Source organism: Streptomyces sp. NPDC008121, from assembly GCF_042957155.1.
In the GTDB taxonomy this organism is placed as follows: Bacteria; Actinomycetota; Actinomycetes; order Streptomycetales; family Streptomycetaceae; genus Streptomyces.
In genome coordinates, this window is sequence record NZ_JBIBHT010000006.1 from 1 (window position 1) to 230,686 (window position 230,686).

Genomic DNA, 230,686 nt, shown 5'->3' on the forward strand with positions numbered 1-230,686 from the left:
ACGCCCGGTTACATTCCGAACCCGGAAGCTAAGCCTTTCAGCGCCGATGGTACTGCAGGGGGGACCCTGTGGGAGAGTAGGACGCCGCCGAACAACCCGCCCTTTTAGCTCAGTCGGTAGAGCGTCTCCATGGTAAGGAGAAGGTCAACGGTTCGATTCCGTTAAAGGGCTCCGAAAAGAAGAAGGCCCCCGCCACATGGCGGGGGCCTTCTTTGTTTTGTGCGCCGGCCCCGGGCCCCGAAGGCGGCGCCCCTGCTGTGAACAGGGGCGCCGGCCGGGAGAGCGTCAGCCGGCGGTGATCGGCTCCGGGATGCGCATCGCCAGGATCGCCATATCGTCCGACGCCGGTTCCTGAGCGAAGCGCTCCACCGCGCGCAGGATGCGGGCCGCGACCGCGCCGGCCGTCAGGCCCGTACAGGTCTTCAGGACCTCCGCCAGACCGTCGTCGCCCAACATCCGGCTGCCCTCGCGGCGTTCCGTGACGCCGTCGGTGACACAGAGCAGGACATCGCCCGGATCCAGCGTGATCGTCTGCTCGTACAGCTCCAGGTCATCGATGACACCGAGGAGCGGCTGAGGATCCGCCGCCGAGGAGACCGTGCCGTCCTGGCGCAGACGCAGCGGCAGCGGATGACCGGCGCAGACCACCTTGAGAAGGGCCGAGCCGTCCTCCTGCGGCCACATCTCGCCGTAGAGAAGGGTCAGGAAGCGGCTGCGGGCGCCCTCGTCGAGGATGGCGGCGTTCAGCCGCTCCAGCACCGCCGGGCCGCCGAAACCCTCCCGGGCCAGCAGACGCAGCGCGTGGCGGGCCAGGCCCGTGACGGCCGCCGCCTCCGGACCCGTACCGCAGACGTCGCCGATGGCGAAGCCGTAGGCGTTGTCGCGGATCGGGAACAGGTCGTAGAAGTCGCCGCCGACCTCATTGCCCTCGCCGGCCGCGCGATAGATGACATCGACCTCGACCCCGGGGATGTCCGGCAGACCCGGCGGCAGCAGACTGCGCTGCAGGGACTGGGAGATGGCCATCCGCTCGCTGTAGAGACGGGCGTTGTCCAGAGCCAGTGCCGCACGGCGGGAGAGGTCCTCGGCGAGCTCCAGGATCTCCTGGCGGAAATGGTCGTCCGACGGCTTGCCCAGCGTGAGCATGCCGATCACGCGGTTACGGGCCACCAGCGGCAGCACCACCGTCTCCCCGCCGACCACGGCCGCCGTCGCCAGAGTCGTGTCGATACCCGAGGACAACGGGCCCGCCGCACCGCCCAGTTCGCGCATCGACGTGGAGAGCGCCGCCCGGTGGGCGGCCGCCGCCGGCGCGGACCAGACACGGGCGCCCGGCGTGGGCACCGGGTCCGGCGGGGCGATCGAGGAGAGCAGGGCCTTGAGACCGTCGATCCGGTCCTCGTCCTCGTGCAGGACGTACGAGAGATACGGGTCCGACGACTGGTCGGCGATCGTGTAGACGGCGCACCAGGTCGCGAGCGTCGGAACGGTCATCTGCGCCATGAGCGCCAGGGTCTGATCGCGGTCCAGCGTGCCGGCCAGCAGGTCGGAGGCCTCGACGAGGAAGCTCAACGAGCCGCGGCGCAGGCGCTCCAGCTCGCCGAGACGGGCCGACTCCACGGCCAGGGCGATCCGGTCGGCGGCGAACTGCAGGCGCAGGGCCTCTTCGTTGGAGTAGCGGTTCGGGTTCTCCGCGGCGACGCCCAGGGAGCCGGTCAGCCGGCCCTCGACCTTGAGGGGGACCGTGACCACCGAACGCATGCCGGTGCCCTCCAGCAGGGGCACGGCGCCCGGGACGGCGGCCAGGTCCTCGTGGACGGCCGGCATCCGGGCGGAGCCGTAACGGCTGGCACCCGTCTCCACCGGAACGCGGGCGAAGCGCTGACGGGCCGACGGCAGGCCCGTGGTGGCGCGCACCTCCAGCTCCGTCTCGTCGTCCGTGGCCAGCAGGAGGAACGCAGCGTCGCCGTCGAGCATGTCGCGGGCGCGCTCCACCGTGCGCTGGAGGAGCCCGTCCAGGTCGTCCGGGGCCGGAGAGCCGATGAACACCTCGAAGGGGTCCGCCGAACGGCTCTCGGCGCCGGAGTCGGAGACCGCGGTGCGCTGCGGGGTCTGCAGGACCGCGCGCTCGTACTCGCGTACGAGGAGGCAGACGGTGGACGGCTCGCCTCCGGCGTCGCGGACCCGGAGGTGGGAGGCGTACACGGGCACGACCCGGCCGTCCGCGCAGCGGATGCCGTAGCTGCCCTCCCAGCGGGAGAGCTGGAGCGCCTCGACGAGGCCGGTGCCGATGCCGGGGGTGTGGGGCCAGGCGGCGAGATCGCCGAGCGGCTTGCCGAGGACCTGCTCCGCGGTGTAGCCGAAGAGCTCCTCGGCGTCTTCGTTCCAGGCCGTGACGGAGCCGCCGCGGTCGATCTGGGCGACGGCCACGCGGACGCGGCTCTCGGCGACGGGCAGGAGGGCGTCGGGGAGGACGGGGCCCGCCGAGCGGGTCCCGATGGGGCGCTCCGGCAGGTCCAGCTGGAACCAGACGTTCTTCCTGGTGGGGGTGTACTCGACGCCCCAGCGCGTGGCCAGGGCGGCGCAGAGCAGCAGGCCCCGGCCGTTCTCCCGGTCGGGGTGGGCGACGGTGCGGCCGCCCTGGACGGGGATCTCGCGCTCGGGGTAGCGGTCGGCGACCTCGACGCGGACGCCGTCCTCGCTGCGCAGGCACAGGACGTCGGCGGCGGTGCCGGCGTGGACGACGGCATTGGTGACGAGTTCGCTGGTGAGGACGACGGCGTCGTCGACGACCTCGGCGTACCCCCATCCCTGCAGGGTGTCCCTGACGAAGGCGCGGGCGGTCGCGACGGACCGCCCGACGGGGTCGAAGCTGGCAGCCGCCCGCGCGGTGATCACAGAACTCCTCGTACGCGTTTCGACGCCCGGCTCTGCCATGGTCGGTGTGCCCCTCCCGCTGCCCGCTGGTCTTCTTCCCGCCGCCCCGCCCCCGCCGGGCGGACCGGGGCGGTTGGACAGCCGGATGCCAGGTTACTTACCTTCACTGTCCGGGCGGATGCCGGTCACCGCTGTTTCCGTCCCCTACGGGCGGGGACGTTATGCGAAGCTGCCGAACTGTTATGGCCTTGTTCGGCTGCGGTGAAACACTGGGTCGGCCTGTGGCGACGGCCCGGGCAGGACGGCCAATCCCTTCGGGAGGGACACGGTGGACTCTGGCACGGCGGCGCGGCGCGGCAGCGGCAGCGGCACGCGGGCAAAGGGCGGACGGTCCCGGAGCGGTGGGACGGTGCAGGTGGACGCGGCGGCCATGGAGCGGCTGCTCCAGGCGCTGGTCTCGATGCGCGACGGGAATTTCCGCAAGCGCCTGACCGTGTCCGGCGACGGGGTCATGGCGGAGATCTCCGCCGTGTTCAACGAGGTCGCCGACCGGCAGATGCATCTGACGGGTGAGCTGTCGCGGGTGCGGCGGATGGTGGGGCGCGAGGGCAAGCTGTCCGAACGGCTGGAGGCCGGGGCCAGCGAAGGCGCCTGGGCCGCGGCGATCGAGGCCGCGAACGCGCTGGTCGACGACATGACGCGGCCGGTGTCCGAGGTCGGGCGGGTGCTGTCGGCGGTGGCCGAGGGCGATCTCGACCAGCGGATGGACCTGCGGTCCGACGGGCCCGACGGTGCGGCGCGGCCGCTGCGCGGGGAGTTCCTGAAGGTCGCCCGGACGGTGAACAACCTGGTCGACCAGTTGTCGGCGTTCACCGACGAGGTGACGCGGGTCGCGCTGGAGGTCGGTACCGAGGGGAAGCTGGGCGGTCAGGCCCAGGTGCGCGGTATGTCCGGTTCGTGGAAGGACCTCACGGATTCGGTCAACACGATGGCGTACCGGCTGACGGCTCAGGTACGTGATATCGCTCTCGTCACGACGGCGGTCGCCAAGGGCGATCTGTCGCGCAAGGTCACCGCGCACGTGGCCGGCGAGATGCTGGAGCTGAAGAACACCGTCAACACGATGGTGGACCAGCTGTCCTCGTTCTCCTCCGAGGTGACCCGCGTCGCGCGGGAGGTCGGCACGGAGGGCGAGCTGGGCGGTCAGGCCGAGGTGGCCGGGGTCGCGGGCGTGTGGAAGGACCTCACCGACTCCGTCAACACGATGGCGGGGAATCTCACCAATCAGGTGAGGGGCATCGCCGAGGTCACCACGGCGGTCGCCAACGGCGACCTCTCGCAGAAGGTCACCGTGAGCGCGCGCGGCGAGGTCGCGCAGCTCGCGGACACGATCAACCAGATGACCGAGACGCTGCGGACGTTCGCCGACGAGGTGACGCGCGTGTCCGGGGAGGTCGGCGCGCAGGGTCTGCTGGGCGGTCAGGCGCAGGTGCCGGGTGCGGCGGGGACGTGGAAGGACCTGACCGATTCGGTCAACACGGTCTTCCGGAACATCACCACGCAGGTGCGGGACATCGCGCAGGTGACGACGGCGGTCGCCAACGGTGATCTCTCCCAGAAGGTCACCGTCGACGTGGCCGGCGAGATGCTGGAGCTGAAGAACACCGTCAATACGATGGTCGACCAGCTGTCGGCGTTCGGCTCCGAGGTGACCCGGGTCGCGCGGGAGGTCGGTGTCGAGGGTCTGCTCGGCGGCCAGGCCGAGGTGCCGGGTGCGGCGGGAACGTGGAAGGACCTCACCGATTCGGTGAACACGGCGTTCCGCAACCTGACGGGTCAGGTGCGGGACATCGCGCAGGTGACGACGGCGGTCGCCAACGGTGATCTCTCCCAGAAGGTCACCGTCGACGTCGCGGGCGAGATGCTGGAGCTGAAGAACACCGTCAACACGATGGTGTCGCAGCTGTCGTCCTTCGCCGACCAGGTGACGCGGATGGCGCGGGACGTGGGCACGGAGGGCCGCCTCGGCGGTCAGGCGCGGGTCGACGGTGTCTCCGGTACGTGGAAGGAGCTCACCGACTCCGTCAACTTCATGGCGGGGAACCTGACGTCCCAGGTGCGGCAGATCGCCCAGGTGACGACGGCGGTGGCGCGGGGCGACCTGTCGCAGAAGATCGACGTGGACGCGCGCGGCGAGATCCTGGAGCTGAAGAACACCATCAACACGATGGTCGACCAGCTGTCCGCGTTCGCGGAGCAGGTGACGCGGGTGGCCCGCGAGGTGGGTACGGACGGCCGGCTCGGGGGTCAGGCGCAGGTGCCGGGCGTCGCCGGGGTGTGGCGCGATCTGACCGACTCGGTGAACGGCATGGCGGGGAACCTCACCGCCCAGGTCCGTAACATCGCGCAGGTCGCCACGGCGGTGGCGCGCGGTGACCTGTCGCAGAAGATCGACGTGGACGCGCGCGGCGAGATCCTGGAGCTGAAGAACACCCTCAACACGATGGTGGACCAGCTCTCCAGCTTCGCCGAGCAGGTGACGCGGGTGGCCCGTGAGGTGGGCACGGAGGGCATCCTGGGCGGTCAGGCCGAGGTGCAGGGGGTCTCCGGCACCTGGAAGGACCTCACCCAGTCGGTGAACTTCATGGCGAACAACCTGACCTCCCAGGTGCGCAACATCGCCGAGGTGACGACGGCGGTCGCCAAGGGCGACCTCTCGAAGAAGATCACCGTCGACGCCAAGGGCGAGATCCTGGAGCTGGTGACGACCGTCAACACGATGGTCGACCAGCTGTCGAACTTCGCCGACGAGGTGACGAGGGTCGCCCGCGAGGTGGGCACCGAGGGGATCCTGGGCGGTCAGGCGCGGGTGCGCGGGGTGACGGGCATCTGGAAGGACCTGAGCGACAACGTCAACCTGATGGCCAACAACCTGACGAGTCAGGTGCGGAACATCTCCCGGGTCTCCTCCGCGGTCGCCAACGGCGATCTGACGAAGAAAGTGACGGTCGAGGCGCGCGGCGAGGTGGCCGAGCTGGCCGACACCGTCAACACGATGGTGACGACGCTGTCCTCGTTCGCGGACGAGGTGACGCGAGTCGCGCGCGAGGTGGGTACGGAGGGTGAGCTGGGCGGCCAGGCGCGGGTGCCGGGCGTCTCGGGCACCTGGAAGGACCTGACGGAGTCGGTGAACTCGATGGCGTCCAACCTGACGGGCCAGGTGCGTCAGATCGCCGCCGTCACCACCGCCATCGCCAAGGGTGATCTCACCAAGAAGATCGACATCGACGCGCGCGGTGAGATCCAGGAGCTGAAGAACACCATCAACACGATGGTCGACCAGCTGTCCTCGTTCGCCGAGGAGGTCACCCGGGTGGCCCGCGAGGTGGGCACCGAGGGCATCCTGGGCGGCCAGGCACGGGTCCGGGACGTCGACGGCACCTGGCGCGACCTGACCGAGTCGGTGAACGAGATGGCCGGGAACCTGACCCGGCAGGTGCGGGCCATCGCGGCCGTCGCCACCGCGGTGACCCGCGGCGACCTCAACCTGAAGATCGACGGTGTGGACGCGGCGGGCGAGATCCAGGCCCTCCAGGACAACATCAACACCATGATCGCCAATCTGCGCGACACCACCCTCGCCAACGAGGAGCAGGACTGGCTCAAGGGCAATCTCGCCCGGATCTCCGGACTGATGCAGGGCCGCCGGGACCTGGACGACGTCGCCTCGCTCATCATGAGCGAGCTGACGCCCGTCGTCTCGGCTCAGCACGGCGCGTTCTTCGTGGCGATGCCGACCGGCTCCGCGACCGCCAGCGCCGAACTGGGCGGGGAGGGCGAGGGCTCGTACGAGCTGCGGATGCGCGGCAGTTACGGATACTCCGCCGGCTCGATGCCGACCTCGTTCCGGCCGGGGGAGACCCTGATCGGGACGGCGGCCGAGGAGAAGCGGACGATCCAGGTCAACGTGCCGCCGGGCTATCTGAAGATCTCCTCCGGGCTCGGCGAGGCCGCCCCGGCGCATGTGATCGTGCTGCCGGTCCTCTTCGAGGGCAAGGTCCTCGGGGTGATCGAGCTGGCCTCCTTCCAGCCGTTCACCCAGATCCAGCGGGACTTCCTGAACCAGCTCGCCGAGCTGATCGCGACGACCGTCAACACCATCAGCGTCAACACCAAGACCGAGGTGCTGCTCCAGCAGTCGCAGGAGCTGACCGAGCAGCTGCGGGAGCGCTCCGCCGAGCTGGAGCACCGGCAGAAGGAGCTGCAGGGCTCCAACGCGGAGCTGGAGGAGAAGGCCGAACTGCTCGCCCGGCAGAACCGGGACATCGAGGTGAAGAACACCGAGATCGAGGAGGCGCGGCAGGTCCTGGAGGAGCGGGCCGAGCAGCTCGCCGTCTCGATGCGCTACAAGTCGGAGTTCCTGGCGAACATGTCGCACGAGCTGCGCACGCCGCTCAACTCCCTGCTGATCCTGGCCAAGTTGCTCGCCGACAACGCCGACGCCAACCTCTCGCCCAAGCAGGTGGAGTTCGCCGAGACGATCCACGGCGCCGGTTCCGACCTGCTCCAGCTGATCAACGACATCCTCGACCTGTCCAAGGTCGAGGCGGGCAAGATGGACGTCTCCCCGACCCGGATCGCGTTGGTGCAGCTCGTCGACTACGTGGAGGCGACGTTCCGGCCGCTGACCGCGGAGAAGGGGCTCGACTTCTCGGTGCGGGTCTCGCCGGAACTGCCCGCCACGCTCCACACCGACGAGCAGCGCCTGCTTCAGGTGCTGCGCAACCTGCTCTCCAACGCGGTGAAGTTCACCGACACGGGCGCGGTGGAGCTGGTCATCCGGCCGGCCGGGACGGACGTGCCGCAGTCGATCCGCGAGCAGCTCCTGGAGGCCGGGTCGCTGCGCGATCCCGAGGCCGACCTGATCGCGTTCTCCGTGACCGACACGGGCATCGGCATCGCGGCCGGCAAGATGCGGGTGATCTTCGAGGCGTTCAAGCAGGCGGACGGGACGACCAGCCGCAAGTACGGCGGCACGGGCCTGGGCCTCTCCATCAGCCGGGAGATCGCGCGGCTGCTCGGCGGCGAGATCTACGCGGCGAGCGAGCCGGGCCGCGGCTCGACGTTCACGCTCTATCTGCCGCTGAACCCGATCGAGCTGTCCCCGAACGGCTACGGGCAGGGCGAGGACGGCTCGACCGACCCGCAGTCGGCGTACGAGGACGGCTCCGACGGACACGACGGGCCCTACGAGTCGTCACCCTCGCCGATGGCGGCCGAGCTGCGCTCCGGGGCAGGGGCGCTGTTCCGGCACCGCCGCAAGGCGGTCCCGGCGACGGAGACCCGCCCCGCGCTGCCGGGCCGGGCCGGGCGGACCGGGCAGGGCGACCAGGAGTCCGCCGACGAGCGGGCCGAGGCGACGCCGCGCCGCACCTTCGCCTTCGGCGGCGAGAAGGTGCTGATCGTGGACGACGACATCCGCAACGTCTTCGCGCTGACCAGCGTCCTGGAGCAGCACGGTCTGGCGGTGCTGTACGCGGAGAACGGGCGCGAGGGCATCGAGGTCCTGGAGCAGCACGACGACGTGACGGTCGTCCTGATGGACATCATGATGCCGGAGATGGACGGATACGCGACGACGACCGCGATCCGGCGGATGCCGCAGTTCGCCGGGCTGCCGATCATCGCGCTCACCGCGAAGGCGATGAAGGGAGACCGGGAGAAGGCGATCGAGTGCGGCGCCTCCGACTACGTCACCAAGCCGGTCGACCCGGACCATCTGCTGACGGTGATGGAGCAGTGGATGCGAGGGGAGTGACGCGGGTCCCGCACGGCACGCGGGGTGGCGGCGGGGCGCTCGTGCCCGCCGCGCCCGGCGCGGGGTGAGGAAGCGCGGGACGTCGTGCGGAGGTCCGGGCTCCGCCGGCCGGCCGTCGCCACGGGCGTGTGAGCGGCCGGTTTACGGGGAACCTTCTGGTCTCCCACCACGTTTCCGCTACGTGCACAGTGACATCGTGGTGACAGGGTGTGGCGACAGGCGGGGTGCGGCTACCATGACCGGCACAAGGACGGACGGCGCAAGGGAGTCGTCTTCTGGGGCGGCGCCCGGTGTCTCCCCCGACTCGGTGAGTCGGGGAGAGCCCATGCCGGGGCGAGGAGGACGGGGCATGGTGCAGAAGGCCAAGATCCTCCTGGTCGATGACCGGCCGGAGAATCTGCTGGCGCTGGAGGCCATTCTCTCCGCGCTCGATCAGACGCTGGTGCGGGCATCGTCCGGGGAGGAAGCGCTCAAGGCGCTGCTGACCGACGACTTCGCGGTCATTCTGCTGGATGTCCAGATGCCGGGGATGGACGGCTTCGAGACCGCGGCGCACATCAAGCGGCGGGAGCGGACCCGGGACATCCCGATCATCTTCCTCACCGCCATCAACCACGGCCCCCACCACACCTTCCGGGGTTATGCGGCGGGCGCGGTCGACTACATCTCCAAGCCGTTCGACCCGTGGGTGCTGCGCGCCAAGGTCTCCGTCTTCGTCGAGCTGTACATGAAGAACTGCCAGCTGCGTGAACAGGCCGCGCTCCTGCGGCTCCAGCTGGAGGGCGGCGGCCACGGCGGTCACGCGAAGGAGTCCGCGGGACTGCTCGCCGAGCTGTCGGCCCGTCTCGCCGCGGTCGAGGAGCAGGCGGAGGCGCTGTCCAAGCAGCTCGACGACGACTCCGCCGACGCGGCGGCCGTCGCCACGGCGGCCCACCTGGAGCGCAAGCTCACCGGATTGCGGCGCGCGCTCGACGCGCTGGAGCCGGGCACGGGCGGCGCGCCCACCCTCCCCGCGCAGAACTGACGCGCCGTCACCGCCGGTCGCGGTGACACCCGGACGAGACCGGACGCCCCTCGTCCGTGGATCGGGCGCGCCGCCGCCGTAGGCGCGGACGGTACGTCACCTCCGGCGCGGACGTACCGTCACGGTCGGGTCGCGGGCCGTGAGCGTTCGTCAGTTTCGCGCCCCGGCACGGGCGACACGAACGGGTGAGGCCGGACGCGCACGTGTCGACGGCCGCTCACACCGGTAACCTCAGCATCATGGCCTCACGTACGTCCGGCAAGGGTTCCCAGGGCACGGCGGGCACCGCGAAGCCGCGCGCCGGCCGTACGCCTGGCGTCGCGAAGAGAGCGGTGCCCGCGAAGAGGACCGCCGGTCCGGCGGCCAAGCCCCCCGCGAAGAAGACCGCCGCGAGGAAGGCCGCGCCCGCCAGACGCGCGCCGGCCGGGAAGGCCGCGGCGAAGAAGGCGGCGCCCAGGCCCGCACCGTCCCCCACCGGGGGCGTGTACCGGCTCGTCCGCGGAGTCTGGCTCGGCCTGGCGCACGGAGTCGGCGCGATGTTCCGGGGGATAGGGCGCGGAGCCAAGGGACTCGACCCGGCCCACCGCAAGGACGGTCTGGCGCTGCTGCTCCTCGGGATCGCGCTGATCGTCGCCGCCGGGACCTGGTCCCAGCTGCGCGGCCCGGTCGGCGACCTCGTCGAGATGCTGGTCACCGGCGCCTTCGGACGGCTCGACCTGCTCGTCCCGCTCCTGGTCGGCGCCATCGGCATCCGCCTGATCCTCTATCCGGAGAAGCCGGAGGCCAACGGCCGGATCGTCATCGGTCTCTCCGCCCTCGTCATCGGCGTCCTCGGGCAGGTCCACATCGCCTGCGGCTCGCCCGGCCGGGGCGACGGGACCGAGGCCATGCAGGACGCCGGCGGTCTGATCGGCTGGGCTGCCTCCAAGCCGCTCGTCTTCATGATGGGCGAGGTCCTCGCCGTCCCGATGCTCGTCCTGCTCACGGTCTTCGGGCTGCTCGTCGTCACCGCCACCCCCGTCAACGCCATCCCGCAGCGGCTGCGCGCGCTCGGCGCCCGGCTCGGCATCGTCGAGCCGGCGTACGACCCCGCTTACGACCCCGAGATCATCGACGAGGGTGAGGCGTACGACGGGACCTGGCGCGAGGCCGCCCCGGCGCGGACCCGGCGCCGCGCCCCCGGGCCCGCGGACGTGTACGACACCGACCGGGCCGAGGAGGAGGCGCTCACCCGGCGCAGGAGCCCGCGCCGCTCCTCCGCGCGGTCGGCCGACCGGCCCCTGGACGCCGTGGACGTCGCCGCGGCCGCGGCCGCCGCGCTCGACGGGGCCGTGCTCAACGGCATGCCGCCGTCCCCGCTGGTCGCCGACCTCACCCGGGACGTCACCGCCGAGCGGGCCGCCGCCACGGGGGCGGAGGCTCCCCCCGTTCCGACCGAGCCGCCGGCCGTCCCGGCCCGTCCCTCGGTGCCCCCGGCCGCTCCGGTGCCCACCGCGCGGGGCGCCGAGCCGGAGGCCGGGCGCCGGACCGGAGCCGTACCGGATCTCACGAAGCCCGCGCCCGAGCACCAGGAGATGCCCGCCCGGGCCGAGCAGCTCCAGCTCGCCGGGGACATCACCTACGCGCTGCCGTCGATGGACCTGCTGGAGCGCGGCGGCCCCGGCAAGACGCGCAGCGCGGCCAACGACGCCGTGGTCGCATCGCTCTCCACCGTCTTCAGCGAGTTCAAGGTCGACGCGGCCGTCACCGGCTTCACCCGCGGTCCGACGGTCACGCGCTACGAGGTCGAGCTCGGGCCGGCCGTCAAGGTCGAGAAGATCACCGCCCTCACCAAGAACATCGCGTACGCCGTGGCCAGCCCGGACGTCCGGATCATCTCGCCGATTCCGGGCAAGTCGGCCGTCGGCATCGAGATCCCCAACAGCGACCGCGAGATGGTCAACCTCGGCGACGTCCTGCGCCTCGCCGACGCCGCCGGCGACGACCACCCGATGCTGGTGGCGCTCGGCAAGGACGTCGAGGGCGGCTACGTGATGGCCAACCTCGCGAAGATGCCGCACGTCCTGGTCGCCGGAGCCACCGGCTCCGGAAAGTCCTCGTGCATCAACTGCCTCATCACCTCGGTGATGATAAGAGCGACCCCCGAGGACGTCCGGATGGTCCTGGTCGACCCCAAGCGGGTCGAACTCACCGCCTACGAGGGCATCCCGCACCTGATCACGCCGATCATCACCAACCCCAAGCGGGCCGCGGAGGCGCTCCAGTGGGTCGTGCGCGAGATGGACCTGCGCTACGACGACCTGGCCGCCTTCGGCTACCGGCACATCGACGACTTCAACGAGGCCATCCGCAACGGCAAGGTCAAGCTGCCTGAGGGCAGCGAGCGGGAGCTCAGCCCCTACCCGTACCTGCTGGTGATCGTCGACGAGCTGGCCGACCTGATGATGGTCGCCCCCCGGGACGTCGAGGACGCCATCGTCCGCATCACGCAGCTGGCCCGGGCGGCGGGCATCCACCTGGTCCTGGCCACCCAGCGCCCGTCCGTGGACGTCGTCACCGGTCTGATCAAGGCCAACGTGCCCTCCCGGCTCGCCTTCGCCACCTCCTCGCTCGCCGACAGCCGGGTCATCCTCGACCAGCCCGGAGCGGAGAAGCTCATCGGCAAGGGCGACGGACTCTTCCTGCCGATGGGCGCGAACAAGCCCGTCCGCATGCAGGGCGCCTTCGTCACCGAGGACGAGGTCGCGGCCGTCGTCCAGCACTGCAAGGACCAGATGGCCCCGGTCTTCCGGGACGACGTCACCGTCGGCACCAAGCAGAAGAAGGAGATCGACGAGGACATCGGCGACGACCTCGACCTGCTGTGCCAGGCCGCCGAGCTGGTGGTCTCCACCCAGTTCGGGTCGACGTCCATGCTCCAGCGCAAGCTCCGGGTCGGCTTCGCGAAGGCCGGCCGGCTGATGGACCTGATGGAGTCGCGGAACATTGTCGGGCCCAGCGAGGGCTCCAAGGCGCGGGACGTCCTCGTCAAGCCGGACGAGCTGGACGGGGTACTCGCCGTCATCCGCGGGGAGTCGGCGGGGTGAGTCCGGGGGCCCGGGCGGGCCGCCCGCGCGGAGGCGATCGGGTGACCCGAACGGGCCCGGCGTCACCCGCATGGCCGGAACGAGACCTGGCCGAGACTCACTCGTAAGGGAACGGAGGGCAACCGTTTCCCTTGGCCGTACGTCAAGTTGGAGGGAGGGACAGAACGATGTCCCAGCCTCATGGCGTACAAACCGAGTCCGCCCGGTTGCCCCACCCTTTCGTACCACCCATAGACTGAACATCCAGCAGGTGGCTACACGCTCGAAAGGCGCTCTCGTGTCCATCGGCAACTCCCCCGAAGACGACCGGAACGTCCCGGCAGACGACCGGGATTCGATCGGTCGCGCTCTCCAGCAGGGCCGCGTCGCCGCCGGCCTCACCGTCGAAGAGGTCAGTGCCTCCACCCGTGTCCGGATTCCGATCGTGCACGCGATCGAGGAGGACGACTTCACCCGCTGTGGCGGCGACGTCTACGCCCGCGGGCACATCCGCACGCTCGCGCGCGCCGTCGGACTCGATCCGGCGCCGCTCGTCGACCAGTACGACGCCGAGCACGGCGGCCGTCCAGCGCCGACCCCCGCCGCACCGCTCTTCGAGGCGGAACGTATCCGCCCCGAGCCGCGCCGCCCCAACTGGACCGCCGCCATGGTCGCGGCGATCGTCGCCGTCGTCGGCTTCGCCGGCTTCACGATGTTCAACGGGAACGACGCGTCGAGCGGCTCCGGCACGGTGGCGGAAGGCCCCGCCCCCGTCAAGAAGCCCGTCAAGCCCAAGCCCACCAAGCCCGCCGACCCCAAGCCGGTGCCCTCCGAGAGCGCCATCGCGGCGGTCCCGAAGGACAAGGTCACGGTCAAGCTGACCGCGACCGACGACAAGAGCTGGATCTCCGCCAAGGCCCACGACGGCAAGCTGCTCTTCGACGGCCTGCTCCTCAAGGGCGACTCGAAGACCTTCCAGGACGACGAGCGCATCGACCTGATCCTCGGCAACGCCGGGCCGATCGAGCTCTACGTGAACGGCAAGAAGGTCGCGCAGAAGTTCGAGACCGGCCAGGTCGAGCGGCTCTCCTACACCAAGGGCGACCCCGAGGCCGGCTGATCCTCCCGGCCGCGGCCACAGCCCCGTCCCGTACCCCCGTCGCGCGGAAGAACCCTGCGCGGCGGGGGTACGGTCAGGACGAAGTAGTCTTGAGCCCATGCCCGAACGCCGTACCGTCGCCCTTGTCACTCTTGGCTGCGCCCGTAACGAGGTGGACTCGGAGGAGCTCGCAGGCCGCTTGGCAGCGGACGGCTGGGAGCTCGTCGAGGACGCATCGGACGCGGACGTCGCCGTCGTCAACACCTGTGGATTCGTCGAAGCCGCCAAGAAGGACTCCGTCGACGCCCTCCTCGAAGCCAATGATCTGAAGGATCACGGCAAGACCCAGGCCGTCGTCGCGGTCGGCTGTATGGCCGAGCGGTACGGCAAGGAGCTGGCCGAGGCCCTCCCCGAGGCCGACGGCGTGCTCGGCTTCGACGACTACGCCGACATCTCCGACCGCCTCCAGACCATCCTCAGCGGCGGCAACGTCGAGGCGCACACCCCGCGCGACCGGCGCAAGCTCCTGCCGCTGTCCCCGGTGGAGCGGCAGGAGGCCGCCGCCGCGGTCGCCCTGCCGGGCCACGGCGGCCAGGCCGGCACCGGCGCCGCCGAGGCGCCGGAGAACGTGCCGAGCGACCTCCCCGAGGGCCTGGCCCCGGCCTCCGGCCCGCGCGCGCCGCTCCGCCGCCGCCTGGACTCCAGCCCCGTCGCCTCGGTGAAGCTCGCCTCCGGCTGCGACCGCCGCTGCTCCTTCTGCGCCATCCCGTCCTTCCGCGGCTCCTTCGTCTCGCGCCGTCCCTCGGACGTGCTCGGCGAGACGCGCTGGCTCGCCGAGCAGGGGGTGAAGGAGGTCATGCTGGTCTCCGAGAACAACACCTCCTACGGCAAGGACCTCGGCGACATCCGCCTGCTGGAGACGCTGCTGCCCGAGCTGGCCGCCGTCGACGGGATCGAGCGGATCCGCGTCAGCTACCTCCAGCCCGCCGAGATGCGGCCCGGGCTGATCGACGTGCTGACCTCGACCGAGAAGGTCGCCCCCTACTTCGACCTGTCCTTCCAGCACAGCGCCCCGGACGTGCTGCGGGCCATGCGCCGCTTCGGCGACACCGACCGCTTCCTGGACCTCCTGGAGACCATCCGGTCCAAGGCGCCCACCGCCGGTGCCCGCTCCAACTTCATCGTCGGCTTCCCCGGCGAGACCGAGGCGGACTTCGCCGAGCTGGAACGCTTCGTCACCCACGCCCGCCTCGACGCCATCGGCGTCTTCGGCTACTCCGACGAGGACGGCACCGAGGCCGCCTCCTACGAGCGCAAGCTGGACCAGGAGATCGTGGACGAACGCCTCGCCCACCTCTCCCGACTCGCCGAGGAGCTCACCGCCCAGCGTGCGGAGGAGCGGATCGGAGAGACCCTGGAAGTACTCGTCGAAACGGTCGACTCCGTCGACGAGGACGGCGGCGTGATCGGCCGTGCCGCCCACCAGGCGCCGGAGACGGACGGCCAGGTGGTCCTCACCCCCGAGTCCGCCGCGCGCCACGACCTGGCTTCCGGCCGTATGGTCACAGCGAAGGTCGTGGGAACGGAAGGCGTCGACCTGGTGGCCGAGTGTCTTTTCGAGGAGGCGGGCAGATGACCGGAGTCCCGGCGTCCGCGACGGGCGGGCCCGGTAGGCCCGCGCCCGGCGGCAAGCTGGGCGCTGCGGCCGTCAATCAGGCCAGCCTGTGGAACATCGCCAACATCCTCACCATGATGCGCTTGGTGCTCGTTCCCGCCTTCGTGCTGTTGCTGTTCCAGGACGGCGGGCACGACCCGGCCTGGCGCGCCTGGGCGTGGGCCGCGTTCGCCGTCGCCATGATCACGGACGTGTTCGACGGCCATCTGGCACGGACGTACAACCTGGTCACGGACTTCGGGAAGATCGCCGACCCGATCGCCGACAAGGCGATCATGGCGGCCGGACTGATCTCCCTGTCGTGGCTGGGGGACCTGCCGTGGTGGGTGACGGCGGTGATCCTCGCCCGCGAGCTGGGCATCACGCTGCTGCGGTTCTGGGTGATCCGTCACGGGGTGATTCCGGCCAGCCGCGGCGGGAAGGTGAAGACGCTGGCGCAGGGGACGGCGGTCGGCATGTACGTCCTCATGCTGACCGGTCCACTCGCCACCCTGCGCTTCTGGGTGATGCTGGTGGCCGTCGTGCTGACGGTCGTCACCGGCCTGGACTACGTCCGGCAGGCCGTCGTCCTCAGGCGCCAGGGGCTGGCCGCCGAGCGGGCCGCCCGATCGTCCGACGGGCCCTCGGTCCCCGGGCCCACGGCCGGCTCGACGCGGTGAAGGTGGCCGCGGGCGCGGGAACGTGAGCGCGGTCGTGCAAGGGCGGGCGCCGTCGTGGTGACGGCGAACGCGACGGAAGAGGCGTGATGAGGGAAGCGCGGTGAGGGAAACGCGATGAAAGAAGCCACGCTGGTCCTGGACCTGCTCGCGGAGCGCGGTCACACGGTGGCCGTCGCCGAGTCCCTCACGGGCGGCCTGGTGGCCGCGGAGCTGACGTACGCCCCCGGGGCGTCGGCCGGGTTCCGCGGGTCCGTCACGGCCTACGCCACGCCCCTGAAAGAGGCGCTCCTCGGCGTCGACGGGTCCCTCCTGGAAGAGCGGGGCGCGGTCGACCCGGAGGTCGCGCTGCAGATGGCGGCCGGTGTCCGCGATCGGCTCGGCGCCGACTGGGGGATCTCCACGACGGGTGTCGCCGGGCCGGAGCCGCAGGACGGGCAGCCCGTGGGCACGGTGTACGTGGCCGTCGCGGGACCGGCCGGATCAGGCGCCGCGGCCGGGAAAGTGGCCTCGTTGCGGTTGAACGGCGATCGCGCGGACATCCGTAAAGAGAGTGTGCGCAGCGTGCTGGAACTGCTCGGCGACGAACTCTCGGGAAATGCGCGGGCACAGGATACGGAACAGAACGGGGGGAATTGATGTTTGCAGCCCTGAGTGAACACGACATCGCTCCCCGCACGGCCGCAGCGCGAGGCGGTACGGTGGGGCGTGAAGGATGCGGCTACGCGGTCCGAGGAGGGAGCCACCGATGATTCTGCTCCGTCGCCTATTGGGTGACGTGCTGCGTCGGCAGCGCCAGCGCCAGGGCCGTACTCTGCGCGAAGTCTCCTCGTCCGCCCGAGTTTCGCTCGGCTATCTCTCCGAGGTGGAGCGGGGGCAGAAGGAGGCTTCCTCCGAGCTGCTCTCCGCGATCTGCGACGCGCTTGACGTACGGATGTCCGAGCTCATGCGCGAAGTGAGCGACGAGCTGTCACTGGCCGAACTGGCCCAATCGGCAGCGGCGAGCGAACCGGTGCCGACACCGGTCCGCCCGATGCTCAATTCCGTGTCGGTGACGTCGGTGGCCGGTGTGCCCACCGAGCGGGTGACCATCAAGGCGCCCGCGGAAGCGGTGGACGTCGTCGCCGCCTGACCCGACCTGAACCGAATGGGCGAGAGCCCCGGAAGATGTCCCAGGAGGACATCCGCCGGGGTTTTTGTCTTGTTCGCGGCCTCTCGACGGGGTACGGGTGCTTGGTTTGAGATGCCCGATACCGGTCATGCGTGCCATGGTGAGGGAACGTACGACTGGTTGGAGAACAGGCATGTCCGTCGTGAAGAGCTCGTTGTCCGAAGCCGACCTCAAGACGGTCGGCAATGCCCTGCAGGGCGCCCTGGTCGACCTGGTCGACCTCGGCCTCGTCGCCAAGCAGGTTCACTGGAACGTGGTCGGACCGCGGTTCCGCTCGGTCCACCTCCAGCTCGACGAGGTCGTGATGACCGCGCGCCAGCACTCCGACGTGGTGGCCGAACGCGCCTCGGCGGTGGGCGTCAACCCGGACGGCCGGGCCGCGTCCGTCGCCTCCGGCAGCGCCATCGGCGAAGTGCCCACGGGCTGGATCAAGGACACCGACGCGGTGAAGATCCTGGTCGACGCCCTGGTCGCGGTCATCGCGCGGATGCGGGAGCGGATCGAGGCCACGGACGAGCCGGACCCGGTCACCCAGGACATCCTGATCGGCCTGACGGCCGACCTCGAGAAGCATGCATGGATGTTCCAGGCGGAGAGCGCCTGATCATGGCGACGGGCGGCCCGGGCCCGCGCGGCGGGGCGACGTCGCGGGGCCCACGGGCCGCGTCGCCGGGCCTGCCCGGTCTTCGCGACCCCGGCGGGTGTCGCGTTGCTCAGGCCGGATCAGGGCGCGGTGCCGGGCGTCGCGGGCCAGGCGGGGCTTTCCGGGGCGTGCGCGGCCTGAACGGCCCGGCGTGCGCCCGCGGTGCCTCCGGTGCGCCCTCCCGTCGCGCGATACGCCCGGTCTAGCGTCGACCGGAGGAGGCGGCCATGGTACGGCGATGGTTTCCGCCGGTGACGTTCGCACTGGTGGCGAGCGGGCTGGCGGTCGGCGGGCTGTGGTGGTGGGCCGTGCTGCGCCTTCTCCTCGTCCCGCAGCAGACCGGGCTGGTCGAGGGCGCGGTGGCCGCCGGCGGCTGGGGGCTCAGTCTGCTGCCCGTCCATGTGGCCGCCTCGACCGCGCGCGGCCCCCGGGGCCGAATACGGACGGGAGGTTCAGCGCTCTCCGCCGGACGTACCCGGCTCGCTTCCGGACTCTTCCGATTCACCGCCGGACGCACCCGGCTCACCACGGCATCGCGACCCCGCCGTTCGGGCGGAGGATCTGACCCGTCGTGAACGACGAGGCGTCCGAGGCGAGGTGCAGCACCGCGTGCGCGATGTCCTCGGGCACGCCGACCCGGCGCAAGGGGGAATGACGGACCATCGCCGCCTCCGCCTGCTCCTGAGTGGCCGGTTCGTGGCGGTCGGTCATGGGCGTACGGATCCACCCGGGCGCGATCGCATTGACCCGGATGCCGTGCCGGCCGACCTCCGTGGCCAGGGTCTTCGTCAACTGCACCACGGCGGCCTTGGCGACGCTGTAGCAGAGCAGGCCCGCGCTTGCCGAGTCCATCGCCCCCGAGGCCATGGTGACGACGGAGCCGCGCGTGCCCGATGCGATCATCGACCGGGCCCCCTCCTGGCAGGCGTACAGCACTCCCTTGAAGTTCACCGCGAGCACGCGGTCGAGATCCTCGTCGCGTGTCTCCAGGACCGTGCTCGTGTGCATGATCCCGGCGATCGCCGCCATCACGTGGAGCGGGCCGGCGATGCTGCCGACGGCCGCCGCGAGGGCGGTGCGGTCGGTGACGTCCAAGGGGTGGAGGCGGGCCGTGCCGCCGCGTTCGGCGACGAGGGCCGCGGTCTCCCGTAGCCCCGGCTCGTCGCGGTCCGCGCAGTGGACCGTCGCACCCGCCTCCGCGAGCAGGACGGACGTCGCCCTGCCGATCCCGCCCGCCGCGCCGGTGACGAAGGCGGTGCGGCCGCTGAGGTCGTACGCCGTGAGAGGCATGCAGGGACCGTACGACCGAATCTGACGGGTCGTCAATTACTTGGTGGGAGACTTTCGGTACGCGGTGGGGTCCTTCCGCTACGCGGTGGGGCCCTTCTGGCAGCCCGGGCACCAGTAGGTGACGCGGTCGCCGAGCTCCGCCTTCCGGATGGCCGTCCCACAGCGCAGGCAGGGGCGACTGCGACGGCCGTAGACGTAGAGCTGTTCGGACGGCAGGCGGGCGGACGTCGTCCTGCGCGAGGTCCGTTCCTTGTTCTCCTCCAGCAGACGGCGGGCCGTGGCGACGAGCCGCTCGGGGACGCCGGACGCCAGCTCGCCCACCGGAAGCCAGGGAGTGACCGCGGCGAGGAACGCCAGCTCCGACTTGTAGACGTTGCCGATGCCCGCGAGATTGCGCTGGTCGAGCAGGGCTTCGCCGAGCGAGCGCGCGGGGTCGGCGGTCAGCCGGCGGACCGCCTCCGCCGCGTCCCAGTCAGGGCCGAGGAGATCCGGGCCGAGGTGGCCCACGACATCGGGCTCCTCCGAGGTACGGATGAGTTCGAGGACGGGCAGGCGGTAGCCGACGGCGGTGCGCTCGTCGTTGCCGAGGATCGCCCTGACCTGGTGGACGGGGCCCCCGCGCCACCGCTCACCGTTGGCGTACACCTGCCAGGAGCCGTCCATCCGCAGATGGGAGTGGAGGGTCAGACCGCCCTCGATCCGGGTGAGCAGGTGCTTTCCGCGCGGGGTGACGTCGAGGACCGTGCGCCCGGTGAGGTCGGCGGTCGCGAACCGGGGCACCCGCAGATCGGACCGGGTCAGCACCCGCCCGGCAAGCGCCGCGTGCAGCCGGTGGGCGGCCAGCCAGATGGTGTCTCCTTCAGGCATGGCTCCATCATGCGGGATCGAGGGGCAGGGGGTCAGGGGCGCAGGCGGAGGCCGGGCGCAGCTCGGCCAGGCCGTCAGGAGTGTCCTGCCGACCGCGCAGGGTGCCGGGTCGGGGTGCCGGACACCGCGACCCGGCAAGCGAGCGGGTGTGCCAGGCGATCCCGGCCAGGCGGGACTTTCCGGAGATGGTCTAGGGGCGCAGGCGGAGGCCGCGGGGGGTGGCGTGGAAGCCGGCGGTTTCCAGGGCGCGGGCGAGGGGGGAGGTGAGGGCCGCGGTTCCGTTGACCCGTTCCACCGTGACCGTGCCGAGCGAGCCGGCGAGGGCCGAGGTGGCCAGGGACTCGGCGGCGGCTCTCAGCGCCGGATCGTCCGGGTCCGCGGGCCAGCACAGCAGCGTCTTCCCGCCCCGCTCCATGTAGAGCGTCAGCTCGCCGTCGACCAGGACCACCATGGCACCCGCCTTGCGGCCGGGCTTGTGGCCTGCGCCCGTCGGAGGCTCCGGCCAGGGCAGGGCGGCGCCGTACGCGTTGGCCGGGTCGGCGGCGGCCAGCACCACCGCACGCGGCCCCATGGCCGCCTCCGCCCCGCGGTCGCGGGCGGTCGCCGCCGCCCGGAGCCGGTCCACGGCCCCGTCCATCGCGAACTGCGCCGCGCCGAGGCCCTCCACCACATAGCCGCGCCGGGCCTGCCCGCTGTCCTCGAAGGCCGACAGGATGCGGTACGTCGCCGAGAAACCGCCCTCGACCCCTTCGGCGGCCACCGCGCCGCGGGTCACCACGCCGTGCCGGTCGAGGAGCGTGCGGGCCAGGGCGTGGGCGCGGTGGGTCGGTTCCGGCTCGGCGGGCGGGAGCAGGGCCCAGCGGCCGCTGACCGTGGGCGGGCCGGTCCGCGAGCCGGAGCGGGCGGCCACCGCCAGGGTGCCGTAACGACCGCGGGGGACGGTGCGCTTGGCGCGGTGCGCCGTGGCGCCGGCCGTCCGGCCGGAGCCGAGCAGCGAACGCAGCGGGGCGAGGGTGTCGTTGGTGAGCCGCCCGGACCAGGCCAGGTCCCAGAGGGCGTCGGCCAGCTGCGGATCGGTCGCGTCCGGGTGGGTGGTGGCCCGGACCTGGTCGGCGATCTGGCGGAAGAACAGGCCGTAGCCCCCGGTCAGGGCCGTGAGCACGGACTCGTGGAGCGCGGTCGTCTCGAGCGGATGCGGCGGCGGGAGGAGCAGGGGCGCCGCGTCGGCGAGATAGAGGGAGACCCAGCCGTCCTTGCCCGGCAGGGCGCCGGCACCGGCCCAGACGACCTCGCCGGTCGTGGTCAGCTCGTCGAGCAGGGCCGGGGAGTAGTCCCGCACCCGGGACGGCAGGATCAGCTTCTCCAGGGCCGAGGCGGGGACGGGCGCCCCCTGCAACTGCTCGACGGCACGGGCGAGGCCGTCGATCCCGCGCAGGCTGCTGCCGCCCAGGTGCTGCCACTGGGGCAGGAAGGTGGCGAGCGCGGCCGGAGGAACCGGCTCCAGCTCGTGCCGGAGGGCGGCGAGCGAGCGGCGCCGCAGACGGCGCAGCACGGCCGCGTCGCACCACTCCTGCCCGATCCCCGAGGGGTGGAACTCGCCCTGAACGACGCGGCCGGCCGCGGACATCCGCTGGAGGGCGCCGTCGGTGACCGCGGCGCCGAGCCCGAAGCGGGCGGCGGCCGCGGAGGACGTGAAGGGGCCGTGGGTGCGCGTGTACCGGGCGAGGAGGTCGCCCAGCGGGTCCTTGACCGGCTCCGTGAACGCCTCGGGCACCCCGACCGGCAAGGCCGTGCCCAGGGCGTCCCGCAGGCGGCCGGCGTCCTCGATCGCCGCCCAGTGCTCCGTGCCGGAGATCCGGACGCGGATGGCCCGGCGGTCCGTGGCCAGGCGGGGCGCCCACTCCGGATCGGCGCCCCGCTCGGCCAGCTCGGTGTCCGTGAGCGGGCCGAGGACGCGCAGCAGGTCGGCGACGCCCTCCACGTCCTTGATCCGGCGGTCGTCGGTGAGCCATTGCAGCTCCCGCTCCAGCTCGGTCAGCACGTCCGCGTCGAGCAGCTCGCGCAGCTCGGCCTGGCCGAGGAGCTCGGCGAGGAGCCGGGAGTCCAGGGAGAGCGCGGCCGCCCGCCGCTCGGCGAGCGGCGAGTCGCCCTCGTACAGGAACTGGGCGACATAGCCGAAGAGGAGGGAGCGGGCGAACGGGGACGGCTCCGGGGTGGTGACCTCGACCAGCCGGACCCTGCGGGATTCGATGTCGCCCATCAGCTCCGTGAGCCCGGGGACGTCGAAGACGTCCTGGAGGCACTCGCGGACGGCCTCCAGGACGATCGGGAAGGATCCGAACTCGCTGGCGACCTGGAGCAGCTGGGCGGCCCGCTGCCGCTGCTGCCACAGGGGCGTGCGCTTGCCCGGATTGCGCTTGGGCAGCAGCAGGGCCCGTGCGGCGCACTCGCGGAACCGGGAGGCGAACAGGGCCGAGCCGCCGACCTGGTCGGTGACGATCTGGCTGATCTCGCCCTTGTCGAAGAGCGCGTCGGCCGCGCCGATCGGCGCCTGGTCGGCGTCGTACGTCGTGTCGAGGCGCCGGTCGGCGTCCACCGGCTCGTGGTCGAGGAGGTCCAGGCCCATCATGTCCGCGTCGGGCAGCCGCAGCACGATCCCGTCGTCGGCGTGCATGACCTGGGCGTCCATGCCGTACCGCTCGGCGAGCCGGGCGCCGAGCGCCAGCGCCCACGGGGCGTGCACCTGGGCTCCGAAGGGGGAGTGGATGACGACCCGCCAGTCGCCGAGTTCGTCGCGGAACCGCTCGACCAGGATCGTCCGGTCGTCCGGCACGTGACCGCAGGCCTTGCGCTGCTCGTCCAGATAGGCGAGGACGTTGTCGGCGGCCCAGCCGTCCAGGCCCGCCGTGAGCAGCCGCAGCCGGGCGTCCTCCGGTTCGAGCGAACCGACCTCGCGCAGGAACGCCCCCACCGCGCGACCCAGTTCGAGCGGGCGGCCCAGCTGGTCGCCCTTCCAGAACGGCAGCCGGCCCGGCACGCCCGGCGCGGGGGAGACCAGGACCCGGTCCCGGGTGATGTCCTCGATCCGCCAGGTCGTGGTCCCCAGCGTGAAGACGTCGCCGACCCGGGACTCGTACACCATCTCCTCGTCGAGCTCACCGACCCGGCCGCCGCCCTTCTTCGGGTCGGCGCCGGCCAGGAAGACCCCGAAGAGACCCCGGTCGGGGATCGTGCCGCCGGAGGTGACCGCCAGCCGCTGCGCGCCGGGCCGGCCGGTGACCGTACCGGCCACGCGGTCCCAGACCACGCGCGGGCGCAGCTCGGCGAAGGCGTCCGAGGGATAGCGGCCGGCCAGCATGTCCAGGACGGCCGTGAACGCCGACTCGGGCAGGGAGGCGAAGGGGGCGGCCCGCCGGATCACGGTCAGCAGGTCGTCGACCTGCCAGGTGTCCAGGGACACCATCGCCACCAGCTGCTGGGCCAGCACGTCCAGGGGGTTCGCCGGAATCCGCAGCGCCTCGATGGAACCGCTGCGCATCCGCTCCGTGACCACGGCCGCCTGGACCAGGTCGCCGCGGTACTTCGGGAACACCACGCCCGTGGAGACAGCGCCGACCTGGTGCCCCGCGCGGCCCACCCGCTGGAGCCCGGAGGCGACGGACGGCGGCGACTCGACCTGGACGACCAGATCGACCGCGCCCATGTCGATGCCCAGCTCCAGGCTGGAGGTGGCCACCACCGCGGGCAGCCGGCCCGCCTTCAGGTCCTCCTCGACCTGGGCGCGCTGCTCCTTGGAGACCGAACCGTGGTGCGCCCGGGCGAGCAGCGCCGGAGCGCCCTGCGCGGCGCCGGACTGGGCCATGATCTCGGCCGGAGGGGAGCCCTCGGGAAGAGCCTCCCCGGTGGCGCGTTCGTACGCGATCTCGTTGAGCCGGTTGCAGAGCCGCTCGGCCAGCCGGCGGGAGTTGGCGAAGACGATCGTGGAGCGGTGCGACTGGACGAGATCGGCGATCCGCTCCTCCACGTGCGGCCAGATCGAGGGCTTGTCACCGCCGTCCTTGCCCTCGGAGGCGGGGGAGCCGACCAGCTCGCCCATGTCCTCGACCGGGACGACGACGGAGAGGTCGAATTCCTTGCCCGAGGGCGGCTGGACGATCTCCACCTTGCGCTGCGGGGAGAGATAGCGGGCCACCTCGTCCACCGGGCGGACGGTCGCCGACAGGCCGATCCGGCGCGCCGGGCGCGGCAGCAGCTCGTCGAGCCGCTCCAGGGACAGCGCGAGATGGGCACCGCGCTTGGTCGCGGCCACGGCATGGACCTCGTCAAGGATCACCGTCTCGATGCCGGAGAGGGCGTCGCGCGCGGCGGAGGTCAGCATCAGGAACAGCGACTCCGGCGTGGTGATCAGGATGTCCGGCGGCTTCGTGGCCAGAGCCCGGCGCTCGGCGGGCGGGGTGTCGCCGGAGCGGATGCCCACCCGCACGTCCGGCTCCGGCTGCCCCAGCCGCACCGACTCCTGGCGGATGCCGGTCAGGGGCGAGCGCAGATTGCGCTCCACGTCGACCGCGAGCGCCTTCAGCGGCGAGACGTACAGCACCCGGCAGCGCTTCTTGGGGTCCGCGGGCGGCGGGGCCGAGGCGAGCTGGTCGAGCGAGGCGAGGAAGGCGGCGAGGGTCTTGCCGGAGCCGGTGGGCGCCACGACGAGCACGTCGGAGCCCGCGCCGATGGCCTGCCAGGCGCCTTCCTGCGCCGCCGTGGGCGCGCTGAAGGCCCGCGTGAACCAGCCGCGGGTCGCGGGGGAGAACGAGTCGAGCGCAGCAGACCTGACCATGCCCCCCATCGTGCACCCGGCCACTGACAACGGGGCCGGATGACGTGCCCGGGGGGCGGAGGAAGGCGTTCCCCAGGGGGCACCTCGGGCCTGGCCGTGCCTGCCTGGGGACCCTCCGTACTCGTCCCTGCCCGGGGCCGGATGAGGTGCACGGCGGGGCGTCTCCCGGGGGCCGCCCGGGCGCCGGCCGTGCCTGCCTGGGGACCCTCCGCACTCGTCCCTGCCCGGGGCCATGCCCGCGCCCGGCCCCGCCCGCCTGGGGACCTTCCGTACTCATCCCTGCCCGCCCGGGCCCCTGCGTGCCCGCCCTGGCGGGTCCGAGGCATGGACGCGCAGGTCGGGGGCGGTTCCGGCGGCGGAGAATGGAAGGTATGGCGATCCAGCCGAGCGGCGGTCACAAGGACGAGTGGGCCAGGCACTGGCAGTACCCCGGCGTGCCCGGTCTCGATCTGCTGCGCGCCCGCTATGTGAGCCACTCCTTCACCCGCCACAGCCACGAGGGGTTCGTCCTCGGCGCCGTACGCCGGGGGATCGAGGACGTGGTCATGCCCGAGGGCACGATCCGCGCCAGGCCCGGCACCGTGGTCCTGATCAACCCCGAGGTGCCGCACGCGGCGCACGCCGGAGTGCCCGAGGGCTGGTCGTACGCCACGCTCTACCCCTCCTCGCAGCTGATCGCCGGCATCGCGCGCGAGGAGACCACGCTGCGGGGGACCGTCGGGTTCGCCGAGACGATCGTGGAGGACGAGGAGACCGCCCGGCTCATCCAGGCCGTGCACCGGGCGGCCGAGGAGGGCAACGCCCTCGCCGCCGACAGCCTGCTGCGGATCGGCGTGGCCCGGCTGCTGCGCCGGCACGGCCAGACCCTGCCCGCCCGCACCCCGCAGGCGGCCGGAGGCCGTACGGCGGTCCGGGCCAGGGAGCTCCTGGAGGGGCGGATGTCCGAGCCGCCGTCCCTGGAACAGCTCGCCCGGGAGCTCGGCGTCAGCCCCTTCGCCCTGCTGCGGGCCTTCAAGACCGCGTACGGCATGCCCCCGCACACCTGGCTGACCAACGCGCGCGTGCGGCGCGCCCGGCACCTGCTGGAGACCGGCGTCGCGCCGAGCGAGGCGGCCGTGACCGTCGGGTTCACCGACCAACCCCACCTGAACAGGCACTTCACCCGGATCGTCGGGGTTCCTCCCGGTGCGTACCAGCGGGAGCGTGCAAGAACGTACAAGACCGGCCGACGGGACGGCTCGTAACGTCCCTGACGTGGCAGAACAGACAGCACCCCCGGTCATACGGGACGCACCGGATAAACCCGACTCCGCCGTCGTACGCGACGCGCTCGGCGTCGGCATCGCCGTCGGGCTCTCCGGCTTCGCCTTCGGCGTGACGTCGGCGGGAGCCGGCCTCACCCTGCTCCAGACCTGCGCGCTCAGCCTCCTCGTCTTCACCGGCGCCTCGCAGTTCGCGCTGGTCGGGGCGCTCGCGGCGGGCGGAAACCCCTTCACGGCCGCCGCCGGGGCCTTCTTCCTCGGCACCCGGAACGCCTTCTACGGCCTGCGGCTCTCCCAACTGCTCGCCCTGCCCCGCTCGGTCAGGCCCTTCGCCGCCCAGTGGGTCATCGACGAGACGGCGGCCGTCGCGCTCGCGCAGCCCACCCGACGGGCGGCGCGGCTGGGGTTCACCGTCACCGGACTCACCCTGTACGTGCTGTGGAACCTGACCACGCTCCTCGGGGCGCTGGGCGCCGAAGCCCTCGGGGACACCGAGGCCTGGGGCCTGGACGCGGCCGGTCCGGCCGTCTTCCTCGCCCTCCTCGCGCCGATGCTGCGCACGGCCACCGAGCGGGCCACGGCAGGGCTCGCCGTCCTGCTCGGCCTCGGCCTGCTGCCCGTCCTGCCCGCCGGCGTCCCCGTCCTCGCGGCGGCGCTCGCCGCGCCCGCCGTGCTGTGGGTGCAGGGCCGTCGTGAGGCGGCGAAGGACGCGGGGAGGGGAACCGGGAAGCCCGGAAGCGGTGAGCTGGGCCGGACGACCCCGGTGGACGGGAAGAGCGGGCGGCGCGGGGCGCCCGGCAAGAGCGGAACGGAGGACGAGCGATGAACGTCTGGCTCGCCATCGGCCTCACCGTGGCCGGGTGCTACCTCGTCAAACTCCTGGGGCTCCTGGTGCCCGCGGGCGCGCTGGAACGACCGGTCGTCCAGCGCCTGGCCGCCCTGCTGCCGGTGGCCCTGCTGGCGGCCCTCACCGCCCAGCAGACCTTCAGCGCCGGTGGCGCCCTCGTCCTGGACGCCCGCGCCGCCGGCATCGCGGCCGCCGCCGTCGCGCTGATCGTGCGGGCGCCCTTCCTGGTGGTGGTCGGAGCCGCCGTCGTCGTGACGGCGGGCGTCCGGGCCATCGGCGGCTGAGGGGCGGCGGCCGAGGAGCCCGGCGGCAAGGGCCCGGGGCCGCGGAGCCGGGTGGACCGCGCGGCGGCGCTTCCGGGCTCGCAGGGGCCGGGTCCGTACGGCCCGGGTTCGTACCGCCTGCGCTGCGACGCTCCCGCGTCGGCGGGGGCCCCGTCGTTCAGTCGATCGGGTGGCCCCGGGCCCGTACGCCTCGGGCTCGTACGCCCAGGCCCGCGCCGCCCGCGCGGCGACGCTCCCGCGCCGGCGGAAGGCGCCCTCGTCGTTCAGTCGATCGGGCGGCCGTGGGCGCGCAGCGTGCGCAGGGCCTCGATCGTGACCATCGGGCGGGCCTCCATGGCCGGGCCCGGTGCCCACTGCCGCCAGTTGACCGGCCAGCCGCCGTCCTCCTCCTGGGCCGCGGCGAGGTGGTCGAGCGAGTGGGCCATCTCCTCCTCGGTGAACCAGCGGCGGGCCAGGGAGTCCGGCACGCGCGCGTAGTCGTACGGAAAGTGGTGCTCGCCCGGGGCGTACCCGGGCGCCACCGGGAAGTCGTCCGGCCGCCCCGGGTCGAGGACCGCCAGCCCCTGCTCCCGCACCAGGCGGCCCAGCCGGTCGCCCGCCGCCTGGGCCCGCGAGCGGTCGGGGACCCCGTCGAGGAAGGCGACGGCGGCCTCGATCTCGTACGGATGGGACTTCTCCAGCGACTCCACCGCCGCCCAGCAGAACTCCGTGGCCCGGAACAGCCAGGCGTGCCACACCTGGTTGCGGTGCAGGAGGCCGACCACCGGGCCGGTGGCCAGCAGTTCGCTGGGCGGGGCGTCGACGACCGGCACGAAGGGCGCGTGCGGGTAGGCGCGCTGGGTGGGGAGGACCGCGGGCAGGGCGCCGTCGTGGGTGGACACCTCCGTGAGGTAGCGGCAGATCCGTTCGACCCGCAGGCCGCCGCAGCGGCCGATGGAGTCCAGGACGCGCAGCGCGTGCCCGGTGTGCAGCGGCTGGCTGACCGGACCGCGCAGATCGGGTTCGAGGGCGTGGCCGTACCCGCCGTCCTCGTTGAGGTACGCCGACAGCGCGGCCTCCACGGGCTCCGCGCCCCCGCGCAGGAAGTGGTAGGCGAAGCGGCGCTGTTCGAGGACGCGGGCCGTGAGCCAGATGAAGTGCTCGGCACGCGCGAGGGGGGACTGCGCGTGCGGAGCCGCGGACGGGTCCGCGAGAGGAGTTCCAGCCATGGTCAGACCGTAGGGCGGAAAGCGCCGCTGACAAGGGGTAAGGGCGGGGCTGCACTCTTGGGAGCGGGATACTGGGGTCATGCGGTTGACGATTTTCTGGGAGCGGATGGAGGACCACTTCGGTGGGTCCTACGCCGAGTCCTTCGCGCGGGACCACGTGATGTCCGAACTCGGCGGCCGTACGGTCCACGAGGCGCTGGATGCCGGCTGGGAGGCCAAGGACGTGTGGCGGGCGGTCTGCGCGGCCGTCGGCGTGCCCGACGACAAACGGTGAGGCGCCGGGCCGGGACGGAATGTCCGCCCGGTGCGCGAGACTGGCGGGGTGGCTCCGACTGACGATTCCGACGAGACCGACCGGACAGACCCCGCAGGCCCTGCGGACCCCGCAGACCTGACCGACGACCCCACGGATCCGACCGATCCCACGGATCCGACCCGCCCGGTGCGCCGGAGCGGCGGCACCGGCAAGCCCCGGCGGACCGGTGAAGCGGCTCCGGGGAGCGCGGCGGCCGGTCCGGAAGCCGGCCCGGGCGCGACGACGGCCCAGGTGCCGCCCGCCGCCCGCATGCCCCGCTGGCTGCCGCGCGCCCTCGTGCTGGCCCTCGCCCTCTACGCCTGTTTCCAGCTCGGCAGCTGGGCCTTCCACCAGCTCATCGGGCTCCTGGTCAACATCCTCGTCGCCTTCTTCCTCGCCCTCGCCATCGAGCCGGCCGTCGGACGCATGGCGGCCCGCGGGATGCGCCGGGGTCTGGCCACCTTCCTGGTCTTCTTCGCCGTCATGATCGTCGGCGTCGGCTTCGTCGTCCTGCTCGGGTCGATGCTCGCCGGCCAGATCGTCGACATGGTCGAGAACTTTCCGAAGTACCTCGACTCACTGATCAACTGGATGAACCAGACGTTCCACACCGACATGTCCCGGGTCGAGGTCCAGGACAGCGTGCTGCGCTCCGACTGGCTGCGGAAGTACGTGCAGAACAGCGCGAGCGGTGTCCTGGACGTCTCCGCCACCGTCCTCGGCGGCCTGTTCAAGCTGCTGACGATCTTCCTGTTCTCGTTCTACTTCGCCGCCGACGGCCCCCGGCTGCGCCGCGCCCTGTGCTCCGTCCTGCCGCCCGCCCGCCAGACCGAGGTCCTGCGGGCCTGGGAGATCGCCGTCGACAAGACCGGCGGCTATCTCTACTCCCGCGGACTGATGGCCCTCATCTCCGGCATCGCCCACTTCATCCTCCTGGAGGTCCTGGGCGTGCCCTACGCGCCCGCCCTCGCGGTGTGGGTCGGCCTGGTCTCGCAGTTCATCCCCACCATCGGTACGTATCTGGCGGGCGCGCTGCCGATGCTGATCGCCTTCACCGTGAACCCCTGGTACGCCCTGTGGGTGCTGGCGTTCGTCCTCGTTTACCAGCAGTTCGAGAACTACGTCCTGCAGCCGAAGCTCACCGCCAAGACCGTGGACATCCATCCCGCCGTGGCGTTCGGATCCGTGATCGCCGGCACGGCGCTGCTGGGCGCGGTCGGCGCGCTCATCGCGATCCCGGCCATCGCCACCCTCCAGGCGTTCCTCGGCGCCTATGTGAAGCGGTACGACGTGACCGACGACCCGCGCGTGCACGGCCACCGGCGCTACGGCGAAGCGGTGGTCGCGCGCCTCCAGAGGGCGCTGCACCACAAGAAGGAGCAGGGCCAGGGGGCCTCCCGCGACGACGGCGCCTGACCGTGCCGGGGGCGCCCCGCGAGGACGGATCCCCTCGGCCCTCCGGGCTCGGCCCGTGGCCGCGGAGGCGTTACAGGTACGAGGGGCGGTCCACCCGGTGCCGGAAGGTGCGCCAGGTCCACACCTGGGCGGCGACCAGCAACGGGGTGATCACCAGCAGGGCCGGGACGAGCAGGGAGAGCGTCGCCCGGTCCGCCGCCCGCGCCGCCAGCGGCAGACCGGCCCCGGCCGCCGGCGCGAGCGCCCCGAGGAGCACACCGGTGAGGGCGAAGGACTGCCAGGGTCCGGTGCGCCCCACCAGCTGACGGGCGCGTGCGTACGGGCGGCCGGTCAGCCGGAGCGTGGCGAAGCCGAGGCCGTGCGCCGCGAACAGGGCCGCCACGGCGAGAGCGATGAGGACGGCGACGGACCCGCCGGCGGGCTCGTACGGCTTCCCGGTCAGCAGCGCCGCCAGCAGCAGGCCCCAGGACAGCGCGACCGCCCAGCTGCCGCAGACCACCGCGCCGTCGCACACCGCCCGCCACACCCGGCCCCCGCCCCGGCCGCGCGACCACAGGCCGGCGTCACGGACGACCCACCCGGTGAGCAGCGGCACGAACACCGCGATCTGGCCGGTCAGCAGCTCTCCTTCGAGATCGGGGAAGCAGCCGACGAGCACGCCGGCCGTGGCGACCAGCCACACCTCGTTGCCCAGGAAGAAGGGCGCGAAGGAGGCGAGGATTAGGCGCCGTTCGTCATCGGTGCGCCCGAGGTACGGGGAGATCATCCCGGTGCCGATGTCCGCGCCGCCGAGGACGAGGTAACCGGTCGCGAAGAAGGCGAGCAGGACGATGGCGAGGGTGCCGAGAGTGTCGGGGGTGTGCACTGTCCGCTCCTAGTAGCGCGCGGGGGGAAGGGCTGCCGCCTGCTCCTCGGGGGAGGCCGTACGGTCGTCATGGCCGAGACCGGAGTCGACGGGTCCGCGGCGGGCGTGGCGGGCCAGCAGCCAGGCGTTGAGGACGACGAGCAGCGCGAAGAGAATGGTGAAGACGGCCAGTGAGACCCGCATCGACGTGGGGGACAGGTCGGAGACCGCGTCCTCGGTCGTCAGGAGTCCGTACACGACCCAGGGTTGGCGGCCCGCCTCCCGGAAGACCCAGCCGCTGATCATCGCGACGTACGGCAGCGGTACGGCGGCCATCAGGGCGAGATGCCAGAGCCGGAAGCGGAAGACGGCCTTCTTGAAGCAGGCCAGGATCGCGCCGGCGAAGGTGAAGTACATCATCAGGCCGAAGCAGACGAGCATGACCAGGCCGCCGCCGCGCGTCCACGCCTCGGAGGGGACGTAGTCACCGGGACCGTGACGGGCCACGAGCTCCGCCTGGAGCCGGGTGATCTCGGCCGTTTCCTGGCTGAAGACGGCCGACTTCATGGGCTGGAGGGTGCTCAACGAGGCGAGCTGGACGCCGCCGAACGCGGCCGTCGCCATCAGCGCCGGGAGGGACAGGAACACCCCGATCCGCAGGCTCCGGCCGAAGAACTCCCACTCGGGGGAGCGGCGGAAGAGGTGGTACGCGCTGACCCCGGCGACGAAGAAGCCCGCCGTCAGCAGCGACCCGGCGAGGATGTGCCCGAAGGCGAGCAGGGCGGAGGGGTTGGTCAGCACGGCGACCGGATCGTCCAGGACCAGCTTGTCGCCCTCGACGCGGTGACCGACCGGGTGGTTGAGGAAGCCGTTGGAGACCAGGATCCAGTACGCCGACAGGTACGCGGTCAGCGTGACGATCCAGATCGCCGCCAGGTGGGCCCATCGGTTCAGCCGGTTCCAGCCGAAGATCCACAGCCCGAGGAAGGTCGACTCGACGAAGAAGGCCACGATTGTCTCGACCGCGAGCGAGGCGCCGAAGACGTTGCCCGCGTAGTGCGTGAGTCCGCTCCAGCTCATCCCGAACTGGAACTCCATCACGATGCCGGTGACGATCCCGACCGCGTAGTTGATCACGTACAGCTGTCCCCAGAAACGGACCATGCGCGCGTGGGACGGCTTCCGGCCGATCGTCGCCACGGTCTGGAGCACGGCGACGAGGGTCGCGAGTCCCAGGGTGAGGGCGACGAAGAGGAAGTGACCGCCGGCGGTGAGCGCGAACTGCAGCCGGGCGAGATCGAGGACATCTGGATTCACCGCGCCAGCGTCGGCGTACGACTCCGGCCGGGGCGTCCCCCAGCGGGGGACACCCGCTCCACCCCACGGGTTGTGCCTCCCCACGCGCGCGTACTCCGGGAGTCGCGTTCACACGCGCGTGCCCCCTAGGGGACGGAAGGGTGCTCGTCGGCCGGCACCGGGCCGGCAAAGCGGTTTCGGTGGCCGGTCGGTCGAGTCAGGCCAGCCAGCCGGGCGTGATCATCCCCGACTCGTACGCCAGGATCACCAGCTGCGCCCGGTCCCGGACGCCGAGCTTGGTCATGATCCGGCTGACGTGCGTCTTCGCGGTCGCGGGGGAGAGGACGAGGCGCTGGGCGATCTCGTCGTTGGAGAGCCCCGCGCCCACCAGGCCCATGACCTCGCGTTCCCGCTCCGTCAGGGCGTTCAGGCGGGGGCTCGGGTCCGGCCGGCGGCCGCGGCCGGCGAGGTCCGCGATCAGGCGGCGGGTGACGGCCGGGGCGATCAGCGCGTCGCCGCGCGCCACCACCCGTACGCCGTGCAGCAGTTCCATCGGCTCGGTGTCCTTGACGAGGAATCCGCTCGCTCCGGCGCGCAGCGCGCCGTAGACGTGGTCGTCGAGGTCGAAGGTGGTCAGGATGACCACCCGGACGCCTTCGAGCCGCGCGTCCGTGGTGATGCGGCGGGTGGCCTCGATCCCGTCGAGGACCGGCATTCGGATGTCCATGAGGACCACGTCGGGGCGCACCTCGCGGGCGAGGGCGACCGCCCGCTCGCCGTCCCCTGCCTCGCCGACCACCTCGATGTCGTCCTCGTCGGCGAGGATCGAGCGGAACCCCGCGCGGACCAGGGTCTGGTCGTCGGCGAGTACGACACGGATCATCGGGGGTCCCTCTCGGACACGTCCTGCGGTGGGGTGGGTGCTGCGGGGGCGGGGGGTGCGGTCGGTCCGGAACCTGGGGTGGGATCGATGGCGGCGGCGCCCGGGGCGAGCTCGTCGGTGGCGGTGGCGGCGGTGGCAGTGGTGGTGGCGGTGAGTCCGGTGAACGGAAGGCGGGCGTCGACCCGGAAGCCGGCCCCGGTGTTGCGCGCGGTCAGGTCGCCGCCGAAGGCCCGCGCGCGCTCGGCCATCCCCCGGATCCCGCTGCCCAGCGGCGCGTCGTCCGGCGAGCCCTCGCCGTCGTCCTCGACGCGCAGGCGCAGCTCGTCCGCGCGCCAGTCGAGCGCGACCGTGGCGCCGCGGGCCCGCGCGTGCCGGGCCACATTGGTCAGCGACTCCTGCACGATCCGGTACGCGGCGAGGTCGACCGGCGGCGCCAGGGGTACGGCGGCGCCCGTCACGCTCGTCCGGACGTCGACGCCCCCGCTCCTGGCCCGCTCCACCAGCTCGCCGAGGAGGGCGAGGCCGGAGGTGGGCGCGGTCGGCGCCGTCTCGTCCGCCCCGCGCAGCACCCCGAGCGTCGCGCGCAGCTCGCGCAAGGAGTCCTTGCTGGTGGCCCGCACCGCCCGCAGCGCCTCCTCGGCCGCGGCAAGGGCGACCTCGGGATCGGGCTTCTTGTCCAACCGGTGCAGCGCCGCACCGGTCTGGACGTTGATCAGCGAGAGGGTGTGGCCCAGGACGTCGTGCAGCTCCCTGGCGATCCGCAGCCGCTCCTCGGTGGCGCTCTGCCGGGCCCGCGCCTCCTGCTCCCGCTCGGCGGCGAGCGCGCGCTGCTCCACCTCGTGCAGATAGGCGAGCCGGGTGCGCTGGGCGCGTCCGACGGCGACCAGGCTGATCAGCCAGCCCGCCAGCATGACGAGCGAGGTGTCGTCGATCTGCCGGTGGCCGGGCTGCTGGCGGATCTCGCCGACCCCGACGGCGAGCAGCGTCGCGGCCGCGAGGGCGACGGAGGCGGCGAAACGCCCTTCGGCGGCCGTGGTGTAGAGCGCGAGGGCGAAGGCGACCATCAGCGGACCGTCCTGCGCGGACACGGGGTAGTAGGCCACGCAGGCGAGGAGCGTGACGACGGCGACCGTCACGGGCAGCCGACGCCGGAAGTAGAGCGCTCCGCAGCCGATCGCCAGCAGGACCCAGCCGATGACCGTGCGGGACACCGGCTCGTCCTCGTACCGCCCCGAGACCAGGGTCCAGACGGCCACGACGAGGGTGACGGCGAGCGTCACGGCGGCGTCGGCGGTCCGTGGCGGCACGCGGGTGCCACGGACGCGGTGGGGGAGGGCCATGTCAGGAAGGATAAGTGGGCACGGCACGCGGCTGACGGCAGTCGGCTCACGGCTGGGACTCGCGGCTGAGGACTCGCGGCTCAGCGCCCCGCAGCGGTCGGGGCGCACGGCGTGGTGTGCTTGACACCGAAATCGAACATCCATTCTGATGGAGTTCCGGCCCCTGGAAACACGGGCTTCTCGGCGGGGCGCCGCCGAGTTTTCCACAGGTCGGAAGGACGCCGAGGCCCATTGTCAGTGGCAGGGGATAGCGTCTTTCACATGAAGCGATCGACTCAAGCAAACCGGGTGGAACCCATGGCAGGAACCGACCGCGAGAAGGCGCTCGACGCCGCGCTCGCACAGATTGAACGGCAATTCGGCAAGGGTGCCGTGATGCGCATGGGCGACCGCGTGCAGGAGCCGATCGAGGTGATCTCCACGGGATCGACCGCCCTCGACATCGCGCTCGGCGTCGGCGGCCTGCCCCGCGGCCGTGTCGTGGAGGTCTACGGCCCGGAGTCCTCCGGTAAGACGACCCTGACGCTGCACGCCGTGGCCAACGCCCAGAAGGCCGGCGGCCAGGTCGCCTTCGTGGACGCCGAGCACGCCCTCGACCCCGAGTACGCCAAGAAGCTCGGCGTCGACATCGACAACCTCATCCTGTCCCAGCCGGACAACGGCGAGCAGGCCCTCGAGATCGTCGACATGCTGGTCCGCTCCGGCGCCCTCGACCTCATCGTCATCGACTCCGTCGCCGCGCTCGTCCCGCGCGCGGAGATCGAGGGCGAGATGGGCGACTCGCACGTGGGTCTGCAGGCCCGACTGATGAGCCAGGCCCTGCGGAAGATCACCAGCGCGCTCAACCAGTCCAAGACCACCGCGATCTTCATCAACCAGCTCCGCGAGAAGATCGGCGTGATGTTCGGCTCGCCGGAGACCACGACCGGTGGCCGCGCCCTGAAGTTCTACGCCTCGGTGCGCCTCGACATCCGCCGCATCGAGACCCTCAAGGACGGCACGGACGCGGTCGGCAACCGCACCCGCGTCAAGGTCGTCAAGAACAAGGTCGCGCCGCCCTTCAAGCAGGCCGAGTTCGACATCCTCTACGGCCAGGGCATCAGCCGCGAGGGCGGTCTGATCGACATGGGCGTGGAGCACGGCTTCGTCCGCAAGGCCGGCGCCTGGTACACGTACGAGGGCGACCAGCTGGGCCAGGGCAAGGAGAACGCCCGGAACTTCCTGAAGGACAACCCCGACCTCGCCAACGAGATCGAGAGGAAGATCAAGGAGAAGCTGGGCGTCGGTGTCCGGCCGAAGGACCCGGCGGCCGAGCCGGCCGCGGACGCCGCGGGCGCCACGGAGACGGCGGCAGCGGACGACGCCGCCAAGCCCGCCACGGCCCCGGCCGTCAAGGCCACCAAGGCGACCAAGGCCCCGGCGGCCAAGAGCTGACGCGGTGACCGGGCGCACCGAATGGCCGGGCGACAGCCCCGACTCGTCGAGGGCCGAGAAGGAGCTGTCGCCCCAGGATCCGGCTGAGCGGGCGCGGGCGATCTGCCTGCGCCTGCTCACCGGGACCCCCCGCACCCGCAAGCAGCTCGCCGACGCCCTGCGCAAGCGGGAGATCCCCGACGAAATCGCGGAAGAGGTCCTCTCCCGGTTCGAGGACGTCGGTCTCATCGACGACGCCGCCTTCGCGGACGCCTGGGTGGAGTCCCGGCACCACGGGCGCGGCCTCGCCCGCCGGGCCCTCGCCCGGGAGCTGCGCACCAAGGGTGTCGACCCCTCGCTGATCCAGGAGGCGGTCGGACAGCTCGACTCCGAGCAGGAGGAGATCACGGCGCGCGAGCTCGTCGACCGCAAGCTCCGCGCCACCCGCGGCCTGGAGCGCGACCGGCGGCTGCGGAGGCTGGCGGGGATGCTCGCCCGCAAGGGGTACGCGGAAGGCATGGCCCTGCGGGTGGTCAGACAGGCACTGGAGGAAGAGGGCGAGGACACGGAGGGACTGGACGAACCCTTCTAGGGCGTTTCGAGAGGCGCGGCCGGGCCCTCCGCTCCCCAGCCCAGGCCCCAGCCCCGGCCCGGGCCGCCCCGGGCAAGGCCGGACCACCGGGCTCTCTCCGAGCCCCCAGCTACACCCCGTGCTTCCGGCCCGGCACCCCGCGCCTCCGACTACGCCCCCGGCCGGCCCCTCGCGCCTCCGGCTACGTCTCCGGATGGAGCACCGGGAGGTCCGCCGCCTTCCAGGCCTGGAAGCCGCCGATCACGTCGGTCGCACGGTGCAGACCCAGCTGCCGGAGCGAGGCGGCCGCCAGGGAGGACGCGTAGCCCTCGTTGCAGAACACCACCACCCGCAGATCGTGACTGTCCGCCTCGGGCGCGCGATGGCTGCCCAGCGGGTCGAGCCGCCACTCCAGCTCGTTGCGTTCCACGACGAGGGCGCCGGGGATCAGCCCGTCCCGGTCCCGCAGCGCCGCGTACCGGGTGTCGACCAGAAGCGCGTCACCCGCCTCGTACGCCTCGTAGGCCGCACGCGCCTCGATCCGGTCCAGGCCCGACCTGACCCGCTCCAACAGCTCGTCGATGCCGACCCGTTCGTCGCTCACTGCCAGTCCTCCGGACGCTCGACCTGCTCAAGACGGAGCACCGCGCCCGACCGGCTGAAACGGCGGATCAGGGGGAGCGGCGGATAGTACGCGTGCACCGACACCGCGTGCGCCGTGCGGGACTCGTTGAGCACCTCGTGCACATGGTGCTGCCCGAACGCCCGGCCCCTGCCCGCCGGCAGATGCCTCGTCCGGTCGACCCCCTCGGCCAGTTCCAGGGTCTTCCAGCCGCTCGCCGGCAGGCGTGCCGCCAGGGAGTTCTCCCGGAGCGTGCCCCGGGCGGTAGTGAAGGCGCCCTGCGACTCGGCGTGGTCGTGCCAGCCCGTACCGGTGCCCGGCGGCCAGCCGATGACCCAGGCCTCGCTGCCCCCGGGCCCGTCCAGCCGCACCCAGGTACGGCCCTCAGGATCCAGGGGGAGGGAGTCGATCAGCGCGGTGTCCTCGGCCGTCCGCCGGACGAAGTCCAGCAGATCGGCCGCGGAAGGGGTGGAAGAGGAACGCGCGGGCGAGGAAGCGGAACCGGCGGCCGGCGAGGACCCGGACGGCAGCGAGGTGCCGACCGCCACGGCCGGCACAGGGGTTACGACCGATACCGGGGCCGCGGCAGACACGGGGGACACGGCCGACACAGGGGGTACGAAAGACGCGGAAGACACGAAGGACCGTCCTGGGAGTTCGCGGAGAGCGCGCGAGGCCACGCCGACGACGACGGCGAAAAGCGCGCGGGAAAGGGCGAATTCAGCAGGAAGGGCGACACACGCAGCCCGCGTAGCGGACGAGGTCCATATGGACCCTCCGCCACAGGCGCACATCGGTGTCGGTCACGATCCGGAGTACACCATGCGCGCCCGCGACGGTCAATCGCCGTCCGCCGTGCGGTCGCTCACGTGGACGCGGACGCCGAGGCGGCCCCGGACCCCGCGGCGGCGCCCGACGCGGCGGCGCCGCCCGTCGCGCCGGAGCCGGGCTCACCCGAGGCCGGCCTCGGCAGTTCCCGGGTGCCCCCGACGGCCCCGCCGCGGGCGGCGTCCGCCGCCGCGAACAGCTCCGCCGGCCGGACACCGGCGAACGCGGCGACCAGGTGCCCGTCCGGCCGCACCAGCAGGACGGTGTGGGCGGCCGCGCCCGGGTACGCCTCGGTGACCAGCACCTCCGCCCGTACCGGCAAGGCGGCCACCGCCTCCGCCAACTGGGGCATGACCCCGGCGCTCTTCCAGTGCCGCCGGTCCCACACCCCCGTCCCCGGGGCGATCAGGACGACCAGGAGCCGGCCCCGGCCGAGCCGGTCCCGGAGGCGTACGGTCGTGCCGTCCGGCGCGGTCACCCGGACGTCCTCCACCGGCGCACCGGCCTCCGTGACCACCGCCGCGGCCCGGCCGTTCCCGTCCTCCGGAGGCGCGAGCGGCGAGTGCGGGTAGGCGGGCGGCGCGCCCAGCGGACCCAGCCCCAGGTGGCCGTCGGTGAGCAGGGCGTCGTGCCCGCGGGTGCCGCCGGGGATGTACGTCCGCAGACCCCCGCCGCCCCGCAGCACCGGAAGCGACTGGTCGGCGGCCCGGAGCCGGGAGGCGACGGCCGCCCGCCGCTCGCTCTGGTAACTGTCGAGCAGCGTGTCCGAGGCGCCGTGGTGCCAGGCGTGCGCCAGCTTCCACGCCAGGTTGTCCGCGTCCCGCAGCCCCTCGTCGACCCCCTGGGTGCCGACCGCGCCGAGCAGGTGCGCCGCGTCGCCCGCGAGGAAGACCCGGTCCACCCGCCAGCGCCGGGCCAGCCGGTGGTGCAGGGTGTGGACCCCGGTGTCGATCAGCTCGTACGGCGGCGTCTGGCCGCCGCACCAGCCGGCGAGCGTGTCGCGGATCCGGGAGACGAGCGCGTCCGGGGTGACGAGATCACCGCGCGGCGGCAGCAGCCAATCGATCCGCCAGACCCCGTCCGGCAGCGGCCGGGCCGTGACCTCCTCGCCGCCGCCCCGCCACGGGGGCTGCCGGTGCAGCACGGCCTCGCCGGGCCAGGGCAGTTCCGTACGCAGCGCCGCGACCGCGTGCCGCTCCACCGCCGTACGCCCGGGAAAGCGGACGCCCAGCAGCTTGCGCACGGTGGAACGGGCCCCGTCGCACCCCACCAGATGGCTGCCGCGCCACCAGGTCGCGCCCGGCCCCCGGGTGTGCGCCGTGATGCCGTCCGCGTCCTGCTCGATCCCGTCGAGCCGGGCCTCGGTGATCAACTGGACGAGGTCCTGCCCGGCGATCGCGTCGCGCAGGCCGCGCGCCAGGGCGTGCTGCGGGATGTGCAGCGGAGCTGCGGGCCCCACGGCGTCACTCTCCGTATCCGCGAGACCAGGATGGAGGGCGACCTGCCTCATCTGTTGCTTCCGGCGCAGGGAGCGCCAGCCGACCCACCGGACACCCTCGTCACGCAGCGTGGTGCAGCCGAGCCGTTCGGCCATCGCGGCCATGTCGGCGCGCAGGACGACCGTACGGGCGGGGCGGGGTTCCTCCTTGCCGGGGCCCTCGTCGAGGACGACACTGGGCACGCCCTGCGAGGCCAGGGCAAGGGAGAGCGCGAGGCCCACGGGCCCCGCGCCCACGATGATCACCGGGTCCACGGCGCGGCTCCTGAAGGCCGTTCGGTCATGCGGGTAGCACAGCGAAGTGTGGCGCGAGCCCGGTGCGTGATCACAGAACGTATGCAACCCATTGCGGGTGCTTGCGTCAAGCGACGGGGGCAGCGGCGCGACCGCCACTGCCCCCGGATGATGTCACATACTGTCAGTTCTTCGTGATACCGGACCCGTCGGCGTCCCCAGTCGTCCGCCCGGGGCCCCCGCCGGCGTCGGCGGTGAGCACGACCTCCTGTGCGGCGGCGTCCGTGACCGGGATGCCCGTCTTCGCGCGGCGGCCGCGCTTCTCGATCCAGGTCGCGAGCGCGGAGAGCGCCAGACACATCGCGATGTAGATGGTGCCGATGACCACGATCGTCGAGACGTACGGGTACTGACCGTTGACCTGCGTGTTGGAGGCGATCAGGCGGGCCGTCTGGAGCAGCTCGGGGTAGAGGATCACGAAGCCGAGCGAGGTGTCCTTCAGCGTGACCACGAGCTGGCTGATGATCGTCGGCAGCATCGAACGGACGGCCTGCGGCAGCAGGACGGTCGTCATGACCTGTGTCTTCGTCATGCCCAGCGCGTACGCGGCCTCGCGCTGGCCCTTGGGCACCGCATTGACGCCGGCGCGCAACACCTCGGCCTGCACGCAGCCGTTGTAGATCGACAGGCCGAGCGCCAGCGCCCACATCGAGTACTCGGTGAGGAAGCCGACCCACACGGCGTAGATCGTGATCAGCAGCGGGATGGAGCGGAAGATCTCGATGAAGCCGGTGGCGGCCCAGCGGACCGGCTTGTGGTCCGAGAGCCGGGCAACGGCGAGCAGCACGCCGAGGACGAGCGAGCCGACCGCCGCGAGGCCGAAGGCCTTCAGGGTGGCGAGGATCGCGTCGGCGATGTTCTGCCGGATGCCCGCGTAGTTGAAGATGTCCCACATCGCGGGGTCGAGGTGACCCTTGTCGCTCAGCCGGAGGACGCTGACCCCGAGCAGCGCGACGATGGCGACGGTGCCCAGGACGGCGTAGATCCGGTTGCGGACGCGTGCCTTGGGGCCGGGGCTGTCGTAGAGAACGCTGGCACTCATCGGGCGACCTCCATGCGGCGCTCAAGGAGACGGAAGATCCCGCTGATGGTGAAGGTGACGACCAGGTACGCGGCGGCCACCCAGACGAAGATCGGACCGATCGCGTAGCCCTGCTCGCTCATCAGCGTCTGCCAGCCGAAGAGTTCGGTGACGCTGAAGGCGCCGGCGATGGCGGAGTTCTTGGTGAGCGCGATGAAGATCGAGCTCAGCGGCGGCAGAACGGTACGGGTCGCCTGCGGCAGCACGATCATGCGCAGGGTCTGCGAGAAGGTCATGCCGAGCGAACGGGCGGCCTCCGCCTGGCCGATCGGCACCGTGCCGATGCCGGAGCGGACGGCCTCGCAGACGAACGCCGAGGTGTAGAAGCCGAGCGCCAGCGAGCCCAGCAGGAAGGGGCTCATGCCCGGGAAGAAGATCTCCGGGACCACGAAGAACGAGACGAGGAAGAGCAGCGTGAGCGGGGTGTTGCGCAGCAAGGTGACCCAGAGGGTGCCGAAGAAGCGCAGCGGCGGGACGGGGGACACCCGGAAGCCGGCGATGGCGACGCCGAGGACCAGCGCGATGACCGAGCTGACGGCGGTGATCGACACGGTTCCTATGAAGCCGTCGCGGAACTCCGGGAAATGGTCGAGCAGTACGTTCATGAGGTCTCCGCGTCGGCGGTCGGCGGCCTACGGTCGAGGCGTGCCAAGGCTTACGGACAAGGTGTACGGGCAGGGGGAGCGGCGCCCCGTACTCCTGTACGGGGCGCCCGTGGTGACGCGGACGATCAGTAGCGGTTGATCGCCGGCGGCGCGGTGTAGGCCGAGCCGGACAGGCCGAGGGTGGCCTCGTAGATCTTCTTGTACGTGCCGTCCTTGACGTACTTCTCCAGCGTGTCGTTGATCTTGGCACGCAGGGCGGTGTCGGCCTTGTCCATGCCGACGCCGTAAGGCTCCTTGGTGAACGGCTTGCCGACGACCTTGAGCTTGCCGCTGTTGGCGGCGGCGTAGCCCTTGAGGATCGAGTCGTCGGTGGTGACGGCGTCGACCTGCTTGGTCAGCAGCTGCTGCACGCAGTCCGAGTACTTCGCCAGCTCGGTGGTCTGGGCGCCGTACTGCGGCTTCTTGATCTCCTGCAGCGGGGTGGAGCCCGTGATGGAGCAGACCTTCTTGCCCTTGAGGGTCTCCGGACCGGTGATCGCGGTCTCGTCCTTGCGGACCAGGAGGTCGGCGCCGGCCTGGTAGTACGGACCCGCGAAGCCGACCTGCGCCTTGCGCTTGTCGTTGATCGTGTACGTACCGACGTAGTAGTCGACCTGGCCCGTGGAGATCGCCGTCTCACGCAGCTTGGAGTCGACGGTCTTCCACTCGATCTTGTCCTCGCTGAAGCCGAGCTCCGCCGCGATCATCTTCGCGATCTCGACGTCGAAGCCGGACCGCTCCTTGGTGGCCTGGTCCTCGAAGCCGAGGTAGGGCTGGTCGGCCTTGGAACCGATGATCAGCTTCCCGCGCTTCTGCGCCTCCTTGAGGGTCGGCGAGTCGACCTTCACGTCGGTGGCGACGATGTACTTGGGCAGCTGGGGGGCGCTCTTGTCGCCGGGCTTCACGGCGGGCTTGTCGCCGGCGGAGCCCTCCTTGCCACCACAGGCGGTGGCGGTCAGCGCGAGGACGGCGACGGCCACGGCCGCGCTCTTGCGGAGCTTCATGGTGAACATCCCTTTTTTCGTGGGTTGTTGATCGGCGGGCGAAGCAGGGAGGCCCGCTGACAAGACGGTCAGGGTATGCCCGCCGACCGGACGGCCAGGGGGAAACCCGCTGGACGGTACGGCCGGCGGAGCCCGCCGGTGACGGTCAGTGGTGCAGGATCTTCGACAGGAAGTCCTTGGCCCGGTCGCTGCGCGGGTTGCTGAAGAACTGGTCGGGCGTGGCCTCTTCGACGATCCTGCCGTCGGCCATGAAGACGACCCGGTTGGCGGCGGAGCGCGCGAAACCCATCTCGTGGGTGACGACGACCATGGTCATGCCGTCACGCGCCAGCTGCTGCATGACCTCCAGGACCTCGTTGATCATCTCGGGGTCGAGAGCCGAGGTCGGCTCGTCGAAGAGCATGACCTTGGGGTCCATCGCCAACGCCCGGGCGATCGCGACGCGTTGCTGCTGGCCGCCGGAGAGCTGCGCGGGGTACTTGTCGGCCTGCGTGCCGACGCCCACCCGGTCGAGCAGCGCGCGGGCCTTCGTCTCGGCGGCCGCCTTCTCCGTCTTGCGGACCTTGACCTGGCCCAGCATCACGTTTTCGAGCACGGTCTTGTGCGCGAAGAGGTTGAAGGACTGGAAGACCATGCCCACGTCGGCGCGCAGCCGGGCCAGCTCCTTGCCCTCCTGGGGCAGCGGCCGGTCGTCGATGGTGATGGTGCCGGAGTCGATCGTCTCCAGGCGGTTGATGGTGCGGCACAGCGTGGACTTACCGGACCCGGAAGGCCCGATGACGACCACGACTTCGCCCCGGGCGATCGTCAGGTCGATGTCCTGGAGCACATGCAGCGCGCCGAAGTGCTTGTTCACGTTGGACAGCACGACCAGGTCGCCCGCCGCCGGTACGGCGTCCTTCGAGCCCTTGGTCACTGACACTCCGCTCATCGGCTTCTTGCTCCGTCCTCCTCGGTTGGGGAGGACACTAGGCACGTGGTGCGACCAGCGTCATTACATCTGAGCGGAAATTGAGGATAACGATCCGGCCGCAACCGGACACAGTGGGTGAAGGGGACGCCCCGGGCGCACCCGGTTCATCCCGGAAACCCCACGGTCGCAGGGGGCAGACTTGACGGTGACGGCGACCATCGGCGTTCAGCCCTGGTACAAACCTGATGGCAGCCTGTACACAGAACACCATCACCACGACGAGACGATCACGCGAACCGCACGAGAACAAGGCGATCACCTGAACAGAGTGATCACCGGACCGGCACGGTCACCCGACCGGCACGGTCATCCCGGACATCGAGGTAACGGAGGAGGGTCATGAGACTGCTGCTCGTCGAGGACGACGATCACGTCGCCGCGGCCCTGTCCGCCGTCCTGGCCAAGCACGGCTTCGCCGTCACGCACGCCCGCAACGGCGAGGAGGCCCTCCAGGCGGTGCTGCCCGCCGCACACGGCGAGCGCCCCTCCTTCGGCGTGATCCTGCTCGACCTCGGCCTGCCCGACCAGGACGGATACCAGGTCTGCGGCCGTATCCGTAAGCTCACCGCCACCCCGGTGATCATGGTGACCGCGCGGGCCGACGTCCGCTCCCGCATACACGGGCTCAACCTCGGCGCCGACGACTACGTGGTCAAGCCGTACGACACCGGGGAGCTGCTCGCCCGCATCCACGCCGTCAGCCGGCGCACCGCCGGGGGCGAGGAGGCCACCGGGCCCGGCGAGGAGAGCGCGCTGCGCCTCGGCTCCGTCACCATCGAGCTGCCCACCCGCCGGGTCAGCGTCGACGGCGCACCGGTCCAGCTCACCCGTAAGGAGTTCGACCTCCTCGCGCTGCTCGCCCAGCGGCCCGGGGTGGTCTTCCGGCGCGAGCAGATCATCAGCGAGGTCTGGCGCACCAGTTGGGAAGGCACCGGCCGCACCCTGGAGGTCCACGTCGCCTCGCTGCGCTCCAAGCTCCGCATGCCCGCCCTGATCGAGACCGTGCGCGGCGTCGGCTACCGCCTGGTCGTCCCGGCCGCGTAACCGCCGGATCCCTCTCGTGCGCACACGTCTCCTCCCGCTCCTCATCATCCTCATGGCCGGGGTCCTGCTCGCCCTCGGCTTCCCGCTCGCCGCCAGCCTCGCCGCCTCCGAACAGCAGCGGGTGGTCGTCGACCGGCTGGACGACGCGGCACGCTTCGCCGCGCTCGCGCAGTTCGTCAGCGAGACCGACCTCGGTCCGAACGAGCGCCGGACCGCCCTGGAAGGGGAACTCGCCAGCTACCACGACGTCTACGGCATCCGGACGGGGATCTTCTTCCGCGACAACCGTGCCATGGCCGCCGCGCCCGAGGAGTGGGTCGTCCCCTACGACGGGGAGGGGCGCCGCGCCTTCAACGAAGCGCTGCTCGGCCGCCGCAGCCACGACCCGCCCCAGGTCTGGCCCTGGCAGGAGCACGCACGGCTCGCCATCGCCTCCCCGGTGGTACGCGACGGGGACGTCGTCGCCGTCGTCGTCACCGACTCGCCCACCGGACAACTGCGCTCCGCCATCCTCCGCGGCTGGCTCCTCATCGCCGCCGGCGAGTCCGCCGCGATGCTCCTCGCCGTCGGAGCCGCGTTCCGCCTCACCGGCTGGGTGCTGCGCCCGGTCCGCGTCCTGGACGCCGTCACCCACGACATCGCCACCGGCCGGATGAAGTCCCGTGTCGCCGCCGCGGGCGGGCCGCCCGAACTGCGCCGGCTCGCCCGCTCGTTCAACGAGATGGCCGACAACGTCGAGGACGTCCTGGAGCAGCAGCGCGCCTTCGTCGCCGACGCCTCCCACCAACTGCGCAACCCGCTCGCCGCGCTGCTGCTGCGGATCGAACTCCTCGCCCTCGAACTCCCCGAGGGCAACGAGGAGATCGCCTCCGTCCGCACCGAGGGCAAGCGGCTCGCCCAGGTCCTCGACGACCTGCTCGGCCTCGCGCTCGCCGAGCACGCCGCCGCCGATCTGCGCCTCACCGACATCGGGGCGCTGGCCGCCGAGCGGATCGCCTCCTGGCGGCCGCTCGCCGAGGACAAGGGCGTCCGGCTGACCGGGGAGCACCGGGCCGTGACGGGGTGGGCGGACCCGGTGGCGCTCTCCAGCGCCCTGGACGCGGTGATCGACAACGCCCTGAAGTTCACCCCGGCGGGCGAAGAGGTCACGGTGACCGTGACGCCCGAGGGCGGGACCTGCGCGATCGTGGTCGCCGACCAGGGCCCCGGCCTCACCCCGGAGGAGCTGGAACGCGTCGGCGACCGCTTCTGGCGCAGCAACCGCCACCAGAACGTCAAGGGGTCGGGCCTGGGCCTCTCCATCTCCCGGGTGCTGCTGGCGGCGGGCGGCGGTGCGATCGACTTCGCACCGAACGAGCCGCACGGGCTGCGCGTGACGGTCACGGTGCCGCGCTCGGCCCCGCAGCCCCGCGGGGAGTGAGAGGGCGTGGACCCCGAACGAGGGGGTGAGAGCGGGCCGGGTGCGGCGCGCCGGGTCTACGGCTTCACGGAGCGGTAGTAGCGCTTGGCGCCCTCGTGCAGCTCCAGCGGTTCGGTGTAGATCGCGGTGCGCAGATCGACCAGCTGGGCCGGGTGGACCTTGCCGCCGATCCGGTCGCGGCTTCTGATCACCGTACGCGTGAAACCCTCCACCAGGTCCGCGTCGATGTCCTCCGTGGTGACGAGCAGGTTCGCCACGGCCAGCGTCTCCACCGGCTGCCCGTCCTGGGCGAGGGTGTACGCGTCGGCGGGGATGGCCGCGGAGCGGTAGTGGCGGGTCGAGCCCCCGACGTCGTGGAGGTTGTCCACCAGGGCGGCGTCCAGCGGGACGAGCCGTACCGGAAGGCGTTGGGAGAGGGTCTGGACGGCGTGGGTGGGCAGTCCGCCCGACCAGAAGAACGCGTCCAGCTTCCCGCGCTCCAGCAGGGACGGCATCGTGTCGATACCGGCCGAGACCGGCCTGATGTCGACGTCCGGGGTGAGCCCGGCGGCCGCGAGGACCCGGTCCGCGATCAGCCGCACGCCGGAACCCTCCTGGCCGACGCCCACCCGCAGGCCGCGCAGGTCCTCGGCCGAGCGGATGTCGGAGCCCTTGCGGACCACCAGCTGGACGTAGTCGTCGTAGAGGCGGGCGGAGCCCCTCAGTCGCTCGAAGCCCGGCTTGCGGTCCCGCTTGTACTGGGCCACGGCGTCGGCCGTCGCGATCGTGAAATCGGCCTCGCCGGAGGCGAGCCGGGCGAGGTTCTGCTGAGAGCCCTCGCTGTTCCGCAGCGCTATCGAGACATCGGGCAGATCGCGGGCGAGGGCCTGCTTCAGGAGCTCGCCGTACTGCTGGTAGACGCCGGTGGGCACGCCCGTACTGAAGGTCACCGAGCCGCTCGGCGCGGGCGAACCGAAAGGAACCAGCCACCAGACGAGCACTCCGCAGACCACCAGCAGCGCCGTCACGAGCTGGACGGCGCGGCGGCGGCTGGCACGGAAGAGGGCGGCGGGCATGGCGCGATCCTGCCAGCTGACTCCCCGCGATGGCCAGGCCGGTCGCGGGGCGGCTGGGCACGGTCACGCTGGGCAGCCGCCTCGGGGGAGTCTCGGCGTACCTCCGCGGGCGCGGTACGTCCCGGCGGCTCCCGGCGGCGCATGGCACTCCGGGCGTGACGCCGGCGCGCGCTCAGGGAGCGGGGTCGGCGAGGGTGGGGTGTGCGGGAGCGTGGTCACCCGGGGTCTGGAGCCCGGCCGACTGCGCGCGGAGCCAGTCGAGCAGCCGGGAGACCCGGGCGTCCCGCTCGGGCGGCCGGGGGCTGAGCAGCTGGTAGCGGGTGCCGTCGGCGACCAGGCCGAAGGGGGCGACCAGCTGACCGCGTACGAGATCGTCGTGCACCAGGGCGTACGGGCCGATCGCGACACCGAGCCCCGCGACGGCCGCCTGCAGCGCCAGGTAGAAGTGCTCGAAGGTCTGCTGCGAGGCGCCGTCGACACGGGCGCCGGTCAACCGCCGCCAGTCGTCCCAGGCCTGCGGCCGGGTACTGGTGTGCAGCAGGGTCAGGGCGGCGAGATCGTCCACCCCGCCGAGCCGCCGCGCCAGGTCGGGGCTGCACACGGGGCCGATCCGCTCCTCGAAGAGGGGCGTACGGCTGACCCCGGCGGGCACCGGAAAATCGTCCCGGCGCAGGGCGAGGTCGAGGGTCTCCCGCTCGAAGGAGACGGGGCCGCCGCCCGCCGACAGGTGCACGGTGAGGCCCGGGGCCCGGACGGCGAGGTCCGGCAGGCGCGGGATGAGCCAGCGCATGAGGAGCGTGGGCTCGCAGGACAGGGCGAGCGGACCGCCCTCCTCGCGGCCGGAGACCTGCCGGGCCGCCGTGTCGATCTGGTCGAGCGCGTCCCGGACGACCGCCGCCAAGCGGCGCGCCTGCGGGGTCGGGCGCAGCGATCGGGTCCCGCGCTCGAAGAGGGAGGTGCCGAGGGCCTTCTCCAGGTTCCGGATCTGGCGGCTGACCGCGCCGTGCGTGACGTGGAGCTCCTGGGCCGCCCGGGTCATGCTCGCGTGCCGCACCGTCGCCTCGAACGGCAGCAGGGTGTTCGGCGGCGGAAGGTCGGGCCAGCGCATGTGTGAAATCTACTCACAGGTGGGGTGAGAAGGAATCGCTTGTCCCGGGGGCTCCGCCCGCCCACTGTGGACGACGTCACGAACGGCTGGCAGCCGGCGAACCGAGGGAGACGGATCAGGATGGCACCCCGCTCACCGCACGGACCGCAAGGACTGCACGGGCCGCACGGACCGCATGGGCCGCACGGGCCGCGAGGACCGGAGGGAGCGTACGGGCCGAAGGAGGCGCCGCAGCCGGAAGGACCGGCCGGGCCGCCCGTGACGAGCGTCGCCGTCCTCGCCGACGACCTCACCAGCGCCGGGGACGGCGCCGCCCCCTTCCGCCGGGGCGGCCACCGCGCTCAGGTCCTGCTCACCGTCCCGGCGCGGGCCGCCGAAGCCACACCCGGTGTGGTCGCCGTCGACCTCGGCAGCCGACTGCTCGACGAGGGGGAGGCCGTCACCCGTACCCGCCAGGCGTTCGAGGCGTACGCCGGAGCGGACCTGCTGATCAAGACGGTCGACTCCACGCTCCGCGGCCATGTCGCGGCGGAGGTGCGGGCGGCGTACGCCGGTTCGCGCCGCCGGGCCGTGCTGATCGCGCCCGCCTTCCCGGCCGAGGGCAGGACCACGGCCGGGGGCGTCCAGCACGTGCACGGCGTACCGGTGCACGAGAGCGCGTTCGGACGGGACCCGGCGCACCCGGTCACCACGTCGGACCTCGCGCGCCTCCTCCCCGAAGCCACCGTTCTCACCCGGGACGAGGTGGACCGGCTGCCCGAGCTCGTCGCCCGGGGCGGCCTGCTCGTCTGCTCGGCCGCCACGGACCGAGACCTGGACCGGATCGTCGCCGCCGTCCCCGAGGTCCGGGACGTGCTCTGGGTCGGCTCCCCGGGCCTCGCCGCCGCCCTGGCCCGCCGCCACCCCCGTACCACCGCCACCGCCTCCCCGGCCCCGACCCCGATCCCGTACGAGAACGGGCGGGCGGCCCTGCCCGCTGCCGGGCGGCCGCTGCTGGTCGTCGGCAGCGCCCACCCGGCCGGCCGGCGCCAGCTCGACCTCCTGCGCGGACGGCCGGACGTGACCGCCGTGCCGGCCGACGACACCGCGGCCGCCGTCGCGGCACTGCGGCGGGCGACCACGGCGGTACGGGTCGTCCACACGCCCGACGCGCACCGCCCGGCCGCCGCCCCGGGCTCGCTCACCCGCGACCTGGCACGCGTGACGGAAAGCCTGGTGGCGGACGGAGCGGTCGACGGGCTCGTCCTGACCGGAGGAGAGACGGCGGTGGCCGTGCTCCAGGCGCTCGGGGTCGCCGGCATCGAGCTGTACGACGAGCCCGAACCGGGGATCGCCCGCGGCACCCTGATCGGCCCCCGGCCGGTCCCCGTCCTGATCAAGGCGGGCGGCTTCGGGGACGACGGGACGCTCGACCGGCTCTGCCGCCTCCTCACCGCCCCCGGCACCGACACGGGCGCCCCCGCCAAGGGCGGACGTACGGCCCCGGCGCCGGGCGGGGCAGGCGCGCCCGCCCCCGAGAGGAGCGTCGACGCGTGAAACCCCTGGCCCTCACCATGGGCGATCCGAACGGCATCGGCCCCGAGATCACCGTCAAGGCCTGCGCCGACCCCGCCCGCCGCCCGCGGGTCGTCGTCATCGGCGATCCCGCCACCCTCACCCGCGCCTGCCACACCACCGGCACCGACCTGACCGTGCGGCCGATCGACTCGGTCGAGCAGGCCGCGTACACCCCGGGTGTCATCGACGTCCTCGCGGACGGGACCCTTCCGCCGGATCTGTCGCCCGGCACCGTCGACGCCCGCGCCGGGGAGGCGTCCTTCCGGTACGTCCGCCGTGGCATCGCGCTCGCCCTCGGCGGCGAGGTCCGGGCCTTGACCACCGCGCCCATCAACAAGGAGGCGCTCCGGCTCGCCGGCCTGCACTACCCCGGGCACACGGAGATCCTCGCCGAGCTCTCGGGCACCAGCGACTACGCGATGATGATGGCCAACGACGAGCTGCGGGTCGTCCTGGTCACCGTCCACCAGTCGCTGCGCACGGCCCTCGACTCCCTGACCACCGCGCGCGAGCTGGAGATCATCCGGCTGACCGACCGTACGCTCCGGGCCGGCGGGCCCGGCCGCCCCCGTATCGCCGTGGCCGCGCTCAACCCGCACGCGGGCGAGAACGGACTCTTCGGGCGCGAGGACCTCGACGTCATCGAGCCGGCCGTGCGGGCCGCGCGGGCGGAGGGCATCGACGCGAGCGGACCCTGGCCGGCCGACACCGTGTTCATGCGGGCCCGGGCGGGGGAGTTCGACGCGGTCGTCGCGCAGTACCACGACCAGGGGCTGATTCCGGTCAAATACCTCGGCCTCGAACGCGGCGTCAACATCACCATCGGCCTGCCGTTCGTGCGCACCAGCGTCGACCACGGGACGGCCTTCGACCTCGCGGGGCACGGCACCGCCGACCACACGAGCCTGCTCACCGCCCTGCACCAGGCCGACGACCTGGCAGCCGACCCGGAGGACCCCCGTGGACTTCATCTTCATGCTCACCCGTGACGACCGGACCGTCACGGACTGCCTCGCCGTCCTCGACACCCTGAGCACCCCGGACTCCGGGGACGCCCAGGACCCGGGCCGGGGCTCCGCCCCCGGCATCGACCACATCGGTTTCAAGGACGTCGGGGTCGACCCCGCGACCCTCGCCCGCCTCCACCGGCGGATCAAGGACAGGGGCGCCACCAGCTATCTCGAAGTGGTCTCCACCACGCGCGCGGAGGCGCTCGCCTCCGTACGCACCGCCGTCGACCTGGGTGTCGACTGGCTGATGGGCGGCGTCTGGATCGAGGAGACCCTGGCCCTTCTCGCCGGCACCGGCACCCGCTACCTCCCCTTCGCGGGCGAGCCCCGCGGCCACCCCACCCGGCTGGCGGGCGACCCCGCCCGCATCGCCGAGGACTGCCGCCGCGCCGAGGCGGCGGGCTGCGCGGGCGTCGACCTGCTGGCCTTCCGCGCCGTCGACGCCGACCCGCTCGACCTCGTCCGGGCGGCCCGCGCCGCGACCGCCGGCCGGCTGGTGGTGGCCGGAAGCATCACCACCCCGGCCCGGATCCACGCCCTCGCGGAGGCGGGCGCCGACGCGTTCACGATCGGCTCCGCCGCCTTCAGCGGCGCCCTGCGCCCGGACGCCGGCACCCTCGGAGCGCAGCTCACCGCCATCGTCGAGGCCACGACAGCGGCCCGGACAGTCGCTCGCCCGGGGGCCTTTACCCTAGACAAGTGACCAACATCGACCGGAGCCGCGCCGTGGGCGAAGCCAAGACCTATGAGATCCGCACCTACGGGTGCCAGATGAACGTCCACGATTCCGAGCGGCTCTCCGGCCTGATGGAGGACGCCGGCTACGTCCGCGCGCCCAAGGGCGCCGACGGCGACGCCGACGTCGTCGTCTTCAACACCTGCGCCGTCCGCGAGAACGCCGACAACAAGCTGTACGGCAACCTCGGCCGGCTCGCCCCGATGAAGACCACGCGTCCCGGCATGCAGATCGCCGTCGGCGGCTGCCTCGCCCAGAAGGACCGGGACACCATCGTCAAGAAGGCCCCCTGGGTCGACGTGGTCTTCGGCACGCACAACATCGGCAAGCTGCCGGTACTCCTGGAGCGCGCCCGCGTCCAGGAGGAGGCGCAGATCGAGATCGCCGAATCGCTGGAGGCCTTCCCCTCCACGCTGCCGACCCGCCGCGAGTCCGCGTACGCCGCCTGGGTCTCGATCTCCGTCGGCTGCAACAACACCTGCACCTTCTGCATCGTCCCGGCGCTGCGCGGCAAGGAGAAGGACCGCCGTCCCGGCGACATCCTCGCCGAGATCGAGGCCCTGGTCGGCGAGGGCGTCTCCGAGATCACCCTGCTCGGCCAGAACGTCAACGCGTACGGCTCCGACATCGGCGACCGCGAGGCGTTCTCCAAGCTGCTGCGCGCCTGCGGGAAGATCGACGGCCTGGAGCGGGTCCGCTTCACCTCGCCGCACCCGCGCGACTTCACGGACGACGTCATCGCGGCGATGGCCGAGACCCCGAACGTCATGCCGCAGCTGCACATGCCGCTGCAGTCCGGCTCGGACACCGTCCTGAAGGCGATGCGCCGCTCGTACCGGCAGGAGCGTTTCCTCGGCATCATCGAGAAGGTGCGCGCCGCGATTCCGCACGCCGCCATCTCCACCGACATCATCGTGGGCTTCCCCGGCGAGACCGAGGAGGACTTCGAGGAGACGATGCACACCGTCCGCGAGGCACGGTTCGCCAACGCCTTCACCTTCCAGTACTCCAAGCGGCCCGGCACCCCCGCGGCCGACATGGAGGGGCAGATCCCCAAGGAAGTCGTGCAGGCGCGTTACGAACGCCTCGTCGCGCTCCAGGAGGAGATCTCCTGGGAGGAGAACAAGAAGCAGGTCGGCCGGACCCTGGAGGTCATGGTCGCCGAGGGCGAGGGCCGCAAGGACGGCTCCACGCACCGCCTCTCCGGCCGCGCCCCCGACAACCGGCTGGTCCACTTCACCAAGCCGGACCAGGACGTGCGCCCGGGCGACGTGGTGACCGTCGAGATCACCTACGCCGCGCCGCACCACCTGCTCGCCAAGGGCCCGACGACGTCGGTACGCCGCACCCGCTCCGGCGACGCCTGGGAGAAGCGCACCACCGCCGCCGCGGCCAAGCCGGCGGGCGTCCTCCTCGGCCTCCCGCAGATCGGCGTCCCGGAACCCCTGCCGGCGGCCTCGGTCCCGGCCTGCGGCAGCCACTGACGCACAGACGGCGGGCCGCCCGGCGCGGCCTGCCGCGCGGGGGACGCGTCGGCTCGCGGGGCAGGGGCAGCGCGTCTGCCCCGGCCTGCCGGGACAAGCCCCGGGCGGCCTACGGGCAGCCCGGGGGCCTCGCTCGCTACGGACGGCCCCGGCCCGCCCGTCCCCGAACCGCCCCTGCCTCCCCAGTAGGCTGCGGATCATGCTTGTCGCCGCAGCCGTCTGCCCCTGTCCGCCCCTGCTCGTGCCCGAGGTCGCGACCGGGGCGGCTCCCGAGCTCGACGCCGCGCGGGCGGCGTGCGCCGACGCGCTGGGGGTGCTGGCCGCGTCGCGGCCGGACCGGCTGTACGTCGTCGGTCCGGCGGGGGAGGACGCCGACGGAACGTACCCGGCCGGTTCGGTGGGGTCCTTCGCCGGTTTCGGGGTGGATCTGTCCGTGCGGCTGGGCACCGGCCCCACCCCGGGGCCCGGAGACGCCCGGCCGTCGCTCCCCCTCTCGCTCGCCGTCGCGGCGTGGTTCCTCCAGCGCACCGACTGGGCCGACGCGCCGGTCGAGGGGCGGGGGGTGGCCGAGCGGCTGGGGAGCGAGCGGTGCGCGGTCACCGGCCGTGAGCTGGCCGCGACGGCCGACCGTGTCGCGCTCCTGGTGATGGGCGACGGCAGCGCGTGCCGGTCCGTCAAGGCCCCGGGCTATCTCGACGAGCGCGCGGCCGCCTTCGACGCGGAGGCCGGCCGGGCGCTGGGCTCGGCGGACCCGGCCGCCCTGCTCGCTCTGGACGCGGAGCTCGCGTACGAGCTGAAGGCGGCGGGCCGGGCCTCCTGGCAGGTCCTGGCGGGCGCCGCCGAGGGCGCGGGCCTGGCGGGCCGCCTGCTCTACGAGGACGCCCCCTACGGCGTGGGGTACATGGTCGCGGCCTGGTCGTGACGCCCCGCAGGGCGAACGGGAACCCCTGATGACAGACGGCGGACGGGCGGGGGGGGGGCGGCGGCCCGGCCGGCCGCCGGCCGGCGGGGCGGTCCCCCGGCCCCGGGCCGGCCGCCGCCGGGGGGGGTTCCCCCCCCCCCTTCCCGGGCCCGGCCGCGTGACCCCCCCCCCCCCCCCCCCCCGGGGGGGGGGGCCCCCCCCCCGGCGGGGGCCCCCCCCCCCCCCCTCCGCCGTACGGAGAGACGGTCAGCCGACGCCGGGCGTCAGGCGGCCGGCGGGGTCGGACCCTGGCCTGGAGCCGTGCCCGGTCCCGTACCGGCTCCCGGCCCGGGAGTCGTGCCCGGAGCCGGGCCGGGACCCGGGGTGCCGTCGTCCTTGTGGGCGATCCGGTCCAGCGCGTCCTTGGCCTTGCCCGTGCCCGACTCGATCTTGGAGCTGTACTTGCCCTTGGTCTTCTCGTCGACCAGCCGCGCGGCCTTGTCCAGACCGTGGTCGATCTTCCCGCCGTGCTGCTGCGCGAGGTCGGAGACCTTGTCCTTGGCCGGGGCGAGCTTGGCCTTCAGCGAATCCAGGAGACCCATGGGTCACCATCCCTCCGGTAAACCGTCTGCCGTGCGCTGTTCCCAGGAGCTACTTCCGGGCGCTCTCACCGGCTTCGTTGTCCGCCGCCTCCTCGGCCGACTGCTGCTTGGGAATCTCCACCGCCTCGACCGCCTCGGCGGCCGGTGCCTCCTCGGCGACCCCGGCGGCCTCGGTGCTCTCCGCCGGCTCCGCCTCCGCGGGGACGTCGGAGGCGCTCTCCGCCGGCTCCGCGTCATCCGTCACGGCGACGGCCTCGGTCTCCTGCGTTGACGCCTCGGCAGCTTCCTTGCCCTTACGGCGAAACATTGCAAAAACGCCCATTTCCACTCCATAGCGTACTCGTGCGGGAGAAGCCCCGCGGCGCCCGGGGCGCCCCATTGCGCCACCCGGTGCGGCCGGCACGGAAACCGGCGGTCGGAACCTCGCAACAGGCAACGAAGCCGGATGCGGGTCGTCACGTCGCTCATTCGGGGACCCGGTCGGAGGTTTGCGAGACTGGGGCGGTGAGAAGTGCAGCTCCCGCCCCGCGGGTCATCGCCGTCGTCGGTCCCACAGCGGCCGGAAAGTCCGATCTGGGCGTTTTCCTCGCCCAGCAGCTCGGCGGCGAGGTCGTCAACGCCGACTCCATGCAGCTCTACCGAGGGATGGATATCGGTACCGCCAAGCTGACGCTCGAGGAGCGCGGCGGAGTCCCGCACCACCTCCTCGACATCTGGGACGTGACCGAGGCGGCCAGCGTCGCCGAGTACCAGTGCCTCGCCCGCGCCGAGATCGACCGGCTGCTCGCCGCCGGCCGCACCCCCGTCCTGGTGGGGGGCTCCGGACTGTACGTCCGGGGCGCCGTCGACGCCCTCGAGTTCCCCGGTACGGACCCGGCCGTACGAGCCCGCCTGGAGGCCGAACTGGAGGAACGGGGCTCCGGCGTCCTGCACGCCCGGCTGGCGGCGGCCGACCCCGAGGCCGGCCGCGCGATCCTGGCGAGCAACGGCCGCCGGATCGTCCGGGCGCTCGAAGTCATCGAGATCACGGGCAAGCCCTTCACGGCCAATCTGCCCGGCCCGGACTCGGTCTACGACACGGTCCAGATCGGCGTGGACGTCGAGCGTCCCGAACTGGACGAGCGGATCACCGCGCGCGTGGACCGCATGTGGGAGGCAGGGCTCGTCGAGGAAGTGCGCGCACTGGAGGCGCTCGGACTGCGCGAGGGGCGCACGGCGGCCCGCGCGCTCGGCTATCAGCAGGTGCTCACGGCGCTCGCGGGGGAGTGCACCGAGGACGAGGCGCGCGCCGAGACCGTGCGCGCCACCAAGCGCTTCGCGCGCCGTCAGGACTCGTGGTTCCGGCGCGACCCGCGGGTCCACTGGCTGAGCGGGGCCCTGGAACACCGCGGGGAACTCCCCGGGGAGGCGCTGAGGTTGATCGAACGAGCGGTTACAGCCTGATCACGTGATGGCATCGGGACGCCATGCCCGTCATTGCAGTGCTCGGGAGCGTGCCATCATCGAGCATCGATCGACCAAGTGGAGTCCGAGTGGGGAGGGCGCGTGGCGATGGAGGCCGGCCCTCGCGACACAGAGCAGCACGGCGCGGTCCGGGGCGAAGCCCCGGGTGACGCGCCCGGTTTGACCCCGGACGGTCCCGACGACGCCCAGGGCACCGCCGTCGAGGTGGACGCCGACGAGGTCGAGGTCGAGCTGCGGCCCCAGCGCCGCCTGCGGATCTGGCAGCTCGCCCCCATCGTCGGCCTTGCCGCGCTCGGCTCCCTGATGTTCGCCTTCCCGCTCGCCTTCGGCTCGGGCGAAGGCGGCGCCGTCGTCGCCATGCTCGGGCTGCTCATCAGCTGCTGCGCCGCGGGCTGGGGCATGATGGCCGCCCGCAAGGTCGGCCACACCTGGCCGGGACTGCCCTCCCGGGGCTCGGGCGAGCGCCCGGACTGGCGGGTCATGGCCCTGTACGTCTGCGTCAGCGCGCTCCTGGTCGCCCTGGCGGTCTGGCGCGTCGCCCGCCTGCGCTGACCCCGCCGGCCGGCGGCTACGACGCCGCCGGTGACCCAGGGCCCCGCTGCCCTACGGGCACACACCACCGCCCTACGGACGCCTCCGCCCGGCCCCGGGGCCCCACCCCGCCGGCCCACGAAACCCTTGCCGCCGCCCTCCCCCGGGGGGCCTGCGCGAGCCCGCCCCGGGAGGGCACCCCCGCCAGGCCCCGCCCCCGTGTCGCGCCCCGCCCCGGGCGGCCCCTGTCGTACCCGACCCGTACAGTTGATGCCGTGACCAGCACGCAGACCTCGCCGCTCTCCTTCCTCAAGGGCCACGGGACCGAGAACGACTTCGTGATCGTTCCCGACGCCGACAACGCCGTCGAGCTGCCCGCCGACGTCGTCGCCCGGCTGTGCGACCGCCGCGCCGGGATCGGTGGCGACGGACTGCTGCACGTCGTCCGCAGCGCCGCCCACCCCGAGGCCAGGTCCATGGCGGCCGAGGCCGAGTGGTTCATGGACTACCGCAACGCCGACGGCTCCGTCGCCGAGATGTGCGGAAACGGCGTGCGCGTCTTCGCCCGCTATCTGGAGCACGCCGGACACGTCACGGCCGGAGAGGTCGCCGTCGCCACCCGGGGCGGCGTCAAGAAGGTCCACCTCGACAAGGACGGCTCCGTCACCGTCTCCATGGGCCGCGCCCTGCTCCCCGAGGACGGCGTCACCGTCACCGTCGAAGGCCGCAGCTGGCCCGCCCGGAACGTCAACATGGGCAACCCGCACGCCGTCGCCTTCGTCGAGAGCCTCGACCACGCCGGCACCCTCTTCACCGAGCCGCCGTACACCCCCGCCGAGGTCTACCCGGCAGGCGTGAACATCGAGTTCGTCGCCGACCGCGGGCCCCGCCACGTCGCCATGCGGGTCCACGAGCGCGGCGCCGCCGAGACCCGCTCCTGCGGCACGGGCGCGTGCGCCGTCGCCGTCGCCACCGCCCGCCGGGACGGCGTCGACCCGGCCGAGAGTGGTACGCCCGTGACGTACACCGTCGACGTCCTCGGCGGCCGGCTGATCATCACCGAGCACCCCGACGGCGAGATCGAGATGACCGGCCCGGCCGTCATCGTCGCCGAAGGCGTGATCGACTCCTCCTGGCTCACCCCGCCCCACACGGCCTGACCCGCACGGTCGGACCACCTCGCCCCGCCGCCGCCGGCCGGACACGGACGGCAGCCGCCGCGCGGGCGAGACGAGCGGCCTCGAAACGGGCGGAATCGAAACAGTCAACGACCGATCCGTCGCTCGAATGGGTGATCCGTTTCACGCTGGGCGAGAGCGGGACTGCACTGCGTGGTGGGCTCGGTAGCATCAAGCACCGGCAAGCCCGGCAGGCACGCCTTGCCCGCCCACCGCCGGTCGACGCCCCCGGAGGTGCCCATGAGTGCAGAGGCCGCCAACCCCGTGAGCGCAGCCGAGACCACCGGCCCAGACGCTCCCGGCCGCAGACGCGCCCGCGCGAGGATCGACCTCCGCCGGCTGGGCCGCGCCGCGCTGCTCGGCCCCGGCACCCGGGACCGCCTCCCCGACGCCATCGGCCACGTCGCCGAGGCCCACCGCGCCCACCACCCCGACGCCGACCTGGCCGTCCTGCGCCGCGCCTACGTCCTCGCCGAGTCCTCGCACCGCGGCCAGTTCCGCAAGAGCGGCGAGCCGTACATCACGCACCCGCTCGCCGTCACCCTCATCCTCGCCGAACTCGGCGCCGAAACCACGACCTTGACCGCAGCGCTCCTCCACGACACCGTCGAGGACACGGAAGTGACGCTCGATCAGGTACGGGAGCAGTTCGGCGACGAAGTCGCCTATCTCGTCGACGGCGTGACCAAACTGGAGAAGGTGGACTACGGCGCCGCCGCCGAACCCGAGACCTTCCGCAAGATGCTCGTCGCCACCGGCAACGACGTCCGGGTCATGTCGATCAAACTCGCCGACCGGCTCCACAACATGCGGACCCTCGGCGTGATGCGCCCCGAGAAACAGGTCCGGATCGCCAAGGTCACCCGCGACGTCCTCATCCCGCTCGCCGAACGGCTCGGCGTCCAGGCCCTCAAGACCGAACTGGAAGACCTGGTCTTCGCCATCCTCCATCCCGAGGAGTACGAGAACACCCGCGCCCTCATCGCCGAGAACACCGGCGCAGGCGACGCGCTCGCCACCATCGCCGACCACGTCACCACCCTCCTGCGCGACGCCGGCATCACCGCCGAAGTCCTCGTCCGCCCCCGGCACTTCGTCTCCGTCCACCGTGTCCGCCTCAAGCGCGGCGACCTGCGCGGCAGCGACTTCGGCCGGCTCCTCGTCCTGGTCGGCGAGGACGCCGACTGCTACGCCGTCCTCGGCGAACTCCACACCTGCTTCACCCCGGTGATCTCCGAGTTCAAGGACTTCATCGCCGCCCCCAAGTTCAACCTGTACCAGTCGCTCCACACCGCCGTCGCCGCCCCCGACGGAGCCGTCGCCGAAGTCCTCATCCGCACCCACCAGATGCACAAGGTCGCCGAGGCCGGAGTCGTCGCCCTGGGCAATCCGTACACACCCCCCGCGAGCGCCGACGGAGGCGAGACCGCCGAGGACGGCGAGCGCGCCGACCCCACCCGCCCCGGCTGGCTCTCCCGCCTCCTCGACTGGCAGGAGGCGACCCCCGACCCCGACACCTTCTGGACCTCGCTGCGCGCCGACCTCGCCGAGGACCGGGAGATCACCGTCTTCCGCGCCGACGGCGGCACCCTCGGCCTCCCCGCCGGGGCGAGCTGCGTCGACGCCGCCTACGCCCAGTACGGCGAGGCCGCCCACTCCTGTCTCGGCGCCCGCGTCAACGGCCGCCTGGCGACGCTCGGCTCGGTGCTGAACGACGGCGACACCGTCCAGTTGCTGCTCGCCCACGACACCGCCTCCGGCCCCTCCCCGGAGTGGCTCGACCACGCCCGTACCCCCGCCGCCCGCATCGCGATCACCGGCTGGCTCCAGGCCCATCCCGACACCGCGACCGCCCCGGCCGCCGACCCCCGGCCGCCCGCCTCGCACGCCGCCGACCGGAGCTCCGGCACCCGGCTCCTCGCCGACCTGCCCGGCACCAGGGCCGGCGCCGTACGACCGGCCGGCTGCTGCACGCCCGTACCCCCCGACGAGATCACCGGTTTCCTCGTACGCGGCGGAACCGTCACCGTCCACCGCACCGGCTGCGCCGCCGCCGACACCATGCGGCGCGTCGGCCGCGCACCCGTCACCGTCCACTGGGGCGACACCGACGCCTGCCGCGTCACCCTCGTCGCCGAGGCCTTCGGCCGCCCCCGGCTCCTCGCCGACCTCACCGAGGCCATCGCCGCCGCGGGCGTCGCGGTCGTCTCCGCCACCGTCGAACCCCCCACCGAGCAGCGGGTCCGGCACACCTACACCCTCCAACTCCCCGACGCCGCCGGGCTGACCGCCCTCATGCGGGCCATGCGGGACGTGCCGGGCGTGTACGACGTCAGCCGCGCCCAGCACCCCGCCTCACCCGACCTCTGAACCTCCGCCCCACGCGAAGTCCGCACCCCCACCCGCCACACCCGGCACACGCGGCGCGCGGACGGCACCGTCAGCCCGGCGCTGACTCCTTCGGGTGGCGGGCGAGCGCGCCGCCCCGGCCCGGAGCCGGCGCACTGGTAGCCGTAGCTCATGCCGCTCACCTCCCGAACCACCTCCCCACGCGCGCGGTGGCTCCGCTCCGCCGTCCTGGTCGCCGCCTCGGCCGGGCTCGTCGCCGCCGCGCTGCCCGCGCCCGCACCGCTCGGCATCGGGGACCCGCTCTTCCCCCACCTCGGCAACCCGGGGTACGACGTCCGCTCGTACGACATCCACCTCCGCTACGGAGGCCGCAACACCGAGCCCCTCGCCGCCGTGACCCGCATCGAGGCGGTCGCCACCGCGGACCTGGAGCGCGTCAACCTCGACTTCACCCACGGCCGCGTCTCCTCCGTCACCGTCGACGGCGCACCGGCCGACTTCGCCACCAGCGGCGAGGACCTGGTGATCACCCCGGCCGGGCCCGTCGAGGACGGCGACCCGCTGGAGATCGAGGTCGCCCACACCAGCGACCCGTCGGGACCTGCCGACACGGGCGGCTGGGTCCGCACCGGCGACGGCCTCGCCATGGCCAACCAGGCCGACGCCGCCCACCGCGTCTTCCCCTCCAACGACCACCCCGCCGACAAGGCGTACTTCACCTTCCGCATCACCGCCCCACGGGCCCTCACCGCCGTCGCCAACGGACTGCCCACCGGCCGGACCGAGCACGGCGCCACCACCACCTGGACCTACCGCACCGCCCACCCCATGGCGACCGAACTCGCCCAGGTCTCGATCGGCGACACCACCGTCGTCCACCGCACGGGCCCGCACGGCCTGCCCCTGCGGGACGTGGTGCGCACCGCCGACCGGGAACTCATGGAGCCCTGGCTGAAGCGGACCCCCGGCCACCTGGAGTGGATGGAGGCCCAGGTCGGCCCCTACCCCTTCGAGACGTACGGCCTGCTCGTCGCCGACGCCGACACCGGCTTCGAACTGGAGACGCAGACCCTCTCCCTCTTCGAGCGCCGGCTGTTCGCCGAGCCCGGCTACCCCGACTGGTACGTCGACTCGATCATGGTCCACGAGCTGGCCCACCACTGGTTCGGCAACAGCGTCTCGCCCCGCTCCTGGTCCGACCTGTGGCTGAACGAGGGGCACGCCAGCTGGTACGAGGCGCTCTACGCCGACCAGGTGCGCAAGCAGCCGCTGGAGCGCCGGATGAAGGCCGCCTACGCCGCCTCCGACGGATGGCGGGCGGCCGGCGGCCCCCCGGCCGCCCCCGCGCCGCCCTCACCCGGGCAGAAGATCAGCCTCTTCCGTCCCGTCGTGTACGACGGCAGCTCCCTGGTCCTGTACGCGCTGCGGCGCGAGATCGGCGAGGAGGCGTTCCAGGTGGTCCAGCGGCGCTGGGTGAGCGAGCACCGGGACGCCACCGCGAGCACCGCCGACTTCACCGCGCTGGCGTCCCGGGTCGCCGGCCGCGACCTCACCGGGTTCTTCGCCGGCTGGCTCTACGCGAAGAAGACCCCGCCCATGCCCGGGCACCCGGACTGGACCAGCCGCGCCCCCCAGCCGGCGAAGGCCGCCACCCCGGGCTGACGCACCTCGGCGCCCCACGGCGGCCGAACGCTCCGATACCAGGACGATGCTCCCCGTGTCCGGCAGCGGCGCCGAACCCCGGGAAACCGGGATGACGCGCCGCCCCCGGGCGTGACACCATCGTGGGGTCGGCGACGGGGCCGCCCGGGAATCTTTCCGTGCCGCCGTGTGTTGAGACCGACGCAACGAGTTTCCATCGACGTAAAGGATCCAATGACCTCCTCTTCTTCCCCTTCCCAGGACGAGCAGAGCTTCGCCGAGACGAGCCGCACCGAGAGCCTTCGGGCCGATGCCCTGATGGAAGAGGACGTCGCCTGGAGCCACGAGATCGACGGAGAGCGGGACGGCGACCAGTTCGACCGCTCCGAGCGCGCGGCTCTGCGGCGCGTGGCGGGCCTCTCCACCGAGCTCGAGGACGTCACCGAGGTCGAGTACCGACAGCTGCGCCTGGAGCGCGTCGTGCTGGTCGGCGTATGGACCTCGGGGACCGTCCAGGACGCGGAGAACTCCCTCGCGGAGCTGGCCGCCCTCGCCGAGACGGCGGGCGCGCTGGTGCTCGACGGCGTGATCCAGCGCCGTGACAAGCCGGACCCGGCCACCTTCATCGGCTCGGGCAAGGCACGCGAGCTGCGGGACATCGTCGTCGAATCCGGCGCGGACACCGTCGTCTGCGACGGCGAGCTCAGCCCCGGACAGCTCATCGCCCTCGAAGACGTCGTCAAGGTGAAGGTGGTCGACCGGACCGCGCTGATCCTCGACATCTTCGCCCAGCACGCCAAGTCCCGAGAGGGCAAGGCGCAGGTCGCGCTCGCGCAGATGCAGTACATGCTGCCGCGACTGCGAGGCTGGGGCCAGTCGCTGTCCCGTCAGATGGGTGGCGGCGGCGGTGGCGGCATGGCCACGCGTGGTCCCGGTGAGACCAAGATCGAGACCGACCGGCGTCGGATCCGCGAGAAGATGGCGAAGATGCGCCGGGAGATCGCGGAGATGAAGACCGGCCGCGACATCAAGCGGCAGGAGCGGCGCCGTAACAAGGTGCCGTCGGTCGCCATCGCCGGATACACGAACGCCGGCAAGTCCTCCCTGCTCAACCGGCTGACCGGTGCGGGCGTGCTGGTGGAGAACGCGCTGTTCGCCACCCTCGACCCGACCGTCCGCCGGGCCGAGACGCCCAGCGGCCGGGTGTACACCCTGGCCGACACCGTCGGGTTCGTCCGGCACCTGCCGCACCACCTGGTCGAGGCGTTCCGCTCCACGATGGAGGAGGTCGGCGACTCCGACCTGATCCTCCACGTCGTGGACGGTTCCCACCCCGCCCCGGAGGAGCAGCTGGCCGCCGTCCGCGAGGTGTTCCGTGACGTCGGCGCGGTGAACGTGCCGGAGGTCGTGGTCGTCAACAAGGCGGACGCGGCCGACCCGCTCGTGCTGCAGCGGCTCATGCGGGCCGAGCGGCACGCGATCGCCGTCTCGGCGCGCACGGGCGAGGGCATCGACGAGCTGCTCGCGCTCATCGACGCCGAACTGCCCCGGCCGCAGGTCGAGATCGAGGCGCTCGTGCCGTACACCGAGGGCGGGCTCGTCTCGCGGGCGCACGCCGAGGGCGAGGTGCTCTCCGAGGAGCACACGCCGGAGGGCACGCTGCTCAAGGCGCGTGTGCATGAGGAGCTGGCGGCGTTCCTGATGCCGTACGTCCCGGCCGCGCACTGACCGGACACCCAAGGCGCTCCACGCGAGAAGGCCCCGCCCCCTCAGGCAAGGGGGGCGGGGCCTTCCGCGTGACGTGCCCGCGGATCAGCGGGCGAACTTCTTGCTCACCATCTCGTGCGCGTCCTTAGCGCCGCTGCCGAGCTGCGGTCCGGCCAGCCAGCCGTTGCCGCCGACCGGGCCGATCGAGGTGTTCGACACCAGCGCCACCTTGCCGTTCGGCATCGTACGGATCCAGCCGCCGCCCGAGGAGCCGCCGGTCATCGTGCAGCCGATGCGGTACATCGTGGGCGTGGCGGGCGCCGTGCTGAGCCGGCTCGGCCGGTCCAGGCACTTGTGCATGATCAGACCGTTGTACGGCGGAGCGGCCGGGTAGCCCCAGGCGCCCATCGAGCCTGCCTGGGCCGCGGTCGGTGCCGAGAAGTCGATCGGCAAGGCGACGCCCACCGTCTCCTCCAGCGACTTCCCGCCCCGCTCCGGCTGCACGTGCATCACGGCGTAGTCGTACGGCCAGGCCGCGTTCGTGCCGCCGCGGTTGATCCACGCACCCGAGGTGACGACCCAGTCGGCCCAGTACTGGCCGTAGGGAGCGACCTCGTGCGACCGCGCGTTGTTCAGCGAGGACGCCGACTTGCCCAGGTCGTTGTAGGCCGGGACGAACGCGATGTTGCGGTACCAGCCGCCCTTCTGACCCGCGTGCACGCAGTGGCCGGCCGTCCACACGAGGTTGGACTTCCCGGGCCGGCGCGGGTCCTTCACGACGGTGCCGGAACAGACCATGTGGCCCTGCGGCGAGTCGAAGAAGATCTTCCCGACCGGCGCCGCGTTGCGGTGGTACGGCGTCTTCTCACGCTGCGCCTGGACCGGCCGCGGCACCGGGTCGCTGCCGCCGGCGCCCGCCGTGGCGGTGATCGTGGGGTCGGGGCTCTTCGCCGACTTCATGCGCTCGGGGTTCCACAGCCCCTCGATCACCGGGTTGACGAAGTCCTCGGCTTCACGGAGCCAGGTGTCCTTGTCCCAGTTCTTCCACTCGCCGTCCTTCCACTTGTCCGGGTCGACGCCGTGCTTCTTGAGCTTGTCGGCCAGGTCCTTGGGAAGTGCGCTGCCGCTCCCACCCGCGGTGGGCTCGGCGGTGGCGGTGGTCGCGGCGGCGGGCTTGTCGGCCGCCGGCGTCTCGGTCGGACCGCAGCCGGTGGCCGCCAGCGAGAGCGCCACGGCCAGGCCGGCGAAGGCCGGCAGAAGTTTTGTCGAACGCATGAGTCGAAATCCCCCTGGGATGTTTCCCGCGCCACGGACACCCCGAGGGGGTTGCCATGGACGCGTCACTAGCGGTGCACAGTATGCCCGCACGAAGGAGGCGGGACCCCGTGGGGGCCCGCCTCCGAACCCGTACCGATCGGGCCTCACGGCCCCGTGAGCGGGCGGCCGGCGCCTCCGGGACGCCGACCCCTGCCGCATACTTTCCGGACGCGGCCTAGCGGCCCGCGTACTTCTTGCTGACCTCGTCGTAGACGCCCTTGGCCTCGGCGCCCAGCCGCGGCCCGGCCAGCCAGCCGGCCGTCACCGGGCCGATCGAGGTGTTGGAGACCAGCGCCGGCTTGCCGTCCTTGCCCGGGGCGACCCAGCCGCCACCGGACGAACCGCCGGTCATCGTGCAGCCGATGCGGTACATCGTGGGCTGGTCCGCCTTCACCGACAGGCGGCCCGGCTTGTCCTGGCACTGGTACATCTTCTGGCCGTCGAAGGGGGCACCGGCCGGGTAACCGGTCGCCGTCATGCCCGCGATCTTCGGCGCGGCCGGGGCGTTGAACTCCACCGGAAGCGCCGAACCGACCGTCTCCTCCAGCGACTTGCCCGTGCCGCCCTTCTCCGGTGTCACATGGATCACCGCGAAGTCGTACGGCGCGCCCTGACCACCGGTCGCCGCGCCCTGGGCGATCCACTGCTCGGACGTCTGCGCCCACTCGCCCCACCACACGCCGTACGGCGCGACGTCCTCACGGGTCGCGTTCTCCAGCTGGGAGGTCGGCTTGCCGCTGTCGTTGTACGAGGGCACGAAGGCGATGTTGCGGTACCAGCCGCCCTTTTTGCCGGCGTGCACGCAGTGGCCCGCCGTCCAGACCATGTTGGACTTCCCCGGGTGCGCCGGGTCCCGCACGACCGTGGCCGAGCACACCATCGAGCCCTGCGGGCCGTCGAAGAAGACCTTGCCCGCCGCGGGGGCACTGGAGTGGTACGGCGTCCCCACGGCCTTCGCCCTGACCGGGTCGGGCGTCGGGTCGGTGACCCCCTCGTCACCCGAGATGTCCTCCTCCTCGACCGGCTTGTCGGGGCGCTCGGCCTCCCGCATCCGGTCCGGGTTCCAGAGGTCCTCGATGATCGGGTTGACGTAGTCCTGGGCCTCACGCAGCCATGTGTCGCGGTCCCAGTTCTTCCACTCGCCGTTCCGCCACTTGTTTAGGTCTATCCCGCGCTCCTTGAGGCGGTCCTTGAGGTCCTCCGGAATCGTGACCTTCCCGCCGGCGGACGGGGTCGCGGAAGCGCTGGGCTTGTCGCCCGCGTTCTCCTCGGTCGGCCCGCAGGCCGTCACCGTCAGCGTCAACGCCGCGACGGCGGCTGCCGAGGCCAGCAGCGGACGAATAGATCGCATCTCGAGATCCCCCTGGGACTACGTCAACTTGTGCGTGTGTGAACCGTGGTGAACCGCTCCGGCGCCGTCGACCGCCGCCGGGGCGCGGCCCCCATGATGCCGGTGCCGGTGGGGACGGCGTGCGGCAGGTCCGCGGTTCCGGACCCCGTACAGCCGTTGCCGGGCTGTGATCCGGCCCCGTCAAGGATCTTGGAATTGGCCCGTGATCCCCGGGACCCCGCGTCGTTGGTACGTACGGGGGATCCCCAGGAAGCGTTCACGGCCGTCGTACGCGCGGTCGAGCGACGTACCGATGTGCAACGCAACTGTTACAGCGGGAGGACACCGAGCGTGGCCGTGACCGAATCAGCTCCGGCCGTACCCACGGCCGCGCAGACAACGGCGGGCGAGCGGACCCCGGGGGAGCGGGCCCCCGCGGCGCGGATCCCCGAGGGACGGGCCCCGGGGGAGCGGCCCGCACGGGAACGCGCGGGGGAGCGGGCCTCGGGAGAGCGGCCCACCGGCGAAACCGGCGCCCACGAGGGCATCCTGCGCCGCCAGTCGCTGCGCGAGTCCGCGGCGCGCACCTACGCCCGCTCGCTGCCGATCGTGCCCGTCCGGGCGCGCGGGCTGACCATCGAGGGCGCCGACGGCCGCCGCTACCTCGACTGCCTCTCCGGCGCGGGCACCCTGGCCCTGGGCCACAACCACCCGGTGGTCCTCGAAGCCGTCCGCAAGGTCCTCGACTCGGGCGCCCCGCTCCACGTCCTCGACCTCGCCACCCCGGTCAAGGACGCCTTCACCACCGAGCTGTTCGCCACCCTCCCGCCCGGACTCGCCGACGACGCCCGCATCCAGTTCTGCGGGCCGGCCGGCACGGACGCCGTCGAGGCCGCCCTCAAACTCGTCCGGACGGCCACCGGCCGCGGCGGGCTCTTCAGCTTCACCGGCGCCTACCACGGCATGACCGCCGGAGCCCTCGACGCCTCCGGCGGCGCCACGGACGTACGCGTCACCCGGCTGCCCTACCCCCAGGACTACCGCTGCCCCTTCGGCGTCGGCGGCGACCGGGGCGCCGAACTGGCCGCCCGCTGGACGGAGAACCTCCTCGACGACCCCAAGAGCGGCGTCACCACCCCCGCCGGGATGATCCTCGAACCCGTGCAGGGCGAGGGCGGTGTCATCCCCGCCCCCGACGCCTGGATGCGCCGGATGCGCGCGATCACCGCCGCCCGGTCCATCCCCCTCATCGCCGACGAGGTCCAGACGGGCGTCGGCCGCACCGGGACCTTCTGGGCCGTCGAGCACAGCGGTGTCGTGCCCGACGTGATGGTCCTCTCCAAGGCCATCGGCGGCTCCCTCCCCCTCGCCGTGATCGTCTACCGATCCGAGCTCGACGCCTGGGAGCCCGGCGCCCACGCCGGCACCTTCCGGGGCAACCAGCTCGCCATGGCCGCCGGTGCCGCCACCCTCGCGTACGTACGGGAGAACAAGCTCGCCGACCGCGCGGCCACCCTCGGCGCACGGATGCTCGGCCGGCTCCAGGGGTTTGCCGCCGACCACCCCTGCGTCGGCGACGTCCGCGGCCGGGGCCTCATGATCGGCGTCGAGCTGGTCGATCCGTACGCCGACGCGACGCCGCGGCCGGCCGCCGAGGACGGCCCGGCCCCCGACGTCCTCGCACCGCCGGCCGCCCCCGCCCTCGCCGCGGCCGTCCAGCGGGAATGCCTCGACCGCGGGCTCATCGTCGAACTCGGCGGCCGTCACGCCGGAGTCGTCCGCCTGCTGCCGCCGCTCACCCTCACCGACGAACAGGCCGAGGCCGTCCTCGACCGCTTCGCCGACGCCCTGGCCGCGGCCGAACGCGCCCACCGTCCGGGCCCGCCCGTCCCCGCCGCGCACCCCCGGACCGTGCGTACCCCCTCCGTGCACCGCCGGGCCGCGACCGGACCCTCCCACTGATCCCGGACCGAACACCGGACACCCTCACAAGGAAGCCCCCGTGAACGCCACTCCCGCCTCCGAAGCGTCCGACTCCGGCAGCGCCGCGCTCGGCCCGCTCACCGTCGAGCCGGCCACCGTCCCCCGCCAGCACTCCGGTCCGTACGACCCCCGGCCCGCGCCGCACCCGGCCGCGGCGCCCGGGGCCTCGGCCACGGCCTGTGACGAGCACCGCGACGGCGAGGGCGCCGGCCGGCGTGACGACCACGGCGACAGCCACGCCGACGCCCCTCTCGACCCCCTCGACCACCCCGACCCGCAGCGGGCCGCGGACACCGCGACCATCGAGAACCTGCTGCGCTGCTGGGTACGCGAGAAGAACCTCCCCGCCCCCGACGCCGGCACCCTCCGCGTCCCCCTCGACGCCAGCGGCACCGCCCTCCTCGTCCCCGTCCGCTACTGGTCGCCCACCGGCTGGCACCGCTTCGGCGCCCCCGCCCTCGAAGGCCTCGCCGCCACCGCCCCGGCGGTCGACGCCGTGACCGTCGCCGCCCTGCTCAGCCGCGAGACCGGCCGCTCCGAAGGCACCGACCTCGTCGGCCGCGTCGCCGACTCCGCCCGCCGCACCGCCGACTTCATCGCCGACCGCCGCCGCCGGCCGCGCCCCGGCCTCGACGCCGACCTCTTCCTCAGCGCCGAACAGTCCCTGCTCCTCGGCCACCCACTCCACCCGACGCCGAAGAGCCGGGAAGGACTCTCCGAGGCGGAGATCCGCCTCTACTCCCCGGAGTTGTACGGCTCCTTCCCCCTCCACTGGATGGCCGTCGACCGCGCCGTCCTCGCCTCCGACTCCGCCTGGACCGAACAGGGCCGGCCGGTCACCGCCGAACAGCTCGCCACCGGCCTCGCCGAAGGCCTCGCGCCGCCCCCGGGCACCGTCCCGCTGCCCCTCCACCCCTGGCAGGCCCGCGAACTGCTCCACCGGCCCGCCGTCGCCGCCCTCCTCGACGCCGGCCTCCTGCACGACCTCGGTCCCCACGGCGGCGCCTGGCACCCCACCTCCTCCGTCCGCACCGTGCACCGCCCCGGCGCCCGGACGATGCTCAAGCTCTCCCTCGGCGTCCGCATCACCAACTCCCGCCGCGAGAACCTCCGCAAGGAACTCCACCGGGGCGTCGAGGTCCACCGGCTCCTGCGCACCGGCCTGGTCGACCAGTGGCAGGCCGCCAACCCCGGCTTCGACATCGTCCGCGACCCCGCCTGGCTCGCGGTCGACGCCCTCGACGGCACCCCCGTCCCCGGCCTCGACGTCATGGTGCGCCACAACCCCTTCGCCGCAGGCGACGACGCCGTCTGCATCGCCGCCCTCACCGCCCCGCGCCCCTGGCCCGGCACGAGCCGGATGCGGTCCCGCCTCGCCGACATCGTCACCCGCCTCGCCGCCCGCACCGGCCGCCCCACCACGGCGGTCGCCGCCGAGTGGTTCCTGCGCTATCTCGACCAGGTCGTCCGCCCCGTGCTCTGGCTCGACGGCGCCGCAGGAGTGGCCCTGGAAGCCCACCAGCAGAACACGCTCGTTCTCCTCGACCCCGAAGGCTGGCCCGTCGGCGGCCGCTACCGCGACAACCAGGGCTATTACTTCCGCGAGTCCCACCGCGACGAGCTCACCGGTCGGCTGCCCGGCATCGGCCTCGCCAGCGACACCTTCGTCTCCGACCAGGTCACCGACGAGCGCTTCGCCTACTACCTCGGCATCAACAACGTCCTCGGGCTCATCGGGGCCTTCGGCTCCCAGCGCCTCGCCGACGAACGCGTCCTGCTGGCCGGCTTCCGGCAGTTCCTGGCCTCCGCGACCGGCCTGGGCTCGCCGCTGCCGCACCGGCTCCTGGAGGCCGCGACCCTGCGCTGCAAGGCCAACCTCCTGACCCGCCTCCACGGCCTGGACGAACTCGTCGGCCCCGTCGACACCCAGTCCGTGTACGTCACCATCACCAACCCGCTCCGCAGCTGAAAGCCCCCGGCGGCAGCCGCACTCCATCGCCGACCGACGACCACACCCCTTCGCCGTACTGCCGAGAGGAGAACGTCACCGTGTCCCCCACCGACGCGACCACCGCCTCCGCCGTCGACCGGACCGATCCCGACGTCACGTCCTGCACGGTGTCCGACCCCGCCGCCCCGCCCGATGCCGACGCCCTGTACGCCCCCGACGCCGACCCGGGCTGCGACGACACCCTGGACATGCGCCTGCCCGAGGAACTTTTTGCCCCGTTGGCGGTCGGCGGCGAGACCGCGGTGACCACCCGCGGCGACCTGCTCGACGACGTCCCCGCCTGGAAGCCCGCCACCACCCCCGCCGGCCCGTTCCGGCTCGTACCCGTACGGATCGAACGGGACGTGCCGCTCATCAGCCGCTGGATGAACGATCCGGCCGTGGCCGCCTTCTGGGAGCTGGCGGGACCCGAGACCGTGACCGCCGACCACCTCCGCGGCCAACTCGACGGCGACGGCCGCACCGTGCCCTGCCTCGGGGTCCTCGGCACCACCCCCATGAGCTACTTCGAGATCTACCGCGCCGATCTCGACCCGCTCGCCCGCTACTACCCCGCCCGCCCCCACGACACCGGCATCCACCTGCTCATCGGCGGCGTCGCCGACCGCGGGCACGGCATCGGCACCACCCTGCTGCGCGCCGTCGCCGACCTCGTCCTGGACCATCGGCCCCGGTGCACCCGCGTCATCGCCGAACCCGACGTACGCAACACCCCGTCCGTCTCCGCCTTCCTGAGCGCCGGCTTCCGCTTCTCCGCGGAGGTCGAGCTCCCCGACAAACGAGCCGCCCTCATGATCCGCGACCGCGCCCTCCGAGACGTCCTGTGAACCCCCCTCTGCCGTCCATACACCGCTCACCCACAGCGGTCACCACCCCGAGGAGTCCCCGTGCCGTCGTCCCCTGCCACCCATGACTCCGCACCGCTCTCACCCCCCGAGCTGAACGCCGCCGCGTGGGACCTGGTCTGCTCCCGCCTCCTCGCTAAGACCCTCGGCGAGTTCGCGTACGAGGAGATCATCGAACCCGTCCCCGCGGACGACCCCGGCGGCACCGCCCCCGCCCTCGGCTCCCACAACACCACCGGCGTCCTGTCCCACACCCTCCGCCTCGACGACGGGTCGGTCCTCGCCTTCTCCGCCGGCCGTGGCGCGTACGGAAGCTGGCGCGTCGCACCCGAGTCGATCACCCTCGACGGCCGGCCGCTGACCGACCCCCTCGACTTCCTGGTCCGGGCCCACCGGCTCCTCGGCATCGACGGCGCGACCCTCGGCCACCTCATCCGGGAGCTGACCACCACGCTCGTCGCGGACGCCCGCCTCCACCACACCGCGCTCCCCGCGGCCCGGCTCGCGGACCTCGGCTACGCCGAACTCGAAGGCCACCAGACCGGTCACCCCTGGCTCGTCCTCAACAAGGGCCGCATCGGTTTCTCCGCGGCCGACGCCGCCCACTGGGCCCCCGAAGCCCGCCGCGCCACCCGCCTCCCCTGGATCGCGGTCAGCACCGAGCTCGCCTCCTACCGCGGGGTCCCCGGTCTCGGCACCCCCGACCGGCTCTACGCGGGCGAGCTCGACCCCCCAGTGCGCGACGCCTTCCGCGCCGAGCTGCGCGGCCGGGGCCTCGACCCCGACACGTACCTCCTGCTGCCCGTCCACCCCTGGCAGTGGGACGAGACCCTGCTCCCGCTCTACGCCCCCGCCGTCGCCTCCGGAGCCATCGTCCCGCTCCCCTCCGACGGCGACCTGCGCCTGCCGCAGCAGTCCGTCCGTACGTTCCTCAACACCAGCCGCCCCGACCGGCACACCGTCAAACTGCCGCTCTCCGTCCTCAACACCCTCGTCTGGCGGGGCCTCCCCACCGAGCGGACCCTCGCCGCCCCGGCCGTCACCTCCTGGGTCCACGGACTGCGCGACGCCGACCCCTTCCTCCGCGACGAGTGCGGAGTGATCCTCCTCGGCGAGGTCGCCTCCGTCACCGTGGAGCACCCCCTCTACGACCGGCTGCCCGAGGTGCCGTACCAGTACAAGGAACTCCTCGGCGCGATCTGGCGCGAACCGCTGCGGCTGCCCCCGGGCGAGCGCGCCCGCACCCTCGCCGCCCTGCTGCACACCGATCCGGACGGGCGCGCCTTCGTCGCCGAGCTGGTCGAGCGCTCCGGGCTCCGCCCCGCGGTCTGGCTCCAGCACCTCTTCGCCGCCCTGCTGCCGCCGCTGCTGCACTTCCTCTACCAGTACGGCACGGTCTTCTCCCCGCACGGCGAGAACGCCATCGTGGTCTACGACGACCACGACGTCCCCGTGCGCCTGGCGATCAAGGACTTCGTCGACGACGTGAACGTCAGCGCCCTGCCGCTGCCGGAGCACGACACCATGCCCGAGGACGTCCGCAGCGTCCTGCTCACGGAGGAGCCGGGCTTCCTCACGCAGTTCATCCATTCAGGTCTCTTCGTCGGCGTCTTCCGCTATCTGGCGCCGCTGTGCGAGGAGCAACTCCGCGTGCCGGAAACCGATTTCTGGGCCATGGTGCGGGCGGAGATCCTTCGCCACCAGGCGCGCTTCCCGGAGCTGAAGGAACGGTTCGAGCTGTTCGATCTCCTCAGGCCGCGGATCGAGCGGCTCTGTCTCAACCGCAACCGTCTGCACCTGGACGGCTACCGCGACCGCCCGGTCCGGCCGCACGCGGCCGTCCACGGCACCGTCCCGAATCCGCTCGCGTGATCCCGAGTGTCAGTGCCGCGCCGTAGGGTGGAAGCGCTATGACGAAGCCATCCCTCCCCGAACTCCTCCACGCCGCAGTCTCCGCCGTCGGCGGTGTGGAACGGCCTGGCCAGGTGTCCATGGCCGAAGCCGTCGCCGAGGCCATCGACGACAGCTCCCACCTCCTCGTCCAGGCCGGCACCGGCACGGGCAAGTCCCTCGGCTATCTGGTGCCGGCCCTGGCGCACGGGGAGCGGGTGGTGGTGGCCACGGCCACGCTGGCGCTCCAGCGCCAGCTGGTCGAGCGTGACCTCCCGCGCACGGTCGACGCCCTCCACCCGCAGCTGCGGCGGCGCCCCGAGTTCGCCATGCTCAAGGGGCGGTCGAACTATCTCTGCCTGCACCGCCTCCACGAAGGCGTGCCGCAGGAGGAGGAGGACGGGCTCTTCGACCCCTTCGAGGCCGCGGCGCCCACGAGCAAGCTCGGCCAGGACCTGCTGCGGCTGCGGGACTGGTCGGACGAGACCGAGACGGGCGACCGGGACGCCCTCACCCCCGGCGTCTCCGACCGGGCGTGGGCCCAGGTGTCGGTCTCGTCCCGCGAGTGCCTCGGGGCGAGCAAGTGCGCGTACGGCGCGGAGTGCTTCGCCGAGGCGGCCCGCGAGCGGGCCAAGCTCGCCGATGTCGTGGTCACGAACCACGCCCTCCTGGCGATCGACGCGATCGAGGGCGCCCCCGTCCTTCCCCAGCACGAGGTGCTGATCGTGGACGAGGCGCACGAGCTGGTCTCCCGGGTCACCGGCGTCGCCACGGGCGAGCTCACCCCGGGCCAGGTCAACCGAGCGGTCCGGCGGAGCGCGAGACTGGTCGACGAGAAGACCGCCGATCAGCTGCAGACCGCGGCCGAGGGCTTCGAACGGGTCATGGAGCTGGCCCTTCCGGGCCGGCTCGAGGAGATCCCGGAGGATCTGTCGTACGCGCTGATGGCGCTGCGGGACGCGGCCCGCGCGGTGATCACCGCCCTGGGGTCGACCCGGGACAAGTCGGTCCAGGACGAGGACGCCGTCCGCAAGCAGGCGATGGCGTCGGTGGAGAGCATCCACGGCGTCGCCGAGCGGATCGTCCAGGGCAGCGAATACGACGTCGTCTGGTACGAACGGCACGACCGGTTCGGCGCCTCGGTGCGGGTCGCCCCGCTCTCCGTCTCCGGCCTGCTGCGCGAGAAGCTCTTCGCGGACCGGTCCGTCGTGCTCACCTCGGCCACCCTCAAGCTGGGCGGCGACTTCAACGGTGTGGGGGCCTCTCTGGGACTCGCTCCGGAGGGCACGGAGGGCGACGACATCCCGGTGTGGAAGGGCATCGACGTCGGCTCGCCGTTCGACTATCCCAAGCAGGGCATCCTCTACGTCGCGAAGCATCTGGCCCGGCCCGCGCGCGACGGTGATCGCGGCGACATGCTGGACGAGCTCACGGAGCTGATGCAGGCGGCCGGCGGGCGCACCCTCGGTCTGTTCTCCTCGATGCGGGCGGCCCAGCTGGCCGCGGAGGAGCTGCGCACGCGCATCCCCGAGCTCCCGATCCTGCTCCAGGGCGAGGACACCCTCGGCGAGCTGATCAAGAACTTCTCGGCCGACCCGAAGACCTGCCTCTTCGGCACGCTGTCGCTGTGGCAGGGGGTGGACGTCCCGGGCGCCAGCTGCCAGCTCGTCGTCATGGACAAGATCCCCTTCCCGCGTCCGGACGACCCGCTGATGAGCGCGCGCCAGAAGGCGGTCGAGGAGGCGGGGGGCAATGGCTTCATGGCCGTCGCGGCCACCCACGCGGCGCTGTTGATGGCGCAGGGCGCCGGCCGTCTCGTGCGCGCCACGGGCGACCGGGGTGTCGTCGCCGTTCTCGATCCGCGGTTGGCCACGGCTCGGTACGGCAGCTATCTGAAGGCGTCACTGCCCGACTTCTGGTACACGACGGACCGTAACCAGGTGCGGAAGTCGCTGGCGGCGATCGACGCGGTTTCCAAGGCGGCGGGCGTCTGAGCGATCCCCGGGGGCGCGCCGGAACCGTCGCGCCCTGGGGGCCGCAGGACCGGCGCCGTGTGCAGGGTGGTGCGTGGCGCGGGCCTGGCGATCGCAGTGGGGTCGGGCAGCGGTGGGCGGTCGCCGGAAGGGTGCAGTCCGCGTGAGGACACGGCAGGGCCCCGGGACCGGCGCAGTGGGTCCCGGGGCCCGGTCAGAGCCGGCGCGTGGTGTCACACGCGCCGCAGGACCGCCACAACCTTGCCGAGGATGGTGGCCTCGTCGCCGGGGATCGGCTGGTACGCCGCGTTGTGCGGCAGCAGCCAGACGTGGCCGTCCTCGCGCTTGAAGCGCTTCACGGTCGCCTCGCCGTCCAGCATGGCGGCGACGATGTCGCCGTTCTCCGCGACCGGCTGGCGGCGCACGGTGACCCAGTCGCCGTCGCAGATCGCCGCCTCGATCATGGAGTCGCCCACGACCTTGAGGACGAACAGCTCGCCGTCGCCGACCAGCTGCCGGGGGAGGGGGAAGACGTCCTCGACCGACTCCTCGGCGAGGATGGGGCCACCGGCGGCGATCCGGCCGACCAGGGGGACGTACGACGCGGCGGGCTTGCCGCTGGTGTCGGTGGGCTGGGTGCTGGGCTGGTCGGAGCCGCGTACCTCGTAGGCCCGGGGGCGGTGCGGGTCGCGGCGGAGGAAGCCCTTGCGCTCGAGGGCCATCAGCTGGTGCGCCACGGAGGAGGTGCTGGAGAGGCCCACCGCCTGGCCGATCTCGCGCATCGACGGGGGGTAACCCCGCCGCTGGACCGAGTCGCGGATGACCTCGATGACCCTCCGCTGCCGGTCGGTGAGGCCGGAGCTGTCCGCCCTGATCCCCGGAGGTCGTCCCGGCAGCGAACGCGCGGGCCGGCCAGGCTCCCCGTCCCCGTTCATGACTGTGTCGTTCATGGCATGCACCGGCTCGAGTCGGCCCTGGGAGCGGTCCTGGGCGGTGATGGTGGCACTGTCTGCGGTGGTGGTCACGTCGTCGGCCCCTCTCGAATGGTCTCCCTGGCTGGCACAACGGTAGTGGCTTTCGAAAGGTTGCGCCAAACACACGTTCGAGTGAAAATTCGCGGATTGCCTTACGCGTTCACGCGGGTGGGTGTATATGCCGGTTCGGACTCCAGTCGGAATGCGGTCGCCACGGTAGCCTTCCGCGTCGGTCCGCGGGGCGGCGGGGCCCTCCGTCAGTGTGGCATCGGGGGCCCCGGAATCGGCGGCACCGCGCGCTTCCCGTACCCTCTGACCCGGCCCCGGGCGACTGTCCGTGCGCCGCGCCGCGCGACACGCGCGAAGGGGCGGAAAAGCGCTTCGCCACCAGATCTAGTGGTTGGATTGCATCAGCCGCCCAGAAGTTGTGGTCCCCGGGTCTGCCGGGGGTGCACGCATCGCCTATGCTGGTGGTCGCTTCGAGGGGCCCTGGCGGGCCCGGTGGGGCTTTTCAGTCGTGCCGTGAGGGAGGGTCGGAACCATGCATTGCCCTTTCTGCAGGCACCCCGACAGCCGTGTCGTCGACAGTCGCACCACCGACGACGGGACGTCGATCCGACGCCGCCGCCAGTGTCCCGACTGCTCCCGCCGTTTCACGACGGTGGAGACCGCCTCGCTGATGGTGATCAAGCGGTCGGGTGTGACCGAGCCCTTCAGTCGTACGAAGGTCATCTCCGGCGTGCGCAAGGCGTGCCAGGGGCGGCCCGTGACGGAGGACGCCCTCGCCAAGCTCGGCCAGCGGGTCGAGGAGGCGGTGCGCGCCACCGGAAGCGCCGAGCTGACCACCCATGACGTGGGGCTGGCCATCCTCGGCCCGTTGCAGGAGCTCGACCTCGTCGCGTACCTGCGCTTTGCATCCGTGTACAAGGCTTTCGACAGCCTGGACGACTTCGAGGCCGCCATCGCGGAACTCCGCGGGCAGCGGCCTCCCGCAGTGGAGAGCGGGACCGGAGCGACCCCCGAGGTCCCCGTTCCCGCCACCGCCACCGCCGCCGACTGACCGGCGGGCCGGACCCGAGGTCCGGCGAGACCGGTCGCCGAGCGGCCGAAAAGACGTGTCAGGAGCGCCCTCGGTGGTGCTCGTGGCAGCAGACAAGAAGACGGTGCCCTGGGACTATCTGGGCACTTCAGCGTGTTTTGCCCGTATATGGGAGGCGGCATGACAGAGACGGCGAGCGGCTCGGCACGAGGATCCCGCGCCAAGGGAACCAAGGTCGCCAAGGGCCTGCGTATCGAGCGCATCCACACCACCCCTGGCGTGCATCCGTACGACGAGGTGGTCTGGGAGCGTCGTGACGTCGTCATGACCAACTGGCGCGACGGCTCGGTCAACTTCGAGCAGCGTGGCGTCGAGTTCCCCGACTTCTGGTCGGTGAACGCGGTCAACATCGTCACCAGCAAGTACTTCCGCGGGGCCGTCGGCACCCCGCAGCGCGAGACCGGTCTGAAGCAGCTCATCGACCGGATCGTGAAGACCTACACGAAGGCCGGCGAGGAGCACGGCTACTTCGCCTCGCCCGCCGACGCCGAGATCTTCGAGCACGAGCTGGCCTACGCCCTCCTGCACCAGGTCTTCAGCTTCAACTCGCCGGTCTGGTTCAACGTCGGCACCCCGCAGCCCCAGCAGGTCTCCGCCTGCTTCATCCTGTCCGTCGACGACTCCATGGAGTCGATCCTCGACTGGTACAAGGAAGAGGGCATGATCTTCAAGGGCGGCTCCGGCGCCGGCCTGAACCTCTCCCGCATCCGCTCCTCCAAGGAGCTCCTCTCCTCCGGCGGCAACGCCTCCGGCCCGGTCTCCTTCATGCGCGGCGCCGACGCCTCCGCAGGAACGATCAAGTCGGGTGGCGCCACCCGCCGCGCCGCCAAGATGGTCATCCTCGACGTCGACCACCCCGACATCGAGGACTTCATCCAGACCAAGGTCAAGGAAGAGGAGAAGATCCGCGCCCTGCGCGACGCGGGCTTCGACATGGACCTGGGCGGCGACGACATCACGTCCGTCCAGTACCAGAACGCCAACAACTCGGTCCGCGTCAACGACACCTTCATGAAGGCCGTCGAGGCCGGCGGGAAGTTCGGCCTGACGTCCCGCATGACCGGCGAGGTCATCGAGGAGGTCGAGGCCAAGGAGCTGTTCCGCAAGATGGCCGAGGCCGCCTGGGCCTGCGCCGACCCGGGCATCCAGTACGACGACACGATCAACCGCTGGCACACGTGCCCGGAGTCCGGCCGCATCAACGGCTCGAACCCGTGCAGCGAGTACATGCACCTGGACAACACGTCCTGCAACCTCGCCTCGCTGAACCTCATGAAGTTCCTCAAGGACGACGGCAAGGGCAACCAGTCCTTCGAGTCCGAGCGCTTCGCCAAGGTCGTCGAGCTGGTCATCACCGCGATGGACATCTCCATCTGCTTCGCCGACTTCCCCACCCAGAAGATCGGCGAGAACACCCGCGCCTTCCGCCAGCTGGGCATCGGCTACGCCAACCTCGGCGCCCTGCTGATGGCCACGGGCCACGCGTACGACTCCGACGGCGGCCGCGCCCTGGCCGGCGCCATCACCTCGCTGATGACGGGCACGTCGTACAAGCGCTCCGCCGAGCTGGCCGCGGTCGTCGGTCCGTACGACGGCTACGCCCGCAACGCCGAGCCGCACCAGCGCGTCATGAAGCAGCACGCCGACGCCAACACCACGGCCGTCCGCATGGACGACCTCGACTCGCCGGTCTGGGCCGCCGCCACGGAAGCCTGGCAGGACGTGATCCGCCTCGGCGCCAAGAACGGCTTCCGCAACGCGCAGGCCTCGGTCATCGCCCCGACCGGCACCATCGGTCTCGCGATGTCCTGCGACACCACCGGCCTCGAGCCCGACCTCGCCCTGGTCAAGTTCAAGAAGCTGGTCGGCGGCGGCTCGATGCAGATCGTCAACGGCACTGTCCCGCAGGCCCTGCGCCGCCTGGGCTACCAGGAGGAGCAGATCGAGGCGATCGTCGCCCACATCGCCGAGCACGGCAATGTGATCGACGCCCCCGGCCTGAAGACCGCGCACTACGAGGTCTTCGACTGCGCCATGGGCGAGCGTTCCATCTCCGCGATGGGCCACGTCCGCATGATGGCCGCCATCCAGCCGTGGATCTCCGGCGCGCTGTCCAAGACCGTGAACCTGCCGGAGACGGCGACGGTCGAGGACGTCGAGGAGGTCTACTTCGAGGCGTGGAAGATGGGCGTCAAGGCGCTCGCCATCTACCGCGACAACTGCAAGGTCGGCCAGCCGCTCTCCGCCAAGAAGAAGGAGGCGGAGAAGGCCGAGGTCACCGCGAAGTCCGAGGCGACGATCCGCGAGGCCGTCGAGAAGGTCGTCGAGTACCGTCCGGTCCGCAAGCGCCTCCCCAAGGGCCGTCCGGGGATCACCACCTCCTTCACGGTCGGTGGCGCCGAGGGCTACATGACCGCCAACTCCTACCCGGACGACGGTCTCGGCGAGGTCTTCCTGAAGATGTCCAAGCAGGGTTCGACCCTCGCCGGCATGATGGACGCCTTCTCCATCGCCGTCTCCGTCGGTCTGCAGTACGGCGTGCCGCTGGAGACCTACGTCTCGAAGTTCACCAACATGCGCTTCGAGCCGGCCGGCATGACGGACGACCCGGACGTGCGGATGGCGCAGTCGATCGTCGACTACATCTTCCGCCGCCTGGCGCTGGACTTCCTGCCCTTCGAGACCCGCTCCGCGCTCGGCATCCACTCGGCCGAGGAGCGTCAGCGGCACCTGGAGACCGGCTCCTACGAGCCGACCGACGACGAGGTCGACGTCGAGGGCCTGGCCCAGTCCGCCCCGCGCCAGACCGAGACCCTGAAGGCCGTCGCCGCCCCGACCGCCCAGGCGGAGGCCCCGGCCCCCAAGCAGGCGCACACCTCGGCGGAGCTCGTCGAGATGCAGCTGGGCATCAGCGCGGACGCGCCGCTCTGCTTCTCCTGCGGTACGAAGATGCAGCGGGCGGGCTCCTGCTACATCTGCGAGGGCTGCGGCTCGACCAGCGGCTGCAGCTGACGACGAACGGAACGTCATCCGACGCGACGCGGGATCCACGTCGCGTCGGATGACGGGTGTTCCTCGCGGGGGTCGTTCGACCCGCGCATGAGAGAGGGAGCCGCCTTCCGGGCGGCCCCTCTCCGTCGTCTCCGGCCGAAAGGCGTTGTCGCGGCGAGCGACGCGATGGCATGCTCAGGGCATGATCAAGAGAATCGAGTCCTCCGTCCGCCGATGAGCGAGACGACCCGGGCAGGAGTGCCCGTATCGCCGACACCTCTGTTCGAGCATGCGCTCCGGCTGCACCGGCTCGCTCCGGAACAACCGCTTCCACACCGGGGAGAGCCCTACCCCGACGACACGTCGCATCGGGGCCGGCGTGGCCCCGAGGCACCGGAGGACCGGCGCTCGGCCGGCCGGGATGCGGCGCGCATCCTGGACGCGCACTTCGCGCGATCCTCCTCCCCGCGCGCGGTGGCCGACGCCTTCCACGACGTCTACATCCCGATCCACGACAACGATCACATCGCCGCCGCGGCTGAGCGAGCGGACAGGGAGCGCGTCCTTCGAACGGGCCGCTGGTTGGTCCGCTACGGCACTGATCGTTGCGCCGTCACCGTGGGGCTTGCCTTGCTGGCGGCCGTAGGAACGGCCGAAGACGTCCCTCTGATGCGCACGATCGGGCTTCTCTCCCTGCAATTCGGGCCACTGGCGGCCCGTGGTCTGGAGAGTCGGCCAGGAGGAGTCGAGGCGCTGCTCTGGCTCGGCGAGCGCGTCACCGGCTGGGGACGGGTCTATGTCGTCGAAGCCCTTTGCAGACTCGACGACCCAGTGGCCCGCCCATGGTTGCTTCGCAGAGCGTGCGACGGCGACGGCCTCAACGGGTACTTCGCCGGTCAGGTCGCCACCGTCGGCCGACTCCACGAGTCGCTTGCGGACCTCGGCACCGATCGGGAGATGGTCGACCACACCGGTCGGCTGCTCTACGTGATGAGTGGCTCTGGCGGGATGGGGCTCACCCTCGACCGCTACCCCCATGCGCGAGCCGTCCTGGAGGCTTATGGCCGGCATGTGGGTTCGCTCCGTCCGTCCCTCGCGCGCTACTGCACGGTCGGGTTGCTCACCGCGTACCTGACCGAGAAGTCTCCCGAGGCCGGGGGATGCGACCCGGAACAGTGGGCGGCGATCCGGGCGACGTACCTCTCGGTGCTCGACCGGGAGGAGTGGACCGAGACCGCCCGCGCCGGTCTCGCGTCGGGCGACCACCGGATGGAGTGGCTCGCCGAGCACGGGGCGCCTCAGCTGAGGCTGCGTGCCTTCCGCGATCGCGAGCGACGACACGCGAGCCCGGGTCTGTAGCGCCGGGCTCGGGTGTCGTCACGTCGGCATCGCGTCGGTGGGCACGGAGCGGGTCAGGGGTGACGGGCGCCCATCAGGGCCGTGAAGGTCTCCGGGTCGGTGTCGAAGCCGCGCGGGGTCGAGTGGTACGACCAGTCGGTGCCTCCGTCGCGGCTGAACTCCACGATGATCGCCGCGGTGGCGTCGGCCACCGTCGCGAAGTCGTGCTCCGCCAGGTCCGTGTAGCCCTCGCGGACCCGTACGCCCGTGTTGGCGATGTCGCCGAACGTCAGGCGCCCGCCGCCCTGCTGTATGGCCACGCCCACCACCACGCGCGCGTAGCGGGGCGCGAGGCGCTCCAGTTCGAGGGTCATCGCCTCGTCGTAGCCGAAGCCCTGCCCCGTACGGCTGTCCCGGTTGAGCGTGATCGTGCCGTCGGGGGAGCGGCTGTCGAAGTGCACCAGGTAGTCGGGCGTGCCGAACGGATCGTCCGCCGTGTAGACGCCCGCGATCAGGTCCAGGTCGTGCGCCGGGGCGCCGATCGGGGCGGGATCCCATTTGAGCGTCACCTCGACCTTGCCGACCCCCTTGTTGAGACCGCTCACGGTGAATCCCCTCTCCGCGCTCGCGTACGCGTCGCCTTGCCGATCCGGTCAACTGCCCGTGGTCGCGGGCACCTTGTTCATGGTGTCATGCGCGCCGCGCGAGGGCGGCGACCTGGCGGGGGCGGGCCCCCGCCGCGAACGGCGGTCGGTGGCGAGGCCCCGCACGGTGATCATTCGCTCCGGCCGGACTGGAGCGCATGCACTCCTCCGTACTCTGACCGCGGGCCCGTTCGGCCCCCTAGGATGGCGCGGTGCTGGTCAAGTGGATTCGCTGCACCGTGGTGGACCGTCGAGGGTTCGAGCGGGGGCAGCGGAAATGGGCGGGGCTGCTGGGTGAGCCGGGCTTCCGAGGGCAGGGCGGGGGATGGAGCCGGGGGAGGCCCGGTGTCGCCCACGTCTTCGCGTTCTGGGAGAGCCGGGCGTTCTACGACTCCTTCATGGCCAGGTCCCACGACCGTCTCGCAGCCGCGCAGACCGGCACGTTCAGGAACGCCCAGGTCAAACTCTTCGACCACCGTTTCGACGTGAAGACGGGCTTCGAGCCGCGCTTCACCGACGCGGACGTGGCACGGGTCGCTCACTGCCGCATCCACGACGGCAGGGTGGAGCACTTCGCCCTGATGCAGGAGAAGGTGTGGAACCCGGCGATGGCCGGTTCCCCCGGAATGCTGCGCGGGGTCTTCGGCGAGGCGCCGGGGAACGAATTCCTCGTGCTGTCGCTGTGGCGCTCCGCGGCGGAGCACGGCAAGTACCGCGCCGAACGCGTCGAGCGACTCGGGCTGCGCGCCCAGACGGAGGCCGACGTGGCGGCGCTGGCGGGGGACGTGGTGCAGCTCGAGCCGTCCTGGACGGTCTGAGTGGTCTGAGTGGTCTGGAGCGGTCCGCGGGCCGCACGGTCGGTGGTGGGGCGGCGGGATCGACTTGAGCGGTTGGCGGCGCGTCGACCGGAGTGATCCGAGTGGTCCGGCCGGTCGGCGATGCGTCCGTGTGCCGCGAGCGGCGCCCTACTGCCCTCACTCGGCGGCAAACGCTCCGGCCGTGACCGCCGCCAGTGTCGATCGGGCCGCCTGGTCCGCGACAGCCCGGTCGACCGGCTCGCGTGTCACGAACAAGCGCAGGAACAGCGGTGCCGAGACGGCCCGGACGACCGCACCGGCGTCGGTCCCCGCGGGCGCCTCTCCGCGGGCCACGGCCCGCGCGACGACGCTCTCGCAGCGACCGAAGCGCTCGGCGTAGAAGGCGCGCAGCGCGTCGGCGGCCCGCTCCGACTGGAAGGCGGCGGCGACGAACGCGGTCGGCGCGGAGGCGGCCGCCGGGTCGGCGAACGAGTCCGCCACCTCCTGGGCCAGGGCACGCAGGTCACCGCCGAGACTGCCCGTGTCCGGCGGCGTCCAGTCGTCCTCGCCCGCCAGGTCCAAGGCGTCCGCGACAAGCCCCTCAAGGTCGCCCCAGCGGCGGTAGAGCGTCGTCTTGTGCACCCCGGAGTGCTCCGCCACGTACTCGACGGTGAGGGCCGGATAGCCGTGCTCGGACAGGCCGGTCAGTACGGCGTCGCGAACCGCCGCCCGGGTTCTCGCGGTGCGGCCGCCGGGGCGTCGGCTGCCGGGCGCGGGCGTCGCGTCGCCCACCATCTCATCGCTCAATTGCTACTCCCGTTGCGTTAGTGAGTTCGAGTGTGCCACACTCGACGTAACGCAACCAGAGTTGCTTTTAGGTGGGAACTGGGTCGGAGCCGCCCTCCTTATCCGAACTGCCCGAACTGTCCACGCCTATGGAGGCGCCCTTGCCCACTCAGCTCTCCCTCCGCGATGTGACCGTCTCCCGAGGTGACCGTCTGCTCCTCGACCACGTCTCCCTCACCGTGCGCCCCGGTGAGCGGATCGGCGTGGTCGGCGAGAACGGCGCCGGCAAATCCACGCTGCTCCGGATACTGGGCGGACTCGACGCCCCCGACGAGGGCGAGGTCGTCTCCCTGGCCGACGGCGGCACGGGCATGCTCGCGCAGACGCCCAGGCTGCCACCCACGAGTACCGTCGCCGAAGCGATCGACGACGCTCTCGCCGACCTCCGCGCCATGGAGCGCCGGCTCCGCCTGCTCGAAGGAGAGCTCGCCACGGCGGGCGGCCGCGTACTCGCCGAGTACGGCGACCTGCTCACCGCGTACGAGCTGCGCGGCGGCTATGAGGCGGACGCCCGTGTCGACAAGGCGATGCACGGACTCGGCCTCGCGGACACAGGACGGGAGAGGGCGCTCGGCAGCCTCTCCGGCGGCGAGCAGGCCCGCCTCGGCATCGCCTGCGCTATCGCCGCCGCGCCCGAGGTCCTCCTCCTGGACGAGCCGACCAACCACCTCGACATACAGGCGCTCGACTGGCTGGAGGAGGCCCTCCTCGCCTACCGCGGCACGGTCGTCGCCGTCTCCCACGACCGGACCTTCCTGGAGCGGGTGGCCACCGTCGTCCTGGAGGTCGATGCCGACCGCCGCACCGTCGTCCGGTACGGCGACGGGTACGCCGGATTCCGCGCCGAGCGGGCCGCCGCCCGGCGGCGCTGGGAGCAGGCGTACGAAGAGTGGCGGGAGGAGACCGCACGGCTGGAGGTCTTCGCCGCGACCACCGCTCACGGTGTCGCCGCCGGCCGCTCCATCAAGGACAACAACAAGATGGCGTACGACCGGGCCGGTGGGCGGGTCCAGGCATCGGTCGCCGGGCGGGTGCGGAACGCGCAGGAGCGGCTGCGTCGACTGCACGCCGAACCCGTTCCCCGGCCCCCGCGCCCCCTGGCCTTCGCCGCGCGACCGGTCGCCGGCGAAGCCCGAGGGGACCTGGTGACCCTGGCCGGTGTCCGGGTCGCCGACCGGCTGACCGTCGACGCCCTGACCATCAGGGCCGGCGAGAAGCTGCTGGTCCACGGCGGCAACGGCGCGGGCAAGTCCACCCTGCTGCGCGTCCTCGCGGGCCTGGTCGCCCCGGATTCCGGAGAGGTCCGCCGCACGGGACGGATCGGCTTCCTGGCCCAGGAAATACCGGTCGACCGCCCGTCGGAGCGGCTGCTCGACGCCTTCGGGCGAGGGCTCGCCCTCACCGAGGACGAGCGCGAGGAGCTGTTGCTGACGTACGGACTGTTCCGCCGGGCGGAGCTCCGGGTCGCCGTCGGCAGCCTCTCCGCCGGGCAGCGCCGGCGCCTGGCCCTCGCCCGACTGCTGGCCCGCCCCGCCGACCTGCTGCTCCTGGACGAACCGGCCAACCACCTGGCCCTCGGCCTCGTCGAAGAGCTGGAGGAGGCGCTGGAGCGGTGGACCGGAGCGCTGGTCGTCGTCTCCCACGACCGACGGCTGCGCGACCGCTTCACGGGGCGGATACGCCGGATGGACTCCGGACACCTGGCCGACTGAGCCCCGCCGGACCGGCCCCTCTAGGGTCGGGGCATGGCACGACCGCGGCGCATCGTTCTCGTACGGCACGGAGAGTCGGAGGGCAATGCCGACGACACCGTGTACGAACGTGAGCCCGACCATGCGCTCAGGCTCACGGACACCGGTCTGCGCCAGGCCGAGGAGACCGGGGAACGGCTCCGGGCCCTGTTCGGGGAGGAGCGGATCAGCGTCTACGTCTCGCCGTACCGCCGGACCCACGACACCTTCCAGGCTTTCCGGCTCGACCCCCGGCAGGTCCGGGTGCGCGAGGAGCCGCGGCTGCGGGAGCAGGACTGGGGGAACTGGCAGGACCGGGAGGACGTGCGCCTCCAGAAGGCCTACCGCGACGCGTACGGCCACTTCTTCTACCGCTTCGCCCAGGGCGAGTCCGGAGCCGACGTGTACGACCGGGTCGGCGCGTTCCTGGAAAGCCTCTACCGCAGCTTCGAGGCGCCGGACCACCCGCCGAACGTCCTGCTCGTCACGCACGGACTGACCATGCGGCTGTTCTGCATGCGCTGGTTCCACTGGACGGTCGCCGACTTCGAGTCCCTGGCCAACCCGGGTAACGGCGAGTCGAGGATGCTGCTGCTCGGCGAGGACGGCCGGTACACCCTGGACCGGCCCTTCGAACGCTGGCGTACCCCGGAACCGTACGGCTCCACCGGATAGAGTGGCAGAGCGATGACCGCTGACTTCTCTCTCGACCGGCGCTTCGACCGCGCCCTGGCCAGCCTCCGTGGGCTGTCCGTGGGAGACGCCCTGGGCTCCCAGTACTTCGTCCCCGTCAACTACCCCCTGCTGAAACGACGCGAGGTCCCGGCCGGGCCCTGGCAGTGGACCGACGACACCGAGATGGCCTGCTCGGTCCTGGCCGTGCTCGCCCTGCACGGCCGTATCGACCAGGACGCGCTCGCCCAGTCGTTCGCCGAGCACCACGACTTCGACCGGGGCTACGGCCCCGCGGTCAACCGGATGCTCCGGCTCATCAGGGAGGGCGGCGACTGGCGCGAGCTCGCCTCCGCGCTCTTCAAGGGACAGGGCTCGTGGGGCAACGGCGCCGCCATGCGGATCGCTCCCCTCGGAGCCTGGTACGCCGACGACCCGGAGCAGGCGACCCACCAGGCCGAGATCTCCGCCTACACCACCCACCAGCACCGCGAGGCCGTCGTCGGCGCCATGGCCGTGGCCGCCGCCGCGGCGCTCGTCGCGGACCCCGCCGGCCCGCCGACACCCACCGACCTGCTCGACGGAGTCGTCGCCCTCGTGCCGCGCAGCGCCGTCGGCGCCGGCCTGCGCCGAGCCCGCGACATGCTCGACTACGGCGACGCGGGCACGGTGGCGGCCGTCCTCGGCAGCGGACGCCGCACCAGCGCCCACGACACCGTGCCCTTCGCGCTCTGGTCCGCCGCCCGAGCCCTCGGGGACTACGAGCGGATGTTCTGGACGACCGCGCAGGTCGGCGGCGACGTCGACACTACCTGCGCGATCGCCGGTGGAGTGGTCGCCTCCGGGACGGCGGGGGCGCCGCCCGCCGCATGGCTGGAACAGACGGAGGCGCTGCCGGACTGGCTTCCGGCCGGCGCCCACCCCTGACCCGGTCGCCCCGGCCGGAGGGCGCGCCGGTACGTCCCGCTTGTCCACGGGCGAGTGTCACGGTCCTGCCACAGCGCCGTCCCGCCAGGGGCGAGCGGCCGGAGCGCGGTTAGAGTCGGCCACTTCAAAGCGCTGATCATGACAAGAGCATGCGCAGACGAGACACCCGGACCGCAGACTTCCGCCTCCAGGCCGTGAGCGGGCCGGGTCGGGAGGGGGTCCCGTGTCCGACACGCCCGAGCAAGCACCGCAGAGCGGAACACCGGCCGAACCGGAGCCGCCCCGCGGCACGGAAGCCGGGCCGGGGGTCTCCCCGCCGCACCGTGCGGAACCGGAGCCGCCCCGCACGAGCGAGGCCGCGGCGCCCGCCGCCTCCGCGCAGCGTCGCCCGCAGCCACCCGCCGATGCCGGCCCAGCCGTACCGCGGCCCGCACAGCCGTCCTCCGGTACTGACCCGGCCGTACCGCAGCCGCAACAGCCGCCCGCCGGTGGCGGCACAGCCGTACCGCCACCGGCGCAGCGGTCCTCCGGCGGGGGCGCACCGGTCGGTGCGGCGCAGCCGCGGGCGACGGGCCGGGCGGGGGCGCGGCCTCCGCACCCCGACTGGCGGGTACCGGTGCCCGTGCGGGAGAGCCGGCTCGACCGGCTGCGCCCCGACCCGCCGGCGGGAGTGACCCTCCCGACGCTCGGGGCGATCGCCGTCACCGCCCTGCTCAGCGCCCTGCTGCTCGGTGACGGCATCGGCTTGAACCTGCTGATCGTGGCAGTGCCCGCCGTCCTCGCCGCCTCCTTCGCCGCCCGCGCCGCCGGCCGTCGACCCCGCCCGTGGACCCTGGCCTGGGCCGTCGGAGGCCTCGCCCTCCTCGTCGTACCCGCGCTGCTCGACGCGGGCTGGCCGACCTTTCTGGCGATCGTCTCGGCGTTGGTGTTGACCGCCCTCGCGCTGCACGGCGGCCGGGGCTGGCCGAGCGTGCTCTTCGGCCCCGTCGGTCTGCTCGACTCCCTCGGCCCGGGCGTCCTCTGGGTCTGGCGCGGGCTGCGGGAGCGCGCCGACGGTACCCGCGGGCGGGCCGGACCGGTCCTGCGCACCGTCGGGGTGGCGGTTCTGCTGCTCGTCGTCTTCGGCGCGCTCTTCGCCGGCGCCGACGCCGCCTTCGCCGATCTGCTCGGCTCGCTGATCCCCGACATCTCGGTCTCCCAGGCGCCCTGGCGGTTCTCCTTCCTGCTGCTCGGCCTGTTCGGTGCCATCTCCCTCGCCCGCACCGCCGCCGCGCCCCTGCGCTGGGACCGGGTGGTCTTCGCGCCGGGCCGGGCCCGCGGCCGGCTGGAGTGGGCGCTGCCGCTGATCGTTCTCAACCTGCTCTTCGCGGCCTTCAACGCGGTCCAACTCACCGTCCTCCTCGGCGGATACGGCCAGTTCCTCAGCGAACCGGATCCTGACTACTCCCAGTACGCCCGCCAGGGCTTCTGGCAGCTGCTCACGGCCACCCTGCTCACCCTCGCCGTGATCGGCCTCGCCCTGCGCTGGGCGCCGCGCTCGAATGCCCGCGACCGGACGCTCGTCCGTGCCGTTCTCGGCACCCTGTGCGCGCTGACCCTGGTCGTGGTCGCCTCCGCGCTGCGCAGGATGGACCTGTACGTCGACGCCTACGGCCTCACCCGCCTTCGGATCTCCGTCGCGGCCATGGAGATCTGGCTGGGCGTGGTCATCCTCCTGATCATGGCCGCCGGCATCTTCGGCGCCCGCCTGCTGCCCCGGGCGCTGGCCGCCAGCGCCGCCACCGCGGTCCTCGTCTTCGGCCTGGCCTCCCCCGACGCGCTGGTCGCCGAACGCAACGTCGAGCGGTACGCCGAACTCGGCGACATCGACCTGAACTACCTCCAAGGACTCTCGGCGGACGCGGTGCCCGCCCTCGACCGGTTGCCCGAGCCCCAGCGTTCCTGCGCGCTGCATGCGATCGACGCCCGGCTCCGCTTGGCCGACGGCGGTTGGTACGCCACCAGCTGGTCGCAGACGAGGGCCCGCGACATCCTGGCGGAGCGCGGGGTCACCCGACCGGCGGAAGCGTGCCGGATGCCCAGCCGTGAAGGGGAGTACGACCCCTACGCGGACGACGATCCGTACAGCGCTCCCTGACCCCGTTCACGCCCCTTCCGCCGCCCCGTCCGCCCGGCCGAGCTGCCCGGAACCGCGGCCGGACGACCGGCCTCGCCCCTCCTCCCCGCCACGGCGGAGGGGCGTTTCGGGCCGGGCCGGGACGGCTGACGGGATACCGGGTATCGCGGGCGGCCCCTATCGGCGTAACCTGTCTGGCGCCATGCCGTATGAACCACCCACCCACACCGTCGAGCGATCGCTCCGAGCCACCACCGGCGCCAAGGTCATCGCCGGGGTCGACGAAGTCGGACGCGGAGCGTGGGCCGGACCCGTCACGGTGTGCGCGGCCGTCACGGGCCTGCGCCGGCCTCCCGAGGGGCTCACCGACTCCAAGCTGATCACTCCCAAGCGCCGCACGGCCCTCGCCGCGGAGCTGGAGAAGTGGGTCACCGCCTATGCGCTGGGGCACGCCTCCCCGGAGGAGATCGACGACCTCGGCATGACCGCCGCGCTCCGGCTCGCCGCCGTGCGAGCCCTGGACGCCCTGCCCGTGCGACCGGACGCGGTGATCCTCGACGGCAAGCACGACTATCTGGGCACCCCCTGGAAGGTCCGTACGGTGATCAAGGGCGACCAGTCCTGCATCGCCGTGGCGGCCGCCTCGGTCATCGCCAAGGTCCGGCGCGACGCGATGATGGCCGAACTCGGCACCGGCGCGGTGGAGTGCTCCGGCTTCGACTTCGGCGCCAACGCGGGCTACCCCTCGCCGGTCCACAAGGCCGCCCTGGCGGACCGCGGACCGACGCCGTACCACCGCCTCTCGTGGGCGTATCTCGACGCGCTGCCGCGGTGGCAGCACCTGAAGAAGGTCCGCATCCCCGCCGAGGCGGCCGCACTGGAAAGCGGGGGCCAACTCGGCTTCGACTTCTGAACTTCCGGCTCCTGAACTCTCCATGACTCTCCCGCAGAGCCGCCCTCAGCAGCCGGGGCGCACCTGTGTGCCCACCCGCCGATGACTCGCGCACCGGCGTTTGATAGACATCCACTCATGCCTCTCATCCCCGAGGAGCCTCAGATTCACGAGAGTGCCCAGGGTCCCCGCGCCGCTACGGCCGCCGGACACCCCGCGCCGACCCCCCGTCCCGTACCCGGTCCGCGTTCAGCGGCCTCGCCGCGTCCCGGGCGTCCCGGCCCCGGACCGGCCAGGCCCGGACCGCCGGTACAGCGCCCGCACCCCGGTGCCGGCCCGTCCCCGTCGCCCCGTTCGGAGAATCGTTCCGAGCAGCGGTCCGGCCCGCAGATCCAGGTGATCCCCGCTTCGCCCGATGGCGCGCTCGACGCCGCCGAGGAAGCCGTGGACCTCCTCCTGGAGACCGGCCGCGCCCCCGGCGACGTCCTCGTCCTCACCACCGGTGAGCAGCACCCGTGGGCGGCGCACGAGCTGTCCTTCGGCGACGCCGCCTACTGGGCCCAGCAGGACGCCCACGACGACGTGTTCTTCGCGGACGCCTCCGCCGTGGAGCGGGCCTCGGCCCGCCCCGTCGTGGTCGTGGCGGTCAACGGCGGCGCAGCCGACGCGACCGCCCGCGCCCTGCCCCTGGCGAAGGGCCGCGCGACCGCGCTGCTCATCGTCTGCGGTGACCCCGCCGGTATCGACGCCGCGCTCGGCGCGGGCGTCTGAGCCGCACCACTCGTCCGCCGTCCCGACCCGGCCGCCCCTGAGGGCGGCCGGGTCACGGTCGTGTCCCGGTGCGGACGTCGTTCAGCGGGCTGCCGTGCGGCGCAGCGGCTCGGCCGCTCCACTCGCCGTGCGCGGCGAGAGGGCCCCGAGCTCGGAGCCGACGTCTCCGAGGTCGGTCGGGCGGGACTCCGAACCGGGCTGCCGCCCCCCTCGGCCCTCGCCCAGCACCTGCCAGCCCCCGCGGGTCAGGGTGATGTACGCCCCGCAGCGCAGTCCGTGCAAGGTGCAGGCGTCCCGCAGCCCCCACATCCAGGCGCCGTCCTCCTCCGTCCAACGCTCGTCCCCGTCCCGGCAGTAGAGCAGGACGGCGGTCCGCACCGGGGACCTGCGCCGGAGGTCGTGCGGGATGACCCGGCGCAGATGGGCGAGGAGCGCGTTCCGGAACTCCCAGCCGTCCGCGGGTATGGCCCGGCGGGCGAACGAGGCGCTGGCGGCGAGCCGTTCCTCATGGTCCAGGACCGCGATGACGGCCGTCGACGGTGAAGGCCGGTGGCGGGCGTGCAGCCCGCTGACGACCTCACGTGGGTTGCGCAGAAGCGGAATTCCGGCGGCCGCCCACTCCGATGGTTCGAGCATCCGAGCGAGGCGGCTGGCGGACTCGGACGACGAGCTGATCGAGGTGGCTGCGGACGGAGCGAATCCGAAGGTCACGGTCCTCCCTTCGGATACGCGCCCGTCGAGCGGGCGAAGTGGAGTGAGGGCGCGCCGCAGCACAGTCCTTCCGGACCGCGTACCTGCTGTGCGGGGCGTATTTCCAATTCTTGCGGGCCGCTGCGCGGGCGGCAACGAGCAATTGAGACCGCTGACTGGAATCGGCCGGTATGACACTCATATCCCTGCCCAGCCACCCACTGTTCACTCCCCGTTCACCCCTGGACGGCGAGCACGAGCGGGAACACCCCCTCCGCTCCCGCACGGCGCAGCTGCCGCGCCGCCACCGCCAGGGTCCAACCGCTGTCCGAGAGGTCGTCCACCAGCAGAACCGGCCCGGACGCCGAGGCCAGCCGCTCGGCCAGCGCCGGCGGAACCGTCAGGGCCTGATGGAGCCCGATCACCCGCTGCGCACTGTTCGTTCGCGAGATCCGCAGGTCCTCGGCCTCCGGCGCGTACTCGACCGAACCGAGCAGCGGCATCCTGCCGATCTCCGCGATGCGCTGCCCGAGCGATCCCACCAGACGCGGCCTGCTCCGCGAGGCGACGGTGACCACACCGGCGGGACGCGACGGAGCGTCAGGCGCTCCGGACGCCCAACCCCCCGGCCCCTTCGCCCAATCGGCCAGCACCCGCACCACCGCCTGGACGACATCGTCCGGAACCTCGCCGTCCGGGGCCTGCTCCGACAGCAACGGACGCAGCCGGTTGCCCCAGCCGATGTCGGAGAGCCGGCCCAGCGCCCGGCCGCCGAACGACTGCTCGCCCGCCGGAATCCGCCCCTTCAGGTCGACGCCGACCGCCGTCAGCCCCGTCGGCCACATCTTGCGAGGCTCGACGTCCACCCCTGGACGCCCCAGCTCGCCCTTGGCCGCGTCGAGCGCGGCGTCGGTCACCTTGGGGTCGAACCGGGACCCCGAGCAGTTGTCACAGCGCCCGCACGGCGCCGCCTCCTCGTCGTCCAACTGACGCCGAAGGAACTCCATCCGGCAGCCCGTCGTCGACGCGTACTCGCGCATCGCCTGCTGCTCCGCCGACCGCTGGCGCGCCACCCAGGCGTACCGCTCGGAGTCGTAGACCCACGGTCGGCCGGTGCTGGTCCAGCCGCCCTTCACCCGGTGCACCGCGCCGTCCACGTCCAGGACCTTGAGCATCGTCTCCAGCCGGGTCCGCCGCAGCTCCACCAGCGGCTCCAGCGCCGGCAGCGACAGCGGGCGCTCCGCCGCCGCCAGCACGTCGAGCGTGCGGCGCACCTGCTCCTCAGGCGGGAAGGAGACCGAAGCGAAGTACTGCCAGATCGCCTCGTCCTCCTTGCCCGGCAGCAGGAGCACCTCCGCGTGCGCGACCCCACGCCCGGCGCGGCCCACCTGCTGGTAGTACGCGATGGGGGAGGACGGCGACCCGAGGTGCACCACGAAGCCGAGGTCCGGCTTGTCGAACCCCATCCCCAGCGCCGAGGTCGCCACCAGCGCCTTCACCCGGTTGGCGAGCAGGTCCTCCTCCGCCTGCTGCCGGTCGGCGTTCTCCGTACGGCCCGTGTACGAGGACACCGTGTGGCCGCAGGTGCGCAGATGGGCCGTCACCTCCTCGGCGGCCGCGACGGTCAGGGTGTAGATGATTCCGGAACCGGGCAGTTCGTGCAGGTGATCGGCCAGCCAGGCCAGCCGGTGCGCGGCGTCGGGCAGCCGGACCACGCCGAGGCTGAGGCTCTCCCGGTCCAGGGGCCCCCGCAGCACCAGCGCGTCCGTCCCGGCACCCGTACCGAGCTGCTCGGCCACATCGGCCGTCACCCGGGCGTTGGCCGTCGCCGTGGTGGCGAGCACCGGCACGCCGGCGGGCAGATCGGCCAGCATCGTGCGCAGACGGCGGTAGTCGGGGCGGAAGTCGTGGCCCCAGTCGGAGATGCAGTGCGCCTCGTCGACGACGAGGAGGCCCGTCGCCGCGGCGAGCCGGGGGAGCACCTCGTCACGGAAGTCGGGGTTGTTGAGCCGTTCGGGGCTGACGAGCAGCACGTCGACCTCGCCCGCCGCCACCTCCTGCTGGACCGTCTCCCACTCCTCGGGGTTCGACGAATTGATCGTGCGGGCGCGGATACCCGCCCGGGCAGCGGCCTCGACCTGATTGCGCATCAGCGCGAGCAGGGGCGACACGATCACGGTGGGCCCGCTGCCGAGCTCGCGCAGCAGCGACGTCGCCACGAAGTACACCGCCGACTTGCCCCAGCCGGTCCGCTGCACGACCAGCGCCCGCCGCCGGTCGGCGACGAGCGCCTCGATGGCGCGCCACTGGTCCTCCCGCAGCCTCGCCTGACCGGTCGGGTCGCCGACGAGACGGGCGAGTACGGCATCGGCGGTGGCACGGAGGGCCACGCGGTCTTCGAGGCGGTCTGCGTTGGTCATGCCCCCATGCAACCCGATGGGTACGACAAACCGCGAACGAGCCGCGAGACCTGTGGACAACTCCGGCGGCACCGCCGCGAGAGTTATCCACAGGGCTTTCGCGATCGAGGGTGGTCGCGGGACCGTCGTGACCATGAACACGAACCCACACGCATCCGACAGCACGCCCTCCGGATCGCAGCAGATCACGCTGCGCAGCCCGGCTGAACTGGCCGACGCCCTGCCCTTCATGCTCGGCTTCCACCCGACCGATTCGGTCGTTCTCGTCGGACTGCACGGGGAGCGAGGACGCTTCGGCGGCCGGGTCAGGCTCGGCATCCCGAAGACACCGGCGGAGTGGCCCTCGACGGCCGAGCACCTCGCGGAGTGCCTGGTCGAGGGCTGCGGCCGGGGCGGTTCGCGCCCCGAGAGCATCGTGGTCTTCCTCTGCCAGGACCCCGAGCCCGGGGAGACGGCCCGCCAGGTGGTGGAGCGACTGCGGCCCTTCGCACACCGCCTGCGCACGGCCTGCGGGGAGCTCGACATCCCGGTCGGCGAGGCCCTCTGCATTTCCGACGGTCTGTACTTCTCCTACTGCTGCCCGGACGCCCGCTGCTGCCCGCCGGACGGCACCCCCCTCGCGCTGACCGGCACGTCGGTGATGGCCGCGGCCGCCGCCTACGCCGGAATCCAGGTCCGCGGAACGCTTCGGGAGATGCAGGCCCGGCTCAAGCCGAGGGAAGCCGTGGGCGGCCTCCCGGGCGGCGGCGCGCTGGGCGGCAGCGCGCCCTCCGCCGACGAGGAGCAGCGGCAGGCGCTGAACGCCGCCGCCGCGCGGCTCGTGCCGAAGCTCCTCGAGGACCGCACGGGCGGAAAGAAGGAGGTCAGGGAGACCACGAACGCCCTCGTCCGACAGCTCCTGCGGCGGTTCGGCGCACCGATCGAGGACGGTACGGCGGAGGCGGCGGAGCCCGTCTGCCCGCCGCCGCAGGCGCGGACGACGACCGTCAGGCTCGCGGGCGAAACGCTCGCGGGCCGGACCTGGGCCAGGGGAGCGGCGGAGCTGGACGCCGCCGACGACGCCCTCATCACCTGCGACGAAGCCGCCGAACTGATCCTCGGCCTGCAGGACCGGGAGACCCGGGACCAGGCCGCCGAATGGATGGAAGGCCCGGAGGGCGCCGCCGCCGTGCGGCTCTGGCGGGCCCTGTCCAGGCGCTGCGTCGCCCCCTATTCGGAGCACGCGGCCGCGCCGCTCACCCTCGCGGGCTGGACGGCCTGGTCCACGGGCGACGAGCCGGCCGCCCGCGTCGCGCTCGGCCTGGCGCTGGAGGCCGACCCCGAGTACGTCTTCGCCCGTCTGCTGCACCAGGCCTGCAACGAGGGGCTCGACCCCGAGTCGCTGCGCAGCTGCCTGCGCGAGGAGCGGCAGGCGAGGACCACTGCGGAGACCCCGGGCCGGGAAGGCGGGGGGAGCGCGGGCGAGGGTGCCGGGACGACGCACGGGCGGACCGGTGAGGCCCGGCCGCGCACCCGCCCCAGGCCGCGGCCTCGGGCGGTCGGGAAGACGAGGCGGACCGCCGGCGCCCCGCCCGCCCGGCTGCCGGCCAAGCCCCTGAAGGGCGGCGCGGTCCGCCGCGGAAGGCGGCCCGCCACGAGGAGCGGGCGGTGACGGCCGTGACTCGCCCGCCCGCGGCGGCGTTCAGTTCTGTGGCGGAGCCGTACGGCCCGTGCCGCCGTTACCCCAGCGGCTGTCCGGATCGCACAGAGAGCGCAGCACACGACCCATGGCCCCTAGCCCCGTCCCGGCCTCCGGACCCCCGTCTGGGCACCCGCCCCCCGCCGCCCACACGACCGGCCACCCACCCGCCGGGATCACCCACCCGGGCCTCGCGCGGCCGGGTGAACTGCCCTCCGTCCACGACGCTCTCCTCTGCGTCGCCCTGCCCGCCCTGGTCGTCTGCGCCGCACACGGCCAGCTCACCGGCCACGGCCTCGAAGGGGTCTATCTCGCCGGACGGCGGCTCCTCTCCCGCTGCGTCCTGCGGGTGGCCGGCCGCGAACCCCTCGCGCTCCAGGGGAGACTGGCCGCCGCCGACCGCGCCGGGTTCCTCGGCGTCGTGCGGACACCCGGAGACACCGGACCCGACCCCGGGCTCCTCGTCGAACGTTCACGAGGCGCGGACGGAACCGAGCGGATCACCCTACGCAGCTCCGCCGGCAGACCGCTGCGACTCCCGGTGGAGATCGCTCTGGGGACGGATCTCGCGGACCTGGCGGGGGTCGCGGCCGGCCGGCCCGGTCCCGAGCTCTCCGCGAGCGTCCACGGCACGGGGATGCGCTGGACGGCAGCCGACGGACGGAGCGCGGCCGTCACCGCCGACCCGCCGCCGATGGACGCGCTGGCCGCGGCCGGAATCCTCCGCTGGGACGTCGAGCTGCCACCGGGAGCCGCCCGCACGATCGAACTCCGCGTTCGCGGCGACCGGGCACCGAGGCTCTCCAGTGTCCCCGGGCCCGGGGGCTCCGGACCAAGCGCCGCCACCTTCGGCGGCCCCCCGTTCGACGCCACGCCCTCGGGCGGCGGACGGACGCTCGGCGGCGGGGGATCGCCCGCCGCACGCCCTGGAGGGCATGTCCTCGCCGAGGCCCGGGCGGAGGGAGACGACCCGCGCGCGGGAGAGCTGCTGCACACCGCCGTCGACGATCTCAGGGCGCTGCTGCAGCGCGATCCCGCACGGCCCGCCGACGTCCATCTCGCGGCCGGCGTGCCCTGGCGCTGTGGCCCCGTCGGCGTCGAGAGCCTCTGGGCGGCGCGCATGGCGCTGCCGCTCGGCACCCGGCTGGCCTTCTCGACCCTCCGAGCCCTGGCCCGCACCCAGAGCGGTGGGTCGGGAGCCGAGGCGGGGTGGATTCCGGGCCCTCTCCGGGACGCCGGCCCCTTCCTCCCGCCCCGCTGTACCGGGACCGAGGCGACGCTCGCCTTTCCGGTGGTCCTGGCCGAGGCCCGACGCTGGGGGCTGCCCGAGCAGGAGCTCGCCGAGCTGCTGCCCACCGCGGAACGCTGTCTGGGATGGCTCCGGGAAGCCGCGGACCCGCACGGCTTCGTCCCGGACCCGGGGCCCGCCGGGCCCTGGCGGGCCGAGACCCAGGCCCATGCCCACCGGGCCGCCGTCCTCGGCGCGGACCTGCTCGATGCCTGCGGCCGGCCCGGCGCGGAGGCGTGGCGGGACTGGGCGGACGGGCTGCGCCGACGGTTCCGCAAGGAGTTCTGGGTGTCCGACCGCTCGGGCGGCAGACCCGCCGTGGCCCGCGCACCGGACGGCCGGTCGTGGCACCAGCTGGGCGGCTGGGCGGCGCACCTCCTGGACACCGGCCTCCTGGGCGGTGGACGGCATGCCCCCGGCCTGCTCGACAGGACGGACACCGAGCAGCTGGCCCGCTTGCTCGGAGCGCCCATGCTGGACTCCGGCTGGGGGCTGCGCGGCCTCGGGGCCAAGGAGCCGGGTCACAACCCCTTCGGGCACCGGACCGGCACGGTACGGGTGCACGAGACGGCGGTGGCCGTGGCGGGGCTCGCCGCGGCGGGCTACGACAAGGAGGCGGAGTCCCTGCTGCGCGGACTCCTCGACGCGGCCGAGTACTTCGGCTACCGGCTGCCGGAGATGTACGCCGGAGCGCAGCGCACGGCCGGGGGCGCCCCCGTGCCGCACCCGGCCGCCTGCCGGCCCGCGGCGGTGGCAGCCGCGGCCGGGGTCCTGGTCCTGACGACGCTCGTCGGGATCAGGCCGGACGCGCCGGGCGGGACGGTCGCCCTCCACCCGGTACGGTCGGCCCCGCTGGGCGCCCTGAGGCTGTCCGGGCTGCTCGTGGCGGGGGAACCGTTCGCCGCCCGGGTCAGCCGACTCGGGCTCGGCATGGTCGAGGAGGCCGCCGACGGCCTCCAGCTCGGAGGCTGACCGGGATGCGGATCGCGAACGTGCCGGAAGCACCGCGGGAGGGAGAAGAAGTCATCGGTGATCCACCCGAGGGGAGTGTTTATCGTCAGGGAGACGACTATGATCGCGGCATGTCTCCCTACGACCCGTCGGCCTTTCCGCCCTTCGCCGTCACCGTCGATCTGGTCGTCCTCACGGTGCGGGGCCCCGCCCTGTGCGCCTTGGTCGTGCGACGGGGAGAACAGCCGTTCCAGGGCCGGTGGGCGCTGCCCGGCGGGTTCGTCCGGGCGGACGAGGACCTCGGTGCGGCCGCCGCGCGGGAACTGGTCGAGGAGACCGGACTCTGCGCCCACGACCCCGCCGCGCCGCCGCCCGCACTCGGCAACGGCGCCCACCTCGAACAGCTGGCGACCTACGGGGACCCGGAGCGCGACCCGCGGATGAGGGTGGTCAGCGTCGCCCATCTGGCGCTCGCCCCGGACCTCCCCGCTCCGCGTGCCGGTGGCGACGCCAACAGCGCCCGCTGGTCCCCGGTCGAGGAGCTGCTCGGCCAGGACGTTGACGCGGAGCACGCGGAGGAGAAGGCGGGGCCGCTCGCCTTCGATCACGCCAGGATCCTCGCCGACGGGGTGGAAAGGGCCCGCTCCAAAATCGAGTACTCCTCGCTGGCCACCGCGTTCTGCCCGCCGGAGTTCACCGTCGGCGAGCTGAGGAGGGTGTACGAAGCGGTGTGGGGGGTCGCCCTGGACCCACGTAACTTCCACCGCAAGGTGACCGGCACGCCCGGCTTCCTGGTCCCGGCCGGCGGCACGACCACGCGTCAGGGAGGGCGGCCCGCGCAGCTGTTCAGGGCGGGTGGCGCGACCCTGCTCAACCCGCCCATGCTGCGCCCCGAGGTCTGACGGCCCGGGGCCCGACGTCCAGCGTTCGCCTGGGCGCCTTCCGTGGTCCGGGTGCGCTGCGCGACGACCCCGAGCCGCAACCCTGCACCGAAAGTCCGAAATGTAGCGTTATCTTGCTTCGGTAGCCGCCCTGCCGCGGAGCGGTGTCACCTACCGCGAGAGAAGCGATGCTCCAGGCCATCGGACTCACCAGCACCCCCCGCCGCGACCTTGCGCCCGCCGTGGACGACCTCACCTTCGACGCCCGGCCGGGCCTCGTCACCGCCCTGCACGGCCCGGCCGGTTCGGGGAAGACCACCGCCCTGCGGTTGATGCTCGAACTCGAGCCGGGCCGCGGCGTCACCTACTTCCGCGGCCGGCCCCTCCATCGCATCGCCCACCCGCCGGGGGAGGTCGGCGTCCTGCTCGGCGATGTCGCCGGCCACCCCTCGCGCACCCTGCGCAGCCAGCTCCGGATGCTCTGCGCGGCCACCGGCGTTCCAGGGGCCAGGGCGGACGAGATGCTCCACACCGTTGGACTCGCCGGGCTCCACGACCAGCGCGTCGGTGCCCTCTCCCGGGGAATGGACCGCCGACTCGGTCTCGCGGCCGCCCTGTTGGGGGACCCGCACGCGCTGCTGCTCGACGAACCGGGAGCAGGGCTGTCCGCGAGGGAGAACGCCTGGCTGTACGAACTCCTGCGCGCCCACGCCCAGGACGGCGGGACCGTTCTCTTCACCACGGCGGACGCCAGGGAGGCGGCGCGCCATGCCGACCGGGTCGTCAGCCTGGCGTCGGGCCGCCTCCTCGCCGACCAGGACGTCGCCGAGTTCGCCCGTACCCGACTGCGGCCGCGCGTCGCCGTCCGAACCCCGCACGCCGCACGGCTCGCCGTACTCGTCACGCAGGAGGCGCGGGCCGCCCGCCGCTCCGTGGAGGTGGTCGCCGAGAACGGCAACAGCCTCTCCGTCTACGGCAGCGACTGCGCCACCATCGGAGAGACCGCCTTCCGGCACGGTGTGCTCATCCACCGCCTCGCCGACGAGGTGGGCGAGACGAACCCCGGCGGTGAGCGCCCGCCCGCCCGCCGCGATCCGGAACCGCCCCCCGACCCCGCCGTCGCGACCGCGGCCGGAACCGACGGTGGCGCGGACCGGAGGGGCCCGGAGCAGCCCCTGGCGGCCCGCCGGCCGCAACGGGCGCCGCTGCGCCCCCTGCGATACGAGATCCGCCGCCTCCTCGGCGTACCGAGCACCCCGCTGGTCGCCGCCGCGACCCTCGCTGCCTCCGTCCTGATCGCGGTCCTCCTCGCCCGCGGGGGAGGAACCCCGGTCCCCACCGCGATCGCGGGCTGGCCCGCCCTCTCCCCGCTGCCCCCGGCGGCGCTCGGGGCGGGGTTGCTCGGCGCCTTCTCCTTCGCGGACGAGTACCGCTACCCCGCCCTCACCACCGGCCGCGGCACCGTTCCCCGGCGCCTGGGTCTGCTGCTCGCCAAGCTCGCGGTGGCGGCCGCCGTCGCGGTCCTCCTCGCCGTCCTCGTGGTGGTGGTCGACCTGGAGGCCCTGCGTCTGGTCTACGGCGGCGACTTGATTCCCGTACCGGAGAACTGGCCGACGCTGTGCGCCAGTTGGCTCGGTCTGATCACCGGCTGCGCCTGGGCAGGTGTCCTGGGGGCGGGTGTGTTCCGGGTCGCCGCGGCCGGGGTGGCGGCGGTGCTGTCGGTGCCGATCGTGCTCGTACCCCTGCTGAACAACGCGATCGCCGGGCCCTCCGGGCGTTCGATCGCTGGCCTTCCGGCCCGGCTCCGCGCGTACGCGGTAGCGGCGTGGCCTTCCGCGGCCGACCACTGGCTCATGGGCGGGATCAGGGTGCTCGCCCAGCCCGTGGGGGTGGCGATGACCCTGGCGTTGACCGGCCTGCTCTGCGCCTATCTGTTCACCGGGCTTCGCCGTAAGGCGCGTTGGTGATCGCATGCGGACCGAGTACGTCCGGGTCGTAGGCAACTACCTTTGAAATGCCTAAGAATGTCCGATTAATCGTCAATTGTGTAGGGGGTGCCGATCACCCTTTCGTGTGCTTTTCACCAAAGACCTCAAGGGTCTCGGGAGCAACGCCGACAAAGGATGCGTGAGTACCCTTGCGCACACCATGATGACCGCCGCCCGTTCCGTCGACTCCGGCCTCGGCGCCCCGGGCGATCTCGACCGTTACCCCTACGCGGAGGCCCCCGGCGCCGATCGTGTCGGCCCGCCTGCCTGGGAGGGGGTGGAGAATGATCTGGGCCGGGTCGGCAGGCGCACCGCCGGCAGTCGCGGACGCGGCCTGCACGGCCAACTCGTCCAGCAGCTCGGCCAGATGATCGTCTCCGGTGACCTCGGCGCCGACCGGCCGCTGGTCCCTGAGGAGATCGGCCAGCGCTTCGAGGTCTCCCGGACCGTCGTGCGCGAGTCGCTGCGCGTCCTGGAGGCGAAGGGTCTGGTCAGCGCCCGCCCCAACGTCGGCACCCGGGTCCGGCCGGTCAGCGACTGGAACCTGCTGGACCCCGACATCATCGAATGGCGCGCCTTCGGCCCGCAGCGCGACGACCAGCGCCGCGAGCTGAACGAGCTGCGGTGGACGATCGAGCCCCTGGCCGCCCGCCTCGCCGCCGGACACGGCCGCGAGGACGTTCAGCAGCGGCTCGCCGACATGGTCGAGATCATGAGCCACGCCTACGCCCAGGGCGACGGCATCACCTACTCGCGCGCCGACACCGAGTTCCACTCGCTGCTCATCCAGCTCGCCGGCAACCGGATGCTGGAGCACCTCTCCGGCATCGTCGCCGCGGCGCTCCAGGTCTCCGGCGGCCCGGCCACCGGCTGTGACCGTCCCGGCGAGAACTGCATCGTCCACCACGCGCGCATCGTCGACGCCCTCGCCGCCGGAGACGCCTACGCCGCCGAGACCGCCATGCGCCAGCTCCTGACGGTCCACCCCGAGGTGGAGCGTGTGGTGCCCGCGCCGCGCGAGCACTGACGCGCGCGGGCCGTGGCCAGGAGTACGGGGACGTGCGCATCGCGTGTCGCCCGACTCGCGCGGACCCCGGGGATCACGGCCGATCTCCGGGGATCGCGGGGGCCTGGCGGCACAAACGTACGATCTGTACTCCTTCCGGCCGTTTCGTCGCTCATGGGGTGTGACTCGGGCCACGCGGATTGGGCGTAACACTCCTCGGAGCCGTGCGATGACCTAAGAGGTGACAGCCGAGGAAGGAATACAGCCGCCGCACGAGGCGCTGTGCAGTTCCCCGGTCCAGCCCGCGCCGTCGGCACATTCCCCGCTGACGGTCGTCGGCTCCGGCCCGATCACGGGCGGGGCCGGAAGCCGTTTTCCATCGTTCCGAGAGGTTGTTCGTGTCGGCCAGCACATCCCGTACGCTCCCGCCGGAGATCGCCGAGTCCGAGTCTGTGATGGCGCTCATCGAGCGGGGAAAGGCTGATGGGCAGATCGCCGGCGATGACGTGCGTCGGGCCTTCGAGGCTGACCAGATTCCGCCAACCCAGTGGAAGAATGTTCTGCGCAGCCTCAACCAGATCCTCGAGGAAGAGGGTGTGACGCTGATGGTCAGTGCAGCGGAGTCGCCGAAGCGCGCCCGCAAGAGCGTCGCAGCGAAGAGCCCGGCCAAGCGCACCGCCACCAAGACCGTCACCGCCAAGACGACCGTGACGAAGTCCGTCGCGGCCGCGGCGGCGCCGGCGGCAGAGGGCGCGGACCCGGCCGACGAGGCCGGCACGCCGGCCAAGAAGGCGGCCGCGAAGAAGACCACCGCCAAGAAGACGGTGGCGAAGAAGACCGCCGCCAAGAAGACGGCGGCCAAGAAGACCACCGCCAAGAAGGACGCCGACGAGGTCGTCGAGGGCGAGGAGCTCCTCGAGGACGTCGCGCCCGGCAAGGGCGAGGACGAAGAGGCCGAGGGCGAGAACAAGGGCTTCGTCCTGTCCGACGAGGACGAGGACGACGCTCCGGCCCAGCAGGTCGCCGTCGCCGGTGCCACCGCGGACCCGGTCAAGGACTACCTGAAGCAGATCGGCAAGGTCCCGCTGCTCAACGCCGAGCAGGAGGTCGAGCTCGCCAAGCGCATCGAGGCCGGTCTGTTCGCCGAGGACAAGCTGGCGAACTCCGACAAGCTGGCGCCCAAGCTCAAGCGCGAGCTGGAGATCATCGCCGAGGACGGCCGCCGCGCCAAGAACCACCTGCTGGAGGCCAACCTCCGCCTCGTGGTCTCGCTGGCCAAGCGCTACACCGGCCGAGGCATGCTCTTCCTGGACCTGATCCAGGAGGGCAACCTGGGTCTGATCCGCGCCGTCGAGAAGTTCGACTACACCAAGGGCTACAAGTTCTCCACGTACGCCACCTGGTGGATCCGTCAGGCGATCACCCGCGCGATGGCCGACCAGGCCCGCACCATCCGTATCCCGGTGCACATGGTCGAGGTCATCAACAAGCTCGCGCGCGTGCAGCGCCAGATGCTCCAGGACCTGGGCCGCGAGCCCACCCCGGAGGAGCTGGCCAAGGAACTCGACATGACCCCCGAGAAGGTCATCGAGGTCCAGAAGTACGGCCGTGAGCCGATCTCCCTCCACACCCCTCTGGGTGAGGACGGCGACAGCGAGTTCGGCGACCTGATCGAGGACTCCGAGGCGGTCGTCCCGGCCGACGCGGTCAGCTTCACGCTCCTCCAGGAGCAGCTGCACTCCGTCCTCGACACGCTCTCCGAGCGCGAGGCCGGCGTGGTCTCCATGCGCTTCGGCCTCACCGACGGCCAGCCGAAGACGCTGGACGAGATCGGCAAGGTCTACGGCGTGACGCGTGAGCGCATCCGCCAGATCGAGTCCAAGACGATGTCGAAGCTGCGCCACCCGTCGCGCTCGCAGGTCCTGCGCGACTACCTCGACTAGTCACCGTCTCCGCCCGCGTCCCGCCCGGCGGGACACGGCGGCAGACGGCCGAAGGGCCCGGTTCCCGAAAAGGGGGCCGGGCCCTTCGGCGTGTGCGCGGGTGCGGGACGGGCGCGCGTGACCGACTCTGAGTGAACGGGCATCACCGGAGAGTCAGGAGGCTCTATGCGTCGCTCCATCGTCCGAGCAGTGGCCGCGGCCCTCGGTCTGACCGTGGCAACCGCGGGGCCGTTCGCCCTCGCCGCCCCGGCGACCGCCGACAGCGTCGTGGTCGGCGGCCAGCTCACCCGGATCGCCGACGCGCCGTGGGTCGTGGCGCTCTCCAGCCGTGACCGGTTCGGAGGAACACGCGCCGGGCAGTTCTGCGGGGGAGTCGTCGTGGCGCCCACCCGGGTCCTCACGGCAGCCCACTGCCTCGGCAGGGACGTCCTCGGGGGCAAGCCGTCGGAGCTCGCCGACTTCAAGGTGATCGCGGGGCGGAGCTCCCTGCGGGGCCGCGACGGGCACGAGGTCAGGATCTCCGGCACCTGGGTTAACCCGTCCTACAACGCGGCGACCAACTCCGGCGATCTCGCCGTCCTGTCCCTGGAGACCGCCCTGCCCGCGTCGTACGTGATCGAGCGGGCTCGCCCGGGGGACACGGCGGAGGCGCCCGGCACGGAGGCGGAGGTCTTCGGCTGGGGGGACACCACGGGCAACGAGACCTACTCTTCGGCCCTGCGCTCGGCCCGCGTACAGGTGCTGGCGGACAGCGCGTGCACGCGTGCCTATTCAGGCGTCCTGGGCGCCGCCTACCGCGCGGACACGATGCTGTGCGCCGGTGACCCCCAGGGCGGCAAGGACGCCTGCCAGGGGGACAGTGGAGGGCCTCTGGTGGCTCAGGGGCGGCTCATCGGCCTGGTGTCCTGGGGCAGCGGCTGCGGGCAGGCCGGCAGTCCCGGCGTCTACACCCGGATCTCGGCGCTGCTCCCAGGCCGGGCCTGAGGCGCCTGTCCGGGCCTGAGGCGCCTGTCCGGTCGGAATCGACACAGGTCTGTAGCGAGCGCCCGGGCCCGAGCGGCCCGGGACGCGAGAACGGGCGGCCACCCCCCTTCGACCGCGGGGGTGGCCGCCCGTCAGCCGGTCAGTGACCGGCCCTTGGCTCGTCGTATCTGCGAGGCGTCAGCGGTCCTCGTCTACTGCCTTGGCCGGCACCTCGGTGAGCCGGTCCGTCTCATCCTGTATTTCCGCGGCGATCTTCTTGAGTTCCGGCTCGAACTTACGCCCGTGGTGCGCGCAGAAGAGCAAGTCACCGCCGCTGGTCAGAACGACGCGCACGTACGCCTGGGCGCCGCAGCGGTCGCAGCGGTCAGCGGCCGTCAGGGGGCTCGCGGGGGTCAGAACAGTAGTCACGTCGCCTCTTCTCTAGCTCGACGAGCTGTCGTACCAGGGTCAACATCCAACCAGGCCGAAAACGTTCCCGCTCGTGGCTTTTCCTTGAAACTTCTTCCAAGGTGGCTGTCTGCTGCCGGTTGGCGGCGAATGAGCCGTATTGCGTCGCACTACGGATTTCGCGTTGCTTGCAGGGGTCCGGTCCTCCCGGCTGGCTTGCCGGTTGTTCATGAGGACGTGCCCGGAGCCTAAATGGTTCATGCCTGGAAGGGAACGTGATGTTCACGTCACCCCTTCGAGGGATCGAACACGCATGCGACTCTGCACTAGCATGAGAATTCGGGAGGGTGGCGTGGCAACCCGTCTACCAGGCATCGGTACCCTCTGACCGGTGAACGACGCCGGGCCTTACCCCACCGGGCCACTTTTCAAATTCAGCGAGGAGCGAACCGCGTGACCGCCGAAACGTCCGTGCCGTCGAGTGCGCTGCTGACCGCAGACCGTGACGGTTCCAACTACACCGCGCGGCACCTGCTCGTACTCGAAGGGCTCGAAGCGGTTCGCAAGCGCCCCGGCATGTACATCGGGTCCACCGACAGCCGCGGCCTGATGCACTGCCTCTGGGAGATCATCGACAACTCCGTCGACGAGGCCCTCGGCGGTTACTGCGACCACATCGACGTCGTCCTCCACGAGGACGGCTCCGTCGAGGTGTGCGACAACGGCCGGGGCATCCCGGTCGACGTGGAGCCCAAGACCGGGCTCTCCGGTGTCGAGGTCGTCATGACCAAGCTCCACGCCGGCGGAAAGTTCGGCGGTGGCTCGTACGCGGCCTCCGGCGGCCTCCACGGCGTCGGCGCCTCCGTGGTGAACGCACTCTCCGCACGTCTCGACGTCGAGGTCGACCGGAACGGCGCCACGCACGCCATCAGCTTCCGCCGAGGCGTCCCCGGCATCTTCACGGAGCAGGGCCCCGACAGCCCCTTCGACCCGGGCAACGGCCTGCTCAAGGGCAAGCGCGTACCCAAGACGCGAACCGGTACCCGGGTGCGGTACTGGGCCGACCGGCAGATCTTCCTCAAGGACGCCCGGCTCTCCCTGGACCACCTGCACCAGCGCGCCCGCCAGACCGCCTTCCTCGTGCCCGGCCTGACCATCGTCGTCCGCGACCAGCGGGACCTGGAAGGCGTCGGCAAGAGCGAGGAGACCTTCCGCTTCGACGGCGGGATCAGCGAGTTCTGCGAGTTCCTCGCCCAGGACAAGGCCGTCTGCGACGTGCAGCGGCTGAGCGGCCAGGGGACCTTCAAGGAGACCGTCCCGGTCCTCGACGACCGCGGGCACATGACGCCCACCGAGGTCACCCGCGAGCTCGGCGTCGACGTGGCCCTGCGCTGGGGCACCGGCTACGACACCACGGTCAAGTCGTTCGTGAACATCATCGCCACCCCCAAGGGCGGCACCCACGTCTCCGGCTTCGAGCAGGCCATCACCAAGACGGTCAACGAAGTCCTCCGCTCCGCCAAGATGCTGCGCGTCGCCGAGGACGACATCGTCAAGGACGACGCCCTGGAAGGGCTCACGGCCGTCGTGACGGTCCGCCTCGCCGAACCGCAGTTCGAGGGCCAGACCAAGGAAGTCCTGGGCACCTCCGCGGCCCGCAGGATCGTCGCCAATGTGGTCGCGAAGGAGCTCAAGGCCTTCCTGACGTCCACCAAGCGGGACGACAAGGCCCAGGCCCGGGCCGTCCTGGAGAAGGCCGTCGCGGCCGCCAGGACCCGGATCGCCGCCCGCCAGCACAAGGAGGCGCAGCGCAGGAAGACCGCGCTGGAGTCCTCCTCGCTGCCGGCCAAGCTCGCCGACTGCCGGAGCGACGACGTCGAGCGCAGCGAGCTCTTCATCGTCGAGGGCGACTCCGCGCTCGGCACCGCCAAGCTCGCCCGCAACAGCGAGTTCCAGGCGCTGCTGCCCATCCGCGGAAAGATCCTCAACGTCCAGAAGTCGTCCGTCTCGGACATGCTCAAGAACGCCGAGTGCGGTGCGATCATCCAGGTCATAGGAGCCGGCTCCGGCCGCACCTTCGACATCGACGCGGCCCGCTACGGCAAGATCGTCCTCCTCGTCGACGCCGACGTCGACGGCGCCCACATCCGCTGCCTGCTGCTGACGCTCTTCCAGCGCTACATGCGGCCCATGGTCGAGGCCGGCCGGGTCTTCGCCGCCGTGCCGCCGCTGCACCGCATCGAACTGGTCCAGCCCAAGAAGGGCCAGGACAAGTACGTCTACACCTACTCCGACAACGAGCTGCGCCAGACACTGCTCGAGTACCAGCGCAAGGGCATCCGCTACAAGGACGCCATCCAGCGCTACAAGGGCCTCGGCGAGATGGACGCCGACCAGCTCGCGGAGACCACGATGGACCCGCGCCACCGCACCCTGCGCCGGATCAACATCGGCGACCTGGACTCCTCCGAGCAGGTCTTCGACCTCCTCATGGGGAACGACGTCGCTCCCCGCAAGGAGTTCATCACCAGCTCGGCGGCGACCCTGGACCGCTCGCGCATCGACGCCTGAGCCACCGGTCTCACCGAGGGGGCGGAGCCGACGGCTCCGCCCCCTCGGCGGTACCTCCCCGTTCGCGCCCGGCGCCGCCTCCGTGCCACTCCGGACCGCTTCCGCCCCGTTCCGGTACGCCTATCAGCGCGGAGTTGTCCCCCCACCCGGAATTCCATCACCTGATGGGGTGAAGTGCGGGAGGAGAAGAGTCCGGGATCTTCCCGCTCTGTCCATCCTTGTGCACGCGGCCGAAACGGTTCGCTGACAAGGAGAGTTCACCGGTGGAGAAGCAGGAAGGGCCGCACGCGCCCGCGGTGCCGAACGGCGATCCGGCGGCGGTCCGGATCGAGGACCCCTGGTACGACGCCCTGGCGTCCGGCTGGGGCGAGCCCGCCGACCCGGACGCGCTGGACGGCGGCGCCGCGACCACCGACGCCGAGGCGCCAGGGGGCATGCCGCGACAGCGGTCCGCGCGCAGCGCCGCGGACATCTATCTGGAGGTCCAGCGCAGCCCCGCCTTCCAGGAAGTACGCAGCCGCTACCGCCGGTTCGTGGTCCCGGCCGCCCTCGCCTTCCTGCTCTGGTACCTCGCCTACGTCGTGGCCGCGACCGCCGCGCCCGGGCTGATGGCCCGGCCCGTCGCCGGGGCGGTCAACGTGGCGATGGTCGCCGGACTCGGCCAGTTCCTCACGACCTTCCTGCTCACCTGGGCCTACGCCCGGCATGCCCGGCTCCGCCGGGACCGGGCGGCACTGGACCTGCGGTGGGACACGCAGGAGATGACGCGGGGGGCCCAGCGGTGACCGGTGACCACCAGACCCTGGCCCTGCTGCTGTTCAGCGCCTTCATCGCGGTGACCCTGGCGATCACCACCTGGGTGAGCCGCAAACGGCACGGCTCCGCCGAGGAGTTCTACGCCGGCGGCCGGCTCTTCTCCCCGATGGAGAACGGTTTCGCCATCGCCGGCGACTACATGTCCGCCGCGTCCTTCCTCGGCATCTCCGGCCTGATCGCCCTCTTCGGCTACGACGGCATGCTCTACTCCGTCGGCTTCCTCGTCGCCTGGCTGGTCGTCCTCCTCCTCGTCGCCGAACTGGTCCGCAACTGCGGCCGGTTCACGCTCGCCGACGTCGTCGCCGCCCGGATGACCGAGCGCCCGGTCCGCATCGCGGCCGGGACCTCCTCCGTCACCGTCTCCGTGCTCTACCTGGTGGCCCAGATGGTCGGAGCCGGCAGCCTCGTCGCCCTCCTCCTCGGCGGCACGAGCGAAGCCGCCCGCTCCTGGACCGTGATCGGCGTCGGCGCCCTGATGGTGATCTACGTATCGCTGGGCGGGATGCGCGCCACCACCTGGATCCAGATCGTCAAGGCCGTGCTGCTCATGGCCGGCACGATCGCCCTCACCGTGCTCGTGCTGCTCCGCTTCCACGGCGACTTCGAGCAGCTGCTCGCCACCGCCGCCGACCGCAGCGGCCACGGCCGGGACTTCCTCGCGCCGGGCCTGCGCTACGGCGGGGACTGGACCGCGCGCCTGGACTTCATCAGCCTCGGCATCGCCCTCGTCCTGGGCACCGCCGGCCTGCCGCACATCCTGTCGCGCTTCTACACCGTGCCCACCGCACGCGCGGCCCGCCGCTCCGTCGTCTGGTCGATCGGCCTCATCGGCAGCTTCTACCTGATGACGATCGTCCTCGGCTTCGGCGCCGCCGCGATCATCGGCCCCGACGCCGTCCGCGCGTCCAACGCCGCCGGCAACACCGCCGTACCGCTGCTCGCCCTCGACCTCGGCGGAGGCGCGGGCTCCACCGGCGGCACCGTGCTCTTCGCCATCGTCGCCGCCGTCGCCTTCGCCACGATCCTGGCCGTGGTCGCCGGCATCACCCTCGCCTCCTCGGCGTCCGTCGCCCACGACCTGTACGCCTCGCTGCGCCGCCGCGACAGCCGGTCCAAGCCCTACAGCGAGGTGACCGTGGCGCGGCTCGCCGCGGCCGGAATCGGCGTGGCGGCCATCGGGCTCGGACTGCTCGCCCGCGACCTGAACGTGGCGTTCCTGGTCGGCCTCGCCTTCGCCGTCGCCGCCTCCGCCAACCTGCCGGTGCTCCTCTACTCCCTGTTCTGGCGCAACTTCACCACCAGGGGAGCCGTCTGGTCGGTGTACGGCGGGCTCGTCCCGGCCGTGCTGCTCGTCGTCCTCTCGCCGGTGGTCTCCGGCAGCCCCGAAGCGCTCTTCCCGGGCGTCGACTTCCATCTCTTCCCCCTGCAGAACCCGGGCGTGGTCTCCATCCCGATGGGCTTCCTGGCCGGCTGGATCGGGACCGTCACCTCGCACGAGCCGCCGGACGCCGCCAAGCACGCGGAGACGGAGGTACGGGCGTTGACCGGGGCCGGAGCGGTGTGACCCGTCGACCCTGGGGGAGGGATGTCAGCCCGCAGGGGACGACGCCCAGACGTACCGGTGTTCCGGGCGGCCCGTCTCGCCGTACCGCAGGGAGAGCCGCACCCTGCCCGTCCGCTCCAGCAGCTTGAGATAGCGCTGGGCGGTCTGCCGGCTCACCCCTGCCCGCTCGGCGATCTCCTGCGCGGACAGCGGCCCGTCGGCGGCCAGCAGGACCTGCCGCAGCAGCTCGGCCGTGGTCGGCGAATGGCCCTTGGGAAGCTCCGGTTCCACGGCGGCCGCCGACAGCGCGCCGAAGAGCCGGTCCACCTCCGACTGTTCCGCCTCACCGCCGCCGTCGAGGGCGCGGCGGAGCACGGCGTACGCCTCCAGCTTCGCGCGCAAGCCGGCGAAGGCGAACGGCTTGACCAGGTACTGGAGCGCGCCGTGCCGCATCGCCGCCTGGACGGTCGCCACGTCCCGGGCCGCCGTCACCATGATCACGTCGGTCTGCCGGCCGAGCCGGCGCAGCTCCCGTACGACCGAGAGCCCGTTCTCGTCCGGCAGGTAGTGGTCGAGCAGGATCAGGTCGACCGGCGTCTCGGCGAGGCGGGCGAGCGCCCCGGCGGCGGAGTGGGCGGTGGCGACGACACGGTAGCCGGGCACCCGGGCGACGTAGGCGGCGTTGATCCCCGCGACGCGCACGTCGTCGTCCACGACCAGGACGTCGATCACCACACCTCACCGGCCGTCCGCGCCCCGTCGGAGGTCCCGGGCGTGGCCCCAGGGGCCACGTGAGCCTCAGGCACCCCATGGGTCTCGGGGAGTACCAGCGCTTCAGGGAGTACGACGGTGAACTCGGCGCCGCCGGAGGCGCCCTCGGCGACCCGGGCGCTGCCGCCCTGGCGCTCGGCGAGGCGGCGGACGAGTGCCAGGCCGATACCGCGCTTGCCGTGGGCCGGCGGCTCCTTCGTGGTCCAGCCCTCCGTGAAGATCAGCCCGCGGCGGTCCTCGGGGACCCCGGGGCCGCTGTCCGACACCCGCAGGACGGCCGTGCGGCCCTCCGCGCGCACGGCGATCTCGACGCGCGCGTCGGCGGTGCCCGCCGCCGCGTCCAGGGCGTTGTCGACGAGGTTGCCCACGACGGTGACCAGCTCGCGCGGGTCGACCAGCCGGTCGGGCAGCAGCGATCCGGGCGCGACGCGCAGCGAGACGCCCCGCTCGGCAGCGACGGTGGCCTTGCCGACGAGGAGCGCGGCGAGCAGCGGGTCGTGGATCTTCTCCGTGACCTGCTCGGCGGTGGCGCGGTGGACACCGACGACCTCGGTGACGAACTCCACCGCCTCCTCGTGCATCTCCAGCTCCAGCAGGCCGAGGAGGGTGTGCAGCCGGTTGGCGTGCTCGTGGTCCTGGGCGCGCAGCGCGTCGATCAGGCCTCGGGTGGAGTCCAGCTCGCGACCGAGCCGCTCCAGTTCGGTGCGGTCGCGGAGGGTGGCGACGGCGCCGCCGTCGTCCGTCGGCATCCGGTTGGCGATGAGCACCCGCTGCCCGCGGACCGTCACCAGGTCCTCGCCCGTGACCCGCCCGGCCAGCACGTCGGCGGTGCGGCCGGAGCCGAGCGCCTCCTCCAAGGGGCTGCCGATGGCCTCGGCACCGATTCCGAGGAGGCGCTCGGCCTCGTCGTTCAGGAGCCGTATCCGTCCGGCGCGGTCCAGGGCGACGACGCCCTCGCGGATGCCGTGGAGCATCGCCTCGCGCTCGGCGAGCAGCGCGGAGATGTCGGAGAAGGCGAGGTCGTGGGTCTGCCGCTGGAGTCTGCGGGAGATCAGATAGGCCGCCAGGGCCCCGACGGCCAGGGCGCCGCCCGCGTACGCGAGCAGGCCCGGGATCGCCCCGAGCAGCCGGTCCTGGACGCTGTCGTACTCGATGCCGACCGACACCGCGCCGACGATGCTCCCGTCGGCGGCCCGCAGCGGCGCCTTGCCCCGGGCGGAGCGGCCGAGGGTCCCGCTGTCGATCTCCATCACCTCGCGGCCGGCGAGGGCCGTGCTGGGGTCGGTGGAGACGACCTTGCCGATCTGGGCCGGGTCGGTGTGCGACCAGCGGACCCCACGCGTGTCCATGACGACCACGTACTCGGCGCCGGTGGACCGCCGGATCCGCTCGGCCTCCGTCTGTACGGGACCGCCGGCGGTGGGGGAGGTGTCCCGCAGCGCCGTCGCGACCCGCGGGGACGCGGTCGTCTCGGCGATGGCGAGCGCGCGGCGCATGGCCTGGTCGTCGAGCTGGGCGCTGAGGGGCGCCAGGAAGAGGCCGGTGGCGAGCACGGTCACGCCGGTGGCGATGGCCAGCTGCATGAGGAGGACCTGCGCGAAGACCCGCCGCGGCCAGCCGATCCGCCGACGGCGCACAGCGGGCCGCGCGGGGGTATTCGGTGCGGGGCTCATGCGGGAACGGTACGGGCCGGGGGAACGCGACCGGAAATCCCGGTCGCCCGCTGTGCGCCGGGTGCGGGCGCGGCTCGGGCGCGGACGTCCGGGACGGGGTGCCCCTTGTGGGGTGGCCGCCCGTACGGTGGACCGTCGGCCGCCCGTGCCCGCCCGGGCGGCGGCTTGCCTATTCTGGGAGCTTCGTCGAGCGCCCGAGGCACCAGGAGGGTTTCCCTTGAGCACGCAGCAGATCCCCGTCGTCGTCCTCTCCGGATTTCTGGGGTCGGGCAAGACGACGCTGCTCAACCATCTGCTGCGCAGCGCCCGGGGCACCCGGATCGGGGTCATGGTGAACGACTTCGGGGACATCGGGATCGACGCCATGACCGTCGCCGGGCAGGTCGGGTCCACCGTCTCGCTCGGCAACGGTTGCCTGTGCTGCGCCGTGGACGCGAGCGAGCTGGACGAGTACCTGGAGGTCCTCACCCGGCCCTCCGCCCGCCTGGACGTGATCGTCATCGAGGCGAGCGGGCTCGCCGAGCCACAGGAGCTGGTGCGCATGGTGCTCGCCAGCGAGAACGAGCGGATCGTGTACGGCGGGCTCGTGCAGGTCGTCGACGCCGCCGAGTTCTCCGCCACGCGCGAGAGGCATCCCGAGACCGACCGGCACCTCGCCCTCGCCGACCTGGTGGTCGTCAACAAGGCCGACCGCGTCGGGGAGCGGGAGCTGGACGCCGTCCACGCCACCGTGACCGGTGTCGCCGGACGCGCCGCCGTGATCCGCGCCGCACACGGGCGGGTCCACCCCGAGGTCCTCTTCGACCGGGTCGCGCCCGACGACGAGATCGAGGGGCAGATGTCCATCGAGGACCTGCTGTACGGGGACGAGGACACGGCCGCCCATCCGCACGCCCACTACGAGACCCTCTCGGTCTCCACCGCGACCGCCCTGCACCCGCGGCGGCTCATGGAGTTCCTGGACTCCCGGCCCCAGGGCCTCTACCGCCTCAAGGGATTCGTCGACTTCGGCGCGGCCGACCCGGTCAACCGCTACGGCGTCCACGCCGTCGGCCGGTTCCTGCGCTTCTACCCCGAGCCCTGGCCGGAGGGCGAGGAGCGGCGGACCCAGCTCGTCCTCATCGGGTCCGGCATCGACGCCGAGGCCCTGCGCAAGGAGCTCGCCGCCTGCGAGGCGACGGGCCCGCGGGAAGCCCCGGACGAGCACGCCATGTGGGGCGTCCTGCGGTACGTACGGCGCGACGAATCCGAGGAGGAGCCGGCGGACGCTCCCTAGGAGCCTCCGCCGGCCCCGCTCAGCTTGTCGGGCCCGCCAGGACCGTGACCGGCTTGGCCAGGGGCGTGCCCGAGCCGTCGCGGCGCGGGTCGATCTCGGGGAGATCCACCGGGGTGCCGTTCTGCTGGGCGGCGCGGGCCGGGGAGCCACCCGCCCAGCCGAGCAGGAGCACGTCCTCGCCCTTGAGGAACCGCTGGCAGCGCACGCCACCGGTCGCGCGCCCCTTGCGGGGGTACTGGTCGAACGGCGTCAGCTTCGCCGACGTGGCGGCCGACCCGTCCAGGGTGCCCGTCGAGCCCGCGATGGTGAACACCACGCCCTCCGCCGCCGGGTCCAGGGCCGTGAACGAGATCACCTCGGCGCCGGCCGCGAGCTTGATGCCCGCCATGCCGCCCGCGGGCCGCCCCTGGGGCCGTACCTGCGCGGCCTGGAAGCGCAGCAGCTGGGCGTCGGAGGTGATGAAGACCAGGTCCTCCTCGCCCGTCCGCAGCTCGGTCGCTCCGACGATCCGGTCTCCGTCCTTGAGGGCGATGACCTCCAGCTCGTCCTTGTTCGCCGGATAGTCCGGCACCACCCGCTTCACCACGCCCTGCAGCGTGCCGATCGCCAGACCCGGCGAGGACTCGTCCAGCGTGGTCAGGCAGACCACCGACTCGTCGTTCTCCAAGGTCAGGAACTCCGCCAGCGGCGCCCCGCCCGCGAGGTTCGGCGCGGCGTGGGTGTCCGGCAGCTGGGGCAGGTCGATCACGGCGAGCCGCAGCAGCCGCCCGGTCGAGGTCACCACGCCGATATCCCCGCGCTGGGTCGCCGGGACGGCCGAGACGATCACGTCGTGCTTGGCGCGGCGGCCGTCCTCGGCGGCCGGCAGCTCCGCCGTCGCCGTGCGGGCCAGCAGCCCCGTCGAGGAGAGCAGCACCCGGCACGGGTCGTCCGCGACCTCCAGGGAGGCGGCCGCGACGGGCGCGCCCGCCGACTCCAGCAGGACCGTGCGCCGTTCGGTACCGAACTTCTTCGCCACCGCGGCCAGTTCCCCCGAGACCAGCTTGCGCAGCTCGGCGTCCGAGTCGAGGATCCCGGTCAGCTCGTCGATCTCGCCGTTGAGCCGGTCCCGCTCGCTCTCCAGCTCGATCCGGTCGAACTTCGTGAGCCGGCGCAGCGGGGTGTCCAGGATGTACTGCGTCTGGATCTCGCTCAGCGAGAAGTGCGCGATCAGGCGCTCCTTGGCCTGCGCCGAGTTCTCGCTGGAGCGGATGAGACGGATGACCTCGTCGATGTCGAGGAGAGCGACGAGCAGGCCCTCGACCAGGTGCAGCCGGTCTCGCTTCTTGGTCCGCCGGAACTCGGAGCGGCGGCGGACGACGGTGAAGCGGTGGTCGAGATAGACCTCCAGCAGCTCCTTGAGACCGAGCGTGAGCGGCTGGCCGTCGACCAGCGCCACGTTGTTGATGCCGAAGGACTCCTCCATCGGCGTCAGCTTGTAGAGCTGCTCCAGGACCGCCTCGGGCACGAAGCCGTTCTTGATCTCGATGACCAGCCGCAGGCCGTGGCTGCGGTCGGTGAGGTCCTTGACGTCGGCGATGCCCTGGAGCTTCTTGGAGCCGACCAGGTCCTTGATCTTTCCGATGACCTTCTCCGGGCCGACCGTGAAGGGCAGTTCGGTGACGACGATGCCCTTGCGGCGGGCGGTGACGTTCTCCACCGTGGCCGTGGCGCGGATCTTGAACGTCCCGCGGCCGTTCTCGTACGCGTCCTTGATGCCGGACAGGCCGACGATTCGGCCGCCGGTCGGGAGGTCGGGGCCGGGGACGAACCGCATCAGCGCGTCGAGGTCGGCGTTGGGGTGCCGGATGAGGTGGCGGGCGGCCGCGATCACCTCGCCCAGGTTGTGCGGCGGCATGTTGGTGGCCATGCCGACCGCGATGCCGGAGGCGCCGTTGACCAGCAGGTTCGGGTACGCCGCCGGCAGGGCGACCGGCTCCCGCTCCTGGCCGTCGTAGTTCGGCGAGAAGTCGACGGTGTCCTCGTCGATGGACTCGGTCATCAGCAGCGCGGCCGACGCCATCCGGGACTCGGTGTACCGCATGGCGGCCGGCGGGTCGTCGTTGCCCAGCGAGCCGAAGTTGCCGTGGCCGTCGACGAGGGGGACCCGCATGGAGAACGGCTGCGCCATCCGCACCATCGCGTCGTAGATCGACGCGTCGCCGTGGGGGTGCAGCTTGCCCATGACCTCGCCGACGACGCGGGCGCACTTCACATAGCCGCGGTCGGGGCGCAGCCCCATCTCGTTCATCTGGTAGACGATGCGGCGCTGCACCGGCTTCATGCCGTCGCGGGCGTCCGGCAGCGCGCGGGAGTAGATCACCGAGTACGCGTACTCGAGGAAGGAGCCCTGCATCTCGTCGACGACGTCGATGTCGAGGATTCGCTCCTCGAACGCGTCGTCCGGCGGCGGTGTCTTCGTGCTGCGGCGGGCCATCGCGGCTGCGGCTCCTTCACCAACAAGGTTGATCTGACGCGGACCATTGTGGACCGTCCCACTGACAACGCCGACCGCGACCCGGGAATGGCTCCTCCCGGCCCGCCTCCCGGGCGCCGGGTGGAGGCGGGGGCGGAGGGGGGACGGAGGGGAAGCGGGACGCGTGCGCGACCCGGAAGAGGGAAGCCTCGAGCCCGCGGGAACTTCGCGAGGTGTCGGTGCGCTTGCATACAGTGGCAGGACTTTTCCATATCGCGATCGAAGGGACGTACATGCCCATGGGTCACACGGCCACGGCCGAGGCCGGCTCCGGCGGCCTGACAGCGACCGAGCACCGGCTGGCCAACGGCCTGCGCGTGGTGCTCTCCGAGGACCACCTGACCCCGGTCGCCGCGGTCTGCCTCTGGTACGACGTCGGCTCGCGTCACGAGGTCGAGGGCCGTACCGGCCTCGCCCACCTCTTCGAGCACCTGATGTTCCAGGGGTCGAAGCAGGTCCACGGAAACGGTCACTTCGAGCTGGTCCAGGGAGCGGGCGGTTCGCTCAACGGCACGACGAGCTTCGAGCGCACCAATTACTTCGAGACGATGCCGACGCATCAGCTGGAGCTCGCGCTCTGGCTGGAGGCGGACCGCATGGGCTCGCTGCTGGCGGCCCTGGACGACGAGTCCATGGAGAATCAGCGCGACGTCGTCAAGAACGAGCGCCGCCAGCGGTACGACAACGTGCCCTACGGCACGGCCTTCGAGAAGCTGACCGCCCTCGCCTACCCCGAGGGCCACCCGTACCACCACACGCCGATCGGCTCCATGGCCGACCTGGACGCGGCCACCCTGGAGGACGCCCGCAGCTTCTTCCGTACGTACTACGCGCCGAACAACGCGGTGCTGTCGGTCGTCGGCGACATCGACCCGGAGCAGACCCTCGCCTGGATCGAGAAGTACTTCGGCTCCATCCCGTCCCACGACGGCAAGCGTCCGCCGCGCGACGGCACGCTGTCCGAGACCATCGGCGAGCAGCTGCGCGAGGTCGTGGAGGAGGAGGTCCCGGCGCGCGCGCTGATGGCCGCCTACCGCCTCCCACACGACGGCACGCGCGAGTGCGACGCCGCCGACCTGGCCCTGACCGTCCTCGGCGGCGGCGAGTCCTCCCGGCTCCACAACCGGCTGGTCCGCCGCGACCGCACGGCCGTCGCGGCCGGCTTCGGCCTGCTGCGCCTGGCCGGTGCTCCCTCGCTGGGCTGGCTGGACGTGAAGACCTCCGGTGGTGTGGAGGTCCCCGAGATCGAGGCCGCCGTCGACGAGGAGCTGGCCCGTTTCGCCTCCGAGGGCCCCACGCCCGAGGAGATGGAGCGTGCCCAGGCGCAGTTGGAGCGGGAGTGGCTCGACCGGCTCGGCACGGTCGCCGGCCGCGCCGACGAACTGTGCCGCTTCGCGGTGCTGTTCGGCGACCCGCAGCTCGCCCTGACCGCCGTCAACCGCGTCCTGGACGTCACCGCGGATGAGGTGCGGGCCGTCGCCGCGGCCCGGCTGCGTCCCGACAACCGCGCGGTGCTCGTCTACGAACCGGTGACCGCCGAGCAGAGCGACAGCGACAGCGAGAACGACGAGGAAGAGGGAGCGGACCAGTGAGCGACGCTGCCGCGTCTTTGACGAGCATGGACTTTCACCCGCAGCCGCAGCCGGGCACGGCCCGACCCTGGGCCTTCCCGGCCCCGGAGCGGGGCGCCCTGGACAACGGCCTGACGGTGCTGCGCTGCCACCGTCCGGGCCAGCAGGTGGTGGCCGTCGAGATCTTCCTCGAAGCCCCCCTGGAGGCCGAGCCGGAGGGTCTGGACGGCGTCGCCACGATCATGTCGCGGGCCCTGTCCGAAGGCACCGACAAGCACTCGGCCGAGGAGTTCGCGGCGGAGCTGGAGCGCTGCGGGGCCACCCTGGACGCCCACGCGGACCACCCGGGCGTACGGGTCTCCCTCGAGGTTCCCGTCTCGCGGCTGCCCAAGGCGCTCGGCCTGCTCGCCGAGGCCCTGATCGCCCCGGCCTTCGTCGACACCGAGATCGAGCGGCTGGTGCGCAACCGGCTCGACGAGATCCCGCACGAGACGGCCAACCCGGCCCGCAGGGCGGCCAAGCAGCTCTCCAAGGAGCTGTTCCCGGCCGGCTCGCGCATGTCCCGGCCGCGCCAGGGCACCGAGGAGACCGTCGCCGCGATCGACGCCACGGCCGTCCGCGCCTTCTTCACGGCGCACGTCCGGCCCGCCACGGCCACCGCCGTGGTCGTGGGCGACCTGACCGACGTCGACCTGGACAAGGTCCTCGCCGAGACGCTCGGCGCGTGGACCGGCGACACCGCCGAGCCGCGCCCCGTCCCGCCGATCACGGCCGACGACACCGGCCGCGTGGTCATCGTCAACCGCCCCGGGGCGGTCCAGACGCAGCTGCTGATCGGCAGGGTCGGCGCCGACCGGCACGACCGGGTCTGGCCGGCCCAGGTCCTCGGCACGTACTGCCTCGGGGGCACCCTCACCTCCCGCCTGGACCGCGTCCTGCGCGAGGAGAAGGGCTACACCTACGGCGTGCGGTCCTTCGGCCAGGTGCTGCGCTCCGACGGCGCGGGCAACGGCGCCGCGATGCTCGCCATCAGCGGTTCGGTCGACACCCCCAACACCGGTCCGGCACTTGACGACCTGTGGAAGGTGCTGCGCACCCTCGCCGCCGAGGGGCTGACCGACGCGGAGCGCGACGTGGCGGTGCAGAACCTGGTGGGCGTGGCGCCGTTGAAGTACGAGACCGCCGCCTCCGTCGCCGGGACGCTCGCCGACCAGGTCGAGCAGCACCTTCCGGACGATTTCCAGGCGCAGTTGTACGCGCGCCTGGCCGAGACGGGCACGGTGGAGGCGACGGCGGCGGTCGTCAACGCCTTCCCGGTGGACCGTCTGGTGACCGTGCTCGTCGGCGACGCGGCGCAGATCGAGGAGCCCGTGCGGGCGCTCGGCATCGGCGAAGTCACCGTCGTCACCGGCTGATCGAGCACCGGGAGGCCGACCGGCGGAGCGCGCTCCGGACGAGAACCGGGCACGGGCCGACCGGCCGAACGAGGGCTGAACGGAGCGGAACGCGCGCTCCGGCGAGGACCCCGACGTCACCATACGTCGGGGTCCTCGCCCATATTGATCGTTTGTCCGTATTGAGGGAGAGGATGCCTGTCTGACCTGTGGCATGTCTTACAAACCGGCGAGTCCGTTTGCCGATTGAAAGACGGTCCGCTTAGCGTCAATCCGGCTGTTCGCCAGTTGCACCCGCCACACCCGTGGCATCGGACAGTCATCGCCGAGTCCCCGTCAGGCGCGAGCCTGGGGAGCCGGGGACCCATGAAGTCCCTGGGGTGAATCGGACGCCTTCGCACCCGTGCGGAGGGGCCCGTAGGAGACCTTCCTGCTCCGAACCCGTCAGCTAACCCGGTAGGCGAGAAGGAAGGAAAGGATCAGCCACTACATGGCGTTCACCCGTGCCACCGGGAAGCATCGTGGTCCGAGCCGTCTGGCGCGCCGCAGCGCGGGCATCGCCGGCGTCGCCACCATCGCCACCACCGGGGTCATCGGAACCCTCGCTTCCCCGGCGCTCGCCGCCGACACGGACACCCGCGCGCTCGAGGACACCGGCATGAACATGGCCGTCGTCTCCGAGTCGCTGGCGGACCGGATCGACGTCCAGGCCGCCGAGCAGGAGCGGGAAGCCGTCGAGGCGATAGCCAAGGCCAAGGCCGAGGCCCGCGCGAAGGCGGAGGCGAAGCGCAAGGCCGAGGCCCGCGCCAAGGAGATCCGCGAGGCCAAGGAGCGCGCCGCCCGGGAGGCCGAGCGCAAGCGCCTGAACTCCTTCCAGCTCCCCGTGGCCGGCTCGTACGTCAGCACCGGCTACCAGACCGGCGGCTCCCTCTGGTCCTCCGGCAGCCACTCGGGCGTCGACTTCCACGCCTCCTACGGCAGCGAGGTCGTCTCCGTCGGCGCCGGCACCGTGGTCGAGGCCGGCTGGGGCGGCGCGTACGGCAACAACATCGTCATCCGGATGAACGACGGTACGTACACCCAGTACGGTCACCTCTCGGCCATCAGTGTCTCGGTCGGCGAGACCGTGACCCCCGGCGACCGCATCGGCATCTCCGGCTCGACCGGCAACTCCACGGGCCCGCACCTGCACTTCGAGGCCCGCACGAGCGCCGAGTACGGCTCCGACATCAACCCCGTCGCGTACCTGCGCGCCCGCGGTGTGAACGTCTGACCCGACCGCGTCCGAACGCACGGGCCGTCCCACGGCCCGGTCGAAAAAGCCCCGGCTCGTACCGAGCCGGGGCTTTTTCTCGGCCAAAAGACATCCATGAATCCCCGGTAGCCATCGGAAATACCGCCCCGCTGCAATAGAGTCACCGAAGAGTCGACGAACAGACGTCCATCGGATGGTTTTCGCGCGGAAAAGGCGGAGGTCGAACATGCGCATCCCCGCGCATTCGGTATGCACGGCGATTCGGGACGACATCGTCTCCGGTGTCTTCGCGTGCGGAAGCCGGCTGACGGAGGAGCAGCTGGCACGCCGGTACGGAGTCTCCCGCGTCCCGGTCCGCGAGGCGCTGCGCACCCTGGAGTCGGAGGGCTTCGTCGTCACCCGCCGGCACGCGGGCGCCCATGTCGCCGAGCCCACCGAGCAGGAGGCGGCGGACCTCCTGGACATGCGGGCGCTCCTGGAGCCGCTGGGGGCCGCCCGCGCCGCCCAGCGCCGCACGGAGGCCCACCTCAAGGTGCTGCGGGGCCTGGTCAGGCTGGGGCAGGAGCGGGCCAGGCGCGGCCAGGGCGAAGACCTGCGCTCCCTGGACGGCTGGTTCCACGAGACCCTCGCGCAGGCCTCCGGCAGCCCGGCGCTCACCGCGCTGCTCACCCAGCTGCGGCACAAGATCGCCTGGATGTGCGCGATCGAGCCGGCCGCGCAGCCGGTCGAGGCCTGGGCCGAGCACGGAGCGATCGTCGACGCGGTGGCCCGCGGCGACGCCGAGCGCGCCCGCGCCCTCACCGCCCTGCACGCCGAACGCTCACCGGCGCTGCACCGGCCGAAGCGCCCCGCGCGCGGCGGTGTGAGGGCTTCGCAACATGTCGTACACACCGCGAGCGTCCGGAATTAACGACCGGGCCGTATACAAAGAGAAGGAATGCGGCCGGCGGAATTCGATGGCCCGTGGACGTGCTGCCCGGAAATGCATCCGAAAGCCCCGGGGCTTTCGTGAACGCGGCGGCTCCGATGCGGGGCGTCGTATTTCGCTGCTCGGAATGCCAAGCCGCCCTCACAGCGGTGTGACCGGAATTCCGATGACCAGGGCGAGCCGCGGGGGACCGTCCGGACGTGCCCCGGGTTCCATGGCCCGGGAAGTCCGGAGTCGGCCCCGGCCGCGCTTTCGCCGCTTCCCCCAGACGCGAAGGAGCCGCGTCCGCCGGGGGGATGGCGGGCGCGGCTCCTCGCAGACGAGACCCGGACGAGGCCGGGACGGCGAGGTCAGACGGTCTCGGGAAGCTCCTCGAGCCCCTCGGCAACCAGCTTGGCGAGGCGGTCCAGCGCGGCCTCGGCGCCCTCGGCGTCCGAAGCGAGCACGATCTCCTCGCCGCCCTGCGCGCCCAGACCGAGCACCGCGAGCATCGAAGCGGCGTTCACCGGGTTCCCATCGGCCTTGGCGATCGTCACGGGGACGCCGGAGGCCGTGGTGGCGCGGACGAAGATGGAGGCGGGGCGGGCGTGCAGGCCCTCGGCCCAGCCGACGTTGACGCGGCGCTCAGCCATGGTGTTGCCCTTCAAGTCTTAGCGGGTTGTCTAGACCAGTCTCTCACGGGTCGCGTCGTGCTCGGCACTGCGTCCGGCCCGGGCGTGGGGCGGCCCTCCGGCCCTCCCACCTTGCACGCGCCACCCGGGGCACGCACCCCGTGCGGGACCGGTGCCACTGTCGTACCCCGGCCGTAGTCTTGCCCCATGCAGAGCGCGTCGGAACAGCCGCACCCGGCCCAGCCGGAACACGCCTACCCGGACCACTGGGAAGCGGACGTGGTCCTCCGCGACGGCGGCACCGCACGCATCAGGCCCATCACCGTCGACGACGCCGACCGACTGGTCAGCTTCTACGAACAGGTCTCGGACGAGTCGAAGTACTACCGCTTCTTCGCGCCCTACCCCCGCCTCTCCGCCAAGGACGTCCGCCGTTTCACCCATCACGACTACGTGGACAGGGTCGGACTCGCCGCGACCGTCGGCGGCGAGTTCATCGCCACCGTGCGGTACGACCGCATCAACGCCCAGGGCCTGCCCGCCTCCGCCCCCGCCGACGAGGCCGAGGTCGCCTTCCTCGTCCAGGACGCGCACCAGGGCAGGGGGGTCGCCTCCGCCCTCCTCGAACACATCGCGGCGGTGGCGCGGGAGCGGGACATCCGCCGGTTCGCGGCCGAGGTGCTCCCCGCCAACACCAAGATGATCAAGGTGTTCACGGACGCCGGGTACACCCAGAAGCGCAGCTTCGAGGACGGTTCCGTCCGCCTCCACCTCGACCTGGAGCCCACCGACCGCTCGCTCGCCGTCCAGCTCGCGCGCGAGCAGCGCGCCGAGGCGCGCTCCGTGCAGCGGCTGCTCGCTCCCGGCTCGGTCGCCGTCGTCGGAGCCGGCCGCACCCCCGGCGGCGTCGGCCGGACCGTCCTGCGCAACCTCCTCGCCTCCGGCTACACCGGCCGGACCTACGCAGTGAACCGCGCCTTGGACGAGGGGACGGCGGCGCTCGACGGCGTGCCGGCCTTCCGCTCCGTCGCGGACATCGGCGAGCCGGTGGACCTGGCGGTCGTCGCCGTCCCCGCCGAGCGGGTGCCCGACGCGGTCGCCGACTGCGGCGAGCACGGGGTCCGGGGCCTGGTCGTCCTCAGCGCCGGATACGCCGAGACCGGCACCGAGGAAGGACGGGCGCGGCAGCGCGAGCTGGTCCGGCAGGCCCGCTCGTACGGCATGCGGATCATCGGACCCAACGCCTTCGGACTCATCGACACCGCCTCCGACGTCCGGCTGAACGCCTCGCTCGCCCCGCAGATGCCGACGGCCGGACGGATCGGGCTGTTCACCCAGTCCGGCGCCATCGGCATCGCCCTCCTCGCCGGGCTCCACCGGCGGGGAGCCGGGCTGTCCTCCTTCATCTCCGCGGGCAACCGCGCCGACGTCTCCGGCAACGACTTCCTCCAGCACTGGTACGACGACCCGGCCACGGACGTCGTCCTGCTCTACCTGGAGTCGATCGGCAACCCGCGGAAGTTCACCCGGCTGGCCCGCCGGACCGCCGCGGTCAAACCGGTCGTGGTGGTCAAGGGCGCCCGGCACAGCGGCAGCGCCCCGCCCGGCCACCGGGTGCCCGTCACCCGCATCCCGTACGCCACGGTCTCCGCCCTCCTCCGGCAGGCCGGGGTCATCCGCGTCGACACCGTCACCGAGCTCGTCGACGCGGGGCTCCTCCTCGCCGGGCAGCCCCTGCCGACCGGGCCGCGCGTGGCGATCCTCGGCAACTCCGAGTCGCTCGGGCTGCTGACGTACGACGCCTGCCTGACCGAGGGGCTGCGGCCGCTGCGCCCGATCGACCTCACGACGGCGGCGAGCCCGGCGGACTTCCGCGCGGCACTGGCGGCCGCCCTCGTGGACGAGACCAGCGACGCGGTCGTCGTGACGGCGATCCCCTGGGTCGGCGAGAACGGAGCCGTGGAATCCGGTGACGGGGAGGTCCTCGCGGCGTACCTCCGGGAGGCCGTCGCCTCCGCCCCCGCCCCGACGAAGCCGGTCGTCGTGGTGCACGTCGAGATGGGCGGACTCGCCGAGGCCTTGTCCGCGGCGACCAGCACGCGACCCGCTCCCGGACTCCGGGCCGGCTCCCCGCCCGTCACTCCGGCCGGTTCGTCCGCCGCGGGGGCTCCGCCCCTGACGGCCGCCGCGCCCCCCACGGCACCGGCCGCCACCGCGCCCGGCGCCCCGGAGGCGCCGCGCGCCGGCGGTGCGCGAGAGGGCGGCGGGACCTCGGCACCGACCCGCCTCGGCCCGGGCGGAAGCCCGGCAGCTGCCGCCGGCCCGCCCGCGCCCCCGACCCGCCTCGGCCCGCCCGCGGCTCCCACCTCCGCCAAGGACGGCGGCGGAGACGGCTCCGCGTCTCCGCGGGTCAGCGGCAACATCCCCGCCTATCCCGCCGCCGAGCGGGCCGTGCGGGCGCTGGCCGAGGCCGTGCGCTACGCCGAGTGGCGACGCCAGGCCGCCGAGCCGGGGCGGGTCCCGGAGTACGAGGACATCGACGAGGCGGGGGCCGCCGCCCGGATCGAGCGGATGCTCGGGGAGGACGTGGACGCCCGGGGCGTCACCCTCGGCGCGGAAGAGGCGGGCGAGCTGCTCGCGCGGTACGGCATCAACGTCCTGCCGACCCTGCCCGCGCCCACCCCCGACGCCGCCGTCGCGGCCGCCGCCCGCCTCGGCTACCCCGTCGCCCTGAAGACGACCGCGCCCCACCTGCGCCACCGCCCCGACCTCGGCGGCGTACGGCTCGACCTCGCCACCGAGGAGCAACTCCGCACCGCCTACACCGAGGTGACCGACACCCTCGGCAAGCCGGAGGAGCTGCATCCGGTGGTCCAGGCGATGGTGCCGCGCGGCGTCGACACCGTCGTCCGGGCCGCCATCGACCCGGCCGTCGGCGCCGTCCTCTCCTTCGGCCTCGCCGGAGCCGCCTCCGAGCTGCTCGGCGACATGTCCCACCGGCTCGTCCCCGCCACCGACCGGGACGCCGCCGAGCTGGTCCGGTCCATCCGGACCGCGCCCCTCCTCTTCGGCTGGCGCGGCTCCGACCCCGTCGACACCCCCGCCCTGGAGGAGCTGCTGCTGCGCGTCTCCCGACTCGTCGACGACCACCCCGAGGTCGTCGCGATCACGCTGGAGCCCGTCGTCGTCGCCTCGCGCGGACTCTCCGTGCTCGGCGCCACGGTCCGCCTCGCCCCGCCCCCGCCCCGCACGGACCTCGGCCCGCGCCGGCTCCCCAGCTACTGACGCCGTGCCCGGCCCGCCGCCGCGCGAGCCGGGCTCGCGGCGACCGACACGTCCCGGAGCGCCCCTCCCGACGGATTAGGATGGAGTCCATGGCGAAGACCGGTACGACGACCCAGGGGCTGCGCGCGGCGATCGAGCGCAGCGGCTACTACCCGGCCCTCGTGGCCGAGGCGGTGGAGGCCGCCGTCGGTGGCGAGGCGATCGCGTCGTACGTGGTGCACCAGGAGACCACGTTCGACACCAACGAGGTCCGCCGCCATGTCACGGTCCTCGTCCTGACGGCCACCCGCTTCATCGTGAGCCACACCGACGAGCAGGCTGCCGACACCAGCTCCCCGACGCCGTACGCGACCACCTCCACGGAGTCGGTCAAGCTCGACCGGATCTCCTCCGTCGTCGTCAGCCGCGTCGTCGCCAACCCGGAGTCGTACACCCCCGGCACGCTGCCCCGCGAGGTCGTCCTCACCATCGGCTGGGGCGCCGTCTCCCGGATCGACCTGGAGCCCGCCGCCTGCGGCGACCCCAACTGCGACGCCGATCACGGCTACACCGGCAACGCCACCGCCGACGACCTCAGCCTCCGCGTCAGCGACGCCGGCGACGGCCCGGACACGGTTCGCCAGACCCTCGCCTTCGCCCAGTCGCTCTCCGAAGCCACCGCGGCGACCCGCTGATGGTCCAGCCCTCCACGGTCGCCTCGGGCTGGCCCGACGAACCGGTCGTCCTCGCGCCCGCGTCCGCGCCCGTCCCGGAGTACGGCACCGGTTCGCTCGCCGACCTCCTGCCGACCCTCGTCGCCGGACAGGGCGCGCCCGGCTTCGAGGCCCGAATCGCCGAACTCGCCCCGGCCGACCGGAACTGCGTGTTCCTGATCGACGGACTCGGCTGGGAGCAGATCCGCTCCCACCCCGACGAGGCGCCGTACCTCACCTCGCTGCTCGCCACCTCGCGCGGCGGCACGGGACGCCCGATCACCGCCGGTTTCCCCGCCACCACCGCGACCTCGCTCGCCTCGGTCGGCACCGGACAGGTCCCCGGCGCGCACGGACTGCCCGGCTACACCGTCCGCGACCCCGACACCGGTGAGCTGATGAACCAGCTCCGGTGGAAGCCGTGGACGCCGCCCCACGTCTGGCAGCCGTACCCCACGGTCTTCCAGCTCGCCCACGAAGCCGGGATCCACACGGCGCAGGTCTCCTCGCCGATCTTCCAGGACACCCCGCTCACCAAGATCGCCCTGAGCGGCGGAGCGTTCCACGGCCGGCTCACGGGCGAGGAGCGCATGGACTTCGCCGCCGAGCAGCTCGCCGCCGGCGACCGCTCGCTGGTCTACACCTACTACAGCGAACTCGACGGCGCCGGGCACCGGTTCGGGATCGACTCCGACGCCTGGCGCGGCCAGCTGATGTTCGTCGACCGGCTCGTGCAGCGGCTCGCCGAGCAACTGCCCCCGCACTCCTCGCTGTACGTCACCGCCGACCACGGCATGGTCGACGTCCCCTTCGACGAGCAGTCCCGGATCGACTTCGACGAGGACTGGGAGCTGAGCGCCGGCGTCGCCCTGCTCGGCGGCGAGGGCCGCGCCCGCCACGTCTATGCCGTGCCGGGGGCCCAGGCCGACGTCCTGACCTGCTGGCGCGAGGTCCTCGGCGAGCAGTTCTGGGTGGCGGGCAGGGACGAGGCCATCGAGCTGGGCTGGTTCGGCGGCACGGTCGACGAGCGGGTGTACGGGAGGATCGGCGACGTGGTCGCCGCGGCCCGTGACGACGTCATCATCACCGCCTCCGTCAAGGAACCGCACGAGTCGGCGATGGTCGGCGTGCACGGCTCCATGACGCCCGCGGAGCAGTTCGTCCCGCTCCTCGAGGTCCGTACCTGACCCCTCGGTCGCCGCCCTCCGGCCCCGGCTCCTGATCCCTCGTTCCCCGACTCGTCGTTCCCCGACCCCGCGGTCCGGCCCTTATCGCCGTCGCCGGCCGCCGCCCCGCCCGAAAGGCCTCGACCTCCCATGCCCGAGCTGGTGTTCTTCTCCGGAACGATGGACTGCGGAAAGAGCACACTGGCGCTCCAGATCGGGCACAACCGCTCCGCCCGCGGGCTCCAGGGTGTGATCTTCACCCGTGACGACCGCGCCGGCGAGGGCAAGCTGTCGTCCCGGCTGGGCCTGGTGACGGACGCTGTCGAGGCGGGGGAGGGCGTGGACCTCTACGCGTACCTTGTGGACCAGATGTCCAAGGGCGGCAAGGCCGACTACGTGATCGTGGACGAGGCGCAGTTCCTGGCCCCGGAGCAGATCGACCAGCTGGCCCGCATCGTCGACGACCTCGACATGGACGTCTTCGCCTTCGGCATCACGACGGACTTCCGGACGAAGCTGTTCCCGGGCTCGCAGCGGCTGATCGAACTGGCCGACCGGATCGAGCAGCTGCAGGTGGAGGCGCTGTGCTGGTGCGGGGCGCGCGCCACGCACAACGCCCGTACCGTGGGCGGGCAGATGGTCGTCGAAGGCGAGCAGGTCGTCGTCGGCGACGTGAACCGTCCGGCCGAGGAGATCGGCTACGAGGTCCTGTGCCGCCGCCACCACCGCCGCCACATGACCAGCGCGTCGGCCAGGGCGGGTGCCCTGTCCCCGGACGTCCTGCCGGTCAACCACGCCTGACGGAGAGGGTCGGGCAGGGACGTACGGCGTCGGGGGCGCCCCCCCGGGGGGGGGGGGGGGGGGGGGGGGGGGGGGGGGGGCGGCCGGGGGGGGGGGGGCCCCCCCCGCCCGGGGGCGCGCCCCCCACCGGGGGGGGGGCCTGGGGGGGGGCCGGGGCCCGGGAGGGCGTGCGGGGCACCCCCGCGTGAGGGCGTGGGTGGGGCTGGGAGGGAGGGGGTCGCCCCCCCCCCCGGGGGGGGGGGGGGGCCCGACGTGCGACTCGGGTAAACCGGCGGAGCCGGCGAACCGAGGCCAGGGCGCGGTCACCGCGCGGGCGGGCCGGCCCGCCCGGCTACTGCTGCCCGGTCTGCTTCTGCTCCGCCTGCTTCTCCTTGAGACGGACGGTCTCCTTGCGGACGTCGGCCTGGGTGGCGCGCTCCTTCTGCAGCCACTCCGGGTTCTCCGTCTTCAGCTCCTCGATCTGCTCCGTCGTGAGGGGCTCGGTCACCCCGCCGCGCGCGAGACCCGAGATGGAGACGCCGAGCTTGGCCGCGACCACCGGCCGGGGGTGCGGTCCGCTGCGGCGCAGCTCCCGCAGCCACTCGGGCGGATCGGTCTGCAGCGCACTCAGCTCGGCGCGGGAGACGACGCCCTCCTGGAACTCGGCGGGGGTGGCCTCGAGGTAGACACCCAGCTTCTTCGCCGCGGTGGCGGGCTTCATCGTCTGGGCGCTCTGGTGCGACTTCATGAGGTCAAGGGTATCGAGCATGTGCGCTACCTCCGACCACGACCGGTAACCTGGCGGGGTGACAGGCTCGGAAGAATCCCCCTCGTTCCGGCTCGCGTACGTTCCCGGGGTGACGCCCGGCAAGTGGGTGCGGATCTGGAACGAGCGCCTGCCCGACACTCCGCTGGAGCTCGTGCCCGTGTCCGCCGCCGAGGCGCCCGCCGTGCTGCGGGAGACCGGCGCCGACGCCGGGTTCGTCCGGCTGCCGATCGACCGCACGGACCTCAGCGCGATCCCCCTCTACACCGAGACCACGGTCGTCGTGGTCCCCAAGGACCACCTCGTCGCCGCGGCGGACGAGGTGACCGTCGAGGACCTCGCCGACGACATCGTGCTGCATCCCCTCGACGACACCCTGGACTGGGAGACCCTGCCCGGCCGCCCGGCGATCGAACGCCCGGCCACCACGGCGGACGCCGTCGAACTGGTGGCGGCCGGAATCGGCGTCCTCGTCGTCCCCCAGTCGCTCGCCCGCCTGCACCACCGCAAGGACCTGACGTACCGGACGGTCACGGGCGCTCCCGAGTCCCGGGTCGCGCTGTCCTGGCGCGAGGACGCCACCACCGACCTGGTGGAGGACTTCATCGGGATCGTGCGCGGGCGGACCGTCAACAGCACGCGCGGCCGCGCCGGCGGCGCGCCGGAGGCGAAGGACAAGCGGGCGGAGAAGGGCGGCGGCGCACGCCAGAAGCCCGCCGGTGCCACGTCGGGCGGCAGGTCGACGGGGAAGACGGCCGGCAAGCCCGCCGGGAAGAGCACGCGCGGCCGCTCCGGCGGCCCCACCCCGGCCAAGCGGGGCAAGCCCCGCCGCCGCTCGTAGTACGCCGCGCGCGGGGGCGTTTGTACGCGCCCGCCCGGCGCGCGCCCGCCTCGCGCGCCTTACGCGCACGCCCAGCGCGTCTCCGCCCCGAAACCGGGGGAGTGGCCGCCTCCGTACGCCCGGGGCGCGAGCCGTCGGCACGGGCCCGCCGGTACGAGACCGGCGCGGAGGCGCCCGTACACGCGCCTGTCCGTACGCCCGTACGCCCGGGGCGCGCACGTGTGCCTCGGTTCCCGCCCGTACGCCTGGGGCCCCGACCGCACGCCTCGGTTCCCGCCCGTACGCCTCGGTTCCCGCACGGCGTCGCCGCCCCTGGCACCTCCAATTCACCTCCGGTGTACCCGGGGACCCACTGCTGATCGGATGCGGGTCGCCCGGCTCGGAGGTAATGGCCGTCGGCCCGTGACACGAAGACCGGGCCCGGCGCTTCCCGGCGCCGCGTGACACCTCCGGAGGACGCGTGCCCCCTGCTGCCGAGACCGTGCCCGCCATCGGCCGGGACATGCGGACCGTGGGCGAGCGGCCGAGCACGGCGGCCGGCGCGGGCGGTGAGCGGCCGCCCGGCGGCCCCCGGCGGTGGAGCGACCGCGCACGGCGCAGCGTCCGCCTGCGGGCGGCCGGCCTCGCGGCCCTGCTCGGCTCCGTGGTCTTCTGCCTCGGGGGAGCCCTGGCCGGCAGCCGGCCGTTCGGGCCCACCACCCGCAACGTCGTCGACCTCGGCCAGCAGTACCTCCCGTACCACGCCTACTGGCGCGCCTTCCTGCTCGGCGACACCGAGGGCGACCTCTTCCTGAACTGGCGTTCGGGCTTCGGCTCGAACTTCCTCGGCGACTACGGCACCTATCTCTCCAGCCCGTTCGACCTGCTGGTCGTCCTCTTCCCGGCCGACCGGATCGAACTCGCGCTGTACGTCATCACCACCGCCAAGATCACCGCCGCGGCAGCCGCGATGGCGGTGCTGCTGCTGCGGCTGCGCCGGGGCCCCTGGCCGGTGGCCGCCGTCCTCGGCGCGGCGTACGCGCTCTGCGGCTGGACGCTGAACTTCGCCGCCACCGTACCGATGTGGCTGGACGGACTGCTGGCCTTCCCGCTGCTCTGTCTGGTGGGCGAGTGGGCCCGCTCCGGGCGGCGCCCGGTCCTCGGCCCGCTCGTCGTGGGGCTCGCGTGGTACGCCAACTTCTACACCGCCTACATGGCGACCGTCGGCGCCGCCGTCGTCCTCGCCGTCCGGCTGCTCACCGCCGACGACACCGGCCGCCGGCGCCTCGCCGGACTGCTGCGCGCCGCCCGCTCGGTGCTCGTGGGCATCGGCCTCGCCACCCCGCTCGTCCTGGTGATCTTCCTGGCCACCCGGGTCGCGGACCCCACCCCCGAGGTGACCTTCACCGCCGTCTCCTGGACCGAGGTCTTCGCCCGGCTGCTGCCGGCGACGGCGAGCGTCGCCTCCCCCGCCCTCTTCATCGGCACCCCCGCGCTCCTGCTGGCGCTGACCCTGCCGTTCAACCGCGCCCTGGCCCCCCGGGTCCGCCTCGCCTGGACGGCCGCGATCTGCCTGGTGGCGCTCTCGATGCAGTGGGGTCCCACCCACCTCCTGTGGCACGCCGGTGCCTCGCCCAACGGCATTCCCTACCGTCAGTCCTTCGTGCTCTGCGGTCTGCTCCTGATCGCGGCCTGGATCTCCACGGCCCGGGGCCTGCCCCGGCTGCCGGCGCTCCTCGGCGCCGGGACCCTGCTGGGCGCGATGGCCTTCGCGGCCCGGGGCAGCGCGGTCGTCGACCGCTGGACCTATCCGGCGTTCACGGCCGCCCTGGCCGTCGCCGCGCTCGCCGCGACAGCCGTCCTCGCGGCCCGGCGGTACGGCGTCGGCGCCCGCGCGCTCCCGGCCGTGGCCGTCGGCCTGCTCGTCCTGGCCCAGGCGAGCGAGACCGCGATCACGGGCGGCAGGGTCGAACGGCAGCAGCTGAGCAAGGTCTCCTGGGCGCCGCCCCTCGGCCCCTGGCACACGGACATGGCGCGGGCGACCGAGGCCGCGGACGCCTGGCCGCGCCACCGCACGGACCCCGGGGAAGTGCCGGGCGGCAATGACGTCCTCCTCGTCGGCGGCCAGGGCGCCGACTACTACAGCAGCCTCACCGCGGACGTCTTCTCCCGCACGGCCGCCTCCCTCGGCTTCGGCTACTACGCCAAGGGGCGCCACCCGGTCAGCCTGGACAACCCGGTCACCGACGCGATCTTCTCCATCGGCACCCGGATGCGGTCGACGCCCACCGGTCCCCTCCACGCCGACAGGCCGCCCCGGGCCACGATCACCACCACCGACTCTCCCGTACCGCCCCTGGTCACGGTCCGCGCGGACGTCCGGCTCCCGGCGCGCGGGAGCGGCCCCACCGACCCGTCGGCCGAGGCCTCCGGCTCCTCCGCCGCATCGGCTTTCGCCCGCCAGGAGTCGATGCTCGGCGCCGACGTGTACGACGAGCCGCCCGTGCGCCGGGCGGCGAGCACCGGCCCCGGCGCCACCGGCAAGGGCCGGACCGTCCTCACCGCCATCTGCCCGGCCGGTGCACAGCTCTGGTTCTGGGCGCCGCGCTACCGCGGCACGGCCGCCCTCGCCGGACAGCCGGGCGTCGACTTCGCCGGAAAACCGCCGTCCGTCCTCGCCCCCGTGCAGCCGCTCGGCACCGTCCCCGCCTCCGGCGCCGTACGGGTCGAACTGAAGCCCCGCTCGGGAGAGCCCGCCCTGCCGCCGAACCCGGTCGGCTGCCTCGTACGGGACCGGCTGGACGCGGCCGTACGGCACCTCACCGCGACCGGAGCCACCGAGGTGCGCGCCACCGGCCACTCCCTCACCGCCGAACTCCCCGCGGGCAGCACCGGAACCGCCGTCGTCGCCGTTCCCCGGATCTCCGGCTGGCGCTGCGCGGCGGGCGACGCGGAGCCCACGCCGGCCCGAAGCCGCACGGGCCTGCTCGCCGTGCCGCTCGACGGCACGGCCACCTCGGTCCACTGCGTGTTCCGCCCGCCGGGCCTGCGCGGCGGCGGGGCGATCGGAGCGGTCGCCCTGTTGTGCCTGCTCGCGATCGGCTTCCGGAACCGGTTTCCGCGCAGGACGGAAAGAGTTCATCCGGAGTGCACATCCGGCTCCACGGACCGGAATTGAGCGCCGATACGCTGCCCGCCCCTGCCCCCTTGCCCGCCTGCCGTTCCTGCCCGTCCTGCCGTGTGTGAGTGTTGGGAATTCCGAGTGCCGAAACTGTCCGTCATCGTGCCCCTCCACAATGTCGGGATCTACGCCCCCGACACCATGCGCAGTCTCGCCGGCAACGCGGATCCGGATTTCGAGTTCCTGCTGATCGACGACTGTTCGACGGACGAGACGCCCGACGTTCTCGACCGCTGGAAGAGCCGGATCCCGAACGCGACCGTCATCCGCCACGCGACCAATCTCGGGGTGGCCCAGGCCCGCAACACCGGCCTGGACGCCGCGACCGGCGACTACGTCACCTTCCTCGACGGAGACGACTGGTACGCCCCCGGCCACCTGCGGGCCATGGTCGACGGCATCGAGGCGCTGGGCTGCGACTTCGCCCGCACCGACCACGTCCAGTCGACCGGCACCTCCCGCAGCGTCCGCTACGCCCCGGCCACGCGCCGGGACACGGTGATGGACCCGCGGGACGGAATCGCCCCGGCCAACATGGTGACGATGGTGGACTATCCGTTCGTTCCGTTCGGCATCTACGCCGGCCATCTCTTCGCCGACGGCGCCTCGCGATTCGAGACGACCCTCCGCACCGCAGAGGACCGGCTGTGGATCTGGCGGCTCCATCTGAAAGCGACGACTTACGCCGCGCTCAGCATGCACGGCGTCTTCTACCGCCGCGGGGTCACCACGTCCCTCACGCAGATCACGGACCACCGCCAGCTCGATTTCATCCCGTCGTACGACCTGCTGCTCGAAGAGGTCTCCCGGGACGCCGAGGCGGACCGTTTTCTGCCGAAAGCGGTCCGCACCTACTGCGCCATGATCGCCTTTCATATGGGAAAGGCGGAGCAGTACGAATCCGCCGTCACCAAACGCCTCAAGCGGAACGTGACGGACGCCCTGCGCCGCATGCCCCAGCAGGTGCTCGACGAGACCCTGGCGACGATGGACACCGCGCGCAGCACCCTGCTCCGTACCCTGCGCGCCACCGGAAGGACCGCCTGACCATGCAGACCCGCACCCCCGGGACGACCGGCGCCGCCCTTCCCGTCCAGATCTTCCAGGTGTCGACGCTGTACGGCGCCGCCACCGTGGCCGCCGCCCTCGACGCGGGGCTGTTCGGCGCCCGCCAGGACGTCCGGCGCCTCCTGTTGGTCTCGAACAACGCCGAGATCCCGGAGACCGCCCTGCGGCTGGAGGAGATGACCGGCTACGACCGGACCGCGGCCCGCTTCGACGACACCGTCCACTGGAACGACGCCATCCGGCCCCACCACCCCGGCACCTGGGCGCCGCGCCCCGAGGAGGCACCGCTCTGGCAGCGGGTGTTCCGCACCGCGTGGGGGCTGGGCGCCGCACCCGTCCACCTCGTCGTCGAGTCCATCCAGGTCAACCCGGCCAAGGCGCTCGCCGCCGTCTTCGCGGAGAGCGGTGTGGACGTGTACGCGGACGGCCTGATGAGCTACGGCCCCACCCGCGACGAGCTTCCCCAGTCGATCGGCTGCCGGGTCCGGCGCCTGCTCCACCTCGACCTCGTACCGGGGCTGCGCCCGCTGCTCCTGGCCGAGACCGGCGTCGCATGCGAGCTGGTGCCCGACGACGCGTTCCGCGCGGTGCTCGCCGAGATCGCCGCGGCGGCCGACGGCGACCGGCAGGTCGAGGAGGCGGCCGCGGCCGCCCCGACCGCCGTGCTCCTCGGCCAGTACCTCGCCGTCCTCGGCATCCTCACCGCGGACGAGGAGGAGGAGCTGCACGTCCGCATGGTGCGCGGGGCCGCGGCCGCCGGCCACCGCTCGATCGTCTTCAAGCCCCACCCCACCGCGCCCGCCCGCTACTCCCTCGCCCTGCGGGAGGCCGCCGGGGCCGCCGGTGTGCGGCTCACCGTCCTGGACGGTCCGCTGCTCGCCGAGACCTTCTACGCGCGCTGCCGTCCCCGGCTCGTCGTCGGCTGCTTCTCGACGGCGATGCTCACGGCCGCCGTGTACTTCGACGTGCCCGTCGCCAGGGTCGGCACGGAGACGATCCTGGAACGGCTCATGCCGTACGAGAACAGCAACCGGGTCCCGCTGACCGTCGTGGACCATGTCGTCCCCGACCTGGAGAGCGGCGCGGACCCCGCCGTGCCCGGACCGGCGCCGGACACCCTGGAGCCGCTCGTCAGGGCCGTGGGGTACTGCATGCAGCCGCGGCTGCACCCCCTGCTGCGGAAGGAGACGGAGGCGCTGCTCACGAGCGGCACGGCCGCCGCCCGGTACTTCCACCAGGACCGGCTGACCGACCTGGGGCTGCCCGGCGGCGACCCGCGGCGGACGGCGTCCCGGCTGCGTCGCGGACTGGCACGCGGCAGGAGCTGACCCCGGCTCACCGTTCCCGGGCGCGTGGCCGCCCGCCGCCGTGGCTGTCCCGGTGCCGGGCCTCGTGGTCAGCCGTCCGCCGGGCGGATGAGCGTGAAGACGGCGCCCTCAGGGTCCGCCACCTGGGCGAGGCGTCCCGCCGGCCCGTCCTCGGGCGCCCGGAGGACACGGCCGCCCAGTTCCGTGACCAGTGCGGCGGCCGCGTCGGTGTCGGTGACCTCGAAGTGCGTCATCCAGTGCGCGCCCCGGTCGCGGGGCAGCCCGCCGTGGAGCCCGTGGACGGCGGCGACCGGGCGCCCGTCCCGGCGGAGGGTGAGGGAGTCGGGGTTGTCGGCGACGTTCGGCTCCGCGTCGTAGCCGAAGACCGTGCGGTAGAACTTGCCGACGGTGGACGTCTCGTACGTCAGCAGCTCGTTCCATACCGGGGTTCCGGGCCGGCCGGCGGTCGCCGTGCCGGTGTGCCGTTCGGCCTGCCACACTCCGAAGACCGCGCCGGCGGGGTCCGAGCAGATCACCATCCGGCCCGCCTCGCCCGCGTCGAGCGGCCCGACCGCGACGGTCCCGCCGCAGCAGCGGATCGACTCCGCCGTCTCGTCGGCGTCGTCCGACGCCAGATAGGTGGTCCAGGCGACCGGCAGATGCCGGTCGGGAGGCAGCTGGCCGATGCCGGCCACCTCCCTGCCGTCGAGCAGCGCACGCACGTACGGGCCGAGCTGCTGTGGGCCGGGCACGAACTCCCAGCCGAAGAGGGCGTTGTAGAACTCCTGTGTCGCGTCAAGCCCGTGCACCATCAAGCTCACCCAACAGGGTGTACCGGGTGTGCGCCGGGTCGCCTCGCTCATCGTCACTCTCTCCTCGGACCATCGTCGTGGCCGTGCGGGGGGACAAGGCGTACGCACCCGTTCCTACGGGCCGTGGGGCCCCGGGGGCACGGGGGCCGTAGCGGTTCCGTGCCTGCCGTCCGCCTGCTGTGTCGCGCCTCGCTCGCGCGCCCCCGAGCAGATGCTCGCACCACCGGACGCGGGCCGCTCCCGGGCCGCGCCGTTTTTGGCGCGATCCCGCAGGAGGATGCCTGGTTTGTCGTTTCTGCTGCGACCGTCGCGCCTACGCCATCCGTGGCGCCGTCACGGGTGCGCGAGGATGACCCCCATGAAGCCCATCATCTCCGCAAGCGAACTCGCGAGCGAGTCGGTCGGGGCGCGGCCCCCGGTCCTGTTGGACGTCCGCTGGTCCCTGGGCGGGCCGCCCGGACGGCCGGCGTACGAGTCCGGCCACCTGCCCGGGGCGGTCTACGTCGACCTGGACGCGGAGCTGGCGGGGCCGCCGGGGGCGGGGGGCCGGCACCCGCTGCCGGACCTCGACGCCTTCGGCGCGGCCATGCGCCGGGCGGGCGTCTCGGCGGACACCCCGGTGGTCGTCTACGACGGCGGGCTGGGCTGGGGTGCGGCCCGGGCGTGGTGGCTGCTGCGCTGGACCGGTCATCCGGACGTACGGGTGCTGGACGGCGGGCTCGCGGCGTGGCCGGGGGAGCTGTCGAGTCGGACGCCGGCTCCGGAGCCGGGGGACTTCGTGCCGGTGCCGGGGGCCGCCGGTGTGCTCGACGCGGACGGGGCGGCGGCGCTGGCCCGCTCGGGGCTGCTGCTCGACGCGCGGGCGGCGGAGCGGTACCGGGGGGACGTGGAGCCGATCGACCCGGTGGGCGGGCACATCCCGGGCGCGGTGTCGGCCCCCACGACGGAGAACGTCGCCGAGGACGGGCGCTTCCTGCCGGTGGAGTCGCTGGCGGCCCGTTTCGCCGCCCTCGGCGCGTCGGACGCGACGGCCGTCGCCGTCTACTGCGGCTCGGGCGTCTCCGGCGCCCACGAGGTCCTGGCCCTGGAACTGGCGGGCATCCGGGCGTCCCTCTACGCGGGCTCCTGGTCGGAATGGTCCACCGACCCGGCCCGCCCGGTCGCGAAGGGGCCGGACCCGCAGTAGCGGGAGGCCCGGGACCGTCCGTCGGCGGGGGCCGGACCGGCGTACCGGCCTCACGAAGGGTCCGGGGCCGGCGCACCGCCCTGATCCCCGTGCCGCGCCCACGCACGGCCGAGGCGGGGGCCGGCCCGGCACGGGGTTCCCGGCCTCGCCCTCCGCACGACGAGGGCCCCCGCCATCGGCGGAGGCCCGTTCTCGCGTACAGCCGAGGCCGCGCGGGCGGCCGGGGCGGCGCCGGTGCGGGGCGCCGCGTGCACCGGGAGCCCCGGTCAGTCCTGCTTCTTCCTTCGCGTGCCGAAGACGATCTCGTCCCAGCTCGGGACCGCCGCCCGGCGGCCCGGGCGGACGCCGTCCGCCTCGGCCTGGCGGTCGGTCGTGCCGGTCAGGCGGTCGCGGTGGCCGGAGACGGCGCGGGGCATCAGCACGTCGGCGTAGGCCGAGCCCGCGCCGGCGGACGCGGCGGGGGCCGGGGGCTCCTCCGCGTCGGGCTCCTCGGCGATCTCCGTGTCCGCGGGTTCGGGCACGATCATGTCGCCGCGGAAGCTCGGCACCGCCTCCAGGAGGCTGGTCAGGGAGTCGCGCTCCTCCTCCGGCTCGGCGGGTGGCAGCGCGGCGGCCGGCCGTTCGAGCTGGCGGTCCAGGGCGCGGTCCAGCGGCCGGTCGCGAGGCAGCCGGGCGATCCGCGGCACGAACGGGAAGCTCGGTTCCGGCGCGGCGGCGATCGTGTCGTCCGTCTCGCCGATGAGTGAGCGGGCCTCGTCGTCGACGGCCTGGACGAGCCGCCTGGGCGGGTCGTACGTCCAGCTCGCGGTGTGCACCTCGCCCGCCACGCGGTAGACGAGCAGCACCTCCCAGGTGCCGTCGTCACGGCGCCAGGAGTCCCACTGCACGGTGTCCTTCTCGGCGCCGCGCAGCAGCAGCCGCTCCTGCACCGCCTCGCCGAGCTGCGGTCCGGTGTTCTCGCCGGGACGGCGTACGGGCGTCTTGCGGGCCCGCTCCGCCATGAACGCGCGCTCCGCCAGCACGGGGCCCTCGAAGCGCCGCACGCGGTCGACGGGGATACCGGCGAACTGGGCGACTTCCTCCGCCGACGCACCGGCACGTATCCGCGCCTGGATGTCACGGGGGCGGAGGTGGCTCTCCACCTCGATCTCGATCTGACCGAGTCGCGCGCGGTCGTTGCGCACGGCGGCGCGCAGCCGCTCGTCGATCGGAAGCGTGTACTCCGTGCTGTCAGCAGCCTTCAGCACCAGTCGTGTGCCGTCGTTGGAGACGGCCACGACACGCAGTTCGGGCATGGGGACCTCCCGGGTGGTGCCTGCCGACGTCACGTGCGTCGCTGCTTCCGCTAGTCGAGTGTGGCCTGCCCGGGTGCAGCCTGCCACAACCTTGCCGAGTTGCCCGGCGTGTCGGGCATGGACCCTGGAACGCCGTTATGGCACGGTTACCCGTTTACAACGCAGAGTGACAGGCGGTCACTCTGTGCATCGGGCGCCCGTGCGGTGCCACGGCGCCGCCGGTTCGAGTGCCGCCGTCGGCTCCCTCCCGTTGACCCGAGCACCCACGTGGGAGCCCGGACCCAGGGCTCGCCACAGTACTCCATTCGGGCCATGTGGGTGGACCGGCGCGCCGCTCAACTTCTCAGGAGGTACGGGAGTTGAGTCTGCGCGCTCGCGGCCGACACGTGGCGCTCTTCACAGAAAACCCAGAAACGGAACTAATCACTTCGCCCATTTGTCCTCTCTGGGTGGATCGTTGAAAGCCGACCAGGCAAGGGCGGGTATGGATCAGGAGAAGAAGAAGCTCGACCTGAGCGTGGCTCAGGTCTCGGGCAGCGCGATCGCCGCCGTGGTGGCGGCCAAGCTCGCCTCCACCCTCGGCGTGTACGGCACGATCCTGGGCGCCGGCGTGATCAGCGTCATCGCGACCTGCGGCGGTTCCCTCTTCCAGCACCTCTTCAAGCGCACCGGCGAGCAGATACGAGTGGCGACCGTCCACGGCGAACGCGCCGAGATCCCGGTCACCGTCGCCGCGCCCGCGTCCGGGTCGCCGCCGGCGCCGCTCCACGACGGCGCCTCTCCCGCGCGGGGCGGCGGGCGCTCCGGCGGGGCGTCAGGTGCGGATTCCGCAAGCGCGGCCGACGGGGAGTCCGGGGAGGAGTTCGGGGCGGCGACCACACACGGCACCCGCGTCCGTGGCTGGAAACGTTCCGCCGTGGCGGCCGCCCTCGTCTTCCTCGTCTCGATGGGCGGCATCACCGCCTACGAACTGATCTCCGATCAGGACTTCGGCGGTACCCAGGGCCGGACCACCTTCGGCTCCGTGGTCCGGGGCGGCGACGCCGGCCCTGACGCGCCCTCCACCGAGGATCCGGCCACCCCCCGGCCCGGGGGCGAGGAGGGACCGGCCCGGAAGGGGAGCCCGGAGCAGGACCCGGGCCAGGACCCCGAGAAGGGCGGGGACCAAGAAGGGAGCAGCCCCTCCCCGGACGCCGGGCGGACCACCCCGGAGGCCCCGGACCCGGACCCGACCCCCTCGGACCCCGCGGGCGGCGGCGACCCGGCGCCCACCCCCACGCCGTCCACGGCGACGCCCACGCCGACCCCGACGGGGAGCCCGTCCGGCGACGCCCCCGCCCAGGGGGCCCCGCCGGCCGAGTGACCGTCAGTCGCCCAGGACGCGCCGGAGGTAGTCGTTGGCGAAGAGCCGGTCCGGGTCCAGCCGGTCGCGCAGCGCCGTGAACTCGCCGAAGCGCGGGTAGACCTCGGCGAGGTAGGCGGCGTCTCGGGTGTGCAGCTTGCCCCAGTGCGGCCGGCCGCCGTGCGCCGTCATGATGCGCTCCACCGCGGTGAAGTACCCGCGGTGGGGCGTTCCCTTGTAGACGTGGGCCGCGATGTAGACCGTCTCCCGGCCCGAGGCCGTGGAGAGCGTCAGGTCGTCGGCCGGAGCCGTCCGCACCTCCACCGGGAAGCTCACCTTCAGCGGCGAGCGTTCGACCATCGCCTTCAGCTCGCGCAGCGCGGCGACGCCCGCCTCGCGCGGCAGGGCGTACTCCATCTCGAGGAAGCGCACCCGGCGCGGGGAGGTGAAGACCTTGTACGGGATGTCGGTGTACGTACGGGCCGACAGCGCGCGGCTGGAGACCTTGGCGAGCGTCGGGATGGCCGGCGGCACCGCGCGGCCCAGCGAGCAAGCCAGCTGGAAGACGCCGTTGGACAGCAGCTCGTCCTCGATCCAGCCGGCGACCTTCCCGGGCGGCGCGGCGGGGCCCGCGCTGCGGTTGTTGCGCTTGGTGTTGCAGTTGTCGGTGTGCGGGAACCAGTAGAACTCGAAGTGCTCGTTCTCCGCGTGCAGCGCGTCGAACTCCGAGGTGACCCGGTCGAAGGTCATCGGCTCCTCGCGCGCGGCGAGCAGGAAGACCGGCTCCACGGCGAAGGTGAGGGCCGTGATCACGCCGAGCGCACCGAGCCCGAGCCGCGCGGCGGCGAAGACCTCGGGGTTCTCCTTCTCGGAACAGGTCATCAGCCGCCCGTCGGCGGTGACCAGCTCGAGCTCCCGGATCTGCGCGGCGATCGAGGCCGAGTCGCGGCCGGTGCCGTGCGTGCCCGTGGAGGTCGCCCCGGCGACCGTCTGCTCCATGATGTCGCCCATGTTCGCGAGCGACAGGCCCTCCCGGGCCAGCGCCACGTTGAGCCGCTTGAGCGGAGTGCCCGACTCCACGGTGACGGTCATCGCCTCGCGGTCGATCCGCCGGATGCCCGTCAGGAGATGGGGCCGCACCAGCAGGCCGTCGGTGGCGGCGATCGAGGTGAAGGAGTGGCCGGTGCCGACCGTCTTCACCCGCAGCCCGTCGGCGGCCGCCTTCCGGACGGCGTCGGCGAGCTCCTCGGCCGAGGCGGGGCTCACCTCCCGCGCCGGGCGGGAGCTGACGTTCCCCGCCCAGTTACGCCACGGTCCGCTCGCCGTCCCGGTGCCCGCCGTCCTGGTGCTCGCCCTCATCGTCCCGCTCACGCTGCCCCTCCCCAGTCGGCACCGGCCTGCGCAGCCGGCGGTACCCCAGGAGACCCACCACGACCGCGACCGCGCCCGAGACCACCGGCACGACGTACGCCGCCTCCGCCCCCGACGCGTCGACCACCCAGCCTGCGGCCGAGGAGCCGAGCGCCACGCCGATCGCGAGCCCGGTCCCTGTCCAGGTCATGCCCTCGGTCAGTTTGGTGCGCGGTACGTGCGCTTCGACGAGGGCCATGGTGGTCACCATCGTCGGTGCGATGGACAGGCCCGCGACAAAGAGCGCCACGGCCAGCAACGGCAGGTTCCCGGCCAGTAGGAGGGGGATCATACTCACGGCCATCGCGCAGACGCCCAGCAGCCATCTGCGGGACGGCTCGCCCTTGAGGTGGAGCAGCCCGAAGACGGCGCCCGCCAGACAGGAGCCGAGGGCGTACACGGCGAGGACGAGGCTGGCGGCGGCCTTGTGCCCCTCCTCCTCGGCGAAGGCCACGGTCACGACGTCGACCGAACCGAAGATCGCTCCGGTGGCGACGAAGGCCAGCGCGAGGACCTGCAGGCCGGGGGAGCGCAGGGCCGAGCCGCCGCTGTGCTCCCCGTGCGGGTGCGGCCGGGGCTCGGTGGCGTGCTGCGCGGTCAGCCAGAAGACGCCGACGGCGAGGAAGACGGCGGCGAACAGCGGGCCGGCCTCGGGGAACCAGACGGTCGACAGGCCGATGGAGACGATCGGGCCGAAGATGAAGCACACCTCGTCGACGATCGACTCCCAAGAGTAGGCCGTGTGCAGCTCCCGCGCCGAGCCGCGGTAGATCTCGGCCCAGCGGGCCCGGGTCATGGCGCCCACGCTGGGCACGCACCCCACCAGCGCCGTGAACACGAACAGGGTCCAGTCGGGCGCCTTCTGCTGGACGCAGATCAGCAGCCCGGCGCAGGCCGCGAGCGAGAGCAGAGTCGCCGGCCGCAGCACCCGCCGCTGCCCGTGGCGGTCGACCAGCCGCGAGACCTGGGGGCCCATCACGGCGGCGGACATCGCCAGGGTCGCCGAGAGCGCGCCGGCCAGACCGTACCTCCCGGTGACCTGGGAGATCATCGTGACGACGCCGATGCCCATCATCGACAGCGGCATCCGGCCGAGGAAACCGGCGACCGAGAACGCCTTCGTGCCGGGTGCGGCGAAGATCGCGCGATAGGGACTGGGCAAGGGGATCTCCGGCATCCGCTCGGCACGTGCCGTCGTGGGACACGTGTAATTAATAGCTAAAGCCTACGGTGTTGAACTGGATGGGGCAGCCGCTTTTTCGGACGGGCCGCACCACCGGCTGTCACAGGCGGGTGGGAGGATCGGTGCCATGTCCGATCAGCACGATCCCGCCCCGTACGACGCCCTTCTGCTGCTCTCCTTCGGCGGCCCCGAGGGCCCGGACGACGTGGTCCCCTTCCTGGAGAACGTGACCCGCGGCCGAGGCATCCCCAAGGAGCGGCTCAGGGAGGTGGGGCAGCACTACTTCCTCTTCGGCGGCGTCAGCCCGATCAACGACCAGAACCGCGCCCTGCTCGACGCGCTGCGGACCGACTTCGGGACGTCCGGCCTCGACCTGCCGGTCTACTGGGGAAACCGGAACTGGGCGCCGTACCTCACCGACACACTGCGGGAGATGGTGACCGACGGGCGGCGCCACATCGCCGTCCTCGCCACCAGCGCGTACGCCTCGTACTCCGGCTGCCGCCAGTACCGCGAGAACCTCGCCGACGCGCTCGCCACGCTGGAGGCGGAGGGGCTGCCGCTGCCCCGCGTCGACAAGCTCCGGCACTACTTCAACCACCCCGGGTTCATCCGTCCCATGGTCGACGGCGTGCTCGCCTCGCTCGCCGAGCTGGACGAGTCCGTGCGCGCCGGCGCGCACCTCGCCTTCACCACGCACTCCATCCCCGAGTCGGCCGCGGACACCTCCGGCCCCGCCGGGGAGCACGGCGAGGGCGGCGCCTATGTGCGACAGCACCTGGACGTGGCCCGGGTGATCGTCGACACCGTCCGAGCGGAGACCGGCGTCGCGCACCCCTGGCAGCTCGTCTACCAGTCCCGCAGCGGCGCCCCCCACATCCCGTGGCTGGAGCCCGACATCTGCGACCACCTGGAGAAACTGCACGGCTCCGGCGCCCCGGCCGCCGTCATGGTCCCGATCGGCTTCGTCTCGGACCACATGGAGGTGCTGTACGACCTCGACACCGAGGCCACCGCCAAGGCCGCCGAGCTGGGTCTCCCGGTGCGGCGCGCGGCGACCGTCGGGGCGGACCCGCGGTTCGCGGCGGCCGTCCGCGACCTCGTCCTGGAGCGCGCGGCGCGCGAGCGCGGCGTCCGGGCCGAGCGCTGCGCCCTGGGGGCCCTCGGCCCGTCCCACGACCTCTGCCCGATCGGCTGCTGCCCCGCGCGGGCGGAGCGGCCGGCGGCCGCCGGTGCCGACAGTCCGTACGCCTGAGGAGTGCTTGTGACCGAGACCGACCCCCTGCTGCCGGAGCTGCTCGACCTCGCCCTGGAGGCCGCGCGCCGGGCGGGCGCGCTGCTGCGCGACGGCCGCCCGGACGACCTGGCCGTCGCCAAGACCAAGTCCAGCCCCATCGACGTCGTCACCGAGATGGACATCGCCGCAGAGAAACTGATCACCGGTTTCCTCGCCGAGCACCGGCCGGGCGACGGCTTCCTCGGCGAGGAGGGCGCCGCCAGCCCGGGCTCCAGCGGCGTCCGCTGGGTGATCGACCCGCTCGACGGGACGGTGAACTATCTCTACGGCCTGCCGACCTGGTCCGTCTCGATCGCCGCCGAACGGGACGGCGAGACCGTCGTCGGCGTGGTGGCGGCCCCGATGCGCCGGGAGACGTACCGCGCGGTCCTCGGCGGCGGGGCGTACGTCGAGGGCCCGGACATCGGTGAGCGCCGGCTCTCCTGCCGGCCCCCGGCGCCGCTGGAGCAGGCCCTGGTCTCCACCGGCTTCGCCTACGTCCACGCCGTCCGCTCGCACCAGGCGGACGTCGCCCAGCGCCTCATCCCGCGCGTGCGCGACATCCGGCGCGGCGGCTCCGCCGCGATCGACCTCTGTGACGTGGCCGCGGGCCGCCTCGACGCGTACTTCGAGCGCGGTCTGAACCCGTGGGACCTGGCGGCGGGGGAGCTCATCGCACGGGAAGCGGGCGCGGTGACCGGTGGACGCCCCGGAGAGCCCGCCTCGGGCGCCCTGGCACTCGCGGGGACGCCCGGCGTCTTCGAGCCCCTCCAGCGACTCCTGGAGGAGTTCGGCGCCTGGCACGACTAGGGGGTGTCTGACAATTCCCCGCGGCGTCGCGGTGTCCGGCACGCACGCTCGCCGCGTTGCCGAAAAGCCCTAGTAGCTCCGCTACGAGGGCTCTCCGGCGCCTTGCGAATCGCACGCACCGGACACTGCTCCTTTTTCCACGGGGAATTGTCAGACACCCCCTGGGCCCTGTACGTGCGTGGGCCCCGGTGTCATCGACACCGGGGCCCAGGCACATACCGAGGTCAGGCCATGTCCGAGATCAGACGCCGGCGGCGCCGACCTCCACGCCGTGTTCGGCGGCCAGACGGTGCAGGTCTTCGAGCTCAGCCTGCTCGACGTCCGCGAGGAAGTCGTCGCCCGTCTCGCGAGCCCGTGTGAGGTCGGTCTGCGCGCTCCTGATGCGCTGCAGCAGTCCTGCGGTGAAAGCGTCCATCGTGCGCCCCCTCGTCATGGGTCGGTGGCACGGGGGTGTGCCGAGGGTGGGTGGATCACACGCTGCCACCTCTGGGGGACAGAGCGGCCTGTGGCGTGCCACATACAGGGCGTGATCGCGGGGTGTGCAGACGTCCTCCCCAAGCCGTTCCTCACGGAAACCTCAACTGGCCGGTGAGTCAGGTGAATTCTCGGTGCCCCTCCGGCCGGGCCCCCGGCCCTCTCCCGCCCCCTCGCGCAGGGCCCCCGGCCCCTCCCGCCCTCGGTCCCGCGCGACCTCCCGCCCCCGGCCGGAGCCCGTGCGGAACCCGGTTGTACCCCGCCTTACAGCCGGTTTACGCGCGTCCGGGGCAGGATGGACACCCACAGTCCACGCTCAGGAACCGCTCTGTCCGCCATGCGCGCCAGGGCCGGCAGGAAGGAATTGCGACGTGCGCGTACTCGTCGTCGAGGACGAGCAGCTGCTCGCCGATGCGGTGGCCACCGGACTGCGCCGGGAGGCCATGGCCGTCGACGTCGTGTACGACGGCGCCGCCGCCCTGGAGCGCATCGGGGTGAACGACTACGACGTCGTCGTCCTCGACCGCGACCTCCCGCTCGTCCACGGGGACGACGTCTGCCGGAAGATCGTCGAGCTCGGCATGCCCACCCGGGTCCTGATGCTCACCGCCTCCGGCGACGTCAGCGACCGGGTCGAGGGCCTGGAGCTGGGCGCCGACGACTACCTCCCGAAGCCCTTCGCCTTCACCGAGCTGACCGCGCGGGTCCGCGCCCTCGGCCGGCGCACGACCGTCCCGCTCCCGCCCGTCCTGGAGCGGGCCGGCATCAAGCTCGACCCCAACCGCCGCGAGGTCTTCCGCGACGGCAAGGAGGTCCAGCTCGCGCCGAAGGAGTTCGCCGTCCTGGAGGTCCTCATGCGCAGCGAGGGAGCGGTCGTCTCGGCCGAGCAGCTCCTGGAGAAGGCCTGGGACGAGAACACCGACCCGTTCACGAACGTCGTACGGGTCACGGTGATGACGCTGCGCCGCAAGCTCGGCGAACCCCCGGTCATCGTCACCGTCCCCGGCTCCGGCTACCGGATCTGACCCGGTGGCCGCGACCCCGGCGCCGCCACAGGCGCCCCCGAAGCCGACCTGGGACCCCCGGGACCCCGTCAGGCCCCTGCTGCGCCCGACGATCCGGATAAGGCTCACGCTGCTGTACGGCGGGATGTTCCTGATCGCCGGCATCCTGCTGCTGTCGATCATCTACCTCCTCGCCGCGCAGGCGCTGCACATCGGCAGCGAGCTGCCGTTCAAGATCGTGCAGGGCAAGGTCACCAGCGAGGTCTGCAACTTCCCCAACGACGCCCCGGCCACCGAGTTCAACGCGGCCATGAACACCTGCGTCAACGAACAGCGCCAGCACGCCCTGGACGACCTCCTGCGCCGCTCGCTCTTCGCTCTCCTCGGCCTGAGCATCATCGCCTTCGCCTTCGGCTACGCCATGGCGGGACGCGTCCTGTCCCCGCTCGGCCGGATCACCCGGACCGCCCGCCAGGTGGCCGGGTCGGACCTGGCCCGCCGGATCGAGCTGGACGGCCCCGACGACGAGCTCAAGGAGCTGGCCGACACCTTCGACGAGATGCTGGAGCGCCTGGAGCGCGCCTTCAGCGCCCAGCAGCGGTTCGTGGCGAACGCCTCGCACGAGCTGCGCACCCCGCTGGCGATCAACCGCACGCTCCTGGAGGTCCACCTCTCGGACCCCGGCGCTCCGGTCGAGCTCCAGCAGCTCGGCAAAACCCTGCTCGCCACCAACGAACGCAGCGAGCAGCTGGTCGAGGGCCTGCTGCTGCTCGCCCGCAGCGACAACCAGATCATCGAGCGCAAGCCCGTCGACCTGGCCGAGGTCGCCTCCCGGGCCATGGACCAGGTGCACGCGGAGGCCGAGGCCAAGGGCGTGGAGTTCCGTGGCGAGCGGGCGCCGGCCATCGTCCACGGCAACGGCGTCCTGCTCGAACGGATCGCGCTGAACCTGGTCCAGAACGCCGTGCGCTACAACGTGCCGGACGACGGCTGGGTGGAGGTCACCACCGAGACCCAGCACGGCCTGGCGGTCCTCGTGGTCTCGAACACGGGTCCTGTCGTTCCCGCGTACGAGATCGACAACCTCTTCGAGCCCTTCCGGCGCCTGCGCCAGGAGCGGACGGGGAGCGACAAGGGAGTCGGGCTCGGCCTGTCGATCGCCCGGTCGGTGGCGCGCGCCCACGGCGGCCGTATCATCGCGGAGCCTCGTGAAGGCGGTGGTCTCGTGATGCGCGTCACTCTCCCGATCTGACACACTTCGTGTACCTGCCGCTTCCGTTCGCTGTGCGCGGAATTTTCGGAGGCCGGCCGTGAGACGCCCCTGTGTGATCGATCACAGGTACGTACAGCCGTCTTTCCACTCTCCGTGATCGGGAATTCCCGCGGAAAACCGGGAAAAGTCCGGGTTTCCGGGCCCCTTGATGACGGGAAGTACACGGGGTGGCGCCCGTGAAGGACGGCAGGTGGACCGTGTACGGTCCCGTTCGCCACCCAAAGCCGATCACTCGTGAGAGGGCGGGTTGGGTGTCGATTGAGTAACAGACCTTGATGTGAGGCAAAATCTCCGCCTCGGGTCGGGCACAAGTCCGGCCTCTCACGCGTTACGTGCGCTGGAGACACCGCAACCACCCAGAGGGGGAGAGCGACATGGCAACGGATTACGACACCCCACGCAAGACCGACGACGACGTCGATTCGGACAGCCTTGAGGAACTGAAGGCCCGCCGGAACGACAAGTCGACCTCGACGGTCGACGTCGACGAGTTCGAGGCCGCCGAAGGCCTGGAGCTGCCCGGCGCCGACCTCTCGAACGAAGAGCTCGCCGTCCGGGTCCTGCCCAAGCAGGCCGACGAGTTCACCTGCATGAGCTGCTTCCTCGTGCACCACCGCAGCCAGCTGGCTCGGGAGAAGAACGGCCAGCCGATCTGCCGCGACTGCGACTGAGGCAGGCCGACCGTGGCAGGCGATACACCGTCCCGGAAGCGACGCTTCCGGCTTCATGGGAAGCCGGAGGCGGATCAGGGCGGCCCCGCCCGGGCCGAGGGTGCCCAGCACGCACCCGACGCCGAGCCCACCGCCCTCCTGCCCTCCCTCGGCGCACGTGACGACGAGCGGGGCCCCTCGGCCTCGCTCGAAGCTGCTCCCGTGCCGGTGGAGCGGGAGGAGCCCCGCCACAGGCGTCTCGACGCCGTCAGGCGCGTCGCCAATCCGGCGCGCGTACAGCTGGAGCGCGTCAAACTCGACCGCGCGCGGATCGACGCCGTCAAACGCGGCGTGAAGCGCGGCGGCGAGAGCGCCAAGGCCGGCATCGGCTACATCGCCGACCGGATCATCGACATCGCCCCGCGCGTCCCCGTGCGGGACCTGGCGACCCTGCGCCGCCACTTCCCGGGGCTGGGCCCCGAACAGATCGCCGACAAGCTCGTCGCGGGAGCGGCCAACGCCAGCTCGACCGTCGGCGCGAGCATCGGTGCCGCCGCCATGCTCCCCGTACCCCCCGCGATGCCGGCCGAGCTGGCCGCGGAGATCACCGGAGTCGCGGCGATCGAGCTGAAGCTCATCGCCGAGCTGCACGAGGTCTACGGCGTGCGACCGTCCGGCACGCTCACCCAGCGGTCGGCGGCCTATCTGACCTCCTGGGCGGAGGAGCGGGGCATCGACCCCACCAAGCCCACCACCGTCAACGCCGCGCTCGGCGGTCAGCTCAAGCGCGAACTGCGCCAGCAGATCATGAAGCGCATGGTGCGCAATCTGCCGAACCTGACACCGTTCATGGTCGGCGCCGCCGTCGGAGCCGTGATGAACCGGCGCGACACCAAGAAGCTCGCCGAGCACGTCCGCAAGGACCTGCGCCAGCGCCAGGTGCCCTGGGATGCCCTGGTGGGGCTGCCGCCGTTGGAGCAGCCCGCGAACCCCTCCACGGAGATCGAGTTCTAGGGCGCCGCGTCCGGCGCCCCTCGGAGAAGGCCCCGACCGATCCAGACGTCCTCGCGAAGAGGGCCCCCGCCCGGTCTAGGCGTCCTCGGCCGTCGCGACCGCGTCCTCGGCCGGCTCCTCCGCGCCCCGCGTCCGCGTGCCCCCGTCGCGTACGGCCTCCAGGGCCGCGATCAGGCCCTCCGGGTCACGGGTGGACAGATAGGCGTACGGCGTCGGGTCCGCCGGGTCCGTGATCTCGATCCGGACCGCCGTCGGGATGTAGCTCCGCAGCAGCATGAAGGCGCGCGGATCGGACTTGTACGTCCGCCACGCGCGCGCCTCCTCGGCGTCCAGCGCCTCGGGCGTGCCCAACGCCGACACCGGGATCCGCGCGTCGCCCGCGACCAGCGACCCCGCCACGACCCAGACGCGGGCCGAGCCGTACGAGGAGACGGCCACGGCCGCCAGCGCGGCCGCCCCGATCAGTCCGCCCAGCGTCGGAACCGTGCCCAGCGGGAACATCACCAGACCACCCGACAGCCCCAGCAGAGCCACGATCACCCACCAGGAAGCGGGGGCGGTCAGACGTTCGTCGAAACCCGGGGTGGCCGACGGCGAGGGGGACGGTGCGGAACCCGGCGCGGAGGACGGTGCGGAAGGCTGCATACCTCCTAGCTTGGCACGGCGCGACCCGCCCCCATCCGCGCGGGTAAGGTCTGCGCCTGTGACTGCAACATCTGCCGCCCTCACCCCGCCGGCCGACGCCATACCGCCGGTACGCCACCCCGACGCGCCCGCCCCCGGCGAGCTGCTCGGCGCGCACTATGAGCACTGCTTCGGGTGCGGCGGCGGGCAGCCCCACGGACTCCACCTCGCGGCCCGCGCCGGCGAGGGCGTGACCGTCACCGCGGAATTCACCGTGACCCCCGACCACCAGGGCGCCCCCGGCCTCGCACACGGCGGCGTCCTCGCCACCGCGCTCGACGAGACCCTGGGCTCCCTGAACTGGCTGCTCCGGGTCATCGCCGTCACCGGCCGGCTGGAGACCGACTTCGCGCGGCCCGTCCCGGTCGGCACGGTGCTGCACCTGGAGGCCGAGGTCACCGCCGTGCACGGGCGCAAGATCTACTCGACCGCCACCGGCCGGATCGGCGGGCCCGGCGGCCCCGTCGCGGTCCGCGCCGACGCCCTCTTCATCGAGGTCAAGGTCGACCACTTCATCGACAACGGACGCCCGGAGGAGATCCAGGCGGCCATGTCCGACCCCGACCAGGTCCGGCGCGCCCGCGCCTTCGAGGTGAACCCCTGATGCGTAACCCTGTCGACGTACTCGTCCGGCGCGTGGACCCGGACGTACCGATCCCCGCCTACGGCCACCCCGGTGACGCCGGGGTGGACCTGGTGACCACGGAGGAGGCCGTCCTGCCCCCCGGGGAGCGGACCGTGCTCCCCACCGGGATCTCCATCGCCCTCCCCGACGGCTACGCCGCCTTCGTGCACCCGCGCTCCGGACTGGCCGCCCGGCTGGGTATCGCGCTGGTGAATGCCCCGGGGACGGTGGATGCCGGGTACCGTGGAGAGATCAAGGTGATCGTGGTCAATCTGGACCCGCGTGAGAGCGTGCGGTTCGAGCGGTTCGACCGGATTGCCCAACTTGTCGTCCAGCAGGTCGAGAAGGTGCGCTTCCACGAGGTCGCGGAGCTTCCCGGCTCCGCGCGGGCCGAGGGGGGCTTCGGGTCCACCGGCGGTCATGCCGCCGTGGACGGCACAACGGGTGGGAATCGATACGCTTCGGTCGTATCCGACCGGGAAGGACAGTGACGTGTTCGGACGTCGCAAGAAGAGCGGTGCCGCTGAGGACGCAGCGGGCGAGGCCGAGCAGGTCGTCGACGAGGTCGAAACCCGTGACGGCACGGACGCGGCCGGACGGTCGCGTCGGATGAATCTTCCGCCGGCTCCCCGGCCCGACGGGCCGTGGGACATCTCCGAGGTCTCCAAGCCGGAGGACGGCCGGGTCGACCTCGGCGGCATCTTCGTGCCCGGAGTCGAGGGCATGGAGCTGCGTGTGGAGGTGGCCGGAGACGCGATCGTCGCCGCCACCGTCGTCCTGCGTGACAGCGCCGTGCAGCTGCAGGCGTTCGCCGCGCCGAAGAAGGAAGGCATCTGGGGCGAGGTCCGCGAGGAGATCGCCTCCGGCATCACCCAGCAGGGCGGTGTCATCGACGAGGTCGAGGGCCCCCTCGGCTGGGAGCTGCGGGCCCAGGTCCCGGTGCAGCTGCCGGACGGCACCGGCGGTGTGCAGCTGGTGCGCTTCGTGGGCGTCGACGGCCCCCGCTGGTTCCTCCGCGGAGTCATCTCCGGCCAGGGCGCGGTGCAGCCCGAGGCGGCCGGCCTCCTGGAGCAGATCGTCCGGGACACCGTCGTCGTCCGCGGCGAGGGCCCGATGGCTCCGCGCGACCCGATCGTGCTGAAGCTGCCGAACGACGCCCAGATGGTGCCCGAGGGCGTCCAGACGGACGACCAGGAAGGCTCGCGCTTCTCCGGAGGCATGGGCCAGCTCCAGCGCGGACCGGAGATCACCGAGGTCCGCTGACGCCACGTGCCGCCGGCCGACCGCCGACGGCACGACGCCGACCCACCCCGCGGCCCGATCCGAAGGACCGGGCCCGGGACGACGGCCGGTGGCCCCGCTCCGTACCCCGCGTACGGCCCGGGCCACCGGCCGTTCGCGTACACGGGCCTCGGCGGGGCGTCGCACCGTGCGCGTACGCGGCCGCCGCCTCGAACGAAGATCCGCCGATGGCGGTGAACCCTGGCCCGCCGGGCGTGGCGCGGCCCATACTGGCGGGCGCAGACGTCCGGCACGGACGTGCGACGACGGGGGGTCCCAGGGATGAGCGAGAGCAGGAGCGGCAGCGCGCGGTCCGGCACGGCGGTGGCCGAGGACCCGACCGGCGGCCCCATGGTCCGGGTCGAGGACCTGCACCGCTCGTACGGTACGGGCGAGGCGGCCGTCCACGCCCTGCGCGGGGTCTCCTTCGACATCCCGCGCGGCGAACTCGTCGCCCTCAAGGGCCGCTCGGGCTCCGGCAAGACCACGCTGCTCAACCTGGTCGGCGGCCTGGACACCCCCGACGGCGGGCGCATCACGGTCGGCGGGACGGACCTGGCCGACCTCGGCGAGAACGGCCTCCTGGAGCTGCGCCGGGACCGTATCGGCTTCATCTTCCAGTCCTTCGGGCTCATCCCGATCCTGACCGCCGCCGAGAACGTCGGCGTACCGATGCGGCTGCGGAAGGCCGATCCTCAGGAGCGCGAGGAGCGGGTCGCCCTCCTCCTCGCCCTCGTCGGTCTCGCGGACCACGCCGCCCAGCGCCCCGGCGAACTCTCCGGCGGCCAGCAGCAGCGCGTGGCGATCGCCCGCGCCCTCGCCAACCGGCCGGCCCTGCTGGTCGCCGACGAGCCGACCGGCCAGCTCGACGCGGAGACGGGCCTCGCGGTGATGGAGCTGCTGCGGGCGGTGGTACGGAGCGAGGGGGTCACCGCGCTGGTGGCCACCCACGACGCCCAGCTGCTGGGCCTGGCGGACCGGGTCCTGGAGCTGAACGACGGCGAGATCATCGAGCACTAGAGGTACGGGGGCACGCGGGCACCCGCTGATCCCAGGGGGAGCCGCCCGTCCCGTCCGGGCGGGCTGCTCGTGGCCCCCGGGCGGCCGCATCAAAGTCCCGTCAATACGGCCCGGAGGCCCCGGGACCCGTACGGTATGCCCGTTTCGCTGGACGTATGGTCGAGCCATGGCGGGACGCGGCAGGCTACGGATCTACCTCGGTGCGGCACCGGGCGTCGGCAAGACGTACGCGATGCTGTCCGAGGCGCACCGGCGCGTCGAGCGTGGCACGGACTGCGTCGTCGCGTTCGTCGAGCACCACGACCGCCCGCGTACCGAAGTGATGCTGCACGGCCTGGAGCACGTCCCGCGCCGCTCCCTCGCCTACCGGGACACCACCTTCACCGAGATGGACGTCGATGCGGTCCTGGCCAGGAGACCGGCCGTCGTCCTCGTCGACGAGCTCGCCCACACCAACGTCCCCGGCTCCCGCAACGGCAAGCGCTGGCAGGACGTCGAGGAGCTGCTCGCCGCCGGGATCGACGTCATATCGACCGTCAACATCCAGCATCTGGAGTCGCTCGGCGACGTCGTCGAGTCGATCACCGGGGTCCGCCAGCGGGAGACCGTCCCCGACGAGGTGGTCCGCCGCGCCGACCAGATCGAACTGGTCGACATGTCGCCGGAGGCGCTGCGCCGGCGCATGGCCCACGGCAACATCTACACGCCCGACAAGATCGACGCCTCCCTCTCCCACTACTTCCGCCCCGGCAACCTCACCGCGCTGCGCGAGCTGGCCCTGCTGTGGACGGCCGACCGGGTCGACGAGTACCTCCGGCAGTACCGGGGCGAGCACAACATCCGCTCGACCTGGCAGGCCCGTGAACGGATCGTCGTCGGCCTCACCGGCGGCCCCGAGGGCCGCACCCTCATCCGGCGCGCCACCCGGCTCGCCGAGAAGGGCGCCGGCGGGGAGGTGCTCGCCGTCTACATCGCCCGCGGCGACGGACTCACCGCCGCCTCGCCGAAGGAGCTGGCGCTCCAGCGCACCCTGGTCGAGGACCTCGGCGGAACGTTCCACCACGTCATAGGCGACGACATCCCCTCCGCCCTCCTCGAATTCGCCCGGGGCGTCAACGCCACCCAGATCGTCCTCGGCTCCAGCAGGCGCAAGACGTGGCAGTACGTCTTCGGCCCCGGCGTCGGCCAGACCGTCGCCCGCGAGTCCGGGCCGGACCTGGACGTCCACATCGTCACCCACGAGTCCGTCGCCAAGGGCCGCGGACTTCCGGTCGCCCGCGGTGCCCGCCTCGGCCGCTCCCGCATCATCTGGGGCTGGGTGGTGGGCGTCGCCGGGCCGGTGCTGCTCGCCCTGCTCCTCACTCATGTCGACGCCGACCTCGGTCTCGCCAACGACATGCTGCTCTTCCTCGCGCTCACGGTCGCCTCCGCCCTGCTCGGCGGACTCCTCCCCTCCCTGGCCTCGGCGGCGGCCGGCTCCTTCCTGCTGAACTGGTTCTTCACCCCGCCCCTGCACAAGGTGACCATCGCCGACCCCAAGAACATCGTCGCCATCGCCGTCTTCTTCGGAGTCGCCATGGCGGTCGCGTCGGTGGTCGACCTGGCCGCCCGGCGCACCCACCAGGCCGCCAGGCTGCGCGCCGAGTCCGAGGTGCTGTCCTACCTCGCCGGGAGCGTGCTGCGCGGGGAGTCGAGCCTGGACGCCCTGCTGGAGCGGGTCAGGGAGACCTTCTCCATGGAGTCCGTGGCCCTGCTGGAACGGGACAGCGACGTCGAGCCGTGGCGGCGCGCGGGCAGCGTGGGCGCGGCGCCCGCCGCCCGCCCCGAGGAGGCCGATGTGGACATGCCCGTCGGCGAACACCTCGCGCTCGCCCTGAACGGCCGGGCCCTGCCCGCCGAGGACCGGCGCGTGCTCGGCGCGTTCGCCGCGCAGGCGGCGGTGGTACTGGACCGCCGGCGGCTCGTCGGAGAGGCCGAGGAAGCCCGCAAGCTGGCCGAGGGCAACAAGATCCGCACCTCGCTCCTCGCCGCGGTCAGCCATGACCTGCGCACCCCCCTCGCCGGGATCAAGGCGGCGGTCTCCTCCCTGCGCTCCGACGACGTCGACTGGTCCGAGGAGGACCGGGCGGAGCTGCTCGCCGGCATCGAGGAGGGGTCCGACCGCCTCGACCACCTCGTGGGCAACCTCCTCGACATGTCGCGGCTCCAGACCGGGACCGTCACCCCGCTGATCCGGGCCGTCGACCTGGACGAGGTCGTGCCGATGGCCCTCGGCGGCGTCCCCGACGGCAGCGCCGAGCTCGACATCCCGGAGAGCCTGCCGATGGTCGACGTCGACACGGGGCTCCTGGAGCGGGCGGTGGCCAACATCGTCGAGAACGCGGTGAAGTACAGCCCGCCCGACGTGCCGGTGACCGTCGCTGCCAGCGCGCTGGCCGACCGGGTGGAGCTCAGGGTCGCCGACCGCGGACCCGGGGTGCCGGACGAGAGCAAGGACGGCATCTTCGAACCGTTCCAGCGCTTCGGCGACGCCCCGCGCGGTTCCGGGGTCGGCCTGGGTCTCGCGGTGGCCCGCGGCTTCGTGGAGGCCATGGGCGGCACGCTCACCGCCGAGGACACCCCCGGCGGCGGCCTCACCATGACGCTCACGCTCAAGGCCGTACGGAGGGCCGAGGAGCCGCCGCCGACCGCCGGGCTCCCCGCCCGCCTCACCTCCTGACCCGACCCACGAGGGGCCCGGCTTCCCGTACGCCCCCGCCGCAGAAGAGAGAAGGAACCCTTCGATGACCCGGGTCCTCGTCGTCGACGACGAGCCGCAGATCGTCCGCGCGCTGGTGATCAACCTCCGGGCACGGAAGTACGAGGTGGACGCCGCACCCGACGGAGCCACCGCCCTCCGGCTCGCCGCCGAACGCCATCCCGACGTGGTCGTCCTCGACCTCGGGCTGCCCGACATCGACGGCGTCGAGGTCATCAGAGGACTGCGCGGCTGGACCCGCGTGCCGATCCTCGTCCTCTCGGCGCGCCAGACCTCCGACGAGAAGGTCGAGGCGCTCGACGCGGGCGCCGACGACTACGTCACCAAACCCTTCGGGATGGACGAGCTGCTGGCCCGGCTGCGCGCCGCGGTCCGCCGGGCCGAGCCGGTCGGCGGCGCCGAGGACGGGGCCGTGGTCGTCGAGACCGCCGGCTTCACGGTCGACCTGGCCGCGAAGAAGGTCCACCGGGACGGCAAGGACGTCCGCCTCACCCCCACCGAGTGGCACCTCCTGGAGGTGCTGGTCCGCAACAGCGGCCGCCTGGTCAGCCAGAAGCAGCTCCTCCAGGAGGTCTGGGGGCCGTCGTACGGCACCGAGACCAACTATCTGCGGGTCTACATGGCCCAGCTGCGGCGCAAGCTGGAGGCGGACCCCTCCCACCCCCGGCACTTCGTCACCGAACCGGGCATGGGATACCGCTTCGAGCACTGATCCGGCCGGGATCGGCCGCCGTACGGAGGGCCGGGGCCCGTGTCCGTGAGGGCCGGTACGCTTTCTGTATGAGTGCTGCACCGCGAACAGAGAAGCCGGCCGGGCGCTTCCGCAGGATGCTCGACCGGCTGTCCACCTCGCAGGAGGAGCTGGAGTCCGAAGAGCTCCAGGGGGACACCGCGGCTTCGGGGTGCACGCGCATCTGCGACTGCTCCGACCGCCAGATAGTCAAGGTGACTGGTACGTTGCGCACGGTCACCCTGCGACCGCGGGCCGGTGTGCCGGCCCTGGAGGCCGAGCTGTTCGACGGCACGGCCCCGCTGGACGTGGTGTGGCTGGGCCGGCGGTCCATCGTGGGCATCGAGCCGGGCCGCAAGCTGATCGCCTCCGGCCGGATCTCCATGAGCCACGGCCGGCGGGTCCTCTTCAACCCCAAATACGAGCTCCGACCGCTCGGACAGGAGTAGCCGGTGACGTCCTTCGACAAGCCGACGCAGGATCAGGACGCCCGGGCCTCCGACGACGCCCGGGCCCCCGAGGCGCCCGCCTCCCAGGCCCGGGTCTCGCGCGAGGTCAACGAAGCCGCGCTGTTCGAGGCCTTCGGCGGCGTGCGGGGCATGGTCGAGACGGTCCTGCCCGGACTCCTCTTCGTCACGATCTTCACGATCAACAAGGACCTGCACAGCTCGGCCATCGCCGCGCTCGGGGTCGCCGTGCTCCTCCTGGTCGTCCGCCTGGTCCGCCGGGACACGATGAAGCACGCCTTCAGCGGCGTCTTCGGCGTCGCCATCGGTGTCGTCTTCGCGATGATGACCGGCAACGCCAAGGACTTCTACCTCCCGGGCATGCTGTACACCCTGGGTCTCGCCCTCGCCTACATCGTCACCACGCTGGCGGGCGTGCCCCTCATCGGCCTGATCCTCGGCCCGGTGTTCAAGGAGAACCTCTCCTGGCGGACCCGGAACCCCGGACGCAAGAAGGCGTACGCCAAGGCCAGCTGGGCCTGGGGCCTGATCCTGCTGGCCAAGTGCGCCATCCTCTTCCCGCTGTACTGGTGGGCCGACACGACCCAGTTCGGGTGGGTCCTGGTGGCGCTCAAGATCCCGCCGTTCCTGCTCGCCGTCTATCTGACGTGGGTCTTCCTCGCGAAGGCCCCGCCGCCGATCGACGTCTTCGCCGAGATGGAGGCGGAGGAGGAGGCCGAGAAGGCCCGCAAGGCGGCAGCGACACAGCAGCCGGAGGCGTAACAGGGGGGTCGGCGCACGCCACAGGAGCGCCCGCACGGGACCTGTACGGCTCCCGGACCGTGCGGCTCCCGGCCCGTGCGGCGCCCGCCCCGCGTCACGAGAAGGGCCCGGACCTCATCAGAGGCCCGGGCCCTTCTCGTACCGCCGTGTCGCACACGCCCCGTCGCACGCGCCGTGCCGGGGGCGTACGCCGTGTTCAGTCGGTCGGCGTGTCCTCGGCGCCGCGGCGGACCGACAGCAGGTCCTCCAGTTGCTCCTCGCGGGCCTGAGCGGCCACGAAGAGGAGTTCGTCGCCCGCCTCCAGGGTCTCCTCCGGGCTCGGCGTGAGCACGCGCGAACCGCGGATGATCGTGACCAGAGAGGTGTCCTGCGGCCAGGCCACGTCGCCCACCGACGTCCCCGCGATCGCCGACTCCGGCGGCAGCGTCAGCTCCACCAGGTTGGCGTCGCCGTGGCTGAAGCGCAGCAGCCGGACCAGATCGCCGACGCTCACCGCCTCCTCCACCAGGGCCGACATCAGACGCGGCGTCGACACGGCGACGTCCACGCCCCAGGACTCGTTGAAGAGCCACTCGTTCTTCGGGTTGTTCACCCGGGCGACCACGCGCGGCACGCCGTACTCGGTCTTCGCGAGCAACGACACGACGAGGTTCACCTTGTCGTCACCGGTCGCCGCGATGACCACGTTGCAGCGCTGCAGCGCCGCCTCGTCCAGCGACGTGATCTCGCACGCGTCCGCGAGCAGCCACTCCGCCTGCGGCACCCGCTCCACCGAGATGGCGGTCGGCGCCTTGTCGACGAGCAGCACCTCGTGCCCGTTCTCCAGCAGCTCGCCCGCGATGGAACGGCCCACCGCACCCGCGCCCGCAATAGCGACACGCATCAGTGACCGCCCTCCTCAGGCCCCTCGGCGAAGGCCTCCTCGACCTTCGCGATCTCGTCCGTACGCATCATCACGTGCACGAGGTCGCCCTCCTGCAGCACCGTTTGCGACGTCGGGAGAATCGCCTCGCCCAGCCGGGTGAGGAACGCGACGCGCACCCCCGTCTCGTCCTGCAGCCTGCTCACCTTGTGGCCGATCCACGCGGACGAGGTGTGCACCTCCGCGAGCTGCACCCCACCGCTCGGATCGCTCCACAGCGGCTCCGCGCCGGACGGCAGCAGCCGCCGCAGCATCTGGTCGGCGGTCCAGCGGACCGTCGCGACCGTGGGGATCCCCAGGCGCTGATAGACCTCGGCGCGCCGGGGGTCGTAGATCCTGGCCGCCACGTTCTCGATGCCGAACATCTCGCGCGCGACCCGCGCGGCGATGATGTTGGAGTTGTCACCACTGCTCACCGCGGCGAAGGCTCCGGCCTCCTCGATGCCGGCCTCGCGCAGTGTGTCCTGGTCGAACCCGACGCCCGTGACCCGACGACCGCCGAAGGCGGACCCGAGACGGCGAAAAGCCGTCGGGTCCTGATCCACGACGGCGACGGTGTGGCCCTGCTGCTCCAGGGTCTGCGCGAGAGCGGCTCCCACTCGCCCGCAGCCCATGATGACGATGTGCACGTCCCCTTACCCCGCACTCCTGATCGCCTTGCTGACCTGCGAAAACACCCTGCTCACAACTTTCCTCACCCGACTTGGCCCGGGCCGTGGCGGACAGCGCCCTGCCGTGCTGTCCGACCCGAGCTTATGCGGCAACACTGGCCGGGACCTCATCCGAGGTGGTACGCACGGAGATTCCGTGGGGATCGGGGGTGCCGGTGGGCATGGCGCTTTTCGAACGCTTACGATCCTCTCCGTGTCCAAACTGACCGACGTGCCCAAACGGATCCTGATCGGGCGGGCCCTGCGCAGCGACAGGCTCGGGGAGACCCTCCTCCCGAAGCGCATCGCACTCCCCGTCTTCGCCTCCGACCCTCTGTCCTCGGTGGCGTACGCACCGGGCGAGGTGTTGCTGGTCCTGTCCATCGCCGGTCTGTCGGCCTACCACTTCAGCCCGTGGATCGCCCTGGCGGTCGTCGTCCTGATGTTCACGGTCGTCGCCTCCTACCGCCAGAACGTGCACGCGTACCCCAGCGGCGGCGGTGACTACGAGGTCGCCAACACCAACCTCGGCCCGAAGGCCGGACTCACCGTCGCCAGCGCCCTGCTCGTCGACTACGTCCTGACCGTCGCCGTCTCCATCTCCTCCGGCATCGAGAACCTCGGCTCGGCCATTCCGTTCGTCGTGGAGCACAAGGTCCTCTGCGCGGTCGCCGTCATCGTGCTGCTGACCGTCATGAACCTGCGCGGGGTGAGGGAGTCGGGCAGCCTCTTCGCCATCCCGACGTACGTCTTCGTCACCGGCGTCTTCCTCATGATCGCGTGGGGCGCCTACCGCGGCATCGTCCTCGGCGACACGATGAAGGCCCCCACCGCCGACTTCGAGATCAAGCCCGAGCACCAGGGCCTGGCCGGCTTCGCGCTGGTCTTCCTGCTGCTGCGCGCCTTCTCCTCCGGCTGTGCCGCCCTCACCGGCGTCGAGGCGATCTCCAACGGCGTCCCGGCCTTCCGCAAGCCGAAGTCGCGGAACGCCGCCACCACGCTCGCCCTCATGGGCGGCCTGGCCGTCACGATGTTCTGCGGCATCATCTTCCTCGCCATGGCCACCGACGTACGGATGGCCGAGAAGCCCGCCCACGACCTGCTGCTCAACGGCGTCCCGGTCGGCGAGAGCTACGTCCAGGACCCGGTCATCTCGCAGGTCGCGGCGGCCGTCTTCGGCGACGGCACCTTCCTCTTCGTGGTCCTCGCCGCGGCCACGGCGCTCGTCCTCTTCCTGGCCGCCAACACGGCGTACAACGGCTTCCCGCTCCTCGGCTCGATCCTCGCCCAGGACCGGTACCTGCCGCGCCAGCTGCACACCCGCGGCGACCGCCTCGCGTTCTCCAACGGCATCGTGCTCCTCGCCGGCGCGGCCGCGCTGCTCGTGTGGGTGTACGGCGCCGACTCGACGAAGCTGATCCAGCTGTACATCGTCGGCGTCTTCGTCTCCTTCACCCTCAGCCAGACCGGCATGGTCCGGCACTGGAACCGTCACCTGAGGACGGAGAAGGACCAGGCGAAGCGCCGCCACATGATCCGCTCGCGCGCGATCAACGCCTTCGGCGCCTTCTTCACCGGCCTGGTCCTGGTCGTCGTCCTGGCGACCAAGTTCACCCACGGCGCCTGGGTCGCACTGCTCGGCATGGTGATCTTCTACGGCACGATGACCGCGATCCGGAAGCACTACGACTCCGTCTCCGCGGAGATCGCGGCCGCCGAGGAGCGCCCCGACGAGTACGTACGCCCCTCGCGGGTCCGTTCCGTCGTCCTGGTCTCCAAGCTGCACAAGCCGACCCTGCGGGCGCTCGCCTACGCCAAGCTGCTGCACGCCAGCGAGCTGGAGGCGCTGAGCGTCAACGTCGACCCGGCGGAGACGAAGGCGCTGAAGGAGGAGTGGGAACGGCGCGGCATCAACGTCCCGCTGAAGATCCTCGACTCGCCGTACCGCGAGATCACCCGGCCCGTCATCGACTACGTGAAGAGCATCCGCCGCGAGAGCCCGCGCGACGCCGTCTCGGTCTACATCCCCGAGTACGTCGTGGGCCACTGGTACGAGCACCTGCTGCACAACCAGAGCGCGCTGCGGCTCAAGGGGCGGCTGCTGTTCACGCCGGGCGTGATGGTCACCTCGGTGCCGTACCAGCTGCGGTCCTCCGAGGCGGCGAAGAAGCGGGCCGGGAAGCGCCAGGACTGGAACGCGCCGGGCTCCGTGCGCCGCGGCCCGGTCGAGAAGCGCCCGAAGGAACCGACGGCGAAGAGCTGAGGGGCGGAGCGGCTTACGGTCCCGCCCGCGCGGCCCCACCGCGCGGGGCCGGTCCGAGGCGTGTCGTTCCGAGGTGTCACGAGGCAGGGCGTGCCGGACCCTCGCGGACACGTAGACTGGTGGGCTGCCGCCCCGCGGCAGCCCACCGCTCTCTTTCTCTGGAGTCCCCCCGTCATGCAGAACGCACCTGTTTCTTCGTTGGTCGGGGAGGAGTACGAGGTCGAGGTCGGCCCCGTCGCGCACGGCGGCCACTGCATTGCCCGCACCGAGGAGGGCCGTGTCCTCTTCGTACGCCACGCCCTGCCCGGCGAGCGGATCGTCGCCCGCGTGACGGAGGGCGAGGAGACCTCGCGCTTCCTGCGCGCCGACGCCGTCACCGTGCTCGAGGCCTCCAAGGACCGCGTCGAGGCGCCCTGCCCGTTCGCGGGCCCCGGCAAGTGCGGCGGCTGCGACTGGCAGCACGCCAAGCCGGGCGCGCAGCGTCGCCTGAAGGGCGAGGTCATCGCGGAGCAGCTGCAGCGCCTGGCCGGGCTCACTCCCGAGGAGGCCGGCTGGGACGGCACCGTGATGCCGGCCGAGGGCGACAAGCTCCCGGCGGGCGAGGTGCCGCAGTGGCGCACCCGCGTCCAGTACGCCGTGGACGCGGAGGGGAACGCGGGCCTGCGCAAGCACCGCTCGCACGATGTCGAGGTGATCGACCACTGCATGATCGCCGCCGCCGGGGTCTCCGAGCTGGGCATCGAGAAGCGCAGCTGGGAGGGCATGGCCTCGATCGAGGCGATCGCCGCCTCGGGATCGGGTGACCGCCAGGTGATCCTGGCCCCCAGGCCCGGCGCGCGCCTGCCGCTGGTGGAGCTGGACAAGCCGGTCTCCGTACTGCGCGTCGAGGAGCACGACGGGGGAGTGCACCGGGTCCACGGCCGCCCCTTCGTCCGCGAGCGCGCCGACGACCGCACGTACCGCGTGGGCAACGGCGGCTTCTGGCAGGTCCACCCGAAGGCGGCCCAGACGCTGGTCCTCGCCGTCATGCAGGGCCTGATGCCGCGCAAGGGCGACACCGCCCTCGACCTCTACTGCGGCGTCGGCCTCTTCGCCGGTGCGATCGCCGACCGGGTCGGCGACCAGGGCGCGGTCCTCGGCATCGAGTCGGGCAAGCGCGCGGTGGAGGACGCCCGCCACAACCTCCAGGACTACGACCGCGTCCGCATCGAACAGGGCAAGGTCGAGACGGTCCTCCCGCGCACACGGATCACCGAGGTCGACCTGATCGTCCTGGACCCGCCGCGCGCGGGCGCCGGCAAGCAGACGGTCAAGCACCTCGCGGGCCTGGGAGCACGCCGGATCGCCTACGTGGCCTGCGACCCGGCGGCCCTGGCGCGCGACATCGCGTACTTCAAGGAGGGCGGCTACAAGGTGAGGACCTTGCGCGCCTTCGACCTGTTTCCGATGACGCACCACGTGGAGTGCGTGGCGATTCTGGAGCCGGTGAAGAAGGACGCCTGACCTGGTGTTTCCTGGTCTTCGTCAACTGCTCGACCTGTTTCCGGGCCAGCAACGCGTGAAGGCGCGTCGGCCCTGCTGAAAGCAACCTGACCTGCAGTTTCAGTACGGGACGTCGCGGTCCTAGCTAGCGGCATCAGGGCTCTCCTCGGGCTGTTGACGCTCAAGTGACGCACGTTCTGCAGCCCCATCACGTTGGCCCGTCCGCGTCCACGGACGCGACCGGGCCAACGGCTTGGTCGCCGACCCGCAAGCCGCTGGCCCTATGACATCCCGAATGCCAAGCCTGTCCCACGGCTGATGACGCTCACTCGTTGCCGGGTGGCGGCCCCAGTAGCGGTTTACCAGCGTCACTGACCACAGGCATTTTCGACGAGCGGCTGCTAGGACTTGCGGCCCTTGGCCCGAGAACATGCCGCCGTCGGACTGGTGGGCGGATCTCGGACTGTCCGCGACGGGGTCGACGGAGCCCGCCGGGAACAGCGGTGGGGAGCTGGCGGCGGTCGCCCGGGAGTTTCCGGTCCGCGCAATCGGCGCCCCGAGAATGAGCTGACACTTGCCGGCTCGAGATCTAGGTCCATGACCCGTACTGCGTGATCCAGCCATGATCGACGCAGTTCTCGCCGACAGCCGAGGTGTCGTTCTTCGGCAAGTCGGGCCTTACTAGGATTACTCCAACCGATTGCGGCCCGACGGGCTTCCTGAACAGGACATGCCCCCACCCGCACGAGTCACTCGTGCCCTGGGGGAACCACCTCGTGTCCATGCTCCTGCTGAAACTGTCGGCGGAGGATCTGCTCACTCTGAATTCGCGTCGCAGAATGGTTCCGCACCTTGCTGCCCGATGGCGCTACTTCAGGGGCGCGGACGCCTCGTTGTCGGAACGTTCCGCGTGGGCGGAAAGCCTGGTGAGCCTGGCGAACGACCTGGTCGCGGCGGAGCGCGGCAACGTGGAGATGATCGTCGAATGTGCCGCCACGCTCGACGAGGTGAACCGTTCCGAGAACCCACGCCTCATCGACGTCGTTCTGGTGGGTCGGCACCCGGAACGCAACGTGCCGTCGGTCCAGTTGGTCGAGCTGAAGCGCTGGTCGACGGTGACCAGGGTGGAGCAGGCCACGGCAGACCTGCTCTACGTGCCGGCCATGGACGAGGTGAAGCAGCACCCGGCACTGCAATTGCGCTCGTATTACCAGGCGTTCACGAGTGACAGGGGCCCCTTCCGGCGCTCGGACTTCGAATGCGGAGGTTTCGCCTACCTGCACAACGCCGCGGAAGACTCGGTTCGGCCCTTGATCGACGTGGATGCGCCGACAGGTGCCTACGCCCGCGTGTACACAAGCGACCGGCGCGCACAATTGCTGTCCGACCTCCAGCGGCACTTCGCCGTCGAAGGCGCGGCCTCAGAGGCCGAGAGGATGCTGCAGAACATGGGGTTGCGCAACACCCCGCTGCTCGACGCGATGATCTGGTCCCGCGGGGCCGACACCGTCTTCACACTCCGTGGGCGCCAGAAGGCAGTGGCCGACCAGGTCCTGGAATCGGCCGCCAAGGTCCTACCGGATCCCGAGCGTCCCACCTTGGTCCCGGACGAGCAACGGGTGATCTTCCTGGTGACCGGTGGCGCCGGAACGGGAAAGAGCGCGATCGGACTGCAGATCAAAGCGGAGCTGGAGGCACAAGGCCGCACGGTCAACTACGCCAGCGGCAGTAGGGCGTTCAACGGCGCGCTTCAAGAGCACGTCGGATACGGAGACCGGGAGTTCAGGGAGTCGTTCACGTACTTCAGCAATTTCGTCAGACCACCGGAGCCACCCCTGGACGTGTTGATCTGCGACGAGGCACACCGACTTCGCGACCGCTCGACGAATCGATTCTGGAAGCCCGAGGACTGGGGCACGGGGCCGCAGGTGGACGAGCTCCTCGCCGCGTCGCGACTGACGGTCTTCTTCATGGATGAAGGGCAGTCGGTGAGGCCGAACGAGGTCGGTACCGTACAGCTGATCAAGGAGGCTGCTGCCCGCCACGATGCCCGCCTTGTTGAGGTCGGGCTTCGCGAGCAGTTCCGCTGTGGCGGCAGCGACGCCTACCCCCGTTGGGTGCGCGCCGTGCTCGGTGTGACGGACGAGGAGATCGAGTGCTGGCGCCCGGACGGCCTGATGCACGTCGAAGTGGCGGACACCCCTGAGGAACTCGAACGGATCATCCGTGCCGAAGCGCTGGCCGGTGCGTCTGCGCGCATGGTCGCCGGCTATTGCTGGCCTTGGACCAAGCCACTCGGCAAGGAGAGGCGGCTGGAGGCCGATGTGCGCATCGGCGACTGGCACCGGCCGTGGAACGCGGACAGCGACACCTTCTGCGCTGACGACGTGCCCCCGTCCAAGATATGGTCCGTGCACGAGAACGGCCTCGGCCAGATCGGTTGTGTCTATACGGCGCAGGGCCTCGAATGGGACTGGTGCGGCGTCATCATGGGCGAGGACATGGTGCGCCGAGACGGCCAATGGGTGTTCCGTCGGGGCAAGGAGCGCAAGGCCGAGGAGTCTGACGCCAAGCGAGTGGCTCGCCCCGGCTCGTTCGACCCGAAGGTGAAGGCGGGCAGTGTCGACGACGAGGAATTCGCCCGACTCGTCCGCCACGCTTATCACGTGCTGATGACCCGGGCCAGCCGGGCAACAGTGCTCTATTCCACAGACGAGGAGACCCGGACCTACCTCAAGGAACTCGTCGGGCCGGTCGAGATCCACGCGTTGCGTCCTACGTGGGAGAATCTGCCTGCGGAGGCGCGCAAGCCGCACCTGCCCCGGCCCAGCAGGGGAAGACGTGGCAAGAGGAATCGGAAGGCGCGCAAGTCGCAGGGGCCCGATCTGACGCTGTTCTGAACGCGCTTTCGCGTTCGGTGTGAGTGGCGGGCTCACCGGGCCCGCCACCCGCCCGCTCTAGAAGAGCAGACCCGCAATCGACAGCAAGGCCGTCACCACAAGATTGGTGACGACTCCGACGGCGATCTCGATCAGGATCTCGCGGATCCGTTCACGACGCGCAGGCTTGTACTCGACCGAGGTCATGGCCGCTCCAATGCAGTGAGATCGGAATGGCAGGGGGACGCCCTGCGGGCATCCACGCTCGCGTCGTGTGTCGCCACACGACGGGCACAACCATTCGTCGCTCACGGGTCATTGGGGCAGGCGTACCGACCCTTGCCTCGTACCCTCCGGGAAGGTGCGCAGCGCGATCATGCTATCTCGCGGCCCGGCCCGCGCGTCGTGGTTTTCGCAGTGCTCCAGTGGCCGAGAGCGCCCTGATTTCCGCGGCGCCTCGAAGGCGGTTGGTGCTCAAGGCGTCGGAGGGATCAGCGTGCGGAGCTTCTCGCGGGTCTCGGGATCCGTCGAATAGACGACCGTCCCGATCATGCCCCGGGTGAGAAGCACCTTGTACGTATTGCGCACGAGGCGATCCACGTCGTCGTCCGATGTCGCCTTCGTGAACGAGGGATCCTTCGACGCTGTGCGGTCCACCACCCATCGGTCGGTCCGCCAGACGAGGTCCGGGCCCATGATGACACCCGCCCAGTCGTACTCGAAGCCCTGCGCGGTGTACACACATCCGACCTGCCCGTACCCCTCGGGGGCGGTGGCCCACAGTGGCGCCGGCGGTGCGCCGAGCAGGGCTCGGTCACCGTAGAGGTTCCATGGCCTCGCCCAGTCACCGATGACCACGTCGGTGGGCAATGTGTTCATACTGGAAGTAATCTTCGTCGTCCACTTCCAGCAGTAGCCCGCGGACATGCGGGCGCCGTAGCCTTGCGCCCGTTGAGCGGCCAGGAAGTCTTCGAGCTCCTGCGGGGTGTCGACAGTCATCAAACGGACTTTGTCGTCGGGCTCCCACACGGTGGGAGCTTGACCTTCGAGCCCCAGAAGGTCGACGACCCACCGCAGGTACGCGTCGCTGCCACCACATCGGAACTGGCTCTCCAGTTTCACCACGGTGCATGCGAGCCCCAATGCGGCGGCTGCTTCTCGAATCTGCTCCTCCGTCCCCATCTCGCCCGGTCGGACCACTTGGTGCTGGTCCAGCAGGAAGACCGGAACCCGAGCCGCTGCCATCAGCTCCGCCACCTGCGGTCGGCCCGTGCGGAGCGTCGCCTTCGTGTAGCGGTTGGCGGAGGTCTTGCGCAAGCGGTGCGCCTCGTCGCAGACAAGGACGTCGAGATCGTTGGGCTCGGCCTCCATGAAGCTGTTGAAATAGCGGAAGAGCCGCTGCACTTCGGGCTTGCGGGTGCCGGCGATCTTGCGCATCGTCTTGGTGAACGATTGTGAGCCGGTGGCGTGCAGGGCGGGTACTCCGCGCCGGTAGAGGTCTCCGAGGAGAGACAGCGCGATCACGCTCTTGCCGGAGCCCGGCCCCCCGGTCACCACGACGACCTGTTTGCGATCGGCTTGCCGCGCCCGCCGCACGGCGGCCATGACCGTCTCGTAGGCGAGCCGCTGTTCATCGAGCAGGACGAACTGTTCCCGGTCGCGCACCTCTTCGGCAGCGACGGCCATCAGCTGCCTCGACGGCCGGACCTTGGCCTGCAGCAAGGCATCGGCCGCATCTGCACCGGGCTTCGCGGCCAGACGCGAACGCAGGTAGCTCAGGAAGGCGCCGCGCTGATCACCGGTGAACATCCGGCCGCGATCGTCTTCTGCGACATGGCGCAGGCCCGCCACTTTGGCCTCCGTCGCGTTGTGCAGGTACGCCACGCCGACGACCGACTTCGGATCGTTCTCCAGGGCCCCGTTGAACGAGACCAGGTAGTCGCAGTAGCCGCGCACTTGCTCGATCGGGTTGAGGATCGGATGGTCGTAGGCGTCGATGCGGCAGAGCAGCGGATCCTCCGGCTCGGGGTGGGCTTCGCTCCACTGCTTCAGTTCGACCACCACGTACGACGCCTCGCCGGTGGCCGGATGGACGCCGGCCAGTATCACGTCAGCGCGCTTGCTGGTCAGCGGCAGCCCGTATTCCAGCAGCATCTCGACTTCGCCGAGCCCGGCTTCCACGAGCACATTGGTGAGTGCCGGGATGCTGCGCTCCCAAGCCTGAACCTCTGCCGGCTGGGGCCGGTGACGGTGCTGGTGCAGGAAGTTCTCCGTCAGGAGCCGCGCCAATCGGCCCTCGACGTGGGTGCGGGTGGCCAGTGACGCCGCAGACTCACGGAACAGCAAGAGAATGCCCCCAGGCAGCACGAAGTAGCTCGTGCGGGTGGGGGCATGTCCTGGTTCCGCGAATGCGGAGCGGAAGCCTGTCGGGCCGCTGAGTTTGTCGTGGCCATTCTAGAACAGGCAGTGGATCACGAGGCTGGTCCCAAGGCTCAACCGGAGCATGCAGTGTGGAACCGTACGGTCTCCTGCAAGGCCGCTCGCGCGCCGTCGAAGTCGGCCAGTCGCGCGGCAACGGTGGCCACCGCGAGACGCTGGGGGAGCGCTGCTGAGAACTTCAGGCCGTGTACGGCTCGGTGATCGACATCAGGCAACACCAGCGCGTTTCCGCCCTCGGCATCCGCACGCGCCACTCGCCACATGTCGGGTGTCAGGTCTTCCCTCAGCCGCACGTAGCAGTCCGTCGGTCGTTGAACGGGGTCACTGATCGACGGAAGGGTGGCGGCCAGTGTCGCGTTCGCTCGGTAGCCGGCCCACGTCCACCAACGCACATCCGTTCCCAGGCGGGTGATCAGGGAGCCGTCAGCATCCGTGATCTGTGGAGCATCTTCCTCACGCCACTCGGTCAGGCACGCCTCGGCCCGACGGGTCAGAGAAACCAGGGGGTCTGCTCCGAGAAGTACGTCGCGCATCGAGCGGGTCAAGGCGTACGAGAGACCGGCGAGGGAACTGCCCGTCCATTTGGCGACGCCACCACCGTCGGCCGGCTCGACGAAGGCCCGCTTGCGCCCCCAGTCGATGAACGTCACTTGCCAGCTGCGTCCGCCGAGCAGCAACCGGCGCGGGCCCGGCCGCTCTTCCGTCAGCACGGAAGGGTCCGTCTGCCCGATCTCGGTACGACCGGACAGAACCGTGAACTGCGGGGGAGCGGTGAAGGAAGCGGTCAATTCGATGAAGTGACGCCGGCCGAAGCGTCGCTCCGCCTCGGGGCCGATGAAGAGCATGCTGGCGTCCTCGTCGAGGAACCCTTCGTTCACCAGGTGTCGCAGGATGGGAGCCGCTGACCGGTCGAACGGGGCCAGCCCGTTCCACATCCCTTGCCATGTCTGGTCACCGATGCGGTGCTGCTGGAGCGTGGCAGCGAGCAGCTGCTGCGCCACGAGGTGGCGAGGTTCTGGAGGCGGTGTTACCGGTTCGACCCAGCCGCGGCCCCAGAGCAGCAGGAGGGCGGCGGCTTGCAGCAGGGTGTCCTTGCCGGTGGCGAGGAACAGACAGTTGCGAGTGGTCCCCGAGCGCCTGCCGGTACGGCCGATGCGCTGGAGGAACGATGCCACGGTGCGGGGCGAGTCGATCTGGATGACGCGGTCCAGGTCGCCCACGTCGATGCCCAGTTCCAGTGTGGAGGTGGAGACGATGACACAGTCTCGTGCCTCTGCGAAGGCCTGTTCCGACCGGGCTCTTTCGTCGGCCGAGAGCGAGGCGTGCGAGAGGAACACCGTCACTTCGCGCGCCCGCAGGGCGGCTCCCAGCTCCTCCACCTGTCGTCTGGACTCGCAGAACACCAGCCGCTTCTCTCCGCGGTGCAAGGCGGCGATCAGCTTGGACGCGTTGTCGAGAGACCCTACGTAGTCCAGCTCCACCTCGCCTGGAGGCCGGAGGTTCCCGGTCGTGGGGGCGGCGGTCGGGGCGGCATCCGGGGTGAGGGTGAGGTCGGGGGCGACGACCCGCCCCGGGCGGTTGCCTGCACCGGAACCTTGGAGCCAGGTGAGGAGCTGTTGAGGGTTCCCGACGGTTGCAGAGAGACCGACCCGCTGGATGGGGTGTCCCGTGACCTGCTCCAGACGTTCCAGAACCGCGAGCAGATGCCAGCCTCGGTCGTCGCCCGCGAACGCGTGCACCTCGTCCACCACGACTGCCCGGACCCCGCCCAGGAGGTGCGCGTGGTCGGTCTTGACTCCGATGAGCATGGCCTCAAGGGACTCAGGAGTGGTGAGGAGGATGTCGGGTGTGTCCGTACGGATGCGCCTGCGCTGAGACTCCTTCGTGTCTCCGTGCCACAGCTCGGCTCGGCGGCCGAGCCACTGAGCGTAGGAGTCAACGCGGACCACCAGGTTGTTGAGGAGTGCTTTGAGCGGGCACAGGTAGAGAACGGACGTTCCGGACCAGCGCTCGTGGGACATGGCCGACAGGATGGGCAGGCATGCTGCCTCGGTTTTGCCGCCCGCAGTGGGCGCGAGCAGTACGGCGTCCTCGCCGTCCATGAGTGGGTCGATCGCGGCCCGTTGCAGAGGCCGGAGGTCGGGCCAGCCGAGCGTGTTCACGACATGGTGGAGGATGACGGGGTCGAGTCGGTCGACGGGGTCCGTGCCTACTCGGTGGGCGCCGGCATGGGCGGACCCTCCACCCGCTTCGTCTCCACTCATCACACGTCCAGGTCGATGTCGTCGGCCGAGCCGGATGCCGCGTGATTGCGCTCCACGTCCGTGAGCTCGTTGCTCGTCACGGTCAGTCGGTAGTGCTGACGAGGGTCGAAGTCCTCGAACTGGTCGACACGGTCCAGGACGTCACCGACCAGCTTCTTGAGGAACAGCCGCGGCGCCACACCTGCCTTCCCCCCGAGGGCACCGCCCACCGCGCGGGCGAGGTCGGCAACGTACGCATCGTCGACGAGTGACTTCACGCGTTCCGGCGAAGCGGCACCTTCCGCGTAGAGGTCTCGAATGGTCACTCCGAGGCCGACCAGCGACTCCTGTGTGAAGCCCGGCAGTCGCACTTGCACTGCACGTGGGTTGTCGAAGCGCGGGTCGGTGGTGAAATCGGTGGCGAGGCGCTGGGCGAGAGGAGCGAGCCGCTGAACCCCCTGCTGGCCGTCGTAGAACGCCGGTGTTCCGGTGATCAGGAGATAGAGGCCGGGGAACCGGCCGGAGTGCACCTCGTCGATGAGCTGTCGAAGGGCGTTCAACGCCTTGTCCCGCGCATCCGAACGGACGCGCTGCAGCGTCTCGACCTCGTCCAGGACGACGAACAGACCGTTGTGTCCGGAGTCGCGCAGTACGGTCAGGAGCCCTTGCAGGAAGCCGAAGGCCCCGAAGTGATCGAGGTCGCCACGGACTCCGGCGGAGCGTCGGGCGGCCGCTGCGACGTGGGGCTGGCCGCCCAGCCATGCCAGGACTGCCGCTGCCGTCGCCTCGTCGCCCCCGGCGAGGGCTGACTTGTAGCCGCGCAGTGCCGTGGCGAACGAGGGTGCGTGCCGGGACACCTCGGTCAATCGTGCCGTCAGTAGCTTCTCCACCGCCTGCGGGAGAGCTTCCTCCTCCGCGCCGTCCGCGAGAGCATCCTCTTCCAGGGTGTAGAACCATGCGTCCACGACCGGCCGGAGCGCGCTCGGCGGGAAGCTTGCGGTAGCCAGCCGCTCGGTGAGGCGCCGGTAAACGGTCTCCAGCTTGTGGAGGGGGGTCTCCGTCTCGGAGATTTGAATCTCCGCCAACGCGAAGCCCCTCCGCTTGGCCCGTTCACCCAGCCACCGGGTGAAGAAGGTCTTGCCCGACCCGTACTCCCCGCGGACGGCCTTGAACACCGACGAACCGGAGGCGACCGTGTCGAGCTCGGCATCGAGTGCTGCCTCGAACCGGTCCAGGCCGGTGGCCAGCAGGTCGAGCCCGCTTTCGGGGACGGCGCCGCGACGCAGGGCGTCGATCACCGCACGGCGACGCGCCGCACTGGCAGGGGAGGGACGGGAGGAAGCAGCGGTACTCACGTCACCAGTGTCCCATTCCAGTGGTGCCGGGCGGTTGGCCGAAGACGACTCCTGGTGCGGCCGATCTCGTTGACCTCCGCGTCACGTGATTGGTCCAATCGCCGCTCGCGTGAAGAACGCGCAGCACTGCGAGGGTGGGGAACAAGCACGTGGCCGGACTCGACAATGTGAAACTCAAGACGCTCCTGGCAGATGTGGCGTCAGGCTCTCTTCAACTGCCCGACTTCCAACGGGACTGGAAGTGGGACGACGATCGAATTCGCGCCATTGTCGCGACGGTGACGCTCGACTACCCCCTGGGCGTGGTGATGACGCTGGAGACAGGGGGCGACTCACCCTTCCGCGCCCGTGCCCTCACCGGCGCGAAGGTGACCGAGGACGTGGCGCCCAGTCTGCTGCTCCTCGATGGACAGCAGCGTCTCACCTCGCTGTACCAAGCTCTGTTCCAGGACAGTCCCGTCGAGACCACAGATGCGCGTGGCAACTCTGTCAGGCGCTGGTACTACGTGGACATCAAGAACGCCATCGGCTCGCCCGCCGACCGCGACGAGGCCATCGTGTCGGTACCCGAGGACAAGGTTCAGCGGTCCAATTTCGCCCGGAACGTCGTTCATGACCTGACCACCGCCGAAGGCGAATGTGCTGCAGGACTCTTCCCCCTCAGCATCGTCTTCGACACCGCGAAGGTGAATGCCTGGCGACGAGCGTACGAGAAGATGGACGACGGTCACTTCGACCGGTGGAGCCGGTTCGAGGAGCAGGTACTCGAACCCGTGCGCTCCTTTCAGGTGCCCATGATCAAACTGGCCGCCTCCACATCCATGGACGCCGTGTGTGCCGTCTTCGAGCGAGTGAACACAGGGGGTGTGCCCCTCAACGTCTTCGAGCTCCTGACAGCGACCTACGCCGGTGACCGGGCCTACCGGGAGCGGACCGGCGACTACTACCAGCTGCCGCAGGTCTGGCGGGCGATCAAGGAGGATCTGGCCGGCCGCCACCCCGTGTTCGGACGGCTAGAGGCGGGCATCGACGACGGACTGAGCAGCAGCGATTTCCTGCAGGCCGTGGCGCTGGTGCGCACGTGGTCCCGGAAGCAGGACGGGCAGGGCACCGGCGTCTCCTGCAAACGCCGTGACCTCCTTGAGCTCCCCCTGGCGGACTTCGAGTCGCTCGCGCCGCGGCTCGCCAAGGCGTTCGCATGGGTGGGCGCCTTTCTCGAGAGGCAGTGCATCGTGCGCGCTGCCGAGCTGCCCTACCGCACCCAGCTGGTACCGCTCGCCGCGGTCAGGGCCATCCTCGAGGAGGCGACCGACACGCTCGGCGCGGAAGACATGATCACTCAGTGGTATTGGTGCGGCGTGCTCGGTGAGATGTACGGCGGCTCCACCGAGACCCGCTTCACGCGGGACGTCGAACAGCTGGTGGCATGGGTCCGGCGTGAGGGACCCGCCCCGGAGACCGTCACCGACGCCTACTTCTTCCCGGAGCGGCTGGACACGCTCACCACGCGGAACAGTGCTGCCTACAAGGGAATCTATGCGCTGCTCATCAAACAGGGGGCTGTGGACTGGCACTACACGGAGACGCCGCTGAAGCCCAGCCTGATGGACGAGTACGGCGTAGACGTCCGGCACATCTTCCCCCGAGCCTGGGTGCGCCGGCAGTACGACGGAGCCAAGACTTCCCCAGCCAACTCCATCGTCAACAAGACACCGCTGTCTCTGCGCGCCGCCCAGGCCCTCAACGGCGCACCCGGTACCTATCTCGACTCACTCGCCGCTGCTTCCGACATGCGTCGTGAGTGGTTCGACGACGTCATCGCGACGCACCTGATCGATCCGTACTTGCTGAGGACGAGCGATTACGAGGCGTTCTACGCGGCACGGGCCAAGCAGCTCGAGGACATGGTGTACGCAGCCATGGGCAAGCGGACGATCCTGCGTGACATGACCGACGGCAAGGCGGTCAAGTGAGCCAGAAGCCGAGCACCGAAGACCTTCTCGCGCTCAAGGGCACAGAGATCCCCCTCCGGGAACTGCTGGACCTCTTCGACGTGCGGGTGCGCCGGCCGTGGAACGTGCACGACATCGCGCAAGCACTGACCGACGCAGGGCTCGCCACTCTGCCGGACTTCGCCAACTGCGCTCCGGGCGAGCGGGTCCAGATCGTCGCCTTCGCCACTGCCGCGCAGGTCACGCCCGAGCCCGACGACGCGGACGATGCAGAGAGGGATCCGCTTCCGTCGGCCGCGCTACCGCAGCGGCTCCGGATCGGTGACCTGCCCTCCGCCCGTGGCGGGGTGCGATGCGTGTCCATCACCTCGGAGCTTTCTCAAGCGACGTACCTGATGCGCCAACGCGGGTACGCCCAGATCCCCGTCACGACGGGCATGACGACCCTGCACGGAGTGATCACCTGGCGTTCCCTGGCCCTCATGTACGAGGTGGGTAAGGAGAGCAGCCTGGAGAACGCCATGCAGCAGGAGTCACTGCCGGTGGCCGACGCGCGGCAGGAGTTCTTCGCGTGCCTGCCCATGCTCTCCGAGCACGGCTACCTTCTGGTCCGAGGCGAGGACGGAAGTCTGTCCGGCATCGTGACCCAGGCCCATGTGGTCCACCGCTTCGAGAGCGCTGCCCGCCCCTTCTTCCTACTCGGCGAGATCGAATCGCTCCTGCGCCGGTGGCTGGGAGCCAAGCTCAACGAAGAAGCGATCAGGGCGGTTCAGACGAACAAGAAGGCCGAGCACCGCTCCGGGAGGGTCGAGGATCTGACGTTCGGCGACTACGTCTATCTCCTCAACGGGGAGCAGAAGAAGCAGACCATGGCGCAACAGGCGGACCGCAACTGGGCCGCGCTCCAGTGCGAATCCCTGGACCGCGGCCAGTTCGTCCGTCATCTGCAGCGTGTGAAGGACGTTCGGAACCGCATCGCTCATTTTGATGCAGAGCCTTTGCCTCTCACGTCGATGCGGGAGCTGACGGCCTTCACGACCCTGCTGCGGGACTACGTCGGCTGACCCACCGCTTCACACCCCGAACTGCAGCTGCAGCAGACTCCTGTCGAGACGGAGCGTCCGTCCGTCCGGCAGGGTCTGCAGGACCTGAACTCCGTCGTAGTTGAGGACCTGCCGCAGCACCGCGGCGAAGCCGTCCGCGCGGGTGGCCGGGTAGTCGACGCGCTGCGCCACAGCCGTCACGGGCAGGGTGCCTCCGGCCTCCAGGAGTGCCCGGATCGCCTTCTCCAACTTGTCCAGGGGCGGCCTGCGGGCCAGTAGCCCGACCTGGTCCTGGAACGCCTCGGACGCGAGCAGTGCCGTGATCAGCGCATCGTCCGGCGCGACCAGAACGGGTGTGACCAGGGCGCCCTCGTGTTCGGCCGCCGGGACCAGAGCGACGTCGAAGAGGGAGTCGTGCGTCTGGGCCAGTTCGGCCTGCGCCTTCGTCGGCTTGTGCCGGTTCTGCTTCTCCGGACGGGCAGCAGCCGACGCCGAGACCGGAACTGCGTTCTGGAGGGGCGTGTGCCCGTCGAGCAACCACCATGCCGGACGCTGATCACCCAGCTCTCGCCAACCGCCGGGCGGAGTGGCGCCGAAGGGCAGGAAAGCGAGTACGGGGATGGTGAACTCACGCAGGGCCGCGCCGCCGTGGTAGCCGGCCTTGAGCGAGGTATAGCGGGAGTCGGCGTCCCAGAGGGCGACGATCGAGCCGCCCGGCTCGGGCCAGACCACGCGGGGGCCCGACAGGGCGACCTCCGTGGCTTCCAGGGGGCCGCCGGGGGAGCGGTGGCGGGCGGATTCCGGGGCACCGGCATCCACCTTGACCCCGCGCCGGTCCACGACGTGGCCATGGTCGCTGGTGAGGATCACCGCCATGCCCTGAGCCGCTGCGACCCGCAGCAGATCGCGCAGCCGCCCTATCTCGTCGAGGTGCCAGGCCCCGTCACCGAGCTTCTGCTCCTTCGCGAGCCGGTCGTCGATGGTGTTCAGTACGACCGCGACGTGCGTGCGCCCGTCAGCGAGGGCCTCCGTGAGTGCCGGACCGAACGTGTCCCCTGAGCCGTCGGCGCGCAGATCGTCCTTGTGGAAGACCGCGGCCGGCTCCCCGCCCCAGAAGGCGTGGGCGGGGAACAGCTTCTTCTCCTCCGCCTGTGTGCCCTTCAGCAGTCGGCCCGCGAACAGGGACGTCCGGCAGACGGTCGTCAGCGTGGGCAGAGCCGCGGCCATCGCGCGACGGCGGGGTGCACCTTCGTCCAGCGGATCGAACTCGGCCCATGAGGCCCGCAGTTCCTCTCCAAGCTCGCTGGCGATCGCGGCGCTCATCCCGTCCAGGACCAGCAGGAGCACGCGGCGGTCGGCCCCGCCCCGTACGACCGGCTTCACCACGCGGTCGAGGAAGGTCTCCACGGTCAGCATCGTGCCGGGTCGGGTACCGGAAGCGGTCCAGCCGGCCAACGCGCGGGCGAAGTCGCCGTCGATCTCGTGGCGCTTACGGCGCACCTGACGGCCGAGCGTGTCGTACGCCGACTTCAGGACGGGGTCCGGGTCGCCGCCCGCTTCGATGTGCTCGAGCGCCCGGTCCACCCACCCGGTTTCGGTGATGTGGCGTTGCAGGGCATCGGCCACCGTGTCCGAGGTGACGACCGGGTCACTGGCCAGCCACTGGGCCAGCCGCCGACCCATCCGGGCCCGTTCCACCCGGGCCCGTGCCTCCGGCCCGTCGGCCTGCCTGTGCTCGCCCAGGGTGCGTACGGCGTCCGCGACGGCCTGGGGCTCCCCGGCGGCCAGCGCCCGGCCCACTGCTGCGAAACGTGCTTCGAGGCCCGCGGCCAGCAGCGCGCTGGCCTTGGCGGCATCCTCGGCGCCGAACTGGCGGACCAGGGCGGAGGCCCGGTCCAGGACGGTGTCACTGAGTCGGCGGGCCTCGCGCACCGCCTCCGCATCGCCGCCGGTGCGGGACGCGGAGGTCAGCAGCGCGGCCACGTACTCCTCGGAGGCGATCCCGAACCGGGACACGACGAGGTCGAGCTCCTCACCCTTGGCAAGGGGCTGCTCGCCCAACCACCGTTCGGCTCGCCCGCGAGCCCGGTAGACGGCGGCGTCCGGCTCACAGTGGACCCACAGCGCGGCGCAGACGAGCCCGAAGGCCACCGCGTCGGGGCCGTGTTCGGCCTCGACCAGCGCGAGGAGTGCCCGTCCGGCGTGACCCGCCTGGTCCTCCTCGCCGAGGAACGCGGACAGCCCCTCCCGCTCCGGACGGCGGAGCTTCAGCAGGAGTTCGGGCCCGCCGGCGGTCAGGGACCAGCCGAACAGCGTCTGCGGGTCCAGCGTGTCGCCGGCCGGGGCCCGACCCGAGGGCTCCACCTCGCTGTCGTACCGGCCCAGCCGCAATCTGCGCAGGGCCAGGGAGGTGAGGGCGGTGCGCCGGGAGAGTATGCCGCCGGCGACGGGAGGCCAGCCGCCCTTCGGCGGGGTGGCGTCCAACAGTGCCTCAGCGGCCCAGTTGGAATCCTTGAGCCGGGGATCGACCTGCTGGGCGCGGAACGCGTCGCGGACCACGTCCCAGCTGTCGACGGTGTCGACGCGCTTCTTGTGTGCGCGCGCCAGTATGGCGGGATCCAGCTCGTTCTGCTCGCGGTCGGTCAGGACGACGAGTACGGCCGGTCCGGGCACCGTGCCTCCGAGATGGTCCAGCAGCAGCTCGTGCACGGCCAGTGGCGACGGCGCGGCTGCGATGCGAGCCGTCAGCCCGTCCCCCCAGGAAGGCTCTGCCGGACCCTCCCACGTCGGCGCCGAGCGCAACAGCACGGCACGGCGCCGGCCGCTGCCGCTCAGGGACGCGGTGAGAGAGCTCTGGGACGACAGGTACTGGGTGACGGTCGCGAGGTTCAGGCGCACGGCGACGGCGGGGGAGGCGACGCTCATCGGCCGACCACCCGCCACGTGATCTCCACGGTGACGCCGGGCTCGGCAGCGGCCAGCTCGGCCAGCTCCGCTTGGAGCTCGGCCACCGCGTGCGAGGCCGTCGTCGTACGCGCCCCGCTCGTGCGGTGCTTCCGGGCAGGGGTGGACGGCTCCGTCGGAGACCCCTCGTAGGGAATCCGCGGATCGCTGGTCTTCGTGTCCAGCGGAACATCGGCGGGGCCCTGGGGGCCGGGGCTCGGGGCCACCGGCGGCGGAGAGACCGCACGGTTCCGCTTGAGCAGAGCCAGCACCTCGCGCTGGGTGCGGACGAGGGCTTCCTCCAGCTTGTCCGTCCGCTGCTGGTCGCTGCGGGCGACATTGCGCAGGGAGTCGAGGAGCGCCTCGCCCTCGGGGCCTTCGGCCGAGGCCAGCTCCAGAGTGCTCCAGGAGGTCGCGGCGAGCGCTTCGGCCACCTTGCGGGCCTGCTTGACCGAGGTCCCGTACTGTTCGGCGGTCATCGCGCCGAGGTCGAAACGGGCGAGGGCCTCCACCGTCTTCTTCGCTCCGGCCGCTCCCTGGCCGGCCGTGCCGGTCATGGCCTTGAGCAGCTCCACGGCCCGCCGGGCGAGTGCGAGGCGCCCGGTCTCGGCGGTCTGGTCGAGGTGCAGGAAACCGGCGTGCTCGTCCAGCCGCTCGGCCAACTCGGCGGCGGCCTCCTGGACTCCGCGGGCCTGCTCGGTGATCTGCCGGGCGAACTGGTTGACGATGCGTCCGCGCAGCAGGGTGGGCGCCGGCTGCCCGAAGACGGCCGCGAAGCGCTGCCTGGCGGACTCCCAGTCCTCGGGGGAGGGCAGCGGCTGGCTGCGCAGGGCGTCGCGGTCCTTGATCTGCGCCAGCTCCGGAGCCGGGTCGAGCGGCATGCCTTCGCGCACCCAGACCCGGTCGTCCATCTCGGCGAAGGCCGCCACGACGAGCCGCCCGAGGAAGTCCGGCAGCCCGCGCGGTGCCGGCTTGTCGGTCCAGTCGGTGAGCGTGATCAGGGTGAGGTCGCCGGTGGCGCCGTTCTCGCGGGCGAGCTGGCGGAAGTGGTCGGCCCAGTACGGGGACAGCTCGAAGTACGCCTCCTTCTGCTGCCCGAGGCGCAGCGGCCCCGCGATCCGCTTCATCAGCGCCCGGTCGCCGGCCGGAACCTCGGCGCGGCCGTCGCGTGCTTCGGCCGCGGCACGGACGTGCGTGAAGACCTTCTTGGCGTCGGCGGCCTTGACGACCGTGCCGGTCTGGTCGGGGTCGAAGTCCGGGTGGTCCGGGAACTGCGTCGCCAGCAGCTTGCCCGCGATGTGCCGGATGCCGTCGCGCAGCGACTGGCCGAAGGAGAGGGTGAGCCCGTCGACCTCGCGCAGCGATTCCAGGTGGTCGCCGAAGCCCAGCTCCACGTCCGTGGGCTTCTTCTCGGCGAGTCCGTACGCCTGCTTGAAGGCCGCCTTGACGGTCTTGAGCAGGGACTCGCGCTGGGTCTCCAGGAGCCCCTTGGCCCGGGCGCGGTTGTCGGCGTTCAGGTGGCCGGCGTACTGGCTGTCGAAGCGCTGGTCGTCGGCGAGGGCCTTGTCGATGACGACGAGGCGGCAGAAGTCCCCGTACCGCTGGCTGGAGAGGTGGGTGGGCAGCCAGGCGACGGTGCGCGACCGCTCGCCCTGCTGCTTCTCGCGCAGGCGCCGGATGCGGTTGGCGTCCTCGACGGGGCCGTACTCGCCGTCGTCGAAGGGGAGGTCGACGGCGATGCGCCAGCGGCCGTCCTCGCGGGGCATCAGGTCGTGGTCGGGCAGCTCGTCCTCGTCCGCCATGTTCCCGAAGATGACCTCGACGGAGCGGTTCGTGCCGCGCCAGACGAACTGCAGCTCTTCGACCAACTGGCCGTGGCTGACGTCGAGTTCCTCGGCGAGCAGGCGCTTGGCAAGAGCGAGGCGGTTGCCCGGGTTGTTGTTGACGTTGGCGTTCGCGATGACCGAGTCGACGTCGACGCCGGAGAGCTCCAGGCGGACGCCCGGGTTGGTGTCGGTGCCGGTCTCCTTGATCTCCGGGAAGCGGCCGGCCCAGTCGGCGACCTTGTTCTTCAGGATGCCGTACTCGCGGCCGGGGATCGGGGCGACGACCGAGCCGTAGTTGAGCGCGGACAGCCTGCGGATCGTCAGGTCGGCGAGGGCCGGCACGCTCGGCGCGAGCGCGGAGAGCAGGAGGGTGCCGATGATCCGGTTGTCACCGACGAAGGTCTTCACCCGGCCGCGCAGGGCCGCGTCGGTGATGCTGTCGGGGCGGTGGGTGTACTGCTCGATGTCCTCCTCCGACACGTTGTACGTGGCGAGGAGGAACGGGCGCAGCTTGGTCCGGTACAGCTTGTCCGCTGCCTCGAAGACGACCTTGAGGCTGTCGGTGAACGGCTTGTCGCCGCCCGCGGTGATCAGCGGATACAGGTCGCCGACCGGGATGAGGTCGCCCAGGCGCAGCTCGTGGCGGTGGTCGGCGAGGAGCTGGCCCATCAGCTTCATGCCGGTGCGGTTGCGCTGGAGCGCGGAGGAGACGTGGACGAGGGTGTCCATGAAGGCGGGGGAGAAGGGGTAGGTGAGCCGGAAGCTCTCCTCGTCGGCGCCGACGCCGTCGGCCCCGCGGTCGGAACCGAGGAGGGTGTCCCACACCTCCTGGCGGACCTTACGGGTCTTCTCGAACTCGGCCGTGATGAGCGCGGCGGCCTCGTTGTTCTTGGGCTGGAGGAGGCGGGCGTGTGCCACCTGGGGGAGGTTGCGGTCCTCCAGGGTGATCTTGTCGAACCGGCCGGACGCCTGGTTGAGGGTGTCCTGGATGGAGGACTCGGCGGCCCCGGACAGCTCCTCGCCGACCAGCTCGCGCAGATCACGCTGGCGGGCGATGAAGGACACGATCGGGATGGCCCGGCGGGCGTCGGCACCCTCCACGAAGTTGGTGATCTTGCCGGCCTCGCGGCCCACGAACTTCTGGTCGTGGATGAGGGTGGCCAGCCACAGGATCAGCTCGTCGAGGAAGAGGATCAGGCCGTCGTAGCCGAGGGACTTCGCGTGCTCGGCGATGACGGACAGGCCGGCGTCGAGCGAGATGAAGCCGTGCTCGTTCTCGTGCGCGTTCTGGGTGAAGCCGGGCAGGAGGTTCGTGCTCGCGTCCTGGACCAGGCGGGCGCGCAGCTCCACGGGGGTGGAAGGGGTGACGAGGTTGAGCGCGTACCCCGACTCGTGGATCTCCTCGGCGGCGAGCGCGGTGTCGAGGAGGGCGGAGGTCCAGGCGAAGGACTCGCCCCACTCGTCGTCCTCGTCCGCCTCACCGCCGACCGCGCCCAGGCCCTTGATGACGGCCTCGTCGCCCATCCGCTCCCGCATGGCGTGGATGTCGGCGAAGAGGGAGTCGGTGCGGTAGACCCGGGGGGTCGGTGCCTCGGGGTGGAGCTTCTTGACGTGGCTCACGTACGTGCCGAGGACCCGCTGCTCCAGGGCCTTCGCGCCGAGCATGTGGTACGGCACGAGCAGGAACTTCTTGCCGTCCGTGGTGAGCCACTCGTGCTTGGTCAGCACGGAGTCGAAGTCGGAGCGGCGGTGGGCGGCCGGGCTGCCGCTGAGCAGGGCGTGCAGCACGGCCATGAAGTGCGACTTACCGGAACCGAAGGAACCGTGGAGGTACGCGGCCTTGGAGGTGTGCCCGTCGAGGGAGGCCTTGATGAGGCCGAGGGCCTCGTCGAAGTTCTCCAGCAGCCGTTCCGTGACGACGTAGTCCTTGAGCGCGAGCTCGGCTCCCTGGGGGGTGGTGGCCTCGGAGAGCTGAAGGACGTAGTCGGACGTGGAGATCGACTCCTTGATGTTGATCACATCGCGGAGGAGGGGCGGCTGCTGGGCCATTGCGCGTCTCGCTCACCTTCTGACGGCCGTCGCCGTCGCTGTCCGTGCCGGTACCGGGACAAGTTCCTCGGGACATTGTCCGGCATCATCGCTGGTTACGGGGCTGATGGCCGGAAATATCCCGAGGATCAGGATGGCAGCGGGCACTGACAACGACGGGCCGTGGTGGCGGGCGGCCGGCTCACCCGCTCGGACGGGGCTTGCGGCTCCGGGCGTTCACCTCCGCGAGGCGGGCACGGAATGCTTCGGGTGGGCTGAGGGGCTCGGTGTCTTCCGGGTCCGCGTCCCATTCCCGGCCGCCGGCGAGGGGACGGAGCCGGAGGTACGGGCCGAGGCGGTCGGTGACGATGCCGAGTCGGTTGTGGTGGGTGTCGCGGACGATCTCGCCGAGGGCGGGGCGGCCGGCGTGAGGTTCGGCCGTCACCGGGAGGCGCCCCGCGTGATCACTTCCGCGAGGGCGTGTGCCACGGGCGCCGAGCAGAGCCCGAGATGGACGAGGGCATAGCGGGACTCGTCGGCCCAGGGCGTACGGACGTCCATGGCGGGCAACTGGATGCCGGCCCGGGTGAGAGCGGCGGCGAGGGCGTCGCGGGCGTCCAGGGCTTCCTTGATCTTGTGCTGGTTGGGGGTGGTGGGGCGGGAGGTGGGCATGGCGGACTCCTTCGGCTGGCCGTGCTCTGGTTTCCCGGACCGGAGGGTGTGGGGTGGATTACGGTGCGTAGCCCGGGCACTACGAGCATGCATCCGCAGGAGGCTGGCGACACCGTGGGTGGGGGTGTGGTTCCCCGGCCCGCAGCGGTAGTTCCACACCTTCCACGGAGATCAGGGGAGGAGCCGCGATGCCGCCACGTCGGGTGGTGACGGGTCGGAGCCAGGAGCCGCGGCAGAGGTTCGCGGAGGAGTTGCGGCTGCTGAGGATGGGGAGCGGGGCGAGCCTGCGGCAGCTGGGGGAGCGCCTGGGGTGGGACTGGTCGCTCTTCGGGAAGATGGAGAAGGGCGAGACCTTGGGCGGGCCGGAGGTGGTCCAGGCGCTGGACCAGCACTACGGGACGTCGGGGATGGTGCTCGTGTTGTGGGAGTTGGCGCGCGGGGACAAGACGCAGTTCAAGGAGCGGTACCGGCGGTACATGACGCTGGAGGCCGAGGCGGTGAGCCTGTGGCACTTTGCGGTGAGTGTGTTGCCGGGGTTGCTTCAGACTCCCGGATACGCGCGCGAAGTACTGGCTGCCGGTGGGCTGCGCGGGGACGAGCTGGAGCAGCAGGTCGAAGCACGGATGGGACGTCGGGACTTGCTGGAGGGGGAGGAGGCGCCGCCGTTCCGGACGATCCTGTCGGAGGCGGTGCTGAGGACGGTGCTGCGGTTTAGGCAGGCATGGAGTGAGCAGTTGGAGTGGTTGGCCGAGGTGGCCGAGCGACCGAACGTGATCCTGCACGTCCTGCCATTCAGCGCCGGTCCGTGCGGCTTGGACAGTACTGCCGTGATGTTCCTGCGGCTGAGTGACGGGCGTACCGTGGCCTATACGGAGAACGCCTACCGAGGTGAACTCATCGAGGAGAACGGGCCGGTTGAGCGGCTGCAACGTGCCTACGATGCGGTGCGTGACCTGGCACTCTCCCCGGCCGAGTCACGGAAGTTCATCCTGCGCATGTTGGAGGAAGTACCGTGCGACCCATCGACCTGAGCGCCGCGACCTGGCGCAAGAGTTCTCACAGCAATTCGGACGGCGGAGAATGCGTCGAGGTCTCCAACGACTTTGCTGCGGTCGTCCCCGTGCGGGACAGCAAGGACCCGCACGGTCCGGTGCTCGTGTTCCCGGCGGGCGGCTGGTCGGCCTTCGTCACCGCCGTCAAGGACCACCAACTGCCCCGCTGAGGAACGACCAAGGCCGGACGGCCTCCGAGAGCACTTGGGTTCTCGGAGGCCGTCGGCGGTGTGGGTGGCCCTACTTCTTGGTGGTGCGTCGACCTCGGGTCGCGGCGGCCGGGCGCCAGGCGCGCAGGTCGTCGTCGGTCAGGCCGTGCTCGCCCTGCACCATTTGCCGGTCGCCCCGGAAGAACGCGGCTGGCGAAGCACCGAAGTTCGCGTCGAACTCGTCGTGCCACTGCTCAAGCCAGGGCTGGAGTTCCAGCAGCCCGGCAAGGAACGGGGTCAGTTCCTCGGAGGTCAGCGCCTCGTGGGAGGCGATGTACGCGTCGAGGGCGTACGCCTGCTCCCGGTGGTCCCAGCCGGCCCAGCCGTAGAGCTCGGGCGTGGGGGTGTTGGTCTGCCCATACGAGATGAACCGCTCCTTGGGCACGTCGAGCTTGCCGCGCGCCTTCCAGTAGGAGGGCCGAAGGAAGTCCGCCGAGGTGTACTTCGGCGGTACGGGGATCGTGTCCCGGATTTTCCGCTTGGCCAGCTCGTCCGGGGCAGCGTCCTCCTGCCGCTGGAGGCCCCAGACGTTCTCCCAGTCCTCGCGCTTCTTCAGCCCGGAGGGCTTGTAGCGCAGGGCGGGGAGGCAGGGTACGTGCTCGTCGGTCATCAGCTCGGCGACGATGGCGGGCAGTTCCTTGCGGGGCGCGTAAATCTTGGCGACGGAGACGAAGTCCTCGTCACGGGAGAGGGCGTCGGTGAGCCGGGAGAGGCTGACGAGGGCGGGCGTATCGTTCTCGTCGAACCAGTGGTCCCGGTTCTCGATCCGGTCGAGCAGCCAGGACCGAAGCGCCCTCTCCTGAAGCGCGTCCCACCCCTCGGTGGCCCACCGCCGTTTGTACTCGGGCCGCTCGACCATGCCGATGGCGCGGCTCGACTCGATAGCGTCGATCCGCTTCTGGACGACCTCGCGGTACGAGGCGGGCCAATGGCCGGGGATCTCGGTGATTGGGGTGGACCCATGCCGCTTGAACCACTCGCCGCTAGCCTCACCGGCGGCGACCCGGCGGGCCAGCACGATCTCAAAGGCTCGCTCACCGAGGGCGAGTTCCGGAACTTCAGATGAGTCGGGGACCTCGGAAACACGAAGATCTTCGAGGTAGAGGCCGTAGAGGGAGTAGACCTGCCAGTCCAGTTCCTCCTGGAGCGCGATCATGCGGGCACGGTTGTAGTGCCAAACGGCACGCGCCTCGCGGAGGGTGGTGGCGGTAGGAGTGGCCTGCACCATGAGCGTGGCGGGGCTGGTACTGGCCAGTTTGTGAGCGAAACCGTCGATAGCCGCGGCGAAGGCAGTGGGGTAGGAGGCGGGGAGAGGGAACTCTTGGATCTTGGTTCCAGTGAACTCGTAGAAGTCTTCGAACGGGATCGTTGTCTGGCGGGCACCCTTCGAATCCACCGTGCTGCCCTTGTTGTGGCTGACCATCTTGAGCCAGAACCCAGCGGTAGAGCTGTTGAGTAGTCCAACTAGCTGCAGGTGTTCCGCATCGCTTGCCCCTTGTCTCAGCTTGATCACAGTGGCCGAGTGCTTGGTGGGCACCACATTGCGCTGAAAGTAGAAGTGATTATGTGTCGCCACGAGAGGAAAAATAATCAAGCTGTCGGCAGAGAGCTTGGAGCGGTAGACCTCGCGCCACTCGATCCAAGGAATCCCGCGCTCTAGTAGCGTGATGCTGAACTTCTTCCTCGTTTCCAGAGTGCGCCGGATTGGCCATAGGAACCTCAGGAGTGCCTGGTTTTCTGAGTCTGCACGGAGGCTGAAGTCTTCCGCGTAAGGATTCGCCAGCCACCCAGGCTCCTGTAGATCCCAGTCGCGTACGTTCTGTCCGTCGACCACCGATGTGACCGGGATGCTCTTTTGAGTGTTAGATTTAGTAGGGGCAAGGCCGAAGGCGGAGTCCTCTCCCGTCACCACGGACAACCCGACTTCTTCTACGACGCTCCTGAGCTTGCGCTCCGATTCTCCCAGTTTCTGCATGGTGTCTACAGCCGCACCACCCGCGAGGCTCCAGGGGTGAGTGGACATATGAGCGCGAGGCATGTCAATGACGCTCACCCAGTCGCTGTCAGACTCTCCGCCGTCGACTTGATTGCGGATTGCTTGCCAGACCAAGCCGTTGCTGGGACTCTCTGGTGTGGCTGGTTCTCCCTGAACGCCGCGCACCGTACGCAGTGTCACTGAGCGGCTATTGCCTTCGCGTCTGCGGCCGATGAGAATTACGGTCGGTGTCCCGTGCCCCGGAATGTAGGCGCCGGAGGAGTCGATGACCTCGGTCAGTTCTACCCGGTCGCGGAAGTAGCTCTCGATGAGCTTCTTGCCAAACTCGCGCTTCATGAACGAGTTGGCGGTGATCTGTCCGATCATCCCGTATCCGTGCCCCTCGGCGTCGCCGCGCTTAGCCAGCTCGAAGAACCGCTGCGCAAATGGGACGGACAGTGCGTACTCGCGAAAACAAGAGTCGTACAACTCCCGATACAATGCATTGAGATTCTTGTCCTTCACGGTGATGTACGGCGGATTGCCTACCACCACGTGATACCGCCCCTGCTGCAGAATCCCAGGGTGCTCGTGCACGTCCTCCGTTGCGTAAGCGAAGGACGCCAGCGGGTCGTCCCCGCCGTCCTCCTCCCCGCCCAGGGTTAGCGCCAGCTGACGAGCCTTGAGCAGCGAGTCGCCGACTGCCAGGTGGATTGGCCACTCGTACCTCCCCCCCTCTGCCATTGTTCGCACGCCACTCGCCGCCATAGCCGCAACCAGCAAACGGAACCGGGCAATGGCCACCGCGAACGGGTTCAGGTCCACCCCATGTACCGAATCCAGCGCAGCCCGAACGCGCTCGTGCACGTCCTTGCCCGGCTGCCCCTCGCCCCACAGTCGAACCAGCCGCCGGAACGCACCCAACACAAAGTGCCCCGACCCGCACGTCGGGTCGATCATCTTCAGGCCCTCGTAGCCGAACTCCCGGACTGCCGGGTCCATGGTCCGGTCGAGGATGAACTCCTCCACGAACTCCGGTGTCTGGAGGAGAGCGTAGGTCTTCCGGGCCGCCTCGCTGAGGTCCTGGTAGAGGTCGCCCAGGAAGCGGGTGTCCCAGCCCTCCGTGCCGTCCTCGTTCAGCTTGTCCGTGAAGTCGTGGACCAGCGCACCCGCTTCATCTCGCTCGCGCCAGAACGCGATCAGTTCCCGCGCCCCGTCGTGCGACAGCGGGATCTGGAACAGCGGGTTGTGCTTGCGGTCGAACAGCAGCCGGCCCGCCTGGCCGGCGCCCAGGTCCGCGAACGCGCGCTCCAGCCAGCCACGGAAGGTCGGGTCGGCGTCCTTCGCCACATACTCCTCGTACCGGGCCAGGGCCAAGTCGCGACGGTCCGGGCCCGGCGCCGTCAGGTACGGCTCAGGGATCAGTTCGTTGTCCTCGCAGAAGCGGACGAAAACCGTGCCCAGGACCCAGGCCACCGCGACCTGGGTGATCCGCTCATCCAGCCAGGAGTTCCACGTCGCCGCCGTACGCCCCAGCTTGCGGGCCTGGTCGTACTCGGCGCGCAGGCGGGTGCCCACCTCGGTGACGGCTTTGACCTGCTTGCCGAGGTCCGTCTCGACCGATTTGACCTGCTGCTTCAGGTCGTTCAACAGGTCCTTGCGGTCGATCACTTGGGGTCTCCCTCGGTTCCGTCCGTCACTGCTGTCCTGCTCGTACTCGCGTCCTTGACCCACGAGTCCGGAAGTTCGATCCACTCACCCAGGCCCGCCTGGTAAGCCACCGCGACCTGGCTCAGCTTCGGCTCCCTGGACGGGTCGCCCTGCGGTACCAGCAACCACAGGCCGCGACCGCCCTGACGGGCCGCCTCCGCCAGGCGGTCCAGGACGCCCATCGCGTCGTAGCGGGCGAAGACCGCGGCCTCCGTCAGGAGGACCGGGCCCGAGCCGGTGGCGCGGTCCAGCAGGCTGCGGACCTGTGGCTCCACCGCGCCCCACGCCGTCCGCGCGTACTCCGCGAACTTCACCGCGCCCCGCGAGCCCGCCTCCGCCACGTCCGCCTTCAGTAGCGTCTCCCACGTCGGCTTCGAGCCCTCCGAAGCCAGCGCGTGCATCGCCTCCAGGAAGAGGGCCGTCACCGAGACGGCCTGGGCGGAGATGGGGGCCGCGCCCAACGCCCGTACCGCCTCCTCCGGCCGGTGGTGGTGCACGGTCAGGACGCGGTAGCCGTCGCGGCGGGCCGAGGCGGCCAGGCGTTCCTGCGCGCGGACCGCACCCGCCAGCGCGGGGTCGTCCGCGTAGCGCGTCACCGCACCCACGTCCGTGGCCCGCCACGCACCCGTGGTCAGGTAGCTGGACGTGCTGTCCATCCGCGTGGGCAGGTAGCGCAGGGTCTTGGTGTCCTCGCGCGTGGACAGGGTCAGGTCGAAGCCCGCGTCCCGCAGGGCCTTCGTCAGCGGGCCGGCCGTCGGGAGGTCGTGGGAGAAGCCGCCACGAGAGTCAGGAAGGACCAGCTCGGGGAAGCGGGCCCGGACGCGCTCGTGGACGTCCTCGCCCGTCACGCCCGGCTGGCGGGCCTCCGGTACGCCGGGGATGAGCCGGACCAGACCGGCCTGGGTCAGCCGCAGGGCGCGTACGAGCGACAGGTCGCGCCGGTAGATCTCCAGGCGGGGCGTCGCCGCCGCGTTGAGGGAAGCGGCGGCTGCCAGCTCCACCAGGCGGCGTTCGTCCCACTCCACCGAGCCGGGCGGCGGGGTGAGGGAGCCGAGCTCGGTCAGTACCGTGGTCGCCGTCGGCAGGGTTTCGAGCTTGGCCAGGCGGTCGGCCGTCTTCCCCAGACGGGTCGCGTAGTCGAGCAGGCCCGGCGCCGTCGGGGTGTCCGGGGCGTCGTCCTCGCGGACGTCCAAGGCGAGCAGGCCCGCACCCAGGGCCTCCTCGGTGGCCTTACGGTTGGGCTGGTGCTGGAACTCGGCTTCCTCAGGCTCCAGTTGTTCCACCTCCACCACGGCCCGTACGGCGGCCAGCGCCAGCGCGCGCCGCTGCTCGCGCTCGGACAGCTGCGTACCGCGCCGCACGGCGAGGGCGTCGGCGATCTCGGCGGCGGAGGCGACCCGGCCCAGGTCGGAGAGGAGATCCATGATCTCGGCCCGGAGCGCCTGCACCGCCGGGTGCTTCTTCCAGCGCTTGCGCTCCTCCTTCAGGAGCTGCGGGATTCGGCCGGCCGACAGGCCGAGCGCGTCCGCGACGTCCTTCTGCTTGGGCCAGACCCCGATGTCCGGGAGTTCGCCCTGCGCGTCGGGAAGACGCAGGAGCAGGCGTACCGTCTCGACCTTGTTGTGGTTCGAGCGGTTGTTGTTGAGCTCCGGTACGAAGATCGTGGCCAGCGTGTCCAGGCTGACCGCGCGCAGCGCGGAGCCGGTGAGGCCCCCGGCGGAGTCTCTGCTGGCCAGGGTGCCGAGCAGCGCCGACTCGGTGGCGGACAGCTGGGCCAGTTCCTCCTTGGCCTCGGCCCGGCCCCTCGGGGTGAGCGGCGAGATCGGGGTCTCGCGTAGCCGGTCGCCCCACTCGCGCTGGCGACGCTGGACCTCGCTGCGGGTCTTCGCGCCGAGGCCGGGTGCATTGAGGAGCTTGCGGCGGCTGTAGTCGAGGAGCTCCCCGACCGTCGTGACGCCCAGCCCGTACAAGAACGCCTCGGCGGCAGGGGTGAGGCCGGCGGCCGACAGGTGGGTGTCGCGGGTGACCTCCGCCGCCAGCTGCTCGCGCTGCTGCTCCGCGGTGAGCGGCTCGGCGTCCGCGATGGTGGCCTGGCCGGCGTCGACGGACGGAGTCTCGGAGGGCTCCGGGTGGCGGGAGCGGTGGCTGGACGGGACGGTCTGCGTGGCGTCCAGGAAGATCTTCTTCCAGGCGTCCCGCATCGGCTTCAGCTCGGGGAAGCGCTGGGCGGCGTCCCGGTGGAGAGCCTTCTCGAAGAAGGCGACCAGGCCGTCGCGCACCCCGGGTTCGAAGGCGTCCTTCGCGATGGTGGGGTGCGGGTGCTTCTTCGGGTCCGTCATCCGGGGCAGTACCGAGCCGTCGCCCCACTTGGGCAGCTCGCCCGAGGCCATCTGGTGCAGGGTGACCGCGACCGCGTACCGCTCGGCGTGCGAGTCGTAGGCGGTCCGGGTCAGCGTCCCGATGAACGGGTCGAGGTAGCCCTCGGTGCCGGCCTCGTAGTCCTTCGCCGGGTATCCGGCCAGGGAGAAGTCGATGAGGACGAGCTCGCGGGTGCGGTTCGGGCGGATGCGGATGGCGATGTTGTCCGGCTTGATGTCGCGGTGCCAGACGCTCTCGCCCTCCAGGAAGTCCACGGCGCCGAAGAGGTAGTCGCCGTACGCCTCCAGCTGGTCGATCTGGAGCCGGCCGCTCTCGCGCAGCTGGCGGGCGACCGTCTCCTCGCGGCGGCGGGTACGGGGGGTTCCGGATTCCTCGCCCTCGCCGGTCTCCTCCCGCTCGTCGCCCACGTACTCCAGCACGAGGACCGTACGGTCGGCGATCTTCAGCGGCTCCGGCTCCACGAGCCGGATGACACGGGAGTCGGCGCGCAGGCGCCCCATGACCGCGGCCTCGTGGGCGAGGATCTCGCCCCGGCTGTCGGAGAGCGCCACCTTGAGGACGGCGAGCGGGCGCGTCTTGCGCGCCACGTGGTCCTGGTCGTACACGAGGTAGGCGCGGCTGGTCGAGCCGGTGCCCAGGCGGCGGCGGACCTGCCAGCGGCCGCCCAGAACGTCGCCGGCGACGGCTTCGAGCGGGTCCTTCTCGGGGGCTTCCGGTACCAGGGGCGCGGCGGGGGTCGTGAGGGAGTCCTCGACCAGTTCCAGCATCTCGAGGAACTCGTCGATGCTGGAGAGGCGCTGGCCGGGCCGGTAGGCGGTGGCTGCCTGGACCAGGTCGTCGATGTCCTCGGAGAGGCCGTCCACCAGCGAGCTGGGACGCAGGCCCTCGCCGGCTTCGAGGCGCGTGAGCAGCTCCGCCTGGCTCGCGGCCGGTGCCTTGCCCGTCACGAGGAGGTAGGTGAGGACGCCGAGGCCGTAGACGTCGAGGTACACCGGGTCGGCGTTGAGCGCGGTCAGTTCGGGCGCAAGGTAGGGGTCGGAGCCCTCCGCCAGGTGCATCGCGGACAGCGCGGTCGGAGCGAACCGGGTCATCCCCTCCCCGGAGCCGCCCGTGCCGCTGCGCTGGGTGGCGATCTGCCAGTCGGAGATCTGCAGGTGCGGGGAGAGCCAGGCCGCGTCCTCGCCGACGGCCTGACCCTCGCGGCCCCGGTTGCGTGGCAGCACGTGGACGGAGCGGGCGGCCAGCGCCCGGTGGTGGATGCGGCTGGAGTGCGCGGACCGCATCGTCTCGGCGAGCTGCCGGACGAGCGCCATGCGGCCGAGGATGTCGAGCTTCTCGCCGTACTGGAGGAGGTACTCGTCCAGACGCAGGGTGTGCGGGTGGTAGTCGAAGATCAGGGCGGGGCCGGAGGAGTGCCCGGACGGGTCGTACTGCTTCAGCTGGACGACGCCGGGGTGCCGGAAGCGGCGCAGGACCGCGGCCTCGCGCCGGGCGGCGTTCTCCACGGACTGCCGGATCGAGGTGTCCGAACCGCGTTCGCGCAGGTAGATGCGGACGCGGGCGACCTCGGGCAGCTCGGTGTGCTCGGCGAGGTAGTCGGCCCACGTCTCGCCGGAGTCGAAGGCCTTCCGTTTCAACTCGTACGGGCCGACCTTGTACTTGGCATCGCTGGGGCGGACGCCGACCCGCTCCAGGGCGGCCTTGATCTCGCGGGAGTCGACGGCGGTGATGCGCCGGCGCTCGTCACGCGGGGGCTGCTGCAGCATCGCGACCAGTTCGGAGACGGTGTAGACGCCGTTCTCGTCATGGGCGGGCAGTCGGATGCGCAGGCCGTCGTCCGTGAAGCAGACGGCTTCGGCGACCCAGACGCGCTTGCCGTTCTGGCCGAGCAGTCCGGCGAGCTCCTTGGCCTTCTTGTTGACGAGGTGCAGCGGGTTGCCGTGCAGGACGCGACGACCGTTGGGCGCGGTCTGGACCCAGGTGCCGTTCTCGCTGGTCAGGGAGCCGTGCCAGTTCTTCAGCTCGATCATGCAGACGCCGCCGGGGGCGATGACGAGGAGATCGATCTCGCGGACGTGTCCGGTGTTCGCGGTGAAGGTGAAGTTCGACCAGGCTCGCCAGGGATCGGAGTCCGGCAGCTTCTCGCGGATGGTTTCCAGGCCGCGGTGCTCGTGCTCGTACTCGGACTCGGTGACCGTGGTCCACCGGCCTTCCCGCATGTGCCGCCCCCGCTTCGTCGCTGCGTGCTGAAGAGCTGATTGGCTCGGCCATCCGGCGGTAGACAAAGCTCTCGGGAGATCCTAACGGTGGGTGCCGACATCCGGGGCACCTGCGACGAAGCGGGCAGCGCCCGGGCTTGCGGATGCCGCGAGGGCAGGGCAAGCGCGATCAAGAGCGGTGCGAATCGGTCAAGAACTTAAGTCCCTGCCGATCACGGAGAACGGTCCGGGAGGATGGCAGGCGATGGATATGACTTCTTCCCGTCCGGAGGGCCCTCCGGACGGGTACGGGCCCTTCGTGCATCTCACCGCCCCGAACGTGCTGCTCTACCGCTCGGTGATGCGCGCCTTCCTCATGGCCAAGGAGCGGTTCGCCGTGCATCTGCGGCCCGAGGACGTGTACGCCGCGCTGCCCGCCGCCGTACGGCCCGGCGAGTTGGAGGGTGTCGTCGGCGCACTGGACAAGCTGGTCGAGTGGGGGAATCTGCGGGCCGACCCGGACACCGGCCGCGTCACCGCCGTCGAAGACTTCTACCGCAAGCGGTACATCTACCAGCTCACCCAGGAGGGCGAGGCGGCCGAGGAGGCCCTGTCCGCCTACGACGAGGCGCTCGGGCGACGGGGTGCGCTCCAGGCCGTCGCGCTGCACGACATCGTCACCCAGCTCCGCGCCCTCCTCGTGCTGGCGGCCGAGGAAGCGCCGGATCCGGCCAAGACGCACCTCGCGCTGGACGGGCTCGCCAGCCGGTTCGGGGCCCTGGCCGACAACGCCCGGGCCTTCATGGGGTCCCTGCAGCGGACCATCGACCTCCACGACGTGGGGGAGGAGGTCTTCCTCGCCTACAAGGACCAGCTCATCCAGTACCTGGAGCGGTTCATCCAGGACCTGATCACCCTCGGCGGACGCATCGCCCGGCTGATCCTGGAGCTGGAGGAGGGCGGGAGCATCGAGGCGCTGCTGCGCGCCGCCGCCGCCCGCGAGGCCGCCGACGCCACGCCACAGGAGGCCACGTACGCCGAGCGGGCCGCGTACGAACGGTGGGCCGGCCGGTGGGCCGGGCTGGCGGCCTGGTTCCTCAGCCGGGACGGCCGGGAATCGCAGGCCCGACTGCTGCGCGGCCGTGCGCTCGGGGCCGTACCCCAGCTGCTGGCCGTCGTACGGTCGCTGAACGAGCGGCGGGCAGGGCGTTCCGACCGGTCCGCCGACTTCCGTACGCTCGCCCGCTGGTTCGCCGAGGCCCCCGACGACGACGCCCGGCACCGGCTGTGGCGCACCGCCTTCGGGCTGTACCCGGCCCGGCACCTCACGGTGGACGCCGAGACGCTGCCCGCCCGCGCCGCCCGGCCCGAGCCCGCGTCCACTCCATGGGCCGACGCCGAGCCGCTGCGCATCAGCCCGCAGCTGCGCCGTACCGGCAGCTACGAGCGGCGCGGCAAGCCCCGCAAGGTGGAGGACCGGCAGGAAGCGCGCCGCAGACTCGCCGAGGTGGCCGTCAAGCAGGCCGCGGAGATCGCGGCCGCGCGGGCCCGGCTCGTCACCGACGGCATCACCCGCCTGTCCGGGCTCGGCGAGCTCGACCCCGTCAGCTTCCGGCTTTTCCTCCAGCTCCTCGGGGACGCCCTGGCCACCTGGCGGCCCGGTATGACGCACACGGTGGCCGCCAGCAACGACGGGTCCATGGAGATCCGACTCACCGCCTTGGCCGATCGATCCGCGGCCGAGGTCCGCACGCCGGGCGGCGTCTTCCGCGGCCCTGACCACACCATCGAGATCATTGATCTGGCGGAAGGAGACGACGGACTGTGAGTACTCCGCTCGCCGAAGTGCTGGACGGGCAGCATGCCGCGGAACTGCGCAAGGCCGCCCGCGCTCTGTTGAAGCAGCCTCTGCTGCTCGCCGGCGGCGCGTACGCCGACGAGTTCCGTCTCGTCCGGCGGCACGCCTCCGACCTGCGCGAGTGGTTCGACCGCAACACCGGCTGGTCCCTCCAGGTCGACGCCGAGACCGCCCGGCTGGGCAAGATCCCTGCCCACCTCGCCGATGCCACCCACCCCGCCCGCGAGGCGACGCGCAGCGCCGCTCCCTTCACCCGCCGCCGCTACGTCCTGCTCTGCCTCGCCCTCGCCGCCCTCGAACGAGGCGAGGCGCAGATCGCGCTCGGTCGCCTCGCCGACCAGGTCGTCCTCGACGCCGCTGATCCGCAGTTGGCCGCGACGGGCATCCAGTTCACCCTGGACCGCCGCGACGAGCGCCTCGACCTCGCCGCCGTCGTACGCCTCCTGCTCAGCCTCGGAGTACTGCGGCGCGTCGCCGGCGACGAAGAGGCGTACGTCAGCGGCGCCGGAGACGTCCTGTACGACGTCGAACGGCGGGTGCTCGCCGGGCTGCTCGCGACCCGACGCGGCCCGTCCACCATCCGGGCCGCCACCCTGGACGAGCGGCTCGTCGGGCTCACCGCCGAAACGGCCCTCGACAGTGACGAACTCCGGTTCCGGGCGATGCGCCGCTCGCTGACCCGCCGACTGCTGGACGACCCCGTGCTCTACTACGACGAACTGACCGACGCCGAGCTGGGCTACCTCACCCGCCAGCGCGGTTTCCTCACCGCACGCATCACCGAACTGACGGGCCTGGTGGCCGAGGTCAGGGCCGAAGGCATCGCCATGGTCGACCCCGACGACGACCTCACCGACGTCCGCATGCCGGAATCCGGCACCCACGGTCACGTCACCCTGCTGCTCGCCGAGTTCCTCACGAGGGCCGAAGGCATGGTCGTCTCCACGGCAGACCTTGAGCGCCGCGTCGCCGGACTGGCCGCCGAACACGGAGGCTTCTGGGCCAAGTCGGCCCGCGAGCCGGGAGCCGAGGGTGAGCTCGTGGAGCAAGCCGTCAGTCGGCTCGCCGCCCTGGGCCTGGTCTCCCGTACTCCTGACGGGGTGGTGCCGCGCCCGGCGCTCGCCCGGTACGCGGTCGGCGAGACCGTCGTACTCGAACCCCGCACAATCGGCACCGCTCAGGTGCCCGCGCAGCGAAAGGCCCACCAGCGTTGACCCCCCGTGCCGTACTCCCGGCCCCCTCGCGCACCCGCTGGCAGCCCCTGCGGATCGGTCTCGTCGATCTTTTCCATTACGACGTGGAGGAGTTCCACTTCCGCGACGGGCGGCTGCTGCTCCGGGGGAACAACGGCACCGGCAAGTCGAAGGTGCTCGCCCTGACCCTGCCCTTCCTCCTCGACGGGGACCTGAGCGCGCGCCGGGTGGAGCCCGACGGAGACGCCGGAAAGAGGATGGAGTGGAATCTGCTGCTCGGCGGCGAGCACCCCCACTCCGAACGGCTCGGCTACACCTGGGTGGAGTTCGGCCGCCGCGACGAGGTGAGCGGCGAGGAGCAGTTCCGTACGCTCCTCTGCGGGCTCAAGGCCGTCAGCGGGCGCGGCATCGCCCGCCACTGGTGGGCGGTTACCGCCCAGCGGATCGACCACGCACCGGCCGGGGCGGTGTCGGAGGGGTCGCTCAGCCTCCTCGACACCACCGGCACGGTGTTGTCCCGCGACCGGCTCATCGAGGCGGTCGCGGGACACGGAATGGTCTACGACCAGGCCAAGACCTATCGCCGGGCCGTCGACGAGGCGCTCTTCGGGCTCGGGGAGCAGCGCTACGGCGCCCTCGTGGACCTGCTCATCCAGCTGCGCCAGCCCCAACTGTCCAAACGCCCCAACGAAGCCGCCCTCTCCCGCGCCCTCACCGAAGCGCTCCCGCCCATGGACCAGGCCGTCATCGCCGATGTGGCCGAGGCCTTCCGCTCCCTGGACGAGGAGAAGGAGGAGCTACGGGCCGCCGGCGCGGCCGAGCGCGCGGCCTCCGCGTTCCTCGACCACTACCGGCGCTACGCCCGCATCGCCTCCCGCCGCCGCGCACGCCTCCCGCGCAGCGAGCACTCGAAGTACGAGCACCTGCTGCGCGACCTCGCCGAGGCACAGGCCGAGAAGGCCGCGGCCGAGGAGGAGCGTGCGGCAGCCGATGAGCGGATCGCCGCGCTCACCGAGACGCAGGCCCGACTGCAGGCCGTCGACGCGGCCCTGCGTGAGGGCCCGGAAATGCGCAGCGCTCATGAACTGGAGCGGGCCGCGAAGGCGTTGGAACGGTGCGGGCAGGACAGCGCACGCGCACGCGCCGACCGCGAGGACGCCGCGCTGCTGCACACACGGGCGCTCGGACGCCTCGCGGCAGCGGAGAACCGGTTCCAAGTCGCCGGGCACCGAGTCGAGGACACACTTCGCCTCGCGCGGGAGACCGCCGAGGCGGCCCGGCTGGACCTGCCCGGGGACGAGGGGCTGACGCCGGCCGAACTGCGCGCCGCTGTGTCCGAGGCGACCGACCGCCGACACCGCGCCCTCGCGCACGTCGAGGAGCTCGCGGACCGCTCCGAGGCGGCGGCGGCCGAGCGCCGGGCCGCCGCACTGCGGCTCGACGAGACGGAAACCGACCTGGCGCACGCCGCCGAGGAACAGGGCGCGGCCGACGAGACCGTGACGGCCGCGAGTCGGGCCCTGGTGGACGCCGTACGCGAGCACGCGGGCCGGTGCGAGGAGCTCGCGTACGCCGACCCGGTCGGACTGTTGGACGAGCTCCAGGAGTGGACCCGGCACCAGGACGGGCCCTACCCGGCACGTCGGCACGGATCGGACGCACACAGCGCCACGGCAGCGGTACTCGCCGACCAGGCGGCGCAATCAGCGCAGCGCAGGGCAGCCCTGGCGGCCCGTGCCCGAGACGCGGAGCAGGAGCTCGCCGAGCTGGAGGCCGGCGGCCGCCGTGGACCGCAGGCCCCGTACACCCGGAACCCCGGTCTGCGCGATCAGGCGCCGGGCGCCCCGCTGTGGCGGCTGGTCGACTTCCGGGACGAGGTCGCGGACCGGGAGCGCGCCGGCCTGGAGGCGGCCCTGGAAGCGGCCGGGCTGCTGGACGCGTGGGTGCGCCCCGACGGCGCGGCCCTGGCGGCGGACGGTCACGACGTACTCCTCGACGCGCGGACGGGGCCGGTCGACGGGCCATCGCTCGCTGACGTGCTGCGCCCGGCCGTCGACCACGGCGATGCCCAGGCGGCCCACGTGGGTGAGGAGACCGTGGGCCGCCTGCTCTCGGCGATCGGCCTGGGCGAGGTTGCCGGGAACGCGGAGGCGGGCGCCGAGTCAGGGGGCACCGAGCCGACGGCGGGCACGTGGGCCGCTCCGGACGGACGCTACCGCGCAGGCGTCCTCATCGGCCGGTGGGCCAAGCCTGCGGCCGAGTACATCGGCGAGGGCGCCCGGGAAGCCGCGCGGCGCAGCCGTATCACCACCCTGCGCGCCGAACTGTCCCTTATCCAGGGGGAGGCGGCAGCCGAGGCCGGGCACGCGCAGGCTCTGGAGACCCGGCGCCGTACGCTCGGCGCCGAACTGGCCACGGTGCCCGACGACGGGCCGCTGACCCGGGCGCACGCCCGCGCGGCGGCTGCCGCCGACACCGCGCGCCGGGCCAGGTCCCGTCGTGAGGGACGGGCCGCCGACGCGCTGGCCGCAGCCGAGCGGTCGGAGCTGGCGAGCGCCGAGCTACAGGAGGCCGCCGCCGATCTGGGGCTGCCCCCGGACCGGCCGGCGCTGGCCGTCGTACGGCAGGCCCTCGTCGAACTCGCGGCCGTCCTGGCCGCACTCTGGCCCGCCCTGCGCGAACGAGCCGAAGCGGCACGGCAGGCACAGGAGGAGCGTGAGGAAACCGGCCGGGCGGGGGAGCGCACCGCCGAACTCGCTCTGCGCGCGGAGGAGGCCGCCCGCGAGGCGACAGCCGCGGACGAGCGGCTCACCACGCTGCGCTCGACCGTGGGCGCGGCCGTGGCCGAGCTGGAACGGCGGCTGGCGGAGACCGCGGAGGCCCTGCGCGGCTGCGCTGCCGATCAGCGGTCGTCCCAGGACCGCCGCACGGAGGCGGAACGGCAGGCTAACCGGGCCGAAGGCGGGATCGTACAGCTGGAGAAGGCTGTCACCGATGCTGCCGCCGCGCGCTCCGAGGCCGTCGCCGCGCTCCAGCGCTTCACGGCTACCGGGCTGGTCACGGTCGCACTTCCCGAACTCGCCGTACCGGACGCCGCCGACGGTCCTTGGGCGGCCACCCCGGCCATCGCCCTCGCCCGTTCCCTCGAAGCGGAGCTGTCGACGACGGACGACTCGGACGGTGCTTGGGAGCGCGTACAGCGGCGTCTGAGCGAAGAGCTCAAAACCTTGCAGGACGCGCTGTCCCGGCACGGCCATACCGCCTCGGCCCGGATGGTCGAGGAGGGGATGATCGTCGACATCGTCTACCAGGGCCGCGAGCGCGCCGTACCCGAACTCGCCGAGGCACTGGCGGTCGAGGTCGGCGAACTCACCCGCATCCTCTCCGCGAACGAACGCGAAATCCTCGAAACCCACCTCATCACCGAGGTCGCGGGCACCCTTCAGGAACTGATCGCCACCGCCGAACGGCAAGTCCTCGCCATGAACGCCGAGCTGGAGGACCGTCCGACCTCCACCGGCATGACCCTGCGCCTGGTGTGGCGGGCCTCCCGCAAGGCACCTGCCGGCCTTGCCCAGGCCCGTGGCCGACTGCTCCAGACCGCCGACGCCTGGACTCCCGAGGACCGGGCCGCGGTCGGGGAGTTCCTGCAGACGCAGATCGCCCGCCAGCAGACCGAGGACGCGGCCGGCAGCTGGCTGGAACACCTCACGGCGGCGCTCGACTACCGTTCCTGGCACGAGTTCGCCGTCGAGCGGCAGCAGCACGGTCGCTGGGTGCCTGCCACCGGTCCCGCGTCCGGAGGCGAACGCGTCCTGGCGGTCTCCGTGCCCTTGTTCGCCGCGGCCTCCTCGCACTACGCGAGCGCGGCCAGCCCGTACGCACCACGACTCGTCACCCTGGACGAGGCGTTCGCGGGCGTCGACGACGACTCGCGCGCCAAGTGCCTCGGCCTCCTGCACGCCTTCGACCTGGATGTGGTCATGACCAGCGAACGGGAATGGGCCTGCTATCCGCAGGTACCGGGCATCGCCATCGCCCAGCTGTCCCGGGTCGACGAGGTGGCCGCCGTTCTGGTCACCCGCTGGGAATGGGACGGCACGGCTCGTACCCGTCACGAGGACCCGGTGCGCACGCCGGACCCGGAGCCCCTGTGGACGTGAACAGGCCTCCGGTCGACGAAGCCCGCCTGCGTCGCCTCCTCGGCGGGCCCGATCTGGCCTGGCTGCTGGAGCGCGTACGCCGCCGGCTGGAGCGTGGGCAGCCGCTCACTGGGCCCGTCTCCCTGGCCGCGGCGAGCCCGGCCGAACGGGCCGCGGCCGAGCGGCTGCTGGGCCGGGCCCCGGGTGGCGGCAGAGGACTGACGGTCCGGCTCGACGCCGTGGACGCCGTACTGGTCAGATCGGGTATCAGCCCCGGGGGCCTGACGGCGGCCGTGACGACGCTCACCGGGCCCGTCATCTCTCTCGAAGAGGTCCGCCGGAGTGAGGACCAGGCCTGGGCGGAGGCCTACGCTCCGCTCACCGGGCTCGCCGGAGAGGTTCCGTCCCTCGCGGAATGGGCCGGCCGGGTACGCGAAGACGGCCTTGTGCGGCGCCTCGCCCGTACGCCTGAGGCCGCCCGGCCGCTGCTCGATCAGGTGGCTCGCGTCCTGCGGGAACTGCCGGCCGAGCCGCCGCGCTCCCTCTCCGCGTTCGCCGCGGACGTCCTGGGCAGCGCCCACGCACTGGACGACGGCACACCCCCGGCGACGCTCTGCCTCTCCGGCATCCGTGCCCTCACCGGACATCCGGAGGGGGCGGGCGCAGCCTGGCGGCGGGCAGCCTGGGCCTCCGTCGGCCTTCTCCGTGACGACGTCTCCTCCACAGTCCTCACCCTCAACCTCCGAGGGACCCCCGCTTTGGACTGGATGGCCGACATGGGGGAGCCGTGCGTACTCACCCTTCGCCAGCTCGCGCACCATCCGGCCCGGACCACGCCGCCGGTGGTCCACATCTGTGAGAATCCCGCCGTTCTGTCGGCCGCGGCCGACACCTACGGCCCGGACGCCCTTCCGCTGGTCTGCCTCCAGGGCCAGCCGTCGGCTGCCGCCCTGGCCCTCCTGGCGCACCTCCACGAGCTCCGTGCCGAATTCCGCTACCACGGCGACTTCGACTGGGGCGGCCTGCGCATCGCCACGACGCTGCACCAGCACGTGCCGTGGCAGCCATGGCGCTACACAGCCGAGGAATACCGTGCGGCGGTAGCCGCTGCCGGTTCTGCTCCCGTGCCTCTGACCGGGATGTCGGCTCTGTCGCCATGGGATCCGGATCTGGCGACTGCCCTCGCTGAGCACGGTGTGCGTATAGAGGAGGAGGCTGTTCTGGACTCGTTGCTGGCAGACCTCGGGTAGGACGTGCGGCTGGTGAGACATGCGACGTGCCGAGACCGACGCCAGGACCAGTGACGCTCGTTTGACGCACGGACTCTCACGAGGGGCTGTGAATGGCAATCCATGTGGCCTTTGACCTGCTGCTTTGCTGGCCGACCCGATTCGTACGTGCTCTCGATGACGCACCACGTGGAGTGCGTGGCACTTCTGGAGCCGGTGAAGAAGGACGCCTGACCTGTGCTTCTTCAAGTGCGCGTACGCACGTGACCACTGGTCCGACCATGGCAGGTCAGCGCACTACAACATCTTGCCGGGCATGCTTGCCTGGGGCTGTGAGCTCAGCTCCTGGCGCACGTCCAGGTAGTAGCGCAGGCGGACACCGGGCTGCCCCGGATCCCGTGTCGTACGGTCTGCCGTCGCGGCGGCTCACGGTCCGCGCTGGATCTCACTGAAACCGGCCGCACCGGCGGTACCGCCGGTACGGCGAAAGGTCTGATCCAACGGGAATCAGGCCGCGACGAGTTCCCGTTCGCGGTCCGGCGTCTTGACCCGGGGCTTTCTGTTCGGCAGCGAGAGCCGGAAGACCTTGTGCCACGCGGAGAACACCTGCTTGGGCAGCGGGCCGGTGACGTACTCCAGCTCGTACTTCTCGAACAGGGCGCGCACCTTCACCGCGACCTCGGCGTACCGGTTGCTCGGCAGGTCGGGGAACAGGTGGTGTTCGATCTGGTGCGACAGGTTGCCGGTCATGAAATGCATGGCCTTGCTGCCGCTGATGTTCGCCGAGCCCATCATCTGGCGCAGGTACCACTGGCCGCGCGTCTCACCATTGATCGACCGGCGCTCGAAGACCTGCACGCCCTCGGGGAAGTGCCCGCACATGATCACCGAGTGGGTCCAGATGTTGCGGACCAGGTTCGCCGTGAACGTGGCGGCGAGCGTCGGGAGGAACGACGGGCCCGACAGCAGCGGGTGGATCACGTAGTCCTTGAGCACCTGCTTGCGGATCTTGCGGCCCACGGCCCTGGCTCGCGCGCGGAACTCCGGGTTCTTGCGGCGGTGCTTGGGCAGGTTCTTGCCGAGTTCCAGGTCGTAGGCGGCGATGCCGTACTCGAAGAAGCAGGCGTTGATGAAGTTCCACAGCGGCTGGCCGAGGTGGAACGGGTGCCACTTCTGGTCTTCGTCCACGCGCATGATGCCGTAGCCGAGGTCGTTGTCCTTGCCGATCACGTTGGTGTACGTGTGGTGCAGCTCATTGTGCGAGTGCTTCCACTGCTCGGCCGGCGAGACGTGGTCCCAGTCCCAGGTGGTGGAGTGGATCTTCGGGTCCCGCATCCAGTCCCACTGGCCGTGCAGGATGTTGTGGCCGATCTCCATGTTGTCCATGATCTTCGCCACGGACAGACCGGCGGTGCCGATCAGCCACGCGGGCGGGAAGATCGAGAACAGCAGCACGCCCCTGCTGACCAGCTCGAGCTTGCGCTGCGCCGCGATGACCTTGCGGATGTAGGCGGCGTCCTTCTCGCCCCGGCCGGCGATCACCTCCTCGCGGATCGCGTCCAGCTCGCGGCCGAGTTCCTCGATCTGCTCCGCGGTCAGGTGGGCGGTGGGGTCGATGGCGGTCAATGTGCTCCTACCGTTCGATGTCACAGGGGCCCGCAGCGGCGGACACGCAGGTCTGGATGAGGACGCCGGGCTCGGCCTCGGTGATCTCACCGGTGCGCAAGTCGCGTACGGCGCCCGCCTTGAGCGGCGTGACGCAGCCGAAGCAGATGCCCATGCGGCACCCCGACGGCATGAGCACGCCGGCCTCCTCGCCGACGTCCAGCAGCGGCGTGGCGCCGTCCGCGTCGACGGTCCTGCCGGTGGTGCTGAACGTGACCTCGCCACCGTCGCCGGCGACGACGAGGCCGGGGCGGAAGCGCTCGGTGTGCAGGCGCTCCTGGACGCCGTGCTCGCGCCAGTGATCTTCGGCGGCGTCGAGCAGGCCCGCGGGCCCGCAAGCCCAGGTCTCGCGCTCGGCCCAGTCGGGCACGAGTTCGTCGAGACGGGCGATGTCGAGCACGCCGTCCGTGTCGGTGTGCAGCTCGGTGAGCTGCAGCTTCCGGTCCGCGACCAGGTCGTGCAGAGCGCTGCGGAAGATCACGTCGTGCGGCCGTGGCGCGGAGTGGACCATGACGACGTCGTCGAGCTCGACGCTGCGCAGCATGCCCATCACCGGCGTGATGCCGCTGCCGGCCGTCAGGTAGAGCACCTTGGCGGGCTTGGCCTCCGGCAGCACGAAGTCGCCGGTCGCCTGGTCCAGCTGGATCAGCGTGCCCGGTTGCGCCCTGCGGACCAGGTGGTTGCTGACCTTGCCGTCGGGGATCGCCTTCACGGTGATCGTGATCCGGCCGTCCTGGCGGTCCGTCGGCGAGGTGACCGAGTAGGCACGCCACAGGCGCACCCCGTCGACATCGACCCCGACCCGCACGTACTGACCTGCTGTGTGGCCGCGCCAGCCCCGTCCCGGCCTGATCACGATGGTCGCGGCGTCACCCGTCTCGGGGTGCACGGCCTCGATGCGCCCGCGCAGGTCGGCGCCCGCACGCAGCGGGCTGACCAGGTCGAGGTAGTCCGACGGCAGTAGCGGCGTCGTGACCATCTCCAGCATCTTCCACGCCCTCCTGCGGAGGGCTGCACTCGTCATGACCCCAGCTTGGTGTGCTCAGGGGGTAAAGTCCTGTCCGTAAGATGTGAATTTGATCGGGTGGATTGTTCGCAGGGAACAAGAACGTGAGCTACGCAGTCCGGAGGGCCAGCGAACTGGTCCTGGATGAGACGACGGTCACCGCGCTTCGGGCCGCGTTGAGGACCACCGCCGACGAGGTCGTCCAGGCGATCATCGACGAGGTCCCGCCCTACGCCAACGCCCTTTCGGGCCGCATGGGCGTCACCATCCGCCGAGCCGTCCGCACCGCGCTGGGCCTCTACCTGGACCTCGCGAGCGGGAAGGCCACGGGCGGCGACGCCGGCGACGCGGCCTACGAGCTGGGCCGCGGCGAGGTCCGCGACGGCCGTTCGATGGACGCCCTGCTCAGCGCCTACCGGGTCGGCGCCCGCGTGGCCTGGCGAGGCCTGGCCGCAGGTGCCGTACCCGCAGGGCTGCCCGCCGCCGAGGTCGCCAAGTTCGCCGAGCTGACCTTCGCCTACATCGACGAGCTCTCCGCCGCGAGCGCCGCGGGCCACGCCGACGAACTGGCCGCCCGGGGCCGGGCTCACGAGCGCCACCTGGAACAACTGGCCCGCGACCTCCTCTCCGGCGCGAGCCCGGACGTGCTCCTTGCCGCTGCCGGGCGGGCCGCGTGGCAGCCGCCGGTGTCGCTGACGGCGGTCCTGCTGCCCGCCGCCCAGGCCCGGCCGGCCTACCGCGCGCTCGACCCGGGCACCCTCGTCCTCGACGATCTGCCGGACGGCTCCGGCGTGCTGCTCGTCCCCGATGCCGACCGAGCACATCTCCTGAGGCAGCTGCCTGACCGCACCGCCGTGGTCGGCCCGGCCCGGCCGTGGACGCGTGCGTCCGCCTCGCACGCACGCGCCGTACGCGCCCGTTCCCTCTCCTGCGATATCCGCGACACCGAAGACCACCTGCCCGAGCTGGTACTGAGCGCCGATCCGGACGCGTTCGCAGACTTGCGTGCCCGAGCCCTCGCACCGTTGCGGACCTTGTCTGCCGCGGCCGCGCGGCGGCTTGAGGAGACGTTGCGGGCGTGGCTGCTGCACCAGGGCAGGCGGAACGACATGGCGGCGGCGTTGTTCGTCCATCCCCAGACCGTCCGGTACCGGATGTCGCAACTGCGGGAGCTGTTTCCGGATCTCGGGTCGCCGCACCGGGTCCTCGAACTGACGCTCGCGGTCGGCCTTCGGGCCGACTGACGCGTTCTTCGACCGTCCACGACCGCGTCCGCGAGCAGGGCGGTGGCAACTTCCGGCACTGCCTGGCTCGTCCGCGCCGCGTACTCCAGCCGCTCGTCCGCTACGGAAGCGGGTGCCGACGCGCCACGATGACACGAGGCGTTGCCACCGCAGCGTGCGGATTCATTGACATGCGCCTGTCCTGCGTGGTGATGTGGCTCATCCACTCATCCACTCATCCACTCAGCCACTGACGGATCGCATCAGGGAAGGCCCATGAACACACTGCCCCGCGAGACCATCGTCGACCTTCTCGAGAGCCGTCTCCGGGAGGACATCCTCACGGGGAAGCACCCCGTCGGCGGCTATCTGCCTCCTGAGCGGGAACTCGCCGACGGGTACGGAGTCACCCGCACGAGCCTCAAGCACGCTTTCGGCCGCCTCTTGCAGGCGGGCCTGCTGGAGACCCGGCACGGGGTCGGGACCCGTGTCCGTGACTACGCCCGGTTCGGCGGGGCGGATCTGCTGCCGATGCTCGTACGTCACAGCTCCGACTGGATCGAGGAAGTCTTCGAAGTGCGGCGCGGAGTCGGCACGCTCATCGCCGAGCGTGCCGCGGACCGAGCCACGGGGCGCGACCGCGACACGTTGGCCGATCTGCTCGATGCCGTGCGGGTGGCTGCGGATGTGGACGCCGTGCAGCTCGCCGACGCCGAGGTGCACCGAGCACTGGCCCGAGCCACCGGCAACCGGGTGTACGTCCTGCTCACCAACACGCTGTTCAACGCGTACCTGCCCGTCCGATCGGCCTTGGCCGGCGCCTTCACCGATCCGGCCGCGGCGCACGATCGGCTGGCCCCTCTGGTAGGGGCTGTCCTTGCCGGGGACCGCGAAGGTGCGCGGGCGGCCGCCGACGCCTACCTCACCGCCACCGCACGGATCATGCTGGAAGACCTCGCATGACGGCGCGCGGCACCTCGTTCACCGAGACGCTGCTCGGTACCGTCCGACTGGACGGGGAGGACCGTGACCGGCCGGTGCGACTGGACCTGACCGTCACGGCCGACACTCTGGTACGGCCGGCCGCCACCACCCGGGCCTCCCTGTCCGGGCGGGTGAGGATCCTGGGATGGGCGGACGACAAGGGCGCCGAGGGCGAGCTGGAGATATCCCCGCTCGCTCGCCGCCGCATCCGCTACCTGCTCGAGTTCACCACCGCTGCGGGCCGGCAGCTCTCCCTGGACGGCTGGAAGTCCCTCACCGCACTGCGGCCGCTGCGTTCCATTGCCGTCATGCCCTTCACCCTCTACGAGGACGACGGTGCACGGGCCGGCGTCGGGACCCTGCGCTTCCCGGTCGCCACGGGGCTGCTCCCCTTCCTGCGGAGCGTCCGCTTCCCGAAGGCCGGGGCTCCCGCCCACCCGCACGCCCCGCGCTGGGCCGGCGAGCCGGGCCGCACCGAGGTCTGGTACACCTCCGTCAGCGACCCCGCGACCGGTACAGGGCTGTGGCTGCACCACGAACTCGTCTCACCTGCCGACGGCTCCGCGGCCTACGTCCACGGCTGGATAGCCGCCTTTCCGGCCACAGGCCCCGTGTCACACGCCAGGTTCGGACCGGAGCCGTGGCAGGGCAGCACCGACGGTTTCACCTCTCGTGATGTGGTCGCACGAGGAGGCCGACTGGCCGGCCAGGTGGGGGACTTCGCCTGGGAGATACGCGAACGTGCCGTGGACGGCGCGATGTTCACCTTTCCGCAGTGGTCGTGGCGACGGCAGGTGCTCCCGGCGGCACACATGCTGCCGGCCGCGCGCTCCACGTACGAGGGGACCGTCACCTATCCCGGCGGCACCGTCCAACTCGCCGGTGCTCCCGGCGCGACCGCCCGGATCTATGGTCGCGGGAACGCACGCCGCTGGGCCTGGCTGCATGCCGAACTCGAAGGCGGCGGGGTGCTGGAGATCATTGCCGCGGTGTCCACCCGGCCCGTCCTGCGCCGGCTGCCGCCTTTGGTGTTCCTACGGCTGCGCCAGGGCTCTCGGACCTGGCCCCGGCGTGCCGAGCGGTCGGCGTTCGGCTGGGTCGGCCTCGGCAGGTTCCGCGCCGACATCGGAACACCGGAGTGGACCGTGCGTGGGAGGTCCGGAACGCGACGCATCCGGGTGCGGGTCACACAACCCCCGGAGCGGACCTTGACCCTCGAGTACCAGGACCCGGACGGCAGCACGAACGTGTGCCGCAACAGCGAACGCGCCGACGCGGAGATCACCGTCGAACGCTGGTGGGGCAGGTGGCGCAACGAGCGGACATGGGTCCTGACCGGAACAGCACATGCCGAGGTGGGTGGCCGGTGATCGCCTCCGGACTCGTGGCAGCCTTGCTGGGGACCGACGAGCGTGACTCGGGATGGGCGGACAGGGTGCCGCACCGCCTGCACACCCTCCTGGCGGCGATGCCCGGGCCGGCGCGGGCCGGCCTGCACGTGGGGGCCGCGGCGGTCGAGGCGTACGCCTTCGCCCGTACCGGTCGCAGTCTCGGCGCGCTGGATGCCGGCAGCCGTGAGGAGGTGATGCGCGCCCTGACCGGCCGGCCGGCCGTCGCGGCCCTGCTCGACCTCCTCAAGGTGCCCGTCCTGCTGGCCGCGGGCACCGAACGAATGCTGTGGCCCGCAGCGGATCCGCAGCCGCTCGACGCAGCCGGCGATCCACCGCTGGACTGCGTACCGGCCACCGAGTGGCCCACGCGGACGACGGCGGACGCGGTCGTCATCGGTTCCGGGGCGGGCGGCGCCGTCGCCGCGCGCACGCTGGCCCGAGCCGGCCTGCGGACGATCATCGTGGAGGAGGGGGAGCACCACACCACCGCCTCATTCGGACGACGCACACCACTCGACCGGTTCGGCGCTCTCTACCGCGACGGCGGAGCCACCGCCGCCTTCGGCCGTCCGCCCCTCTTGCTCCCCACCGGCCGAGCCGTCGGAGGAACCACGGTGGTGAACTCCGGTACGTGCTACCGCACTCCCGCCCACGTGGTCCAGCGATGGCAGCACCGGTATGGCTGCTCTCTCGCCGAAGGTTTCGCCGAGCACCTCGACGAGGTCGAACGCACCCTCCGCGTCGCGACCCAGCCCCTTGACGTGCTCGGCAACAACGGCATGCTCGCGTTGGCCGGTGCGCGGGAGCTCGGCTGGAAGGCCGCTCCACTACGCCGCAACGCGCCGGGGTGCAAGGGCTCCTGCCAGTGCGTCGTGGGCTGTCCGACCGGCGCCAAGCAGAGCGTGCAGCTCTCCGTGCTCCCTGACGCGTGCGCGGCGGGCGCACAGATCGTGACCAGTGCCCGCGTACGACGGATTCTCGTGGACCAGGACCGCCCGGGCGGCTGTGCGGCCGCCGGTGTGGTGGTGCGCCGGGCCGACGGCAGCGAACTGGAAATCCTCAGCCCTCTCGTGGTGGTGGCAGCCGGAACGCTGCAGAGCCCACCACTGCTGCGGCGATCGGGGCTGGGCTCCCACCCGGGAACCGGCGCCAACCTCAGCGTCCATCCGGCGACCAGTGTCGCGGGCAGGTTTCCGCGACAGGTGACCGCGTGGCAGGGGGTGCTGCAGAGTGTCGGAGTCGAGGAACTGCACAGCAGTGGTGTCCTGATCGAGGCCACCGCGACCCCGCCGGGTATGAGCAGCTTCGTCCTTCCGGGCGTGGGCCGACAACTGAGGGGTGAACTGGAGGACGCCGGGCGGCTCGCCACGCTGGGAGCCATGATCGCGGACCGTCCTTCCGGAAGAGTCCTGGGCCGCGACCGCACCCTGATTCGCTACGACGTCCATCCCCGGGACGCGGGACGCCTGATGGCCGCCGTCCGGGCCATGGGGCAGGTCCTGTTCGCCGCCGGCGCCGAGGAGGTGTTGACGGGGATCGCGTCCGCGCCGCGCGTACGGAACCTCGCCGCCCTCGACGAGGCGCTGGCGGGAGGGACGGTACGCGGGCTCCATCTGTCGGCCTTCCACCCCACCGGCACGGTCGCGGCGGGCGCGGACCCGGACCGTTTCCCCGCCGACGGCGCCGGCCGACTGCGCGGGGTCCGCGGGGTACTGATCGCCGACGGATCCGTTCTGCCGAGCTGCCCGGAGGTGAACCCCCAGCTCAGCATCATGGCGGCCGCACTGGCCGTGACCGAGCGGTGGGTCCAGGAGGCGGGGGGCGAGGGGGCAGCCCGCGACGTGGGGTAACGCGTGCGGTGGGGACCGGGGATCAACGTGCGGGCCTACCCGTCCCAAGGTCGTACACGAGCGAGGAGTCCAGGCTGCTGCGTTGTTGTGTTGCGCAGCTACGACCGGCACATGCCCGGGGACGTACGGCCTCGAAGGCGAACGTTGGGCCCTGGTCCGGGCCTCGACGACCTCGACCGCAAGCCTCGCAGCGGGTTGCGCAGGATCCCCCTCCGGCCCTGTCCACGCCGCCGGACCCGGTGTCCGCCTGCCGAACGGGTCAGAGCCAGCCTCTGTGAGCCGCCTGGACGCCGGCCTGGAAACGTGTCTCGACGCCCAGTTCGGCCATCAGCTCGGTGAGCCGGCGTCCCACCGTCCGCTCGGTCACGCCGAGCGTGCGGGCGATGGTGCGGTCCTTCATGCCGGAGGCCATCAGCGACAGCAGCTCCCGGTCCCTCTCGGACGGGCCACGCGGCGCCGCGGTCGCGCCGATGGGAGTGGCGCGTGCCCAGAGGCTCTCGAAGCAGCAGACGAGGGCGTCGACGAGGGCCGACTCGTGCACCAGCAGCCGGATGCTGGGGTCCTGATCGGTGTAGGAGACGGGCAGCATCGCGGTGGTCCGGTCGACGATGAACATCTTCAGGGTGACGTCGGGAAGTATTCTCGCCTGTTCGCCGGCGTCGATGCAGCGGTGCATGGCCGCCATGTGCTCGGGCGACGCCAGGGCTTCACGGGCGTAGACGAAACGGTACGCGACGCCGTCCTCGAGCCGGCGCAGTTCGAGGTCGTTCGGGTTGCTCTGCCCGCCGATGTACGGCGGGGCGTCGATGGCGACGATCTCCTCGCGCGCCTCCAGCTGGAGCCGGGACACCGCGGCCAGTACGGCGTCCTCGCCCTCCAGCAACTCGACGACCTGAGTTCCCCGGTGCGGCCGGGCACGCAGCCGGTCGGCCAGTTCCTCGACCTGCTTCTGCATCTGGGTCAGATCGCCGCGTCGGCGGCTGATCAGCGCGGGCAGGGCCTCGTCGGGGGCGATGAGGGCGTACAGCGGGGGAGTGAAGCCGATCTGCTGGACCAGCCCGTGGTCGAGGAGGCGGCGGACAGCGGGGCGCAGTTCGGCCGGGGAACAGCCGGTGCTCTCCGCGAGCCCTTCTGTCGTGGCCCGCTTCAGGTCGAGCAGGGCGAGGTAGGCGTCGTTCTCGAGCTGCCCGAGACCGACGGGCTCCAGCGAGAACACGTCTACCTCCCATGCCAACGGTGGGGTCGTTGGGGTGGTGGGGACTGTAGGTCGCGCTCCGATTGGACGTCAAGGTCTCCTGGCAGCGCGGAGAAAGGACATGTTTCGCGGCGAATGCGGCCTCTGTTGCGTTTCATCCCTCCCCTCCCTGCTGAACAGGACATTGTCCGGAACCGGAAGTGCACAGCGATTTACAGGCGGTTGCGGGCGCCCCAATCCTGGTCCCAGTTCCGCCGCCGCTGTTCACCCCTTCAGCGTCGTGCGGCGGAGCTTCCCATGCCGTCCCACCCCACGGTGGCCGACCCCGGCCACGGGGACGGCATGCCTGGACAAGGAGCAGCGATGCACCACAGATCTGCAGTGCCTGCACGGAAGATATTCGGCACGGCGCTCGCCGCCGGTCTGGCCGCCGCAGTGCTGGCGATCGTGCCGGGGACGGCGGGCGCCGTCGAGGGAAGCGTCCCCGGAGCCGGTGCGCCCCTTCCCGCGTCGGGAGCGTCGCAGACGGGCGCCGCGGCGCCGGCGACCGACGGGCCCGTCGAGCGTCTCATCGTCGGCTACACGTCCGGGGCCACGGAGGCCAGGTCCGACGACGCGGCGGCCAGGGACGCCGAGGCCAAGGGCAAGAAGGCCGGTGAGTCCCTCGGCTTCGAGCGCCGCCTGGGCACCGGAGCCGCGCTGGTCGACCTCGGCGCCGAACTCGGCCAGAAGGACGCGGCCGACGTCATGGCCGCCTTCCGTGCCGACCCCGACGTTGCGTACGCCGTCCCGGATCGCCGTGTGTACGCCACGGCCGCCGCGCCGAACGACACCTACTACGACCGCCAGTGGGACCTGTTCGAGGCCGTGGCCGGCATGAACGTCCCCGGCGCCTGGGACAAGGCGACCGGTGAAGGCGTCAAGGTCGCCGTCATCGACACCGGCTACGTCGCCCACTCCGATCTCGCCGCCAACGTGATCACCGGGTACGACTTCATCACGGACACACGGATGTCCCGCGACGGCGACGGCCGCGACAACAACGCCGCTGACAACGGCGACTGGATGAACAGGGGCGACTGCGGCGTCGACGAGCTCGGCCGGCCGGTCCCCGACAGCGACAGGAACAACTCCTGGCACGGCACCCATGTGGCCGGCACCATCGCCGCCACCACCGGCAATGGCAGGGGTGTCGCCGGCATCGCACACGACGCGACCGTCCAGCCCGTCCGCGTACTCGGGTGGTGCGGCGGCACGGACGCCGACATCATCGACGCCATCACCTGGGCCTCCGGCGGTCCGGTGCAGGGTGTGCCCGCCAACCCGCACCCGGCCGACGTCATCAACATGAGCCTCGGCGGTGCCGGTGTCTGCAACCCCGGCACCCAGAACGCCATCAACGGCGCGGTGGGCCGTGGCACAACCGTCGTCGTGGCGGCCGGCAACAGCAACATGAACGCAACCGGCTTCCAACCGGCCAACTGCGACAACGTCATCACCGTCGCCGCCTCCGACCGTGAGGGCAACCGCGCCGCCTACTCCAACTACGGCAACATCGTCGACGTCACCGCCCCCGGCGGAGAGACCGCCCTCGGTTCCGCGACCGGCATCTGGTCCACGGTGAACGCCGGCCTTCGCAACACCGGCAACGAGACGTACGCGGCATACCAGGGCACCAGCATGGCCGCCCCGCACATCGCGGGCCTCGCCGCGCTGATGAACCAGGCGAGCCCGTCCATGACGCCCGCCCAGATCGAGTCCGCGATCAAGGCCAACGCCCGCACACTGCCTGGCACCTGCTCCGGAGGCTGCGGCGCGGGACTCGCCGACGCGGCCCGGACGCTCGGCGCGTCCGGCGGGACCGGCTCGCAGCCCGCCGGCACGGTGTTCACTAACGCGGCCAACGTGAACATCCCTGACACCAACACCCCGATCACCTCCTCCCTCGCGGTGACGGGCATCAGCGGCAACGCGCCGACAGCTCTCAAAGTCGCCGTCGACATCAAGCACACCTACCGCGGTGACCTGCGCATCGAGCTCGTCGCCCCGAACGGCGGCACCACTCAGCTCAAGACCCCCAGCTCCGGCGACAGCGCGGCCGACGTCATCACCACCTTCACCGTCAACGGCTCCGGCGCGGCCGCCGGCGGCACCTGGAAGCTGCGGGTGACGGACGTCTACAGCGGTGACACCGGCTACATCGACTCCTGGAGCCTCACCTTCTGACAGCTCCACCCCTCCTGCCCGAACCAGGGGCCTGCCGATGCCAAGGAGGGCATCGGCAGGCCGCATGCCCCCTCATGACCGGAACCACAGGACCGCGCGTTGCGCGGCGGAGCTTCCCATGCCCTCCCACCCAGTGTGGCTACCCCCGGCCACAGCGACGGCATGCCCGAACAAGGAGCATCGATGCACCGGAGAACCGCACTGCCCGCACGGAAGATACTCGGCACGGCACTCGCCGCCGGACTGGCCGCCACCGCACTGGTGGCCATGCCGGGGACGGCTGCCGCCGCCGAAGGAAGCATTCTGGGAGCCGGCGCGCGCAACACCGTCAAGGACAGTTACCTCGTCGTCCTCAAGGACGGTGGCGCGACGGCGAAGGGTGTGGAGCAGCGCAAGGCCGACCTGACCCTGCGCTACGGCGGCAAGGTCGGGCACACCTACACCTCCGCGCTCAAGGGCTTCTCGGTCAGGATGACCGAGAAGCGGGCCAAGCGGCTCGCCGCCGACCCGGCGGTCGCCTACGTCGAGCAGGACGCCAAGGGCTCCCTGCAGGCGGTTTCCTCCTGGGGTCTGGACCGTGTGGACCAGGGGGCTTTGCCGCTCAACGGCGCTTACACGGCACCCAACACCGCGGCGGGCGTCACCGCGTACGTCATCGATTCCGGCATCCGCACCTCGCACAGCGACTTCGGTGGACGCGCGTCCTGGGGCACGAACACCATCGACAGCAACAACACCGACTGCCACGGGCACGGCACCCATGTCGCCGGCACCCTCGGCGGCGCGTCCTATGGTGTGGCCAAGGGGGTCAGGCTGGTCGGGGTCAAGGTCGCCGACTGCGCCGGCAACCTGAGTTCGACGAGTATCGCCGCCGGCATCGACTGGGTCGCGCGCAATGCGGTGAAGCCCGCGGTGGCCAACTTGAGCTTGGAGTACCCCAGCCAGGCCGTGGCGACGGCCGTGAAGAACTCCGTGGCCTCCGGCATCGTCAACGTCGTCGCGGCCGGCAACGACTACGGCTCCGACGCCTGCTACGTCACGCCCGCGAAGGTGCCCGAGGCCATCACCGTCGGTGCGAGCGCCCGCAACGACAGCAGGTGGATCCGCTCCAACATCGGCCCCTGCATCGACCTCTTCGCGCCTGGCGATGCCATCGTCTCGGCCGGCATCACGAGCAACACCGCCTCCGCGACGATGTCCGGTACATCGATGGCCGCCCCGCACGTGGCGGGCGCCGCCGCGCTCTACCTCTCGGCCGACCGGACGGCCACACCCGCCCAGGTGCAGTCCGCCCTCAAGAACAACGCCACCAAGGGCAAGCTGACCGGCATCGGAGCCGGATCACCCGACAACCTTCTCTACACCGGCTTCATCGGCCGGTGACGGCCTGGCCCCTACGACCGCCTGTCCGGCCGGTACCCCCCACTTCTCAGCCCGCCGGCCGGACAGGCCTGGGGCTCCCCCCCATACGCCGAACGAGGTTCCCGTGCGAACGAAGGTCGCCCACTGGCTCGCCGCAGCCGGCAGCGGCACCGACCGGCAACCACGGCCACACCGGCACTGATCTCCCCGAGCGGCCGCGGGCCGCCGGGCGCCTGATACGAGGAGACCTCCATTCATGAAGCCGAAGAGCCTGGGCCTCGCAGCGGCGGCCGTGGCGTTACTGCTGCTCGGAGGGTGCCACGCGCTGGCGGCCATGGAACCGGAACCCGAGCCGATCGTCATCGGGACGGCCAGTGGCTTGTCAGGTTTCGACCCGGCGGGAACATACGACAGCGGGTCGCTGGCCGTGTACAACAACATCTACCAAGCCCTGCTCACCTTCGATGCGGGGTCGCCGGTACCCCGAGCTGATGCGGCCAAGGAGTGCGGATTCACCGACTCCGCACTCACCACCTATCGATGCGAGCTCCGTGACGACCTCGTCTTCTCCCATGGTCGTCCGGTCACCCCCATGGCAGTGAAGCATTCCTTCGAACGCATCCTGCGCATCAGCCATCCCCTGGGGCCGCGCACGCTGTTCGGAAATCTGCGCTCGGTCGAGGCCCGCGACTCGCTCGTGACGTTTCACCTCAGTGCGCCGGATGCCACATGGCCCCACAAGATCGCCACAGGAGCCGGTTCGATCGTCGATCCGGCCGAGTTCCCTCTTGATCGGCTGCGCACGGACGGGAAAACGGTCGGATCCGGTCCCTATGTGGTCTCCGCCCATACGGAGGGCAAGGCTGTCGACCTTGAACCGAATCCGACGTACAAGGGGGCGGTGAAACGGCAGGGCATACCGATTCGCGTGCGTTTCTACCCGACGGCACAGGACGTCGGGACGGCCTGGAAGGCGAGGACCATCGACGTCGCCTACAGCGGACTGCCGTCCGCGTCCCTTGCCGAGATCGATCCCGCCGACCCGGAACTCCGCCTCTCCATCGGGGAGGGCACACACGCGCGCTACCTCGCCATCAACCTGCGCTCCCCGAGCAGCCCCTTGACGAAGCTCGCCGTCCGCCGAGCCGTCGCCGCCCTCGTGGACCGCGGGAGGCTGGCCGCAGAGGTGTTCGCATACACGGTGACGCCGCTGTACTCCCTCGTTCCCCAAGGCATCACCGGTCATGACACCGCGTTCCTGGACGAATACCCCGAGGCGGATTCCCGGTACGCGGCACAGCGTCTCCGTTCCGCCCGCATCACCCTTCCGGTACCCATCACCCTGGGCCATCAGAACGGCCCCGCCGCCATGGAAGCGAAGGAACTGAAGCGGCAATTGGAGAAGAATCGCCTCTTCAAGGTAGAGCTCGTCGAAGAAGCCGACTGGAACACCTACCAAAAGCGATGCGAGCGCGGCGAGTTCGACGCCTTCACCACCGCGTGGGCTCCCGACTTCCTCGACCCCGACACCTTCGTGCAACCGCTGGTGGGTACGCGCAACACCGTGCACAACGGATACACCTCGGCCGAGGTCGACAAGGCGATCCAGGACACACAGCGGCACGCCGACCGCGGGGAGACCATTCCGCAGTTCCTGGCGATCCAGCGAACCGTCGCACGGGACGTCCCCCTCATCCCCCTGTGGCAGAAGAAGAACTACGTGGTAACCCGCGCCACCGTCACCGGGGGCCACCACTTGGCCGAGGGCAACGGAATCTGGGCCTGTGGGAACTGGGACGGCACTGAAGCCGCTGAGCGCAGACCATCAGGACCGCCCGATGCCGCGCAGGCCGTGCGAGCGCGCTGCGGTTCTCCCGGGCTTCTCCGTATGCCAGGGCGGGGTCCGCTCCGGTGTGATCCCCGGCCGTCCCTTCGACCGTGAGGGTCACACAGTCGGCCGGGCGTCGATCTCGGCGATGAGGCCCTCGACGAGTGCCTTGATCTCGTCCCGGATGGGGCGGACGGCCTCCACGCCCTGGCCGGCAGGGTCGTCCAGCCGCCAGTCCAGGTACGTCCTGCCGGGGAAGTACGGGCAGGCGTCGCCGCAGCCCATGGTGATGACGTAGTCGGAGGTCCGGACGGCCTCGGGGGTCAGCACCTTGGGCCGCTGGGCGGAGATGTCGATGCCCAGCTCGGCCATGGCGGCCACCGCGGAGGGGTTGATCCGGTCGCCTGGCAGGGAGCCGGCGGAACGGACCTCGACGCGGTCTCCCGCGAGGTGGCGCAGGAACCCGGCGGCCATCTGGGAGCGGCCGGCGTTGTGGACGCAGACGAAGAGGACGGACGCGGCAGGGGTGGAGGGCATCGTTCTTCCTTGCGGATCGTGGGTCAGGCGACGCCTCGACGGATGTGACAGTATCAGCCCATGCTGACATCAGTCGACACTGATCTGATCCGGGTGCTGGCCGACCCGCTCAGGCTCCGGATCGTGACTCTGCTCGCCCGGGAGACGCTCTGCACCACCCATCTCGTGGAGGAGACGGGGGCGAGGCAGACGAACCTCTCCAACCACCTGAAGGTGCTGCGCGAGGCCGGCGTCGTCGATACGGAGCCGTGCGGCAGGTACACCTACTACCGGCTGCGCCCGGAGGTCGTCGAAACCCTCGCCGGGCAGTTCACCGACCTCGCCCGCGCCGCGCGTGCCACCGCTGACGCGGGCCTCAAGCGGTCGTGTCCGTAAGCCCTCTTGCTCGCTGCTCGCATGTCGTGCCCCACCTGCCCGAGGAGACCCTGACGTGACCGCCACCGAGCCCTCCGAGAAGGGCGCCATAGCCCGCGAGGTGTCGCCGGCGCCCGTGCCCGGCGCGACCCCGCCCCGCCCTCCGCTGCCGGCCCGGGCGGCCGCCGAGTTCGTCGGCACCGCCGCCCTGGTCGCGGTCGTGGTCGGCTCCGGCATCCAGGCCACCCGGCTCACCGACGACGTCGCGCTCCGGCTACTGGCCAACTCCACCGCCACCGTCTTCGGCCTCGGCGTTCTCATCGCGCTTCTCGGACCGGTCTCCGGCGCCCATTTCAACCCGGCCGTCACCCTGGCCGAGTGGTGGACGACCCGTCGCGGCGGCGCGGGTGTCGACGCCCGCGAGTCGGCGGTGTACGTGTCCTCCCAGATCGTCGGTGCCATCGCGGGCGCCGTTCTGGCGGACGCGATGTTCGGCGAGCCGCTGGTGCAGTGGTCCACCCACGACCGCTCGGCTGGGAACCTCCTCCTCGGGGAGGTCGTCGCCACGGCCGGGCTGATCCTGCTGATCTTCGGCCTGGCGAGGACGGGCCGCCTGCGCCTCGCGCCCGTCGCAGTGGCCGCGTACATCGGCGCCGCGTACTGGTTCACGTCGTCGACCTCCTTCGCCAACCCGGCCGTCACCATCGGCCGTGCCTTCACAGATACGTTCGCGGGCATCGCTCCGGCGTCGGTCCCGGCCTTCGTCGGCATGCAGCTCGTGGGTGTCGTGGTGGGGCTGGCCCTGGTGTCCGTCGTCTTCGCGCGCGGCAAGGCCGTGTACGAGCAGGACGCATAGGGTCGGGACACATGTGACCAGGCCGCATGTGACCGGGCCACATGTGACCGGCGCGTGGTGTGCGTCAGCGCCTGGACTAGGCGCTCACGCGCCGCCCGGCCGGGTCAACAGCTGTCCCATGGCCGCCAGTACGGCCGGCTCGACGCGGTAGTAGACCCAGGTGCCGCGACGCTCGGACGACAGCAGCCCCGCCTCTTTGAGCTTCTTCAGGTGGTGGGAGACGGTCGGCTGGGAGACGCCGACGTCCGAGATGTCGCACACGCAGGCTTCGCCGCCCTCGTGCGAGGCCACCAGCGAGAACAGGCGCAGGCGCACCGGGTCGCCCAGCGCCTTGAACATCACGGCGCTCCGCTCGGCCTCTTCGGCCGTCAAGGGGCGTTCGGTCAACGGCGGGCAGCAGGGCGCGGCGGCGTCCGGCTCGAGCAGAGTTAGCGCCTTCGTAGCGGACATGGCTCCATCATCCGCATAAATTCGATGAATGTCTATGTTGACGAATGTCGATCCAGGGGTCACTCTGGGAGAGTCGTTACATCGACACTTGTCGAATCAGCGGGAGTCCGTCGTGGCCACGTCCAGCGCACCCTTGCCCGTCGTCGTCATCGGGGCCGGCCCCATCGGTCTCGCGGCCGCCGCCCACCTCCGCGCACGCGGGCTGCAGCCCCTCGTCCTGGAGGCCGGTCCCGCTGCCGGCGCGGCGGTCCGGGAGTGGGCGCACGTACGGCTGTTCTCGTCCTGGGGTGAGGTCGTCGACCCCACCGCCGAGAAGCTCCTCGCCCCGACCGGCTGGGTCATGCCGGAGCCGGGCGCCTACCCCTCCGGAGGGGAGTGGGCCGAGCTCTACCTCCAGCCCCTCGCCGACGTCCTCGGCGAGCAGGTCCGCTACGGCGCCCGCGTCACCGGCGTCTCCCGCACCGGCCGCGACCGCGTCGTCGACGCCGAGCGCGCGTCGCAGCCCTTCGTCGTGCAGTACGAGACCACCGACGGGCGGGAGCGTCGCACCCTGGCCCGTGCCGTCATCGACGCCTCCGGCACCTGGGCCACCCCCGGCCCGGCCGGCGGCAGCGGGCTGCCCGCCCTCGGCGAGAAGGCCGCCGCCGACCGGATCACCTACCGCGTCCCGGACCTGAGGGACCCGACCGTCCGGGCCCGCTACGCGGGCCGGCGCACCGCCGTCATCGGCTCCGGCGCCTCCGCCTTCACCGCACTCGCCCACCTCGCCGCCCTCGCCGAGGCGGAGGACGGCGCGGGCACCCACACCACCTGGATCCTGCGCCGCTCCCTCGCCGGGTCCACGTTCGGCGGCGGCGAAGCGGACCGGCTTCCCGCCCGCGGCGCCCTCGGCCTCGCCGCGAAGGCCGCGGTCGACGCCGGACACGCCGACGCCGTCACCGGCTTCCGCACCGAGGCCGTCGAACGCGCCGGGGACGGCCGCCTGACCCTGGTGGGGGAGGACGGCCGCCGCCTCGATCCGGTCGACGAGGTCCTCGTCCTGACCGGCTTCCGCCCCGACCTCACGTTCCTCGCCGAGCTCCGCCTCGGCCTCGACGAGCGACTCCAGGCACCGGCCGGGCTGGCCCCCCTGATCGACCCCAACCAGCACTCCTGCGGCACCGTCCGGCCGCACGGCGTGCGCGAACTCTCCCACCCGGACAAGGGCGTCTACCTCGTCGGCATGAAGTCCTACGGCCGGGCCCCGACCTTCCTCGCGATGACCGGTTACGAACAGGTCCGCTCCGTCGCCGCCGCCCTGGCCGGCGACCACGAGGCCGCCGAGCGCGTCGAGCTGACCCTCCCCGAGACCGGCGTCTGCGGAGGAGCGGGCCTCTTCGACGAGCCGGAGGCCGCCGAACCGCCCGGCGCCGGCTGCTGCGCGACGACCCCGGCCGCCCTCACCCCTCCGCCGTGCGATCTACGGCACCAGACGCCGCTCCCTGACCCGGCCTGATCGACAAGACACCCCCTAGAGGCACAACACACGCACCAGAGCCTTCAAGGCGGTGTCGTTGAGGGCCGTGCGGTGGGCGAGTTTGTTGCGGGACTGCCAGAGGGTGCGCAGGTGGTCGGCCTCCGTCTGGGTGAGCCGTGCGTGGCCCTGGAGATAGGCGCGCCACATCGGACCGAGTTCCATTTCGCTTCCCCGGCCGTAGAGCGCGGCGAACTCGGCTTGCGACAGGCGCGATCCGGCGCTGATGACTTCGGTGAACTTCTCGCGGGCTTCGTCCAGCAGGGGCAACAAGGCATGGTTCTGGGCGAGCCAGATCCGGGTGCGCACGGCGTGGTCGTGTTCGGCTCCGCCGTCGGGGAGGCGGCGCAGTCGCCCGTCCCATCTTTCGAGCGTGCCCCGGTCCCACTCGGGACGCAACGACGCGCTGGGATGGAGCGGGGCCGCGGTCGGTTCCGTACGCCGACCCCTCGGTGCGGGGATCCCGTCAGGTATCGATCCGACCGTGAGCTGCCGGAGTTGCGCCGGAAGGCTGTCCGGAAGTCCGTCCCACGCGACCGCCAGCCGTGCCGCCAGCTCGAGGAACGGGCCGCACACTTCGACCACGGTGGCCTGTGCGACCGCTTCGAGGAGCTGGTGCCGGGCGGCCGGGCCGGCCGGGCGGGGTCTGGCCATGGCGACGACGGTGGCGGTGTCCAGACGGCCCAGGGCGCCCCACCACCAGTGCACGCCGATGTCCTCGCGGGCGATCTGTTCCGGCAGTTCCACGGGCAGGCCCGCCGAGGTGGCCAGCACCAGCAGCCGTGGGCGCCGTTCCGGAGGCAGGCCGGCCGCTTTGACCGTGGCGGACAACCGCCGCAGCAGGTCGGTCGCATCGGGCGGCGCGGGCTCCTGCCAGCCGCGCACGACGATCACCCGTGTCGCGTGGGGGTCGCCGGCGGTGGTGAGGCGTTCGAGGAGTCCTTCGACCCCGGTCCGCCTCCAGTCCTGGTCGCCGGCCGAGCCGCCCAGTTCCTTTTCGATCCGGTCGGGCAGGCCGGGGTAGCCGGGCTCCTCGTCCTGGACGTGGGGCGCCGGAGCCGTGCGCGCCGGCGGAACCGCCGCGATCTGCGTGCGCACGGTCGAGAACGCGGACAGCCCGTCGTCGTAGTCCAGGATCGGTTCCATGCCGCCCCACGGGTCCCCGTGCACGGCAGGCGGCGGGGCCGGGACGCGGGCCCCGGGCGCCGCACCGCCACCGGGCGCGGGGACCAGGACGAAATCCGCCAGTTCGTGCAGCAGCTCGTCGATCAGGGCCTCGGCGGCGGCCGGGGTGCCGGACACCTGTGCCTCGGGGAACAGGCACAGGCAGCTCTTCCCCGACCGCAGGTCGCCCAGCAGCCGGCGCGTCCACAGTCGGACTCCGGGCAGCAGGGTCATCTCGATCCCGGAGGGCGCAGGGGACAAGGGAGTCACGCCGGTTCCGAGAGGACCTGAAGCGCCCGGAACGTGATCCGGTCCAGCGAACAGCCTTCCGGCCCGTCGTCCAGCACACCGTGGTCGAGCAGCCGGCCCACGAGCGCCCCGACGTCCTCGATCCGCAACCCGGTGACCGACGCGATATCGGCGTAGGCACACTTCTCGCCCGGTTTCAGGTACTGACTCCACTCGGTCAGCACCTCCGTCAGACGGGTGTCGAGCCCGACCTGCTGCAGGTGTCTGCGGGCGAAATCGGGCCGCCCGATGAAGTGCCGCACGTCCTCCAGGGCTGCTTCGAGCGTGGACCCCTCCCGAGTGATGCGGTGTACGGTCCGCTCCAGCAGGTGGGGCCATCCACCGGTGAGCTCCACCACCCGCCGCCGCTTGTCCGGGGTGTCGAACGGACACTCGGGCCAGGCGCGCAGACTGTCCGCGGTCCACCGTTCGGGACGCACCACGCAGGTGATGAGTTCATCCTTCCGGCCGAGCTCGGCCGGGCCCACCAGCAGGACCGCGGTCAGGTGAGGCGCTCCGTTCTCCGGCCGGGAGGCATCGGCGAGCAGGGCCGTGGTCCAGTCGGTGACCTCGGCCGATCCGCTGCCCCGGACGTCGGCCAGGATCAGGCACGGCCGGCCGCCCGCGCTCGCGCCCCGGCCCTCCGTCAGAGCGCGGGGCGATTCGCCGGGGACGGCTTCCCGGAAGTCCAGTCCACGTGCCGTGGAGTACGACTCCACCGCACGCTTGACGAGCCCCGGCCCGTGCGCATCGGTCAGACACACCGCGGCCACCCCGGGGGCCGTCACCAGGTTCAGCTGGTGCTCCGTGAGCGGACTGTAGCGAGCGACGCCCCCGCCGTCGGCCCCCGCGAAGCGCCGTGAAAAGCGCGGGTTGTAGTCGTAAGGAAGGTCGAATTCGGTCTGCCTCAGCTCCAGTTCGAGGTCTTCCCGGGTCCCCAACATGCTGACCACGTTCGGGCTGCGCACGGCGTACAGGCGCGGGTCCGCCAGCTGGATGAGCAGGCCCAGGCCCACCATCTCGTCCAAGTAGATCTTCACATCGCTCGCGGTGAGCGAACTGAACCCGTCCCGCCAGCGCTCCCTGGCCGCCCTCAGGAGCTCGTCGGCGTCGTAGCCGTACCGGTAGCGGTCCTTCTGGCTGCGCAACGCGATCACGAGGGCGAGGACCCGGTAGCGGTCCTCGAGGTTGATGGTGATCCGCAGCCGCTCGGCGATGTGGCGGTGCACTTGGGCCGATCCCGTCACCGACCGGACGTCCTCCTCCGACACGGAGAGCGGCCATGTGGCCGAGGCGAGTGACTTCGCACGGAGGACCGCGACGAGCCGCTCACAGAAGATCTGGACCAGACACGCCTGGTAGTTCGTCGCGGCGAGTACCCGCCAGACCAGCTCGGGCCGTTCGAAGCGGTACCCGAAGGCCGCCATCGGTTCGACCACCAGGCGTTGCGCCTCGGTCGGTTTCAGCGTGCTGATCAGCACATCGGGACCGCCGTGCGTCAGTGGCACGTTGGACAGGTGGCTGAACCTCTGGACCTGATGGAGACCCGCGAAGACGATCTTGAAACGGCGGTCGGTACGGTCCATCAGCCCCTTGAGCCGCAGCACGTTGGAGAAGGTGGCTTCCCCGCCCCGGCCGCGTACCGCCTTGGAGTCCGCCGTCAGGAAGGCATCGGCCTCGTCGGCCAGTACCAGAACGCGCCTGTCGTGACTCTCTTCCAGCCACTTCTCGACCCTCGCGAGCATGTCGTCCGGCGTGTGGGCGACATCCGCCTTCCCACTCAGGACGCCTACGCGCTTCAGCTCGTCCTCGAGGACCGCCCAGATGCGTTCGGCCGGCTCGGCCTCGCCCACACCGCGCGCCTTGAGGTCGACGTAGATCGCCTTGCGCCCGGGCGTGCCCGGGAACGACGCCTGCACCTTGCGCAGGAGGGCCGACTTCCCCAACTGGCGCCCGCCGTAGAGGAACAGGGCTCCGAGCGGGTCCGTGACAGCGGCGATCTCCTCCTGTCGGCCGTAGAAGACCTCCGGCGGCACGAGCCCGGCCACGAACGGGGTGTACGGGTTGTACGCCGTCCAGGGAAGGGTCACCCGCTGAGTGGCGCGGAAGGACCGCGGAGAGCGGGCCGCCACCCAGCCGAACACGGCAGGGTCCACCACCAGCGCCTGTTGGGAGGAGGCCGCCCGCGCGCGGGCGGCCATCTCCCGGCGGCCGTTCAGTCGCAGCGGAAACAGATAGAGGATCAGGCAGGCCCCGGAGTCGCGGCTGTCGAGCAGTTCCAGCGGGCTGCGGCCGCGCTGTTCGTCGGAGACCACGAGGATCGTGTACGAGGACGCGGCCGAGCCCAGCGCGGCCACGTAACCTGGGGCCGATTCGCTCGCCCGTGCCCGGGCGGTGAGCCGCATGACACCGCGCACCTCGTGCCGCTGGTCCCGGGCGGGCGTCTGCGAGCATTCCAGACCCAGCACGCGCAGGACCGACGGGATGTGGCGCTGCCACTCCGAGCCCCGGGTGGCCGGGCGGCACAGGGCGTCCCAGGAGTCCAGCCCGCTCCGCGCCCCCTCGGTGAGGGGCTCGCCGTCCAGGTAGAAGTCGGCCCAGGACCGGGCGGAGTACCCCTGGGCGCCGGACTTGCGCACCCCGGACCGCTCGATGCCGGCAGTGAAGCGCTCCAGCTCCGCGCCCGAGTCCGTACTGCTCCAGTCAGGGAGGGGCTTGCCCTCGCGCAGCAGGGCGAGGCACTCCTCGGCGGTGACCGTGTCCCCGGCATCGAGCAGCGAGGTGAGGCGCTGCTGTTCCTCGGCCGGCGGGTGCAGCGTGGCGAGGCTTTCGCGGAGGTGCTCCACGTACTCCCGGATCTTCGCCCGCATCTCGCCCTCGAGGGCGGCAATGCCGGCGCAGGCCCGTCCGAAGGCGCCTTCCGGTTCGGGTCGGCCAAGCTCTTCGAGACGGCCGACGAGCTCCCGCTCGGTCTGTATGTCGAGCTGCTGCGTGCGCAGTTCGGCGAGGAGGGCGCCGGCCGCGGCGTGGGCCTTCCGGTGCACGTGGCTCCATCGCGACCACTCCGGATCGCGCAACTGACGCCAGTCGCGCGGTACGGCGTCGAGGCCGGTCGGGAGGGAGGGGACGAGGTCCTGTTCCAGCGCCGCGACGAGGGCGTCGGCGAGATGCAGGTCGCCCCGCTCGAAGTACCTCCGGAGCACCGCGCGCGCGTCCACCGTCTCCAACAGCGTGAGGACCGTCTCCCCGAAGCCCTCCTCGTCGGGCAGGGGTGCCCCGTCGGCCGACCGGGGCAGCTCCGGGGCGGCGAGCAGGGACTCCGCCCGCGGCTGGTCCACGGCGTGTACGGCGTCGAGGTCCCGTGCCGGGACGGCGGCGCCGGAGGATCGGTCGCCCTCGAGCAGCCACGAGCGCAGCCGCAGCAGCGCGGCGCCTTCGACCCCCGGCGGGGGTTCTTCGTGACGTACCTGGTCCAGAGCGTGGCGAAGGCCGGTGGTGTTGTCCGCGCGTTCGTCGACGACGGGAGCGGCCAGGGCCCGGGCACGCGTCAGGAGGTCGGAAACCTGCTCGATGCTCCGCAGCAGAGCCCGCTTGGCAGCGGCCTCGATCGGTTCCTTCGCCTGCTTCGGGGTGCGGATCTCGGCGTCCGCTTCCTCGATCATCCGTTCCGCCGAGCCGCGCTTGCGGAAGAGCTCCCATATCCGGTCGAGGTCGCCGGGACCGGCGGCGCCGGCCGCCCAGGCACTGACTCCGTCCAGTGCCTTCCCCAAGGGCTGGTCCGAGTCGATGAGACGGGTCCTGACCTGGGTCGCACGGGTGTAACCGATGCGCTGGCGCCGCAGGGCGTCCCGCAGCTCGGCGGCCTCGGAGGAGAGCTGATCCGCGGTAAGTCCCGTCACGCTGGCGGTGGTCAGGCGCGTCGCACTGAGGTCGAGCCGGTGGTAGCGCCGTAGCGCGTCGACGGCCCGCGCCAGGAGCTTGCCCCAGTTCCCGGGGACCGTCGAGGAGAGGTCCGTCTGGATCAGGAGGTCGTTGGGCCACCCCGCCAGCAGGCCGGCCCGCAACGACGCCACGGCGGCCAGCACCAGGGCCGGCCGGTCGGCCTGGAGCTGCTGGATCTCCGGGTCGAAGCCGGTCATGACGGCCACGGCCTCCGCTTCGTCGCCGCATGCGAAGGCGGCCTCGGCGAAGGCGAGGCAGTCGGCGCGGTGCGGAAGCTCCGCCGAGCCGACCGTCGTCCAGTAGGCCTCTTGAAAACGGCCCTGGCCGATGAGCGTGGCCACCGCGGCCTCGCCGTCCCCCCTCGCCACCGGGTTCCAGGGCAGGAACTGCGGCTTCGGCGGGGCCGCCGGGCCGGCGGCCGCGGACGCCGTGCCCGTCGGGGCATCCGAGCCGTCCGTACGGGCACGGTCCGACGGCGGGGCTTGATCGGCTGCCGCGCGCGGTCCGGGGGTGAACGCCGGGCTCGGCTGGGGGACGCGCTCGACGGGCGGTGTCGGGGCCTTCGCCGCCGCCGGTGGGGCGGGCGGCGTGAGCGCGGCGGCCGTGGGCCGGGGGGTGTTGGCCGGGGCGGGCGCCGGGACCGTGGCGGGTACGTGGTGCTGCTCCGGGTCCGGGCCGGCCTCAGGCTCCGGGGCCGGGGCTGGGGTCGGCTCGGGAGCCGGGGTCGGCTTGGGTTCCAGGGTCGGCTTGGGTTCCGGGGTCGGCTCGGGTTCCAGGGCCGGAGCCTCAGGCTCCGGGTCTGGTGCTGCCGCCTTGGGCACCGGGGCCGGCTCTGACACGGTCTCCGGCTCCGACTCGGTCTCCGGCTCCGGTGTCGTTGCCCTCGCAGGCTCGGGGACTTCCTCGGGCTCAAGGGCGCGGGCCGGCCCGGGCGTGGGGAGGAGATCGTTCGGCGGCGCGCCGACGGGGGAGACCGCCGCCGCGAGTTCGCCGATGCGCGCTTCCAGCACGGTCAGCGACTCCTGCAGCGGGATGCGGTGCGGTGCGTCGGACGCGGTCCTGCCCAGGAGCGCGCGGAGGCCCTCGCGGTCCGCGCCCAGCATGCGCAGCTCTTCGGCGCGCTGGGCCGCGGTCTCGCGCAGCTCCCTGACGATCTCGTCGAGTTCGGCGAATCCCGCTTCACCGGGCCAGGCCCGGCCGTTGCCGGCGAGCCTGTCCGCGATCCGGGACCGAGCCTGCCGCCATTCGTCCAGCCGCACGTCCAGCCGGCCCGAAACGGCCCGGCCCTCTTGGACCAGGGCGCGTGCCTCTTCCAACGCCCGGCTCAGTTCCGCCGACACTTCGCCGAGCGCCTCGCGCGACGCGAGCAGCTCGCCCTCGGTGACGTCCAGGGTCAACAGGTCGCTCTCTTCCCCTTGCACGACATGTGCCATGTCTGCTTCCGCCTCGGCGTCCGAACCAGCTGATCCCTCGGCCGCGCCCTCGGCCTCGGCCTCGTCGAGCGGACGGCACGGCCCTGCGTCCTGCTCGCACCGGCACGGGGTCCCGGCGGTCGAGGCGGCCGCCCACAGGTCGTCCCAGTGGTCCCCGACGGAACCGCCCTCGCTCAGGGGGCAGTCGAGGAGGCCGTACAGAGTGACGTGCGCGAGCACCGGGTCGATCTCGCATAGCCATTGCCGCAGATGCTCCGGGTCAAGTGTCGACAGCTGCTCTGCCGGATGTCCGTAACACCGCTCCCAGCGGTGCATCGCCCAGCCGGCCGCGTGTTGCGCGATCGACGTGAGGCCGCCCGCGCTCGTGCGACTCAACCAGGTTCGTGCCGCCGTGACCTCGCGACGCCGCAAGCGCGGCGGCACTCCGTTCGCCGTCGTGACCAGCCCCGGGACGAGCGTCAACATTCCCGGGATACACAGCAGTTCACGGAGTGCGCGATCGTCCAGCTCGGTCACCCAGGCACGGAACCCGTCCCCCTTGGTGTTCATGGACGGATCTTGCCAGAAGCGCGAGCGGGCGCAGGGGGTTTCCGCAGGATCTGGGACCGCTGCCCGCCGCGAACCAGCCAGGTGTGGTCGGGTCCTACGAAGAGGCGGCGCAGGCCCGCGACGACCGGCCGCGAGCGCCTTCTCCACCGCATCTGACCGGCCCGACCGCGGTGAACGCCCGCCGTGTTTGGATGGGGAGCGACTGTTGCTGACGGATGTGACGCGCGCACTCGACGGTGACTGCGGTGGACCGCGGTGGACTGTGGTGCGTGAGGGAAGGACGAGCATGCGAGGCCAGCGGAAGGTCACCGTGGTCACCGGCGGGAGCCGGGGGATCGGTGCCGCGATCTGTCGACGGCTGGCGGCGGAGGGGCACGACGTCGTCGTCGGGTACCGGACGGACGAGGCGGCCGCCCGGGGCGTCGTGGCCGAGGTCGAGGCGGCCGGGGGCCGCGGGCTCGCCGTGGCCGTCGACACCGCCGTCGAGGCCGCTGTCAACCGGCTCTTCGGCGCCGCGACCGACGCGTTGGGGCCGGTGACCGGCCTGGTGAACAACGCGGGCGTGAGCGGCCCCAACGGCCGGCTCGCCGACGCGGACGCCGAGGGGATGCGCACGGCTCTCGAGGTCAACGTGCTCGGCTACCTCCTGTGCGCGCGGCAGGCCGTCCGCGGTATGACCGCGACCGGCGGCGGCGCGATCGTCAACATCTCGTCGGCCGCGGCGACCCTCGGCAGCCCCGGCCAGTACGTGCACTACGCCGCCACCAAGGCCGCGGTCGACGCCCTTACGGTCGGCCTGGCCAAGGAGGTCGCCGCCGACGGCATCCGAGTCAACTGCGTGGCCCCCGGCACCGTGTGGACCGATTTCCACGAGGACCCGCAGCGGCCGGCCCGGATCGCGCCGAACATCCCGATGGGCCGGTCGGGCCGGCCGGAGGAGATCTCCGGCGCCGTCGCGTGGCTGCTGTCGGACGACGCCTCCTACACCACCGGCGCGGTGCTGCGGGTGTCCGGGGGCCTGTGACCGGCCTCGAACAGCCCGCCCTTCCGACCGGCCGCGGCCTGCGGCTCTCTCACACGACCCGCAGGGCGCGGACGGGGCGGCCCGGCCGGACGGCCGGCGGGCGCGGGGCCGCGAGGACCGTGGGAGCCGGCGGTGCCGGGTCGAGGGTGACCACGGACGCGCCGACCGGCTCGCACAGCCCGCGCAAGACCGATTCCGACAGCCGGATGTACGGCTGCGCCTCTCCCAGGACCGCGGTCAGCCGGTCCGTGGTCGTGAAGGCGACGGCGGTCCGCGCGCCGAGCGGCGTCCGGAACAGCCGGATCACGGTCTCCGGGCCGGTTCCCGACCGGACGGGTACGTACAACGGCCCGGTCGGGGCCGGTTTCTCGGGCTCGGGATCGTCGTCGTACCGGAACAGACACATGGGCTCTCCCTGGGAGCGGTGCACGGTGGGAGCGGCCCCGGTCGTCGCCGTGACGCCGGCCGGGCCCGTCCGTCACCGGAGCCTTTCCCGCCGTCCGCCCTCCCGACGCGGCTCTGACGCCGTCCTGACGGCGCGTGGCCGATTTCGTACGCCTCACTGACGCGGGAGTACCGACCGACCGGCCCCGCGCCGCACCTGTCAGCCGTGGCTTCGGGTACGCCCGAGGAGCCCAGGGGAGGGGTCAGCCGACGAACGCCTTGACCTGACCGTAGACAGTGGCGTCGGTGTGCACCTGGGAGTGCCCCAGGCACGCCGTCTTGGTGTTGACGGCACCGGTCAGCGGCACGCTGCTGTCGGGGTTGACCACGCTGTCACACGGAGACCACCAGGTGGCGTACCGCGAAGCGCCGGGAGTCTCGTCGCCGGAGTTGAGCGTGGTCAGGAAGGCCGACCCGGGGCGCATCTCGGCGCAGGCGGCGCCTCCGCAGAAGTAGGCGAGGTCCGTGCCGTGGTTGGGGCCGGCGAGCGAGACCCACGCGTCGACCTTGGCGTCGCCGCCGAGGTTCTTCGTGTAGTAGCGGGAGGAGAGGCCGCCCATGGAGTGGGTGACGACGTCGACCTTCGCCGCTCCCGTGGCGGCGAGAACGCGGTCGATCTCCTGGGCGAGCTGCGAGGCGGTGGTGGCGTTGGACTGGTTGGCGTTGTAACTCCACTGGTCGAGGCGGCCGGTCGGCCACCCGTCGGCGGCGAAGCGGTCGGCCATGGTCTTCCAGGTGGAGCCGTCGGAGTTCCAGCCGTGCACGAACACGATCGGATCGGGGGCGGCGCTCGCGCCGGGCTCGGCCCCGGCCGACGGTGCGGTGAGGGTGAGCCCGAGGACGGCTCCGAGTGCGAGGCTGCCGACGGCGAGGCGGCGCGGGACGCGCATGGTGGTACTCCAGTACGTGGGGGCTGACTGAGGGGGAAGGGGTGCGGCGACCTGGAGCCCGGTGAGAAGGCGCACGGGTGGGGCCGCTTGCCGGAGATCACAACGACGGTCGGTCGCTCAGGTTGTCGTGGCGTACGCCGCCCGGGTGCCAGAGGGGCGCCGCCCGGACGAGGGCGGGCGGGGCGCGCAGCTTCCGCGCCCCGCCCACCCGGCGTCGGGTGGCAACGGAGCCGTCCGGGGTCAGAAGCGGGTGAAGAGGAGCTTGTTCGGCGAGCCGGGTCCTACGTCCTCGATCCGGCCGCGGGTGGCGTTCCCGACGAGCGCGTTCCGTACCTCGGCGGGCGTCGCCGTCGGGTGGGTGTGCAGATAGAGGGCGGCGGCGCCCGCGGTGTGCGGGGACGCCATGGAGGTGCCGCTGATGGTGTTCGTGGCGGTGTCGTCGTCGATCCACGCGCTGGTGATGTCGACGCCGGGGGCGAACAGGTCCAGGCACCTTCCGTAGTTGGAGAAGGAGGCTCGCCGGTCGGAGTCGTCGGTGGCGCCGACGGTGATGGCCTCCCGGACCCTCGCAGGTGAGATGTCGCAGGCGTCCTCGGGCCGTCCCAGGTAGTCGCCATTGCCGGCCGCGACGGCGTAGGTGACGCCGGAGGCGATGGAGTTCCGCACGGCCTCGTCGAGTGTGGGATCGACGCCGCCTCCAAGGCTCATGTTCGCCACCGCCGGTTTGACGGCGTTCTCGGTGACCCAGTCGACTCCCGCGATGACGCCCGAGAGGGACCCCGATCCCTCGCAGTCCAGGACGCGCACACCGATGACCTGGGCTCGTTTCGCGACACCGAAGACGGTGCCGGCGGCGGTGGCCGCCACATGGGTGCCGTGCCCCTGGCAGTCGATGCCGTTCTGGCCGTCGTCGATGGTGTCGATGCCGATGGAGGCACGTCCCTCGAAGTCACGGTGCGAGGTGCGCAGGCCGGTGTCGATGACGTACAGCCGCACGCTCCGCGCCCCGTTGGCCCAGGTGTACGTGTAGTTCAGGGGCAGGCGCCGCTGGTCGATGCGGTCGAGGCCCCAGGGCGGGTCCGTCTGCTCGCCGGAGACGGTGACCTTCGCGTCTTGTTCGACGCGGGCGACCCGCGGGTCCGCGGCCAGCTCGCGCGCCTGCGCCTGTGTCATCTCGGCGGCGAAGCCGTTAAGTGCGGTGCGGTAGACGTGGACGAGGCGACCGTCGGCGCGGCGGGTCAGCTCGCCGGCGAGCGCTTCGGTGGACGCGGTGCCCGGCTCGAGGGTGACGATCCAGCTGTCGGTGATCGCGCGCTCGGCGGAGACCAGGCGGACGTCCCCGGCGCCGGCCGCACCGAGAGCGGGGGAGCCGACGAGCTGTATGCCCACGCAGAGCAGAACCGCGGTGAGAAGAGCGCTCGTTCGGCGTGTGAGGCGGAGCATGCGGTGCATGGGAACCTTTCGTCGGCCGGATGACCCGGTGGCCGGGTGGCCCGCCGACCGGTCGGCCGGCGCGGGTCATGCGCGGTGGTACGGCTGAAGTGCCCCACCGGGGGCAGGGGGACGTGTGGAGTGCGTGCGGGCACGGCACGGCGCGCCGCAGCGCGCCCCGACGCGGGCACGGGTCAGGAGAGGGATGGGTTCGGATGAGGAGCTGTGCGGAGCGGGGCCGAGGGCGTGGCCCCCACACGGCCGCGGCGCTCCGGGCCGCCGGTGACACCGGCGCCACAGCGGACAACAGGACGTTCGGCGACAGTTGTCCGCCTGCATGAAAGTCTGCTCGCGCCGCCCACGGAGCGTCAAGAGGCGTGTACGGAGCGTTAGGGGTTGTGCGCGTGATCCGAGATGCCTCGACGGACACCGTCGCCGGAGTTTGACTCGAAGATCACCACCAAGGTGGTCAAGGCCACAATTCCGGGGGGCCGGATCCGTACGGGTGGTGGCCGAGTCGTGACGTGTCGCTGTTGGGCCGAACGAGTGAGGGACGCGAGGATGGGTGCATGAGTAGGTACGAGAGGTACGACGTCACCGACGAGCAGTGGGAGGGCCTGGCCCAGGTCGTGCCCCTGAGAGGCCGTGACGAATGGCCGTCCAGGGTGGATCACCGCGCGTTTCCCGAGCAGTACGAGACCGCCGAACAGCGCCGCATGATCGTCCTGCGCGTGCAGGTGTTCGCCGACGCCCGAGAGGTCGCCGAATACCTCATCGCCCAGATCCCCGTCCTGCTGGACCTGACCGGCGCGGACGCCGATGTCGCCAAGCGCATCCTCGACTTCAGCAGCGGCGTCGTCTTCGGTCTCGGCAGCGGCATGCACCGTGTTGACCGCAACGTCTTCCTGCTGGCCCCCGCCGGCACCGAGGTGGAGGGCACGGCCGAGGCCACGTCGGAAGACGACGAGGTGGGGGCCGGTGTCCCCCGATCGTAGGAAGGTCATCACGGCGTAACGGTTCGTCATACAACGGGCTGCGTACCGTCCGATCATGGACTTCTCCGGCAGCCCCACGCCTGACTCCGCCACTCCCGCGTCCCCACCGCCCTCCTCCGCTTCCCGCGTCCCCGCCCCCGCCGGGTCCCGAGCCGCGGTCTCCACCCCTGCCATGGCCACCACGCGTGACGTGGCGCGGAACGTCCCCGGGGGCTCCCCCCGGCGGCCCGCCCGCCCCGCCGTCACCGAACTCCGTCTCTCCGCCTTCGCCTCCCACCGCGGCGCCGTCTATCCGCTCGGACCCGTGACGCTGTTCACGGGAGCGAGCGGGAGCGGAAAGTCGAGTGCCCTGCGGGCCTTCGAGGCGCTGGCCCGGCTCGGGGCGGGCGAGGACCTCGCCTCCGCCTTCCCCGACGCGGTCGGCTGCGTCCCCGAACGGGCCCGCTCCGACGCGCAGGGGAGGCGGGGGTTCCGGATCGGCTGCACCGTCGACGGGCCGGCCGGGCCCGTCCATCTCGATGTCGCCGTGCAGGCCGAGCCCCAACTCCGCATCGTCGGCGAGCGGCTCACCTGGCGCGGCCGGACGCTGCTCACCACCGCCCTCCGCGACCCCGGCCGCAGCACCGTCCAG

169 protein-coding genes, 1 tRNA gene, 1 rRNA gene, 2 pseudogenes and 1 riboswitch (1 of these 174 cut by a window edge) are annotated in these 230,686 nt (G+C 71.9%); of the genes and pseudogenes, 110 read left to right on the forward strand and 63 right to left on the reverse strand.

The window, feature by feature from the left end:
• Positions 1-93, forward strand: a 5S ribosomal RNA gene (rrf, locus tag ACFZBD_RS20580); the annotation flags it as partial.
• 5 nt (positions 94-98) lie between these two features.
• A tRNA-Thr gene (locus ACFZBD_RS20585) sits at positions 99-171 on the forward strand.
• Positions 172-285: 114 nt separating this feature from the next.
• Here the strand turns inward: ACFZBD_RS20585 and ACFZBD_RS20590 are convergent.
• The gene (locus ACFZBD_RS20590; RefSeq protein ID WP_391141245.1) at positions 286-2,937 is read right to left on the reverse strand and encodes a SpoIIE family protein phosphatase; all 2,652 of its coding nucleotides are present in this window, start codon (positions 2,935-2,937) and stop codon (positions 286-288) included.
• A gap of 268 nt (positions 2,938-3,205) precedes the next feature.
• On the opposite strand from ACFZBD_RS20590, the gene ACFZBD_RS20595 reads away from it, so the two are divergent.
• From ACFZBD_RS20595 to ACFZBD_RS20640, 10 genes are all read left to right on the forward strand, one after another.
• Complete coding sequence (locus ACFZBD_RS20595) at positions 3,206-8,695, forward strand: HAMP domain-containing protein (protein WP_391141248.1); 5,490 nt, start codon at positions 3,206-3,208, stop codon at positions 8,693-8,695.
• Between the two features lie 349 nt (positions 8,696-9,044).
• Positions 9,045-9,719: a response regulator gene (locus tag ACFZBD_RS20600; protein ID WP_391141251.1), complete on the forward strand. Its 675-nt coding sequence runs from the start codon at positions 9,045-9,047 to the stop codon at positions 9,717-9,719.
• A 239-nt stretch (positions 9,720-9,958) separates the two neighbouring features.
• Entirely contained in the window at positions 9,959-12,805 is a 2,847-nt protein-coding gene (locus ACFZBD_RS20605) for a DNA translocase FtsK (RefSeq protein WP_391141252.1), read from the forward strand.
• Between the two features lie 277 nt (positions 12,806-13,082).
• A complete protein-coding gene (locus tag ACFZBD_RS20610; protein ID WP_391141255.1) occupies positions 13,083-13,904 on the forward strand; it encodes a RodZ domain-containing protein in 822 nt (273 codons plus the stop codon).
• Positions 13,905-14,001: 97 nt separating this feature from the next.
• Positions 14,002-15,519 carry a 30S ribosomal protein S12 methylthiotransferase RimO gene (gene rimO, locus ACFZBD_RS20615; RefSeq protein WP_391141257.1) on the forward strand — a complete coding sequence of 506 codons (1,518 nt, stop codon included), beginning with the start codon at positions 14,002-14,004 and terminating at the stop codon, positions 15,517-15,519.
• Positions 15,516-16,217, forward strand: a complete 702-nt coding sequence (pgsA, locus tag ACFZBD_RS20620; protein WP_391141260.1) for a CDP-diacylglycerol--glycerol-3-phosphate 3-phosphatidyltransferase — start codon at positions 15,516-15,518, stop codon at positions 16,215-16,217. Before rimO ends, pgsA begins: the two co-directional genes overlap by 4 nt.
• Before the next feature lie 114 nt (positions 16,218-16,331).
• Positions 16,332-16,853 carry a nicotinamide-nucleotide amidohydrolase family protein gene (locus tag ACFZBD_RS20625; RefSeq protein WP_391141263.1) on the forward strand — a complete coding sequence of 174 codons (522 nt, stop codon included), beginning with the start codon at positions 16,332-16,334 and terminating at the stop codon, positions 16,851-16,853.
• A gap of 109 nt (positions 16,854-16,962) precedes the next feature.
• On the forward strand, positions 16,963-17,346 hold the full coding sequence (locus tag ACFZBD_RS20630; RefSeq protein WP_391141266.1) for a helix-turn-helix domain-containing protein: 384 nt from the start codon (positions 16,963-16,965) through the stop codon (positions 17,344-17,346).
• Between the two features lie 172 nt (positions 17,347-17,518).
• Positions 17,519-17,989 (forward strand): ferritin-like domain-containing protein, encoded by a 471-nt coding sequence (locus tag ACFZBD_RS20635; protein WP_391141269.1) that lies wholly within the window; start codon positions 17,519-17,521, stop codon positions 17,987-17,989.
• A gap of 266 nt (positions 17,990-18,255) precedes the next feature.
• Positions 18,256-18,603: a hypothetical protein gene (locus tag ACFZBD_RS20640; protein WP_391141271.1), complete on the forward strand. Its 348-nt coding sequence runs from the start codon at positions 18,256-18,258 to the stop codon at positions 18,601-18,603.
• On the opposite strand, the gene ACFZBD_RS20645 is transcribed toward ACFZBD_RS20640, so the two are convergent.
• From ACFZBD_RS20645 to ACFZBD_RS20655, 3 genes are all read right to left on the reverse strand, one after another.
• The gene (locus tag ACFZBD_RS20645) at positions 18,551-19,318 is read right to left on the reverse strand and encodes an SDR family oxidoreductase (protein WP_391141273.1); all 768 of its coding nucleotides are present in this window, start codon (positions 19,316-19,318) and stop codon (positions 18,551-18,553) included. The two genes, ACFZBD_RS20640 and ACFZBD_RS20645, sit on opposite strands and share 53 nt — an antisense overlap.
• Before the next feature lie 78 nt (positions 19,319-19,396).
• Positions 19,397-20,185, reverse strand: a complete 789-nt coding sequence (locus ACFZBD_RS20650) for a DNA-formamidopyrimidine glycosylase family protein (RefSeq protein WP_391141275.1) — start codon at positions 20,183-20,185, stop codon at positions 19,397-19,399.
• A gap of 190 nt (positions 20,186-20,375) precedes the next feature.
• Positions 20,376-25,025 (reverse strand): ATP-dependent helicase, encoded by a 4,650-nt coding sequence (locus ACFZBD_RS20655; protein WP_391141277.1) that lies wholly within the window; start codon positions 25,023-25,025, stop codon positions 20,376-20,378.
• 362 nt (positions 25,026-25,387) lie between these two features.
• On the opposite strand from ACFZBD_RS20655, the gene ACFZBD_RS20660 reads away from it, so the two are divergent.
• From ACFZBD_RS20660 to ACFZBD_RS20670, 3 genes are read left to right on the forward strand one after another with little or no spacing between them, the layout of a single operon-like run.
• On the forward strand, positions 25,388-26,260 hold the full coding sequence (locus ACFZBD_RS20660) for an AraC family ligand binding domain-containing protein (protein ID WP_391141279.1): 873 nt from the start codon (positions 25,388-25,390) through the stop codon (positions 26,258-26,260).
• A 10-nt stretch (positions 26,261-26,270) separates the two neighbouring features.
• Entirely contained in the window at positions 26,271-27,104 is an 834-nt protein-coding gene (locus ACFZBD_RS20665; RefSeq protein WP_391141281.1) for an AzlC family ABC transporter permease, read from the forward strand.
• Positions 27,101-27,409 carry an AzlD domain-containing protein gene (locus ACFZBD_RS20670; RefSeq protein ID WP_391141284.1) on the forward strand — a complete coding sequence of 103 codons (309 nt, stop codon included), beginning with the start codon at positions 27,101-27,103 and terminating at the stop codon, positions 27,407-27,409. The genes ACFZBD_RS20665 and ACFZBD_RS20670 overlap by 4 nt, the downstream gene beginning before the upstream one ends.
• A 263-nt stretch (positions 27,410-27,672) precedes the next feature.
• Here the strand turns inward: ACFZBD_RS20670 and ACFZBD_RS20675 are convergent, their stop codons facing one another.
• Positions 27,673-28,617, reverse strand: a complete 945-nt coding sequence (locus tag ACFZBD_RS20675; protein ID WP_391141287.1) for a hypothetical protein — start codon at positions 28,615-28,617, stop codon at positions 27,673-27,675.
• Positions 28,618-28,696: 79 nt separating this feature from the next.
• On the opposite strand from ACFZBD_RS20675, the gene ACFZBD_RS20680 reads away from it, so the two are divergent.
• The gene (locus tag ACFZBD_RS20680) at positions 28,697-28,891 is read left to right on the forward strand and encodes a DUF3046 domain-containing protein (protein ID WP_391141289.1); all 195 of its coding nucleotides are present in this window, start codon (positions 28,697-28,699) and stop codon (positions 28,889-28,891) included.
• Positions 28,892-29,059: 168 nt separating this feature from the next.
• Positions 29,060-30,328 (forward strand): AI-2E family transporter, encoded by a 1,269-nt coding sequence (locus tag ACFZBD_RS20685; protein WP_391142194.1) that lies wholly within the window; start codon positions 29,060-29,062, stop codon positions 30,326-30,328.
• Positions 30,329-30,398: 70 nt separating this feature from the next.
• On the opposite strand, the gene ACFZBD_RS20690 is transcribed toward ACFZBD_RS20685, so the two are convergent.
• The 4 genes from ACFZBD_RS20690 to ACFZBD_RS20705 all read right to left on the reverse strand — a co-directional run bounded on the left by ACFZBD_RS20690 (position 30,399) and on the right by ACFZBD_RS20705 (position 34,691).
• Positions 30,399-31,193 (reverse strand): cytochrome d ubiquinol oxidase subunit II, encoded by a 795-nt coding sequence (locus ACFZBD_RS20690; RefSeq protein WP_391141290.1) that lies wholly within the window; start codon positions 31,191-31,193, stop codon positions 30,399-30,401.
• A 9-nt stretch (positions 31,194-31,202) separates the two neighbouring features.
• A complete protein-coding gene (locus tag ACFZBD_RS20695; RefSeq protein WP_391141292.1) occupies positions 31,203-32,489 on the reverse strand; it encodes a cytochrome ubiquinol oxidase subunit I in 1,287 nt (428 codons plus the stop codon).
• A gap of 196 nt (positions 32,490-32,685) precedes the next feature.
• Positions 32,686-33,351 (reverse strand): response regulator, encoded by a 666-nt coding sequence (locus tag ACFZBD_RS20700; RefSeq protein ID WP_391141294.1) that lies wholly within the window; start codon positions 33,349-33,351, stop codon positions 32,686-32,688.
• Positions 33,348-34,691: a histidine kinase gene (locus tag ACFZBD_RS20705; RefSeq protein WP_391141297.1), complete on the reverse strand. Its 1,344-nt coding sequence runs from the start codon at positions 34,689-34,691 to the stop codon at positions 33,348-33,350. Before ACFZBD_RS20705 ends, ACFZBD_RS20700 begins: the two co-directional genes overlap by 4 nt.
• A gap of 297 nt (positions 34,692-34,988) precedes the next feature.
• Between ACFZBD_RS20705 and recA the strand changes: the two are divergent.
• Positions 34,989-35,912, forward strand: a pseudogene (recA, locus tag ACFZBD_RS20710) (recombinase RecA); the annotation flags it as partial.
• A gap of 64 nt (positions 35,913-35,976) precedes the next feature.
• Positions 35,977-36,696: a recombination regulator RecX gene (gene recX, locus ACFZBD_RS20715; RefSeq protein ID WP_391141299.1), complete on the forward strand. Its 720-nt coding sequence runs from the start codon at positions 35,977-35,979 to the stop codon at positions 36,694-36,696.
• 181 nt (positions 36,697-36,877) lie between these two features.
• Here recX and ACFZBD_RS20720 read toward each other — a convergent pair whose 3' ends face one another.
• The 8 genes from ACFZBD_RS20720 to ACFZBD_RS20755 all read right to left on the reverse strand — a co-directional run bounded on the left by ACFZBD_RS20720 (position 36,878) and on the right by ACFZBD_RS20755 (position 43,577).
• Positions 36,878-37,279 (reverse strand): rhodanese-like domain-containing protein, encoded by a 402-nt coding sequence (locus ACFZBD_RS20720; protein WP_391141301.1) that lies wholly within the window; start codon positions 37,277-37,279, stop codon positions 36,878-36,880.
• On the reverse strand, positions 37,276-37,854 hold the full coding sequence (locus tag ACFZBD_RS20725; RefSeq protein ID WP_391141303.1) for a cysteine dioxygenase: 579 nt from the start codon (positions 37,852-37,854) through the stop codon (positions 37,276-37,278). The genes ACFZBD_RS20720 and ACFZBD_RS20725 overlap by 4 nt, the downstream gene beginning before the upstream one ends.
• Positions 37,855-38,017: 163 nt before the next feature.
• On the reverse strand, positions 38,018-38,251 hold the full coding sequence (locus tag ACFZBD_RS20730) for a putative leader peptide (RefSeq protein ID WP_391141306.1): 234 nt from the start codon (positions 38,249-38,251) through the stop codon (positions 38,018-38,020).
• Positions 38,163-39,878 (reverse strand): FAD-dependent monooxygenase, encoded by a 1,716-nt coding sequence (locus ACFZBD_RS20735; RefSeq protein WP_391141308.1) that lies wholly within the window; start codon positions 39,876-39,878, stop codon positions 38,163-38,165. The genes ACFZBD_RS20730 and ACFZBD_RS20735 overlap by 89 nt, the downstream gene beginning before the upstream one ends.
• 163 nt (positions 39,879-40,041) lie before the next feature.
• A complete protein-coding gene (locus ACFZBD_RS20740; RefSeq protein ID WP_391141310.1) occupies positions 40,042-40,959 on the reverse strand; it encodes an ABC transporter permease subunit in 918 nt (305 codons plus the stop codon).
• Positions 40,956-41,603, reverse strand: coding sequence for an ABC transporter permease subunit (locus ACFZBD_RS20745; RefSeq protein WP_391141313.1), 648 nt, complete (start codon positions 41,601-41,603; stop codon positions 40,956-40,958). Before ACFZBD_RS20745 ends, ACFZBD_RS20740 begins: the two co-directional genes overlap by 4 nt.
• A gap of 125 nt (positions 41,604-41,728) precedes the next feature.
• On the reverse strand, positions 41,729-42,646 hold the full coding sequence (locus tag ACFZBD_RS20750; protein ID WP_391141316.1) for a transporter substrate-binding domain-containing protein: 918 nt from the start codon (positions 42,644-42,646) through the stop codon (positions 41,729-41,731).
• Positions 42,647-42,791: 145 nt separating this feature from the next.
• Entirely contained in the window at positions 42,792-43,577 is a 786-nt protein-coding gene (locus ACFZBD_RS20755) for an ATP-binding cassette domain-containing protein (protein ID WP_391141317.1), read from the reverse strand.
• Positions 43,578-43,958: 381 nt separating this feature from the next.
• Here ACFZBD_RS20755 and ACFZBD_RS20760 point away from each other — a divergent pair, with 381 nt between their 5' ends.
• Both ACFZBD_RS20760 and ACFZBD_RS20765 read left to right on the forward strand, forming a co-directional pair.
• Complete coding sequence (locus ACFZBD_RS20760; RefSeq protein WP_391141320.1) at positions 43,959-44,663, forward strand: response regulator; 705 nt, start codon at positions 43,959-43,961, stop codon at positions 44,661-44,663.
• Positions 44,664-44,679: 16 nt separating this feature from the next.
• Complete coding sequence (locus tag ACFZBD_RS20765) at positions 44,680-46,083, forward strand: ATP-binding protein (RefSeq protein ID WP_391141322.1); 1,404 nt, start codon at positions 44,680-44,682, stop codon at positions 46,081-46,083.
• Between the two features lie 56 nt (positions 46,084-46,139).
• On the opposite strand, the gene ACFZBD_RS20770 is transcribed toward ACFZBD_RS20765, so the two are convergent.
• Positions 46,140-47,138, reverse strand: coding sequence for a TAXI family TRAP transporter solute-binding subunit (locus tag ACFZBD_RS20770; protein WP_391141324.1), 999 nt, complete (start codon positions 47,136-47,138; stop codon positions 46,140-46,142).
• 172 nt (positions 47,139-47,310) lie between these two features.
• Complete coding sequence (locus ACFZBD_RS20775) at positions 47,311-48,246, reverse strand: LysR substrate-binding domain-containing protein (RefSeq protein WP_391141327.1); 936 nt, start codon at positions 48,244-48,246, stop codon at positions 47,311-47,313.
• 258 nt (positions 48,247-48,504) lie between these two features.
• On the opposite strand from ACFZBD_RS20775, the gene ACFZBD_RS20780 reads away from it, so the two are divergent.
• The 5 genes from ACFZBD_RS20780 (at position 48,505) to ACFZBD_RS20800 (ending at position 53,955) form a co-directional block, all read left to right on the forward strand.
• Positions 48,505-49,782, forward strand: a complete 1,278-nt coding sequence (locus tag ACFZBD_RS20780; protein ID WP_391141330.1) for a four-carbon acid sugar kinase family protein — start codon at positions 48,505-48,507, stop codon at positions 49,780-49,782.
• Positions 49,779-50,792, forward strand: coding sequence for a 4-hydroxythreonine-4-phosphate dehydrogenase PdxA (gene pdxA / locus ACFZBD_RS20785; protein WP_391141333.1), 1,014 nt, complete (start codon positions 49,779-49,781; stop codon positions 50,790-50,792). Before ACFZBD_RS20780 ends, pdxA begins: the two co-directional genes overlap by 4 nt.
• Positions 50,764-51,516, forward strand: coding sequence for a HisA/HisF-related TIM barrel protein (locus ACFZBD_RS20790; protein ID WP_391141335.1), 753 nt, complete (start codon positions 50,764-50,766; stop codon positions 51,514-51,516). The genes pdxA and ACFZBD_RS20790 overlap by 29 nt, the downstream gene beginning before the upstream one ends.
• A complete protein-coding gene (gene miaB, locus ACFZBD_RS20795) occupies positions 51,513-53,033 on the forward strand; it encodes a tRNA (N6-isopentenyl adenosine(37)-C2)-methylthiotransferase MiaB (protein WP_391141337.1) in 1,521 nt (506 codons plus the stop codon). Before ACFZBD_RS20790 ends, miaB begins: the two co-directional genes overlap by 4 nt.
• A gap of 199 nt (positions 53,034-53,232) precedes the next feature.
• A complete protein-coding gene (locus ACFZBD_RS20800; protein ID WP_391141340.1) occupies positions 53,233-53,955 on the forward strand; it encodes a class III extradiol dioxygenase subunit B-like domain-containing protein in 723 nt (240 codons plus the stop codon).
• Between the two features lie 263 nt (positions 53,956-54,218).
• On the opposite strand, the gene ACFZBD_RS20805 is transcribed toward ACFZBD_RS20800, so the two are convergent.
• Complete coding sequence (locus ACFZBD_RS20805; RefSeq protein WP_391141343.1) at positions 54,219-54,536, reverse strand: Rv0909 family putative TA system antitoxin; 318 nt, start codon at positions 54,534-54,536, stop codon at positions 54,219-54,221.
• Between the two features lie 49 nt (positions 54,537-54,585).
• Complete coding sequence (locus ACFZBD_RS20810; RefSeq protein ID WP_391141345.1) at positions 54,586-54,843, reverse strand: hypothetical protein; 258 nt, start codon at positions 54,841-54,843, stop codon at positions 54,586-54,588.
• 197 nt (positions 54,844-55,040) lie between these two features.
• Between ACFZBD_RS20810 and miaA the strand changes: the two genes are divergently transcribed.
• From miaA to hflX, 6 genes are all read left to right on the forward strand, one after another.
• Complete coding sequence (miaA, locus tag ACFZBD_RS20815; protein ID WP_391141348.1) at positions 55,041-55,979, forward strand: tRNA (adenosine(37)-N6)-dimethylallyltransferase MiaA; 939 nt, start codon at positions 55,041-55,043, stop codon at positions 55,977-55,979.
• A gap of 108 nt (positions 55,980-56,087) precedes the next feature.
• Positions 56,088-56,552 carry a hypothetical protein gene (locus tag ACFZBD_RS20820; protein WP_391142196.1) on the forward strand — a complete coding sequence of 155 codons (465 nt, stop codon included), beginning with the start codon at positions 56,088-56,090 and terminating at the stop codon, positions 56,550-56,552.
• Positions 56,553-56,806: 254 nt separating this feature from the next.
• A complete protein-coding gene (gene dapF, locus ACFZBD_RS20825; RefSeq protein ID WP_391141352.1) occupies positions 56,807-57,691 on the forward strand; it encodes a diaminopimelate epimerase in 885 nt (294 codons plus the stop codon).
• A 258-nt stretch (positions 57,692-57,949) separates the two neighbouring features.
• Positions 57,950-60,079, forward strand: a complete 2,130-nt coding sequence (locus ACFZBD_RS20830; RefSeq protein ID WP_391141355.1) for an HD domain-containing protein — start codon at positions 57,950-57,952, stop codon at positions 60,077-60,079.
• A 150-nt stretch (positions 60,080-60,229) separates the two neighbouring features.
• Entirely contained in the window at positions 60,230-61,720 is a 1,491-nt protein-coding gene (locus ACFZBD_RS20835; RefSeq protein WP_391141358.1) for a M1 family aminopeptidase, read from the forward strand.
• A gap of 213 nt (positions 61,721-61,933) precedes the next feature.
• Complete coding sequence (gene hflX, locus ACFZBD_RS20840; RefSeq protein WP_391141361.1) at positions 61,934-63,427, forward strand: GTPase HflX; 1,494 nt, start codon at positions 61,934-61,936, stop codon at positions 63,425-63,427.
• A gap of 84 nt (positions 63,428-63,511) precedes the next feature.
• Here hflX and ACFZBD_RS20845 read toward each other — a convergent pair whose 3' ends face one another.
• Both ACFZBD_RS20845 and ACFZBD_RS20850 read right to left on the reverse strand, forming a co-directional pair.
• Complete coding sequence (locus ACFZBD_RS20845) at positions 63,512-64,681, reverse strand: trypsin-like serine peptidase (RefSeq protein WP_391141364.1); 1,170 nt, start codon at positions 64,679-64,681, stop codon at positions 63,512-63,514.
• A gap of 217 nt (positions 64,682-64,898) precedes the next feature.
• A complete protein-coding gene (locus ACFZBD_RS20850) occupies positions 64,899-66,074 on the reverse strand; it encodes a trypsin-like serine peptidase (RefSeq protein ID WP_391141367.1) in 1,176 nt (391 codons plus the stop codon).
• Between the two features lie 525 nt (positions 66,075-66,599).
• On the opposite strand from ACFZBD_RS20850, the gene ACFZBD_RS20855 reads away from it, so the two are divergent.
• From ACFZBD_RS20855 to ACFZBD_RS20875, 5 genes are all read left to right on the forward strand, one after another.
• Positions 66,600-68,015, forward strand: a complete 1,416-nt coding sequence (locus tag ACFZBD_RS20855) for a diaminobutyrate--2-oxoglutarate transaminase family protein (protein ID WP_391142199.1) — start codon at positions 66,600-66,602, stop codon at positions 68,013-68,015.
• A 40-nt stretch (positions 68,016-68,055) separates the two neighbouring features.
• Complete coding sequence (locus tag ACFZBD_RS20860) at positions 68,056-70,005, forward strand: IucA/IucC family protein (protein WP_391141369.1); 1,950 nt, start codon at positions 68,056-68,058, stop codon at positions 70,003-70,005.
• A gap of 80 nt (positions 70,006-70,085) precedes the next feature.
• Positions 70,086-70,874: a GNAT family N-acetyltransferase gene (locus ACFZBD_RS20865; protein WP_391141372.1), complete on the forward strand. Its 789-nt coding sequence runs from the start codon at positions 70,086-70,088 to the stop codon at positions 70,872-70,874.
• Between the two features lie 60 nt (positions 70,875-70,934).
• Complete coding sequence (locus tag ACFZBD_RS20870; RefSeq protein ID WP_391141373.1) at positions 70,935-72,764, forward strand: IucA/IucC family protein; 1,830 nt, start codon at positions 70,935-70,937, stop codon at positions 72,762-72,764.
• 38 nt (positions 72,765-72,802) lie between these two features.
• Positions 72,803-74,776, forward strand: coding sequence for a helicase C-terminal domain-containing protein (locus tag ACFZBD_RS20875; RefSeq protein WP_391141375.1), 1,974 nt, complete (start codon positions 72,803-72,805; stop codon positions 74,774-74,776).
• A gap of 212 nt (positions 74,777-74,988) precedes the next feature.
• Here the strand turns inward: ACFZBD_RS20875 and lexA are convergent, their stop codons facing one another.
• Positions 74,989-75,780, reverse strand: a complete 792-nt coding sequence (gene lexA, locus ACFZBD_RS20880) for a transcriptional repressor LexA (RefSeq protein ID WP_365713772.1) — start codon at positions 75,778-75,780, stop codon at positions 74,989-74,991.
• Between the two features lie 490 nt (positions 75,781-76,270).
• Here lexA and nrdR point away from each other — a divergent pair, with 490 nt between their 5' ends.
• The 3 genes from nrdR (at position 76,271) to ACFZBD_RS20895 (ending at position 81,178) form a co-directional block, all read left to right on the forward strand.
• A complete protein-coding gene (nrdR, locus tag ACFZBD_RS20885; RefSeq protein WP_391141378.1) occupies positions 76,271-76,789 on the forward strand; it encodes a transcriptional regulator NrdR in 519 nt (172 codons plus the stop codon).
• A 159-nt stretch (positions 76,790-76,948) separates the two neighbouring features.
• Positions 76,949-79,840: a vitamin B12-dependent ribonucleotide reductase gene (locus ACFZBD_RS20890; protein ID WP_391141380.1), complete on the forward strand. Its 2,892-nt coding sequence runs from the start codon at positions 76,949-76,951 to the stop codon at positions 79,838-79,840.
• A gap of 213 nt (positions 79,841-80,053) precedes the next feature.
• On the forward strand, positions 80,054-81,178 hold the full coding sequence (locus tag ACFZBD_RS20895) for a hypothetical protein (protein WP_391141383.1): 1,125 nt from the start codon (positions 80,054-80,056) through the stop codon (positions 81,176-81,178).
• A gap of 53 nt (positions 81,179-81,231) precedes the next feature.
• On the opposite strand, the gene ACFZBD_RS20900 is transcribed toward ACFZBD_RS20895, so the two are convergent.
• The gene (locus tag ACFZBD_RS20900; protein WP_391141385.1) at positions 81,232-81,762 is read right to left on the reverse strand and encodes a TerD family protein; all 531 of its coding nucleotides are present in this window, start codon (positions 81,760-81,762) and stop codon (positions 81,232-81,234) included.
• A gap of 251 nt (positions 81,763-82,013) precedes the next feature.
• Here ACFZBD_RS20900 and ACFZBD_RS20905 point away from each other — a divergent pair, with 251 nt between their 5' ends.
• Entirely contained in the window at positions 82,014-82,619 is a 606-nt protein-coding gene (locus tag ACFZBD_RS20905; protein WP_391141387.1) for a DUF4937 domain-containing protein, read from the forward strand.
• Between the two features lie 156 nt (positions 82,620-82,775).
• Here the strand turns inward: ACFZBD_RS20905 and ACFZBD_RS20910 are convergent, their stop codons facing one another.
• Positions 82,776-83,393 carry a TetR/AcrR family transcriptional regulator C-terminal ligand-binding domain-containing protein gene (locus ACFZBD_RS20910; protein ID WP_391142202.1) on the reverse strand — a complete coding sequence of 206 codons (618 nt, stop codon included), beginning with the start codon at positions 83,391-83,393 and terminating at the stop codon, positions 82,776-82,778.
• 152 nt (positions 83,394-83,545) lie between these two features.
• Here ACFZBD_RS20910 and ACFZBD_RS20915 point away from each other — a divergent pair, with 152 nt between their 5' ends.
• The 6 genes from ACFZBD_RS20915 to ACFZBD_RS20940 all read left to right on the forward strand — a co-directional run bounded on the left by ACFZBD_RS20915 (position 83,546) and on the right by ACFZBD_RS20940 (position 90,552).
• Positions 83,546-85,156, forward strand: coding sequence for an ATP-binding cassette domain-containing protein (locus ACFZBD_RS20915; protein ID WP_391141389.1), 1,611 nt, complete (start codon positions 83,546-83,548; stop codon positions 85,154-85,156).
• 33 nt (positions 85,157-85,189) lie between these two features.
• Positions 85,190-85,849 (forward strand): histidine phosphatase family protein, encoded by a 660-nt coding sequence (locus ACFZBD_RS20920; protein ID WP_391141391.1) that lies wholly within the window; start codon positions 85,190-85,192, stop codon positions 85,847-85,849.
• A 12-nt stretch (positions 85,850-85,861) separates the two neighbouring features.
• Positions 85,862-86,773 (forward strand): ADP-ribosylglycohydrolase family protein, encoded by a 912-nt coding sequence (locus tag ACFZBD_RS20925; protein ID WP_391141393.1) that lies wholly within the window; start codon positions 85,862-85,864, stop codon positions 86,771-86,773.
• Between the two features lie 223 nt (positions 86,774-86,996).
• Complete coding sequence (locus ACFZBD_RS20930) at positions 86,997-88,910, forward strand: DUF4153 domain-containing protein (protein WP_391141394.1); 1,914 nt, start codon at positions 86,997-86,999, stop codon at positions 88,908-88,910.
• 181 nt (positions 88,911-89,091) lie between these two features.
• The gene (locus tag ACFZBD_RS20935) at positions 89,092-89,802 is read left to right on the forward strand and encodes a ribonuclease HII (RefSeq protein WP_391141397.1); all 711 of its coding nucleotides are present in this window, start codon (positions 89,092-89,094) and stop codon (positions 89,800-89,802) included.
• A gap of 117 nt (positions 89,803-89,919) precedes the next feature.
• Positions 89,920-90,552, forward strand: a complete 633-nt coding sequence (locus ACFZBD_RS20940; protein WP_391141398.1) for a hypothetical protein — start codon at positions 89,920-89,922, stop codon at positions 90,550-90,552.
• A gap of 81 nt (positions 90,553-90,633) precedes the next feature.
• On the opposite strand, the gene ACFZBD_RS20945 is transcribed toward ACFZBD_RS20940, so the two are convergent.
• Positions 90,634-91,263, reverse strand: a complete 630-nt coding sequence (locus tag ACFZBD_RS20945; protein WP_391141400.1) for a hypothetical protein — start codon at positions 91,261-91,263, stop codon at positions 90,634-90,636.
• Positions 91,264-91,478: 215 nt separating this feature from the next.
• Positions 91,479-93,662 (reverse strand): RecQ family ATP-dependent DNA helicase, encoded by a 2,184-nt coding sequence (locus tag ACFZBD_RS20950; protein ID WP_391141402.1) that lies wholly within the window; start codon positions 93,660-93,662, stop codon positions 91,479-91,481.
• A 133-nt stretch (positions 93,663-93,795) separates the two neighbouring features.
• On the opposite strand from ACFZBD_RS20950, the gene ACFZBD_RS20955 reads away from it, so the two are divergent.
• The 7 genes from ACFZBD_RS20955 (at position 93,796) to ACFZBD_RS20985 (ending at position 104,381) form a co-directional block, all read left to right on the forward strand.
• On the forward strand, positions 93,796-95,313 hold the full coding sequence (locus ACFZBD_RS20955; protein WP_391141404.1) for a DUF4192 family protein: 1,518 nt from the start codon (positions 93,796-93,798) through the stop codon (positions 95,311-95,313).
• Positions 95,314-95,428: 115 nt separating this feature from the next.
• Positions 95,429-97,600, forward strand: coding sequence for a glycogen debranching N-terminal domain-containing protein (locus tag ACFZBD_RS20960; RefSeq protein WP_391141406.1), 2,172 nt, complete (start codon positions 95,429-95,431; stop codon positions 97,598-97,600).
• A 110-nt stretch (positions 97,601-97,710) separates the two neighbouring features.
• Positions 97,711-98,481, forward strand: a complete 771-nt coding sequence (locus ACFZBD_RS20965) for an NUDIX domain-containing protein (RefSeq protein ID WP_391141408.1) — start codon at positions 97,711-97,713, stop codon at positions 98,479-98,481.
• 167 nt (positions 98,482-98,648) lie between these two features.
• A complete protein-coding gene (locus tag ACFZBD_RS20970) occupies positions 98,649-100,427 on the forward strand; it encodes an ATP-binding cassette domain-containing protein (RefSeq protein ID WP_391141410.1) in 1,779 nt (592 codons plus the stop codon).
• A gap of 160 nt (positions 100,428-100,587) precedes the next feature.
• Positions 100,588-101,475, forward strand: coding sequence for an FCD domain-containing protein (locus ACFZBD_RS20975; protein ID WP_391141412.1), 888 nt, complete (start codon positions 100,588-100,590; stop codon positions 101,473-101,475).
• A gap of 377 nt (positions 101,476-101,852) precedes the next feature.
• The gene (locus ACFZBD_RS20980) at positions 101,853-103,397 is read left to right on the forward strand and encodes an RNA polymerase sigma factor (RefSeq protein ID WP_391141414.1); all 1,545 of its coding nucleotides are present in this window, start codon (positions 101,853-101,855) and stop codon (positions 103,395-103,397) included.
• Positions 103,398-103,562: 165 nt separating this feature from the next.
• Entirely contained in the window at positions 103,563-104,381 is an 819-nt protein-coding gene (locus ACFZBD_RS20985) for a trypsin-like serine protease (RefSeq protein WP_391141416.1), read from the forward strand.
• A 177-nt stretch (positions 104,382-104,558) separates the two neighbouring features.
• Here ACFZBD_RS20985 and ACFZBD_RS20990 read toward each other — a convergent pair whose 3' ends face one another.
• On the reverse strand, positions 104,559-104,789 hold the full coding sequence (locus ACFZBD_RS20990) for a hypothetical protein (RefSeq protein WP_391141419.1): 231 nt from the start codon (positions 104,787-104,789) through the stop codon (positions 104,559-104,561).
• A 432-nt stretch (positions 104,790-105,221) separates the two neighbouring features.
• On the opposite strand from ACFZBD_RS20990, the gene ACFZBD_RS20995 reads away from it, so the two are divergent.
• The 3 genes from ACFZBD_RS20995 (at position 105,222) to ACFZBD_RS21005 (ending at position 109,719) form a co-directional block, all read left to right on the forward strand.
• Positions 105,222-107,339 (forward strand): DNA gyrase subunit B, encoded by a 2,118-nt coding sequence (locus tag ACFZBD_RS20995; protein WP_391141421.1) that lies wholly within the window; start codon positions 105,222-105,224, stop codon positions 107,337-107,339.
• A 263-nt stretch (positions 107,340-107,602) separates the two neighbouring features.
• Positions 107,603-108,124: a DUF485 domain-containing protein gene (locus ACFZBD_RS21000; protein ID WP_391141423.1), complete on the forward strand. Its 522-nt coding sequence runs from the start codon at positions 107,603-107,605 to the stop codon at positions 108,122-108,124.
• Positions 108,121-109,719: a cation acetate symporter gene (locus tag ACFZBD_RS21005; RefSeq protein WP_391141425.1), complete on the forward strand. Its 1,599-nt coding sequence runs from the start codon at positions 108,121-108,123 to the stop codon at positions 109,717-109,719. Before ACFZBD_RS21000 ends, ACFZBD_RS21005 begins: the two co-directional genes overlap by 4 nt.
• A 24-nt stretch (positions 109,720-109,743) precedes the next feature.
• Here ACFZBD_RS21005 and ACFZBD_RS21010 read toward each other — a convergent pair whose 3' ends face one another.
• Together ACFZBD_RS21010 and ACFZBD_RS21015 are read right to left on the reverse strand one after the other, a co-directional pair.
• On the reverse strand, positions 109,744-110,430 hold the full coding sequence (locus ACFZBD_RS21010) for a response regulator (protein WP_391141429.1): 687 nt from the start codon (positions 110,428-110,430) through the stop codon (positions 109,744-109,746).
• Complete coding sequence (locus ACFZBD_RS21015) at positions 110,427-112,142, reverse strand: ATP-binding protein (RefSeq protein WP_391141431.1); 1,716 nt, start codon at positions 112,140-112,142, stop codon at positions 110,427-110,429. Before ACFZBD_RS21015 ends, ACFZBD_RS21010 begins: the two co-directional genes overlap by 4 nt.
• A 217-nt stretch (positions 112,143-112,359) precedes the next feature.
• On the opposite strand from ACFZBD_RS21015, the gene ACFZBD_RS21020 reads away from it, so the two are divergent.
• Complete coding sequence (locus ACFZBD_RS21020; protein WP_391141433.1) at positions 112,360-113,418, forward strand: GTP-binding protein; 1,059 nt, start codon at positions 112,360-112,362, stop codon at positions 113,416-113,418.
• Between the two features lie 19 nt (positions 113,419-113,437).
• Here ACFZBD_RS21020 and ACFZBD_RS21025 read toward each other — a convergent pair whose 3' ends face one another.
• Positions 113,438-115,894, reverse strand: coding sequence for a DNA topoisomerase (ATP-hydrolyzing) (locus ACFZBD_RS21025; RefSeq protein WP_391141435.1), 2,457 nt, complete (start codon positions 115,892-115,894; stop codon positions 113,438-113,440).
• A 272-nt stretch (positions 115,895-116,166) separates the two neighbouring features.
• On the opposite strand from ACFZBD_RS21025, the gene ACFZBD_RS21030 reads away from it, so the two are divergent.
• The 4 genes from ACFZBD_RS21030 (at position 116,167) to ACFZBD_RS21045 (ending at position 121,063) form a co-directional block, all read left to right on the forward strand.
• Positions 116,167-117,525 (forward strand): insulinase family protein, encoded by a 1,359-nt coding sequence (locus ACFZBD_RS21030; protein ID WP_391141437.1) that lies wholly within the window; start codon positions 116,167-116,169, stop codon positions 117,523-117,525.
• Positions 117,526-117,551: 26 nt separating this feature from the next.
• On the forward strand, positions 117,552-118,919 hold the full coding sequence (locus tag ACFZBD_RS21035; protein ID WP_391142205.1) for an insulinase family protein: 1,368 nt from the start codon (positions 117,552-117,554) through the stop codon (positions 118,917-118,919).
• Positions 118,920-119,211: 292 nt separating this feature from the next.
• Positions 119,212-119,376: riboswitch (cyclic di-AMP (ydaO/yuaA leader) on the forward strand.
• 12 nt (positions 119,377-119,388) lie between these two features.
• On the forward strand, positions 119,389-120,171 hold the full coding sequence (locus ACFZBD_RS21040) for a peptidoglycan DD-metalloendopeptidase family protein (protein WP_391141440.1): 783 nt from the start codon (positions 119,389-119,391) through the stop codon (positions 120,169-120,171).
• 208 nt (positions 120,172-120,379) lie between these two features.
• A complete protein-coding gene (locus ACFZBD_RS21045) occupies positions 120,380-121,063 on the forward strand; it encodes an FCD domain-containing protein (RefSeq protein ID WP_391141443.1) in 684 nt (227 codons plus the stop codon).
• A gap of 368 nt (positions 121,064-121,431) precedes the next feature.
• Here the strand turns inward: ACFZBD_RS21045 and ACFZBD_RS21050 are convergent, their stop codons facing one another.
• Positions 121,432-121,713: an HPr family phosphocarrier protein gene (locus ACFZBD_RS21050; RefSeq protein WP_048477591.1), complete on the reverse strand. Its 282-nt coding sequence runs from the start codon at positions 121,711-121,713 to the stop codon at positions 121,432-121,434.
• Between the two features lie 186 nt (positions 121,714-121,899).
• Here ACFZBD_RS21050 and ACFZBD_RS21055 point away from each other — a divergent pair, with 186 nt between their 5' ends.
• The 4 genes from ACFZBD_RS21055 (at position 121,900) to ACFZBD_RS21070 (ending at position 127,636) form a co-directional block, all read left to right on the forward strand.
• On the forward strand, positions 121,900-124,977 hold the full coding sequence (locus ACFZBD_RS21055) for a GNAT family N-acetyltransferase (RefSeq protein WP_391141446.1): 3,078 nt from the start codon (positions 121,900-121,902) through the stop codon (positions 124,975-124,977).
• Positions 124,978-125,066: 89 nt separating this feature from the next.
• On the forward strand, positions 125,067-125,651 hold the full coding sequence (locus ACFZBD_RS21060) for a DUF5998 family protein (protein ID WP_391141448.1): 585 nt from the start codon (positions 125,067-125,069) through the stop codon (positions 125,649-125,651).
• Complete coding sequence (locus ACFZBD_RS21065; RefSeq protein ID WP_391141451.1) at positions 125,651-126,856, forward strand: alkaline phosphatase family protein; 1,206 nt, start codon at positions 125,651-125,653, stop codon at positions 126,854-126,856. Before ACFZBD_RS21060 ends, ACFZBD_RS21065 begins: the two co-directional genes overlap by 1 nt.
• Before the next feature lie 129 nt (positions 126,857-126,985).
• The gene (locus ACFZBD_RS21070) at positions 126,986-127,636 is read left to right on the forward strand and encodes a thymidine kinase (protein ID WP_391141453.1); all 651 of its coding nucleotides are present in this window, start codon (positions 126,986-126,988) and stop codon (positions 127,634-127,636) included.
• Positions 127,637-127,967: 331 nt separating this feature from the next.
• On the opposite strand, the gene ACFZBD_RS21075 is transcribed toward ACFZBD_RS21070, so the two are convergent.
• Entirely contained in the window at positions 127,968-128,363 is a 396-nt protein-coding gene (locus ACFZBD_RS21075; RefSeq protein WP_391141456.1) for a DUF5997 family protein, read from the reverse strand.
• Positions 128,364-128,421: 58 nt separating this feature from the next.
• On the opposite strand from ACFZBD_RS21075, the gene ACFZBD_RS21080 reads away from it, so the two are divergent.
• From ACFZBD_RS21080 to ACFZBD_RS21095, 4 genes are all read left to right on the forward strand, one after another.
• Complete coding sequence (locus ACFZBD_RS21080; protein ID WP_391141458.1) at positions 128,422-129,222, forward strand: LysR substrate-binding domain-containing protein; 801 nt, start codon at positions 128,422-128,424, stop codon at positions 129,220-129,222.
• A gap of 460 nt (positions 129,223-129,682) precedes the next feature.
• Complete coding sequence (locus ACFZBD_RS21085; protein WP_391141461.1) at positions 129,683-132,379, forward strand: YfhO family protein; 2,697 nt, start codon at positions 129,683-129,685, stop codon at positions 132,377-132,379.
• Between the two features lie 84 nt (positions 132,380-132,463).
• Positions 132,464-133,429, forward strand: coding sequence for a glycosyltransferase (locus ACFZBD_RS21090; protein WP_391141464.1), 966 nt, complete (start codon positions 132,464-132,466; stop codon positions 133,427-133,429).
• Between the two features lie 2 nt (positions 133,430-133,431).
• Positions 133,432-134,778, forward strand: a complete 1,347-nt coding sequence (locus tag ACFZBD_RS21095; protein WP_391141467.1) for a polysialyltransferase family glycosyltransferase — start codon at positions 133,432-133,434, stop codon at positions 134,776-134,778.
• Between the two features lie 68 nt (positions 134,779-134,846).
• Here the strand turns inward: ACFZBD_RS21095 and ACFZBD_RS21100 are convergent, their stop codons facing one another.
• Positions 134,847-135,620, reverse strand: coding sequence for a VOC family protein (locus ACFZBD_RS21100; RefSeq protein ID WP_391141470.1), 774 nt, complete (start codon positions 135,618-135,620; stop codon positions 134,847-134,849).
• Between the two features lie 307 nt (positions 135,621-135,927).
• Here ACFZBD_RS21100 and ACFZBD_RS21105 point away from each other — a divergent pair, with 307 nt between their 5' ends.
• Positions 135,928-136,755: a rhodanese-like domain-containing protein gene (locus ACFZBD_RS21105; RefSeq protein WP_391141473.1), complete on the forward strand. Its 828-nt coding sequence runs from the start codon at positions 135,928-135,930 to the stop codon at positions 136,753-136,755.
• A 266-nt stretch (positions 136,756-137,021) separates the two neighbouring features.
• Here the strand turns inward: ACFZBD_RS21105 and sepH are convergent, their stop codons facing one another.
• Positions 137,022-138,083: a septation protein SepH gene (gene sepH / locus ACFZBD_RS21110; protein ID WP_391141477.1), complete on the reverse strand. Its 1,062-nt coding sequence runs from the start codon at positions 138,081-138,083 to the stop codon at positions 137,022-137,024.
• Between the two features lie 451 nt (positions 138,084-138,534).
• On the opposite strand from sepH, the gene ACFZBD_RS21115 reads away from it, so the two are divergent.
• Positions 138,535-139,413: a hypothetical protein gene (locus tag ACFZBD_RS21115; protein ID WP_391141479.1), complete on the forward strand. Its 879-nt coding sequence runs from the start codon at positions 138,535-138,537 to the stop codon at positions 139,411-139,413.
• A gap of 3 nt (positions 139,414-139,416) precedes the next feature.
• On the opposite strand, the gene ACFZBD_RS21120 is transcribed toward ACFZBD_RS21115, so the two are convergent.
• Positions 139,417-140,751, reverse strand: a complete 1,335-nt coding sequence (locus ACFZBD_RS21120) for a D-arabinono-1,4-lactone oxidase (RefSeq protein ID WP_391142208.1) — start codon at positions 140,749-140,751, stop codon at positions 139,417-139,419.
• Positions 140,696-141,964: an MFS transporter gene (locus ACFZBD_RS21125; protein ID WP_391141482.1), complete on the reverse strand. Its 1,269-nt coding sequence runs from the start codon at positions 141,962-141,964 to the stop codon at positions 140,696-140,698. The genes ACFZBD_RS21120 and ACFZBD_RS21125 overlap by 56 nt, the downstream gene beginning before the upstream one ends.
• Positions 141,965-142,112: 148 nt before the next feature.
• On the opposite strand from ACFZBD_RS21125, the gene ACFZBD_RS21130 reads away from it, so the two are divergent.
• Positions 142,113-143,240, forward strand: a complete 1,128-nt coding sequence (locus tag ACFZBD_RS21130) for a ferrochelatase (RefSeq protein ID WP_391141484.1) — start codon at positions 142,113-142,115, stop codon at positions 143,238-143,240.
• A 9-nt stretch (positions 143,241-143,249) separates the two neighbouring features.
• On the forward strand, positions 143,250-144,071 hold the full coding sequence (locus ACFZBD_RS21135; RefSeq protein WP_391141487.1) for an inositol monophosphatase family protein: 822 nt from the start codon (positions 143,250-143,252) through the stop codon (positions 144,069-144,071).
• Between the two features lie 241 nt (positions 144,072-144,312).
• Here the strand turns inward: ACFZBD_RS21135 and ACFZBD_RS21140 are convergent, their stop codons facing one another.
• The gene (locus ACFZBD_RS21140; protein ID WP_391141490.1) at positions 144,313-144,486 is read right to left on the reverse strand and encodes a hypothetical protein; all 174 of its coding nucleotides are present in this window, start codon (positions 144,484-144,486) and stop codon (positions 144,313-144,315) included.
• 430 nt (positions 144,487-144,916) lie between these two features.
• Here ACFZBD_RS21140 and ACFZBD_RS21145 point away from each other — a divergent pair, with 430 nt between their 5' ends.
• The 4 genes from ACFZBD_RS21145 to ACFZBD_RS21160 all read left to right on the forward strand — a co-directional run bounded on the left by ACFZBD_RS21145 (position 144,917) and on the right by ACFZBD_RS21160 (position 148,486).
• On the forward strand, positions 144,917-145,570 hold the full coding sequence (locus ACFZBD_RS21145) for a response regulator transcription factor (protein ID WP_132914883.1): 654 nt from the start codon (positions 144,917-144,919) through the stop codon (positions 145,568-145,570).
• A 4-nt stretch (positions 145,571-145,574) separates the two neighbouring features.
• Entirely contained in the window at positions 145,575-146,801 is a 1,227-nt protein-coding gene (locus tag ACFZBD_RS21150; protein ID WP_391141493.1) for an ATP-binding protein, read from the forward strand.
• Between the two features lie 395 nt (positions 146,802-147,196).
• Entirely contained in the window at positions 147,197-147,493 is a 297-nt protein-coding gene (locus tag ACFZBD_RS21155) for a DUF4193 domain-containing protein (RefSeq protein ID WP_003955561.1), read from the forward strand.
• Between the two features lie 12 nt (positions 147,494-147,505).
• Positions 147,506-148,486, forward strand: a complete 981-nt coding sequence (locus tag ACFZBD_RS21160) for a hypothetical protein (protein WP_391141496.1) — start codon at positions 147,506-147,508, stop codon at positions 148,484-148,486.
• Between the two features lie 75 nt (positions 148,487-148,561).
• On the opposite strand, the gene ACFZBD_RS21165 is transcribed toward ACFZBD_RS21160, so the two are convergent.
• On the reverse strand, positions 148,562-149,131 hold the full coding sequence (locus tag ACFZBD_RS21165; RefSeq protein ID WP_391141499.1) for a DUF3093 family protein: 570 nt from the start codon (positions 149,129-149,131) through the stop codon (positions 148,562-148,564).
• A gap of 58 nt (positions 149,132-149,189) precedes the next feature.
• Between ACFZBD_RS21165 and ACFZBD_RS21170 the strand changes: the two genes are divergently transcribed.
• The 8 genes from ACFZBD_RS21170 to ACFZBD_RS21205 all read left to right on the forward strand — a co-directional run bounded on the left by ACFZBD_RS21170 (position 149,190) and on the right by ACFZBD_RS21205 (position 156,813).
• Positions 149,190-149,774, forward strand: coding sequence for a hotdog domain-containing protein (locus ACFZBD_RS21170; protein WP_391141502.1), 585 nt, complete (start codon positions 149,190-149,192; stop codon positions 149,772-149,774).
• The gene (gene dut / locus ACFZBD_RS21175) at positions 149,774-150,286 is read left to right on the forward strand and encodes a dUTP diphosphatase (protein ID WP_391141505.1); all 513 of its coding nucleotides are present in this window, start codon (positions 149,774-149,776) and stop codon (positions 150,284-150,286) included. Before ACFZBD_RS21170 ends, dut begins: the two co-directional genes overlap by 1 nt.
• A gap of 1 nt (position 150,287) precedes the next feature.
• Positions 150,288-151,058: a DUF3710 domain-containing protein gene (locus tag ACFZBD_RS21180; protein WP_391141508.1), complete on the forward strand. Its 771-nt coding sequence runs from the start codon at positions 150,288-150,290 to the stop codon at positions 151,056-151,058.
• 300 nt (positions 151,059-151,358) lie between these two features.
• The gene (locus ACFZBD_RS21185) at positions 151,359-152,096 is read left to right on the forward strand and encodes an ATP-binding cassette domain-containing protein (protein WP_391141511.1); all 738 of its coding nucleotides are present in this window, start codon (positions 151,359-151,361) and stop codon (positions 152,094-152,096) included.
• A gap of 166 nt (positions 152,097-152,262) precedes the next feature.
• Complete coding sequence (locus tag ACFZBD_RS21190) at positions 152,263-154,815, forward strand: ATP-binding protein (protein ID WP_391141514.1); 2,553 nt, start codon at positions 152,263-152,265, stop codon at positions 154,813-154,815.
• 64 nt (positions 154,816-154,879) lie between these two features.
• The gene (locus ACFZBD_RS21195) at positions 154,880-155,566 is read left to right on the forward strand and encodes a response regulator (protein WP_391141516.1); all 687 of its coding nucleotides are present in this window, start codon (positions 154,880-154,882) and stop codon (positions 155,564-155,566) included.
• Positions 155,567-155,634: 68 nt separating this feature from the next.
• On the forward strand, positions 155,635-156,033 hold the full coding sequence (locus ACFZBD_RS21200) for an OB-fold nucleic acid binding domain-containing protein (protein WP_365713893.1): 399 nt from the start codon (positions 155,635-155,637) through the stop codon (positions 156,031-156,033).
• A gap of 3 nt (positions 156,034-156,036) precedes the next feature.
• Positions 156,037-156,813 carry a DUF3159 domain-containing protein gene (locus tag ACFZBD_RS21205; protein ID WP_391141520.1) on the forward strand — a complete coding sequence of 259 codons (777 nt, stop codon included), beginning with the start codon at positions 156,037-156,039 and terminating at the stop codon, positions 156,811-156,813.
• A 196-nt stretch (positions 156,814-157,009) separates the two neighbouring features.
• Here the strand turns inward: ACFZBD_RS21205 and ACFZBD_RS21210 are convergent, their stop codons facing one another.
• Positions 157,010-157,696, reverse strand: coding sequence for an NAD-binding protein (locus ACFZBD_RS21210; protein WP_391141523.1), 687 nt, complete (start codon positions 157,694-157,696; stop codon positions 157,010-157,012).
• Positions 157,696-158,364: an NAD-binding protein gene (locus ACFZBD_RS21215; protein WP_391141526.1), complete on the reverse strand. Its 669-nt coding sequence runs from the start codon at positions 158,362-158,364 to the stop codon at positions 157,696-157,698. The genes ACFZBD_RS21210 and ACFZBD_RS21215 overlap by 1 nt, the downstream gene beginning before the upstream one ends.
• Before the next feature lie 235 nt (positions 158,365-158,599).
• Here ACFZBD_RS21215 and ACFZBD_RS21220 point away from each other — a divergent pair, with 235 nt between their 5' ends.
• The 3 genes from ACFZBD_RS21220 (at position 158,600) to ACFZBD_RS21230 (ending at position 165,030) form a co-directional block, all read left to right on the forward strand.
• A complete protein-coding gene (locus ACFZBD_RS21220; RefSeq protein ID WP_391141528.1) occupies positions 158,600-160,648 on the forward strand; it encodes an amino acid permease in 2,049 nt (682 codons plus the stop codon).
• A 174-nt stretch (positions 160,649-160,822) separates the two neighbouring features.
• Positions 160,823-162,151 carry a TRAM domain-containing protein gene (locus tag ACFZBD_RS21225; protein WP_391141530.1) on the forward strand — a complete coding sequence of 443 codons (1,329 nt, stop codon included), beginning with the start codon at positions 160,823-160,825 and terminating at the stop codon, positions 162,149-162,151.
• A 761-nt stretch (positions 162,152-162,912) separates the two neighbouring features.
• On the forward strand, positions 162,913-165,030 hold the full coding sequence (locus ACFZBD_RS21230; protein WP_391142210.1) for a DNA/RNA helicase domain-containing protein: 2,118 nt from the start codon (positions 162,913-162,915) through the stop codon (positions 165,028-165,030).
• Between the two features lie 57 nt (positions 165,031-165,087).
• Here ACFZBD_RS21230 and ACFZBD_RS21235 read toward each other — a convergent pair whose 3' ends face one another.
• From ACFZBD_RS21235 to brxD, 4 genes are all read right to left on the reverse strand, one after another.
• Positions 165,088-165,216, reverse strand: a complete 129-nt coding sequence (locus tag ACFZBD_RS21235) for a DUF6408 family protein (RefSeq protein WP_222517947.1) — start codon at positions 165,214-165,216, stop codon at positions 165,088-165,090.
• Positions 165,217-165,483: 267 nt separating this feature from the next.
• Positions 165,484-167,355 (reverse strand): DNA/RNA helicase domain-containing protein, encoded by a 1,872-nt coding sequence (locus tag ACFZBD_RS21240; protein WP_391141533.1) that lies wholly within the window; start codon positions 167,353-167,355, stop codon positions 165,484-165,486.
• Between the two features lie 146 nt (positions 167,356-167,501).
• On the reverse strand, positions 167,502-169,712 hold the full coding sequence (locus ACFZBD_RS21245) for a DEAD/DEAH box helicase (RefSeq protein WP_391141534.1): 2,211 nt from the start codon (positions 169,710-169,712) through the stop codon (positions 167,502-167,504).
• Positions 169,712-171,046, reverse strand: coding sequence for a BREX system ATP-binding protein BrxD (gene brxD / locus ACFZBD_RS21250; protein ID WP_386561716.1), 1,335 nt, complete (start codon positions 171,044-171,046; stop codon positions 169,712-169,714). The genes ACFZBD_RS21245 and brxD overlap by 1 nt, the downstream gene beginning before the upstream one ends.
• A 149-nt stretch (positions 171,047-171,195) precedes the next feature.
• Here brxD and ACFZBD_RS21255 point away from each other — a divergent pair, with 149 nt between their 5' ends.
• Both ACFZBD_RS21255 and ACFZBD_RS21260 read left to right on the forward strand, forming a co-directional pair.
• A complete protein-coding gene (locus ACFZBD_RS21255) occupies positions 171,196-173,019 on the forward strand; it encodes a DUF262 domain-containing protein (protein WP_391141536.1) in 1,824 nt (607 codons plus the stop codon).
• Positions 173,016-174,062, forward strand: a complete 1,047-nt coding sequence (locus tag ACFZBD_RS21260) for a CBS domain-containing protein (protein ID WP_391141538.1) — start codon at positions 173,016-173,018, stop codon at positions 174,060-174,062. Before ACFZBD_RS21255 ends, ACFZBD_RS21260 begins: the two co-directional genes overlap by 4 nt.
• 9 nt (positions 174,063-174,071) lie before the next feature.
• Here ACFZBD_RS21260 and pglZ read toward each other — a convergent pair whose 3' ends face one another.
• The 4 genes from pglZ to ACFZBD_RS21280 all read right to left on the reverse strand — a co-directional run bounded on the left by pglZ (position 174,072) and on the right by ACFZBD_RS21280 (position 181,510).
• A complete protein-coding gene (gene pglZ / locus ACFZBD_RS21265; RefSeq protein ID WP_391141541.1) occupies positions 174,072-176,966 on the reverse strand; it encodes a BREX-2 system phosphatase PglZ in 2,895 nt (964 codons plus the stop codon).
• Entirely contained in the window at positions 176,963-180,859 is a 3,897-nt protein-coding gene (locus ACFZBD_RS21270) for a phage resistance protein (protein WP_391141543.1), read from the reverse strand. The genes pglZ and ACFZBD_RS21270 overlap by 4 nt, the downstream gene beginning before the upstream one ends.
• Before the next feature lie 181 nt (positions 180,860-181,040).
• On the reverse strand, positions 181,041-181,283 hold the full coding sequence (locus ACFZBD_RS21275) for a hypothetical protein (protein WP_391141545.1): 243 nt from the start codon (positions 181,281-181,283) through the stop codon (positions 181,041-181,043).
• Positions 181,280-181,510 carry a hypothetical protein gene (locus tag ACFZBD_RS21280; RefSeq protein ID WP_391141548.1) on the reverse strand — a complete coding sequence of 77 codons (231 nt, stop codon included), beginning with the start codon at positions 181,508-181,510 and terminating at the stop codon, positions 181,280-181,282. The genes ACFZBD_RS21275 and ACFZBD_RS21280 overlap by 4 nt, the downstream gene beginning before the upstream one ends.
• Before the next feature lie 188 nt (positions 181,511-181,698).
• Here ACFZBD_RS21280 and ACFZBD_RS21285 point away from each other — a divergent pair, with 188 nt between their 5' ends.
• Positions 181,699-182,541 (forward strand): Scr1 family TA system antitoxin-like transcriptional regulator, encoded by an 843-nt coding sequence (locus tag ACFZBD_RS21285; RefSeq protein ID WP_391141550.1) that lies wholly within the window; start codon positions 181,699-181,701, stop codon positions 182,539-182,541.
• A complete protein-coding gene (locus tag ACFZBD_RS21290) occupies positions 182,523-182,732 on the forward strand; it encodes a DUF397 domain-containing protein (protein ID WP_391141553.1) in 210 nt (69 codons plus the stop codon). The genes ACFZBD_RS21285 and ACFZBD_RS21290 overlap by 19 nt, the downstream gene beginning before the upstream one ends.
• Before the next feature lie 70 nt (positions 182,733-182,802).
• On the opposite strand, the gene pglX is transcribed toward ACFZBD_RS21290, so the two are convergent.
• The gene (gene pglX, locus ACFZBD_RS21295) at positions 182,803-186,417 is read right to left on the reverse strand and encodes a BREX-2 system adenine-specific DNA-methyltransferase PglX (RefSeq protein ID WP_391141556.1); all 3,615 of its coding nucleotides are present in this window, start codon (positions 186,415-186,417) and stop codon (positions 182,803-182,805) included.
• A complete protein-coding gene (gene pglW, locus ACFZBD_RS21300; protein ID WP_391141558.1) occupies positions 186,414-191,054 on the reverse strand; it encodes a BREX system serine/threonine kinase PglW in 4,641 nt (1,546 codons plus the stop codon). The genes pglX and pglW overlap by 4 nt, the downstream gene beginning before the upstream one ends.
• A gap of 244 nt (positions 191,055-191,298) precedes the next feature.
• Here pglW and ACFZBD_RS21305 point away from each other — a divergent pair, with 244 nt between their 5' ends.
• From ACFZBD_RS21305 to ACFZBD_RS21320, 4 genes are read left to right on the forward strand one after another with little or no spacing between them, the layout of a single operon-like run.
• Positions 191,299-192,861: a TIGR02677 family protein gene (locus ACFZBD_RS21305; RefSeq protein ID WP_391141561.1), complete on the forward strand. Its 1,563-nt coding sequence runs from the start codon at positions 191,299-191,301 to the stop codon at positions 192,859-192,861.
• Complete coding sequence (locus ACFZBD_RS21310; RefSeq protein ID WP_391141564.1) at positions 192,858-194,105, forward strand: TIGR02678 family protein; 1,248 nt, start codon at positions 192,858-192,860, stop codon at positions 194,103-194,105. Before ACFZBD_RS21305 ends, ACFZBD_RS21310 begins: the two co-directional genes overlap by 4 nt.
• The gene (locus ACFZBD_RS21315; protein ID WP_391141566.1) at positions 194,102-198,247 is read left to right on the forward strand and encodes a TIGR02680 family protein; all 4,146 of its coding nucleotides are present in this window, start codon (positions 194,102-194,104) and stop codon (positions 198,245-198,247) included. Before ACFZBD_RS21310 ends, ACFZBD_RS21315 begins: the two co-directional genes overlap by 4 nt.
• Entirely contained in the window at positions 198,244-199,476 is a 1,233-nt protein-coding gene (locus ACFZBD_RS21320) for a TIGR02679 family protein (protein ID WP_391141568.1), read from the forward strand. The genes ACFZBD_RS21315 and ACFZBD_RS21320 overlap by 4 nt, the downstream gene beginning before the upstream one ends.
• 276 nt (positions 199,477-199,752) lie before the next feature.
• On the opposite strand, the pseudogene ACFZBD_RS21325 reads toward ACFZBD_RS21320, so the two are convergent.
• The 3 genes and pseudogenes from ACFZBD_RS21325 to ACFZBD_RS21335 form a co-directional block, all read right to left on the reverse strand.
• A pseudogene (locus tag ACFZBD_RS21325) lies at positions 199,753-199,842 on the reverse strand (hypothetical protein); the annotation flags it as partial.
• A gap of 120 nt (positions 199,843-199,962) precedes the next feature.
• Positions 199,963-201,081 carry a fatty acid desaturase gene (locus tag ACFZBD_RS21330; protein WP_391141571.1) on the reverse strand — a complete coding sequence of 373 codons (1,119 nt, stop codon included), beginning with the start codon at positions 201,079-201,081 and terminating at the stop codon, positions 199,963-199,965.
• 7 nt (positions 201,082-201,088) lie between these two features.
• Positions 201,089-202,144: an FAD-binding oxidoreductase gene (locus tag ACFZBD_RS21335; RefSeq protein WP_391141573.1), complete on the reverse strand. Its 1,056-nt coding sequence runs from the start codon at positions 202,142-202,144 to the stop codon at positions 201,089-201,091.
• Between the two features lie 86 nt (positions 202,145-202,230).
• On the opposite strand from ACFZBD_RS21335, the gene ACFZBD_RS21340 reads away from it, so the two are divergent.
• The 4 genes from ACFZBD_RS21340 to ACFZBD_RS21355 all read left to right on the forward strand — a co-directional run bounded on the left by ACFZBD_RS21340 (position 202,231) and on the right by ACFZBD_RS21355 (position 207,574).
• A complete protein-coding gene (locus tag ACFZBD_RS21340) occupies positions 202,231-203,370 on the forward strand; it encodes a helix-turn-helix domain-containing protein (protein ID WP_391141576.1) in 1,140 nt (379 codons plus the stop codon).
• Positions 203,371-203,625: 255 nt separating this feature from the next.
• A complete protein-coding gene (locus ACFZBD_RS21345) occupies positions 203,626-204,312 on the forward strand; it encodes an FCD domain-containing protein (RefSeq protein ID WP_391141579.1) in 687 nt (228 codons plus the stop codon).
• Positions 204,309-205,703 (forward strand): hypothetical protein, encoded by a 1,395-nt coding sequence (locus ACFZBD_RS21350; RefSeq protein ID WP_391141582.1) that lies wholly within the window; start codon positions 204,309-204,311, stop codon positions 205,701-205,703. The genes ACFZBD_RS21345 and ACFZBD_RS21350 overlap by 4 nt, the downstream gene beginning before the upstream one ends.
• 14 nt (positions 205,704-205,717) lie before the next feature.
• Positions 205,718-207,574, forward strand: a complete 1,857-nt coding sequence (locus tag ACFZBD_RS21355) for a GMC family oxidoreductase N-terminal domain-containing protein (RefSeq protein ID WP_391141584.1) — start codon at positions 205,718-205,720, stop codon at positions 207,572-207,574.
• Between the two features lie 259 nt (positions 207,575-207,833).
• Here ACFZBD_RS21355 and ACFZBD_RS21360 read toward each other — a convergent pair whose 3' ends face one another.
• Positions 207,834-208,790 carry a helix-turn-helix domain-containing protein gene (locus ACFZBD_RS21360; RefSeq protein ID WP_391141587.1) on the reverse strand — a complete coding sequence of 319 codons (957 nt, stop codon included), beginning with the start codon at positions 208,788-208,790 and terminating at the stop codon, positions 207,834-207,836.
• Between the two features lie 342 nt (positions 208,791-209,132).
• Here ACFZBD_RS21360 and ACFZBD_RS21365 point away from each other — a divergent pair, with 342 nt between their 5' ends.
• The 3 genes from ACFZBD_RS21365 (at position 209,133) to ACFZBD_RS21375 (ending at position 214,299) form a co-directional block, all read left to right on the forward strand.
• Positions 209,133-210,995, forward strand: a complete 1,863-nt coding sequence (locus ACFZBD_RS21365; protein ID WP_391141588.1) for a S8 family serine peptidase — start codon at positions 209,133-209,135, stop codon at positions 210,993-210,995.
• Positions 210,996-211,178: 183 nt separating this feature from the next.
• Positions 211,179-212,378: a S8 family serine peptidase gene (locus ACFZBD_RS21370; protein WP_391141591.1), complete on the forward strand. Its 1,200-nt coding sequence runs from the start codon at positions 211,179-211,181 to the stop codon at positions 212,376-212,378.
• Positions 212,379-212,613: 235 nt separating this feature from the next.
• A complete protein-coding gene (locus tag ACFZBD_RS21375; protein WP_391141593.1) occupies positions 212,614-214,299 on the forward strand; it encodes an ABC transporter substrate-binding protein in 1,686 nt (561 codons plus the stop codon).
• Between the two features lie 3 nt (positions 214,300-214,302).
• Here ACFZBD_RS21375 and ACFZBD_RS21380 read toward each other — a convergent pair whose 3' ends face one another.
• Positions 214,303-214,722 (reverse strand): arsenate reductase ArsC, encoded by a 420-nt coding sequence (locus ACFZBD_RS21380; protein ID WP_391141596.1) that lies wholly within the window; start codon positions 214,720-214,722, stop codon positions 214,303-214,305.
• 60 nt (positions 214,723-214,782) lie between these two features.
• Between ACFZBD_RS21380 and ACFZBD_RS21385 the strand changes: the two genes are divergently transcribed.
• On the forward strand, positions 214,783-215,097 hold the full coding sequence (locus ACFZBD_RS21385; protein WP_391141598.1) for a metalloregulator ArsR/SmtB family transcription factor: 315 nt from the start codon (positions 214,783-214,785) through the stop codon (positions 215,095-215,097).
• A gap of 55 nt (positions 215,098-215,152) precedes the next feature.
• Positions 215,153-215,932, forward strand: a complete 780-nt coding sequence (locus ACFZBD_RS21390; protein ID WP_391141601.1) for an aquaporin — start codon at positions 215,153-215,155, stop codon at positions 215,930-215,932.
• A gap of 84 nt (positions 215,933-216,016) precedes the next feature.
• Here the strand turns inward: ACFZBD_RS21390 and ACFZBD_RS21395 are convergent, their stop codons facing one another.
• Positions 216,017-216,382 carry a metalloregulator ArsR/SmtB family transcription factor gene (locus ACFZBD_RS21395; protein ID WP_391141604.1) on the reverse strand — a complete coding sequence of 122 codons (366 nt, stop codon included), beginning with the start codon at positions 216,380-216,382 and terminating at the stop codon, positions 216,017-216,019.
• 112 nt (positions 216,383-216,494) lie between these two features.
• On the opposite strand from ACFZBD_RS21395, the gene ACFZBD_RS21400 reads away from it, so the two are divergent.
• Complete coding sequence (locus ACFZBD_RS21400) at positions 216,495-217,877, forward strand: FAD-dependent oxidoreductase (RefSeq protein WP_391141606.1); 1,383 nt, start codon at positions 216,495-216,497, stop codon at positions 217,875-217,877.
• Positions 217,878-217,892: 15 nt separating this feature from the next.
• Here the strand turns inward: ACFZBD_RS21400 and ACFZBD_RS21405 are convergent, their stop codons facing one another.
• Together ACFZBD_RS21405 and ACFZBD_RS21410 are read right to left on the reverse strand one after the other, a co-directional pair.
• Positions 217,893-219,329 carry a hypothetical protein gene (locus ACFZBD_RS21405; protein WP_391141609.1) on the reverse strand — a complete coding sequence of 479 codons (1,437 nt, stop codon included), beginning with the start codon at positions 219,327-219,329 and terminating at the stop codon, positions 217,893-217,895.
• Positions 219,326-225,097 (reverse strand): hypothetical protein, encoded by a 5,772-nt coding sequence (locus ACFZBD_RS21410; RefSeq protein ID WP_391141611.1) that lies wholly within the window; start codon positions 225,095-225,097, stop codon positions 219,326-219,328. Before ACFZBD_RS21410 ends, ACFZBD_RS21405 begins: the two co-directional genes overlap by 4 nt.
• A 460-nt stretch (positions 225,098-225,557) precedes the next feature.
• On the opposite strand from ACFZBD_RS21410, the gene ACFZBD_RS21415 reads away from it, so the two are divergent.
• Positions 225,558-226,295 (forward strand): SDR family oxidoreductase, encoded by a 738-nt coding sequence (locus ACFZBD_RS21415; RefSeq protein ID WP_391141614.1) that lies wholly within the window; start codon positions 225,558-225,560, stop codon positions 226,293-226,295.
• A 49-nt stretch (positions 226,296-226,344) separates the two neighbouring features.
• Here ACFZBD_RS21415 and ACFZBD_RS21420 read toward each other — a convergent pair whose 3' ends face one another.
• The 3 genes from ACFZBD_RS21420 to ACFZBD_RS21430 all read right to left on the reverse strand — a co-directional run bounded on the left by ACFZBD_RS21420 (position 226,345) and on the right by ACFZBD_RS21430 (position 229,081).
• Positions 226,345-226,701, reverse strand: coding sequence for an SAV_915 family protein (locus ACFZBD_RS21420; protein ID WP_391141616.1), 357 nt, complete (start codon positions 226,699-226,701; stop codon positions 226,345-226,347).
• Positions 226,702-226,942: 241 nt separating this feature from the next.
• Positions 226,943-227,629: an alpha/beta fold hydrolase gene (locus ACFZBD_RS21425; RefSeq protein WP_391141618.1), complete on the reverse strand. Its 687-nt coding sequence runs from the start codon at positions 227,627-227,629 to the stop codon at positions 226,943-226,945.
• Positions 227,630-227,869: 240 nt separating this feature from the next.
• Positions 227,870-229,081, reverse strand: a complete 1,212-nt coding sequence (locus ACFZBD_RS21430; protein WP_391141622.1) for a S8 family serine peptidase — start codon at positions 229,079-229,081, stop codon at positions 227,870-227,872.
• A 548-nt stretch (positions 229,082-229,629) separates the two neighbouring features.
• On the opposite strand from ACFZBD_RS21430, the gene ACFZBD_RS21435 reads away from it, so the two are divergent.
• Entirely contained in the window at positions 229,630-230,055 is a 426-nt protein-coding gene (locus ACFZBD_RS21435; protein ID WP_391141625.1) for a cell division protein SepF, read from the forward strand.
• 172 nt (positions 230,056-230,227) lie between these two features.
• Positions 230,228-230,686, forward strand: the start of a protein-coding gene (locus tag ACFZBD_RS21440; protein WP_391141627.1) for an AAA family ATPase. Its footprint extends 801 nt past the window's final position; only the first 459 of its 1,260 coding nucleotides appear in the window; the start codon lies at positions 230,228-230,230; its stop codon lies beyond the right edge, outside the window.

Coding starts and splice junctions, on each gene's coding strand:
- ACFZBD_RS20590 (WP_391141245.1), bottom strand. CDS start 2,937: ATGGCAGAGCCGGGCGTCGAAACGCGTACGAGGAGTTCTGTGATCACC.
- ACFZBD_RS20600 (WP_391141251.1), top strand. CDS start 9,045: ATGGTGCAGAAGGCCAAGATCCTCCTGGTCGATGACCGGCCGGAGAAT.
- ACFZBD_RS20605 (WP_391141252.1), top strand. CDS start 9,959: ATGGCCTCACGTACGTCCGGCAAGGGTTCCCAGGGCACGGCGGGCACC.
- rimO (WP_391141257.1), top strand. CDS start 14,002: ATGCCCGAACGCCGTACCGTCGCCCTTGTCACTCTTGGCTGCGCCCGT.
- pgsA (WP_391141260.1), top strand. CDS start 15,516: ATGACCGGAGTCCCGGCGTCCGCGACGGGCGGGCCCGGTAGGCCCGCG.
- ACFZBD_RS20625 (WP_391141263.1), top strand. CDS start 16,332: ATGAAAGAAGCCACGCTGGTCCTGGACCTGCTCGCGGAGCGCGGTCAC.
- ACFZBD_RS20630 (WP_391141266.1), top strand. CDS start 16,963: ATGATTCTGCTCCGTCGCCTATTGGGTGACGTGCTGCGTCGGCAGCGC.
- ACFZBD_RS20635 (WP_391141269.1), top strand. CDS start 17,519: ATGTCCGTCGTGAAGAGCTCGTTGTCCGAAGCCGACCTCAAGACGGTC.
- ACFZBD_RS20640 (WP_391141271.1), top strand. CDS start 18,256: ATGGTACGGCGATGGTTTCCGCCGGTGACGTTCGCACTGGTGGCGAGC.
- ACFZBD_RS20645 (WP_391141273.1), bottom strand. CDS start 19,318: ATGCCTCTCACGGCGTACGACCTCAGCGGCCGCACCGCCTTCGTCACC.
- ACFZBD_RS20650 (WP_391141275.1), bottom strand. CDS start 20,185: ATGCCTGAAGGAGACACCATCTGGCTGGCCGCCCACCGGCTGCACGCG.
- ACFZBD_RS20655 (WP_391141277.1), bottom strand. CDS start 25,025: ATGGGGGGCATGGTCAGGTCTGCTGCGCTCGACTCGTTCTCCCCCGCG.
- ACFZBD_RS20660 (WP_391141279.1), top strand. CDS start 25,388: ATGGCGATCCAGCCGAGCGGCGGTCACAAGGACGAGTGGGCCAGGCAC.
- ACFZBD_RS20670 (WP_391141284.1), top strand. CDS start 27,101: ATGAACGTCTGGCTCGCCATCGGCCTCACCGTGGCCGGGTGCTACCTC.
- ACFZBD_RS20675 (WP_391141287.1), bottom strand. CDS start 28,617: ATGGCTGGAACTCCTCTCGCGGACCCGTCCGCGGCTCCGCACGCGCAG.
- ACFZBD_RS20680 (WP_391141289.1), top strand. CDS start 28,697: ATGCGGTTGACGATTTTCTGGGAGCGGATGGAGGACCACTTCGGTGGG.
- ACFZBD_RS20700 (WP_391141294.1), bottom strand. CDS start 33,351: ATGATCCGTGTCGTACTCGCCGACGACCAGACCCTGGTCCGCGCGGGG.
- ACFZBD_RS20705 (WP_391141297.1), bottom strand. CDS start 34,691: ATGGCCCTCCCCCACCGCGTCCGTGGCACCCGCGTGCCGCCACGGACC.
- ACFZBD_RS20740 (WP_391141310.1), bottom strand. CDS start 40,959: ATGAGTGCCAGCGTTCTCTACGACAGCCCCGGCCCCAAGGCACGCGTC.
- ACFZBD_RS20745 (WP_391141313.1), bottom strand. CDS start 41,603: ATGAACGTACTGCTCGACCATTTCCCGGAGTTCCGCGACGGCTTCATA.
- ACFZBD_RS20750 (WP_391141316.1), bottom strand. CDS start 42,646: ATGAAGCTCCGCAAGAGCGCGGCCGTGGCCGTCGCCGTCCTCGCGCTG.
- ACFZBD_RS20755 (WP_391141317.1), bottom strand. CDS start 43,577: ATGAGCGGAGTGTCAGTGACCAAGGGCTCGAAGGACGCCGTACCGGCG.
- ACFZBD_RS20760 (WP_391141320.1), top strand. CDS start 43,959: ATGAGACTGCTGCTCGTCGAGGACGACGATCACGTCGCCGCGGCCCTG.
- ACFZBD_RS20770 (WP_391141324.1), bottom strand. CDS start 47,138: ATGCCCGCCGCCCTCTTCCGTGCCAGCCGCCGCCGCGCCGTCCAGCTC.
- ACFZBD_RS20775 (WP_391141327.1), bottom strand. CDS start 48,246: ATGCGCTGGCCCGACCTTCCGCCGCCGAACACCCTGCTGCCGTTCGAG.
- ACFZBD_RS20800 (WP_391141340.1), top strand. CDS start 53,233: ATGCTTGTCGCCGCAGCCGTCTGCCCCTGTCCGCCCCTGCTCGTGCCC.
- ACFZBD_RS20805 (WP_391141343.1), bottom strand. CDS start 54,536: ATGGGTCTCCTGGATTCGCTGAAGGCCAAGCTCGCCCCGGCCAAGGAC.
- ACFZBD_RS20810 (WP_391141345.1), bottom strand. CDS start 54,843: ATGTTTCGCCGTAAGGGCAAGGAAGCTGCCGAGGCGTCAACGCAGGAG.
- ACFZBD_RS20820 (WP_391142196.1), top strand. CDS start 56,088: ATGGAGGCCGGCCCTCGCGACACAGAGCAGCACGGCGCGGTCCGGGGC.
- ACFZBD_RS20830 (WP_391141355.1), top strand. CDS start 57,950: ATGAGTGCAGAGGCCGCCAACCCCGTGAGCGCAGCCGAGACCACCGGC.
- ACFZBD_RS20835 (WP_391141358.1), top strand. CDS start 60,230: ATGCCGCTCACCTCCCGAACCACCTCCCCACGCGCGCGGTGGCTCCGC.
- hflX (WP_391141361.1), top strand. CDS start 61,934: ATGACCTCCTCTTCTTCCCCTTCCCAGGACGAGCAGAGCTTCGCCGAG.
- ACFZBD_RS20845 (WP_391141364.1), bottom strand. CDS start 64,681: ATGCGTTCGACAAAACTTCTGCCGGCCTTCGCCGGCCTGGCCGTGGCG.
- ACFZBD_RS20850 (WP_391141367.1), bottom strand. CDS start 66,074: ATGCGATCTATTCGTCCGCTGCTGGCCTCGGCAGCCGCCGTCGCGGCG.
- ACFZBD_RS20875 (WP_391141375.1), top strand. CDS start 72,803: ATGACGAAGCCATCCCTCCCCGAACTCCTCCACGCCGCAGTCTCCGCC.
- nrdR (WP_391141378.1), top strand. CDS start 76,271: ATGCATTGCCCTTTCTGCAGGCACCCCGACAGCCGTGTCGTCGACAGT.
- ACFZBD_RS20890 (WP_391141380.1), top strand. CDS start 76,949: ATGACAGAGACGGCGAGCGGCTCGGCACGAGGATCCCGCGCCAAGGGA.
- ACFZBD_RS20895 (WP_391141383.1), top strand. CDS start 80,054: ATGAGCGAGACGACCCGGGCAGGAGTGCCCGTATCGCCGACACCTCTG.
- ACFZBD_RS20910 (WP_391142202.1), bottom strand. CDS start 83,393: ATGGTGGGCGACGCGACGCCCGCGCCCGGCAGCCGACGCCCCGGCGGC.
- ACFZBD_RS20920 (WP_391141391.1), top strand. CDS start 85,190: ATGGCACGACCGCGGCGCATCGTTCTCGTACGGCACGGAGAGTCGGAG.
- ACFZBD_RS20925 (WP_391141393.1), top strand. CDS start 85,862: ATGACCGCTGACTTCTCTCTCGACCGGCGCTTCGACCGCGCCCTGGCC.
- ACFZBD_RS20935 (WP_391141397.1), top strand. CDS start 89,092: ATGCCGTATGAACCACCCACCCACACCGTCGAGCGATCGCTCCGAGCC.
- ACFZBD_RS20940 (WP_391141398.1), top strand. CDS start 89,920: ATGCCTCTCATCCCCGAGGAGCCTCAGATTCACGAGAGTGCCCAGGGT.
- ACFZBD_RS20950 (WP_391141402.1), bottom strand. CDS start 93,662: ATGACCAACGCAGACCGCCTCGAAGACCGCGTGGCCCTCCGTGCCACC.
- ACFZBD_RS20955 (WP_391141404.1), top strand. CDS start 93,796: ATGAACACGAACCCACACGCATCCGACAGCACGCCCTCCGGATCGCAG.
- ACFZBD_RS20960 (WP_391141406.1), top strand. CDS start 95,429: ATGGCCCCTAGCCCCGTCCCGGCCTCCGGACCCCCGTCTGGGCACCCG.
- ACFZBD_RS20965 (WP_391141408.1), top strand. CDS start 97,711: ATGTCTCCCTACGACCCGTCGGCCTTTCCGCCCTTCGCCGTCACCGTC.
- ACFZBD_RS20970 (WP_391141410.1), top strand. CDS start 98,649: ATGCTCCAGGCCATCGGACTCACCAGCACCCCCCGCCGCGACCTTGCG.
- ACFZBD_RS20985 (WP_391141416.1), top strand. CDS start 103,563: ATGCGTCGCTCCATCGTCCGAGCAGTGGCCGCGGCCCTCGGTCTGACC.
- ACFZBD_RS21015 (WP_391141431.1), bottom strand. CDS start 112,142: ATGAGCCCCGCACCGAATACCCCCGCGCGGCCCGCTGTGCGCCGTCGG.
- ACFZBD_RS21025 (WP_391141435.1), bottom strand. CDS start 115,894: ATGGCCCGCCGCAGCACGAAGACACCGCCGCCGGACGACGCGTTCGAG.
- ACFZBD_RS21030 (WP_391141437.1), top strand. CDS start 116,167: ATGCCCATGGGTCACACGGCCACGGCCGAGGCCGGCTCCGGCGGCCTG.
- ACFZBD_RS21035 (WP_391142205.1), top strand. CDS start 117,552: ATGGACTTTCACCCGCAGCCGCAGCCGGGCACGGCCCGACCCTGGGCC.
- ACFZBD_RS21040 (WP_391141440.1), top strand. CDS start 119,389: ATGGCGTTCACCCGTGCCACCGGGAAGCATCGTGGTCCGAGCCGTCTG.
- ACFZBD_RS21045 (WP_391141443.1), top strand. CDS start 120,380: ATGCGCATCCCCGCGCATTCGGTATGCACGGCGATTCGGGACGACATC.
- ACFZBD_RS21050 (WP_048477591.1), bottom strand. CDS start 121,713: ATGGCTGAGCGCCGCGTCAACGTCGGCTGGGCCGAGGGCCTGCACGCC.
- ACFZBD_RS21055 (WP_391141446.1), top strand. CDS start 121,900: ATGCAGAGCGCGTCGGAACAGCCGCACCCGGCCCAGCCGGAACACGCC.
- ACFZBD_RS21060 (WP_391141448.1), top strand. CDS start 125,067: ATGGCGAAGACCGGTACGACGACCCAGGGGCTGCGCGCGGCGATCGAG.
- ACFZBD_RS21065 (WP_391141451.1), top strand. CDS start 125,651: ATGGTCCAGCCCTCCACGGTCGCCTCGGGCTGGCCCGACGAACCGGTC.
- ACFZBD_RS21070 (WP_391141453.1), top strand. CDS start 126,986: ATGCCCGAGCTGGTGTTCTTCTCCGGAACGATGGACTGCGGAAAGAGC.
- ACFZBD_RS21075 (WP_391141456.1), bottom strand. CDS start 128,363: ATGAAGTCGCACCAGAGCGCCCAGACGATGAAGCCCGCCACCGCGGCG.
- ACFZBD_RS21095 (WP_391141467.1), top strand. CDS start 133,432: ATGCAGACCCGCACCCCCGGGACGACCGGCGCCGCCCTTCCCGTCCAG.
- ACFZBD_RS21100 (WP_391141470.1), bottom strand. CDS start 135,620: ATGAGCGAGGCGACCCGGCGCACACCCGGTACACCCTGTTGGGTGAGC.
- ACFZBD_RS21105 (WP_391141473.1), top strand. CDS start 135,928: ATGAAGCCCATCATCTCCGCAAGCGAACTCGCGAGCGAGTCGGTCGGG.
- ACFZBD_RS21115 (WP_391141479.1), top strand. CDS start 138,535: ATGGATCAGGAGAAGAAGAAGCTCGACCTGAGCGTGGCTCAGGTCTCG.
- ACFZBD_RS21120 (WP_391142208.1), bottom strand. CDS start 140,751: ATGAGGGCGAGCACCAGGACGGCGGGCACCGGGACGGCGAGCGGACCG.
- ACFZBD_RS21130 (WP_391141484.1), top strand. CDS start 142,113: ATGTCCGATCAGCACGATCCCGCCCCGTACGACGCCCTTCTGCTGCTC.
- ACFZBD_RS21140 (WP_391141490.1), bottom strand. CDS start 144,486: ATGGACGCTTTCACCGCAGGACTGCTGCAGCGCATCAGGAGCGCGCAG.
- ACFZBD_RS21155 (WP_003955561.1), top strand. CDS start 147,197: ATGGCAACGGATTACGACACCCCACGCAAGACCGACGACGACGTCGAT.
- ACFZBD_RS21165 (WP_391141499.1), bottom strand. CDS start 149,131: ATGCAGCCTTCCGCACCGTCCTCCGCGCCGGGTTCCGCACCGTCCCCC.
- dut (WP_391141505.1), top strand. CDS start 149,774: ATGCGTAACCCTGTCGACGTACTCGTCCGGCGCGTGGACCCGGACGTA.
- ACFZBD_RS21185 (WP_391141511.1), top strand. CDS start 151,359: ATGAGCGAGAGCAGGAGCGGCAGCGCGCGGTCCGGCACGGCGGTGGCC.
- ACFZBD_RS21190 (WP_391141514.1), top strand. CDS start 152,263: ATGGCGGGACGCGGCAGGCTACGGATCTACCTCGGTGCGGCACCGGGC.
- ACFZBD_RS21195 (WP_391141516.1), top strand. CDS start 154,880: ATGACCCGGGTCCTCGTCGTCGACGACGAGCCGCAGATCGTCCGCGCG.
- ACFZBD_RS21200 (WP_365713893.1), top strand. CDS start 155,635: ATGAGTGCTGCACCGCGAACAGAGAAGCCGGCCGGGCGCTTCCGCAGG.
- ACFZBD_RS21210 (WP_391141523.1), bottom strand. CDS start 157,696: ATGCGTGTCGCTATTGCGGGCGCGGGTGCGGTGGGCCGTTCCATCGCG.
- ACFZBD_RS21225 (WP_391141530.1), top strand. CDS start 160,823: ATGCAGAACGCACCTGTTTCTTCGTTGGTCGGGGAGGAGTACGAGGTC.
- ACFZBD_RS21230 (WP_391142210.1), top strand. CDS start 162,913: ATGCTCCTGCTGAAACTGTCGGCGGAGGATCTGCTCACTCTGAATTCG.
- ACFZBD_RS21235 (WP_222517947.1), bottom strand. CDS start 165,216: ATGACCTCGGTCGAGTACAAGCCTGCGCGTCGTGAACGGATCCGCGAG.
- ACFZBD_RS21245 (WP_391141534.1), bottom strand. CDS start 169,712: ATGAGTGGAGACGAAGCGGGTGGAGGGTCCGCCCATGCCGGCGCCCAC.
- pglZ (WP_391141541.1), bottom strand. CDS start 176,966: ATGAGCGTCGCCTCCCCCGCCGTCGCCGTGCGCCTGAACCTCGCGACC.
- ACFZBD_RS21270 (WP_391141543.1), bottom strand. CDS start 180,859: ATGGCCCAGCAGCCGCCCCTCCTCCGCGATGTGATCAACATCAAGGAG.
- ACFZBD_RS21280 (WP_391141548.1), bottom strand. CDS start 181,510: ATGCCCACCTCCCGCCCCACCACCCCCAACCAGCACAAGATCAAGGAA.
- ACFZBD_RS21285 (WP_391141550.1), top strand. CDS start 181,699: ATGCCGCCACGTCGGGTGGTGACGGGTCGGAGCCAGGAGCCGCGGCAG.
- pglW (WP_391141558.1), bottom strand. CDS start 191,054: ATGCGGGAAGGCCGGTGGACCACGGTCACCGAGTCCGAGTACGAGCAC.
- ACFZBD_RS21305 (WP_391141561.1), top strand. CDS start 191,299: ATGGATATGACTTCTTCCCGTCCGGAGGGCCCTCCGGACGGGTACGGG.
- ACFZBD_RS21335 (WP_391141573.1), bottom strand. CDS start 202,144: ATGACGAGTGCAGCCCTCCGCAGGAGGGCGTGGAAGATGCTGGAGATG.
- ACFZBD_RS21345 (WP_391141579.1), top strand. CDS start 203,626: ATGAACACACTGCCCCGCGAGACCATCGTCGACCTTCTCGAGAGCCGT.
- ACFZBD_RS21350 (WP_391141582.1), top strand. CDS start 204,309: ATGACGGCGCGCGGCACCTCGTTCACCGAGACGCTGCTCGGTACCGTC.
- ACFZBD_RS21365 (WP_391141588.1), top strand. CDS start 209,133: ATGCACCACAGATCTGCAGTGCCTGCACGGAAGATATTCGGCACGGCG.
- ACFZBD_RS21370 (WP_391141591.1), top strand. CDS start 211,179: ATGCACCGGAGAACCGCACTGCCCGCACGGAAGATACTCGGCACGGCA.
- ACFZBD_RS21375 (WP_391141593.1), top strand. CDS start 212,614: ATGAAGCCGAAGAGCCTGGGCCTCGCAGCGGCGGCCGTGGCGTTACTG.
- ACFZBD_RS21380 (WP_391141596.1), bottom strand. CDS start 214,722: ATGCCCTCCACCCCTGCCGCGTCCGTCCTCTTCGTCTGCGTCCACAAC.
- ACFZBD_RS21385 (WP_391141598.1), top strand. CDS start 214,783: ATGCTGACATCAGTCGACACTGATCTGATCCGGGTGCTGGCCGACCCG.
- ACFZBD_RS21395 (WP_391141604.1), bottom strand. CDS start 216,382: ATGTCCGCTACGAAGGCGCTAACTCTGCTCGAGCCGGACGCCGCCGCG.
- ACFZBD_RS21415 (WP_391141614.1), top strand. CDS start 225,558: ATGCGAGGCCAGCGGAAGGTCACCGTGGTCACCGGCGGGAGCCGGGGG.
- ACFZBD_RS21420 (WP_391141616.1), bottom strand. CDS start 226,701: ATGTGTCTGTTCCGGTACGACGACGATCCCGAGCCCGAGAAACCGGCC.
- ACFZBD_RS21425 (WP_391141618.1), bottom strand. CDS start 227,629: ATGCGCGTCCCGCGCCGCCTCGCCGTCGGCAGCCTCGCACTCGGAGCC.
- ACFZBD_RS21430 (WP_391141622.1), bottom strand. CDS start 229,081: ATGCACCGCATGCTCCGCCTCACACGCCGAACGAGCGCTCTTCTCACC.
- ACFZBD_RS21435 (WP_391141625.1), top strand. CDS start 229,630: ATGAGTAGGTACGAGAGGTACGACGTCACCGACGAGCAGTGGGAGGGC.